The organism is Dysgonomonas sp. PF1-14 (assembly GCF_029892965.1).
Lineage (GTDB): Bacteria > Bacteroidota > Bacteroidia > Bacteroidales > Dysgonomonadaceae > Dysgonomonas.
Genome location: NZ_JARXWN010000004.1, coordinates 115,343 through 302,615, shown reverse-complemented (window position 1 = coordinate 302,615; position 187,273 = coordinate 115,343). Strand labels below are relative to the sequence as shown.

Sequence of the window (187,273 nt, the reverse complement as noted above, 5' to 3'; positions counted from 1 at the left end):
TATTCTTGTACTACTCTTTATTCTTGTTATCATTGATTTCAAAGATCGCTTCTTATGCTTCAAGGAAGGCCTGTCATTACAGAGCCCGTTCTGTCCCAAAGCGGGTGCAAAGATAAAGAATAAAATAACTAAATACAAAATAAAAAAAGAAGTATTTTAGAAAAGTTTAGAAAACTAAATTATACTTCCCTAATCATGAACACATTAAAAGAGAGAAAAAGATTCATAGAAAATTGCTGATTTCAACATATAGATAATTATGAAATTAAAAAATGCAAGTTTTATAAGATTTGATTATAATTAATATCTTTGCTGAACTAAACATTATATATAAATATATCATATATGAAAACGTCCCTTTTATCCAAGCTCACAGTATTAGCTATAGGATTACTTACCCTGTTATCTTGTGGAGACAGGAAACCTCATTTTATAATTGAAGGCACAATCAGCGATGCCGATACTACCATGTTATATCTGGAAAGAAGATCTCTGACGGAGACAACAATTATCGACTCTGCAAAACTGGATAAAGAGGGTAACTTCAAATTCAAAGAGCCAAGCCTAGAATATGCTGAGTTCTATCTGCTAAGATTGAATGGGCAAACAATAAATCTGGCTGTAGATTCTATAGAGACTATAACCGTAAAAGCTCCGGCTAAAACATTCGCCCTCGACTATAGTGTAGAAGGATCTGATGCTTCTTCGAAAATAAAAGATGTAGTCATAGCCCAAAATAAACTGACACAGTCTTTTTCGGATCTGAAAAAGAAATACGATAATAAAGATATATCTCAGGAAGAATACATAAATGCCTTCCGCAGCGCTATAGATGAATATAAAACTCAGGCAAAGAATCTGATATTCTCGGATTATAACAGTCTCGCTTCTTATTTTGCCTTGTTTCAGAAAGTGGATGGCTACCTTATTTTCGACCCATTCGATAAAAAAGATATCGGTGCATTCCAGTCTGTAGCTACTGTATGGGATCAGTATAAATCGAAATCCCCGAGAGCGGCTCATCTGAAAACCTTTACTCTATCGGCTCTATCTGAAATAAGACAGGCTGCAAGTGATCAGGAGACAATAAAGAAACTGACCGAAAGTGGCGTTGTTGATAACAGTACATTCTATAATATATCGCTGCCTGATATTAAAAATCAGGATATAAGCCTGTCATCGCTTAAAGGGAAAGTAGTCATACTTGATTTCACTGCATATCAGACAGACTTTTCTCCGGCACACAACATTCTGATAAACAACGTATATTCTAAGCATAAAGGCAACCTCGAAGTATATCAGGTATCACTGGACTCAGACCCTCATTTGTGGCAGAACAGCGCAGTAAACCTACCCTGGATTTGTGTAAGAGACAGCAAGTCTCTTAATTCAGAACTGATAACTAAATTCAATATACAAGGATTACCTACTACATTTATAGTTAACAAGAACGGAGATATTGTTAAAAGGCTATCGCCAAACGACAATTTAACCGCCGAAGTTCAAAAAATAATGTAAATCTCTTGCAATAAATTTTGAGATTATAGAAATTATATCTTATCTTTGCTAGATAACAAGATGAAAAAGGAAAAGGAGTTCTGGCCTATACGGCAAGGATTCTTTTTCTTTTTATCGCTTTAAAAAACAATAACATAAATAGTCGCTAACTAATTTTCAATTACCATGGCTATCTCTTACATGACCGAAGACGGTTTTAAGAAATTAAAAGAAGAAATAAGCGCCCTCGAAAGCGAAAGACCCGTTATATCAAAACAAATAGCAGAGGCTCGCGACAAAGGTGACTTATCTGAAAATGCTGAATATGATGCAGCCAAAGAGGCTCAAGGCCTGTTGGAGGCAAAAATAGCTCAGCTGAAGAACCTGTTGGCTAATGCCAGAATGATCAACGAGGATGCAATAGGTACCGATGTGGTTCAGATACTGAACAAGGTAACTATACGCAATACCAAGAACAATCAGCAAATGACCTATACCCTTGTAGCCGAGAGTGAAGCCAATCTGAAAGAAAACAAGATTGCTATCAACACTCCTATCGCTCAGGGACTGATGGGTAAAAAAGTCGGGGATGTGGCTGAAATAAAAGTCCCTGTAGGCTTAATGACATTTGAAATACTGAACATATCAATCTGATCGGCACAATGGCAAGTATCTTTAGCAAAATAATAGCAGGCGAAATACCTTCCTACAAGATAGCTGAGAACGACAAATTCTTTGCTTTTCTGGATATCAACCCGATGGCAAAAGGTCATACGCTGGTTATACCTAAGCAAGAGGTAGATTACCTGTTCGACTTGGATGACACCACCGTAGGTGAAATGCACATCTTCGCTAAAAAGATTGCTAAGGCCATCGAAAAAGCCATCCCATGCAAACGTATCGGCACAATGGTACTTGGCATGGAAGTTCCTCATGCGCATATCCATCTGATTCCTATCAATAAAGAATCGGACATGCTGCTGTCCAATCCTAAGCTAAAACTGGATAAGACCGAATTTGAGGAGATCGCTGAAAAGATTAGAGAGAATATTCAAGCCTAACACTTAAAATATAATATATAAGACCGGCTGATATTTTATCGGCCGGTTTCTTTTTGTGTACCTGTCAACCCTAAATTTGGCCGGACGGTTTTCCAGTCTATTTACTCGTCATTATTTTCAATACGAGCTTATCGGTCTCGCGCATCCCCTCAGAGCCGATAGATGTAAGATTCTCTATCGTCTTATCCACATCATCGTCTACAATGCCTTCGAGAGAAGAGACAACCTCGTTTTCCATAGCCATAATAGCCGACAAGACAGCCGTAGATACACCACTGGATATTTTAAGCGCACAACTCGGTTTTGCCCCGTCGCAGATCATGCCTGTTATATTAGCGATCATATTCTTTACTGCAAAGGTAATCTTACTGTAATCACCTCCCATCAGGTAAGTGATGCCACAACTGGCACCTGTAGCCGCTACCACACATCCACACAAGGCAGAAAGCCGCCCGAGCTTCTGTTTGATGTAAACTACCGTCAGATGACTTAACATCAACGCCCTGATAAGCTGTTCTTCACTGCAATCGGTGTCAGAAGCATAGCTGAGTACCGGCAACGTGGCTGTAATACCCTGATTGCCACTACCCGAATTACTCATTACAGGAATCATAGCACCATCCATACGTGCATCGCAAGCTGCCGCTGTGTGCGACATGATATGCGACAAAATAGAGTCACCGAATATCTGCTTACCCAATGTACCTGTTACAACTTTACCCACATTGTGCCCATAACTTCCCTGCGACGATAATGCAGATGCAGCACGGTTCAGCTCTGCTGCTTGTAGTATAAACCGGATTTTATCTAATGGAACTGTAGTTGAAAATGCATGAACTTTCTCGAAAGAAAGTACAATATCGTCACTGCCTTCCTCTTCTGTCTCAACGCAATCTTTTTCGAGTAGTACATTTCCGTTAAGCGCCAGATAAGTAAAATTCGTATGCGCCGTTTTTATGATAGCGACTGATTCATTATCATTTTTGAGGCAATGTACTTCTATATAAAGATTATCTTGTATATCTTCCTTTAGCGATATTTCGATACGCTTTTCAGCAATATATTGCCTACCACGCTCTACATCCTCCGGAGTCAGGTCTTTCAACACCTGTAAGCCATATTCACTCTTACCTATCATTGCCCCTAAAGCTACAGCGATAGGCAAACCTACCATCTTTGTTCCCGGAATGCCCACGCCCATTGCATTTTTGAGGATATTGGCACTCAGGTAGAGTTTTATTTTATCGGGAAGCTGTCCTAATATTTCTGTGGCTTTGGCTACACACAGGGATACAGCTACCGGTTCGGTGCAACCTATGGCTGGCACAACTTCCTTCTTTACAAGATTGACTATTTGCTCTATTTCAGACGGATTCAACATAGCTTTTCAAGGTATTAAGCATTTACAAAACAAATATAGCCATATTATTATAACTTTTTGATAGCCATTATAGAAAAGAGAATGATTTTAACTAAAATGTAACAAAGGTAATGAAACAACGTTCGATGGAGCGAAGCGGAGTCTATTTGTATAACCTCAATCTTAGTCTGGGATTTATAGATTTAGCTCATGTCTAACGCGCACTCTTGTGCTTGTTTTTACTTTTACATCGCCCAAAAGTAAACAAAAGTCTAGTGCTTCGCTCCTCAGCGACTTGTCAGCGGCTTATCGGCTGAAGGGGACAATCGAGCGTCAGCCCGCGCCGTTAGCTTTATGGACGGGGCACCCGTAGGGTGAGAAAGGCGTAAAACAAAAACGTGTTTGAGCTTAACCGTTGATTGGAACAATACAAAGTTGTAAGCGAGTTTTTTTGTTTAGCCTTTGAGCCCTTTTACGGGTCGTCCTATGAAGCGGGGCGCTAAAGACTTTTTGATTCCTTTTGGGGCTTAGGCCAAAAGGGATGCAAGCAATCTGTGATTGCGCGCAGTAGAAAATAAACGAACATATAATTTCAAATACTGATTCGCATGAATAATAGTTAACCTAAAATTCCGATCGCTATCAGCCATCCGGTTATAGATAAAGTTTTTTGCAGTTCTCTAAATCTTTAAAGTTGACACTGTCTCTCATCTGATTTTAGGCTCTGCAACCCCCACTTTTCACCTCAGACCACACAGACCTCGAATTTCATCCTTTTATTTTGTCTTTGATTGTTAATATGTTATTTTTGCAGAACGAATCATTTGCTTAATGTAATGGATGAAACGAAGAAAAAAGTATATGTCATCATCAATCCGAAGTCGGGAACGTCATCGAAACAGAATCTCCCGCACAGGATTGCAGAAACCCTTGACCCACATTTATTTGACGTGCATATATTCATTACAGGATATGCCGGACATGGCTCCGAAATAGCCAAACAGGCCATAGAAGACAAAGCTGACTATGTAATCGCCGTAGGCGGCGACGGCACAGTAAATGAAGTAGCCCGTACCCTTGTAGGGTCAGATATTGCATTGGGTATATTACCTCTCGGTTCGGGCAACGGACTGGCACGCGACCTGAATATCCCTATCGACGTTAAGAAAGCACTATCTGTCGTTACCGAAGGAAATATTATCACTATCGACTACGGCATGGTGAACGGACATATATTCTTCTGCACCTGCGGTGTAGGATTCGACGCCGAAGTAGCAGCAATGTCATCGGGCAGAAAAAGCAGAGGATCATTTATGTATTTCAAATACATGCTGGAAACCTTTTTCCGCCAGAAACCGCAAAATTATGAGATCATTTGTCCCGAAGGCACTATAAAGGATAAGGCATTCGTGGTAACATGTGCCAATGCTTCACAATATGGTTATAATGCACACATAGCCCCTCATGCCGACATACAGGATGGGATGATGAACATTGCTATTCTAAAACCATTGTCGATACTCGATGTTCCGCAGACTTCGCTGCAACTGTTCACGAAAAAAATAGACGAGAATAGCAAAATGATCGAGCTAGTCACCAATGAAGTAACCATCAAGCGGGAAGAGGAAGGAATGATGCACATAGACGGCGATCCGGTGCAGATGGGCAAAGAAATAAATGTAAAGATAATACCTCAGGGACTTAATGTATTAGTGCCTAAAAATCCGCCTAAACGCCATCCGCTCGATCCGCAGGAAGTACTGCAACGCATAGCTGATACGTTTCTGTGATCAGGGCTTATTTTAAAATTCGAACTGGAATGATATTCTGAATCCGTCCTTATCTATATTCGGATGATCGAGATAATTGACGCGGCGCACATAGTCGATGCGGAAGAAGTTGAATATATTTTCAATACCGATATTATATTCCATATATGGTTTGCTCCTCGTAGTAAATGTTTCTTGCGGGAATAACAACAGATTACGGTTGTGTATAGGATTGTTACGATTGCTCAACTCTCCATAGAATCCTCTGAATCCGAAGACTTCTCTCCATTTCAGATATTTCAAAATAGGAATACGGTTGAACAACCATCCACCCATGTGATAATACACTTCCCACGAAACCTGTGCATCGTGCACAAACTCCAATGGCTCTATCAGATAATAATTTCCGCGCTGAATGGTATAAGAGTTATTGGCACTCGGAGTAATAAGGAATGGGAATGGTGTTTCTCCCCATATTTTTTCAGCCTGTGCCGATAAGATCAGTTTGCCGAAAGGCGGCACCCAAAAGCTTTTAAATGCTGAAAATGAAGTCTTATTATAATTATATTCGCCACCAAACACATTTTCCAATGCAGTAGTATGGGTAAGGGTTAATATAAATTTCTGTGACGAAATGGAATGGCGTTTGCGCCGTTGCTGGAAAAACTTTTCGCCCGGAGCATAACGTAACGATAACATAGCTTCAGTCGTTTGTATTTTGCTGACAGGGTAAATCTCCCCTTCATCATTCATTTTCTCAAACAGAAGAGTACCTGCCGGCCTTTCATTGAACGTTTGTCCGGTCAGTTTAAATGAGAAGCCTCCGTAATACTCTTTTTCATATGCTATCTGTGTCTGACGGTTATATGTCAGTTTTTGATTGCTCTTCGACTGTATCGACATCAGTATATTATCCCTTTCAGCCTGTGTAAAACGCTGTCCCAGCGTATTCATATCATACTTATAAGCTATCGTCAGGTTATTCTTGGGATACTCGTCTTTATGATTCTTTATCTTATTGAATGCCCATGTTGCCTCAGCATAATATTTGAATTTATTGTCCCTCGTACCATAGGCTCCATAACCATACAGATACAGGTGCGGATGCAAATTCTTTGTGGTTGCTGCTGTCAGGCGGAAGCGGTTACCCTCTACCTTATTATAGCTATAGAAAGTCTGTACTGTTCCTATATCCAACTTATTCTTCTCTTCATCTTTCGACAGAGGAATATATCCTGTTGCCACCACATTCCCTACATTGAGCAATACTTTCAGTATGGTAACATTGTTCACATCCTCCATCATTTCGTCCATTCTGAAATCTTTTTGATATTTCAGCGGACGGTTTTGTGCCCAATAGGTCTTACTGCGCTTCAGGTAATCCTTTTCGAATACTTCGGGAGCCGTCAGTATAAACACAGGATTCATCGGACGATTGACAATAAAATTCTCAAACTTACGCGTCTTATCCACATACAGCTTGATGGTATTCACCAAAGACAAGTCTATTGCCATACGGTCTTCTACCGGTACCCAAGCATTTTCTGCTGTTTTATGGAAATCCTGCGTAATAATGAGTTCATCCACAAAGTTCAGATTTGCCTTTTTGGGTGTTCGCAGTACAGCCCTCTTTACCGCATACATGCTATCGAGCGAAATATACAGGTTTCCGGTGAATCCGATATCGCGCGAGTTGAAAGGTGCAAAATCGAGTTTTACATATCTGTCATTATCCATTGTAACGGTATCGGACAAATACCATTTGTAAAAGTTGACCGAACTATGGGAACTCAGCGGGCTTACAAACTCCTGAAACAGCAGGGTTATAGAATTGTCGTATATAGAAATATCTTTAAAGAGTTCTTTCAGTACAGCGTCCAGCCCCTCAGTCTCGAACGATTGGTCAAGTCCTTGTAGCTGATAACCTTTTACGATACGTCTGGTATCTTTAGGATCTTTCCGATAAAATACATCGGTCAGTTTTTCGCGCACCGAAATCGGCAGAATGGCTTTGCTGTCTATTATGGAAGTGTCCATGTAATTTGGCAAAAACTTCAGCTTTTTGAACTGCCCTCTGTCAGGTTTGAAGTCGTTGAAAGCCATCACCAAACGTTCGTACTCGTTATACTGGTAATAGCTTTTTGATGTAATATTGGTGCTATCTTTATGAGCTATAACCTTTTTGATAAGCTCAACGGCAGGATTGTTTTTCTTCGAATATTTTTCTTTTTTGGGCTTCACAATCACCTCGTTCAGCTGCTTATCTTCGGGCTCGAGGTATATTTCTTCGGTAGTAGTTACCCCCGGATGTATTGTAAAACTACTCGATTTATAGCCAAGAAGCGAGGCTGTCACTTTGGTATGATTCGCCCTGTTGCTCAACCGGAATTCACCATCGGCATCAGAGAAAGTTCCGATATTAGTCTTATCGAATACAACCGTTACAAATGAAAGCTTTTCTTTTGTAACGGCATCCCTTACAGTCCCCCTGAGGGTAGTAAGAGACTGGCCATACGAAAGAATACATATCAGACATAGCGATATGAATACAAAGGTCCTTTTACTGTATATATTATATCGTGGAATCCCACTCATTTTTTCTCCATTTGGTACAGCTACGCATTATTGCGTATTCCAAAAATCAAGAGTAAATATAGGAATATTTACTCTTGATTATATAATATAGACTGTTACAACATACTAATAGTTGCACAAAGTTATATTTTTTTAATTAATTAACTTGCGATAACGAATACGTTTTGGTTCGACATTGCCCAAACGCATCTTCTTATTTTCTTCGTATTCGCTGTAGCTTCCTTCGAAGAAAAAGACTTCCGAATTACCTTCGAATGCAAGTATATGCGTACAGATACGGTCGAGGAACCAGCGGTCGTGGGAAATAACTACGGCACATCCGGCAAAATTTTCCAAACCTTCTTCCAGTGCACGCAGCGTGTTCACGTCTATATCGTTGGTAGGCTCATCGAGCAATAGCACGTTCGCTTCCGATTTTAGCGTAAGCGCCAGATGCAGACGGTTACGTTCACCGCCCGACAATACTCCGGTAAGTTTTTCCTGATCGCCTCCTGCAAAGTTGAAACGCGACAGGTATGCGCGGGCATTGATTTCTTTACCCCCTACCCTCACGAATTCACTTCCTCCCGAAATGGTCTGATATACGGACTTGTTCGGATCAATGTCGGCATGCGACTGGTCTACATATCCTATCTTTACAGTCTCACCCACTTCGAATGTTCCTTTATCTGCCTTCTCTATTCCCTGTATCAGACGGAATAGAGTTGTCTTACCGGCACCATTCGGACCGATAATACCTACAATACCTGATGGCGGTAACATAAATTCGAGGTTATCAAACAATAGTTTGTCTCCGAACGCTTTACTAACCCCATGTGCTTCTATCACCTTGTTGCCAAGACGAGGGCCGTTAGGAATAAATATTTCAAGTTTTTCTTCGCGTTCTTTCTGGTCGGCATTCAATAGTTTTTCGTAATCGTTCAAACGGGCTTTACCTTTTGCCTGACGAGCCTTCGGTGCCATACGCACCCATTCCAACTCGCGTTCGAGTGTCTTGCGGCGTTTGCTGGCTTGTTTTTCTTCCTGCTCCATACGCTTGGTCTTCTGCTCGAGCCATGAGGTATAGTTTCCTTTCCATGGAATACCTTCGCCGCGATCGAGTTCGAGAATCCATCCTGCTACATGGTCGAGGAAGTAACGGTCGTGGGTAATACAGATCACTGTACCTTTATATTGTTGTAAGTGCTGCTCCAACCAATCGATAGATTCTGCATCCAAGTGGTTGGTAGGCTCATCGAGCAACAATACGTCAGGTTCCTGCAACAACAGACGGCAAAGCGCTACACGACGGGCTTCCCCTCCTGAGAGATTTTCGCACAACTGATCTTCGGGCGGACAACGAAGGGCATCCATAGCACGCTCCAGTTTGTTGTCTATATTCCATGCATCGGTTGCATCTATTTTATCTTGTAGTTCTGCCTGACGGGCAAAAAGAGCATCCATCTTATCAGCATCTTCGTAATATTCGGGCAAACCGAACTTTTCGTTGATTCCTTCATACTCTTTCAATACATCCATTATCGGCTGTACGCCTTCCTGTACTATTTCTTTTACGGTTTTGGCAGGGTCGAGTTTCGGATCTTGCTCCAGATAACCGACACTGAATCCTTTGTCGGAAACTATCTCACCCTGATATTCTTTATCCAGCCCTGCTATTATTTTCAGCAAAGTTGATTTACCGGAACCGTTGAGACCGATAATTCCGATCTTGGCGCCATAGAAGAATGACAGGTAAATGTTCTTCAATACTTGTTTTTGTGGCGGGTAAAGTTTACCGACACCCATCATCGAAAAAATAATTTTCTTATCGTCAGACATTTCTATTAATTATAGATTATGAGTTATAAATTATAAGTTTTTTATTCAACAAATTATACCAGATGAATTATTTCTGGTATAAAAACCGCTTAATACTCCGCTTCGGTGTTTTCTCGAATTCCTGATCCTGCAACCTGAAATTCACTACCTGGCTGTATTTCGGCAAGCGTTTGTTTATCGCTTTCATTTCGGCCACAAAGATAGCAGAATAATCGTCTTCTTTGATATCATGCTTCTTCATATAATCATGATCGGGATAAATCAGAGCTATCAGTTTTCCGTTCTCTTCTATAATAAGCGATTCTGCCACATATGGCGAGTTGTTGAAGAAATCTTCTATCTCTTCCGGATATATATTCTGCCCCGATCCGCTGAGAATCATCGTTTTGCTACGACCTTTTATAAAAACAAAGTTATCCTTATCTATTATCCCCAGATCTCCGGTTTTCAGCCAGCCATCTTCTGTAAATGTGGCTTTAGTAGCTTCGGGATTCTTGTAATAACCGAGCATCACATTGTCGCCTTTCGTAATGATTTCACCCGCTTCCCTTTCAGGATCGGACGAGTCGATACGCACCTCCATACGGTCTACCGGACGTCCGCACGAGCCGGCTTTATAAGTATCCCAGAACTCATAGGAGATAAGAGGGCCGCATTCGGTCATTCCATATCCTACTGTGTACGGGAAACGTATATCTGAAAGGAATGTGCCTACTTCTTTATTCAATGCTGCCCCGCCGATAACCACTTCGACCAGTTTGTTCCCAAACACAGGGATCAGCTTATCTGCAACTTTCTTATATATCTTTTTCCTGAAAAACGGTATATTCAACAGCGTTTTTACCGGTTGTTTCTTGAACTCAGGGAAAACCCGCGTCTGCACTATTTTTTCTATAATCAACGGAACAGCGAGTACCAGTGTCGGATTCACTTTAGCAAAGGCATCCATGATAATCTGAGGTGAAGGCACACGCGTCAGATAATGTATATGGCATCCTTTGGCTATAGATAGCAGCACCTCGAATGCCAGACCGTACATATGCGCCATCGGCAGCATACAGACAATACCGTCCCCTGCTTTCACAAATGGAATCATGTCGATGGCAAAACGTGTATTCGACCACAGGCTGCGGTATGGTATCATTACCCCTTTAGGATTGCTGGTAGTACCCGATGTATAGTTGAGTACAGCCAGTTCTTCGGGCGATTCGTCATATACTTTCACATGCTCCTTGCCAAAACCGTTCGGATATTTCAGTTTGAAAGCCTGTTCCAGATCGGCACAGGATGCCAGCAACTTAGCTGAACGTGATTTCTGTACCGAAAAATCATCGATCATCATTATTGTTTCCACAGCAGGCACCTCTACCGGATCTATCTTAGACCATACATATTCATCCACAAAGAGCACCCTTGCTTCCGAGTGGTTGACAAGCGTATGAATGCTTTCTCCGCTAAAGTCGTGCAACAAGGTAGTAATAACCGCCCCATAATTAAGCGAAGCAAAGAAAGCGACAGCCCAATTAGCAGAATTACGCCCGCAAATTGCAATCTTATCGCCTTGTTTTACTTCCATATCATTCAGTAGGATATGTAGTTGGGCTATTTTTCTTGCAAAATCCTTATATAGGTATGTCTCTCCGTTATAGTCTGTCAGAGCCGGCCGTTCCCAGTTTTCGAGAATACCGTCTTTTATAAGTGCTAAAAATTTATTATTTTCCATAATCTTTCTACTAGGTGATATACAAATGTAATGATTTTTTGAGATTGTCACTACAATTTGAGTAACTGAGTTATATTATTATGGTCGGCTAATCATTATCGTCATCCTAAACAGATCATCAGACAGTATAATTTCAAAAAAAATACAGGTAATAAAGTCTGCATAGTGCATTACATTTATTACCTATATTTAATAATCTGAGAGTTTCCGCTTCAGAACTACATTTCGTCTATTATCTTTGCTTTCTTGCTCTTATATTCTTCTTCGTCCATTAAGCCCTCATCAAATAAGTCCTTGAGTTTTCTGAGCTTTCCTTTTATATCATTATCCTGAACCTGTGGCTGATTTATAGGTTGCCCCAAATTCATACCGGTGAGCATACCCACTCCGGCTCCGGCTATACCTTCATTGTTTGCAGCATCGCGCATAGCTTTCAATTTCTGGAGTTCCGAAAAGTCGATTCCGGCCAACTGTGCCGCCTTAACGTCGGCCTGCACATCGGATATTCCGGCAATACGCTGATTTGTTTCATCATCGAACGATGTACCTTCTATCCTGAAATCGAGTAGACTGAAGCCTAAATCGTTAAAGACCGTCCTGCTCTTATTTTTGGCTTCCGCTGCTATCTCCTCTATTTTGGAGTCAACATCGGCATACGAAAATTTGCTATTGGCCAGATAACTAGAAATAGGCTGTGAAATGCGGGATATAAATAACTCCTGCAAATCGTACGCATAATAATTCTCTTTTCCGGCCACCACATTACGAAAAAAATATTCGGGCTGGTTTATCTTTATGGAATAATTTCCATAAGCGCGCAGGTTGACAGGAAACGAATAGACGGGATCGTTGTACGTAATGGGAATACGTGTTCCCCAACGGATATTCAGTATATCGGCAGTCCTGAAAAACCATAACCCGACCTTATGTTCACTTTCAAAACCATACAATACTTTCTTAATCGTTGTAAAGAAAGGTTTATTTTCTGTTTCGAGGCTATATGTACCTTCTTCTTCAAAAACACCTTCAACTTTTCCTTCGTATGTAAAAATGCATCCCTGTCCGGGATGCACAATGAGTTTCGACACATTCTTCAGTTCATCTCCCTTATCGGTAACACGCCTGAATATCTCCCAATCCTGCGGTTCGTTCCACTGTATTACCGAACGTAATTGCTCTTTATCAAACAATGTCATGATCTAAAAATTGATATCGCTACTCAAGTCTACTTTATTCTCTTTGTAATGTTCTTCCCAATAATTCTCCCAATAATTCATCACAGATAAAAAATAATTGTATTTATCGTTATAGTGCGGATCATCATCGGCTATCGAGTTTATTCCCTGCCCCATATAGTGCATATTCAAAACACCCCATTTACCGATATCAATACCATAGCTTTCGAGTACCGAAACGGGATCTACTCCATATTGAGCTGCAGTTGATTGCTGCCAGAATATCTTCTGATATGTTTCATAATCGGGAACGATAGGCAGCAATTCCTGTATGCCCACTGTATTGGATACAACATCCTTAAAGCGACCGACCTTAGGATTCGCAAATATCTCACCGTATTTTGTAGCTACATCCATATCCTCCGTCATCAGCTGGCCAAGCCTTTCATTCCACCTGTTCATCGTATCATCCCACACAGGCTTTTCCAGTTCTAGTATTTCCATGACACGCTCTTCACTCATTCCCTGTGCCAGATTTGCACAAGCTGCTGCATAATCTTCAAAATTTACTCCGTTTATTGTTTCCATAAAGTGTATGTTTTTTGTTATTATTGGGTTACATTTTATTCAGCGCCTCTGCAAAATCTTTCTCATAAGTTTCTTTTGTATGAGGCATCAATTCTATTCGTTTTTCAAAATATTTTTTCAGATAAGCCCGGCAGGCTTCTTTGTACTGCTCGAGATATTCATCCCGATCGTCATTTCTGGTTCTTTGTTGCAGTTTGTAAACTGCTCTCCACTCCGCCAATGCCGAATATGCCGATATATTATTTACTACATTCCATCCTATCTGCACATATTTCGTTTCGGGGACGAATGAATTTACAGTATTGCAGTAGGAGCACGTTACATAATGTGACTGAAACAGATTTTTTGTTATTTGTACAGGAGAATTACATTGCGTGCATCGAAAATCCTTATTCACAAGCTGAATGGCATATTGATAATACTTTTCAGACAAAAGTCCCTCACAAACAAACATCCAGTCATGAATCTCATCCGACAGTTGCTTTCTCAGGTTATGTCCTTTGTGCCTTTTGTCTATGGAGTAGCTGTCGCCATCTGCCATCATTAATGGCTCTACCTGGTCGCGCCACACTTTATCTATCTTGTTTATTATAGAATCCTGTAACTGAGCCTTGATGCTGCTCAATGTTCTGAACGAGGAATAATAGTCGTAATTATTATTGTCTAGAGATTCCAGAACAGCTTCTTTTCCCTGCTCCGACATTTCGTGAAAACGTTCTTTTATTTTCACTAAAAATGTATCCCAACGGGCGGCTAGTTCATGTTGTTTACTCATGTTTACGTTCTATATTTATATCTACGGACATAAAGTTGTAGCGGCAATAACTACAATAGGATATATCCGAGTTTACGGGGCGGGGAGCTCCACAGAGTGGACAAATCCGGGCATATACAGAGGGGTTGGTAATTTCACTATCCCATTTCTTAGCTGTAGAGGCTGCATTGTCGGCAGTTTTCCTGAAAGGATTTGTTTTACTCATCTAATACACTTATTTCACTGTACATAACAAATATATACCGTTCTTAGAAAAGAAGAAAATAAATTATATAACCCATAAAAAAATTATACGACTGATTTTTATATCGTATTACACCTGCTTTTTGCGAACAAAAAATATAATAAACAATAAAATGATTACTTTTGTGTTCTTTATTATATAATAATATTTAGCCGTCAGTCTATACGTGTCACAAAATAAAACGGTATATACACTTTGCTTTACAATAAGTGTACTCATTATATTTATTCTGGGGTCGTGTTCTAATCAGAAGAACACTGCTGTGACACGTTTTTACCACTCTACAAATACCCGTTACAATATCTACTTCAATGCAAACGAAGCATATAAAGAAACATTGAAGAACCGCCTTCTCAGCCAAGAAGACAACATGTCGGAAATGCTGTACATATTCCCCGACAACTCCGATTCGGCAACCATGCAGCTTCCGGGAGGTAGCTTCACTACTACGATAGACAAAACAACCAAAGCCATCAAGCTACACTCGATAAAGGTTAAACCTCAACGAAATCCCAACAGGCGAAATGATGCCGATTATCAGGCATGGTTGCAGCAAAAAGAATATACTCCCTTTATGGATAACGTGTGGATGTTGCTTGCCAAGTCAGAGTTTCATGAAGCCAAATACCTGCAAGCCATCACTACCTTTATGTATATCTCGAAGATATATGCATCGCGCCCTGAGATAGTAGCCGAATGCCAGTTGTGGGTGGCACGTGCATACACCGAAATGGGATGGCTGTACGAAGCAGGGAATATTCTGCACAAAATGGAACTAGCAGGTGGGGCACCCGATAAGCATAAAGCACTGTATTCGGCTGTAAAAGCCAATTACCTGATAAGAAATAATGAATTGCGTGCATCTGTTCCACACCTCGAATATGCCATAAAGAAAGAGAAGGACAAGCACCAAAAACTTCGCATGAAGTACCTGCTGGGACAGATATACACAAAGACCGGAGATGTTATCAATGCGGACAAAGCATTTGCGTCTGTACAAGGGATGAACACCCCTTACAAGTATAGTTTCAATGCCAAGCTTCAACAAATACAACTGGATACTCCCGATAATAAAAAAGACCTCATAGCTTCCCTTTCCAAAATGGCTAAAAGCGCCAAGAACAAAGAATATCTGGATCAGATATACTATGTGATGGGAAATTCCTACTTGCAAAAAGCTGACACAGTAAAAGCAATAGAAAGCTTCAGAAATGCCTTGGAAAAGAGTACCCGCAACGGATACGACAAGGCAATGGTAGGAGTACGCCTTGGCGACCTGTACTTCGACCGGCGGGAGTTTATCCCTGCACAGCCACTTTATTCTAATGCTCTGCCGCAACTGAAAAAATCTCATATCGATTATCCGCGTGTAGCACTCCGTTCGGATGTATTGGATGCGCTTGTAGTACACATCAAAACGGTACACGATCAGGACAGTATGCAGCACCTGGCTCAACTCCCTGAAGAAGAGAGGCTGAAAATCATCAACGACAAGATTGAAAAGTTGAAGAAAGAGGAAGAAGAAGCAAAAAAAGAAGAAGAAAGACTGCAAAAGGCTGAGGAAAGGCAAAACAGAATAATGTCTTGGGCAGATCTGGAAGACATGTCGTTGCTTGATAAGCAAAATACACCGACAATCCCTCAGGCACAGACTCCTACATTTGGACAGCAAAACAATGCTGCCACTTTCTATTTCTACAATGAACAAACTGTTGCACAAGGTAAAATAGCATTCCAAAAATCGTGGGGAAACCGCAAGCTGGAAGACGACTGGCGACGGCGCACTAAGTCAGGATTTTCCTCTAGCCTTGCCGATATGGATGCCGCAGCAAATCAGACAGATTCACTTTTATTAGCCCAGCAAGCAACTCAATCCGGTACAGACGGAATACAAACGGGCGATACAGTTTCGGTAGTGAAAGACGTATATTCGGTCGAATACTACCTGCAACAATTACCGTTTACGGAAGAAGCAATAAAAGAATCGAACGATCTGATAGAGAATGCCCTGTTCAATATGGGTGTAATCTATAAGAACAAACTTGAAGACATGGATCTGGCCATCGATGCCTTCGATACAGATCTCAGACGTTTCCCGAATACCCCAAATCGGGAAGAGATATACTATCAGCTATTTCTCATATATATGCAGACAGGTGATAAGAACATGATGGCGACATACCGCAACCGCCTGTTGAACAGATTCCCTGAAAGCCTGTATGCCAGAGCCTTGTCGGAGCCCGACTACGAGTGGAACTTCAAGCACATGCCGGCTATGGTAGATTCTCTATACAACTCGGCATATAATGCCTATATGGCAGCTGATGTGACTACTGTAAGAAACGACTATGAGACCATAAACAGGAAATATCCGTTGACAGACCTGATGCCGAAATTTTCATTTCTGAATGCACTCTCGTACGCACAAACCAGAGATGCAAGGAATCTGGAAAACAATCTGAGAACCCTCACCGAAAAATATCCGAAAGCTGATGTTACCCCATTGGCTACTGAAATTCTGGGTAAACTAAGAGATGGCAGAATACTCCTATCAGACGGAAGTCCTATCACCGATTTCGACTGGAGCAAGGCTTATGCCAGCGACAGTACACTCATGGGCAAAGATGGGGAAATGCTCGCATTCTCTGACAGCCTCGACACAGAATATATGCTACTACTAATGTTCAAAACAAATACGGTAGACCGCAACGAACTGCTTTATCAGGTAGCCGATTATAATTTCTCTAACTATGTAATCCAGACTTTCGACCTGAGCTTCGAGACCGAGCCTCCATACGATATTCTGCAAATGCGTGGTTTCAAATCGTTTGCCAATGTAAGGTCATACGTTAACAAAGCATTCTCCGAAGAGGGATTGATGAACAAAATCGACACTGCCATACTAGCGATGCCTATATCTGTCGATAATTATACAAAAGCACTTCCGCGTCTCGGCATGGAACAATATACAACATTCTTTGCCGAACATTTCAACGAACAGCTACCCGTACTTATCGCTCACTGGAACAACGACAGCATAGCATTCGACAGCCAGATGGCTCAGTTGGCACAACAAACATTACCTGATGATAACGATGGCGATGACAACCTGATCGCTGAAGTGCCGGATCAGCAGGAAGACTCCACTCAACAACCTGCGATAGAAAGCACTACCAAAATACGTGTAAATCAAGATATTGACAAACCGGTCCAACAACAGGAAGAGCCTGTAAACGACAAGCAGATCACAGCAGACGATTTATTGACAAAAGATCAGTTAAAAGCTGCGGGTAAGGTAGACGATGCTATAAAATCGGTAGAAGAAATAATAAGCAATCCGGTGGACGGAATCAGAAATCTGTTCAACAAATACAATAACAGGGAAAAACTGACTAAGGAAGAAAAGGCCGAGCGCAAAGAGCAGGAAAGAATTGAAAAACAACAGCAAAAAGAATTGAAGGCTATTGCGAAAGCTAAACAGGATTCTATAAATAAGATAGAAAAAGCCCGAATTGACTCCGTTGCCCGAGTTGAAAAACAATTAGAAGATTCGATAAAAGCTGCTGCAAAACAAAAAGAAGAGCAACTAAAACTGGAGAAACAAGAAAAAGAAAATGCTGCAAAAGCAGCAATAAAAGCTAAAGAAGACGCCCGCAAGCAGAAAGAAGACGAGCGTAAAGCAAGAGAGCAACAACAAGCTGAACGCCAGCGTCAACGCGAAAAAGAACGAAAAGAAAAAGAAAAAGCACAAGAAGAAAAACGCAAACAAAAAGAAAAAGAACAAAAGGAGCGATTGCGCCAACGCGAAAAAGAGCGTCAGGAAAAAGAAAAACAGGCGGAAGAAAAACGGAAGCAACAACAGAGAGACAGGAACTAATCCTCCCTATTCCTGCCAGTTATTAACGAAAAGTTAAAAAACTTATAACTAATAGTTGATTTCACCAAAAAAAATCACTAATTTGCCACGCGAAAAACATGAGGCATTACCTTTATTAACAAAAATTGACGATATGAACGCGAACCTAGAACCCGGATCACCTGTGGAAAAACCTTCTGAAGAAGTCAAAGCTGAAGAAACAAAACCAGTAGAAGAAGCTAAAGTAGAGGAAACTCCGGTAGAACAAACAGAAGTTGCCGAAGAAACCAAAGCTGAAGAAACCCCTACTGAAATTGTCGCAGCTGAAGAACTACCTGCAACAGAAAGTAAAGAAACCGAAGTCGAAGCTAAGACGGAAGAAGTCGAAGCTAAAGAAGAAACGGTTGAAAACGAAATAGAAGAACCTGTTGCCGCAGAAGAAGTTGAAAATACAGACGGACAGGGAGAAGATACGGAAGCAACTACAGAGGCATCTGTGGCAAAGCATGCAGCTTTGTCGAAAGATGAAATAATCGAAAAACTTAAAAATCTGGCTTCACAGGAGAATTTACCTCCCCGCTCGGAAGTTGAAAGTCTTAAACAGGCTTTCTATAGACTTCGTCTGGCTAATGTAGAAGCACAGAAAGCTGCATTCATCGAGGCAGGAAACGAAGCGGAAGCCTTCACTCCTACCCCCGACCCGAGCGAAGATGTCGTAAAAACATTCCTGAGCGAAATAAAAGAAAAAAGGGCTGCCCATGCTGCTGAAGAAGACAGAATAAGGGAAGAGAACTATAATAAGAAACTCCAGATAATAGATTCGATAAAGAATCTAACCGAGAGTTCCGACGATTTTAATAAGCTGTATAAAGAATTCAAAGACCTGCAACAACAGTGGAACGACATCAGCCTTGTGCCACAGTCGAAGGTAAAAGAATTGTGGAAGTCGTACCAGATATATACCGAGAAGTTCTATGACCTGATAAAGATAAACAACGAATTCAGGGATTATGATTTCAAGAAGAATCTGGAACTTAAAAACGCCATCATCGAATCGGTAGAAAAACTGATAGAGGAAGATGATGCTGTATCTTCTTTCCATCAGTTACAAAATTTCCATCAGCAATGGCGTGAAATTGGCCCTGTTGCGCGCGAATTGAGAGAAGAGACATGGACACGCTTCAAAGATGCTTCGACAGCCATAAATAAAAAATACCAGACTCACTTCGAATCGCTGAAAGGGAAAGAAGAAGAAAATCTGGCTGAAAAAACAGCTATTTGCGAAATACTGCGAAATATAGATTACAGCACGCTTACATCGTTCAAAGAATGGGACGAGAAAAGCAAAGAAGTAATTGAACTACAAGCCAAATGGAAAACAATAGGCTTTGTACCGAAGAAAGTTAATACACAGATATTTGAAGAGTTCAGATCGTTGTGCGACAAATTCTTTGAAAAGAAAAGCGAGTTCTTCAAAGGCGTGAGGGAAGAGATGGACATTAACCTCGACAAGAAACGCTCTCTTGCCGAACAAGCTAAATCACTGAAAGACAGCACTGACTGGAAAGCGACTACCGACAAACTGATAGCAATACAGAAAGAGTGGAAGACCATTGGTCCTGTGCCTCGCAAATATTCGGATGCCATCTGGAAAGAATTTGTTACAGCTTGTGACTACTTCTTTGAACAGAAGAAAAAGAACGAATCGACACAAAAGGGTGAAGAAGCAGAAAATCTGGTAGCTAAAAAAGAGATTATAGAAAAGATAAAAGCTGTAGACCAATCGCTGGATGCTTCCGAAGCCATTGCTCAGGTACGCGCACTAGCTGACGAATGGCATAAGATCGGGTTTGTTCCGTTCAAAGAAAAAGACAAAATCTACAAAGAATTCCATCAGGCAGTGGATGCACACTACGATCGTCTTAAAGTGGACAAGACCGAGCGCAGATTCGAAGCATTCAAGTCTAATATGAAAGACAATCTGTCGAAAGATAATCCGAGAAAATTATTGTATCGTGAAAGAGAACATCTGATGCACCAGTTCAACAAGGTGAAGACCGATCTTCAGACTTACGAAAACAATATGAACTTCCTGTCTTTCTCATCCTCGTCGAAAGGTGGGGGCGGATTGCTCAAAGATATAAACAATAAGATTGAGGGTCTTAAGAATGAAATGGAACTATTAGTGAAGAAAATTGAGGCGATAGACGAAAACCTCAACGAACTGGAAAAATAAAACCGGACTCACTATCAAAAAAAACTATAACAGAAAAGACTTGGAGACTGTTCCTAAACAAAAGGGACAGTCTCTTTTCTATTTAAGAAGAAGTGTTCAGAAAGAGTTTAGATGCCAAGCCGCTGGTTCTCAGGAGGACGGGAGCATACCAAAGTATGTGACCTACGACTGATGAAGCTAGCAATGAAGCAGATGGGCTCTTTCGGGACATCTTCTTTTTTTTAGTAACGCTCTCTCCTTTTCCGTATGGCATACACCACCTCGTCGATAAATTCGCCGTTTTTGTATAATGCTTTCTCAAATCGGGCTTCCTGTACAAACCCTGCCTTCTCTAGTACACGTTGCGAGCGGGTATTAGAACCAAATGGGCGGGCAAATATCCGCGTGATATCGAACGTATCGAAACCATATTCTACCATTTGCCGTATTGCTTCTGCCATGATACCACGCCCCCAGTATTCTTCCGACAACCAATAACCCATCTCTGCATTTTTTGCGTGGATGTCCGATTGGGGAAATATACCGATAGAACCGACTGCATTGCCATCTACCGTTATGGCAAAAACCAGTGTAGGATCTTGCTCTTCAATCAAAGCCAGATATTCTTCCGCATCCTTGCGGGAATAAGGATATGGAAATTGATCGACAAGGAACTTAGCTATATTATAATTGTTAGCATGACGGGCTATACTATCCAAATCGCCGGCATTCCATTTCCGTAATGTAAAATTCATTGTTGCTTTTTTATATTAATGTAATATAGTTTATATTTTTACCACAAGGTGTACAAAGAATCTGCACAAAGAACACAAATATATATAATCTCTCTAAGTTTTATCATTATTATTGTGATTTATGTGTTTTTTCTGCGACATATAATAAAAACCAATAACATAACGATAATACTATGAAACATTTAGAATGTGCTTTAGGTAAAGGTAATCATATAGGGAAATATATCCTCGTTATATTCTTGTCCTTTCTGGCTTCCAATATAATAGGCGTTATCCCTTTATTATGCGTAGTCATTGTAAAGGCAATACAAAGTGGAGGCGACGTAGCAGCAAGTATGGCTGCATTGAGCGACATGTCTAATCTAGCTGCACTGGGAATATCTCCAAACCTGTTTTTTGTCCTTATGCTGATACCTTTTGCACTAGCACTCGTTACCCTTATATTCTTTATAAAACTCCTGCATGGACGTTCTTACAAGGAGGTTATCAATGGAACAAAAACTGTTCGTTGGAGCCGCTTCTTTTGGGGTGCGGCATTCTGGTTTGCCCTTGCTTTGATTTCGCTTGGAATACAATATGCGATAAGCCCTTCCGACTTCGAACTGCAATTCGACATAACGGCATTTATACCTCTTGTCTTCATCTCCCTCCTGCTGATTCCTTTGCAAACCAGCTACGAAGAGCTCACGTTTCGCGGTTACATGGCTCAGGGAGTAGGTGCATTGACCAAAAGCCGCTGGATGGCATTCCTTATCCCGTCCATACTGTTCGGACTGATGCACTCATTTAATCCTGAAGTAAGTGAATTCGGATTCTGGCTGATGATACCTCAATATATCCTTATGGGTGCTATGCTCGGACTAATAAGCATTCTCGATGATGGTATCGAACTGGCTATGGGCGTACATGCTGCAAACAATATTTTTGCCAGTCTGTTTGTTACACACTCGTCTTCTGTATTTCAAACTCCTGCCATATTCAGCATCAAGGAGATCAATCCCGAAGGCGGATACGTAGAAATACTGATAACTGCAACATTACTTATCGCATTCTTCTACAAGAAATATAACTGGAGCTTCTCTGTAATGAACAAAAAGATAGAGGTGGAAGAAGTGGAAGTAAAAGAAGAAACAGTGTAAATAATAGGAATTAATCAAATAAAATTCTCCCCCTAAAAGGCTTTAGGCAAAACTATTTTGGCTAAAGCCTTTTACTTATTCCCATTGCCTCCTGCACTTAAAAATGGAGGCTATTAAGAATTCAGGCAATCAACCACTTATAGTAAGATATAACCCTTATCGGCTAATTCTTTTTCATCACTGAGCTCGTATAATGCTTCATCTTTGACTAACAAGATACGGTTGGCTATTTTTAATACGCTTTTGTATCTGTGGTCGGCTACAATTATCCCTTTCTTCTCCGATTCGGACAGTATCAGTTGTTCCATTCTAGTTATCATCAGAGGAGATAAAAATTTGAATGGCTCATCCAGTAAAACAAAATGAGCCTCTTTGCGAAGAATCAGATAGATTTCCAGATAGCGCCGCTCTCCCGACGATAGAGAGTATATACGTTTATCTGATAGTGACTTTATAAATTCGTCTACATCGTCTATCGATAGATTATACAGTTCCAGTGCTTTCTTCACTTTCAGGTCTGACGGAATAAAGAAATCATCAGGTAAATAAGAAATAGATGAAGAATGCGTATAAGGTGTCTTCAACATTTGATCATCAATGCAGACAAACTTATAACCGGCACTCAACGATCCGAATATAATCCGCTGCAAGGTGCTTTTTCCTGTACCATTACGTCCAAACAATGCACAGACATCTCCGGTCTTTACTTTCAGGTAAATACCGGACAGTATCCGACGCCCACCGTAACTTTTCGACACACTGTCGACTTCCATCAGATGTTGCTGGCTATGGCAAAGCATATACTATAGATTATGGTTGAGATTAAAACGTAAAATGCAAAAGACACAGCAAACAATCTTATTTTAGTAATTCCCGCATTGAAATAGAAATAATATTCATTCTTCCTCACAGCTTCTTTATAGAGAAGGCTTGCTGCAAATCCTACGGTACAGAGAATCCTCAGAAAAACACTCATTAAATTCGAAAACTTTTCTAAACATGACATCTCTGTACCGGAACTCTCCAGACCAGCTACAAATGTGATAGCCACCGCAATCGGAATGCTAATGATCAGCGTACTCCGGAAAAAGAGGTAATAAAATGAGATTTGTTGCCTTATATTCATTATTTACTGCAATCTTTTAAAACGATCACTTTTCCAGACATATACCTCCGGTTTGTCGCCCCACGTATCATTATAATAATTCATACTCCCATCCGCATTTACCTTTTCATTTTCGAATAAGCCAGTATTGGCTATGAGCATATTACTATCTGCTTTATATAAATATCCGAATTTACCATCAGATTCATACAATCCGATATCGGTAAATACTTTTCCCGAAATCCTGTCGATAATAAATAAATGCTCGCACATGCAGCCACAGCTATTTTGAAGTATCGTATAGTGTCCGCCAAAGTTTATAGCTGTTTTATTACAACCTTCTGTTATAAAATCAACATATTCTTTATCTGCACCCAACTCTTTATCAAAGACAAATTGTGTTACTAATTTCCCTGTATATACCTTAACCTGATAAGATTCAAAACTGAATTTCAAATCGAACTTAGTTTTATTAATAGTATCCGATATGTCCGATTCTGTACATACATTTAAAGAATCTATTATTATCTCATCTGCTTTTATCTCTATAGAATCTGTCATGGCATCTTCCATAGTAGTGGTGTTTTTCTGCTTATCTATACAAGAGAAAGAAAAGAGTATGAAAATTAATGGATAAAAGACTTTTTTCATCGTTTTGGTATGTGTTGATTTCCAAATATAAACATAAAATTGAAGTAGAATTAACGTTCTCTCTTAAAAATCTGTACTTTTGCATATATTTTAATAGATAAAAAGTGATATCAATAGAAGGACTAACGGTAGAATTCGGAGGTTTTACCCTTTTTGATGACATATCGTTTGTAATAAACAAGAAAGAACGCATCGCCCTTGTAGGGAAAAACGGAGCAGGAAAATCGACCATGCTCAAAATATTTGCAGGGATACAACAGCCTACACGAGGGAACGTATCTCTGCCCAAAGACGTAACAATCGGCTATCTGCCTCAACATATGACACTCAAAGAAGGGAACACCGTCTTTGAGGAAGCTTCCCTTGCTTTCGGGCATATACACAAGATGGAAGCCGAACTGGAAAATGTGAACCGCCAACTGGCTGAAAGAACAGATTACGAGTCCGAGGCTTATCACGACCTGATAGAGAAATCGAGTTATCTGAATGAGCAATTTATGATGTCGGGTGGTAACAACTTTCAGGCAGAAGTAGAAAAAACACTCATGGGACTTGGTTTTAAGCGTACCGATTTTGAACGTCCGACAAGCGAATTTAGCGGTGGATGGCGAATGCGTATCGAGTTGGCAAAGCTATTGCTGCAACGGCCTGACGTACTCCTGCTCGATGAGCCTACCAATCACCTCGATATAGAGTCTATACAATGGCTCGAAAACTTTCTTGCCACTCGTGCCAATGCCGTATTGCTGGTATCGCACGACAGGGCTTTCCTCGATGCAGTTACACAACGCACCGTAGAAATTTCACTCGGACGCATTTATGACTACAAAGTGCCTTATTCTAAATACGTGGAACTGCGTAAGGAACACCGCGAACAACAGATGCGCGCTTTCGAAAATCAGCAGAAACAGATACAAAAGACAGAGGAATTTATAGAGCGTTTCCGTTATAAAGCAACTAAGGCTGTACAGGTACAGTCGCGCATCAAACAACTCGACAAGCTCGAACGCCTTGAGGTGGATGACGAAGACAATGCTATGCTGAATCTGAAATTCCCTCCGGCACCTCGCTCCGGCTCTTATCCTGTGATATGCGAAAATGTAGAGAAAAGCTATGGCGATCACCTTATTTTCAAAGATGTAACGTTTACCATTAACAGAGGCGATAAAGTTGCCTTTGTCGGAAAAAACGGAGAAGGTAAATCGACATTGGTAAAATGTATTATGGATCAGATCGATTTCGAAGGGAAACTCGAACTGGGACATAATGTAAAGATCGGCTATTTTGCTCAAAATCAGGCACAGCTTCTCGATGAAGACAAAACGGTCTTCGACACTATCGACTATGTTGCTGTGGGTGATATACGTACCAAGATACGGGATATACTGGGTGCATTCATGTTTGGCGGAGAAGCCTCCGACAAGAAAGTCAAGGTACTTTCGGGAGGAGAACGCAGCCGTCTGGCAATGATACGCTTATTGCTCGAACCAGTAAACCTGCTTATTCTGGATGAGCCTACCAACCATCTGGACATGAGATCGAAAGATGTACTGAAAAAAGCGATCAAGGACTTTGACGGAACGGCGATCGTTGTTTCCCACGACCGTGAATTTTTGGACGGGTTGGTCGATAAAGTGTACGAATTCGGTAATCAACGGGTAACAGAACATCTGGGTGGCATCTACAATTTCCTCGAGAAAAAGAAAATGGATAGCCTCAAAGAACTGGAAATTGCAAGCCCCGCACAGAATACCATTCAGAACACGAAACCGACAGACAGTCAGGATGTAACAAGCAAGCTGACATACGAAGAGCGTAAGGAACTCAGCCGCCAGATAAAACGGATAGAGAAACAAATATCGGAAATGGAGCAACAGATCGAGAACAAAGAGAGTGAGATTGCCGATATAGAATCGAAACTGGCTACTCCTGAAGGAGCAGCAGATGCTTCCCTATTTGAAAAGCATGGCCAGCTGAATAAAGAGCTGGAAAACGATATGGGCAAGTGGGAAGAACTGACTACGGAACTGGAGAATATGACGAATACTTAAATCTGACAAATCAACCTACTATGAGAACCATTCCGTTAACCTTTTTGTTATTACTTTCAATGTATGCTATGAGCCAGGAAATAAGAGAGAATATCTTAGATAACCAAACTTATAAGGAACGGATGGCATATTTCGAAGCCAATCCATTGAAGGAAGGACAAATCGTATTTCTGGGAAACAGCCTTACGCAGGGAGGAAAATGGGACGAATACTTTCCGGCTAAGCAGCCTGCCAACAGAGGTATTGCAGGCGACAATACATTGGGGATGCTCAACCGGCTGACTGAAATACTGGAAGCCAGGCCTGAAAAGCTTTTCCTGCTTGCCGGAATCAATGATATTTCGCTCAACAGGCCGAACGATAAAATAATGACCGGACTTAAAGCCATTATCTATCAGGTACAGGCCGCATCGCCCGACACTGAAATACTGGTGCAAAGCCTGTTGCCTATCAATAATGATAACAACAGATACAAACGAATGCTGGATAAGGAAAAACAGATAGAGAAACTGAATATGGAGATTCAGAAATTCTGTAAAGCTGAAGGAATTACTTTTATTAATCTCTATCCTGCTTTTCTTTCCGGAAAAAGAAAGCTGAACGCTAAATATACAACTGACGGCCTGCACCTCAACGATGCAGGGTATGCGGTATGGGCAAGTCAGATACAATCATATATAAAATAAATAAAAACAACAAAACATGAGAACAATTTATTTTTTACCGATTGCAGTTCTCGCCTTTGCATCTATGAGTTGCAAAGACAAAACGACAGATCAAAAAACAGAAGAAGTGAAAAAGTTTGATATTGCCAATCTGGACACAACTGCTGTTCCCGGCAATGATTTTTATCAGTATGCTACCGGAGGATGGGCTAAAGCCAATCCGATGAAAGACGAATATGCACGCTACGGATCGTTCGATCAGTTGGCAGAAAACAATCAGGCACAGATAAAAGGCCTGATAGAAGAATTAGGAAAATCTTCGCACAAGGATGGCTCTGTAGAACAGAAGATCGGCGACCTGTATGCGATGGGTATGGATAGTGCCAAACTGAATGCTGATGGTGTGAAACCCGTACAAGCCCAACTGGATGCAATCAGTAAAGCTGCCACTATCAGTGACATCATAAAACTGGCGGGTGAAATACGCAAGTATGGCAACTCTCCATTCTTTATACTATATGTAGGTGCAGATGACAAAAACAGTTCCATGAACCTTGTACAACTGTATCAGGGCGGACTGGGACTTGGCGAACGCGATTACTATCTGGCTACCGATTCTACATCTGTTGCACTACGCAAAGGATACCATAATCTGGTGCAGACCCAGTTTGTAAATGCAGGCCAATCGGAAGCTGATGCGCTGAAAACAGCCGATGCCGTACTGAAAGTAGAAACAGCCCTGGCAAAAGATCATTTTAAGAAAGAAGACCTGAGGAAACCGGAATTGAACTACCACAAAATAAAAGTAGAAGACCTGAACAAGTCTGTAGCCGATTTTGAATGGCAATTATTCTTCGATGCTGCCGATGCTAAAGGATTCAGTGAAATCAACGTTTCCCAGATCAAGCCTATAGCTACAGCGATAGGGCTTATTCATACATTGTCGATAGACGAATCTAAAGCATACCTCTCGTGGTGCGTGCTCAATGCTGCCGCTTCATACCTGAGCGATAACTTTGTGAATGCCAATTTCGACTTTTACGGAAAACAACTGAGTGGACGTAAGGTATTGCAACCGCGCTGGAAACGTACTGTAAGTACAGTAGACAACTCGCTGAGCGAAGCTGTAGGACAGATGTATGTAGCTAAATACTTCCCTGCCGAAGCAAAAGAAAGAATGCTGAAACTGGTTAAAAACTTGCAAGTAACTCTTGGCGAGCGCATCAATAATCTGACATGGATGAGCGATGTGACAAAGGAAAAAGCACAAGGCAAACTAAATACCTTCAATGTGAAAATCGGTTATCCTGACAAGTGGAAAGACTACTCTACACTGGAAGTAAAGAAAGACAGCTATTGGGAAAACATTGTGCGTGCCAGCCAATTCTCTTATAATGAGATGATCAAGAAGATCAACAATCCGGTTGACAAATCTGAGTGGCTGATGCCTCCTCAGATGGTAAATGCATACTACAACCCTACTACTAACGAAATTTGTTTCCCTGCCGGAATATTACAACCCCCATTCTTCTATCTGGGTGCTGACGATGCTGTAAACTATGGAGCTATCGGGGTAGTGATCGGACACGAAATGTCTCATGGATTCGACGATCAGGGTAGCCAATACGACAAAGATGGCAACCTTGTCAACTGGTGGACACCGGAAGATTCTAAAAAATTCAATGAAAGAGCACAAGTGCTTGTTCAGCATTTCAACAAAATAGAAGTATTGCCTAATGTATTCGGTAACGGTGAATTTACACTGGGCGAAAACATCGGCGACTTCGGTGGATTGCAGATATCATTTAATGCTTTTGAAAAAACTGATGAAGCAAAGAAAGGTGATAAAATAGACGGATTCACACCGGAACAACGTTTCTTCCTTTCTTATGCAGGTGTATGGGCAGGCAATATACGTGACGAAGAAATACTCCGCCGTACAAAAACAGACCCGCACTCGCTGGGTAAATGGCGTGTAAACGGCGCTTTGCCTCATATCGATGCCTGGTATAAGGCATTCAATATTACAGAGGGTGATTCTCTGTATCTACCTAAAGAAAAGAGAGCAGATATCTGGTAACAGATTGCTGAATATATAAGTAATCCCCGATTTTACATCTATAGACGTAAAATCGGGGATTTGTTTTTGAGTAGTGCTGAAAGCAAATATTATTCGCACTATTACTTATTTGTCAGAATCCATTTCAGTTTGTTATAAATATTTGACAAGAATCCATCAGTCGGGCGTTCTGAATTACTTTGTCGAGATTGATTCTTCTCATCTTCTATTCGTACTGCCTTTAATTCGTTGTCGGTAGAAACCAATAAATATTTTTTTTCGTCGTCAAGATATAAGTCTCTAATATCTGCCGATAATTTCAGGTCTGTTTTCCGGTATACAATTTTATCTGATATGTCAATGTATAATAGCATTTTCCCTTTTCCCAAAACTATCGTGTTTTCATTCACAAATGTCAGGTAGCTCAAGCCATGTTCCGATTTATACTCAGAAATATCTAATTCCCATTGTTTGTGCATTAATCCATCCTCATACAGATAATATTCTAAGGTATTTGGAAATGTAACTGCAAATTCATTTTTATTAAAACCAAAATCGCTTGAGGTATTATCCCAATCTTTAAAGAAAGTATGTATAAATGTAATGCTTAAATCATCACCGAAGCTGTATAGATTATAATATGTTGTCTGGTCATAACTCAAAAATGAAATTAAACTTTCATTTTGATTTATGTAAGGTAGTATAATTCCGTCTTCTGCTTTTACTCTGTTTATTACTTTAAAATCTTCCGAGAGTATAATTATTTCCCAACCCTGAGAACCAATATATATGTTTTTCAGGGGTAAGTATTTGATCTGATCCAATTCTAAATCTTCTGCAAGGTCAACAGTATTGATAAGCTCAAATGTAGTTTGATCAACGATCAATAATTCATTGTCCGCCGTTGGGATAATTATATTTCCCTGCTTATCAAAGGTGAAGTTTCTTATATTAGAGACATCTACTGCTGCTACTTTGTCAATTAATAATTCTCCGTCAGATAATATATACTTTATAAGTTTAGCATTTCCTGTCAATCCAATAAACCATTCCGGTTTCACAGGGCTTTGCTTTAAAAAGAATATTCTTTCAAATTTATAATTCGCTGCCAGAATATTCTTTATCTTATGAGAGATTAGATCGGAATACTTTTCCTTAAAATGTTTCAGGATATTTTTTCTGCGTCCTTGCTTAGCCAAATAATAAGGCGTCCTTTGACTGCTATCTTTTCGCCAAGGGCATCCGTTTTCATACGCAAAATCAAAGACATCAGGAAGGTCAAGCCAAGATAATTTATGCAATAGATTACTATTTTGTTTGTCTTGCCCATCAATTCTTATATTGTGATCAAGATAGACTTTAACACACTCAATACTCTTGCATGCTAGGTATTGGGGCTTTTCCAGATCAATTCTTGCACCTCTTGATAACAACAAGTCAACAACTTCTATTTTATCTTGCCCGGTAGCCAGATAAAGCTCCAGATCGTCCATTGTAGCACCATTGTCAAGAAGATATTTTGCTATTTCATAGTTGTCTGCCCAGCACAGAGGGGTTGCATATACTCCACTTCGCTCTGCATTTACGTTTGCGCCGTTTTCTACTAAGAATTGCACCATCTCAAAGTTTCCATTCAATGAAGCAATGTGCAGAGGTGTATCGTCCATCCAGCCTTTGAGGAATATTTCAGATGGATTTCGTTTCAGGTATTCTTTAGCATCCTCATTCTTGTGTTCCTTAATGAGAAGGAATATTTCCGGTGTTTTAGTATAATCGGTCTGATATATATTCATTTTATTTGTCGAGTTAAGATTGTGTATAATACATAGAATGAAGCAATAATTACTCCGGATACGTAATACATAGCCAAAAATAATAAACATCCGGCAAGTAGCCCAATTTATATTTTATATACTTTATTCTCAGATCAATTATTTTTATTTACATGCAACTTTCCTATCGGACAAATCATCTTACATTTATAAACCCTATACTCTATAATTATGAAATACACTTTATTAATAACATTCTGCCTGCTCAGTATTCTATGCAGCCTGTCATGCAGTAGCGATGATGATTATTTCCCTGAAGACAGAAAGTACAAGCATTCTTTATTTAGTTCGGACGAGGAATGTAGAGAAGCTCAATCCCAATATTTTATGAACTGCTCTCAGACAGTATCATTCAATAAAGATGGCTCTGCTACATATATGGTCACTGACATCATGATGAGAGCAAAATATAAAGTAAAAGGCAAAAAAATAACGCTGTCCATACACAAAGATGATGCATACGAAACTAATGCTGTGGTTTACTTCAAAATAGAGGATGAGAACAAAATCATCAAAGAAGATGACGGTACTGAATGGGAACTATATTAGAGCCCGTCAAAACTGAAAGTAACTTTCCTATCAGGCAAATCATCTTACTATTATAAATCATTTATGCCCTTATACTATGAAAAAGATTGTATATATAATTTTATCGTTTTTCTTTATCACCTGCTGTTTCTCATGTAGTAATGATGACGATAACATTTCTGACGACTACACGAGAATAGAGTTGAAAAGCTCTCTGAAATGTACAACTGAGTATGAAAAGAAAGAAACCGCAGAGAAAAGGAAAGCAACAGTTATTCTTTATGAAGACAAGGACTATAACGGATATCTGATTTATCTGAAAGATGAGAATAATCAATATTATCATGCATGTACACTTCCGGAAGAATACCAGAAGAACGGATTGGATATTATCTTCTCTGGAACAGTATATTATCCTGATCCGAGAGTTGACAAATTAGACCCTCTGCTCGGATGGGAACTTGATATTACAGAACTGTGGGTAAAGATGTAGACCAAAAGAGGTTCAGGTATAATACCCAAACCTCTTTTACTTTATATTGTGTCTCTTCTTACTTATTCATAACCATGATCTGCTGTCTTACCGACTCTTCGTGTATAGCCTCGAGTACCACGCGCATAAACTCGGGATTCATGCCCATACCTTCAGCCTGAGAGATACGTTTGCTTAGTATCTCATCATACCGGTCAGTCTGCACAATGGTCATATTATGCTCTTTCTTGAATGTACCTATTTCGCACGATACACGCATACGCTTCGCCATAAGTTCGAGTAACTGATCGTCCAGTTCATCTATCTGGCGACGCAGATCGGAAAGATCTTCAGTCGATTGTTTGCCATCACGAATGATAAGAGCCGAGAGGATTTCCTTCAGTCTTACAGGGGTTACCTGTTGCGAAGCATCGCTCCATGCCTCATCCGGATTGCAGTGCGATTCGATGATCAGTCCTTCATAATTAAGATCCATTGCCTGTTGACAAAGCGGTTGTATCAGGTCACGTTTACCGCCGATATGACTCGGATCACACAAGATAGGCAGATCAGGATAACGACGTTTCAGTTCGATAGGAATATGCCATTGCGGAAGGTTACGATAGATCTTTTTGTCGTATGAACTGAATCCGCGATGAATGGCTCCCAGTTTAGTCAATCCTACATTGCTCAGACGTTCCAAAGCTCCAATCCACAATTCAAGATCAGGATTCACCGGATTTTTCACTAATACGGGAATATCCACACCCTGCAACGCCTCAGCTATTTCCTGCACTGCGAACGGATTTGCAGTTGTACGCGCACCGATCCAAAGCATGTCGACTCCATACTTCAATGCTTCGTAAACGTGCTTTTGTGTTGCAACTTCGGTAGATACATACATACCTGTCTCCTGCTTTACTTTTTTGAGCCATGCCAGTCCTTCGCTGCCTACACCTTCAAATCCGCCGGGCTTGGTACGCGGTTTCCAGATACCTGCACGCATTATCTTGATGCCATCGGCAGACAGCTGACGCGCTGTATTCATTACTTGTTCTTCTGTTTCGGCACTACATGGTCCTGCTATGACCAATGGGCGTTTCGGGTCGACGCCCGGTAGTAAAATTGAATCTAGTTTCATGTTCGTAATTTATTTATTGTTTATATTATTTAATTTCATTAGTCGTTTTGCGTGACTCGGCATAACCTGAAATAAATTCAGTTCTGCTCTCGCTACTTAAAACGTTCGTTATAATAGTTATCGTTTGCCCAATTTAATGGGTTGGTTAATATATAATCAGTTATTTTTTGATGTGCTTCAGAATTTCGGATAATATGTTCGTAATAGCTGCGTTGCTAGATAGAATAACCGATTTGTTTGGTTACACCGATTTTAAAACCGCGAATAATTGCACCAATTGTTCCCGATTCACAATTTGGCCGTTGTTGTAGGGGTCGAATATTTTCGACCCGAATATCCTCTGATTCATCCATATTGCTTTTAATCTCACTATCGGGTCGAAAATATTCGACCCCTACATTGGTATCAATTTCAATTATTCCATGTATATGATTGGGCATTATCACAAATTCGTGTAAAACAACATTTTGGTAATGTCGCGGGATTTCCAACCAACACTCTTTCGCTACCTCTCCCATTCTATTCAACACCACTTCTCCATTTTCCACTTTCCCGAAACGGCATACTTTATCCTGACAACATACGGTTACAAAATATAATCCTTCCTGACTATAATCGTATCCATACAGGCGAACCGTTCTCCGTTTGGGTAGCGTATTCATTTTACCTTCTTTATCCTTTCCAATGCTTCTTTCAACATGCTCTCATTACAACACAGCGATATACGGATATATCCTTCTCCCTTGTCTCCAAAAATAAATCCGGGTGTAAGAAAGACTTTTGCATCGTACAACATTTTATCGGCCAGTTCTTCACTGCTTTTATAGCGGGCAGGTATTTTTCCCCAAAGGAACATACCTACCTGATTTTTGTCGTATGTGCAACCCAGTTCATTCATGATAGCTTGGGCATACTGACGACGGCTTGCATACAGTTCTATATTGTTTCGGCGATGCCATTCGTCTGAGTTCTTCAATGCCGCCACAGAGGCCAGTTGCATCGGTTTCAGTATACCACTCTCTATATTGCTCAGCACCTTGAGTATCCATTGTATAAATTGTGCATTGGATGCTACCATCCCGATACGCCAACCGGGCATATTATGTGATTTACTCATCGAATTTAGTTCAATACAAATATCTTTTGCACCCTCTACCTCGAGAATGCTCAATGGATTTTCGTTCAAAACGAGGCTATACGGATTATCGTGAGCTATCACTATTCCATGTTTCTTGCCGAATGCTACCAGCTTTTCAAATAACTCTAATGAGCCATTTGCTCCGGTTGGCATGTTCGGATAGTTCACCCACATAAGCTTTACATTCGACAAATCCATTTTCTCCAATGCATCGAAATCGGGCTGCCAGTCATTATTTTCATCCAGATTGTAAGAATGAATAGTAGCCCCTATCAGCTTGCTGACGGATGTATATGTCGGATAACCCGGATTAGGGACAAGCACCCCATCTCCCGGATTGAGGAAGGCTAGTGATATGTGCAGGATTCCTTCCTTTGACCCAATCAGAGGTTGTATCTCTTTTGCAGGATCAAGTATTACATTATACCATCTTTTGTAGAAGTCTGCAAATGCGTTTCGCAGTTCGGGGATACCTACATGTACCTGATAACCATGCACATCGCTTCGGGTAGCCGATTCGCCCAATTCTTTCACTGTGGCTTCCGATGGTGGCAGGTCGGGACTACCCACTCCAAGACTGATTACATTCATGCCCGCAGCATTCATTTCCGCGACTTCTCTTAGCTTTTTTGAGAAATAATATTCGCTGACTGTATTTAGGCGTTCTGCCGGAATTATTGTTTTCATATTTTCAAAATTCAGCCCCTCCCAGCCTCCCCAAGGAGAGGAGTCTATTGAGGGTTAATAATTACTGTTTCATCCTTAGTCCCCCTTGGGGGATTCAGGGGGCTTTACAACTCGCTTTGTCTGCCTTCGGGATACTCACCCAATGTTTTCAATTCGCTTATTAACGGGCGAATAGCATCCAATGACTGATGGTATCGTTCTATATCGGAATATGTAAGGTCTACATAAAACTGATATTCCCATTCGCGACCGATAATCGGTAACGATTGTATTTTGGTAAGGCTGATTCCGTAAAACGAAAGTACAGATAGCACTTTAGACAGGCTGCCTTCGCTGTGCGGTAATGTGAATACAATGGACGATTTGTTTATCACCTCGTCTTTCTGAATCTCATCGACTATCCAGCGATTGCCAAAAATAAGAAAGCGAGTGAAATTGTGCTTATTTGTCTCAATTCCTCTCGCCAGTATATTCAGTCCGTAGATTTCGGCTGCGCGCACACTGCATATAGCAGCAGTCGTTTGCAAATTCTGTTCGGCAACGTCACGAGCTGCCAAAGCCGTATCTTCGTGCTCTACAATCTTTATTCCCGGAAGCGTGTCAAGGAACTCAGTACACTGCATCAAAGCAATCGGATGCGACTGTATTTCTTTTATATCATGAACGGACTTACCCGGCAGAGCAGCCAGACAGTGCGAAATGCGCTGCTTGAACTCTCCTGCAATAGGCAGTTTGTTTTCTTTCAGCAATTCATAGTTGCTAAGCAAACTGCCGGCAATGGTATTTTCTATTGCCATGATGCCGATTATGTTCGGATCTTTTTTTATAGCCCTGAAGATATCACGAAATGTAACGCATGGTACTATTTCTACTTCTTCTCCGAAGAAATTTTCTGCGGCAATGCCGTGATACGCTCCCAGTCCTCCTTGTATTGCTACTTTTCTCATATTAGTGTTAATAGTCAAAAAAAAATCCCGTCATATCTGACAGGATTCTATATATTGCGATTGTATTATTTCACTTCCAATTTTCTCATACAAAATCCTGTCTTACCTTTTAAAGTAAAAGTAAAAAAAGAAAAAGTATGTATAAGAAAAATTCTTCATTTCAATAATTGTTATTTTTGAATATGAGTACAAATGTAATACTTTTTTAAATATTGCAAACATATTATCATTATTTTATTCAGAAAAAACGCAAATATGTTATTTATCCTATTCTTGATAGGCTTCTGTATATACCTCTGTCCTGTCCATCTGCAATAAGTCTTTTTTACAATCAGGACATGTGCAAATATATCCCTGCCCAAAATACCATGAACCCGTAGATGTTTCTTTCCCACAGTTAGGGCAAATAATGCCAATAACAACACCCCCTTTTATGTCGTCTATATCCGGCACTACTTCTATTTCAAGATCTAATATGACAGAAGCTGATGCCATAATAAAATTTTGGTTCTGAGCTTCACTATGTCCCAAATAACATGCCAATAGTTTATGCCTCCCTTTTACGTGCATGGCATAGTCATATTCCTGACAAACAGCATTATCTTTTTGAAAATGGTAACTCAGAGAGCCATACACCGGCTTCTTCTTACACATCCAGCAACTTCGCACAGGAAGACCGAAATAACCGAAATTATAATTGTTATTAACTACATAATCTGTATTAAAGAACTTTTTGTAATAGGTTGTTACGGTTATTTTTTTCTTGTAAAGTCTATATATATTATGAATATTATTTTCAACACGAAGGTACTTTGACGGACAGGCATCGGTAAACCATGTACCATCACCGGATGTATAGAATTGATGATCATCCGCATACATCTGTGCCGCATCTACAACTATTATAGCAGGTTCTTTTCTTCCTGCAAATATATAGGCATCAACATAATTCTCGAACAGATAAACAGAACTTAGCTTTAAAGGCTTTAATCCTTCTTTGAGAATAGTATCCCTCAATTTACTGCTTGTGCTATGATATAAAGCTTCAGGGGGACGCGCCCCTTCTTCATCCGGCTTAATAGGAAAAGAGTGCCCCTTAGTTGCTTTTATACGATTGCCCTTAATCTTGAAACGGTCTGAATTGCTGCACAGTGCCAATATCTGTTCTTTTTCTATCCGGCTGCCTTGATTATTAGCCTTGATTATCAATACATCGATGTCTGCATAACCATATTCATCCAATTCCAGCCCTATTTCATGCGGTGTGTGCCTTAAAATCTGGCTTAAAAAGCGACTTAGTCCTTCATATCTCATTGTCCCTACTCGATTTTATATTCTTATTTACTGATGCTTCTGATATTTACTGCTATAAAACAAAAATAGGATTTTATATCGTAGAATTATTAATTCTCTTATAAAAACAAAATTTTCAAATAATCTTTATCCAATAATTTGCAAATTAAAAAAATAATATAACTTTGTATCTCAAAGTTCTTTTTAAAACACAAACAACTATGAAGGTAAAAATGATACTTCCTGCGCTGACAGAGGCCGAAAGCCCCTTCTGGCGACCGATCAAATACTCATTGTTCCCACCGTTGGGACTGGCAACACTGGCGGCATTCCTCGATCCGGATGATGAAATAGACTTGCAGGATCAGCATGTGGAACAACTCAATCTGGATGATGAGCCCGATCTGGTGCTGATACAGGTATATATTACCAATGCTTTCAGGGCATACAAGATAGCCGACCACTATAGGGCAAAGGGTGCATATGTACTGCTTGGCGGACTGCACGTAACATCGTTGCCGGAAGAGGCTGCACAGCATGCCGATACTATATTTCTGGGGCCGGCGGAGGAATCGTTCCCACGCTTTTTGGCTGATTACAGAAATAAAAGACCGCATAAAGTATATACCTCGCAAGTAAGGACTCTGCATAACCTGCCACCCGTAAGGAGAGACCTTATCAAACGGAACCGCTACCTTGTGCCTAACTCACTGATCGTAACAAGAGGCTGTCCGCATCACTGCGATTTCTGCTATAAAGATGCGTTCTTTACCGGAGGAAAATCGTTTTACACACAGCTTGTAGACGATGCCCTCGCGGAAATAGAACGGTTACCGGGAAAACACCTCTACTTTCTGGATGATCACTTGCTGGGTAATCCGAAATTTGCTTCCGAATTGTTTGAAGGGATGAAGGGAATGAATCGTGTATTTCAGGGGGCGGCAACAATTGACTCAATACTGAACGGCAACTTGATAGAACAAGCCGCCGAAGCGGGGCTACGCAGCGTATTTGTCGGCTTCGAGACATTCTCACCCGAAAACCTGCGTCAAAGCAATAAGAATCAAAACATTGCAAGGAACTATGAAGAAGTAGTCAGACGCTTGCATTCATTGGGAATAATGATAAACGGTAGCTTTGTATTCGGGCTCGACCATGACGATAAGGATGTATTCAGACGGACAGTAGATTGGGGTGTGGAGAATGCCATCACTACAGCAACTTACCATGTGCTCACCCCCTACCCCGGCACGCGGCTATTTCAAAACATGGAGGCTGAAGGGCGCATACTTACCCGCAACTGGGACTTATACGACACACGTCACGTGGTATATAAGACACAGGGACTGACAGCCGAAGAACTGGAAAAGGGTTACAATTGGGCATATAAGGAGTTTTACAGCTGGTCGAATATCATAGAGGCGTCATTCAGCCACGAATCGGCAAAGCATATATTGAAACACTTGTTCTACACTGGAGGATGGAAAAAGTTTGAGCCGTTGTGGAATTTCATTATCAAGACGGGCGGATTGAACAATATGCTGCCGTTGTTGGAATCAATATTATCCAAAGTGGGTAATACAAAGAAAGAGGAAAAAGTATTCAATAAGGAAGAAACATCAACAGTACTAAATGATCCAGCATGGAAACAATAATCATTATCCTATTCTCAATATTCTTGGTTATCCCTTTCTTCATCATTTACGACAACGAAAAAGAGAGAGCCACAAGGTATATTTTAAATTATATCCGGTTTCTCGTAGAAGTCGTATTCATTATCATTTTTCCATTGATTTATCTTATAGTAGCAGATGGCGCTACGAACGATTGCTGCAACGACTCAGCAACTTTTTCTCCTGATCATAAACTTTCGATATATGTACTTATCGGACTGAGTGTAGTTGCATATTTCATTTCAGTATATCGCAGCGGGTTTATATCTCCTATTATAGATATTTTGTTGAATGTTTGGCTTATAATAGGCTCGATATTGTGTGTAGTGCTTATTTTCCACACAGCACCTACTATTGCAATATTTATTGCCTTATACATTCCCATCCTTATCCTCTTTGGCATGGCACTAAACAAAAACTTCTCGATAGTGAGTGAGTATGCAGAAGAGACGGGTTTCACCCCTAAGAACAAAGCTGAAAAACTGGCATGGGAAATACTCACATTTGAAAGCAGGCTTACATTTCTGATAGTGCTGTGCGTCCCTATGCTCTTCCTTATTGCCGCTATTCTTATCCTGTTTGGACAAAAACCGGACTCGATGATCAGCGCCTTCACCGATACTTACAAGCATGGTTTTTCGCAACTGGATTATATGTGCGAAAATGTGGAATGTGGCGGGCATTTTCTTTGTTCGGTGGCGGCTAACGGACACAAAGATGTGGTGAAACCGGAACGCTACGGACAGAGGCTTGGGAAACCTATTATCTGCAACAGGCAATTACTGGTAGCGAATGCGTTTGAAGACCTTGTCTGGCAAAAGGCGCCAAGACTGCATAAGGTTATCAGGCACAACTATAATAAGGTGGGCGACGTGGTACATAAATATTACGGGATATTCAACAACAAATATGTGGCAGATGCAATATACCTGCTGATGAAACCGCTGCAATGGCTATTTATTCTTACACTCTATACATTCGACAAGAATCCTGAAAACCGTATAGCAGTACAATATCTGAAACCGGAAGACAGGAAGGCGATAGATGAGCACACAGGTATATGATTTCCGGATAGTTTTATCTATAAGATTTAAGGATAAAAAGCAACCCCGCAAACCTCCCTAAAGGGAGGCTACAAAGAGAAAACAAGAGGAGAAAGTAACAAAGAATAAAAATGATGCAAATCCATTACATTCGTTACATTTTAGTTAAAATTGGTATTGTAGGAACAGCGGATTGCCCTTGTCCATTTATTCGATCTTCGGGCGAACACATGGGTTCGCCCCTACGGGAGGAAAACTCAGAATAGTAAACTAAAATCTAATTTGTATCTGTTGTTGACTGCTCACTGTTGACTGTTAACTGAATAGTTACATTTTAGTTAAAATGCACAGATCTCAAATAAATAAAACACATTAAAATGATGGACTCAATTTATATAATCCCAATACTGATCTACTTCGTAATACCAATAGTGGGATTAGCGACTTATATAATATTGGTAAAAGGTCTGAAAGCTAAAATAGATTCTGTTCCGTATTTCAGCATCTTCTTCCTATTTATGATCTATGGAGGGCTTTTGCTCATCATTCTTACTTCTGTATTTTGGAGCTGGTCGAAATTATTATTATCGGCTGCACTATTTCAGGGTTTATATGCTCCAATAGTTGCCGGTCTGATCGTTTTCTTTATTAAGTATGACTATTCGGTTTGCCACAAATGGATATACTATGCTGCTATTGCATATTTCCCATTGTTATTGCCGGTTTCCATCTTTTGTCTCATTGTATCATGAAAAACAATGCAAATCCGTTACTTTCATTACTTTTTAGTTAAAATATACAGCTATTAGATAAATAAAACATATTAAAATAATGGACACTATTTACGTAATACCAATATTAATCTATTTCGTGATACCAATAGCGGGATTAGTACTTTATATAAAGCTGGTGACGAAGATGCAGTTTGAAGTAGATTCGGTTCCGTATATTCGTTTATTCTTTCTATTCTTCATCTATGGAGGGCTTTTACTTATTATACTTACAGGCATATTTTGGAAGGTATCTGGTCTATTATTAATAAGTATATTTTTTCTATTGTTTATTGCTCCGATAATTACAAGTATAATTACTTTATTTACTTACAGGAAAAGAGAGCTATCAGTCTATCACAAATGGATATTTAATGCTGCCGGTGGCTATAGTTTAGTACTGTTACCTCTTGTGCTTTATTGCTTCATAGTAACAGCTGCTAGTGGTAATTTACCACGATTTGCACTTTTTATTTATTACTTTATTGTTGAGGTAATACCTTAAATAGAAACAGCATAGACCTATAGAAAAGTAATATACAAAAAAGTTCTTTGACATATTCGGATAAAACAATTTGATCAATGCTTCAACAGCATTTTATCAAATTCCTCTCTACTGCCATTAAACGCATTCAGATCGACCAGTGTAGTGATACCATCGAGCCGTCCGCGATTGGCAAATTGCCAGAATGTCCATTTGCGTCCATCGGGCAGATTGGGTTCGGAAAGAATGTTCCTGATCCATATCGGGTTGTCAGGAAAACGGTTCTGCAAGTGATTACGGTAAAACTCGTTCGTAGTGTATATAATGACCTTACGCTGATAGTGATCTTCGATGATTTCGAGATAACGTGTAATTTCCAGTATCAGGTCTTCTTTGCGATTGGCTTCCTGACAATTTCCTCCGTATTCGAGGTCGATAATGGGCGGCAGGTCTATGCTGTCGCGCGGAACATAGTGGATATAATTGCGAGCCTGCTCCTCTCCTTCTTTGCAGAATGTGAAGAAATGGTACGCTCCCGATAGTATCTGATGATCCCGCGCCTCGCGCCAGTTCTCCTGAAACATGGAATCTTTGTGGTTACCGCCTTCGGTAGCCTTGATAAATGCAAACTGTACAGCCTGTTTATCAAGTTTTCCCCAGTCTATTTTTTCCTGATGATGCGAAACATCAATACCTTGTACGGGATAATCTGCAAAAGTGGGATAATTCATGCGTATATAGCCTTTGTAGTAGCCTATATATAATCCGTATGCTGTGAAGGCTAATAATACGAGGGCAACTGAAAAGAATATGATATATTTCTTTTTCATATTTAGATCAAAAATAGTAGTATAATATCATTTTTAAGAAGATTATTTCATCTATTTTTAGCAAAGTATTGAAATAATATTTATTTTTGATAAAAATTATTAATCAAAACTATATATTATGTCAGAATTTAACCAAGAAGAACAAGGAACTCAGTTCTCTTCATCTTACCAATCTACACAAAATCAGGACTATATGCCTACTAAACCTGATAACAACCTTGTATTGTCTATTGTATCCACAGTGTTGGGACTATGTTCTCCATGCTGTATAGGGCTTATACTTGGTATTATAGCTATCGTATTCTCTACTCAGGTAGATTCCAAATATACTATGGGAGATTACCAAGGTGCTGAAAAATCGGCTAAAACAGCAAGAATACTAGCTTTTATAGCTCTGGGCTTCTTTGCATTGAATGTGCTTTACTTCATATTCCTGATTATCACAGGTGGCTTAAGTGCAATTACAGATCAATATCAACAAATTCTGGATCAGGTACAATAATTAAAATATTTTAGGATAAGCAGAGAAAGGTAATTCAGCCAGGTTGATTACCTTTCTCTTTTTATTATGAAAAAGTATATACTTTGTATTATCATTATCGCGCTGCCAATACTTGTAGGCTATATTTACTATGCATACTACGGCAATAGTGGCGATGTATGGAGCAAGCAATGCAGTTTCCATGAGCTGACAGGCTTACAGTGCCCCGGATGTGGTGGCCAGCGAGCCTTTTATTACCTGATACATGGAGAAATATTAAATGCTTTGCGATATAATCTGATAATGATTATCGGATTGCCTTTTTTCCTGTACATGTACTTTATACTATGCCAAAGGTACATACTGAAAAGCGAGAAGGCTCTGAAATACTTCAATTTTCCGGTATACACAGGCTATATCTTCATTGCCATACTCGCAATATATTTTATACTGAGGAATATACCCATGTGGCCATTCATCTACCTGTCACCTCCTCAATAGACTCTGTTACAGCACCTTCTTAAATCTTTCAAGGAAGACCTCAGCTTGCTCTATAGTGAGGCACAACGGTGGCAACAAGCGGAATACATGCGTTCCGGTAGCTCCGGTAAATACCTTTTCTTCGAACAATAGTTTACTGCGCTTTTCCTTTATCGGTTCATCAAATTCCATACCGATCATAAGCCCGCGTCCGCGCACTTCTTTTATCTGTGGTATTTTCCGAAGTTCCTGCATCAGAAATTCACCCACTGTATAGGCATTTTCTATCAGGTTTTCGTTCTTCATAATATCCAGAACGGCAATAGCAGCAGCGCAAGCCAGATGATTTCCGCCAAAGGTAGTTCCCAGTTGTCCGTAAACGGCTTTGAACATAGGGTTTATCAATACGGCTGACATTGGGAATCCGTTACCGATACCTTTTGCTACCGTAATAAGGTCTGCTTCGATTCCGGCATACTGATGGGCAAAGAATTTGCCGCTACGTCCGTAACCTGATTGTATTTCGTCAAGGATCAGGATAGTTCCCGTTTCGGTACACACTTTTCGCAGTTCTTTCAGAAAATCGTCGTGCGGAATCTGTATGCCTGCCACACCTTGAATACCCTCTATGATAACTGATGAGTATTCGCCGGTCGCCAGTTCTTTCTTTACAAAATCTATATCGTTGAAAGGTGCAAACACATAGTTGGCATTGAGATTTACAGGGGCTAAATAAGCCGGGCTGTCTGTAGCTGCAACTGTAGCCGATGTCCTGCCATGAAATGCTTTGCGGAATGCCAATACTTTCTTGCGTCCGTTATGGAACGAAGCCAGTTTTATAGCATTCTCGTTTGCTTCGGCACCCGAATTAACCATGAACAGGAAATAGTCGGGATAACCGCACTGCTCACCAAGTTTTTGGGCGACTTCCTTTTGCAGTTCATTGATTACAGAATTGGAATAGAATCCAATCTTATTGAGTTGTTCAGTCAGCTTTGCCACATAGTAAGGATGCGTATGTCCGACAGATATAACGGCATGACCGCCATAGAGATCGAGATACTCGTTTCCTTTGTCATCGTACACATAACAGCCTTTTCCTTCTACGATATTAAGATCGAATAGCGGAAATACATCAAATAGTTTCATTATTAAGCTTTTATTTAAAGATCTTTTATCAATTCTATCAATCCTTCTTTGCGGATAATATACATACCAAGCCGGACTTCGGATACGCCTTTTCGCAGCTTGTAGGTGTAGACAGGATGCCCATCCTTTTCCTGAATATCGAAGTAACAGAACTGTATATTCTTCTCTACTTCCAATTCGCGTGCTACTTCTACGATATGAGTGGATATAACAAAGAAAGACGTCCTGATTTGTGCAAATGCAGAAACGATAGCCAGCGTACCGTCATAAGCATCTTTTACGTTGGTACCTCTGAACAGTTCATCGAACAGCACCAGCATGTTTTTGTTAGTCTTCAGTTTCTGGGCTACTTCTTTTATGCGCATCACTTCGGCATAGAAGTGGCTATAGCCCGAAGCAAGGTTATCGGATATATTAATGGTAGTGGACAAGCCGGACAACACACTCAGCTTCATTTTTGAAGCCGGAACAGGGAATCCTGCATGCGCCAGATAAACGGAAACTCCTAGAGCCTTGAGAAAAGTAGATTTGCCTGCCATATTAGGCCCCGATATAAAGAGCAGGTTCGATGTATTGTCAAACTGTATATTGTTGGCAATCGCGCCATCGACAAAGGGGTGAAACAGGTCTTCTATTTCGAGACAATTCTCCGTTTCGGGCACTACTTCGGGATACGACAGCTTATATTTACCTGCTGCTTTGGCTATTGCCAAGAATGCGTCGTATTCATATACAAGCTCCAGAAAGAACAGGACATCGTCTCTATTTGTATAACGGAATACATAATCGAAGTCGGTAATATCATAAGCTTTAAGCCTTTTTGTTTTGATCATCCGGCTATATGCGGGTTGAGACAGCAGGCCTTTTACCGTTTTGTTATGATCGAGCAGATATTGCGGGCAGTCATATTCGCGAGCTTTCTCATCCAACAGAAGAGAAAACTTGTGTATGGCTTTGAGTAGTTCTACAGTTGCACTTACACCTGTCTCCACCATATAATATTCATTACTGGGATATATTTTGCTCATAATCTTCTTCTCGAAGGCTCTAAGCTTGGATATAGGCTTCGACGACAGGCTACTATGACGCAGATAATATTCGGTAAAGTCCAGTGAGTTCTTATCAACATCGAGCCCCGACGGCAAGTGTTGCTGAAAGAAGGCAATACTGTTCTTCCGCTCAGTTATCTTATGCACATCGGTAAGTGGTTCGGACAGAAAGTTGTATAACTTCCGCCGTCCGCCTATGCATACGGTAAAATCGAATAAACTGACTACCGACATTCCCCCTTTGACGGTACCAAAGATTTCGAGGTCTCTTCTGGTTTGGTTATCTACTTCAAATTTCATATGCTTCTGTATTATAAGGTTTATATCTTCTAGAGGAAATATGCGCTAGATTTCCATATAAATCTTATAAGTTTTTCCTTTTGATAGTAAAACATTAGCTTCTAAACCTTTTCTCCAAATCCGAGCAAAATATGGCTAGAGGTTGTAAAATACATCTCTATCTCATCTCCAACGTCGACTTTATTATAAACGTCTTCATCAGCCTGATATCTGATATTATTAATTGTCAGATAATAGATAAGTGAAGATTTGGGATGACTACCCCACAGTCGTGGAAATATATCTCCAATAATAGGGATATACAAATTACCACTACCACTCTCATAGCTTCTCGACCGTTCTTTATCCTGTATCTTTCCTTGTTCGATTTGTTTTACACCGGATTCTATATCCTTATTGTAATTACGATTGATAAGATACTCGATGAGTAAGCAAAGGGCTACAATACCACTATTCAATGCTACTATAAACAGGTTTAGTTCAGCAGACATAAAATAATACACAACATCAAAAAGAAGCCCTGCACCGAGAATAAGAAAGGGAAATACATAGCCGACTTTCTTCTCTTCTTTGATTTTTACTATGTCTTGCGAACTAAGTTCTTTCATTTTTTAGAATGCGCTTGCTTTCAACTTCAAACCTTCGGTTTCTTCCAAACCAAAGATCAGGTTCATATTCTGTACAGCCTGCCCTGAAGCTCCTTTCACGAGATTATCTATACATGAGAGAATAAGCAGTTTATTCCCATGTTTTTCGAGATGTAATACACACTTATTGGTATTCACCACTTGTTTCAGATCAGGGTTCTGATCGGTTACAACAACAAACGGGCTGTCTTTATAGAAATCGGCATATAGCTTTTCTGCATCTTCCAACGTTCCGCTGTAATTGAGGTAAATCGTAGCAAAGATACCTCTGGTAAAGTTTCCTCTGACAGGTATGAAGTTCAGCTCCTGATCGAAGTTCCCTTGTAGCTGCGTCAGTGACTGTTTTATCTCGGTCAGGTGCTGATGCTCGAATGCTTTATATACTGATATATTATTCTCGCGCCAACTGAAATGGGATGTAGCCGAAGGTTTTACTCCTGCACCTGTAGAGCCTGTTATAGCATTCACATGAATCTCGGCATTCAATTGATCAGCCTTCGCCAATGGTAGCAATGCCAACTGAATAGCTGTAGCAAAACAACCGGGATTGGCTATATAAGACGATTTCTTTATCTGCTCTTTATTGAGTTCCGGTAGTCCATAGATGAAGTTATTGCCTTCCGCCTTGTGACGATAATCGGTAGACAAGTCTATTATCTTCAGATTCTTGGGCACATCATTAGCCTCCATAAACTTCTTTGTATCACCATGTGCGGTGCAGAAAAAGAGCACATCTATTTTATCGTAAGGCAACTGATCGGTAAACCGCATATCGGTCTCGCCCAATAATCCGCCATGTACGTCAGACAGCCTATTGCCTGCATTACTGGTACTGTTTACAAATATCAGTTGTACTTGCGGGTGGTTTAGTAATATTCTGATCAGCTCACCGGCTGTATATCCGGCTCCGCCTATAATTCCTGCTTTAATCATAAATTCATATTTTTTATTAACCACAGAATAAAAGGAGTGTGTTACTCTGTGTTTAATAAAATTACTCTATAGTTTTATTACGGTTTTGCACACTATGATATATCTTATTCGTCATAGCATATATCTTGGTAAATCCTTTAGCATCGTCAGATGTCCATGCTTTGTTCACCTCTCCGTATTCTCCGAAGTCAGCTTTCATCAGATCGAAATTGCTTTCTACTCCGACAAGCACATAGCGGTAAGGATGCAGTTCTATAATGACCTTGCCTGTTACATTACGCTGCGAACTTTCAAGCATTGCCTCTATATCACGCATTACAGGTTCGAGATATTGCGCTTCATGAAGAAACATTCCATACCAGTTGCCTACCTGCTCTTTCCAGTATTGTTGCCACTTAGTCAGCGTATGTTTCTCCAGCATCTTGTGCGCATTGATAATAACTAACGGCGCAGCGGCTTCAAAACCTACACGCCCTTTAATTCCGATGATTGTATCACCGATGTGCATATCGCGCCCGATGGCATAGGCCGATGTTATTTCTTCTATCTTCTGGATAGCTTTCACCTTATCGGTATAGGCAACTCCATTTATAGCTGCAATCTCCCCTTCTTCGAAATTTATGGTAAGGGTTTCTTTCCCTTCCTTTTTTAATTGGGATGGATAAGCTTCTTCCGGCAGGGTTTGTTCGGATTTCAACGTTTCTTTTCCTCCGATGCTAGTACCCCAGAGACCTTTGTTTATAGAATATTCCATCTTCGTGAAGTCGGCTTCATATCCATGCTCTTTCAGATAGTTGATTTCATACTCACGTGTAAGCAACATATCACGCGTAGGCGTAATTATTTCTATGCCCGGTGCCAGCACATCAAAAGTCAGGTCGAAGCGTACCTGATCGTTTCCAGCACCTGTACTGCCATGAGCTACGGCATCTGCACCAATTTCCTTTGCGTAATTGATAATAGCAATCGCCTGAAAAATACGCTCAGAACTCACCGAGATAGGATATGTACCGTTGCGAAGTACATTACCGAAGATCATATATTTTATACTCTTTTCGTAGTATTCCTGTGTAATATCGAGGCTGATATGCTTTGCGGCACCCAACTTATAGGCCTTTTCTTCTATTACGGCCAGTTCTTCCTGTGTAAACCCTCCTGTATTTGCTATTGCAGTATATACTTCATAACCAAGATCGGCTGACAGGTATTTTGCACAAAACGATGTATCGAGTCCTCCACTAAATGCTAAAACAACTTTCTTTTTCATTTTAATTGTTTCTTTAAATCTTTTATAAGGTCTTTTATTTCTTTCTTATCTTTCTGCTTATCCGGATCGAAAAGCATAGCTGTACAGATACAATATTTACGGTCGGTACGTGTAAGTATATCATAATTGACACAGCCCTGACAACCTCGCCAGAATGATTCGTCATCGGTAAGTTGTGCGAATGTCACCGGAACATAACCCAGTTCTGTATTTATTTTCATTACGGCGGCACCCGAAGTCAGACCGAAAACTTTGGCTGTTGGGAACATCGCCCTTGCCAGCGAAAAGGCATGCTGCTTGATTTTTTTGGCTAGCCCATGCTGTCTGAATTTCTCAACGACTATCAGTCCCGAGTTGGCAACGAATTGCTTATTACCCCACGATTCGATATAACAGAATCCGGCAAACTCATCCCCCATAAGGGCAATAATAGCTTTACCTTCTTTTATTTTCAGCTCCAGATATCCAGGGCTTCTTTTGGCAATACCCGTACCCCTCACTTTAGCGGCAGCTTCTATGGTATCCAGTATAGTTTGCACATAGGTCAGATGTCCCTCATTGGCAATTTGTATAGTCAGTTGTAAATCTTGTTCCATTGGTTTTTCTACCACAAGTTCATCTATATTGTTCATTTCTGTAACTTTCACTATTTTATGTTAGGAATAAACACCGACAATGAAGCCAATACTTCATTTCGGTCAACATTCTCTCTGGGTATAAGCAAGATGGTATCATCTCCGGCTACTGTTCCCAGTATATATCCGGCTGCTTTTTTATCTATTTCGGCGGCAATAGCCATTGCATATCCCGGACGCGTTTTGATAACCGCCAGATTTCCGGAAAACTCAATACCCGAAAAGCCAAAAGCCGAAGCAGGAGTTATTTCGTTGTCTGTCTGAATATTATCGGACAACTGATATATATAGCTCCCTTTTGCTGTTGGCACTTTCACTATCTTCAGTTCTTTTATATCGCGTGATAAAGTAGCTTGAGTAAGTTCAAACCCTTTAGATACAAGCTCGTTGAGAAGCATTTCCTGACTGTTAACTTCAGTTGTCTGTAGTACTTCTTTTATTATTCTATGTCTATATTTTTTCGTCATATCAGTATAAATATACAAAAACAACACAAAAGTATGCATAAAAATACATACAACAAAATATCATTGATAGAAATTTTAATACCACCTATAAATAACATATTGACAAAAAGTTAAACTTTGCTTATTAAATATATTTTTCTATATTTGCGTAATCGGAAGCCGGAGATATAAAACGTCTGGATTATATAATTTACATTTCGCAAACCAATGGATGATCAACTTGATAAAAAGCACCCTATAGTTTCAGTATTGCAGTCAACAACTCCGGCCAACAAAGCCACGAAAGTGACTATTGACGATTCTTTTGCCCGTATTGTGGTTTATGAGAAGGAAGACTTAACGAATGAGGAGATCTTTGCGCTGCTCAATGTCCGTCAGTGCATAAAAATAGATATTGACAAACACTATGTCCGCTCTAAAGAAGGAGAGGACAAGCATTCGTACACGATATATAATATACTTATCTGATAGCCTATTGTTTTACCATTTATAATACATAGCGGACTTCTTTGAATGCGAAGCTTCGTTCTTCGCCTGTATCTGTTTCCAATACAAGTAACCCATTCGGCTTTATATCTTTGATATAAGCCTGAAAGTTTTTTTCACCATCATCATACCAATAATAACCTTGCCTCCGAAACAGGAAAGACTTGTATTCTTCTTCCACAGTTTTCTCTTTTCCCGATCTTATATAATCATAATATAGAGAAAAGGCCTGTCCGACTTCACCCAACAATACACTCAAGTCATATTCTTCACCTGTAATCTGGCTCAGCGAAACCGGATTGGGTGCATTACTTACATATTCCGTCTGATTGATATTAATTCCAATACCGCATACAGATTCTATAATTTTATCTCCATTCAATGTATTTTCGATAAGGATGCCACAGATCTTCTTTTCTTTCCAATAGATATCGTTAGGCCATTTTATAGTGATGTCATCAGTATATTTCTCCAGAAATTTCACTACAGCAAGAGAGACTATCTGAGATATTACAAACTGCTCTCCGGCTCTTACTGTATCCGGATAGAATACAATACTAAACAATAGATTTTTCTTAGCTTCCGATTCCCAGCTATTTCCACGCTGCCCTTTTCCTGCAGTCTGAAAATCGGCAAATACAATTGTTCCCTCTTCTACCTCTGTGCGGCTAAGAAGTTCTTTCAGATAATTGCTCGTAGAGTCTGTCTCTCGAATATGGAAAATTTGCCCCACCGATTAGCTATTATGATATTCAGCTTGCTTTACTTTCGGCAGCTTCTTTATAACCTCATCTACCGAATGTTGTATCAGTTCTTCTATCATTTTTTCCGGCACATCGCTCTCAATAACGATAGTGTTCCAGTACTTCTTATTCGAATGATAACCCGGCCTGATTCCTTCATATCGCTCTCGCAGATCGACAGCCTTCTCCGGATCACATTTCAGATTGAGCCAATGCTCCCCGTCTCTGGACTCAAGTCCCATATAAGCAAACATTTTGTCCATCACTTTAAAGACGAGCGTGTCTTCCCCAAATGGGAAACACTCAGTCGCTCCTTTTATGGACAGGCAGGCTTCGCGTGCTTCTTCTATATTCATACCCTTATTGTTCTATATCTTGTTCTTCAAATAAGATCTTCCTTTTTGTAGCCGTATCTGGCACCATCCCTTTCTTGAATCGTAAGCTTTTTTCACTTAACTGATACTCGTAGCCATCTCTATCCACGAAATAATTTCCGCCATTCTTCTCTGCAAAGAAATAGGTATCGCCATCTTCATACAAGTGCGTATAAATCGCCGGAATGACTACCTCATCACGTGTAATATATCCTATTTTGTCTCCCAATTTGATTTTTGCCATATTATCCTCGAGAGGCCCTATATGGTCATATATTACAGGTATTACCTCTTTTCCGTCTCCATCGAGCACTCCCGACTTATTATTCAGGTAAACCTTGAATCTCCCGTCAGCAAACGGAACTATCAGACTATAAATACATGGAATCTTAAACCGATTCCGTTGGTCTATTATTCCCCATTTATCATTTAGCCTTACCTGAGCTATTCCACTTTCAAAAAAACACGCATAATCATATTGACACGGAATTACGATATTGTCCTGTGAATCTGCATATCCCCATTTCCCATCGACTCTTACAGGGATTAACTCCTTATTAATATTAGCTGAATGAAATTTATAGGATTTGTGTTCATACCAACCTCCGGCCAACATTAAGAGATTACTTGTCTGATCTGCGAAATTGTTTATTATCAGCTCCCCTTTTTCCGACTTGCCTACTCTGACTCTGTTTATATTTATATAACTAAATATCAATGGCATATAAAACTGCTTTTTGTTATAATAGATTTCGAAGAACTTCTTCTTTAATTGGCCTTTATAAACCCGTTCATATTTCCCTGTTTTATTTTGATAAGATACTATCAACTTGTCTTTTCCCTCCGTTCTTAGGTGCATAAATTCTGCCGTATCTTTTGTGAAAGCTCTGGTTCTTCCCTGAATGCTCATATATGAATAATCGGTCGTATCTCTTTCAAAAAAGGACAAGGCATTCTTTCTGGATATCCTATCTGCATAGTCGGATTGTTCTCTGGTCCATAAAAAATAATCCCCATCGATTTTATTCGTTTCAGATAAAGAGACAAAATTCGCACTTTTAATAGGTCTCATTGTACCGCACGATGAAAAGAAGGCGGCACTCGCTAATAGGATAACGTAGAGATATTGATGTTTCATATCGTAAAAGATTAATTTACGGGTGCCAGGAAAGCATCATCTATATGGTCAATTTCAAAACCCTTTCCATTCCAGATAGCTGCAATTACATCAAAACGGGCAGGAGAATCTATATCATACTCTCTCAGATAGAAATCGGCAGCTTCTACAATACGCCTGATCTTTCCCTTAGATACAGCTTCTTCGGGATTTCCCCATTGATCGCTACTACGTGTCTTTACTTCTACAAAGACAATAAACTCATCATCTCTGGCTATAATATCTATCTCGTACCTCTCGTAATTCCAGTTACGTTCTACAATCTCATAACCCTCCTTCCTGAGATAGCTCACAGCCGCATCTTCGCCTCTTTTTCCAAGTTCGTTATGATCGGCCATTGCTGATTCAGGCTATGATTATTTTCCTCGTCTCCCTGTTGTAGACAGGAACGAGATCTACTGTATCTTCGGTCAGGCAATATTCTACAGAGTCTTGCAGATTATTTGCTTCGAGCCGCTTGACATGTTCCGTCCGATTAATATAATTACGGACATCCGGCTTAGCTTCTTCCCACATAGACAGGGCAACCTGTGTAGCATCTGAGGCTGACGCATATCCTCTACCAATAAGTCGTCTGGCTAAAGCACCACCAAAAAGCGAATCTTCTATATTAAAGCGGTTGTTCCATCCGGCACAAAGCACAATCACATCTTTCTGCATACCTACACAAAAATCAGCTACTGCATCTATATTAGAAAATGCACCGATAATAAGAGTTCCCGCAGCACTAGCCATTTCGATAGCCTGCGTGCCGTTAGTCGTCGTAAAAACGACTTCCTTATCGCCTACTTTATCTTCGGTGTAGTCGAATGGAGAATTACCAAAATCGGCAAAGTCGCAACGTCTTACATTTCGCTCCGCCCCTACCAGATAGCCTTTTGATTTATATGCCTGAGCCTCTTCGATAGACGCAACGGGAATAATTGCTCTTGCCCGGTTATTCAAAGCGGCACACATGGTAGTTGTAGCCCGAAAAATATCGACTACGACAACAATCTTATCGCTGTCATCGTCCGAATAATAAGGATATAATGCGGGGGTGAAACAAATATCTACCTTCATATTTACAAGGCTGCTTTTAATCTTGTCAATCGGGCCATCAACCCTTCTAACTGATCTAGCGGAAGCATATTAGCTCCATCGGACTTAGCATTTGCGGGATCGAAATGAGTTTCGATAAATAATCCGTCTACTCCTGTAGCGATACCCGCCTTACACATGGTCTCTATCAGTTTAGGCTGACCACCTGTTACTCCCGATGCCTGATTCGGCTTTTGCAGACAATGAGTTGCATCCAATACCACCGGAAAGCCAAATTCCTTCATTTCTGGTATTCCTCTGAAATCCACTACCAGATCGGAATAGCCGAAAGACGTGCCCCTGTCTGTTATAATAACATTACTATTACCCGAATCCACTACCTTTTGTGCGGCAAATTGCATTCCGTTAGGTGCAAGAAATTGCCCTTTCTTTATGTTTACAATCTTACCTGTCTTAGCCGCAGCAATAAGCAGATCGGTCTGACGGCAAAGGAATGCGGGTATTTGCAATACATCTACATATTCGGCAGCCATTGCGGCCTCATGCGTTTCGTGAATATCGGTAACGGTAGGCACACCGAAAGTCTCGCCTACTTTACGCAATATTTTCAGCGCTTTCTCATCACCTATTCCGGTAAAAGAGTCTACCCGCGAGCGGTTTGCTTTCTTATACGATCCCTTAAATACATAAGGTATATTCAGTTTCGATGTTATATTTATCACTTTATCGGCTATACGGAGAGCCATTTCTTCACCCTCTATTACGCAAGGTCCTGCAAGCAGGAAGAAGTTATCGTTTTTGAGATCTGCTATGTTCATTACTGTTATCGGATTGTTATTTATTAAATCTTATATCAAAGATACAAAGATTATATTGTTTAGAAAAGCACTATCATAAATTACTGATCGAATACAATTAAGAGCCTTAAGTTCAAATAAATTATATCTATAATCTTAATGAATTTAAAAAACAGGGCTTTTATTTGTTCAATCCAAAAATAACAGTTAAAATTGTATTTGTTAATACCATCAGAAACAGCAATTATAGAAATTCAGGCAACTTAAAACGATAAAAGGACATTCCTTATATACAATAAAATACACTATACTAATTTGAAAAGCTTATGGAAACAACTTCAGTAAAACTTTATTCATTAAATTACAAAGAGGTTAAAACCTATCTGTTCGCATCGCTCTTTATAGCCGGCAATCTGGTATTACCGCAAATTTGCCATCTGGTACCGAATGGTGGCCTTACATTGCTGCCTATCTATTTCTTTACCCTGATAGCTGCATACAAATACGGCTTCAAGGTCGGTTTACTGACTGCAATATTATCTCCGCTGGTAAACTATCTGTTGTTTGCTATGCCATCATTAGATGTATTGCCTGTCATACTTGCTAAATCTACTCTGCTTGCAGGAGCAGCTGCATATGCCGCACACAAATTTGAGAAAGTTTCTATTCTGGCGATCATCGGTGTAGTTCTGGCATATCAGGTAGTAGGAACATTGATAGAATGGGCTATCGTCAAAGATTTCTTTCTCGCAGTTCAGGATTTCCGCATAGGAATACCGGGAATGCTGATTCAGGTATTTGGCGGATATGCTGTACTAAAAGCGATTGCTAAACTCTGATTCATCAAACAAAGATGTACGACAAAACATTCGAAGAGGTACGCGAACGTTTTCGCACTATACCTTTCAACGAAGAATTCGATATGATTGTTGCTATCGCTAACGGGGGTATTATCCCCGCAGCGATACTCAATCAGCGCCTGGATATCGAGATTCAGCTTTTAAAGATAAACCTGCGCGACATCAACCAGAAGCCAAAATACGATAGCCCACAGTTAATGGCTCCTATCGATTTCGACTACAAGGGAAAGTCTATCCTACTGGTAGAAGACAGAGTAAAAACAGGCGCTTCACTTTCATACGCATGTCAGCTACTGGCAGAAGCAAAACTTATAAGAACTTTTGCAGTTAATGGAAAAGCAGACTACGCTCTATACGACGAGGACTGCTTCAAATTTCCTTGGCTACTATAGTAATATATGAAAAGATCATTCTATGTGATTGCATTACTGGCACTCTCCCTGCAAATGATAAGAGCTGAAGAGAGAAAGCCTGATGCAGTGGTTCGCGATTCAGTAGAATTGGGTGAGATAATTGTCACCGGAAGCCGTCCGGCAGTAAACCTGAACAATTTACCGATGAGTGTAAGTGTAGTAGGCAGTAAGCAGATAGAAGCCAAATTTGAGCAATCGTTACTACCTATTATTACCGAAGAAGTTCCCAGCCTGTTCGTTACATCGCGGGGAATTATGGGTTACGGTGTATCCACCGGAGCAGCCGGAGGTATGACCATACGCGGAATAGGCGGAAGCCCCACTGCCCAGATGCTGATGCTGATAGACGGGCACCCCCAGTATATGGGATTGATGGGACATCCCCTTGCCGACTCGTATCAATCACTGATGGCCGAACGGGTAGAAGTGGTAAGAGGCCCAGCATCGGTACTATACGGATCGAATGCTATGGGTGGGGTAATCAATATTATAACAAAAAAACAAAAGGAAGATGGTATAAGAACCGGAGTACGTGCCATGTACGGATCGTACAATACGCTGAGTACCGAACTTAATAATGCCGTACGCTCCGGAAAATTTAACAGCTATGTATCGCTCAGCTATAACAGAAGCGATAATCATCGGGATAATATGGACTTTGAGCAGTATAGCGGATACGGTAAAGTGGGATACGATTTCTCTCCGAACTGGAATGCGTTCGTCGACCTCGATCTGACTAATTTCAAAGCATCCAATCCCGGAACGACAAGCGCTCCCCTGTTGGATAACGATGCGGATATAATACGTGGTGTGACTTCATTTTCACTCGAAAACAATTATGAAAAGACATCAGGTGCACTGAAGGTCTATTACAACTTCGGCAAGCATAAGATAAATGACGGATACAGTGCCGTAAATCCGGAAGCCGTACCCAGAAACGAGCGCTTCAGATCGACAGACAAAATGATCGGCATCACCCTATATCAGTCATACAGCTTCTTCACCGGAAACCAGACCACAGCCGGAATCGACTTTCAGCATTTCGGCGGCCATGCGTGGAATATCTTCATGGACGGACAGGCCGACAAAGACATAGCAAAGAAAAGCCTGAACGAAGTAGCCGGTTATCTGAACTTCCAACAAACCTTGATCAGTCAACTTGTGCTGAATGCAGGAATACGGATAGACCATCATGCCGTAACGGGTACAGAATGGATTCCGCAGCTAGGACTAAGCTATATTGCTACCGACAACACTATACTGAAAGGGATTGTAAGTAAGGGATTCAGAAACCCTACCATCCGCGAGATGTATATGTTTCCGCCACAGAATCCGGACTTGAAGCCGGAAGAACTAATGAATTACGAATTGTCAGCATCGCACAAGATGCTGGACAAATCGCTGACTTTCGACCTCAGCCTCTATTATATCAATGGCAAGAACAGCATACAGACAGTGCCTGTCGATGGTAAACCACTGAATATAAATACAGGTAAGATCAAGAACTACGGTGTGGAGTTCGCCACGCAATATAAGCTTAACCCTTATATAAGCCTGTCGGCAAATTACAGCTGGCTACACATGAAATATAAGGTAGTAGCTTCACCCGAGCATAAACTGTATGCTGGTATAAACTATACCCGCAACAAATGGAACCTGTCTACAGGCATACAATATATAAACGACCTCTACTCTTCAGTGAAAACAAATACAACCGAAGAAATTAAAGACTCGTTTGCCCTCTGGAACGTCAGAGGATCGTATAAGCCTGTAAAGCAACTTGAAATCTTTGTGAAAGGAGAAAACCTCCTCGCACAAAAGTACGAAATCAATGCCGGTTACCCGATGCCGCGTGCAACCGTATTCGGCGGGGTAAACCTTCGATTCTAAAAAAACAACAAACCAAATAACTAACTATTACTTACTATTATGGACAGACGTAAATTCTTAAGAGCAATCGCCATTACCGGAGCAGCAGCTACGGTAAAAGCCAGTGGCGGAATGGATATACTGGCCCAGACTGTTAATAGTACCCAAACGGGCAAAAAAGTGGATATCGTAGCTGTAATGGGTGGCGAGCCCGATGTGATGTTCAGACGTGCCATTACCGAAATGGGTGGCATGGGCAAATTTATTAAAGCCGGACAAAAGGTCGTAGTGAAACCTAATATAGGCTGGGATAAAACACCCGAGCTTGCCGGAAATACAAACCCTAAACTGGTAACCGAAGTCATACGCCAATGCCTGTCGGCCGGAGCGAAAGAAGTGACCGTATTCGACCATACATGCGACGACTGGATTAAATGCTACAAGAACAGCGGCATAGAAGCAGCGGCAAAAGCAGCCGGAGCGAAAGTTGTTCCTGCACACGAAGAATCGTACTATAAAGAGGTCAGCCTGCCCAAAGGCGTAAAACTGAAAAGTGCTAAGATACACGAGGCAATAGTCAACTGCGATGTGTGGATCAATCTGCCTATACTGAAACATCACGGAGGTGCAAACCTTACCATGTCGATGAAAAACTATATGGGGATAATATGGGACAGAAGGATATTCCACCGCACCGACCTGCAACAATGTATAGCCGATATCTGTACATATACTAAAAAGCCTGTACTGAACATAGTAGATGCTTACAGGGTAGTGAAGACAAACGGGCCTCAGGGACGTTCCACTGCCGATGTAGTAAACCCTAAAGGCTTGTTCATATCACAGGATATAGTAGCTGTAGATACTGCCGCTGCCAAGTTCTTCAACCAGATACGGGAAATGCCTCTCGAACATGTAGGACATCTCGCCAACGGACAATCATTGAAGTTGGGTACTATGGACATAGATAAACTGAATATCAAACGAATAAAGATCTAACAAACAACTATGCTAAAAAAACTGCGGGTAGGTATATCGGTCATATTATTTACACTGATAGCCTTCTACTTTCTCGACTTTGCAGCACTGATGCCCGATCAGTTCCATTGGTTGGCACGCATACAGTTTGTGCCTGCTTTGCTGAGCGGAAGTTTTATTATACTTACGGTACTTATTGTCCTTACACTCTTGTTCGGACGCATCTACTGTTCATCGGTATGCCCTATGGGTATCTACCAGGACATTGTAGCATGGATAGCAAAGAAGACTGCTAAGAAGAGAAAGCGGTATAAATTCAGCCAAGCCAAGAACATACTGCGCTGGTCAGTTCTGGGAATTGCAGTTATCACATTCTTCCTCAAGATACCGTCTATATTAGCTCTTGTCGATCCCTACAGTGCTTTCGGCAGGATCATCACCAATGTATTCAGACCTGTTTATATGGCCGGCAACAATGTACTGGAAGCCATATTCACCAGCTTCGGCAATTATACGTTCTATAAAGCCGATGTAATGATTATCAGCATATCCTCTTTTATAATAGCCATCATAACACTTCTGGCTATCGGCTACTTTGCTTGGAAATACGGGCGCACCTTCTGCAATACCATTTGTCCTGTAGGAACCATTCTGGGATTCCTCAGCAAATTCTCCCTGTTCAAAGTGAGAATAGATACCGACAAATGCAATATGTGCGGTGTATGTGCCACTAAATGTAAGGCCTCCTGTATCGACAGCAAAAATCATGCAATAGATTCCAGCCGTTGCATCAACTGTTTCAACTGCTTGGGCAGCTGTCACGAAGGTGCTTTGTCCTATGCGCCTTATGCGAGAAAGAAAGCCCCATCTGATAGTAAAGCTGCCGCAGACAACAGCAAAAGGCAGTTTCTCACTACAGCTTTGACCACAGCAGTAACCGTTCCGGCAGTGATGGCGCAAGATAAGGTGAACAACATCTTGTCCGGCAATAAAGTGCCTACACGTCAAACCCCGATTTGTCCGCCGGGTGCACAAAGTGCCGAACACCTTCTGAGTCATTGTACATCGTGCCACCTGTGTATCAGCAGATGCCCGTCACGAGTGATCAAGCCAGCCTTTATGGAATACGGACTGGGCGGCATTATGCAACCTGTAATGACCTACGACAAGGGATTCTGTAACTACAACTGTACTGTATGTGCAGATGTATGCCCTAACGGAGCATTGCTTCCACTATCGAAAGATCAAAAACACATGACCCAGATAGGACGTGTTCAGTTCGTGCACGATATCTGTGTGGTAGTGACCGACAATAACAACTGTGGCGCCTGTGCCGAACACTGCCCTACACAGGCAGTAACTATGGTTCCGTACGAAGCCGGAGAAGGACTTACCATTCCCCACATCAATCCCGATATTTGTGTGGGATGCGGAGGATGCGAGTTTATCTGCCCTGTACGCCCTCATCGCGCGATATTTGTCGAAGGCAACGCAGTACACCAGACAAGAGAAGCATTCGAAGTGGAAGAGAAAAAAGAAGTGGAGATCGACGATTTCGGCTTCTAAATACTCTCCCCTATCATGTCAAATTATAGAAACTCCTGCCTCTGCGGGAGTTTTTTGCTTACACATAGTTGCCACGCCTTTTAAGGCGTGGGATAAAATTTCCCTCAAAGGACTTTAGTCTAACGTGAGTTCGATATAAAAATAGTATGTAATCAATTGTTTTCCAAAATATATGATGTAAACTTCGTGCCCTTTGTGGTTTTTCTTTGTGTCCTTTGTGGTAAAAGAAATAAGATTTAACCACAAAGAGCACAAGGTTTTACACAAGGCTCACAAAGAAAACATATAACTAGCTGATATTTAGACACTATTATTTCGAACTCACGTTAGTCTAATCTATTTTTGGCTAAAGCCTTGCATCTATTACCCCTTATCTCCTATACTTAAAAGTGGAGGCAACTATAAGCCTTATACAAGGCTCATTAACTCAACTCTTCATTTTAGTAATTATTCATAATTATTATCGCCCTTATTCAACCAAATTCCTATATATTCGTTATTACATAAAATAATAATGACATATGGCCAGAAAGAAAAAAAAGAACTTCGTACTCGATACAAACGTTATACTACACGATTTCAGATGCTTGGACAACTTTGAGGAAAACGACGTATATCTACCCATCGTTGTACTCGAAGAACTAGACAAATTCAAGAAAGGCAATGACCAGATCAATTATAACGCTCGTGAATTTCTGCGGCAACTAGATGTAATAACCGACGACAACCTGTTTACCAACGGCACGCCGCTAGGCAGCGGTATGGGCAACCTGTTTGTGGCTACCGGTATAAAAGATCAGGAACGTGTGTATGCCATGTTCCCCGAACGGATACCCGATCACCGCATACTGTCGGCTGTAATGGAAATATCGGAACGAGATCCGAAAACCAAGACAATACTCGTCACCAAAGACATCAACCTGCGGATGAAGGCGCGCGCTATCGGTCTATCTGCAGAAGACTATATCAACGACAAGGTAGCCGATGTCTTTCTCTTCGAGAAGCAACATACAACCTTCTCCAACATGGACTCTGCCGTTATAGATGCGCTGTATGCAAGTCCCGACGGCATTCCTTTCGATGAATTCGATCTTGTTACGCCTGTCAACCCCAACGAATGCTTCATCATGAAGAACGGCAGGAAAAGTGTTCTGGCGCGTTATAATCCGTTCACAAACAAGATATGCCGTATCGAAAAGCAAACGTGCTATGGCATACAACCCCGTAATGCTGAACAGACTTTTGCCTTCGAGGTACTGATGGATCCCGATATAAAACTGGCAGCCCTCACCGGAAAAGCAGGAACAGGTAAAACCCTGCTCGCTCTGGCTTCGGCTCTCAAACAAAGCGAAGATTACAATCAAGTACTTTTGGCACGTCCTATTGTTGCACTCGGCAATAAGGAACTCGGATTCCTGCCCGGTGACGAAAAGCAGAAGATAGCACCATATATGCAGCCGCTGTTTGACAATCTGGCCGTTATAAAAAGCCATATCCCTTATGGTGGTGCCGAATCGCGCAATATAGAACAGATGCAGACCGAAAAAAGACTCGAAATAGAGGCTTTGGCATACATACGCGGACGAAGCCTGTCGGAAATGATCTGTATCATAGACGAAGCTCAGAATCTTACACCCCACGAGATAAAGACAATCATTACCCGCGCGGGCGAAGGCACGAAGATGATCTTTGCAGGTGACCTGCAACAGATAGATTCACCCTATCTCGATGCGCAGTCGAACGGGCTGGCATACATGATAGATAAGATGACCGGACAAGACCTGTTTGCTCATGTAAACCTTGTAAAAGGCGAACGCAGCAAATTGTCGGAGATAGCCAGTACATTGCTTTAACTAAGAAATATTGCGACATCTGCATAGGTAGGAGCGAAATATCTTTCGCCCGTTGACAATTGCGGGCGTAAGATTTTACGCACCTATAAACTGCGAACAGAACTATTATACCAATTATGCGAATCAGGAGTTGAAATTATATGTTTGTTTATTTTCTACTGCGCGCAATCACAGATTGCTTGCATTCCTTTTGGCCTAAGCCCCAAAAGGAATCAAAAAGTCTTTAGCGCCCCGCTTCATAGCACGACCCGTTAGAGGGCTCAAAGGCTAAACAAAAAAACTCGCTCATGGCTTTTGCATAATACGAACCGACAACTAAGCTCAAACACGTTTTTGTTTTTACGCCTTTCTCTCCCTACGGGTACCCCGTCCATAAAGCTAACGGCGCGGGCTGACGCACGATCTGGAGACAATAAATAAAGGGGGTTACTTGTAACTTGTAATTGCCCAAAGGGCGAAGTAACTAGTAACTAATAAACGAACGATTATTCAATACAATCTCAAATACTGATTGGCATCAATTATTATCATCTATAAAAAGGTAACAAAGGTAACACATCTACACTATTTTTTCAGGCTGTTACCTTACTGTAACACCTTCCTTGGAGCCTCCCCTTGGGGAGATTGGAGAGGCTGTTCCCTATTACCCTCACTCTATTCTTTATCTGCTGCGATGTTACCTTTTTCGGTTTATCATTATTTGCCTTTTCTGTAGTATTATTAGATACTTCCTCATTTTCTGATCTTTCCATTAACGGCTCTTCTACCGCCTGTACTTCTTCGGTTACAGATTCCGTTTTTCCGACCTGTTGCATTGCCTCTATCTCTGCTTTTTCACGTGCCGCTTTCTTCTTGTCAGCTCTATCAAGTACCATTCTTATTGTGCGCAGATCGGGCAGGTGTTCTTTTTTACGAATAACCTTCGATTTGAAGATCAGTCTTTCGGGATTATCCTCATCGGGGATGTAGGTATCTTTTTCTTCAGTCAGGGTATAATTATTTAATTTCTTCTTCAACGAAGACATCGCCAACGAAAATGCGACATCGTCACGCTGTTCCTGAGCCTTTTCTATTTCCTCCCGAAAATAAGGCTGTGTCTTCATCCAGCTATAAAACGTTTTCCGGCTGATGTTTAATACCATACATACTTCCGATACCGAGTAAAGTTCTATTGCTATCAGATCAGCAATTTTTTCGGTCAGTTCTTCGCTATATTTTGCCATAATTTTAATAAGTTTGGTTTATGTTTTGTATAGTGATAACCTTAATTACAAATAATGCAGTTTTTTAACAGAATATCATATCTTTACTACACCTAACACAAAAGAAACACACAATGAAAAAAGCAATAATCATCCTTACACTCCTTGCAATAACGACCGCCTGTTCTGCTCAGGGAGATAAAACCCAACCCAACATGGACAGTATAAAAGCAAAAGCACTCTGTGTTCTCGAAGAAACCGATAAGCATATCGTATATCTTACCAATATGACACGCCTAGTCCGGAAATCCGGAGACGAACTGTCGTGGTACGCCGGAGGCAATGAACTATTTCTACGCTACGAGACGTGGACTATCTCGAAAGACGATAAAGAATACAGTATACAAAATCGCAGTGTATTATATTGTAAGCCCGAGCGCATTGCAACACCTGATGGTGGAAGTTATGATGCTAATGTTTACCAAAATAGAGTTGAATTCTACGCATATCATAAAAACGTACAACCGGTGCAACATGTTCTACCTTCAGGAGAATGGGAAGATTTCGGCCTTTCGGGCGATGATGGAATACCAACTAAAGTAGATGATTATTTCCACCAGAATATAAAGGATATTCCTGTGATTGTGGAAGATTTAGGGAGATAGAACAAAGACGAAATGCACAATGAAAAAAGCAATAATTATTCTGACTCTCCTTACAATAACAACCGCTTGTTTTGCTCAGGGAGATAAAACCCAACCAGACATGGACAGTATAAAAGCAAAATCACTCTGTATTCTCGAAGAAACCGATAAGCATATCGTATACCTTACCGACATGGTACGCCTTGTGCGACCGGATGAGGAACAGACTACCTGGTACACCGGACAGTTCTTTCTGCGCTACGAGACGTGGACAGTAACGAAAGGTGATGAAAACCGCAGTATTCGGGAACAAGCCATCCTGAATGGCAGGATTAAATGGATGATGGTGCCCGATGGAGGAGATATTCATGTTGCTGTATATGATAACCTGTCGGAAGGAACAACATTTTACAAAAATGGAGTAGAGGACGGTCATATCGAACCTTCGGGAGAATGGACAAATGCAGGCAATACGACCGATGACAGCATATTCTCCAAAATAGGAAATTTCTTTGATGAACACAATCCGAATGTTCCTCTGGTTGTGGAAGATTTAGATAAGTATAATAGACTTTATGCAAAATAAAAGCTCATTAAATATCAACCTGTTACAAACACACTTTGTGACCTTCGTGTAAAACTTTGTGTTCATCGTGGTTAAGCTCTTCTAGTACCACAAAAGACACAAAGGGCTAATTATACCAATGATAAACTGGAAATTATTCTCTATCTATTGAAACGAACCTTATTTCACCAATCCACCCCCCAGTGCTTTATATAAAGCAACAACAGACACAAGTTCGTTCAGCGTAGCTTTATTGAGGGCTATCTCGGCATCGAACAACTGACGCTGAGCATCCAATACATCTATATAACTGATTACCCCGTTCACATATTGCAGGGTGGCCAGTTCGTGGTACGACTTGGCCGAATTGTACAATGCCTGCTGTGAGCGGTACACTTCTTTCATTTTATTGAATGTATTGATCGAGTTGTTCACTTCCTTGAATGCTTCCAATACAGATTTTTCGTAACCGTACACTTCCTGCTCGTACGCAGCTTTAGCTGCATTATGCTTTGCCTTATTCTTTCCCATATTGAATATAGGGCCTGTCAGTACCCCTGAGATAAACCATGTAGGGCTTTTCAGGAAGTCGGTCAGTTCCGAGTTCTCACCTCCCAGACGCCCTGTGAGGCGCAATGACGGAAACATCTCGGTATAAGCGATTCCGACTTCTGCATTTGCCTCTATCAGTTTTTGCTCTGCCTGCATCATATCGGGGCGGCGTTTCAGTAACGACGATGGCAGATCGACAGGCAGGCTTTGAGGTACTTGCTGATGATCTATATCTTCACCTCTGGCGATAGCACCTGATGGAAATTCACCAACCAAGACAAATAAGTCATTCTCTTTCAGCTTTATTTCATTTTCCAGAGCCGGAATAAGCGTTTCGGTACGTGCCAGCTCCACAAGACTCTGACGATAGGGTATCTCGGATGTCAATCCGCCTTCGTAGCGCAACTTTGCAAAGCGGACTCCTTCGCGGCGGGCATCTAGTGTCTGTTTTACTATTTCAAGCTGACGGTCGAGAGACTTCAATTCAAAATACGATTGTGCCACCTGTGCTACAATGGTCAGATGAAGCGCACGCTGAGCCTCCACTGTCTGCATATAAGCTGCTACTCCGGCATCATTTGCCCAACGTAGTTTACCCCATATATCCAGTTCCCACGACACATTCAGATTTGCCCTAACCTCCGGGTCATACGACTTAGCATCACCACCATAATTGGTATATTCGCGTTGTCCGGCAATTTCTCCCCCTAGCTCGGGAAACATATTTGCAAAACTAATGCGTTTGTTCGCGGCCATCTCTTTTATACGGGCGGTGGCCACAAGCATATCTTTGTTGTGCTCCAATGCTTTCGTTATCAAGCCTTGTAGCACAGTATCCGAATAGAGTGTACTCCATCCTATGTCGGAAGCATTACCCTCTATCATGCCCCGCGTTTCGAAAGTCTGAGGCATATCCATCTGAGGCTGTTCGTACTTCTGCCCTATCTTACACGAAGAAAGAAGGATAAGTGATAATGCCAGTATATATTTTATCTTATTCATTTCAAGCTTTTTTTATCAGTTTCTTCAATTTCAGAAACTCAGGGAACTTCAGTTCCGGTATCTTAAACTTTTCTTTTGCCTTGTACACCATTACAAAGAAGAATGGTACAAGTATTATACCAAAAGTAATAGCAATAATCATACCGAAGAATACTCCCGTACCGATGGAATGCCTGCTGGCCGAACCGGGTCCCGAAGCAATAACCATCGGCAACATACCCAACACGAAAGCCAGAGAGGTCATCAGTATAGGACGGAAACGCAGCTTAGCTGCCTGCATGGCTGCAAATATCGGCTGCATACCGGAATCGACCTGTATCTTTGCAAATTCGACTATCAGAATGGCATTCTTTGCTGCCAGACCGATAAGCGTCACCAGACCGATCTGGAAATAGACATCGTTGTCCAGCCCCAGAATCCAGATACCCAGAAATGCTCCCAGTGCGGCAATCGGCAGCGATAACAACACCGATATAGGCACAGTCCAACTTTCGTACAAAGCGGCAAGGAAAAGAAAGACAAAAAGGAATACCAATCCTAGAACAACTCCTGTCTGCCCGCTTGCTTTCTGCTCCTGAAAGGAGAGTCCGCTCCATGCCACACCTATATTTTCGGGCAAATGTTCTTTTCTTATTTTTTCTATCTCGCTCATCGCCTGTCCCGAGCTATAACCCGATGCGGGCGTTACCTGCATGGATGCAGATGTGTACATATTGAAACGGGTGATATTACCCGGCCCCGTAGTGTAGCTTGTCCTGCCCAGTGCGGTAAGCGGCACCATGTCACCATTTGCCGTTTTCACGAAAAACAGATTTATATCTTCGGCTTTAGCACGATACGACTGATCGGCCTGTATATAGACTTTATATATACGGTTAAACATATTGAAGTCATTGACATATACCGAACCCAGATAGGCCTTCATTGTAGAAAATATATCCGACATCGGCACACCGAGCAGCATCGCCTGATCGCGATCTACATCGAAGTACAATTGCGGGATTTCGGGTTGCAGGGATGAAGATACATTCGACAACACTTTCGATTTCTCAGCATAATACATAAATGTATCTGTAGCTGCTACAAGGTCTTCCCATTTAGCATCGGAACGTGCCTGCAACTTCATTTCCACACCTCCTGCCGAACCTAGTCCGGGTATAGCAGGCGGACGGCTTACAAATGCCCTTATTTCAGGGTAGTCATAAAATTCTTTCTGGGCATCACGCATTACTTCATCTACTCCGACACTTCTCTCTTTCCACGATTTCAGTATCACAGTAAGTGTTGTACGCCCCTGATTAGTTCCTACACGCGGACTTGAGCCTGTAACATTCTGCACATATTCTACAGCAGGATGATGATCGAGATAGCTTATCGCCCTGTCTGTCACTGTACGCATACGTTCGAGCGTAGTACCTTCGGGCATTTCGAGTTCGACAGTAAAATATCCCTGATCTTCCTGCGGAATAAAGCTTGTAGGTACAACCTTATTCAGCACGAATATAAACACAAGCACCATACCAAATCCGGCAAGTATTCTGCGGGGGTTGTTTATAACCTTCATCAGAATGTTTGCATATTTGGTATTGCCCTGACTAAGCCATAAATTTATTTTACGGAAAACAATATTCTTTTTCTCGTGATGATTGGACGGACGCAGAATAATGGCACACATCGCCGGACTCAGCGTCAGAGCCACTACTGCCGATATAAGAACAGACACAACTATAGTTACCGAAAACTGACGATATAGCGAACCTGTAATACCATCGAGGAAACTCACAGGAACAAATACGGCTGCCAACACCAAAGAAGTAGCAACCAATGCTCCGGCAAGCTGTTTCATAGCCAGATGTGTAGCCTCACGCGCACCGATCTTTTTCTCCTCCATGATACGCTCGACATTCTCGACGACAACAATGGCATCATCGACAACAATACCGATAGACAGTACCAATCCGAGTAGCGTAAGCATATTCAGCGAAAAGCCCATAGCCAGCATAAACCCGAATGTACCGATCAGCGATATAGGTACGGCAACAATAGGGATAATAGATGCCCTCCAGTTCTGTAATGAAAGGAATACAACGGCGATAACCAAAAAGAGAGCTTCGAATAATGTCTTGTACACCTCATGGATAGACTCACCGATATATTCGGTCATATCGAAAGGAATCAGATAATCGAGTCCTTCCGGAAAGTCATTTTTGATCTGTACCATAGCGGTCTTTACCTCATCAGCTACTTCCATCGCATTAGCACCCGGAAGCATGTATATACTAAGCATAGTAGCATATTTACCGTTCAGTCCGCTTTCTGTATTGTAAGACGAGGCTTCGAGCGATACTCTGGCTACGTCACGCATACGGATAAACGATCCGTCATTATCGGCTTTTACAACAATGTCTTCAAACTCACTTACTGTAGACAGACGCCCCTGTGCCGTAATGGGCATAGATACATCGACATTTACAATCGGTTGTTTTCCCAGTTCGCCTGCTGCCGATTCACGGTTCTGATCTTTAAGTGCATTTTGCAAATCTTTTATCGTCAGTCCAAAGCTGGCAAGCCTGTCGGGGTACACCCATATCTGCATGCCATAGTAGCGACTACCCACATTGGATACACGCCCTACTCCGGGAATACGCCTGATGACGTCCAGTATATTTATTGTAGCATAGTTGCTAAGGTATATTTCGTCATATTTGGGATCATCGGAAGTCAAGGCAATGGTCATCAACTGTCCGGGAGCTTGTTTCTCTACCGATATACCACTTTGCAGCACCTCTGCCGGAAGCCGCGATTCGGCCAGTTTTACCCTGTTTTGTATTTCAACGGCAGCAAGATCGGCATTTGTACTTACATCGAAAGTTACTGTTACAGATAGTCCCCCCGAATTGGAACTGCTCGACTCCATATATATCATACCGGGTGTACCGTTCAGCTCTTGTTCGATAGGCGTAGCTACAGCCTGCGACACCGTAGTAGCATTAGCTCCGGGATAAGATGCGCTTATCTTCACCACAGGCGGTGTTATCTGCGGATATTGCTCTATGGGTAAAAGCACCAGTCCTATGATACCGATAATCACTATCAACAAAGATAGTACGGTGGATAAGACGGGGCGTTCTATGAAAAATCCGGGACTCATTCGTTATCCTCCTTATTTAATTCTTGGGCTTTCTTTTCCGCCTCTATCCGCTGCTCTTCTTCCTGTGTGCGAGGCAAAACTTTTTGCCCATGCGTGAGTTTCTGGAATCCTTCCACCACAATGCGCTCTCCTTCGGCCAGTCCTCTTGTCACCACTATCTTATTATTCTGTTCGGGACCTGTTTCTACAAATCGCTTTTCAACAATATCATCAGGCAGCACAACGAATATGAATGCCCCACCTTTTTCTATAGAAACTGCTTTACGCGGAACTACCAGAGCGTTCTCCAGCACATCGAGTAACAGTTTTACACGGGTAAACTGTCCGGGCAAAAGCACCTGATTCGGGTTCGGCAACTCGGCACGCACACCGAAAGTTCCCGTCTTCGGATCTACCTGCGGGGATGCAAAGTCTACAATTCCGCGCTGGCTGTACACCGAGTTATCGGCAAGAGTAACGATTACTGTAGGCTGCCACGAGCGTGTGGTATCCAGTTCACCCAGATGTACATTACGGCGTTGACTCCGCAAATAATCGAGTGATGTCAGTTTAAAATCGACCTGTACTGTATCACGTTTAACAACAGTAGCCAATAACGACTTCGAATTGCCTACCAGCGTTCCTATATCTACATAGCGTTCGCTTATATAACCCGACAATGGTGAGCGCACCACTGTATAGCTGAGTTCGAGCTCGGCCTGTTCCAAGTCGGCTTTACTCATCAATACATCTGCCTTCGACATATTGAGGGCCGCAACAGCATTATCCAAATCGAGCCTACTGGCTGCATTCTGGTTATAGAGAGGTTCTATACGTTTCAGGTCACTTTCGGCTTTCAGTTCTTTAGCCTCATCACGTTTAAGCTGGGCTTTGGCTTTTTCTACTTTCGCTTTGTAAGGTTTGTTGTTTATGTAGAATAATGCCTCTCCGGCTTTCACTTCTTTACCTTCTATAAAGGTCATCCTTTCCAAAAAGCCCTCTACTCTGGCATGTATCTCTACATTGCGGGAAGCCTTGATAAGCCCGACATATTCTCCATAGATCTCGATATTGTCGACCGTAACGGGTTCCACCTCAACGATAGGGGGATTCTCTGTCGTCTTTTTACACGCACCGAGCAATGCCAGGCACAAGATTGCCAGAAAAAAAACAGATTTTCTATTATTCATATAATTTATTTATAGATAGATTGCTGATTCCTATATTAAACTATTTCATCATTACCTTGTTAATAAATATACAACACAGGGGCATTCTGCTACTGTGAGCAACTGGTTAAGTCATATAATTAACAATTCTCTGTATCGATTTGTTTTTTATTTCACAATAATGTTGTTAGACGTCACAAATTTATAAAATAGTAATTGGTATTTCACTCTCCGCATATCATAAATTAACAAAAAGATATAATAAAAGCCCTAAAATATAGACACATAAGCATCCTCAAAAAGTACATATCCTCCAATCGTTTGCATAACAAAAACCTAATTTTTGTAATTTTTTATATCCCGAAAGCTAATAGTTGTTATGATATTTGTACTACAGAATGTAAGTACCATGAAAGAATACAAAAAAAATCCCCATTGCGTACTTCATCATATTAATTTAAAAGTTGAAAAACAAAATTAAAATTAATGCAAATTAAATCTCATAATACAACATTTTCAGCTGTCGGTTTTCTAACTGAAAACTTGGCAGTTAATACTATTTTGCGAAAAAGAGATAGTAACGGCATTGAAAATAAAAAGGATGCTTACCCCAATTAGAAAATAACCTAGTTGAGAGCTAGCGTCTTCCTGCTTGTATCTAAACCATGACCCTGAGATATTAAATCGACCATAATAAAAGTAATCAAATCAATATTAACGTTAATCTTAATATTATTCAAATGGAAAGAAAGATTAAGAACAGATGTGTGAAAGTATTCTTGCTCTTTATGCTGGGAATGCTTACCTTATCACCTAACATGTATGCGCAAAGCGGTACTATTACGGTGAAAGGAAATGTGAGGGATAACCTCAACGAACCCATCATCAGCGGTAGCGTTGTAGTAAAAGGTACTACTACCGGTACTGTAACTGACTTAGATGGAAACTATACTATAAATGCGCCGGCGGACGGTACATTGGTATTTTCGTATGTGGGCTTTACAGCTCAGGAAATTCCGGTTGGCGGACGTACAACAATCAATGTAACTATGGCTGAAGACGTAGAAATGCTTCAGGACGTAGTTATCATCGGATATGGTAGTGTGAAAAAAGAAGACCTTACCGGAGCTGTAACTACAGTTAATGCAAACTCACTGGCAAAAGGGATGGCTACTTCGGCTTCCGACCTGCTGGTAGGTAAAGCTCCCGGCGTAAGTGTTGTAACTGACGGTGGTGCTCCGGGTGCCGGTGCTACAATCCGCATACGTGGAGGTTCTTCCATGTCGGCAAGTAACGACCCGCTGATCGTTATCGACGGTGTTCCTGTCGACAACAGTGGTGGTATAAAAGGAATGGGAAATGCCTTATCTTCGGTCAACCCTAACGATATCGAAAACTTTACAGTATTGAAAGACGCTTCTGCAACCGCTATCTACGGTTCGCGTGCATCTAACGGGGTTATCCTGATCACTACGAAGAAGGGTAGTCTGGGTAAAAAGGTGAGTGTAAACTATAATGGAACATTCTCGGTAAGTACTAAGGCCGGAGAGGTAGACGTTATGGATGCCGATGGTTTCCGTGGATTTATAACTGAAAAATTCGGAACCGAAAGTGACCAGTACAAAGCAATGGGTACTGCAAAAACAAACTGGCAGGATGAAATTTTCAGAACGGCATACAGTACCGACCACAATGTGGGTATATCTGGCGCTGCCGGAATACTTCCTTACCGTGTATCACTTGGTTACACTAACGAAAACGGTATATTGAAGACATCTAACATGGAACGTTGGACTGGAGCTATTAACCTGAGTCCTAAATTCTTCAACAACATGTTGAGCGTACAATTGAACGTGAAAGGAATTTACAACCTGACCAGATTTGCCGATACTGGCGCTATTGGTGCTGCATCGGAATTTGACCCTACACAGCCGGTTTATAACCCTAATTACAAGGAAGGCGATCCCGGAAATGGATATTACCTGTCTCTGAAAGCTGATGGCAAAACACCTATTGATGTAGGCTTAATGAATCCTGTAGACGCATTATTGTCTAAATACGACAAGGCCAGAGTAAAGAGAAGTATTGGTAACATACAGTTCGATTACAAACTGCATTTCTTCCCTGATTTGCGTGCTAACTTAAATCTAGGTTACGATATCTCGAACAGCCGCGAATGGAATACAACACTGGATAATTCTGTGCGTTCTTGGGTTACAGGCAAATTCAAAACAGGATTCGGAGAAAATGAGAACTATGAGCAGAAGAAAGAAAACTATCTGATGGATTTCTATCTGAATTATGTAAAAGAGTTAAATGAAAAACATCGTTTTGATGTAATGGCGGGTTATTCATGGCAGAATTTTTACAAATATGACTCTACCGAATATCCATATTCTCTTGCTATGCAAAAAGAGAAAGGTGCAACACATTACTCTGAAGGGAAAAGCTACGAGTCTGAAAACTATCTGATTTCATTCTTCGGACGTTTCAACTATACATTCGCCAATAAATATTTATTGACAGTTACTCTTCGTAACGACGGTTCATCCCGCTTCAGTAAAGACAATCGCTGGGGGCTATTCCCAGCTGCAGCATTGGCATGGAGAATATCGGAAGAAGGTTTCATGAAAAATCAGAATGTAATGTCTGACCTGAAACTTCGTCTGGGATATGGTATTACAGGGCAACAAAACATTAGTGATAACGACTATCCTTATATGCCAAAATATAGATATAGCAAAGCCGGAGCCAATTATTACTGGGGTGACGAAAAGATACAACTATTGCGTCCTGAGCCTTATGATATAGACCTGAAATGGGAAGAAACTACGACGTATAATGTGGGACTCGACTACGGATTTTTAGGAAACCGCATTACCGGTGCCGTAGATGTATATTATCGTAAAACTAAAGACCTTATTAATAACATATTTATCCCTGCAGGAACTAACTTCAGCAATCAGCTGATCATGAACTCGGGTACATTGGAAAATAAGGGTATTGAGTTTAATATCACCGGTCATGTAATAGATACTAAAGACCTGACTTGGACACTCGGATACAATGTATCGTACAACAAGAATGAGATTACTAAAATGTTGGATTTCGACAATCCTAACTATATTGGTATTAAGCACGGAGGCATTAGCGGTGGTACAGGAAACAACGTACTGATACACTCCCTGAACAATCCGTTTAACTCATTCTATGTATATGAGCAAATATACAATGCCGACGGTAGCCCTATAGAAGGTGCATATATAGACCAGAACAAAGACGGAGTAATAGATGAAAAAGACCTTATTGCATATAAGAAATCTGCCCCTGACGTGTTTATGGGACTTTCATCTCAGCTTACGTACAAAAACTGGGACTTCAACTTCTCTCTACGTGCCAGCTTTGGCAACTATGCTTACAACAATGTTCAGTCTAACCGCGAAGCCTATGGAGGCTCATCAATGCTAGACCCTACAGGCTTCCTGAAAAACCGTGTAACTACAGCAGGATACACTAATTTCAGCAACCCTCAGTATTTATCGAGCTATTATGTACAGAATGCGTCATTCCTGAGAATGGACAACATTTCGTTGGGATATACATTCCGCAATGTATCGAAAGTGCTTAGTTCGGCGCGTATATACGGAACTGTACAGAATCCGTTCGTAATTACTAAATACGACGGCTTAGACCCTGAATTTAACAATGAAGGTATAGACAATAATATCTATCCGCGTCCACGTATATTTATGCTGGGTGTAAACCTGAACTTTTAATTCCTGAAAAAATAACAGAAATATGAAAACAATAAAATATAAATTCATGACAATAGCAATGTTGTTCGGATTGACAACATTCCTTACCTCTTGTCTTGGAGATCTCGATACACTCCCTCTCGATCCATCCGAACCGGTTGCAGAGACCGCTTATGGGAAAGAACTGAGTACTTATAAATCTACTTTAGCTAAGATTTATGCCGGATTAGCCATTTCGGGTAACGAAGGTGGTGACGGAGATCAGGACGTAGCCGGAGTTGACGGTGGTAGCCAGGCATCATTCCTGCGCGCACTATGGAACCTGCAACAATTGCCTACCGATGAAGCACATTGCTGTTGGAATGACGTTGGTATCGACAGATTCAACTATCATACATGGGATGCCAGTAATGTCTTTATTAAAGGGATGTACTATCGCCTATATTATCAGATAAACCAGTCTAACGAATATCTGCGTGAAACAACTGGCGATAAGCTGAACGAACGTGGTGTTTCGAGCGCCGATCAGGCTGAGATAAAAATATACAGAGCCGATGCTCGTTTTATGAGAGCTTTGTCATACTTCTATCTGCTCGATATGTTCCGTAATGTTCCGTTTGTTACAGAAGACAACGAAATAGGAAAAGTAGCTCCGGAGCAAATTGCAGCAAAAGACCTGTTTGCATATATAGAAACAGAACTGAACGAGTGCCAGAACGATATGCTCGATCCGTTTGTAGGATACAACTCTAAAAACTACGGACGCGCTACCAAAGCTGCTGCATGGTCACTGCTTTCACGCTTGTATCTGAATGCTGAGACATACACAGGTGAAAAGAAATATACCGAAAGTATAACCAACAGCAATAAAGTAATGGCTGTAGGTTACCAACTGGAGCCGAATTATGCCGATATGTTCAAGGCCGACAATGGCAATTCACTGGAAATGATTTTCCCTGTACGCTACGAAGGCGCTGATACTCAAACATGGGGTGGTATGACATTCCTGCTGTGTAGTACAGTTCCATCAGCTCTGCAAGGAGACATAAATGCACAGGGAGCATGGCAAGGCAACCGTGCCCGCGTGTCACTTCAAAGAATATTCCAGAAAGAGAACTCATTGTCAGACGACAGCCGTTACACAATGTTGAAACCAGATTTGGCCGAAAACTTAGACATTATTGATCCAGCAAAATACAAGGATGGTATTCCCGTTGTTAAATTCTCTAATGTAAACAAGAACGGTTCGCTTCCGGCAAGCAATATTGCTTACACAGACTTCCCTATATTCCGTCTGGCCGAAATATATCTGAACTATGCAGAAGCAGTTCTGCGTGGAGGTGCAGGAGGAGATGCTTCTACAGCTCTCAAACTGATCAACGATTTGCGTAAACGTGCCTATGGGAATGATGACAATGCAACTATCACCAACTCTGACCTGACACTGGATTTCATCCTGGACGAAAAAGGACGTGAATTCTTCTTTGAAGCACAACGCCGTACCGACCTTGTCCGCTTCGATAAACTGACTACTGAGTCTTATATATGGCAATGGAAAGGTGGTACTTTCGATGGTAAATCGGTGGACAAGAAATATAATGTATTCCCGATACCTGCCGACGATATGGGATCAAATCCAAATCTTACTCAATATCCGGGTTATTAATCTGTATCAATATAGAAACATAATATACTAGAACATGAAAAAACTTAATATATTTTCAATCATTGTCTTCTCCTTACTTGCCTTTGTGGCATGTACTGATGAAAACGACCACATCAAACTGGATGGAGACAGTAGCTTTGTGAAACCGGTACTGGAGCAAAATGTACTACAAAACTTTGTTGTAGAGCAAGAGACTGTCCTATCCGACTCTATCGGTTACTGGAAATGGACAAAGGCCGAATACAATATACAGGCACCTCCTTCATATAATATGCAAGTGGACGTATCGCCATCTTTCGAAACAGCTCAAAGTGTTACAACTACTGCTGATACATATATAAAGATTACCTACGATATGTTGAATAAGGCTGCGCTGAGATTTGTTGAATCTTCACAGGAAATAACACTCTATTTCCGTCTGAAAGCCAGTTTAGGTACAGCAGAAGCTGGTCCGATCCTCTACTCGGAAACAAAGCAGGTAACATTCACTTGTCGTCCGTCTATCAAATCGGCACTCTATATTGTCGGTGACGGTCTGGTTGGATGGAAAAACGAAGGCAAAGAAAATGTAGGAAGTGACCTGCAACTATTCTTCGCCGATCAAAGCTCAGATGCCGATCTTAAATATACTTATACCGGAGTGTTTAAAGCCGGAGGAATGAAATTCCCAACCAAAGCTGGTAACTGGGATGATGCATATGCATACAAGGGAGGCAAATTATCTCCTAAAAATAACGGAGACAATTATGCTTCCGCCGGAGCAGGACTATATACATTGTCGGTAGACCTGAAAACTCTGGAAATAAAAATGGAAGCATACACTAAGCCGGCGCCTGTATATGAAAAAATAGGTATGGTAGGTACTGCTGCTATCGACTGGGACAACGATACATTTATGGAAAAAGTGGCCGACCATGTATGGGTTACCAAATCTATAAACCTGAAAGCAGGTGCACTGAAATTCAGGGCAAATGCCGGATGGGATAGCAACTGGGGTGCTTCGACAAAAACTGAGCAAGAGTTCCCATTCGGAAAAACCGGTGGAGAAGACTTCATCATTGAAGAAGCCGGAACGTACTTTGTTGCACTGAACAGCTTATCAGGAAACTATATTATCATTCCTGTTGGGGATCTACCTTAACAGATAATTATAAGTAAGGCACTAAACTTTAAGAGTGGAAGGACAAAATCCTTCCACTCTTTTTTATATACAGCCTTTTTGTTTCAATAAACATATGAATACATATATTAGCATATATATGTCAACAGAAAGGCTTCTTTACATTAACAACTGCCGTTAATTGCAAATATTAATAGCCGATATTAAAGTTTCATTTTTCGACAAGTTTTCAGCAAAAATTTGCGAAATAGAAAAATTGCATGTACTTTTACAACCGATATAAGTAAAACAAGACAAAATAATGAGTATTTCTACACAAGATGCAGTAAGATTTGCAACTGTTTTTCCATCTGAAAATTTGGAAGTTAGCTCTATTTTGCTAGAGAGAGAGAGAGAGAGACTAAATAATCCTCACCACTTACATTCCAAAAGCAATTTTCTTAATTTAATCTTATTTACATACTATTCCATGCGCACTCTTGTGTGCATGCAAGACTGCGTGCATACACGCATAAGCTTAACCAATAATTTAAAAAGAGACAAAAGCTATTTAATTTTTTTGACAAAGAAATTGAATGAAGTGATTTCTACGGCATATCACCGGATATGCCGTAAGAGACTACATCGTGTTTCAAACATACAAATTCAATGCCTGAAGAAAAATGAAGGGTATTACTCTACTTATTACCAAAGTATTGTTTATTGTCTTCAATATTGTCTTCCCTTTATTACCCCACCTTCCATTTGCGAAAATCGAAGCCGGGTACTTCAGTGCATTGTTTTTTCTGAACGTGATCTAATTAACAATTATATGAATTTTAATACTTAACTAAACTAGTAAAAAAGATGAAGACAAAACTATCAGTCTTATTATTAAATGCTTTTCTAATAATAAGTAGTTTGGGCGGGATGAAAGCTCAGGTAACTATCGGTCACTCCGAAGCGCCGGAAAAACATGCTACCCTACAGATCAAAGACCAGACAGCGCCCAGTACGGGCGGTGTTACAGCTAAAAATGGAGGGCTTCTACTTCCGCGTGTAGAGTTGGAAAATAAGTACCAGCTACTTCCATTCTATCAGGGAGATACAACGAACACTGACTACAAAACAGTGACAAAGCCTGCACATACAGGACTCATCGTTTACAATCTGAAAGAGAATGATGATGACGAATTATGTCTTGGATTTAACCAGTGGGACGGTGGACAGTGGAACTGCTTTCAAGAGAAAATGGGAAATGCAAAGTTCGCCCCTGTAGATTGCTCCGACATTACGGTCAATGGAGTATATGTAGAGGGAATGACGACCACTTCTGCAAATTATTTAAGCATCAACCTTAATGTAACAAAGGCCGGGGCTTTTGCTATTACGGCAACATCAAACAACGGGTATAACTTTTACCTGTCGGGAGTTGCGTTGAATGTAGGATCTATGACCGTCAATATCCCATGTCAAGGCACTCCAGTAGATGTGCAAACCGATAAACTTACCTTCAGCGGTATAGAACTATCTCAGGGCTGTGAGCCGGAAGTACAAGTTTCTTCTGCGGTGAGCAGTTACTCCCTGAATTGTTCGAGTGTGGTGGTCAACGGACAATATGTAAAAGGACAGAATCTGACAAGTGCCAATACTATAACTTTAAACGTGAATGTATCTGAAACCGGTTCATATTCTATTCTTGTTGAAAAAACAAATGGGGTACGTTTCTCTGCCACAGGCGATTTTACCAGTACAGGATCCCACTCCATAACTCTGGTAGGTAGCGGAAGCCCTACTGTTAATAATGATTTTCCAGTAACTATTATTTCCAATACCAAAGATGGAAATGCCACTTGTAATGCTACAATTCCTGTTACTCTTCCGTTCATGACTTATGCTATTGTGGGTAATAGTAGAACCTATTCATGGGCTACCGCCGAAAGAAAAAAAGCCTTAGACAACGGAGATAGCTTTGGCCCTAATGGAATTGTTAAAACACTAGGTCTAAGCCAATTATGGTCTACAGGAAGTGTTTCTACCGCTACTGATCAGATTAACAACGGGTATAATGGAAAATTCCCCGATGTAATACTTTATTTTGCTTATTCAACTGCTCCAAACAACGCTTTAACTACAGCATTAGCAAACTATATCAATAAAGGAGGAACTGTAATTTATGGATCAGCAGATGGTACATCAAGCGATGTGAACATCTTACTGAATGGTATATTTGGGATACAGACTGCTCAAGCTCAAGCAAGTGGAAATGATGACATTTATCTTATCTCAAATTTTCCGGAAGACCCGGTGATTAATGGTCCATTTGGAAATCTTTGTTCCAAATACTGGGGAGAAGACAATGGATCTACAGGGTCAGTGATTATGACTCAATTACCTCCCAATTCTGTACAAGTTTGTACAGCAAGAGGAGTAGAAAATTCGAAAAGAGAAGTGGATCCTACCTATTCCATTGTGTGGTATAACGACTCTAAAAGCTTCTTTTTTATAGGAGATAGTACGGGGTCTTCATCTTCAAATACTACAAATAATGCATATCCTTCGTATTACACCAACACAGGACTTCCTAACTCTAAACTATATGGTCCTAGTAGTACCGAAACCCAATTTGTGTATAATGCGGCTCTTGAACTAAATGCAGTATCATGGGCTCTTAAGAAAGCAGCCGTTAGTGGTATCAATCCTCATTAATAGATAAGGTTAATCATACAATAATAAAGGAAAACCGATAAAGTTTTGGCGTATAAAGCTTTTCAGAATTATAGCCTCCTGCCGTAAGCAGGAGGCTTTTCCGAAAAAGTACATCTGCATCAAAACCCGCACATAAAGTTCAGTGTCACACAGCTTTAGATATGGCAGGCAATTTCATTAATGAAACCTATGTCCCCAAATAGTATATTATGTATTTCATGATATTAACTATTGTTATCAGTCACCTACCAATTATGCGTTAATTTTACACTAACATATATTATATTTTAGAACACATACATTAGCATATATATAAACAGAAAGGCTTATTATCATTAACAAATACTGTTAATTGCAAATACTAATCGCCGGTATTAAAGTTTCATTTTTCGACAAGTTTTCAGTAAAAATTTGCGAAATAAAAAAATTGCACGTATTTTTACACCCGATAATAAGTAAAAAGACAATAAATGTTTATCTCTTCACAAAAAATTGCAAGATTTGCAACCGTTTTTCCATTTGATAATTTGGAAGTTAGCTCTATTTTATTAAAGAGAGAGCTAAATAAATCAGAACAATCATTCCTTTTTCCCAACTTAACACTTTTCAGATCGAAAAGTGCTAAGACTACATATACATACTCCAAACATATACAGCTAAAAGACACATATTATTCCATCTGCGCGCATCGTTATGTACGTACATGCATAAGCTTAGTCAATAATTTTCAAACACACAAAAACTATTTAATTTTTTTGAAAAAGAAATTAGATGAATGGATCTCTACGGCATATCACCGGATAAGTCGCAAGAGTCTGCATGTTGTTTCCAAAATACAAATTCAATGCCTGAAGAGAGATGAGAGGGTATTACTCTACTTATTACGTAAGTACAGTTATTGTCTTCAATATTTGTCTTCCTTTCATTATCCAACCTTCCATTTGCGAAAACCGGAGTCGGATACTTCAGTGCATTGAATTTATTTTAACGCGATTTAATTTACAATTATATGAATTTTAATACTTAACTAAACTAGTAAAAAAAGATGAAGACAAAACTATCAGTTTTATTACTCGGGCTGTTGATGACAAGTTTTTCCCTGATGTATGCACAGGGGGGAGTTACTGTCGGAATGGGAGAAAGTCCCATAGAAGGAGCTATTTTACAGGTGAAAACTATTCCTGACAACACCTCGAATGGAGATGTGAATGCGACACAAGGCGTGGGACTGCCACGCGTAGCATTGGTAAAGAAAAATCAGTTGCAACCGATGTATTCGGCAGCAGATGCTGTGTTATTAGACGAGACAAAGAAAAAAGCACACAAAGGCCTGCTGGTATATAATACACAAGAGGTAGCAGAAGAAGAACTGGTTATAGGACTCAACTACTGGGACGGTGAAAAATGGGTTCCTGTATCGGAAACGCAAAGCAAGGCCGAAGTTGAGATAGACTGTAACAAAGTACGTGTATACGGTAAATACTACCGCTTGGTACCGGTAACTTCGTCAAATTACATTGTACTACCTGTCAACGTTACCAAGAAAGGCGACTACAACATTATGGCTACTACCGGAAACGGTTACTATTTCCAGGCATCGGGCACATTTGCCGATAAAGGGAAAGTAGAACTAAGGCTGGAAGCGATGGGAACACCCGGAGCAGTTCAGGTAGACGGTGTTACCTTTACCAACAACGGAAGCCCTATACCAAATACTTGTACTATCGAAATAGACGTACAGGTAGCAACGATGACATATCGCATCGAAAGCTGCGAAGACATCAAGGTAGTAGGAGATTATCAGACCCGCAGAGAAATGAGCGGTTCGCGCAACTATGTAGAAATACCAGTGAATGTGATAATGGACGGAACCACCACTTGGGAAACCGACCTGATCAATGGAATTAAATTTGTGGTAAACCAAACATTCGATGCTCTTGGCGAAACTACCCTTGTAGCCAAAGCACAAGGAGTACCGAAAAAATCGGGCAAGTACACTTACGAATTTGTAACAGATGGAGCCGTTAAAAACGAGTGTTCTTTTGTTGTAGAGTTTTTCTCTACACTGGGTACATATGGCGACCCGGCTTGTAAATGCCTCGACATATACGAAGAACGTCCTGACGTAACCAATGGTGAATACTTTTTGTTAGATTGCCTAGATGGGACAGGCACTGCTACTCCTGTAAAAACATTCTGCGACATCGTGAATGGTGGCTATACACTTGTGTGGTCGTTCAGTGAGAGAACATCCCGCAATACATATGCACCTATAAATAACATGTCGTTGGATGCGAATTATAGGTTTGCAGTTAACACAGAACGTAACCGTGTTACTACTGAAGATGGAATAATTAATTATGCAGACTATCGTTTGTCACGTAAAGAGTTCCAGCATTTTCCGAATTCTACCACAAATCCGCAACTGAAAGTGCGTATCTGCGAAAATCCAACAGACATGAATGATCCATGGGGATTGAATAACTATGGCGTTATCTCGCCAAGAAATGCGGTTGAAAACCCTATTGAGTCTATCTTCGGACCTCTTTTGGTTCCATCGGTAGGTAAACTTTACGGTAAGGCTTGGGAGCAAAAAGCTGCTGGTGGTGGAGCTTTTGGCGGCTGGGATGAAGTGACCGGAAATCACCATATAGCCCTTTATAGCAATGCATCGTATCCTACCCATTGGGACTGGGGATTTTTGGCTCTGCCTGACAGATTGTTCGACGTAGTTCCTGATAAGGGTGGAGACAACAACCAAATGTCGTTATTCCATAATAATAATATGTTCGGTTGGTTTGGTGAAGATCAGCCTAACCACCACTTTGGTAAATGTAATAGTGCCACTGCTGATGACTTCGACTTTAGTGTGAAAAGGTGTGCAGGGCATACTAATCTATACCCTCACTCTTCACTCAATGGCGGAGAAGGACGTTACCTTCAGTGGTTTGTGAAATAGTATAATGGGATTTTAATCCTTAAATAATCAGATAGAATCAACCTTAGTTGGAATAGACCAGCTAAGGTTGATTGATTCTAAGTCATTCTTTTTAACTACCAATTCAGATTAAAAAATGAAGTTTAGATTGATATTCACCCTATTCTTGATCGCAACAGTCGGAGCTTTTGCCCAAACGAATAAAGAATTTGTCATCGAGGGTAAGTTTGCCGACGAAAAGGCTCCGGGTACAGTTTTTCTTTTCTACAAAGACCCTGTTAGCGGCCGTCCTGTCAACGACTCTATACTACTCGACAATGGCAGATTTACATTCAGCGGCACTATCGAATACCCTGTCTATGCAAAAATAGTTTACACCTTCAATGGCAATATACTTTATGCTACAGCGGCAGACCAGCGGCAGTTCTATATCGATCATGGTAAGATAACGATAACAGGCAGACAACTGTTCAATGCAGAAATAAAAGGCTCTGCTACTCAGGATTTATTAACAGAGTACTTTGACATTATCCGTCCGGTGCAAAAGAAAATGATTGAGGTGAGGACAGATCGGGATGACATCTACAAACCATATTCGCCGGAGCATCGCAGCTTGCTCGATCGCCGTCTCGAAGAACTTAGCAAGGAGTATAATCGCCTTTCGATGGATTTTGTAGGAGCGCACCCCGACAATATACTGGCTGTAGATATGCTGCGTTCCGAAAATGCTACCCACCCCGAAAACGAACAGGTGGAAGTACTTTATAACCGCTTGGACGAAAATCTGAAAAATTCGGTTCCGGGAAAACGGCTTAAACGTGAAATTCAAAATAAAAAGCGTCTCACGCGAGGTCGTGTTGCGCCCGAATTTACTGCTACTACACTTCGCGGAGAGTCTAAGTCCTTATCAATGTACAAAGGTAAATGGGTATTACTCGTATTCTGGTCGCCGACCTGCGATATTTGTCGTCGTGAGGCTCAGGAGTTGAAACAGATATATGCAGAGTACAAAGAAAAAGGATTTGAGATCATCGGTTTCACTATCGAAGAATCAAAGCCTGAATGGGAAAAAGCGGAGTCTGATCTTGAACTTCCCTATATTACACTGTCTGACCTAAAGGCATGGAGTAGCCCTATTGTTGAACAATATAAGATCAGTGCAGTACCTGAAAATTATCTGATCAACCCTGACGGATTAATCTATGCGATAGACATATACAGTTACGATCTGATGGAAACACTGAATAGTGTATTAAAGAAATAAATAAAAAGAGATTATCTCATTCAAGAAGTGCACTCCGGAAAGTCAGATAAAGACTTTAGGGGTGCACTTCTCGATTTGTTCTGCCTGTCTTTACTATATATATGTACATACCACTGCAAACGTTTGCAAACTTTTTCGTCGGGTTTACTTATTATAATATGTATCATTCGCTGCAAAAGTTGTTCCTTTGCACTGTAAAAACTTTTTATTTGAAATCATGAAAAAAGTAATCAACTTTTCCATTTTAATCGGCTTTTGTTTATTATTTTGCACAATGAAAGCGCAAGAAGTAAAATCCCCAAACGGGAATCTGTCTCTGAAATTCTCATTACAGAGCGGAGGAGTTCCTACATATAGCCTTACCTATAAGGGGAAGGATGTGATCAAACCAAGTAAGCTGGGACTGGAACTTAAAGACAACAGTGACGTCAATAATGATTTCAGTGATTTTTCTGTAAAAAGAATTGAGAAAGAGCAAAAAGAAGATAAAGTATCCTTGCTTAACGGCTTCGACATAACAGATACAAAAACGTCCACATTTGACGAAACATGGCAACCGGTATGGGGTGAGACAAAAAATATCCGTAACCATTATAACGAACTGGCTGTAACACTCAACCAGAAATCGACAGACAGGCATATTCTTATACGCTTCCGCGTATTCGATGATGGACTGGGCTTTCGCTACGAATTTCCGGAACAAAAAAATCTGGTCTATTTCGTCATCAAAGAAGAACGTACTCAGTTTGCTATGGCAGGAGACCATAAGGCAATATGGATTCCGGGCGACTATGATACACAAGAGTATGATTATACCACATCGAAGCTATCGCAGATCAGAGGACTGATGAGTAAAGCTATTACGCCCAACTCGTCGCAGACACCCTTCTCTGAAACAGGAGTACAAACTGCTCTGATGATGAAGTCTGATGATGGACTCTATATCAATCTGCACGAAGCCGCTCTGATCAACTATTCATGTATGCACCTTAATCTGGATGACAAGAATATGGTATTCGAATCGTGGCTTACACCCGATGCACAAGGATATAAAGGTTATATGCAAGCACCTTGTTCTACACCATGGCGCACAGTAATAGTAAGCGATGATGCCCGCGACATACTGGCTTCAAATATTACACTGAATCTGAATGAGCCATCTAAAATAAAAGATACCTCCTGGATCAAACCGGTAAAATATGTAGGTGTATGGTGGGAAATGATCACCGGAAAAAGCACATGGGCTTATACTAACGAGTTGCCAAGTGTTCAGCTTGGAGTTACAGACTATAAAAAGACTAAGCCAAATGGTAAACATGGAGCAAACACTGCTCATGTAAAAGAATATATCGACTTTGCAGCCCTTCACGGACTCGATGCTGTACTAGTAGAAGGATGGAACGAAGGATGGGAAGACTGGTTCGGAAATTCGAAAGATTATGTTTTCGATTTCGTAACTCCATATCCAGATTTCGATGTAAAAGAACTACATGCCTATGCAAAAAGTAAGGGAGTGAAACTAATGATGCACCACGAAACTTCTTCTTCGGTACGCAACTACGAACGCCATATGGACAAGGCGTACCAGTTTATGGCAGATAATGGATATAACTCTGTAAAAAGCGGATATGTGGGTGATATCATTCCTCGTGGCGAACATCACTACGGACAATGGATGGTAAATCACTACCAGTATGCTTTCGAGAAAGCTGCCGATTATAAGATTATGGTAAATGCACACGAGGCTGTACGTCCGACAGGTGTTTGCCGTACATGGCCCAATCTCATCGGAAACGAATCGGCACGCGGAACAGAATATCAGGCATTCGGCGGCAGCAAGCCTAACCATGTGACTGTATTGCCATTCACTAGGCTGATTGGTGGGCCTATGGATTATACTCCGGGTATCTTCAATATGGATGTAAGCAAATACAATCCCGAAAACAATTCTCATGTAAACAGTACTCTGGCAAACCAACTGGCATTATATGTAACAATGTACAGTCCGCTGCAAATGGCTGCCGACCTGATAGAAACATACAATCAGCATCTCGATGCATTCCAGTTTATCAAAGATGTAGCACTTGATTGGGACGACAGCAAATATCTGGAAGCCGAACCGGGAGAATACGTGACGGTAGCCCGCAAGGCAAAAGGAACTAATAACTGGTTTGTAGGAAGTGTTTGTGATGAAAACGGACGTACCTCGAATATTACATTCGATTTCCTCGATCCGAACAAAACATACATTGCAACAATATACGGTGATGCAAAAAACGCTCATTACAAAATAAATCCTCATGCATATGAAATACGCAAGGTAGTGGTAACAAGCAAGTCGAAACTATCACAGCCATGTGCAGCAGCAGGAGGTTACGCTATAAGTATTATGGAAGCCGATAATACTCAAACGAAGGGATTGAAAAAGCTATAACAAGGTAAAAATCAATTTGGTTATCAAAAGGTTGAAAGCTGCTCCTTCAGGGGAGCGGCTTTTTTGTTTATAAAAATATAATACTTATATGTCAGTAGCTGCGCTATGAGTTAAAAAATCCAGAACTTATAACTTATAACTTATAACTAATATCTATCTTTGCACCATAATTTTTTTAAGGATGAAAATATTAATACTTGGAGCCGGAAAAATGGGTTCCTTTTTTGCAGATATACTCAGCTTTGACCACGAAGTTGCCGTATTCGATATAGACCCGAAGCGATTGAGATTTGTGTACAATGTAGTAAGGATGAGCAATCCGGAAGAAATAAAAGATTTCGACCCCGAAATAGTGATCAATGCCGCTACACTCAAATATACCATCGAAGCATTTGATGCCGTATTGCCATACTTGGGCAAGGAATGTATATTATCCGACATCGCATCTGTAAAGACAGGGCTCAAAGAGTATTACCAAAAGGTAGGGAGGCCTTTTGCATCTACACATCCGATGTTCGGCCCTACCTTTGCCAGCCTGAGCGACCTCAGCACGCAGAGCGCTATCGTTATTTCCGAATCGAACCATTGGGGAAAAATTTTCTTTAAAGATTTGTACAGCAGCCTTAAGCTGGGCGTTTTTGAATACACCTTCGAAGAGCATGACGAGACTATCGCCTACTCCCTGTCAATACCGTTTGCTTCTACCCTTGTATTTGCTTCGGTGATGAAACATCAGGAGGCTCCCGGCACGACATTTAAAAGACATATGAATATTGCACGCGGGCTGTTGTCGGAAGACGACTTCCTGCTTACCGAAATATTATTCAATCCTTATACGCCTGCTCAGGTAGAAGGCATCCGCGAGGAACTTAAAAATCTGTTGGGAATTATAGAGAAAAAAGACACTGTCGCCATGCGTAACTTCCTGACCAAAGTAAGGGCGAATATCGCAGACCAATAAACAGTAAAATTATACTCAATATCAGAAAGCCGTATACGAATAATTCGTTATACGGTTTTTTTCTTTTTTCGGCTTTGTATATACTCTACCATATTCAGCACCACCGAAACAACCATTAGCATTTCGAACGGATAACTGAAACGCGAATTGGTACCATAAGTAGCAAATGCCTGCAAAACGGAAGCAGTAAGTACAACCACAGATATTACCAATACAGGACTGACCTGTCTTTGTCTCACCGCGACCACTATATTATATGGGATCAATAGTACGAAAAGTATTTTAGCGAACTGCAATAATATCCGTTCCGCGTAACTGATATATAATACTGCACCAGCCGCCTCAGAAACTCCGAATCCATACCGTTCCCAATACAGTGACGTTTTCCAGAAATCGCGCCACGAAACAAAGACTTGTTTCAGATAACTGACCGGATTTTTCTTTATAGTAGCAATGCTGTAATCATACAATAGCGCTGACAAATCGGGATATGAAAGCCCTGTCTTTTCTAGCAGTTCAAAATAAGCATCCCATATAACCATCGCTTCCTCATTATCAGAGACTCTGTTGTCCCTGTACCGGGCGTAGGTCTCCCCTATTTCCCGATACTTTGGTGTAGTTTTTTCGGCAAAGGACACACAATTCTGAGCCAGATTGAATCCATAAAAAGTAGTGGAAACGAAATGCCCTGTATTTACCTTATTCACATACGACCATCCGAGAAAAGCAAGCAAAGGTATTAACCACATTATCAAATATTTGCTTACAACAGACACAGATGGTTTCTTTTGTAACAAAAGGAATGCAAATAATATAAACGGAAGAAATATATAGAATGGCTTTATAAGCACCAGATATGTACACAATAGAGTAACCAGTATAAGCTTACCTATCGTTTTCTCCTGATACAGATAGCGGAAGAAATAATAGAACACAAGCATCACAACCAACAATGTCAGCGATTCGGTAAGAATGGCAAATTCAAAAAAGACAGTCGGCAGATAGCAAGAGAAAAAGAGAGAAACAGCCAAAGCCACCTCTTTACGTATATTTACGATCAAGCAGATTTTATATAATAATATTAATGTGAATATTCCCGCCAGCATTTGCACAAAGGGAATAAGCAGAAGAATAACTCCATGACTGGAAAAAAAAGGAAGGCTGAAAAGAGCCAGTAAAAAAGGATATCCGGGCGAACGCTCTCCTTCGTATCCGGATAAATCCAGATGGAGTAGCTTATTTCCCAAAGCAATATAATCTTCGCTATCGGGGTAAGGGGTTATCTGTCCATATAGAAATAATATAGCTATACGAAACAAGATAGCTGTGAAAACAATCGTTCCCACAGGGTAAGTATTCAGCCATTGCCATATTTTTCCGAGTAATTTCATTCTATATTTTTTCAAAGATAAATCTTTATCCTCTCCTAATTGTATTCCATTCGCTATAAAATGTTTATTTTTGTCTCTGTAATGAAGTTTACTAAAAAGCTTTATCTATATACAAGTAACCGATAGCGATCGGACTTTTCTGATAAACAACAAAAGTAATGAACACCGAAAACTGTGCAAATTCGTTACATTCGTTACTTTTTAGTTAAAATGGGAGTGTTGTATGTAGGGGCGAATTGCATTCGCCCGAAAATCGGATAAGCGGGCGAATGCAATTCGCCCCTACTGGAGAACAAAAAAGTAATGAAAAGCAAAAACAATACAAATCCGTTACATTGACTCCGCTTCGCTCTGTCGAACGTTGTTTCGTTACTTTTTAGTTAAAAAAAAACAGAGAACACAAATACTAAAACAATAATATTCAGAAACTTAAAATAGAATCCAATGTTTGACAACGAAAAAAGGGCATTTGTTGCCATATCACAAGACGCGGAAGTTTGCATTTTCCCCAAAATGGCTAATCGCCATGGACTGATTACCGGAGCCACAGGAACAGGTAAAACCGTAACATTGCAAACAATGGCCGAAACATTCAGTTCGATGGGTGTACCTGTATTTGCCGCCGACGTAAAGGGCGACTTATCCGGAGTAGCTGCCATAGGAGGAAATAAAGAAAGTGTTACACAACGTGTAGAATCATATCATCTGGCTGACAAGGGCTTCAAATTTCAGGCATTCCCTGTTCAATTCTGGGATGTATTCGGTGAACAAGGTACACCTATCAGGGCTACAGTAGCCGACATGGGACCGTTACTGTTAAGCAGGTTATTATCGCTGAACGATACTCAATCGGCTGTACTTACCATTATCTTTAAGATTGCAAAAGACGAATCGCTGGAGATCATAGACCTGAAAGACTTGCAGAAGTTGCTCGAATATGTGGGTAATAATGCCGCTAAATTCACTACCGGTTACGGAAACATCTCCACAGCCAGTATCGGAGCTATACAACGCGGACTGATCACATTGGAACACGACGGAGCCGATCAGTTTTTCGGAGAGCCGAATCTGAATATAGACGATCTGATACAAACTGTCGGAGACAAAGGTGTTATAAATATTCTGGCATCGGATAAGCTGATGAACTCACCAAGAGTTTACACTACATTCCTTATGTGGCTGATGACTAAACTATTCGATGTGATGCCGGAAGTCGGAGACCCCGACAAGCCGAAGATGGTATTCTTCTTAGATGAAGCACACCTATTGTTCAACGATGCACAGAAAGCTTTATTAGAAAAAATAGAGCAGGTTGTTCGCCTCATCCGCTCCAAAGGAATTGGTATCTACTTCATATCTCAGACACCTGCCGACATTCCTGATTCTGTACTAGGACAGTTGGGGAACCGCGTGCAACATGCCTTGCGCGCTTACACTCCTAAAGACCAGAAAGCAGTAAAAGTGGCAGCACAAACATTCCGAGCTAATCCGGCATTCGATACCGAAACCGTAATATCGGAACTGGGAACGGGAGAAGCTCTGGTATCATTCCTCGACGAAAAAGGAAGGCCTAATCAGGTAGAGCGTGCCTATATACTGCCTCCCGAAGGCCAAATAGGGCCTCTCGATCAGGATGCACGTAAAAAGATGACAGAAAGTTCAATCTTGTATCGTCATTATTCGCAAGTACAAGACAGAGAATCAGCATACGAAAAACTAACCGAACGCATGCAGGGAACTCTCAGCGAAAAAGAACAGGCAGCACAGGCCAAAGCCGAAGCTCTGGCACAAAAGGAAGCCGAAAAAGCCCGAAAAGAACAAGAGCGTGCACAACGTGAACAAGAGAAACTAGATCAGAAAAAATCGGCTGAGAACAAACGCTTTTGGAGCAAAATGACGTCTACCGTTATTGCCCCTATTGCCAAACAGTTGGTAAACGCTTTTTTGAAGAAGAAATAATAAGAAGAAAGCATCCGTATAATAATTCGGATGCTTTTGTATATTAAAAACAACATATGCAATTACTGAACCCCCAGCATTGGACTGATTACGAACTGATAGATTCCGGCGAATACGAGAAGCTCGAACGCTTCGGAAAATATACGATCAGGCGTCCCGAGCCACAGGCTGTTTGGCGTAAATCCCTGACAGAGAAGGAATGGGAGAACATGGCGGATGCTTCTTTCATGCGTGAAAAAGGGAAAGCCTCGCAGGATGGTAACGACAAAGGTGTTTGGACACAAAAGAAAGGAATGTCCGACCAATGGTTTATAGGCTATAACTATAAAGATATGAACCTGACATTCAGGCTGGGACTTACCTCGTTTAAGCATGTAGGTATCTTCCCCGAGCAGTCTGAAAACTGGAATTATATCTACGATTCTATAAAAGCACTGAAAGTAGCTGAACCCAAAGTACTGAACTTGTTTGCCTATACCGGAGGGGCATCCATAGCAGCTAAAAGTGCAGGGGCAGACGTAACACATGTAGATTCGGTACGGCAGGTAATAACATGGTCGCGCGAAAATATGGAAGCTTCGGGGCTTGACAATATCCGATGGATAGTAGAAGACGCGTTGAAGTTTTGCCGCAGGGAAGTCAAGCGAGAGAAGAAATACAACGGCATCATACTCGATCCGCCGGCTTACGGTCGCGGCCCTGATGGAGAAAGGTGGATACTGGAAGATAATATAGCCGAACTGATGTCACTATGCAGCAATTTGCTCGAAGAAAAAGATGCATTCCTTATACTGAACCTGTATTCGATGGGATTCTCGGCTATCATTGCTGAAAATCTGATCAAAGACTATTTCCCAGATGTAAAGAACATTCAGTTCGGAGAACTGGTAATTCCCGAAGAATCGGGGAAGAGCTTGCCGTTGAGCGTATATGCCAGATTTTCAAAATAAGAGGATAAAAAGCCCGAATAAGGTAATTTTTGCATAAATTTGCTAAATCCATAGATTTCCGGAGCAAAACATATAACAAATACACAAACTTTCCGTTAATATATAGATAGATAGACGGATACAAACAGAAACTAAATACACACGTTATGAAAAAAGTACTAACCATTCTCGGAGTCATACTGGTTATTATCGTAGTAGCCATGATTGCCATCCCATTTTTATTTAAAGACAAGATCAAGGCCGCTGTAGTAAACGCAGCCAATGAGCAGTTAAATGCAACAGTAGAAATTAAAGACTTTGGGCTGAATCTGTTCTCAAATTTCCCCAGTGCAACATTATCACTGAATGATGCTACCATTGTAGGGGTGGGTGATTTTGAGAAAGACACATTACTGCAAGCCAAATCGGGAAGTGTAACTATAGACCTATCCAGCCTGCTCAGCGATAATTACAAGATATCTAAAATAGAGTTAGACAGAGCTTCGGTTTTTGCCCATATTCTGGCTGACGGACGTGTAAACTGGGATATAATGAAGGTCGATTCTACGGCAACGACTACCGAAGAAGAAAGTGCTAGCGCCTTCAATCTCAATCTGAAAAAGATATCTATAAACAACTGTAATGTAGTCTATCAGGACGATTCCACTAAGATGAAAGTTATCCTCAACAAGTGGAATGGTGAAATATCCGGAGACTTTTCTGCCAGTGAAACTACATTAAAGACCAATTCTACAATAGATGAATTCTCATTCATCATGGGAGGTGTCCCTTACCTGAATAAGGTGAAAGCTAAAGCGGATGCAGAACTGAATGCCAACTTCGACAATATGAAGTTCACCTTCAAAGAAAGCAATCTACAGATAAACGACCTGAAAGCCTCTGTCGACGGTTCATTCGCTATGGTAGGTAAAGACTACGAAGGCATGGACTTCGACCTGAAACTGAATGCACCGAATACACAATTCAAGGATGTACTATCACTTGTACCTGCTATGTACACAGCCGACTTCAAAGATGTGAAGACTTCGGGTACAGCATCACTGGATGCGTATATCAAGGGACTGATGCAGGACGAGACTTATCCGGCTTTCGATGTTAAGATAGCAGTAAAAGACGCCATGTTTCAATACCCTTCATTACCTAAATCAGTCAACGACATAAATGTCGATTTAGCCATCAACAGCAAGGGCGGTGATCTGGACAATATGATGATAGATATCAGCAAGTTTGCATTCAATTTGGGCGGCAACCCATTCAACGGAAATGTGAATATAAGCACTCCAATGAGTGATATGAATGTAAAAGCCTCAGCTAACGGGACTATCGATCTTGGCATGATAAAAGAGGTCTACCCATTAGAGAAAGGTACAGAACTCAACGGTAGACTTGCCGCTAACATGAATATTGCCACCCGTATGTCTGCCATCGAAAAAGAACAGTATGATAAAGTTTCGGCTTCGGGAACACTCAATCTGAGCAATATGGTGTACAAAGCCGAAGAGATGCCTGAGGTGCTGATCAACAATGCTTCGCTGGAATTTACCCCACGCTATGTAAATCTTCCTGCTCTGGATGTGAAGATCGGCAAGAACGACATATCGGCTAATGGACGTCTCGAAAACTTCATAGCTTATGCACTGAAAGACCAGACACTGAAAGGACAGCTGAATATCAAATCCAATTACCTGAATGCAAACGACTTCATCAGTGAAGAAACAGCGACCGGATCAACAGCCGAAGAGACATCATCATCTACCGAAGATATTATCATCCCTAAAAATATAGACTTTGCGCTTAATGCCGCCCTTAACCAGGTAGTTTATAGCAAGATCAATATTACAAACATGGCAGGAGCAATGACCGTAAGGAACGGCATACTAACCCTTAACAATGTGAGTGCAAATGCATTGGGCGGCTTGGCTAAAGTAACCGGATCATATAATACTTCCGATCCTGCAAAACCAAAAGTAGACTTCAACCTGGCACTATCGAATGTATCGTTCGCCGAAACATTCAAGTCGGTAGAGTCTATCCAGAAGTTTGCTCCTATCTTCGAGAATCTGATTGGTACATATTCTATGAACCTGAATTTCAATACATCGCTCGGACAAACAATCATGCAAACACTTGCCGGACTTGTTGCTAACGGAAGCCTGCAAACAAGCAATGTGAAAGCTGAGAATGTTGCGGCACTTACAGCGTTGTCTTCAGCATTGAAAGTAGATGCTCTGAAATCAATCTCTCCTAAAGATATCAACCTGCCATTCTCGATTAACGACGGAAAGATAAATACCAAGCCTTTCAGTCTGAATTTAGGTGATGGAGGTGTAATGAAACTAGAAGGCTCTACCGGACTCGATCAAAGCATTAACTACAAAGGTACGGTAACCCTGCCTAAATCGCTATCAAACAACATTATCAACAATGTACCTATCACTATAGGCGGAACATTCAGCAGCCCTAAGATTGGCGTAGACACTAAAGCCCTTGTATCAGGAGCAGCATCTTCTGCCATAAACGAATTGCTGGGTGGAGAAAAAGGCAGTGATGTAAAAGAAACCATATCTGCCGAAAAGACCAAGCAAATAGAGAAGCTACGCACCGAAGCCGATAATGCTGCGAACAAACTCGTTGCAGAAGCTGAAAAACAGTCTCAGGCTCTGGTAGAGAAAGCTGGCAGCAACCCTATTGCTAAAGCTGCTGCTCAAGCTGCCGGTAAAAAACTGGTTGACGAAGCTAAAAAGCAGGGTCAAAACCTGAGAGACAAAGCCGAAGAACAGATCAAGAAACTGGAAGCTACAGGCAGCGCCGAGTAAACTTGGCGTCAACATATTCGGAAGAGTGCCTTGACCAATGAGTTAAGACACTCTTCCTTTTTTTAGAAACTTTCACATATCCTAGTTATGGAATCCCGAGCCTTGAGGTATCTATCTGATAAACACTATAAATTATTCACTTAATACAGATAGCTCATGAAAACCTACAAAACTGTGATACTGATCCTATCAGCAATCGTACTCGCATCATGCAATACAGGTAGTACCAAGAAAACAGATCCGGGACAGAACACAATCTCTGAAAACAGGCCAGTAACTCAAGACAACCAAATCTCAGAATCCGAAATTGCCCCTCCTCCACCATCTCCTAATGACAATGAGAATATCCATATCAGTATAGCCACAGTAGAAGGGACGGAAGACAAAGAAGCGATTGATATTGCCGAGTTGCGTGAACACAAAGTCATTCTTGCCGAGCCTCAAAGGGATATGGCTTACAGCATCGTACAATCGCCACGCTACGAAAGACCCGACAATGAAGAATACAGCCAGTTTGCCGAAAACAAATTCCGCATGGCTAAAGAAGAGCCGCTCTCGACCTTCTCGGTGGATGTAGACGCCGCCTCGTACAGTAACATGCGTCGTTTTATCAATCGGGGTGCGATACCCAACAAAGACGCCATCCGCATAGAGGAACTTATCAACTACTTCAACTACGACTATCCGGAACCGGCAGGCAACAGCCCTGTCAGACTAATGGCAGAAGTCGGTGCTTGCCCTTGGAATGACCAAAACCGCCTCGTAAAAGTCGGACTGAAAGCCCGCGATATACCATCTGACAATCTCCCTGCATCAAACTTTGTATTCCTGATAGATGTATCCGGTTCGATGGAAGGCCCTACCCGACTCGATCTGGTAAAATCATCACTAAAACTGTTAGTCAACAATCTCCGCGAGAAAGACCGTGTAGCAATCGTCGTATATGCCGGTGCTGCCGGAGAAGTGCTGCCATCTACATCGGGAGCTAACAGCCAAAAGATAAAAGAGGCCCTCGAAAGCCTGTCGGCAGGCGGTTCCACAGCAGGTGGAGCAGGCATACAGCTTGCCTATAAGATAGCGCGTCAGAACTTTATCAAAAACGGAAACAACCGCATTATACTTTGTACCGACGGAGACTTCAACGTAGGCGTATCGAGTAATGACGGACTGCAAACGTTAATCGAAAATGAGCGCAAAAGCGGCGTATTCCTCTCTATACTCGGCTATGGCATGGGAAACTATAAAGACAGCAAAATGCAGACTCTTGCCCAGGCTGGAAACGGCAACCATGCCTATATAGACAATCTTCAGGAAGCTAACAAAGTACTGGTTAACGAATTTGGCTCTACGATGTACACTGTAGCAAAAGACGTTAAACTACAGATTGAATTCAATCCTGCCAGAGTACAAGCCTACAGACTGGTTGGTTACGAAAGTCGCCTGCTCAATAAAGAAGACTTCAACGATGATACCAAAGATGCCGGAGAAATGGGTGCAGGCCATACCGTTACTGCATTCTATGAGGTCATACCTGTAGGCGTAAAGAGCAACCTCGTTGGAAATGTTGATCCTCTGAAATATCAGAATGAGAACAAGCCATCAGGTAAGGGTATATTTACTGCAATAGCTCATCCCGACCTGCTAACTGTAAAAATGAGGTACAAAGAACCAAACAGCGACACCAGCAAGAAGATAGAATTGCCGTTGATAGACGATAATCAGAATAATGTTTCGGACGACTTCCGTTTTGCTGCTGCTGTAGCCATGTTCGGGCAGGTGATGAAAAATTCCAGTTTCAAGGGAGACGGAACTTACGACAAAGCTATCGCCTTAGCACAAAGCGGATACGGAAGCGACAAGCAGGGCTATCGCCGCGAATTTGTCCGACTGATGGAAACCGCAAAGGGACTAGCTAAAAACTGATACTAGTAAGAGGAAAGATTCTTGCACCGTTTTGAAGTATGTAACTTCATCCTTCCTATAAGGGGCGAATACTGTGTTCGCCTCTATTTTTTTACTAGAGAATAACAAGTGTAATCCATTCAGTACAACACCATAGAAGAGTAATAAAATACAAAGCCAATAAAAATATTATCCAGTAAAGAGTCCAGTTGGGTTTAATGATATCAATAATTACCTAGCTATATTATACCTTTTCAAAAATTACTTCATCTCTAAATTCTATAGATAAATATTTCCACAGTGGATGGGAAAACAATATTTACTGAGTTTCATAGAATATACCTATCTGTGATTTGTAGACCGTTTCAAATAAAAAGCGCTATATTCGTTTTTGCATATTACAAGCGACATGTAGTAAACGATTAATATATAATGATGTATGAATAATATAAACCGTTTCAGAATTTATTTTTTGATTTTTGTTATGTCTTTCCCTATGCTTTGTCGAACTCAAAATAGTAATACAATGGATAAAACAAATGCTAAACTGGTCCCTGTTGAATTGAGTCCCATAGATGAATTCAGCGATGTTGCTTTAACTATTTCTTATATTACAGGCAGGAAAATAAAAGATATGACGATTACTGATATATATACTAACGAAAGAAGAACAATAGTTAGTATATCCTACGATGAGTTGGGCAGACCTATCACTTTCACAGATAATTATACTGACTCTAAAACATATGATATATCATATTCACAAGATTCCATTATCGTCACAATGACAGAATTTGAAGGTGAAGATTGCTCGGTGCTCGATGCAACATATTTTCTCGACTCGTCAGGGAAAGCTGTAAAGGCTACCTATACATCTGAAGAAGGATACGTGATTTTCAATTATTATGATAACAATAATATAAAATCAATCAGGAATATGCGATCTGACGAGCAATCAGAAAATTCCTATGTGTATGATAATGATAAAAGAGCGATTGCTGAAAATATAGATATACCTCAATGGCTGGTTTTGCATTTCCATAGAAGATTGGAAAAAGATGTCTTTGGATTTTTATTTTATCTTCAAAATAATATAGTAGAAACACACTTTGGTTACACCGAAGTCCCTTTGCTCACCCGATATTCATTTGATGACAAAACAGGCTTTCCTGTGAAATGGGCAGAAAAACTACATGATGATGATCCGGAATATACAGATATAATGTCAGTAAAATATGTCCTGATAGAATAATTTGTTAGTTCCAAAGATTTTCGGTATAGAATTAAAAATACTTATATCTTATATTTTTAATGTAAATAACATATCGTTCTATAGTAAGAATCTCAAAGCAATTCATTAATTTTGGAAATGTCGCCTCCGGAGGGAGGCTATTTTGGTAAAAAAGTATTAACCATGTAAAACATTTAGGCCATGAAAACTTACCAAACACAAGAAATCAAGAATATAGCTATTCTTGGTAGTTCGGGGGCGGGCAAAACCACTCTCGCCGAGGCCATGCTCTATGAAGCTGGCGTCATAAAACGCAGAGGAAGTGTGAAAGACGGAAATACAGTCTCGGACTATTTCCCTGTGGAAAAAGAATACGGATATTCGGTCTTTTCCAGCATTTTCTCTGTGGAATGGATGAATCGCAAACTCAATTTTATTGACTGTCCGGGATCAGACGACTTTAGCGGAAACGTTGTGACCTCGCTGAATGTGACAGACACAGCACTCATGGTACTGAATGCCCAGTATGGAGTAGAAGTAGGTACCATCAATCAATTAAGATATACCCAAAGACTTAAGAAACCAGTTATTTTTATTGTAAATCAGCTCGATCATCCGAAAGCTGATTTCGACAATGTGGTTTCTCAACTCAAAGCCGACTATGGCGACAAAGCTGTTTTAATTCAATATCCTGTAAGTGTAGGAGAAGGATTTAATGCAGTAATCGATGTTTTGAAATTTAAGATGTTCCGATGGAAGCCGGAGGGAGGCGTTCCGGAGGTGCTCGATATACCTGCCGATGAGTTGGATAAAGCAACAGAACTACAGCAAAAGCTGGTAGAAGCGGCAGCCGAAAATGAAGAATCCCTCATGGAAAAATTCTTCGATCAGGGAACACTTACCGAAGAAGAAATGCGTATGGGTATCCGTTGGGGATTGGTCAACAGAGACTTGTACCCTATATTCTGCGTGTCGGCCGAAAAAGATATGTGTGTGCGCCGTACAATGGAATTTCTTGGGAATGTTGTACCTTATGTTCGCGACCTGCCTGCTCCTGTAAATACAGATGGCAAAGAAGTGAAGCCCGACAGCGATGCACCTACCAGCTTGTTTTTCTTCAAGACAATGGTAGAGCCGCATGTGGGCGAAGTTTCTTACTTCAAGGTAATGAGTGGGAAAGTGCATGAAGGCGATGACCTGTTGAATGCAAACAGAGGCTCGAAAGAACGTATGGGACAGATGTTCTGCCCTGCCGGAAAAGAACGTTCTAAAATAGAAGAACTGGTTGCCGGAGACATCGGTGCTGCCGTAAAACTGAAAGATGTGCGTACAGGAAATACACTGAATGCTAAAGGAGCAGACAATAAGTTCGACTTTATCAAATATCCTGATCCGAAATATCGTCGTGCCATAAAAGCAGAAAACGAAAAAGACACCGAGAAAATGAACGAGGCGTTGCAGCGTATGCACGAGGAAGACCCTACATGGCTGATAGAAAACTCTAAGGAACTGAAACAACTTATCGTGTCGGGACAAGGAGAATTTCACCTGAAGACACTGAAATGGCGGATGGAGAACAACGATAAAATTGCTATTGTTTATTCTGAACCGAAAATACCATATCGTGAAACAATTACTAAGGCTGCCCGTGCAGATTACCGCCATAAGAAACAATCGGGTGGAGCCGGACAATTCGGCGAAGTACATCTGATTGTAGAACCATACACCGATGGCATGCCAATGCCTGAAACATATAAGTTTAACGGACAGGAATTTAAAGTCCAATCACGTGATGTGCAGACTTACGATCTCGACTGGGGCGGCAAACTGGTGTTTGTAAACAGTATAGTCGGTGGAGCGATCGACACACGTTTTCTGCCTGCTATACTTAAAGGTATTATGTCTCGGTTAGAACAAGGTCCATTGACCGGGTCTTATGCCCGCGACGTACGTGTGATAGTGTACGACGGAAAAATGCACCCGGTAGACTCGAATGAAATCTCATTTATGCTTGCCGGACGTAACGCGTTTAGTGAAGCCTTTAAGAATGCAGGGCCGAAAATTCTTGAACCTATATATGACGTGGTGGTATCAGTCCCATCCGACAGAATGGGTGATGTGATGGGTGACCTGCAAGGCCGCCGTGCCATGATTATGGGTATGGAAAGCGATCGTGGTATCGAGATACTGAACGCTAAGGTTCCGTTGAAAGAAATGTCTAACTATTCTATATCGCTTAGTTCACTGACCGGAGGACGCGCTTCATTCACTATGAAGTTTTCAAGCTACGAGCTTGTTCCGTCCGATGTACAGGATAAGTTGCTGAAAGATTATGAAGCAAGCCAGAAAGACGAAGATTAATTTTATTCGCCTGAAATATGAAAGTCCCGATATGATTCGGGACTTTTTTTATTATAAGAAAAGGAACGGATATTTGGATTATTCCGTTCCTTTTCTTTTATATAAATGGATTCTTTAAAAAAGGTTTATTTCATTCCGGTCATATTTTTTGGATCCAGTATTCTGTCCAGTTCTTCTTTCGACAACACATTCTTCTTCAGTACAAGATCATATACGCTTTGTCCTGTTTTCAATGCTTCCTGTGCGATGGTGGTACTGTTTTCGTAACCGATATACGGATTTAGTGCAGTAACAATACCGATACTGTTTTTCACAAGGTCATTGCAGTGTTCCTCATTGGCAGTTATGCCTACAATGCAATTTTCGCGCAAGCACTTCATTACATTTATCAGCAGGTTTTGCGATTCCATAATGCTGTATGCCATCACAGGCTCCATTACGTTTAGTTGTAGTTGTCCTGCTTCGGCAGCCATCGTTACTGCAAAATCGTTACCTATTACCTTAAAGCAAGTCTGCGATGTTACTTCTGCTATTACCGGATTCACTTTACCCGGCATAATGGACGATCCTGCCTGCATAGGAGGCAGATTTATTTCGTACATACCACAGCGCGGGCCAGAAGTCAATATACGCAGGTCGTTACACATTTTCGATAACTTTATCGCCAGTTTTTTCAGGGCAGAAGAGTATGCAATGAATCCGCCTGTATTAGAAGTAGCTTCTACAAGGTTCTTTGCCGCCGTAAAGTTATATTTTGTCAGTCGGGTAAGGTTGCTCGCACATAGTTCTGCATAGCCCGGAATGGCATTCAGGCCTGTACCTACAGCCGTAGCACCCATATTTATTTCGAGGCATTGCATAGCGCTTTGTTTCAGCGCATCTATTTCTTTTTCCAATGTGGCTGCATAAGCATCGAATTCCTGTCCCAATGTCATCGGTATAGCATCCTGCAAATGAGTGCGTCCCATTGTTATTACATGCTCAAATTCTTTGCCTTTCTTTTTCAGTGCATCTACAAGCTCCGACAAGGTGCTTTTTACTTTCTTGTTGTAGAAGATAATCCCCAGTTTCACACCTGTAGGATATGCATCGTTAGTCGATTGCGACAGATTTACATGATCGTATGGAGAACAATGAGGATATTCACCTTTTTTGTGCCCCATCAATTCTAATGCGATATTGGCCACCACCTCATTTATGTTCATGTTGGTAGATGTACCCGCACCTCCTTGCAGCATATCGCTTGGGAACTGGTCGTTGTAGTCGCCTGCAATTACTTTTTTACATGCTTCTACGATAGCATCACTTATGTTTTTATCCAAAGCCCCCAATTGACAATTGGTTTCGGCTGCCGCCCATTTTACATAGGCCAGAGCTTTTATAAACTCGGGGTAATCGGATAATTTTATTCCCGAAATCTGAAAATTATTCATTGCACGTTGTGTGTGAATGCCGAAATATGCATTTTCGGGAACGGGCAAACTGCCGATAAGATCATTTTCTGTTCTGTTCATGATGTGACAATTTGAAAGTAAGTAATAAATATATATCTTAAAATATGTTGCTAATGTATATAATTATTTTGATATAAAAATATATTTCGTGTTATTTTGATAGTTTGTTCCTGTTTTATTTTGTCAGGCATGATGATATTTCGTTTGTATCGGCTTATTTTATTGGAAAATATATATCTTTGCAAGATGGGAATTAAGCAATTATTAACTCTGATACTATTACTGTCAGCAAACATTTTGTTACTGGCACATAATGTCTTGCCTCATTCTCATCACGATGGTATTGTTTGTTTTTCTATGGAAGAACTCGTAAACCTGCCAAAATGTTCAGACCATAGTGCGAATAACAATGATGAGTGTTGTGGTAACCATACCGGAAAATGTCACCACCATCATCATACTAATGACGACGGTTGTGGCCTGAAAGAAATAGTTGTGCGGGGCGGCAATGAGTTCCATGAGGAAATGCTGCCATGCGAAAACTGCTTATCATTATTATATACCGTATATTCTCTTAACGAGTTTTATTTCGATGCACCCCGCTTCGGACAATGGCTCGAACAGAAACCATATCTCAATAATTACGTACCCCCTTACGTAGGCACTGTCAGTAGCCTGCGTGCACCCCCTGCATCTTATTTTTTAGCATAATACAAGATTATATTGCAATCTGTTTATGTCTATCTTCTGCCGGAGTACATTCTGCTCTTACAGATACGACATTCTGAATCTAAAAAATAAGAATAATGAAAAAATATATTATATATTTCGCCTGTCTGTTGGCGATATCATGGGGATGCAGCTCCAACCATAAAACAGACGATCACACCGGACATAACCACGACCACGATACACATGCCGGACACGACCATGCTGAAGATGCGCACAACCATGCCGAAGGGGAAGAATGTGACCATGATCATGATAATATCACAGAAGAATCACATGGCGATGAAATTGCATTCACACCCGAACAGGCTAAATCGGTAGGGTTAGAAATAACTACAGTAAAGCCCGTAACTTTTCATCAGGTGATAAAGACCAGTGGGCAGATATTGTCGGCGCAGGGAGATGAAGTTACTGTTTCGGCTACAGCAAGTGGTATTGTATCATTTAACAAATCATCGCTGAATGAAGGCTTGGCAGTGCGGGGAGGTGAGTCTCTGCTCAGTATCTCTTCCCGAAATCTGGTGGATGGAGATCCTGCCATAAGGGCAAAATCAGCCTATGATATAAGCCGTCAGGAGTTTCAGCGTGCTGAATCATTGATAGGAGACAAGCTGATCTCAGAAAAAGAGTATAATGAGATAAAGCTCAATTACGAAAATGCCAGGAATGTATATCAGGCAGCTAGTCGGGGTTCGACAGCCAAAGGTGTCGGGATCTCTGCTCCGATAACAGGATTTATAAAATCGAAACTGGTAAGTGAAGGACAGTATGTAGAGATAGGGCAGCCGTTGATGACTGTAACACAGAACCGTAAACTGCAACTGCGTGCCGATATATCGGAGCGTTACTATAAAGATATGGGAAACATCACACTTGCCAACTTCCGCACTCCATACGATAAAACGGTATATAGCCTTTCTGAACTCAATGGACGGTTAGTCTCATTTGGAAAGTCAGCTAATAGTCAGGAATATTATATCCCTGTAAATTTTGAGTTCGACAATGTCGGACAAGTCATATCGGGTTCATATGTGGAAATATTCCTTTTGGGGCAGCCGCGCAACAATGTTATTACTGTTCCGGTTACTTCCCTTACCGAAGAGCAAGGCATATTCTTTGTTTACCTGCAAGTGCATGAAGATGCTTACAAGAAACAGGAGGTGACAGTAGGTGCAAATGATGGCATAAATACTGAAATATTATCCGGAGTGAAGACCGGAGATAAGGTCGTAAGCAAAGGAGCCTATCATGTGAAACTGGCATCGGCATCATCAGCTATTCCTCACGGACACGAACACTAACCGGATTTCAAAATTTAAAGTTTCATGATTTACAAGTTTTATAATATTTACTTGTAAACTAGTAAACTACCAACTAGTAAACTAAAATGCTGAATAAAATAATACAATTCTCATTGAACAACCGTCTGGTTGTACTTATCGGTGCTGTGCTTCTGCTGGTCGGTGGATTCTATACCGCCAGAAATATGGAGATAGACGTATTTCCCGACCTGAATGCACCCACAGTAGTGATAATGACTGAAGCCAACGGAATGGCACCCGAAGAAGTGGAACGGCTGGTGTCATTTCCTATCGAAACGGCTGTTAATGGTGCTACCGATGTGCGTCGTGTACGATCTTCCTCTACCACAGGATTTTCGGTGGTATGGGTAGAGTTCGACTGGGGAACAGATATCTATAAAGCCCGCCAGATAGTTACCGAAAAACTGGCGACACTGGGTGAAGCCTTGCCTGCCAATATCGGGCAGCCTACTCTGGGGCCGCAATCCTCTATTTTGGGTGAAGTATTGATACTCGGATTGACGGCAGATTCGACATCGTTGCTCGATCTGCGTACTATTGCCGACTGGACAATACGCCCACGCCTGCTCTCTACCGGAGGTGTAGCTCAGGTTACTGTGATGGGTGGAGATATCAAAGAGTATCAGATATTGCTCGATCCCGGACGAATGAAGCATTACGGTGTTAGCCTTGACGAAGTATTGCAGGTAACACGCAATATGAATCAGAACTCATCGGGAGGCATACTCTATGAATATGGCAACGAATATATTGTCAGAGGCGTGATGCAAAGCACCAACGTAGACGAAATAGGTACGGCGGTTGTTCGCAAACAAGGTGAAAATCCGATATTGATCAGAGATATTGCTGATGTAAAGATCGGGGCAAAAACGCCAAAACTCGGGCTTGCATCTGAAAAAACAAAGCCTGCTGTATTGCTGACCATCACGAAGCAACCCAATACAAATACGATAGAACTCACCGAAAAGCTGGATGCTTCTGTTGCCGAACTGCAAAAGAATCTGCCTGCCGATGTGAAAATCTCTAACGACATTTTCCGTCAGGAACGGTTTATCAACAACTCGATAGGTAATGTGGAGAAGTCGTTGTACGAGGGGGCTGTTTTTGTAGTTATCATCCTGTTCATTTTCCTTATGAACTGGCGTACCACTTTTATCTCACTGCTGGCATTACCCTTATCCCTCCTGACTTCCCTTCTCGCATTGAAGATGATGGGCTTGACCGTCAATACAATGAGTCTGGGCGGGATGGCTATTGCTATCGGCTCTCTTGTAGATGATGCTATTATCGACGTAGAGAATGTGTTCAGGCATCTGCGCGAAAACAGGCAAAAGCCAAAAGAAGAACAGCAGAGCATACTCACTGTGGTTTTCGAAGCATCGAAAGAGGTGCGTATGCCGATACTCAATTCTACATTGATCATTGTGACCAGCTTTATCCCGTTATTCTTTCTCAGCGGAATGGAAGGGCGTATGCTGGTGCCGCTTGGTATCGCATTCATAGTGGCGTTGTTTGCCTCTACTGTGGTAGCGCTTACAGTAACTCCTGTCCTGTGTAGCTATTTGTTAGGGAGAAATAAGGATAACAAGGAAGAAAAAGAGCCAGTTTTTGTAGTAAAACTAAAAGCCATATATGAAAAAAGCCTGCATTGGGCTCTCGAAAAACAGAAGACCGTACTGGGTGTAACAGGCGTACTACTATTGTCCGCCATCATTATCTTCTTTACATTCGGGCGAAATTTCCTGCCTCCATTTAACGAAGGTTCGTTTACTATTACAGTGAATACATTGCCCGGCATTTCACTCGAAGAATCGGATAATATTGGCAGGATGGCCGAAGCTGCTATTCTGAGCATTCCTGAAATACAGATTACAGGACGTAAAACCGGACGTGCCGAACTCGATGAGCATTCTTTTGGTGTAAACACGTCCGAAATAGAAGCGCCTTTCATGCTGAAAGACAGATCGCAGGAGGAAATGTTATCAGAACTTCGCGAAAAACTGAATGCCATACCCGGTATCAGTGTAGAGATAGGTCAGCCGATAACACACCGTATCGATCACATGCTTTCGGGTACTAAGGCCAATATAGCAATTAAGCTGTTTGGTACAGACCTCAATAAGTTATACACACTTGGTAATAACATCAAATCGTCTATCGGAGGTATAGAAGGTATTGCCGACCTGAATGTGGAGCAACAGGTAGAGCGTCCGCAGTTGAAAATTACGCCGAAGCGTGAACTGCTGGCGAAGTATGGCATTACATTACCCGAATTTTCGGAGTTTGTAAATGTCATGCTTTCGGGTGAGATCGTATCGCAGGTATATGAAAGCGGAAAGAGTTTCGACCTGACATTGAAGGCGGCAGACGATTATAAAGATCAGGCGGATAAGATCAGAAATCTGATGATAGACGCCAACGGAACGAAAGTGCCTTTTGCTTATGTGGCGGATATAACGTCGGCTACCGGTCCTAATACGGTGAACAGGGAGAACGCACAGCGAAAGATTGTGGTTTCGGCCAATGTCAGTGGCAGGGACTTGCGCAGTGTAGTGAACGACATCAGAAGTACTGTAGATGAAAACATTACATTGCCCGAAGATTACCATATCGAATACGGTGGACAGTTCGAGAGCGAACAGGCTGCATCGCGTACGCTGTTACTGGCATCTATATTTGCGATTATGGTGATATTTCTGTTGTTGTTCAATCAGTTCCGCAATGTTATGCAATCGGCGGTTATCCTGCTCAATCTGCCTCTGGCGCTTATTGGCGGCGTGTACGCTATATTGCTGACAACGGGTGAAATAAGCATTCCTGCCATTATTGGGTTCATATCTCTATTTGGTATCGCTACCCGAAACGGTATCCTGCTGATGGCGCACTATAACGAATTGGGAAGTAAAGGATTCTCGGTAAACAAGAGCATATTGCAGGGTTCGCTCGACCGTCTCAATCCCATCCTTATGACGGCTCTTTGTTCCGGACTCGCACTGATTCCGTTGGCAGTACAGGGCGACCTTCCGGGTAATGAGATACAAAGCCCTATGGCTAAAGTTATTCTTGGCGGATTGCTTACATCCACCCTGTTGAATATGTACATTGTACCTATTATATACAGGATGCTGAAAAACCGTAAAGAAGTAAAACAAGAAATAGTATAACCACCTCATCCCCCTCCTTCTCCAAAAGGAGAAGGAGCCGCAAAGCCATAATGGGGATAGAATTTTGAAATTTTGAAATTCAAAAATATATGAAACAAATAATATATATAATCGCGCTTTTTGGTCTGTGCGTCTTTACCGCAAACGCTCAGAATAGTTATTCAGACTTTTTGCAGAGCATAGAGGATAATAACACCACACTGAAAGCATACAGGGAGCAGAACAATGCGACCAAAATAGGGAACAGGACAGGAATTACTCTTGCCAATCCCGAAGTAGAATTTGCTTATCTATGGGGTTCGCCGAAAGAAGCTACAAGCCACCGCACCAATCTCGATATAACACAGTCGTTCGATTTTCCTACTGCTTACCGCTTCAAATCGCAGTTGGCAGACGGAAAAAACAGACAGGCCGATATCGTGTACGATCAGCAACGCAGGGAAATACTTCAGGAAGCAAGGCTTTTATACACAGAACTTGTTTATCAGAAGAAGATGAATGATGTGCTGACACAAAGGCTCGGCTATGCCAAAGAACTGTCGGAAGCCTATCAAAAGCGGTTCGATAAAGGTGATATAGACATACTGGAGCGAAATAAGACCAGGCTAAACTATCTGAATGATGAAAAAGCCTTACAGCTCAATCAGGTGGAAATAGATGCCCTCAATCAGGAGTTGCAGAGATTGAACGGAGGGATCCCGATAGATGTAAAAACTACAGACGGCTATGTAGGTTATGTGATGGAGAGGAACTTCCCCGAATGGTTTGACAAGGTGAAAGAAAACAATCCTGCCATACGTATGGCAGAGCAGGAAGTCACGCTGAGCCGCAAACAGGAACAACTGACGCGCGCGCTTAATCTGCCTAAGATCACAGCCGGATATACGAGTGAGCGCGTACCGGGAGAGACTTTGCAGGGCTTTAGCATCGGGGTTTCCATTCCGCTGTGGGAAGGACGCAATACCGTAAAGCATCAGAAAGCCCAGACGGTGGCCTTACAGATGCAGCATCTGGATATGCAAATGCAATTCCGCAATGTATTACAAAAGCAACACGACAAAGCGCTGAAACTATCGGGTATGCTTACCGAATACGAAAAGATACTGGAAACGACCAGCAGCAGAGAGCTACTGAAAAAGGCTCTGGATAAAGGGCAGTTGTCGCTTATCAACTATCTGCTCGAACTGTCGGTATATTACGAGACTGTAGACAAATATCTGGAAACCGAACGCGACTATCAACTTGCTGTAACGGAGATGGTTCAGTGGGAAAGATAAGAATCTGATTTATTTTACTATATTTGTTAGAACCTGTTTGAAGTGATACTTTATACGGGTTTTATCTTTTTGGATCGATTTAAATTGATACATTTGACGAATGGCAGAATCAAACTTCGACATAATATTCTGGATAAATGTGATAGCCTTTACGTTATAAATTCACTGCCAGTCCTCGCCCCGCTTACGGGGGGATACTTAAATAAAAAATAGATATGTCTTTCATAAAGAAAACTATAACTTTTGAGATTTCAACAAAAACTGATATAATGGAAAAGACCGTAGAATATTTCATTAATTCCGGTTTTAAATTAGTTGCAAATGAAAAGAACAGATTAATATTCACCTGCGGGTCTCTATTTCGGAATAGGTGGACTTTCAACCCTCTTAAATGGAAATCAAAAATTAAAATACGGGTGAGTGGGGATAGCATTAATGCTGATTTTATCATAGATGCAACAGGCCAAATAATAAGCATAGAGGAAAATAATACTTGGGATATTTTTGTAGAAAATTATAGGAATTTTTTATTCGATAATATTGATTATAATTCTATAAATCAAAAACACATAGTTAAAGTAAGAAATCGTAATATAAAACTTATAAGTTGGACACTCTTAGGCTGTTTAATTGGGGGAGTTTTGAGTGTTATTTTGGCAATACTAATAGGCCAGCCAATACTTATTCCTGTTGGCATAGTTGGTATGGCAATACTATTCATTATAAAACGCCCTAAATTCTGACTATTATTTTTCAGAGAGGGAAAGAAGATATATATTTTTAAAGCTAAACGAATAATCAGCTCGCGCAGGCTTCAAGTCTGTGCGTTATGATTAATTTATTAAAATTACTACATTTGACGAATGGCAGAATCAAACTTTGACATAATATTCTGGATAAATGTGATAGCCTTTATCTTTATAAATTCACTTCCTGTCCTTGCTGTGATAGGCTTGGCTGTATCTGCATACTTTAAGAAAAAGAAATTAGTTATTGCATTTATCGTAGCCATCGTTGTTCTTCTTTTATACTACTGGCTGGAAAGTGATCCTTATGATTTTGTTTTACCATTCTAAATCTCTGCAGCCACACAATCACATAAAAAACACACTATGAAAACTAAAATAATTATTCTCCTTTTACTCGTTGTATCTTGTCCGTTCAGCATGGCGCAGAGAAGGGATTTTTTTTACAACGAGAATGCCATTTATCTGGGGCATTATATCATCGACACGACCAAGAAAACGGTTGGATGGATTAACAAAGAGCATATAAACGGAACACACATGGGTTATAAGGTCGGTCTGACAATAGATACTTTGATTAAACCCCAAACCACTTGTTTGTATATAACCAATAATCAGCTTGTATTCAAAGAGCATTATGTTCCTGAGACAACTCAAACACCCGGAGCTTATTACGAGATAGAGGGCTATAGCTACAACAAAGGCTTGTACAAAAGAAATGGAAAATATTATCATTTAAAGGGAATATCCCCTACCACGCTTGCAGAAATTAAAATTCCAAAAGGCATTAATTTCGACAGGCTTACTTATGTTGAAGGGAATCCTTACTACGGTTATGGCTATCTTTATGATGAAACAGGGCTATATTACCTTGATGTTTTCAACACCAAAGAAATATCAAAGTTAGCCTTTGCTAAAAACTGCCGTCCTGTTATGCGTAAGTTTTATTGTGAATACAATGGTGAGGCTTTTCAAGGTGGTAAAAAAATTGGACGGATAGACCAGTTTACCGAAATTGATATGAGGCGGGATGGAGAGACAACTTTCTTTACTGATGGAAGAACTGTTTTTTCCTCAGATTATGCTCATCATCGCAAACTGCCGGGTATGGATAAATGGATTCAGCTGACCGATGGTAATTATATGGTAAAAGAAAACAACTGTGTGTATTTCCCGTTCTTTAAAGAACATAACAGGAATAATTTAATATACTACAATGTGTTGTTTGCTACGCCCGACAGTTTAGTCCTTGTAGATTGTTATTTACAAAAAGAAATCCGGAAAATAGATAGTGTTTTTATCAAGCAAGGAGACAATTACGAACGGCTCGATATAGCAGAATATAAATTATCTGCTAATAATTTCTATACTTATCGAAACAAAAACTATTATGGCATTCACCAGATCAAAAACGACTTCGATATGCCTAACCTTAAATGGCTAAAAGGCTTATATGGGAGAACGGACGGATGGCTGAGTGATGGAAAAGTATTAACTCATTATGATTTATTTAATTTAAACAAAGAAGACTTCACTGATATTGGATTTACATATGTCCCACTAGCCGATGACAGGAATCTGAAAGCTATAACAGAAAATATCTTATTTGATGGCATTAATTTTTATGAATTATCAAATGGAAGTATTGAGGTAATTCCTGTCAAAAATTTTTGGTTCGCTGTTGAGGTAATTTCGGCGGTGTCGGCTTATTAAAATAATGATCGGTTCCCCGCTCGCGCAGACTTCGTCCTTCGGAATTTGTAATCCCGAAGTTCTTAATAGCGGATTTAAAATCCGCAGTGAAAGACCATCGGATTGCAAATCCGATAGAACGGAATGAACCGATTCCACTTCCGAAACGTTTAGCAATAGACCATTTTAAGCTTATGGGCTTACTTTAATAAAAATATATTAATTTTGGAAATCAAATAATCCCGGAATAACAAAGATAGCCCTATGAGTCATTTCTACAAATACACAATCTTCTTTATACTTGTTTTCAGTGCCCTTCCCGTATTTTCCAGCAAACCGCAAATAATCAATATTTACAGGGAAAAGTATCGTGCCGATAACAAGAACTGGTCGATAGGGCAGGACGAAAGAGGATTTTTGTATTTCGGGAACGATATAGGTTTACTCGAGTTTGATGGTGTAGAATGGAATCTCAACCGCATTCCCAACTCACTTGTTGCGCGTTCGGTCGCAGTCCTTTCTCACAACACCATATTTACAGGCAGTTACGAAGAATTCGGGCGATGGGACAGGGATCTCTCCGGTAAACTCGTATATACATCACTGAGCGACAGCCTCGATAAAGCACTTTTCCGCAACGATGACTTCTGGAAAATATGGATAGCTGACAACTGTGTTTATTTTCAGTCATTTTCCGCTATATACATGTACGATTACAAAACTGTTACACGTATCCCCTCCGATAAGGGATTTCTTTTTCTTACAAAAGTAAGGGATGAATTTCTTATACAGCAAATGCTGGGGCCGCTTTTCAGGCTGAAAGGTACAACATTAGAGAAGATAGAAGGAAGCGATATTTTCAATAACACAGATGTCAGGGTTATTTTGCCCTATAAGGACAATCAATATCTGATAGGTACTACAACTAAAGGCATTTATATATACGATGGGGCAACGTTCAAGGAGTGGAATCCCGAGCTTTCACGGTTGATGAACTCAAAAGAACTGAATTGCGGATTGTTTTCGTCCAGAGGCACTTATTTCTTGGGAACTATTCTGGATGGTATATACGAAATAGATACGAACGGAAAGATAATTGATCATATGTCATCGGAGAATTATCTGCAAAACAATACCATCCTTTCGCTCTACGAAGATAATCTGAATAATATCTGGGCTGCGCTCGATAAAGGTATTTCCTACATACAATATATGGAAAATATGAGTTGCTATACCGATCCAGGAGGAAAGACCGGAGCTGTGTATGGCGGCATAGTATGGAACGACAAACTGTTTGTCGGTACTAATCAGGGCGTATTTTACCTGACAAAAGACGATCTGAACCGATCCGATGCCTTATCGGGAATGAGGCTGATAAACGGAACACAAGGACAGGTCTGGGCATTCAGGATAATAGATGGTAAGTTGTATTGTTGTCACAACAAAGGCTTGAAAGAGATACACAAAGATCTTTCTGTCTCCGATGCTTTTTCAGTCGGTACAGGAGTTTATAATATCTCCGAAGCATCTATGAAAAACCACGACTTGTTGTTGTTATCTACATATCAGTCTATCAAAATAATAGATAAAAATACGAAAGCGGTTTTTCGTCCCGGACAAATATCCGAACCCATAATCAATGCCGAATTCGATCATCTGGGCAATATATGGCTCGAACACTTCAACAGAGGTGTGTATCGCTGTAAACTGGATGACGATCTGAATAGTATCCGCAGTTTCTCCTATTATGGAGGCAACAACAATGATGACCTTCCCTATAAGCTAAAACTATTTAAAGTCGGAGGGCGTGTTGTCCTGCTCGGCGATAACCGTTTTTATACTTACGATGATATTGCCAACAAAATAGTACCCAATCAGTTACTTGATGATTGCTTCAATGATGTAAAAGAACTGAAACAGGTTATCCCTATAACAGACAATCTGTTTTGGGCATTGACAACCTCTGCCATCTATAAATTCTCATACGATGGCTACGAAGCTTCCATCGTAGAAAGTTACGATCTGGGAATGAATATGTCTCTGGTAAACAGCTACGAAAAAGTATCAGTGCTGAACGATTCTGTGAGCCTCATCTGTCTCGACAACGGTTTTATGCTCTATCGCAAACCCGAAGGGCGTACCGGACTTACCGAACGTAGATTGCCGTTGCCCTATATAGAATCGTTACGGGCAGTAGATACAGACGGAGATATAGAATATAAAGACATGGTAAAAGGTTCAAAAATTGTGTATGACCATAATACGGTCACTTTTGGCTTCTCGTCTAATAATGCCTTTGCTATGAACCTGTCATTTCAATATATGCTCGAAAACGTAGATCAAGACTGGTCTGCGCCCCGTAAGGTGAATAATGTCTCCTATGCCCGTCTGCCGAAAGGGAAATATACGTTCAAGGTTCGTACAGTAGACAGTTTGGGTAACTATTCGGATGAGGTAACCTACGATTTTGAAATTCTTTCCCCTTGGTATCTCACCATTTGGGCATATCTGTTATACATTGTTGTTATTGTGGCAGTACTGTATGCTATATGGATGCTGATACTCAGACGTTACCGAAACCTTCATTTGCAAAAAATACGTCAGCGCGAAACGCGGCGATTGCGGATTCTTGCTGGAGAACTTCAGCAGGAAGTAGAGCAGAAGAGCGCCGAACTATTGACACAGACCTCTTTCATCATTCAGAAGAACGAACTGATACTGAAAATAAAAGATATTGTCGACGAATTTTATTCAAAGAATAAGTTGAATGCCCTGTTGCCGCTTTATCAGAAAATAAATGCCCTGCTGAATAATAACCTTGATTCGGAAGATGACTGGAAAATGTTCCTCATAAAATTTGAAGAAAAGCATACCGGCTTCTTCAAAAAAATGAAAATGCTCTACCCTCAACTGACCAATAGCGACCTCAGATTATGTGCCTGCCTGAAACTCAATCTGGAGACAAAAGAGATCGCTTCGTTGATGAATCTGTCGGTACGAGCAGTTGAAAATAGCCGTTACAGGCTGCGTAAAAAGTTAAATTTGCAACCCTCACAGAATCTTAACGAGTTTTTTCTTAATGTAGACTAGCACCTTTTATTCTGTTGTGAAACAGATTGTTGTTTTTTTTTGAGAGGTAATAGTGAGGTCTGGGTACTGTTAAAAAATCAACCGGTGTATCTGTGGTGTATTAACTTTTAAAGACAAAAGCTACATCATGTCATAATTTTGAGTCGAATCTGATATCAAAACGACCAGAAAACCATGATGCCGGCTTTAACTGATTTAACAAAGTTAAAGTAAAATACACGACAAACATTAATCATCTCTTTTCTGTTGTTCATAGTAGATTTATTAGAGGAACATGTGTTTAAATAAAAAGTAAAACTATGAAAATTAAACCTAAAAGAACATTTATTACAAGGGGAGTGGAATCTTTCTTCATGAAGAGTTTTGTACTCCTTGCTTGCTTCTTCCTTGCAAGTACCGTAAGTATTTATGCTCAGACTAAAACCGTATCGGGTTTAGTCACCGATGTGGCTAAAGAACCGCTGATAGGTGTAAGTGTGCGGATACAGGGAACAACTACCGGTACGGTAACCGACATTGACGGACAGTATTCATTATCTGCAAAATCCGGAGACGTACTTGAGTTCTCTTATGTAGGTATGAAAACCCAACTGGTGACTGTTGGTGCGCAAAATACTGTGAATATAGTATTGCAGGACGATGCTACTATGCTGACAGAAACAGTCGTAATCGGTTACGGTACATCCAAAAAGGCCGACCTGACAGGTTCTATCGGAAGCGTTCGTTCCGAAGACATAATGAAGCAACCGGCTGTGAATGCCGTACAATCTGTACAAGGTAAGATTTCCGGTGTTAACATTGTTAATAATGATGCTCCGGGTTCAACACCTACTGTTATCATTCGTGGATTGGGAACAGCTTTGGGAGGACGTAATCCGCTTTATATTGTCGACGGTTTTCCGGCAGACGATATCAGGAATATCAGCCCTTCAGACATTGTTTCTATGGACGTACTTAAAGATGCCTCTTCAGCTTCTATATATGGGGTGAGAGCTGCTAATGGGGTTATTATCGTTACTACTAAAAAAGGACAGTCCGGATCAGCTAAGATTGGTGTTGAATCTTATGTAGGGATCAAGACCTCTCTCAATACAGTGAAAATGGCTAATGCCTCGCAGTATGTAGAGTATTTCAATCAAAATCAGGACGTATTGGGTAAATATCATCTGAAGGATGCAGGTTCTCAGGCTTATGACACAGACTGGTATGACGAACTTCTGAAAACAGGCGTATTCACCAACAACACAGTGTCATTGTCGGGTGGTGGACAAACTGTAGATTACTATTTGAGCTATAACTACTACGATGAAAATGGTATACTCGATCAGCAGAACTATCAACGTTCTACAATCCGTAACAACAATGTATATAAATTCTTTGATGATCGCCTGAAATTTAGCCAGAATCTGAGTATCTCGTTTTCTACCGACCGTCCTAAACCATACGGCGCTTTTAATGAAGCATATCGCCAGTCTCCACTGGTCCCTGTTAAGTTCTCGAATGGACGTTGGGGTACATCAAGTGTAAACACAACTACTGGTATTGCAGGTATCGACGGAAGCTCGACTGATGCTATGGGTAAACTCAATTCTATTGGTAACCCGATGTTTAATGTCAATAATTATTCACAGAAGACAAAAACGCTGACTCTTCAGGGTGGTTTGGAAGGAGAATTTAAAATCACTGACTTCCTGAAAGTGAACTCTCGTTTCGGTGCTAACAAGTTCTATTATAAAGATCGTAAATTCGAGAACCTGAAAGAAGCATGGCTTGCTGTCAACCCGTTGAAAACAGGAGCAGACTTCGATGCCGAGAAAGCTAAGAATCCGGCAAGTCTTAACTGGGCTAATAACTCATTGAGATATGAAGATATAGAAACATATCGTTGGATATGGGAAGGATTTGCTACTTTCAACAAACGCTTCGATAAACACAATGTAGAAGCTGTAGTAGGTATGTCCAGAGAGAAGTCGGGTATCGGTAATACTTCTATAATGAAAGGATACGATGTGCCGTCAAAACCTCAATATTGGAACATTGGTATGGCCTCAGATGCTTATGCGAAAGAATTAGATCAGTATTATTATACTCCTAGAGCACTGGCCTCTTATTTTGCCCGCGTACAATACAATTTCGATAATAAGTACTACTTCACAGGAACAATTCGTCGTGACGGTTCCAGTACGTTCAAGTCAAATGAAGACTACTGGGGAACATTCCCGTCTGTAGGTTTTGGTTGGACAATCTCTAATGAGAGCTTCATGCAGGATGTGAACTTCCTCGATTATCTGAAACTAAGAGGAACTTGGGGTAAACTAGGTAACCAGGACGTACCATTGAACGTAAATCAGATATATTCATCTACTGCCAGCGATAACTATAACTATGTATTCGGCCCTAGCCAGAACTTGGTATACGGTGCTGCTTATGGCTCACCTGTTGTTCCATTGACTTGGGAAAAAACAAGAGAATGGGGTATCGGTTTTGATTTCTCCATGCTGAACGATCGCTTGACCGGAGGTGTCGATTATTACAATAAATTGAATACTAATACTATCTTGGATGTAAAACCGGTAGGAAATGTTTGGTACGAAAAGAATTTTTTTGCTCACGGAGCTGAAGTCGAAAATAGTGGTATTGAAGTGGTATTAGCTTGGAACGATAAGCTGGCTAATGGACTTAAATACGATATAAGCGCAAACTATTCTTATAACAAGAACCGAGTGAAAAACGTAACACCTACCTATGCCGGACAAACTGGAGGTAGCCTGAGTGACGGACAGATAACCAAACGTCTGGCAGAAGACCAACCGCTGTTTGCATGGTGGTTGCTAGAAGCCGATGGTGTATGGCAAACTCAGGAAGAAATTGACAATGCGACTGCAAAATTAGGAGTTCCAAAACCAGGACATCTGAAATATAAAGATCAGAACGGTGATGGTATGATCGATGATCGCGATAAAGTGTATATGGGATCATATTTGCCTACTTCCAGCTATGGTATTCATTTAGGACTGGAATATAAAAACGTTGATTTCAGTATTGACGGATACGGAGTTGCCGGAAATAAGATTTATAACGGCTTGAAGCACGGACGTATCGACGGTGGTGAAAACATTACCTATGATACATATAAAAATCGTTGGACAGGTGCAGGTTCTACTAACGAACATCCGGGAGCTAACCGCGACAGTTATTCTTCCAGTTATTTCCTCGAAAGCGGTGCATTCTTCCGTATCAACAATATTACATTAGGATATACATTTAACGATTTGGTATTCAGTGGATCAAGATTGAGATTCTACTTTACTGCTCAAAATCCGTTTATGTTTACAGGTTATTCAGGCTTTTCTCCTGAAATATCCGGATACTCTAACGATCGAACTGTGCCGATCGGACAACCTAGCGGTACTGCCGGTATAGAACTGTCAGCATATCCTACAACTCGTAATTTCATTTTTGGTCTTAACTTACAATTTTAATAAAAGCTAAAATATTCTGTTATGAAAAAAATATATATAGGAATACTATCCATAGCTCTTATCTTTTTTGCATCTGCCTGTAGTGATTTCCTCGATGTGGATTCACAGGAAAGGGTAGAAGAAGACGATAAGGAAGATGTATATACACCCGAAATGTTTGTAAACGGAGTGTATGGAATGTTTACCGATTGGGATTATGCTTTCTCATTCCTCGCCATTACAGAAATGATCTCCGACAATGCCGATAAGGGAAGCTCTCCTAGTGACCCGGGCGGTGATAAGCAATTGTTTGATGAACTTACATTTACCAGTGGTGCCGGATCGGTTGATGCTATGTGGACACGTTGGTATAAAACCATTGGTCGTGCAACTAAAGCTATTGAATTTGCTGAGAGTTATGGTCTTCAGGATGCAACATACAAGAACAGACTGATCGGTGAAGCTAAATTCTTGAGAGCTATATCTTACTTCTATCTGGTAAGAGGTTGGGGTGATGTATCTATACAAGAAGAGGATGTGCTGACAAGAGCTCCTAAAGCAGAAGTCTATGCACATATCGAACAAGATCTGAAAGATGCGATGGCGGCTCTTCCTGACAAATATACCGATAGTAAAGACTTGGGGCGTGCAACTAAAGGTGCCGCACAGGGATTACTTTCAAAAGTGTATCTGTATCAGGAAAAATGGCAGGATGCTTATGACAATGCATCGGCAGTGATTTCTAACACCAATTACGGTTATGCACTGATAGATTATTCTAAGATATGGAGACTGGAAGGTGAAAATAGTTCCGAATCATTGTTTGAGATACAGGCAAGAGGAACTTCTCCTGCACATGGTATTCAGCAATATTCCGAAACACAGGGAGCTCGTGGTGGTACAGGCTGGGGCTGGGGTTTCAATACACCTACTCAGGATCTTCTGAATGCTTTCAATGCAGAGACAAGTGCACAGCCGGGTGTAACAGGTGATGTTATTCGCCGCGATGCTACTATCATCTTTAATAATTCTACTCTATATGATGGTTATGAATTGAAGAACTGCGAAAACCCAATGTACAATATGAAAGCTTATTCCAGTGCCAATAAAGGTGCAGGTGATGGAGATAAAAACCTCAGATACCTTCGTTTAGGTGAAATCTATCTCATCAAAGCCGAAGCCGGAAACGAATTGGGTAAAACTACCGAAGCATTGGCTGCATTAAATGATATAAGAGACAGAGTGAAACTTACAAAAGTGACTACTACAAACAAAGATGAATTGCGTAAGGCTATCTGGCACGAACGCCGTCTCGAACTTGCATTTGAGCACGATCGTTGGTTCGATCTTGTTCGTACAGGACAGGCAGAATCTGTAATGAAAGCTCATGGCAAACCGTTTATAAAAGGAAAACACGAGTTATTCCCTATATCAAACACCCAGTTGTTGAATACTCCATCGCTAGGGCAAAATCCGGGCTGGAGCTAATTAAGAAAATCTTTAAACAACTGCACTCTTTAGGCGGAGTGCAGTTGTTTAAACTTTATCTTATAGTCAATCCGAGAGATTAGACTTTTAAGGTTTTCAATAAAGATTGTTGGTTATTTAGTAATAGAAGGTATCTAATGATATCTCTTAAGTATAACTAAATTTGATTATTATACTTAACAAAATAATAAAAAAGGTCTACGACCTTAGGTTGGTTTTAGGTTTTAGGTAAATAAAATTATAAAGTAAAAATGAAGACTTTAAAAACAATAGCGGTCTTCTTTATGTGCCTGTTTGTGTTGAGCACTTATGCACAGAAGAAAGACCCTAAAATGGACAAGTTCATCACTGACCTGATGAACAAAATGACATTGGAAGAAAAATTGGGGCAGCTCAATCTTCCCAGCTCCGGCGATATAACGACCGGGCAAGCAAAAAGTAGCAACATTGCTGAAAAAATTAAGAAAGGACAAGTTGGAGGACTATTCAATATAAAAGGTGTAGAAAAAATAAGAGATGTACAACGCATTGCTGTAGAAGAAAGCCGTCTCAAGATTCCGTTGATTTTCGGAATGGACGTAATTCACGGATATGAAACAGTATTCCCTATTCCGTTAGGATTAGCTGCTACATGGGATATGGCTGCTGTTGAACAATCGGCACGTATTGCAGCAGTAGAAGCCAGTGCAGACGGTATCAGCTGGACATTCAGTCCGATGGTAGATATTTCGCGCGATGCCCGTTGGGGACGTTTCTCGGAAGGAAGCGGTGAAGATCCGTTTCTTGGCGGAGCAATAGCCAAAGCAATGGTATATGGCTATCAGGGAAGGGGTGATCAGGCTTATAAACTCAATTCTAACATTATGGCCTGTGTAAAACACTATGCGCTCTATGGAGCCGGAGAAGCCGGACGTGACTACAACACTGTAGATATGAGCCGAATACGTATGTTCAATGAATATATGTATCCTTATCAGGCAGCAGTAGAAGCCGGAGTAGGAAGTGTAATGGCATCATTCAACGAAGTAGACGGTGTACCCGCTACAGCTAATAAATGGCTGATGACTGACGTATTGCGTAAACAATGGGGCTTCGATGGTTTTGTTGTAACTGACTATACAGGTATCAGCGAAATGGTAGATCATGGTATCGGCGATCTGCAAACAGTATCGGCACGTGCACTCAAAGCAGGTATAGATATGGACATGGTGAGCGAAGGCTTGCAGACCTTAGGTAAATCACTGAAAGAAAATAAAGTCACTCAGGCTGAGATCGATCTGGCTTGTCGTCGTGTGCTTGAAGCCAAATATAAGCTGGGCTTGTTTGCCGATCCTTATAAATATATTGATGTAAACCGTGCAAAGAAAGAGATATTCACACCCGAACATCGTGCAGTTGCCCGCAAGATAGCATCGGAAAGTTTCGTGTTACTGAAAAATGCGAACAATACCCTTCCGTTGAAAAAACAGGGAACAATAGCTGTTGTTGGGCCATTGGCAAATACAAGTTCCAATATGGCAGGCACATGGAGTGTAGCCGTTAACCTCGAAAAACCCGCAACAGTAGTTGAAGGTTTACAGGCAGTTGCCAGCAACAAGGCGAAGGTAGTATATGCCAAAGGTAGCCATCTGACAAAAGATGCTAAACTCGAAGAACATGCAACTATGTTTGGGCGTACGCTTAATCGCGATAAAGAAACCCGCTCAGATGAAGAAATGCTGCGCGAAGCATTGGAAGTATCCAGAAATGCAGATGTAATTGTAGCAGCATTGGGTGAATCGTCCGAATTTAGTGGTGAAGCCAGCAGCCGTACAGATATCGGTATCCCCGATGTACAGAAAACATTGCTGAAAGAATTGTTAAAAACAGGAAAGCCTGTAGTACTTGTGCTATTTTCAGGTCGTCCGATAACACTCACATGGGAAGACGAAAATGTACCTGCCATACTCAATGTTTGGTTCGGAGGAACAGAAGCAGCTCTTGCTATCGGTGATGTGTTGTTCGGCGATGTGAACCCGAGTGGAAAACTTCCTGCAACATATCCTCAGAATGTAGGACAAATTCCATTGTTCTACAATCATAAAAATACAGGTCGTCCATTGGGTGAAGGCAGATGGTTCGAAAAATTCCGCAGCAACTACCTCGATGTAAGCAACGATCCGCTTTATCCGTTCGGATATGGACTCAGTTATACTACATTCTCATACAGTGACGTCAAACTCAGCTCGACAGCTATCAACAGCAACGGTCAGCTTACAGCTAGTGTAACAGTTACCAATACCGGCAAAACAGACGGTGCAGAAGTTGTACAGCTATATATCCGCGATATTGTAGGCAGTGTAACCCGTCCTGTAAAAGAACTGAAAGGATTTGAAAAAGTATTCCTCAAAGCAGGAGAATCGAAGACAGTGAGCTTTAAGATCACACCGGAACTGTTGAAGTTCTATAACTACGACCTTCAATATGTATTCGAACCGGGCGACTTTGATGTAATGATCGGAGGTAACAGCCGTGATGTGAAATCGGCGAAGTTTACATTGAATTGATATGATTATGAAAAAGATACAATTTTTCCTTCTCCTTTCAGGTTTATTGTTTGCCGCTGTCGGCTGCAAGGACAAACAGTTGAAAGATCAGACTGAAGATAATGATCCGGTAGTCGAACTGTCTGATGAGGCTCTGCTCGATAGTGTGCAGCGTCGTACATTCAACTACTTCTGGGATGGAGCCGAGCCTGTTAGCGGCATGGCGCGCGAGCGTTATCATGTAGACGGCGATTATGGTAAATACAATATGAATACTGTTACTTCGGGAGGAAGCGGTTTCGGTATAATGGCTGTTATAGCCGGAATAGATCGTGGTTATGTAACCCGAGAACAAGGACTGGAACGCATGACTCGAATTGTAAACTTTCTGGAGAAAGCTGATGCATATAATGGAGTATATCCCCACTGGTGGAACGGCGAAACAGGTAAAGTAGTGGGATTCAGCGATAAGGATAACGGGGGCGACCTGGTAGAAACCTCCTTTCTGATGCAAGGACTGTTGGCTTTACACCAATACTATGTGAATGGAACGGCTGCCGAAAAAGCACTGGCTGTCCGCATAGACAAAATATGGCGTAAGGTAGACTGGAACTGGCACCGCAACTCACAGAATGTTTTGTTCTGGCACTGGAGTCCCGACCATTCTTGGGAAATGAATTTCCCGATCAGGGGATATAATGAATGTCTGATTACTTATGTTCTTGCCGCATGTTCGCCTACCTATGGCGTCCCTGCCGAAGTATATAACGAAGGTTGGGCTGAAGGAGGCAAAATCATCGGACCTCATCAACTGGAAGGTTATACTTTGAATATGCGTTACCAAAGCAATAGCGGGGTAGGGCCTCTTTTCTGGGCACACTACTCATTTCTAGGACTGAATCCTACAGGGCTGAAAGACAAGTATGCCGATTATTTCGAAGAGATGAAAAACTATACGCTTATCAACCGGGCATACTGTATCCGCAATCCGAAAGGTTATAAAGGCTATGGCGAAAATGCTTGGGGACTTACTGCCAGCTATTCTGTGAACGGTTATGCCGCACACGAACCCGATGAAGCAGGTGATCTGGGCGTAATAACACCTACGGCAGCCTTGTCATCTATTGTATATACGCCCGAAGAATCAATGAAGGTAATGAGAAACCTGTATAGCAAAGGTAATAAGCTATGGGGACAGTATGGCTTTTATGATGCATTCAGCGAAACCGACAACTGGTATCCTCAGCGTTATCTGGCTATCGATCAGGGGCCTATTGCCGTAATGATAGAAAACTACCGCTCGGGACTATTGTGGAAACTCTTTATGAGTCACCCCGATGTACAGAAAGGTTTGAAGAAACTGAATTTTGAATCACCGTCGTTGAAATAAATGCTCTCATGGATAATAAAGGAGTGGTATTCCACTCCTTTTATCCTAATAAGATAATGGTCGGATAGATGTTCGGATAAACAGATCATCAATCTAAAAAATGCCCATATCATGAAATATCTGAAAAAAAATATACTACTTCTTTTGTTGTTCTTTTTTGCGGTTCAACTATTGGCACAACAAAAAACATATTGTAATCCTATTAATATAGATTATGGCTACGGACCTATCCCTAACTTTGTAGAGTGGGGAAAGCACCGTACTTCTGCCGATCCCGTAATTGTAAATTATAAAGGTGATTACTACCTTTTCTCTACCAATCAGACAGGTTATTGGTGGAGCAGCAACATGCTCAACTGGAACTTCGTTTCGCGCCATTTCCTGCCCGAAGATGTAAAAGCGCAGGTTCCCAATAAGTGGGATGATTTGTGCGCTCCTGCCGCATGGGTACAGGGCGATTCGCTTTGTGTTTTCGGCTCTACCTATTCGGGGCTTTTCCCTATCTGGGTAAGTACCAACCCGAAAGGAAACGAATGGAGTAAAGCTGTAGAACATTTCGATATCGGTGGATGGGATCCTGCATTCTTTGTAGATGATGATGGCAGACTCTATATGTATAATGGTAGCAGCAACGTATATCCGCTTTATGGAATAGAACTCGACCGTACTACTTTCAGCCCGAAAGGTACACGAAAGGAAATGCTTCTGCTCGATGATAACAAAATAGGCTGGCACCGCTTTGGCGAACACATGGACAATACCTTCCTGAAGCCATTCATGGAAGGTGCATGGATGACTAAGCATGGTGGTAAATATTTCCTGCAATGGGGCGGTCCCGGCACAGAGTTTAGCCACTATGGCGACGGAGTAGCCGTAGGCGATAGCCCTCTCGGACATTTCGAGCATGTATCGCTACCGCTGAGTATGAAAGCCGGAGGATTTATTCGTGGTGCCGGACATGGTGCAACCTTTGAGGATAACTGGGGCAATTACTGGCATACCTCTACAATGGTGATCAATGTAAAGAATAACTTTGAACGCCGTATCGGCATCTGGCCTGCCGGATTCGATAAAGATAATGTAATGTACTGCAATACTGCATTCGGAGACTATCCGCATTACATACCACAGGGAGAAGCCGACCATCTCCGGAGCCGCTTTACAGGCTGGATGCTTCTCAACTATAACAAGCCTGTACAGGTTTCCTCTACATTGGGGACTTATTATGCAAACAATCTGGTAGATGAAGATATAAAAACATACTGGAGTGCCCGCACCGCAAACAAAGGTGAATGGCTGATATCCGATCTGGGCGAAATATCTACAGTACATGCCGTTCAGGTCAATTATGCCGATCAGGATGCTGGATTTATGGGAAAACAGCAAGGAATTTATGAACAATACATCATTTACTATTCTCTCGACGGCAAAAAATGGCAGGTATTAGTGGATAAGAGCAAGAATCGGAAAGATGTTCCGCATGACTATGTAGAACTGGAAAAGCCGGTAAAAGCGCGTTACCTTAAAATGGAGAATATACATGTTCCTACAGGAAAATTCGCCATATCGGGGTTTCGCGCATTCGGCTTTGGTGCAGGGCAAAAGCCCGAACCTGTGAAACAGTTTATGGCTTTGCGAAGCGATGAAACGGACAGACGCAACGGTTGGCTCAAATGGCGCCCGGTAGACAATGCCTATGCCTATAACATCTATATAGGTACGCAGCCCGACAAGCTGTACAACTGTGTGATGGTGCACAATGTCAACGAATATTATTATCCCGGAATGGATAGGACTAAACCATATTATTTTGCAATCGAAGCCATTAATGAAAACGGTACATCGGAATGGATAAGAGCTGAGGCTTTATAATTATCTTTGGAGCATTATTCTTTAAAATTGAAATTATGAAAAAACTAGTTCTGCTTTTAGCTTTATTTATCAGTGCATTATCATTATCTGCTCAATTCGAAAAAGCGTCCATTATGGTTAACGGAAACAATCTGCCCTATCGGATAATGTTTCCGGAAAACTATGATGAGACGAAACGATACCCGTTACTCATATTTCTGCATGGGGCAGGAGAGCGTGGAAGTGATAATGAAAAGCAACTCGCTCTAGGAAAGCAATTTCTGATCGACAATTTCCATACAGGAGCTAATGAGGCAATCGTGATTGTTCCGCAATGCCCTGAAAATTCATATTGGGCAGGAATTATCAGGCATCAGATAGGTGATAAGATACAAATGAAATTTGGTCTTACCGATGAGCCTACCCAAACAATGAAAACGCTAATAGTACTTGTTCAGGACTGGCTTTCTTCGGGGAAAGTGGATGCAAATCGTGTCTATATCGGAGGACTTTCTATGGGTGCTGCGGGTACGTTCGAATTGCTCTGGCGTATGCCTCAGACTTTTGCGGCGGCATTCCCTATTTGTGGTGGTGGCGATCTGAATAAGCTTTCGCTTTTCGCTAAGAATACAGCCGTATGGCTTTTCCATGGAGACGAAGATGGTGTAGTCCCTGTCGAAAATTCACGTAATATATATAGTAAATTGAAAGAGTTGGGGTGTGATGTAGAATATACAGAATACAAAGGAGTGAACCATAATAGCTGGGATAATGCGTTTCAGGAAAAAACACTCGCCTCATGGCTATTCTCTCATAAAAAATAAAATCGGTACAGGTAAAGGTTCAGATAAAGATTGTGTTAAGGTTGTATTTTAATTATTGGATATTTTATTGATAGTATCCAATGTTTTGTTGATCAGCGTTTAGACTGCATCCGGGATATCCCAGATGCAGTTTTTATTATTTTGCCGGCTTCAGACCTACTTTATCCATAAATTTTACTTGTTCTTCGAGCATCTGATCTTCTATAGTCGAAGTCTTATTGTACAGTTCTTTCGCCAGAGACCTTATTGAATCTTTCTTCTCGGGACAGTCACAGTTCAGATTTACATAGCTGTCTGCTAAATCTGAAAAATCTTTGCTTACCAGATTGAAATACTCCAATGCCTTTTCATGAAACTCCGTTGCAGAATCTATATTCAGTTCATTCTTCAATTCGTTCATATTTTCGATAACATTGTTCGTATTATCCCTCAGATTCTCAACATCTGAAACTCTTAGAGCATCATCGTTTAATCGTTTATACACCTCTTCAAACAGCTCGCTTACATAAAAATAGTTAGATGCTACCTTTTCATTATAAGCATAGTTTGCATTTCCCATACAGGCCGTTAAGCCTATGATAATAAATGTGATAATAAATAATTTAACTCTCATATTGTATATAATTTTGTTTGTTGCAAATATACAATTTTATCCCTTTATAGAAAAGTGTTTATAAATGTTAGTGAAGTGGTTTGTATTTTGATGCTTGAGTAGTGCTTCTTGTAATTATTACGAAATAATTTTATCTATAAGAGCTAAAGAATAATCAGAAACAGTTATATGAAATATTTTCGGCCAAATTTAAACAGTTACTAAATGTAGGGGTGTACTTTTGGGGTCGTCCGAATACAAAAGCGGTCTTTGAAAGGAGTGTATCAGTTTATAGACTTCCGATTTACTAGAAAAAGAAGGAAATAAAAACCATCCGGCTGGCAGACCAAAAACTAGAAACATCGTTCAGCGAAATTAGCTCTGCTGAACGATGTTTCGAAGAATCGACGAAGTCAACAAGCGTGTAGCTAAAACTTGAGTGCAGATTTGTCAGGTTTTAGTTAAAAAATTAGTGTGCCTGTTTATAAAGTTCTAGTGTACTAGAAGAAGGAGGAGTTAAAACTAGCAGGCCAGTTAACTAGATACCAGTAAACTTGTAATCTTTGTCAGGTTTTAGTTAAAATAAAAAGCAATGACGAAAACCAGAAACTATTAACAGAAACAGGACATTGTAGGATGCTGATTGTTAATGTATAGAATATCAAATATTGAGTATATATATAAATTTATGAATATGATTATTTTCTATCATAAAAAGAGGTATTCTCTCAACTATTTAACCTATCTTAGAAGAGAAAATCTAACCTTGTTTAACATTATGTAAGTTCTATGGAAAAAATCACGTCTACGGAAGTCCTTGAATGGGCTAAAGATTTCCTCAATAAAGCGGAAAAAGAGTTAACTCCTGATGAGATTAAAGAACAGAAGAAGTATGCATCTCTGATTCAGACTCCGGCTAACAAAACATTGCTATCTAAAATGCTGGACGAATCGTCTCAAGTGAGAGACAACAGCAAAGTCATAAAGCGTATGACACTGTTGATAAAAGAGTATGGCATACCTGACTTTTTCAACTCGTTTGACAAATTTCAGTTGAGGCTTTTTATGAACTTCGGTTTTTTAGCTCCTAATATTGCCATGCCTCTGTTTAACCGCAGGCTGCGTAAGGAAACTAACAAGATAATTATAGCTGAAGAAAGACCGAAGCTGACCGATCACCTATCGGGCAGATGGAACAGTAAGATAGGACAAAATGTTAACCTGCTCGGAGAAGTCGTGCTGGGCGACGGGGAGGCAAACAAGCGTTACCTGCACTATCTGGAAGCTCTCAAAGAACCGGATATCAATTATATATCGATTAAGCTTTCAGGCATTTATGCACAAATACATCCGTTAAGCTACGAGCAGAACAAGGCAGAGTTGTGCGAGCTGGTAGCGTCTATATACCGTCAGGCTATCAAGTATCCGTACACAGATCAGGATGGTATTACCAAACCCAAATTTGTGAACCTCGACATGGAGGAGTACAAAGATATGGATATAACCCTTGATGTATTCGAGACAGTACTGAGTATGCCCGAATTTAAGGACTATACAGCAGGTATAGTAGTGCAGGCATACCTGCCTGATGCAGGACTGTTGCAAGATAGTCTCCTCACCTTTGCGAAAAAACGTTATGCAGAGGGCGGAGCGCCACTGAAAATGCGTCTGGTGAAAGGGGCTAACCTACAGATGGAGAGCATTATTTCATCGCTCAGGGGATGGCCTAATCCAATATTTGCAAGCAAAGTCGAGGTAGATGCCAATTATATGCGCATACTGGACATCGCTCTGCAACCTGAGAATGCAGAGGCATTACAGGTGGGTGTTGCATCGCACAATTTCTTTAGTATAGCATATGCTTACCTGCTCAGCCAGAAGAACGGTGTATCGGATTACGTTACGTTCGAAATGCTCGAAGGTATGGCAAACCACCTGCCGAGAGTTGTCAGGAACCTCGACAAGCAGATCATACTCTATACACCTGTAGTGAAGAAAGAGCACTTTCTGAATGCTATATCGTACCTTGTACGCCGTCTGGACGAAAACACAGGAAAAGACAACTTCCTCAGCTATTCGTTCAATCTGCAACTCAATAGTCCGCAATGGAACTTCCTTGTCAATCAGTTCGAAGAAGCTTACAAGCTGAAAGATACCATCGTGGCGAAGCCCTTGCGTACACAGAACAGGAATGAGAAGCCGATACCTGTGAAAGATATAAATGTATTCCATAACGAACCCGATACCGACCTCGACCTGGATCAGAACCGTCAATGGGCTTTGGGTAAGCTAAAAAAATGGGGTACAGAGGTAAACGGTGAGAACTTTATCGTGCCTGTTCAGATAGGCGATCGGGAAGTAATTACAGAGCATAAAAAGAAATACTACGACCGTAGCCGAAACGATGACGTATGCTTCTGTGAGGCTAACCTATCGACTCTGGATCAGATAAAAGAAATCATAACCATAGCCGAAGAGGATAAACCGGGATGGAGACAGACCGATGTAAACCGCCGCAATGAAATCCTGCATCAGGTAGCAGACAATATCAGCGCCAAGCGTGGTGACCTGATAGGCTGTATGGCCGCCATTACAGGAAAGACCTTTATGGAAGGTGACGTCGAAGTATCGGAAGCCATTGACTTCTGCCGCTTCTACCCTATTACGATGAAACACTTTGCCAAGCTGAATACAGTTTCGTACACTCCTAAAGGTATCATTCTTGTCATACCGCCTTGGAACTTCCCGCTGGCTATTCCTGTGGGTGGTATAGCATCAGCCTTAGCCGGAGGGAATACGGTTATATTGAAACCTGCTACTGTAGCCTTACCTATCGCATGGGAATTTGCCAAATGCTTCTGGGATGCAGGTGTACCGAAAGAAACCTTGCAGGTGGTATGTAGTGCCGACCGTTCGTCACTCAACTATCTCACTGCGCATCCATCCATTAAGCATGTGATACTGACCGGAGGAACCGATACAGCTTTCCGCCTGTTGGAAAACAGCCCACGCACTCCGTTATCTGCCGAGACGGGAGGTAAGAATGCGATTATCCTTACCGGAAACGGTGATCAGGATCATGCTATACTGAATGTTGTAGCATCGGCATTCGGTAATGCAGGACAGAAATGTTCGGCCTGTTCTTTGCTCTTAGTAGACAAGAAGACCTACAATGATGAAAGCTTCCGATCGAAGCTGAAAGATGCCGTAGAGAGTATGCGCACAGGCAGTGTATGGGATACGATGAATATGGTAGGCCCTATGATCACTAACGATAACGAGAAACTGTTGCATGCCATCGAGCATCTGGAAGAAGGCGAGTCTTGGCTCGTTGCACCTGAGTTTCTCGATGAGAAGAAGTATATATTGAAACCTACTGTGAAATGGGGAGTTAAGCCAAGCAGCTTTACGTTCAAGAACGAATTGTTTGCACCGCTGCTATCAGTTGTATGCATCGATGACCTGAAACAAGGAATAGAATATGCCAATTCATCCGAATACGGTCTTACTGCCGGATTGCAGAGTCTGGACGAGAACGAACAGCAGTTATGGAAAAACAGTATCGAAGCGGGCAACCTGTATATCAACAGGGGAATTACAGGCGCGATTGTCAATCGTCAGCCATTCGGCGGTATGAAACGATCGGCATTTGGTGGAGGCATCAAAGCCGGAGGGCCGAACTATGTTTCATGCTTCGTTAAGTTTGAAGAAAAGGCTGTGCCATCAGTTACCAATAAAGCCCCGCTTAGCGAGCTAATATCTGATGAGAAAGAACGTAACCGCTTCAACTACGCTTACGAAAGCTATATGAAGGAATGGGGGGCTGAATTCTCGCAGGAGAGGGATGTGAATCACATCTACGGAGAAGAGAATACGTTTCGTTATCTACCATTGAAGAGCGTAGGTTTCCGTGTTATGGAAAAAGACTCGTTATCTGATGTCCTGCTGGTGATCACAGCCTCAGATATTGCACGTACACCGATTACAATAAGTATCTCGGATAAGGATGCTAAACTGGAAACATTGAAGCAGGCTGTTCCGGCTCTGCTGAACGTACAGATGAAGATACAGGCAGAAGAGCAATTCATTGCCGAAATGGAACAATACGAACGTATCCGCGCCTGCTCCACAGAGTTACCCGATGCCGCATACCTGAAAGCAGCCAAACTAGGTAAGCACATTGCTTCGGATAAGCCGCTTGCAGAAGGCAGACTGGAATTGTTACACTATCTGAAAGAACAGAGTATAGCATTCGAGTACCATCGCTATGGCAGTATCTTTGGTGAAGATAAGTAGACAAGTGAACTACGAACTATAGATCAGTGAGGAGTTGTGTGCCGGAAAGGCCATAGCTCCTCTCCTATTAGAATACAAAACCCTGCGACTATATCTTACTATAGCGCAGGGCTTAATCATCACGGAAAGGTTCACTAAACTATTTTTATTGTATATCTATTTGTTTACCCTGATAGAAGTCCAATATTTTCGCCCTGAATATGAAATCGTACTTAGCCTGTATTTGTTTCGATTTACTGGTCAGAAGCGTTGTCTGAGCTTCATTGTATTCAAAGACAGTGGACTTGCCTAAATCGTAGCGTTCGCGGGCATACTTGAATGACTCTTCTGCTGCCTCATAGGCTTTGCCTGTCGAATTGAACTCAGACTGTGCTGCAGCTGCTTTCTGATAGGCTTGCTGAATTTCTTTATACAAAGCCAGCTTTGTATTATCCAATATCAGATTTTGATTCTCAATATCCAGACGTGCTGCTCGTACTCTGTTACGTGTCTGAAAGCGGTTAAAGATAGGAATTTTTAATGAAAATCCAATAACTTCAGATCCATAGTCACCCAACTGACGGGAAAAACTTAATCCGGTTTTACCGAAAACCTTAGTATAAGAAGTTCCATAACTGGCAGAAAAATCTAGTGTAGGCCAATAACCGGACTGAGCTACTTTCAATAACTTTTTATTGCTTTCCAGTTGTAGTTCAGCTTCTTTTATATGAGGTTTTATACCCAACGCCATCTGATAGACCTGATCAGGCGGTATAATACTACTGATATTATTATCTATGACATCCCCAAAATCAGGCACTACTACATCGAACCCTTCTGTAACGGATAGATTCAGAGCCTGAGACAGATTGAGTAAAGACAAGGCCAGGCTATTCTCTGCTGTAGTCACATTCAGTTCGTTCTTAGCTGCCGTTGCCTTTATATCATAGAGCTGCGATGCCGGAATTTTACCTGCGTCCAACAATATCTGAGTCTTTTCTACTTGTAGCTTGCTCAAAGCAGCCTGCTCCTGATTGACTTTCAGTATCTCTTTGTTCAGCAGAACTTCCAAAAACAAAGATACTACCTCCAATTCCAGATTCTCTGTTGCTTTTTTCAGACCTTCGGTAGCTGCCTGTAAACTAAACTCATCGGCCTTTATCTGATTGGGTATCCGAAAGCCGGTAAATACAGGCACCTCCGTCCCTATGCTGAACGAAGTTCTGGAGGTGTTTACCGACTCAGAAGTATTGTTTTGCAGAGTAGACCGTCCAAAACTGAAGTTCTGCCCAATACTGGCATTCAAATTAGGAAGACGGCTGTTCTTGCTTGTACTGAGGTTTATCTCCGCATTACTTACTTTCAATGACTGCTGCCTGAGTTCTATATTGTTTTGCACTGCATAATCGACACATTGTCGCAGCGTCCATTTTGTCTGCGCATGTATAGATATACAGGCGAGAAGCAAAACACATGATAATATATATTTTTTCATACGATTATGTCTGTTGATTATTTACCGGCCTCTTTCTTTGGTTTATCCTGTTGCTCATTTCCTCTGATCTTTTCGCCTTTAGCCAAACCTTCTTTTACTTCAACTTTAATTCCATCGGACAGGCCTATTTTTATATGCTTCTTGTCGAATGCCTGTTTATGATCTACCGAATCCTTCAGCACATATACATAGGCGGAATCGTTACTGAAAGTAATTGTACTCTCGGGAATTGTCAGCACCTTTTCTGCTTTGGACAGTACTATTTCAGCATTGGCGCTGTATCCTGCACGCACAACTACAGTATCCGGTATGCGGGCAGCAGCCTTTATTTCAAATAGGATAGCTCCATTCTCTTCTACACCTTTAGGTGCAACATACTCCAATGTGGCATCAAACTTCTGGTTCTCAATAGCACCTATCGACAATTTAATAGGCATACCTGCATGGATACGTCCTACTTCGGTTTCATCAATCTTACCGATAAATATCATATCGTTCATATTGGCTACTGTTGCAATGGTGGTACCATCATTGAATGTATTGGCCTGAATAACCGAGTTCCCTGCCTTTACCGGTACATCGAGTATCATCCCTGTTATTGTAGAGCGTATCTGTGTATTACTATATTGCGCTGTTTTCTTCGAAATACCCGTTTTTATGATATCAAGACTATTTTTTGATTTGTCCAATTCTTCTAAAGCCTTTTTATAGTCAGCTTCCGATTTATCCATCTCTTCTTTAGCAATGACTCCCTTTTCGTAAAGTTGTTTCTGACGGACATACTCGGTTTCTACCTGTGTCAGATTTATCCGCGCCACACTTACAGTGGATTCGGCGGTATTTAGCTGTGCCACGTCGGGAACAACTTTTACTGTAGCTATTATATCTCCTACAGTTACATAATCGCCGGCTTCCTTCAACACTTCAGACACGATACCTGATATCTGCGGTTTGATAAGAATCTCGTCACGAGGCGATACTTTTCCTGTAGCTACTGTCGTATTTTCGATATTACCCGACTCTACTGTGGTAATTTCATAGATGACCTGCTTAGGCTGCGACTTCTTCCAAAGAAAAACGAATGTACCAATGACAATAACCCCAATGAGTACAAACAATAGAATTCTGAGAATCTTTTTCATATTATTTAGTTTATAATTTTCTTATTTATAGCATTATAGATCAAATCACAAGATAATTCCCTGCTTCAAATTTTAACTAAAATGTAACGAATGTAATGAAACAGCGTTCGACAGTGCTAAGCGGAGTCAATTTGTATTGTTTTTGCTTTTCATTACTTTTTTAATTGCCACGACTTTTAAGTCGGGGATTCCAGCTTCGGGAAGTGACTTCAGCCAAAATCGTTTGGCTAAAGCCCTCCTTCTCTTTACCCTTTATCCTCCAGCTAAAGCAGGAGGCAATTTATAATTTTAACTAAAAAGTAACAAATGTAATAGATTTGTCTTGTTTTTATTCTTTATTACTTTTCAGACATTAACTATTTATCAATAAGCCCGATCGCTATCGGTTACCTAAATCTTATTGATAAAAATTTCCTAATCCAATTACAAATCCGTCATTCATCCCTGATAGCATCTATAGCTTTTATGCGCAAGGCTCTCATAGCCGGCATCAGTCCGGCAAGTACACCGGATATAACCAATACTATCAATGCTTTTATTGCCGTAGAGAAAGAAATAAATGGTGGTACAAAAAGCTTTATTTCCAGAACGCCGTTCTCCATCATGTAATCGACAAACTCTAACAGAGCAACTCCAAACAAGAACCCTATAAGTCCGGCAATAGAAGTCAACAGTAAACTCTCACTAAGCACTTGTTTTACGATGGTCACAGGCCCGGCTCCTAGCGCCCGGCGAACACCGATTTCGCGCGTCCGCTCTTTTACTGTAACCAGCATAATATTACTTATCCCTATTATTCCCGAAAGCAATGCTCCCATACCAACAAAAAACACCAAGAAATCTACACCGAAGAACAGAGCCTGAAAAGCCTGAAATATCTGCTCGGCATTGAAGCTCCCCATTGCTTTATCATCATCAGGCGATATATCATGAGCATTTTTCACAATGGATTTCACCTCTTCTTCCACTACTTTGGCCGGATATCCGGGTTTAGCCGTACAACCAAGAAAATCGATAACATCACCTTTATTATAGGTTTTCTGCATAGTGCTAAATGGTAAATGGACTGTGGTTTCGGGTCGTCCTCCTATCGATATCTGTGCTGTAGACGATATAACTCCTATCACCTGAAAATAAATTCCTCGCACGCGAATATACTGTCCGATAGGATCGTCACCGACGTTAAACAGCGTTTCGTAGATTTCCTTGCCAATAACGCATACTTTACGGTTATTCTTTATATCCACATCATTGATCACCCGTCCGTACATTATGCGGGGATTCTCTATTATAAAATTCTCAGGGTAGACTCCCTTTATTCCGTAAGTTCCGGTTTTTTCTCCCCTTACAATATTTTTATCGCTTCTCCACAGAAACAGCATCGGTGATATATGTTCTACCGACTGGGCTTTTTCGCGTATCAAGAGAAGGTCTTTATTATTCATGTTCCAGTAACGCCCTTTGCGATAGCCTTTATAAGCTTCACTTGTAAGCTCTGTATAAAAGAAGCATGAATTTGGAGCAAATCCGTCAACAACCTGCATCATCCCCCCCTTGAAAGCATTCCCTATGCCAATAAGTATTACAAGCATAAAGATACCCCAGAACACTCCGAAAGCCGTCAGTATGCTCCGCAGTTTATTTCGGGTTATCGTGATCCAAATTTCTTTCCAATTATCTAAATCAAACATTTTTATCCCTATTAGATTATTCTGATCTCATTGCTTCTATAGGACTGATTCTTGTGGCTTTCATAGCCGGCATAAGCCCGGCAACCGTACCACAAACGATAAGCACCAAAGTCGCCCACATTACAGTCGCCAGATCCACTGTCGTGTCTTGCAGCATAGAAGGGCTTCCGTCCGAAGGTGCCATAGATAATATCAGGTTAATAATTTCGGTAAGAGCTATCCCGAATACCATTCCTATATAACCGGCTGTGGCCGTTATAAGTATAGACTCGAAAATGATAAGCCTCAAGACTGATGCCGGAGAAGCTCCTATAGCTTTACGGATACCTATCTCCTTTGTACGTTCTTTTACCGTTATCAACATTATATTGCCTACTCCTACTATTCCTGCCATCAATGAAGCTGCACCAATAACCAGTATGAATACGTTGATGATAAAGAATATATTTTCAGCTTGCATCGAATCTTCTGCTGTATTCCTAATATAAAGTGCCGATCTGTCTTTTGGATTGAAACCGTGCAGATCGCCCATCTTTCCTCTTAGCATTTCTATAAATGCTTCGTTCTCTTCTTCTGTTTTCAGGTCTTTTATGGTAAATTCAATCTGGTTGAATCCATATCCTTTATTATACAGCATTTGTGCTGTTGTGAACGGAATATATGTAGGCATATCGTTTCTAAACTGATTCTTAACGCTATATATACCTATAACCTGATAAGCGATTCCTGTTGCTATCACATGTTTTCCGAGTGCATCTTCATCTTTGAACAAGACCTTTTTCGTATCTTCACTGATGACGATCACTTTGCGACGGGCTTCGATATCCATCTTATTTATAAACCGCCCTGCCGTTACTTCCACATTATTTATATAACCTGCATCGGGAGTAACCCCATCGAGTGTCCACGACCCGTATTCTTTTTCATACGAAATAATACTACTCTGGCTGATGCGCACCGAAATTTTTTCTACCCCTTGTATCTTATTTTTTATCAGGTCATAATCCTTATAGTCGAACCGGATGCTTCTACCCGACGGCAAACCATCGTGTGGCATAGAAGTCCTGCCAGGCCAAAGAGTTACAGTATTCTTTGCTCTATCCGAAAAGTTCGACATCATAGCATTACGGAAACCATTGCCGGCTGCCAGTAGAATAATCAACATAAATATCCCCCATGCAACTGCCAATCCGGTAAGAAAAGTACGCAGCTTATTCTTGCCTATAGTCGATAATATTTCGCGAAGTGAATCAAAATCAAACATAGATGACAGACAGATTACATTTCTATTACAGGATTCTCATTTACCTCAATTTCTCCTATTATACCGTCTTTGATATGGATAACACGATCTGTAGCATTAGCCACAGCCTGTTCGTGTGTTACTACCAGCATTGTCATTCCATCATCGGCGTTAATCTTACGAAGCAGTTCCATCACTTCTCTCGATGTTTTACTATCGAGGGCTCCTGTAGGCTCATCGGCTAGTATCACCTGAGGCTGTGCTATCAGGGCGCGTGCAATGGCTACACGTTGCTTTTGTCCACCCGACAATTCGTTAGGCATATGCTCGGCATGGCTGGCCAGCCCCATCTTGTCCAGATATTCCATAGCCATAATATTCCTCTTCTTACGGTTTACTCCCTGATAATAAAGTGGCAAGGCTACGTTTTCTAATGCGTTTTTGAAAGAAATAAGGTTGAATGACTGGAATATGAATCCGATCTTTTTATTTCTTAACTCGGCGGCTTTAGTCTCATTCTGATCCTTAATCAGCACATTGTCCAGATAGTATTCACCCGTATCATAATTGTCGAGTATTCCTAGTATATTAAGAAGGGTGGACTTTCCGGAACCGGATGCCCCCATTATCGAAACCAGTTCTCCTCTTTCTACTTCCAGATTGATTCCTTTCAGTACATGCAGAGGTACAGCTCCGTTACGATAGGTTTTGTTAAGATCTCTAATTCTTATCACGCTTATTCTGTTATTAAGATAGACACTAGGATAAATAAAGTAGGCAACTTTAAAGTTTATTCTACGTTTACATAGTACTTTACTTGCTTTTATACTTATATGTCGCAAAAAAAGCAGAAAGGTTACACCATTTGTATTTTTTAACAAATATTTTTTCCTTTTGCTATTATAAACTGGATAAACATCAGGTTATTCTGTTCCGTTTTTACGGAAACAGACTACGGATAAGTGAAATCAGAAGAGTGGATATAAAATAAAATATAACAGTTCTATAGTCTCGGAGAAATGGAAATATATCTTCCTTCGTTATATTCTGTCAATATATTTTCTTTGTCTCTCAAAATACTCAGCTTGTGCAGCCTCATTCGATTCGGTTATCAGTGTAGAGTATCTTTTCAGTGATTCGAGCCATTCTTTATGGGCACCACACATTCTGGGTGTTGTCAATGTTATCTGACTGAAAAACTGGAAATCGAAAAAAGATATTACACGTCCGTTCAATATATTATAACTGCTATTGACATCGATATTGAAACTCGATATATAGAAATTATATTTTATCCCGGAATCGGATTGTCCGGTTCTGGCAATCTTTTCTATATAATCGATCATGTGATTAAAATCTATTTTTATCAGACTTGCTTCAGCATCGCTTATCAGGTTGAGTCCATGAAAATAATGAACTTCTCTTAACGGGCTTAAAAACACATTAGGGTCTAAAATAAATACAATGTCTTTAGAGACCGAAGTTTCTGAACCGATAGCGGTTCTCAAAGTTTCTAATTCAGATGAAATATAAACATCTGCATAATAGAGCTTAGACAGATCGGTATGCCTGCGGTGCAACCATGTATAATAGAAGAACTTAAACAGAGAGCTGTAACGGGCTGTAAATTCTACCGGCAAGTAGTTGATAGCTATCATCATAGTATCTGTATTCTCCTGACTATCCATGTCTAACCGGTCTTTATATCTTTTGAGCCTCTCTATAAAAGCACCTTCCGGATCGTAGTACACATTAGGATATATGCCTTTTTCATTATCCTTCCTGAGCTTATCTAGTGAAAAGTCCAATTTCTGCGACAGTATAAACAGTTCTTCAAAAGAAAAAGACATCTTTCCTCTCAATCTGCGATATGCTGATTCCTTACCTATATCGAGTACCTCTGATAAATAATCGACGGGCTTTATATTAGATGGTATAAGCTGAGTTATAGTATTTATTATTCTTGTTCTTATATCACTATTCATATATATAGTCTTTGCTTGTAAGGGTTTTTATATAATCACGCTGCTTGTCGATAAATTGTGTTTTCGATGCCTCATCACATCCTGTTATTAAAATAGAATATTTTTTCAGTGCATTAATCCATGATAAGAATGAATCACATAATGCCGCATTCGTCGTATGGATACTGGTTCCAAAAGACAGCCATAAATCCAGTGTTTCTTCATTATCGGACCGGCAATACAGACCTGTAGAGTCTATTTGAACGGTAGATATATAAATGCGATTTGTAAAATCGTCTACTCTTTCCTGCTTGATTATATATTCCATTGTATCTACAAATTTCAGAAAATCATTTTGTAGCAGGATTATCTCTTCTTCGGAGATCAGTTTTCTTCTATAGTAATATTGGACTTCTGTAAGTGTATTTTTAAGGAAATTACTATCCAGTATATAAATATGATTACCTGTATATTTATATGTTAAAAGTGTCTCTCTCAAAGCAATAATATCATCAGAGAGTGTTACATCGGACATGCTGTAGTTTAAAGGTTTTTGCTCTGTCTGATGCACCCACTTGTAATAATAAAATTTAAATATATGCTCATAGTTTATGCTTGATAGAATCATAAGCCGGTTGGAAGCAACTGTTACTTCCACATCTTTAGCTTTGGCAATTCTGTCTTTATTGGCTATATAAGAAGAAAGAAATTCACTGAATTTTTTTTGCGGGTTCAGTCCCTTATTCGAGCGGATATGAAATAAAACAGGGTATTGGCTCGAATCTTTTTTTTCTATAAATAATATTTCGTCTAATGAAAAAGACAGCTTGGATGATAATATAATCAAGTCATCCAACGTGAATGAGACATCGCCCTTTAATCTTCTATATACAGATTCTTTGCTGATATTTAAGACTTCGTATAAAAAATCAGCAGGATTTAGATAGTCCGGTATTTTAGCTAATATTTTCTCCAGAATATTTTTTTTTAGTATAGGGTCCATAATTGTCTGGTATAATCAGTTTCACAACAATATCGGTTAATTTATATTTTCTATAGTAATCAGGGTACAAACAGGCATAAAATAAAACTACAGTATTACATAATCAAATGGTGGTGCAAAATTATTCCGAATCTAAAGATAAGAATAAGCATTTATTAAAATTATAACACTTCTCTTTGTCATAAAGTTGAAAATAGAATAATATTTTCTTTATTTTTTTTATAATATTTCTATTCATAACTTCCTTACTTTACAATGTCAATGAGACACACAAAGTAATCAATTAGATAAATTAATAATATATAACGATAAAGGGCAATACAAGGGTTCTGATTATCAGCAGTACTGATGAAATAAGCAATGATATCAATTATTAGTGCCTAAAATTAACTGTAAAATAATAATTCTCAAGCATCTGAATGAGAATTAACCTTTTAAAACAATAAACCGATTATTGTTTTCTGCTATTATGACTATTTTATTTACAAAACAAAATATATTCAATTTTTTAACTATGTCTATTTTCAATATTACATTTCGTCAAAATAGAAAAAGAATTATTTATTTATTCATCAAATTCTTATTCATTGGGCTTGTCTCTTTATCGATCTCAACATCACCGTTATTTGCCCAGGTTACGATCGGTTCAAATGCAAAACCAAAACAAGGAGCATTACTTGATCTGAAGGAAGATAATGAATTAAATCGGAATACAGATAAAGGAATACTCTTGCCACGAGTAAATCTGGAGGATAAAGAAGAGCTCTACCCGATGTTCGAGACCAATGCTTCCGATTATACAAACTATGAAAAAAAGATACATACAGGCCTAATAGTTTACAACCTCACAGATGATACGGATGCCGACTTATGCCCGGGTCCTTATGTATGGAATGGGCAGGTGTGGGACAGGCTATGGGAACCGTGTGCAACTATATTCAGTATCGACTGTAGAGGCATCGTATCAACAGCAACAGTAAATACCCGAATGTCCAAAACAGTTCGGATTCCTTATACAGTAAATACTACACCATATACAGTTCCGGTAGTAGTGGCCGGAGGTCCGGTAAACGGTATTTATGCAGTAATTACAAACCAACAAGTATTGAATACAACTACAGGATATGTCACTGTTACTCTCACAGGTACTCCTACCTCAGCGGGGCGCACATCAATTCCAATCACTATTGGAGGTAGTAGTTGTGAAATTTCTGTAGATGTTGCCAATACTATTTCACTGGATTGTTCGGGAGTTTCGACAACCGGAACTGTTAATACAAGTATGACTAAAACTGTGCAGGTACCATATACTATAGGCAGTGCACCATATACAGTTCCTACAGGTATAATCGGCGGGCCGGTAAATGGCGTGTATACTGTAATTACAAGCCAGCAGGTATTGAATACAACTACAGGAAGTATTAGTGTAACACTCGCCGGTACGCCTACATCATCCACCAATTTCCAAGTGCCGGTCACAATAGGCGAAAGCACCTGTGCTGTAACCGTTGAGATGGCTGCACCATTCTCGCTGGAATGCACCGATGTATATGTAACGGGCTACAAAGATGTGGATATGAGCACAACCACACCTGTAGTACAGATACCTTATAAGCTTCCGGCCGGAGCATCCTATTCTTTATCTGCGGGTACGATAGGGACTTATGGAAATATCATCGCAAGTGTTGATGCTCAAACACTCAACGCACCATCAGGCTTCATCAATGTCAAATTCACCGGTGCTTCTGCCAACGTCGTAGAGAGAATGCCATTCTCTATAAACATTGCAGGTAAGGAATGTTCGATCTATCTTTCCACTATTGCACCTCCGGCCGACTGTCCGGATGGCTCATCGGCAAGAGCATTCGTTTTCCAGCAAGGATCGAAATGGTATGTAGTCGCCAACGGAGGAAATTATAACGGCTACTCTGTTGCTCAAACAATAGAGTGTAGCAGCGAAGAAGAAGCGTTGAGGCATCCTCGTGCGTTGCAGTATTGTGGCACATATAAAACCGGCAGATGTATAAAATTATTTAACAGAAGTGGAGTAGAAACGGCGATAGTATCTATGACCGACCGTAGTTCTCGCTGGAGCATCAAAATTACCGAAACAAATGGAGGTTGCTGGCAGTCGATCATCGCTTATAGTGGAGGAAAAATGGAAAGCACACTTTATGCGACAGGAAATCTCGGTGCCGTAAATGTTTCGAATGGCGTGGGATACTTAGGTGTGATTACCGGAACAGCAATATTAACGACAAAACCATTAAGATAAATAAACAAATTCTATAAAATATGAAACAAATAAAACAATGTAAAACAATAATCGGAATATTAACTGTTATATTCCTGTTATGTTATGGCACAGGGCTGCATGCCCAAGTGACAATAGGATCGGGAATCAAGCCCAATAAGGGTACATTACTAGACTTGAAAGAATGGAGCCCTGCCAACCCCGATACTGATAATTCAACTACCAGCAAAGGACTGGGAATGCCAAGAGTAAATCTGACAGCCCTGACGGTCATTTCGGATATTACCGGAGCAGAGGGTAAAGAAATAGAACATACCGGACTAATGATTTATAATGTCAACAGAATAGATGCCGCAGATATATTTCCCGGATTATATGTATGGGACGGAGCTATCTGGCGTCCCCTTAAGACAAGTACTCAGGTGCAGAATAAAAATGCCCAAGCGCAAAAAAATCTTTAGTACTAAAGTATATTCGTTCTAAACAATTAAGTAACTGTTTAAATTTGATCGACACTCTTATTTTCTATTACTTCAAATATATTTATTCTTTTGTTCGCAGGTTTAGCGGACTAAACCAAGAGTGGAAAGAATAAAAATAAGAGCCAAAGAACAATCAAAAGCAGTCATATGAAATATTTTCGTTCAAATTTAAACAGTTACTTATATTTTCCTTCAATTCATACAAGGAAATCAGTCCTTTAGCATACCCTAAGCTTTATGCTTACTTGCCAAACAGTCCGGAAGCCACCTCCATATTTTTAATAACCGGAACGGAAAACGGACATTTATCTTCACAACTGCCACAAGCAATACAATCAATCCCGCTTGCAGATAATGAACCGTAGTGTTGCATTATACTTGGTGGGATATTAGCTGTGTCCAGCATTGCTATGTCGAGGTATTTATTTACCATGGCAATGTCAATGTCGACAGGACAAGGCTGGCAATGGTTGCAATACACGCATTTCCCGCTAAGTTCTCCCTGATAGCCGCTTATAATATCCATGTAATCCCGCTGCTCATCTGTAGTGTTCAGATAGCCGACAGCTTCTTCCACTTGTTTTGCCGACTGGCAACCAATCAGTGTACTTACAACTCCCGGACGGGTAAGTGCATAATGGATGCACTGGGTAACACTCATTGCTTTCTTGAAGGGAGAATGCTCTGCTGATAACAGTCTTCCGCCTCCCAGTGTTTTCATAACGGTTATGGCTATCTCTTTTTGCTCGCAGTACTTATAAAGTTCAGCCCGTACAGGGTCGATAGTTACATATTGTTGCTCGGCAAATTGTTTATCATCGAATGTGCTTAAAACATGGGATTGGACAGGAGTCATATCGAATGCAGGATTGATGCTGAACATCATCAGATCTACAATTCCCGTTTCCAGAAGTTTTCGTACAGTAACCGGATTATGAGAACTGGTTCCGATAGTCCTTACGATTCCTTTTTCTTTCAGTTCCAATACATAGTCTACAATTCCATTAGAGTAGATCTGTTCAAATGCTTCGTCGGAATCAATAAAGAACAGCATCCCGACATCAATATAATCTGTCCCGAGATTATCCAACAGGTTTTCGAAATACCTTTTACAGGTTGATAAGTCGCGGCTTATATCATATTGCTGACTAAGATCGACCGATCCTATATGACCTTGTATAATAAAGTCTTTCCGTCTGTTGCCCAATGCTTTTCCTATGTTCTTTCGAATTTCATCACCGGGCATAAATACATCCATAATATTTATACCATGATCGAGCGCCGCATGGATTGTTTCTTCAACCATAGCGTATGGCTTACCATCCAGATGTTCTGCTCCAAGTCCGATTACACTGGCAGACATTCCTGTATTCCCAATTTTGCGATATTCCATTTTCAGTTAAATTTTTAATTTTTGAAGATACAAAGTAAATACGGAAGAACCTAAACTTATTTTCCCCTGGCTCAAACAATTTTGCAATTGCCATTCGCATTGCACCATACTGTTTTCGAAAGCACGTCTAGCTTTTACAGCTCCGTTCTTGAAATAGAGCGTGTGTTCGTTTTCCCTAATTCCATAATCTTACTATTTAATGCTTTCTATTTGAGTTCAAGCTTCATTTCCAGTTGGTCGAGATAGTTCTCAAGACCTATCTTTCGAAGGAAAGAATTAATCGGTTCAGACCTATCATCGATATTGACAATCGAGAACTCATTGCCTATATCTTTTACCATCACTGAAATCAGTGCAGAAGCTATTCCCCTTCTGCGAAAATCCTTGTGTACGGCAATCTGTTGAATCCTTTTACTGTTAGGATTATAGATAATATAGCCTGTCAGTTGATTATCTGCATAAGCCCCGAAAGATTTATTCGTAGCTTTCATTTCTTCGGCTGTCCGCATCGAGTTTTGCCATGTAGGGATAAAATCCCGGAACGATTGCATCGATACCCAGTCGTAATTGGATAACGATTTGATCTCTATGTCTTTTGCCTCACCATTTAAGTCTGCTTTACCTTTATAGCATTTCAACATTCTGGAGACCGTATAGCCTGTCTTTTCATAGGATTTTATTGCCTGAATATTCTTAGAAATAACTTCTAACACCAAATAGTCGATGCCTCTGTCTTTTAATACAGGGAGAATATACTCATACATTTGTTTTGTTAGCCCCTGCCCTCTTTGGGTGGGAATAACTCCTGTACCTCCGTTGTAGACAACATGCTTATTATCGACAACATCTGTCCCGTGAAGGATAAAAGCTATAAGCTCCTCGTTATCAAATACTCCTACCGAATAATCGAGATTTACGTTGTCTGCTTTCATCTTCGACTGCAATTGTTCCATAGTCAGGACAATCGGGACAAAATAGTCGGAGAAAGCCTGATTGAAAGTCCTTGTTATTTGTTCAATGCTGGTACCGGAGAGTGTTTTTATTTTCATACTCATTATTGTTGTTCAGATTGCCGCTTTACGGCGTTATACCATGCAATTGCTTTTTGTTCTTCCTGTTTTATAAAATCGTCCTTACCTTCATTATACTCATTGCCGTCTTTCCATTCTTTGGTACTCAACTGCTCTTTTAAGTATTGGTATTCATCTCTGATAAAAGGATGCGCCCGCAGGTAATCGCGGAAGGCTATGTGTCTGATCCAATGTTGCGAATCGACAGGTATAGCGTGAATATGCGCCAGCCTGTGATCATGTTCGGCAGAAGTATCTGCAATATTATCTCCTTCTCGGATAAGAAGGGGAACAGACAAATCCTGCGGATTGATTTTGTGCTTCACAAAGAAACGACGGTAAGGCATCGCCTCGTTGTATTTCTCGTAATACACATAACCCTTGCTCATCAGTGGACGGGTGATTTCATCCAGATCATCTTCACTCTTCAGCCCGATTAATATATCTATAATAGGTTTGGCTGACAACCCTTCTACCGAAGTACTGCCTATGTGTTCTATCTGAGGATTGGCGAATCCGACGATTTCGTTCAGTTCATCCTCTATCTGCTCGAATGCCTGTTTCCAGAGAGGGTTATATTTTTCGAATTTTACTTTCATATCCAAAGATAAAAAGCTCCTGTCACTAAACCATAGATCAAGCTATTGTTTTACAAATTATATGTATTATTTCCAGTCCTGTGACACTTCATTTTAACTAAAACCTTACAAAACTCACTCTTTTTACCATTGCTTTTTACTCTCATTTAAGCCTCCTCAAAGAAGCATGATTATTTAGAGTCTGTTTAAATTTTATTCGTTCAGATTTTTAGAGCCATTTTGGGAATAATTTATTCTTTTTTGAGGTGATAATAGCGGGCTATTTAAGCCGATAAAAGGGATAAATTAAACCAAAAGAGCCTAAAAATGAATGAAAAGAATCTATAATAAAATATTTTGGTAAAATTTAAACAGGCTCTTAGTTCTACATGTTGCCACGCCTTTTAAGGCGTGGGTTGGAAGTAATACCTAAAACGACTTTAGTCAAATCTGTTTTGGCTAAAGCCATTTCGTAATGATCTACCTTATTCCTCCACTTAAAAGTGGAGGCAATTGATGAAAAAAATTAGAACTCAACAAGCCTGCCCTTTGGAGAGGTCGGTAGGGGCTGTTATTCATCCTTCTTATACGCGGTCTCATCAACCTTTTCTTTATCAGACCAGATGCCGCCGGGAGCATATTTCTCGTCTATCATCTTCTGACGCTTATCCCAGTAGTCCGGCTCATCCATCGCACGCAGCATATCGGCTGTATGCTGATCGGGTACATTGATAATCATCGGACGGCGTGAAGGGCTGTTGTCGGCTTCGCGGCGTTTGTCGTTGCGGTCGAGCACGTATTTGATGGCGCGCAGGTCGGGCGGACATTGTTTCTTGCGCACAGTGCGGGTTTTTAGTATTTGTACTTCCGAGTTGCTTCTGGCGGGTTCATACACGCAGCGCTCTTCGGTGAGTACACAGCCTTCGAGTTTTTGTTTTAGCGATTTGCGGGCAATGACTACCAGTGCATCGTCGCGGCGGTCTATGGCTTCGTCTATCTTCCGGCGAAAGTCGGGTTTGGTGTTCCGCCATTCATAGTAGGTGTGTCGGCTGATTTTCAGGGCTTCACATATTTCGGTGATGGTGTAGGTGTCTTCTTCTATCAGGCGGATCATTTTTTCAACTAAACGGTCTGAGTATTTCATAACTTTATCTTTTTTATTGGTTTATACTTTTGGGGTATAGATAAAGTTCCGGGAAAGTCATGAAAATTTCTGATACAGGGTGAAAAAATAAGAGAGTGTGCCGGAAATGACACACTCTACTAAATAGGCCTGAGGCTAACAGTATAACCTAAAACAATATATCTTAAAATCTTAGCTGCATCCTGAAATTGAATGAACCGTAATCGTTGCCTGGCTTGCCTTTGACATAATCCACATCATTGGGTATGTAAGCCAGTTCGCTATCGGACTTGTAGCCTATGGCAGCGTTGCCGTCGGCATTGGCAAATTTATCGTACGAACAATAACTGTAATTGAACTGTATCTTGAGGTTCTCGTTGATATAATAATTGATGCCGAAGGTATACTGGTTGGCTGCTCCGCCTTTTATGTTGTCGCCGTTCATATCCAGACGGTCGAAGCGGGCTGCCAGCTCTACATCCCTCTTGTTGATCAGCGGTTGGTTGAATGCTCCGCGCGAATTATTATAATCTTGTTGTCCTCCTAAGAGTAGGCAGGAGGCTTGTGCGTAAAATCCCGAAAACTTCTCTTTGGCAAAATTGTTGCTCCGGTCTATCGTATTGTGGATATATTCCGCCTGAAATTTGGCCGGGCCATAATAACCAGCTATTTCACCACCCAAGAGCAGGTTGTTGTCTACATTGGTAATGATACCCGTATCGAGGAATTTGATTTTATTAATGGTGGATTCGGACGACGAAAAACGCATAGTTTTGGCATCCACGTCTTTGCCTGTATCTGTCTTAGGTGTACTGTAAGACGCAGCTACACCCAGATGCAGCCCTTTAATTTTTTGCTCATCTTGCGGCATCCACACGATGCGTCCCGTAGCGGAATAGCCTTCGTCGACTCCCCTTCTGTTGTAGGAGTCCGAACTTTCGCGCTGACCGATTAACATCGAGCGCTGAAAATGTACGCCTCCGGTCAATAACCATTGTTTGTTCTCGAAGACGGCTTGTACTCCTAAATGGTGTCCCGGAGCGAAAGCATTTACCACCTGTGCCCTGTTCATCAGCGACAGGTCTTTGAATGAGTTGAGCAAGTCCATCGAGAATGCTTCCTGTATGTTGCCGGTGCGCACTCCGAATTCTTGGGTAAATTTATAAGTGATAAAGTTGTCGAGAAGGAGAACCTGCCCGTTTGAGAAGTCGACTTCGAATTTACCTTCCAACCTGTCTCCAAACGAGAATATCCCGCCTGCACACAGTTGGGAGATAGTAGTCCCGTTTCCTAATTTCTGATAATCTTCGCCTGTGAAAAATGTACCATCGGCTGATATGCGCCCGAAAAATTTGAGCTTGTATTTGCTGTTGTAGGTCAGATGCCATTTGGATTTAGGCTCTGCCGGTTGCGAATCGTTGTTGTCTGCGAATAATGATTGCCCCGAAAATAACAGGCAAAGTGATAATGTAAGTATAATTATTTTTTTCATGATTTTTTAGATAAATAAGTTTACGATCATAACCCCAATGATACCCATTACTGATACGATAGTCTGCATCACCGACCACGACCTGATAGTGTCTTTCATACTCAGGTTGAAGTATTCCTTATACAACCAGAAGCCCGAATCGTTGACGTGTGAGAACATAAGGCTGCCTGCACCGATAGCCAGTACCATCAGGTTGGGATTCACTCCACTTGCCATCAACAGAGGCATCATTACTCCGGCAGCAGTCAGAGCCGCTACGGTAGCCGAACCTATTAGCAGACGAATTACACTTGCCATAAACCATCCTAAGATGAGCGGATGCACAGGAATATTCTGCATGGCTTCGGCCAACTGGTCGCTCACTCCGCTTTCCTGCATCACAAGTTTGAATATGCCCGAACCGGCTACAATAAGTATTATCATGGCAATATCCTTGCAAGCAGTAACATAAGTGTCCATAATCTGTTTCATCGAACGTCCCTGTCTGAGTCCTAATGTATAAGTAGCTACTATAACGGCCAGTAACATGACTATGGAAGGAGAACTTACGAATGAAATCACCTCGGCGAGCATACCGTCGGCATTGGGGAAAACATAAGGGAGGATAGTCGTAACAATCAGTAAGAAGACAGGAAGAGTAGCTGTAACAAAGCTATTTACCTTGCCCGGTACGGGAAATTTGTTATCACTTTCTTTCTGTTCGAAAAGAGTTATCGGGCCTGTTTTTATGTTTTTCAGCGTTTTACTGAATATAGGGCCTGCGACTATGATAGCCGGTACGGCCACTATCAGTCCCAGTATAAGGGTCTTTCCCATCTCAGCCCCAAACATTCCTACCAGAGCAACCGGCGAGGGATGAGGCGGTAAGAACCCGTGAGCTACCGACAAAGCCGCCAGCATAGGTATTCCTACATATACGGCAGGAAGCTTGTATTTGTAAACGATAGAGAAGATGATAGGAACAAGTAAAACGAAACCTATATCGTAGAACAAGGGTATTCCGACTATAAATCCGGTTACCATCATACCCCATTGCAATTTTTTCGTTCCGAATGCGCCTATCATAACTTCGGCTATCCTTCCGGCAGCACCGCTTTCGGCGACAAGTTTTCCCAGCATGGCTCCCATAATGATTATAAAAGCGATACTTTCATATATATTGCCAATCCCTTTATTTATGATGGCAGGTATGCCCGATAGGGGTATGCCCAGACAGAGTGCCGCACCTATCGACACCAATACGAATGAAAGGAAGGCATCGACCTTAAAATAAGCTACCAATACGACTAATACAAGTAAGCTTAAAATGATAATTAATATTGACATTTTTATGGTATTAAAGGTTATACTTCAATGTTGAAAATAGTAGATTTAGGAAATTATTAAGAACCGGGTCATCTAAGGTCTTCCATGTATCCGCCTTTCATGGGCGATACACAATTGCGTGTATATATGCTTAGTATCCCTTTATTGAAACGTGATTTTGGTTTTATCCAGTTTTTACGCCTTTCGGTAAGTATTTTATCTATCTCCGCCAATGATCTTTCTACCCCGTTTGTCCCGATGATATTCAGGCCGCGGGCAGGAATGTCTATCTGTATCAGGTCGCCGTTTTCGACCAAAGCTATGGGTCCGCCTTCGCTGGCTTCGGGCGAAACGTGTCCTATGGCAGGTCCTCGTGTAGCTCCCGAGAATCGTCCGTCTGTGATGAGTGCAATAGACTCTACCAATTCGGCATCGGAAGCGATGGCCTCGGTAGTATAAAACATTTCGGGCATACCGCTGCCTTTAGGCCCTTCGTAGCGGATAAATACAGCTTCTCCGGCGATAATGTCTTTTTTCAGTACGGCATTGAGGGCATCTTCTTCGCAGTCGAAAACACGCGCTTTCAGCGTTACCTGCATCAGTTTGGGCGAAACTGCCGAATGTTTAACTACTGCGCCTTCGGGAGCCAGATTGCCTTTCAGTATAGCAATAGCACCTTCTTTACGGATGGGATCGTTGATAGGCCTGATGATGTCTGCTTTGCTTACATTATTTATTTTCAAATATTTATGACACTCTTCGTAGTATCCGTTTCGTTTCAGTTCTTCCAGATTTTCGCCCAATGTTTTTCCGGTAACAGTCATTACGTCAAGGTGTAGAAACTCCTTGATTTCTTCCATAATGGCAGGAGTTCCTCCGGCGTACCAATAGTATTCGCCCGGCCAGAATCCGCTGGGACGTATATTCAGTATGAATGGGATTTTGCGATGTATCGTGTCAAACAATTCTGGTTCTATCGTTAAGCCTGCTTCGTGTGCTATGGCAGGTATATGGAGGAGGCTGTTGCTCGAGCCAGCTATGGCTGCATGTACCATAATTGCATTCTCGAATGCTTTTATGGTCAGTATATCAGAAGGTTTCAGGTCTTCTTTAGCCAACTCTACGGCTCTCTCGCCCGACAATTTTGCTATATGTTCGAGTCCTCCGGTATGTGTGGGGATCAGTGCCGAACCGGGCAATGCCACTCCCAAAGCTTCGGCCATAACCTGCATGGTAGAAGCAGTTCCCATGAATGAGCATGCGCCGCAAGTGGGGCAAGCATCTCGTTTATATTCCATAAATTGACCTTCGGTAATCTCGTTACGTTCGTACATGGCGCTGTATTTACCGATTTGTTCGAGAGTCAGCATATTGGGGCCTGCTTTCATTATTCCTCCCGGAACGAATACCGACGGCATATCGATACGTGCGATAGCCATAAGGTGGGCAGGCGCAGACTTGTCGCAACTACTGATGAAAACTCCGGCATCGAACGGGGTGGCCTTTACATGTATTTCGACCATTGCAGCTATGATGTCGCGCGACACTAACGAATAGTTCATCCCGTCGTGTCCTTGCGCTTCGCCGTCGCACATATCGGTCGCGTAATAATTGGCGGGACGCCCTCCCCTATCGAAAATGGCTTTATCGGCGACATTTACCAAACGGTCTAAATGTGCGCTACCCGGATGACTATGTCCAAAGCTGCTTTCTACAATAATCTGAGGTTTACTAAGATCCTCAATTTTCCAACCGCTACCCAATCTTAATGAATCGAGTTCCGGTGCTTTTTTACGTAATTCCTGACTTTTCATGATATTGTTATATTAGGAGCCTGTTTAAATTTTACTAAAACATTTTATTATCGTTCTTTTTTCGTTCATTTTCAGTCTCTTTTTGTCCGATTTCCCCCTTTCTTCAGCTTGAATAGCCCGCTATTCGCGCTTCAGATAAGAAAAAATCATTCCAAAAATAGTGCTGAAAACCTAAACGAATAAAATTTAAACAGGCTCTAGGTTATTTATTTGTTTCTCAATTTCTTGATAATGTCTAATGTATCCTTACACATTTGGGTGATCTTACCCCATTCTTTCGCAGCAATCACATCTTTTGGGAAAAGGTTGGAACCCATACCCACACAGTTGGCACCTGCCGAAAACCATTTGCTAAGGTTATCTTCTGCCGGAGTAACTCCACCGGTCACCATGATATTTGACCATGGCATAGGCGCTTTCAGTCCTTTTACAAAACCGGGACCAACAACATCACCAGGGAATACTTTTACTACCTCTGCACCCAATTCTTGTGCATAACCGACTTCGCTTACCGAACCACAACCCGGTACATAAGCTACCTGACGACGGTTGCATACTTTGAAGATGTCGGGATTCAGAAGCGGACCTACTACAAAATTTGCACCTACCTGAAGGTACAAAGATGCCGTACCGGCATCTACAACAGAACCGATGCCCAATATCATATCGGGACATTCTTTTGCCGACCATTTTACCAACTCGCCGAAAATCTCGTGAGCGAAATCTCCTCTGTTGGTGAATTCAAAGGCTCTTACTCCGCCTTCGTAACAGGCTTTTACTACTTGTTTTGCTGTTTCGCAATCGTTATGGTAAAATACAGGAACCATCCCTGTTTCCGCCATCACCGAACAAACTTGTATTCTTGAAAAACGTGCCATGATTTTTTAATTTGAAAATCAGCCCCTTTAATCCTCCAAGTGGGAATTCTTATTTCTCCTCTATGGGAGACTAAGAGGGGCTTTGTTTTTTAACTCTATTCTCTTTATTAACGTGATACCCGACCAGAGCCGTCACCTTTCATTAGGTTTTCAACCTCTGATACAGTTACCAAGTTGAAGTCTCCATAAACTGTATGTTTCAAGCAAGAAGCTGCTACTGCAAACTCCAATGCCTTTTGATCATCGGAAGGATAAGAGATAAGACCGTAGATAAGACCACCCATGAAAGAGTCTCCACCACCTACACGGTCAACGATATGAGTGATGTCGTAGCGTTTCGATTGATACAGTTTGTCTGAATAAAGACATCCGCCCCATGTATTATGGTTAGCATTGATAGAACCTCTCAACGTGACAATTACCTTTTTGGCTCTTGGAAATCTTTTCATCAACTGAGTGCACACCGATTCGAATTCAGCGGCATTCACCTCTCCACCCGTATGAGCTACATCAAAACCTTCAGGTTTGATTCCGAATACTTTTTCAGCATCTTCTTCGTTACCCAAGATTACATCACAACCTTCGACCAAAGCCGGCATTACTTCATCAGCAGTTTTACCATACTTCCAAAGGTTTTTGCGGTAGTTGAGGTCGGTAGAAACAGTTACTCCCATCTCATTAGCTATCTTGATAGCTTCAAGACAAGCATCTGCCGCACCTTGCGAAATAGCAGGAGTAATTCCTGTCCAATGGAACCATTGAGCATCTTTGAATACTTCACGCCAGTTTACCATTCCGGGTTTGATCTCTGAAACCGCAGAGTTTGCTCTGTCGTAAACGACTTTAGACGCACGAGCTACCGCTCCTGTTTCCAAGAAATAGATACCTACACGATCACCGCCTCTTACGATATTATCTACACCAACGTTATATTTGCGAAGGTCAGAAATACACCATTCCGCAATATCGTTTTTGGGAAGACGGGTTACAAAATCCGTTGGAATACCATAGTTGGAAAGAGATACCGCTACGTTTGCTTCTCCTCCTCCGAATGTAGCATTCAGATTAGTTGACTGTATAAATCTTTGATAGCCCGGCACTGATAAGCGGAGCATGATTTCTCCAAAGGTTACTACTTTTCTTAATTGTTCTGACTGGGAATTTTTATTTGCTTTCATGGTTAATAGGTAATATGTGATTTAAGTTCTGAGGCTTTCCTTTACCTGTCGAAAACAAAATTAGAGGCAAACGGAACAAAAATTCATCATTACCTATGGGGCTACATAGATTATTTATTCCATGAATCGGGCATAACGGATTGATATTTATCAATTTGAGCTATTTTTACAAATTGAAAAATATAGATTGTAACCTTGTTGTAAGAATGTGTTTAAGATGTAAAATAGCTGCGTCCTGTCTTTAGAATATCCCTGTCGAAGTTTTCTTTGTCTTTGGCTTTACTCTTGACTTTGGTACGGTACGAATAAATGGTGACAGGAGTATATCCCATAAATTCGGCAATCTGAGAACTTTCCTTTATCCCCAATCTTATAAGAGCGTAGATGCGCAATTCGGTATTGAGCAACTCCCCTTCTTTTAGACTGAACGGTTTATCGTCCTGCAATAAAGAATTGAAATCTTGAACGAACGATGGGTAAATATTCAGGAACGCTTCGTCAAAGTTTTTGTAAAACTCCTTTGTTTCCTGCAAAAGATATTTGTCCGACGATGTCATTTTGTAAAGGTCGTCGATCTGTCCAGCTTTGATCTTCCGGTTTACAAGTTTCTGGTATTCGCTTATTTTCTGAATATAAGTAGAGCACAATTTTAAGAAATAACCGACATATTTTTCTTTCACACTATCCGATTCACCCAAGTCGAACGCCAATTTACCCAATGCCTCGTTTTTCTCTTTGACTTCTTCGTTTATCGCACTCAGGTTCTTGTTTATCACCATCAGGTCTTTCCGCACCGAAGACAGTTGTTTCAGTTTTTTTCTCAGGTATATGCTGATGGCAATAATGATGACCAATAATATACTGATCAGTATAATTCCCAGCCTCAAGCGTGATTCGTTCTCATCCCGTTCCGACTGGTAATCTTTCTCTATGATGGGCAATACTTCGGCAATCTGTGAATTTCTCAGCCGTGTATTGTAGAAATTGGCATCATCCGACGAAATCTGTAGATAACGGTATGCCCTTTTTATATCTCCCTGCGCATAGAGGATTTGGGCCAGTAAACGCATCGAACGATTTTGCCTCACAGCACTTTTCTCATCGGCGAATACCGATAATATCAGGTATCTTATCTCGTTTATGGTATCCCCTCTTTCTTTGCAGATATTGGAAAGCTGATAATAACCTCTGGCGGCATCGTTCGATACAGAATCGGTAAGTTCCATATATTTTTTTATAGAACTCTCCGCTGCATCGAAATCCTGCCCGATATATTCTGCCTTGAATTTGTAATAATGATAAAATTGTGAATTGTGAGAAACATATGCCAGAATAGAATCGCAATAGGCCAATTCCAATTTTCCGTACACATCTTCCAAGTGTGAGCCTTTGGCATATTCTCTCAAGTTCATGTAAAGCCGCTCATACAATTTGTAATATTCGGCCCTTTGGGTAGTAGTCATTGAAGAAATCTCTTTGCGGAGAGAATCGAGGCATAATTGAGATTCGTTGAACAAGCCCGATTGTGCGCAAATAAAAGCATACTGAAACCGGCTTTGCAATTGTTCCAGGTTATTCTTTTCCTGCAATCTCCTGTTGATGCCGATATAATGAAAGGCTGAGTCTGCCTGATAATTACTGTATTCCTCGATGAGCTGGGATTGTATATCGATCTTTCTGACAGGAGAAGCTTCGGCTGAAGACAGTTTTTTCAGGTAGTCTATTTTGTCCTCTTTCTGGCGAACATATTGAGTCCTGTTCCCGATAATTTCGTCTAACTCTTTTAACAGGTATTGATTTGATTGCTGCCCAAATACGTTAATACAACAAAACAAAAGCAAAAATAGACCGCTGATATACTTCTGTTGCATAGTCCCTTTTCATGATTATGTAACAAAGATACGATTTTTGTGTTAAGGACTGTACTAATGTAGTCGTTTTAGTGGTCGGTAAGTTGCAGATATGGAAAGGAAGTTATTTAAAAATGCCCAACATACACAACACAAAGTTTACCACAGCAAGATTCATAACCCCAAAACAACTAATCTTAGTAACTGTTTAAATTTGCTTGTCATACAACTCCATCTGGGCGATGTGGTCTATATTGATTATGCTCGAGCGATGCACACACAAACTTCTCCGACAGCAGACACGCCTCGAACGATTTCATGGTCTGTTCTTTCAGAAATTTACCTTTCGGTGTATGTATCATCACATAGTCGCCTTCGGCGTGCAGGTGAATTATTTCATCTACAGGTATTACCTCAATCTTTTGTCCGTTCTTTTACGGCTAGTATTCCGTTTCGTGCAATAATAAATCGACGAATGGATACTATTTTCCGACAAGTTTATAGTCTTAGGGCTTTTAAATTTCTATCGGACAAAACAATGTGAAGTCTGTTATTGTTAAATAATCGGGGAAAGTGAAATTCTACCTCTGTTTGTAGCTGTTTAAATTTGATTGGCATTAAACTTTCCTGAATTTGGACAGTCAAAAATGGAGAAAATAAACTACTAAAACAATAACAAAATGAAACAATTTTTTAAATCAATATCAATTATGTTTTCAATAGGCATGTTGATGTCATTTTCAAGTATGCTGAATGCACAGGATAAACTGGATTTGGATAAGGTGTTGAAACCCTTTCCGGCTGCAACGGAAGAATTGAGCCGCTATGTGATCGAACTGGAACCGAAGCAGGACGAATCGCTTTATCAGGTGGAACTGATACCCGGAAAAGTAATGTCGGTAGACTGTAACCGTCATCGTTTATCCGGATTCATTGCCGAAATGGATCTCGAAGGATGGGGATATAACTATTATGAATTTACTACCGAAGGAGAGGTTGCCTCTACTATGATGGCGTGTTTCGGGCCGAAAGAAGATAAATTTGTAACAGCAGAGACGCTGATGGTAAGATACAACAGCAAACTACCGATCGTAGTGTATGCCCCTAAGGGATATGAAATAAAATACCGGATATGGAGTGCAGTAGAAGGAGACCAGACTGCGACACAAAAATAGTATTTCACAGGTTGTAAAACTTATATAGGAGATTTCTGAACTAATTTCTTAAAAATTTATAACTTTGCGTCTTGAATAAATAACAGGATGTATTATTTCAATTTGCTTATTTCCTGTGTTTATACTGGAGTTTATATCCAATAGAGTTATATGCGCTTTGTTGTCAGTGTATTAGTTACCTCTACTTTTAAGTGGAGGAGACAAGGGAATGCAGACGAAAGGCTTTAGCCAAAACAGCTTCGACTAAAGTCGATTATCCACGACTTAAAAGTCGTGGCAACTAATATGCTTTAAAATAACAGATTATGCTTTTATTATATATAAATCCTACTTAACAAAATAATAAAAAGGTCTGAGACCTTAATAATTAGAGAGATATGTTGACGCTGAAAACAATTAGTGAAGATCCGGAATTAGTAATAAAGAAATTAGCCAAAAAGCATTTCGACGGAGCTGAAATCATCGGAAAGGTACTGGAGATAGACCAGACACGTAAGAAAACGCAAACAACCCTTGATGCCAGCCTGGCCGAGTCGAACACATTGTCGAAGCACATCGGGCAACTGATGAAAGAAGGCAAAAAGGATGAGGCGGAGGCTGCCAAGAGCCGCGTAGCCGAAATGAAGGGTGAAAATAAGATACTGGAGGATGCTCTGCGTCAGGCGGAACAGGATTTACAGGATTTATTAGTGCTCATCCCGAATCTCCCGTCCAATGAAGTACCCGAAGGTCGTACACCCGAAGACAATGTTGTGGAAAAAACAGGAGGCAATGTGCCCGAACTGGGCGAAGATGCGCTTCCTCACTGGGATTTGGCAAAGAAATATGATCTGATAGATTTTGAGCTCGGTGTGAAAATCTCAGGAGCAGGTTTCCCCGTCTATAAAGGAAAAGGGGCACGCTTGCAACGTTCGTTGATCAATTATTTCCTCGATAAAGCACGCGATGCCGGATATCTGGAAGTACAGCCTCCGTATGTGGTAAATGCTACCTCGGGATATGGCACAGGGAATCTACCCGACAAAGAGGGACAAATGTATCATGCTACGCTCGACGATCTGTACCTGATACCTACGGCAGAAGTACCGGTAACGAATATCTACCGCGATGTGATTCTTGATGAAAAAGACCTGCCAATAAAAAATACGGCTTATTCGGCTTGTTTTCGTCGCGAAGCCGGATCGTACGGAAAAGATGTGAGAGGTTTGAACCGTTTACATCAGTTCGATAAAGTGGAAATCGTACGTATCGACAAACCGGAACATTCTTACGAATCGTTGAAGGAGATGGTTGCCTATGTGCAGTCGCTTGTCGAAGAACTTGGTCTGCCTTGGCGTATCCTGCGCCTGTGTGGTGGCGATATGAGTTTCACTTCGGCACTCACATTCGACTTTGAAGTATATTCGGCTGCTCAGAAGCGTTGGTTGGAAGTAAGTTCTGTGTCCAACTTCGAGAGCTATCAAGCCAATCGTCTAAAATGCCGCTACCGCGATGCTGATAAAAAGATACAGCTTGCACATACGCTGAATGGCAGTGCATTAGCTCTACCCCGCATTGTGGCTGCATTGTTGGAAAATAATCAGACTGCCGACGGCATCCGGATACCTGATGTATTAGTGCCATATACAGGGTTTGAATATATTAATTAAAGTGAAAATCAAACTATTTGCGACTTGAAAACGTTATTTTGAATAGTTAATGTATTAAATTTGCGTTAAATGTTAAATCTAAGATATTAGAAAATTATGAATAAGAAATTGATCGGAATAGGCTTAGCTATAGCCTTCGTTGTAGCTTTTGGTTCATGTAAACCTAAGCAAAGTGCATATAAATCGGTGTATGAGGCTGCCAAAGAAAAGGAAATGGATGAAACTACAACAACATCTACTGCTGTATCTAAACCTGCTACAACAACTCCTTCATATACAAGCTCTACTGAGTCGGTGAGAAAAGAAAAAGTAACACCTGTGTATGAGAGTGACGCAGCTAATCTGAAAGCTTACAGTGTGGTTGTAGCTTCGATGGCGATGAAACCGGGTGCGGAATCGTTGAAAGAAAGATTTACCAACGATGGTTATAATGTAATCCTTGTTAAGAATGAGCAGGGTTACTACCGTGTAATAATAGCCAGCTACGATTCTAAAGATCAGGCTGTGGCTAAGAAAAATGAAGTGCTATCCCGCTATAATGAACTGGGTGACCTGACTACGCTGAAGGCGAAATACGGAATACCGTTCAATGACTGGTGGATACTACAAAGAGAATATTAATCATATTTTTATAATGATATAAATGAGAGAGACTTATTGTAAGTCTCTCTTATTTTTATATAACCGATGCTATCAACAAAGATAGACATGGTTAATTTCTTTAATATTTAATAAGATTCTTTAGATAAGTATGTTGTTTCATTTTGATTTTTTTTATCTTTGTGAATTAGAACTATAATAAAAAGCGCACAAAGCATTATTTGCAAATAACATGATTTTATGAAAAGATCAATTTACACAACTTTACTACTTGCTTTTATATTCCTGACTTTACCTTGTAAAGCCCAATCTACGAAGGACAAGGAATATAAAAATTTCTATAAGTCGGTAAACAAGACTTATGGTAACCTTATTATTTCCGGACAGCAAAACGATCCGGACATTATCACTGATACCATTACTGTTGCAGAATTGGATTCCGTAATGAAAAATCTGGTAGGAGTAACTGATGTGATCAGAGGAGGCAAATCATTGTTGCACCCTGTAGTTACACTCGAACTCGATCCTTTTTCTTCGGCATCGAGCGCCTTATTCGGATGCGTAGAAACACTGGACAGGCAGCCTGAAGTAGGTAAGGGGATTCCTGAACCGCAGTTGGCAGGTATAGTTACAGTGAAAAGAGGCGGAGCAGTAGCAGAAACTCCGGCACCAAAACCAAGCGACCCTGCGCCAAAGGCTTCGGCAACACCTAAGCCGGCTACAGATCAGAAGATCAGAAATGAAGACTGGAAGCTATTCAGATCGGTGCCTGTAACATTGGTTGACGAATCGGAAAAAGTATTTGTAAAGAAATATTCTGTGATTATAGGTACGTTCAGAAGCCTGAGCAATGCAGAGTTTGTGAAGAGAACGTTTAACGGACTAGGCGACCGCACAATCATAGTTAAGAATAAAGTAGGTTTGTATTATACTATAATAGGAAGTTTCGACAACGATGTGGATGCACTCGTTCAGCTCGAAAATTTCACTAAAAAATATGCCGAAGGACAATCTGTAGCCAGACGAATCAGCCGATATGGAGTGCCACTCGACGACTTGTGGATATTGATCCACGATTAATAAAAGTGAAAGAATGAAAATAAAATTCTTGGGAACCGGTACATCGACAGGAGTTCCGGAAATAGGTTGTCGGTGTGAGGTTTGTACCTCTAACGATACAAAAGACAGACGCTTACGGGCGTCTGTCTTGATAAATACGGATGAGGTCAGGATCTTGATCGATTGTGGCCCCGATTTCAGAGAGCAGATTCTACCCGAGCCATTCAGCCAGCTGCACGGGGTATTGCTCACCCATGAGCATTACGACCATGTAGGAGGATTAGACGACCTGCGCCCTTTCTGTAAGTTTGCCGATGTGGATATATATTCGGGAACGATTACGCTTGATGCCCTGCGTAGACGGATTCCATACTCTTTTTCGGAACATAAATATCCCGGAGTACCTGTGCTGGCACTACATGAGGTACACAATGACAGGAATTTCTTCGTAGGAGATATAGAGATTCAGCCGATAAAAGTAATGCACCATCAGCTGCCGATATTCGGCTACCGGATCGGAAGCTTTGCTTATCTGACCGATGTGAAGTCCATCCCAGATGATGAATATAGTAAGCTGGAAGGCTTGGACACACTGGTTATCAATGCGCTGAGGATAGAAGAACACATGTCGCATCTGAACCTGTCGGAAGCTTTGGAGGTGGTGAAACGCATAGCGCCCCGAAGAGCTTATTTTATCCATATGTCGCACCACATGGGACTGCATGAAACTGTGCAGAACGCACTGCCGGAAAATGTATATTTGTCTTATGACGGGTTGGAGATAGAGGTTGAGGCCTTGAAAATATAGATTTGTATATATAAAGAACACATCATAAAGAGCACAATATAAATATTTTTTATACAATGTGTTAAAAATACGCCTTAATTAAGACGTTTAATATTAAACACTTATATTTGTAATAGCTAAAAGGAATCTTTGTAAGGGAAATGCCATTCTACGAGTTGCTTCTTTATTGAAGAAGCAAAATGTTATCCTATAGGCTTCTGTGTGGCCATGAGGATCGTAATATTCACAAGATAATTGAAACGTTATGAGAGAATTGTATCATAAGCTGATAGCAATCCTTATTCTTGTCCAATCAATCGGTATGCAGGCTCAGGTAACTATTGGAGCCGGAGTGCCTCCCCATGATGGTGCTGCACTGGACTTAATATCGAATGACAACAGGGGATTGCTGCTGCCCCGTTTATCTCTGACTGCGGCTTCGCTGTGGTCACCGTTGGAAGGAACCCCAATTGAAGGAATGGTTGTTTACAATACAAATGACACCCACGAAAACGATTTGGAAGGACAAGGCGTTTATGTGTGGGCTGATAATGCGTGGAATATACTCCGTTATGGTGAAATTCCTGATTGTCCCAAACCTGCCCCCCCCGTATCTATATCGATCAGTAGCCGCGACATAGTTCAGGGTAAAAAACTTACCGTATCTACACCTGTTGTTAGTGGTGCTACGTTTTATATGTGGGAATTACCGAATGGTCTGGCGGCTAATTCGACAAGCAATACTATTGAAATTACGGCAGTAGAAGCCGGAACTTATAGTGCCGCCTCTATAAAGGTGAGGGCTGTTAATGCCTGTGGTTTCAGTGATGCGCTATCGGGTACCGGAGCTAATATAGTTGTGAAATCGAACAAGCCCGAAGGTGAGATTGACAGAGGTAATGCTTATATACAAGGGGCTGTCTGTTTCGATGTAGGGCAGAGTAACTTCAACAGTAGCTGTGGTTCGCAGGTTTCGCGAAGTCCGGCATTTTCTGATGCTTCATCGCGTATGAGGATATACTCTGTCGTTTTTGGCAGCAGTGTTATTATGAGCCAGGTTACAGACTTGAAGGTCGGTTCTTATAACGACCCTAGAGGTATTATAAAATCGGTAACAGGAGATAAGGCATCCGGTATCATCAATCCAACCCTTTTCGTTGTCCAATTTGCAGATAATATTAATGAACTGGCTGCCGGAACGTCTCATTACGGTGGTACATCCCTGACAGCAACATTGTGGGCCAGCTATAAAGTCAGTGGAGCTGCTAAGTATGTCACACTGACAATTACAATCCAGGATTGTGCCTGTTGCCCGATGGACGGATACCTTATACCGGGAGGTGTATATACAGGGCCGGCAAGAGTCGCGAATGCTACAGACTTGTCGACAGCTTTTACCCAAGTGCCTAATGCATCCCTCTGTGTGTATCCGTTGGATGGCTATTTCGGATTATCTTGGAATACGGCATCAACCAATTGTGGAAATGGAAAATACACTCCGGGAGAGGGCGTTAATACTGGCTGGCGCCTGCCTAACTATATGGAAGCACGAACTATGCTTCAAAATCATGATTTATATGGGATGAATGTCAATGCCAGCAACAACTATCGGTATTGGGTATCAACAGATGTGAATGACCTGAGTGCATACTATATAACGAAGAATACAGTTGGCGGTGCTTATGGTGTTTACAGTATGAGTAAAACTTTAACGAATAATATCGGAGTTCGCTGTGTGAAATCAATTGGAAATTGAAAATTAAATATCAAAAAATATGAGACGCTTATTGACTGTAATAATAACGTTGCTGCTGGCAGGAACCTTTGATATACAAGCTCAGGTTACGATAGGTGCAGACCAAAAACCTCACGATGGTGCTGTTCTGGATATTGTATCTGACGGAAAAAAAGGCTTGTTGCTGCCTCGTGTACTATTAACTTCCGTAACCGACTGGCGTCCTTTGAATGGTACATCTGTGGATGGTATGCTGATTTACAATACAAATACTTCTTCTGATAATAATCTGTCAGGGAAAGGTATTTATATTTGGTTCAATAACAGATGGTATATATTGAATGACAAGAGACACCAAAATATTAATAGATCAAGCACGATCGCTTATAAGGAGAGCTCCGGCAACAATTCATCTATTGTCGCTATAATTGATTGATTCAGGGAGTTGGAAAGATATATTATCTGACCGGATAAATCTTATTTAGATTTCTTCACCGACCAGCCGAATCCGCCTAACTTTTCGCCAAGATCATAGTATTGTCCATGCGAGTAGGCAATCGGGTTTGCGTCTTCCAGACTGAATTTGCCCGTTTCGTCATCTATGTATTTGCTGTCAGCCTTTACATTGACTACATCTGCTATAAACATGTCGTGCGAACCCAGACTGAGTATTTCCTTCACGCGACATTCTATATTCAGCGGCGATTCTTCTATGATGGGAGCCTGCACGACAGACGCCTTGCCTACGGTCAACTTCATCTCTTCAAACTTGTTAAAGTCTTTACCCGACCTTACTCCGCACCAATCGGTCGCAAAAGCCAGATCGTGAGTTGTGATGTTGATCACAAACTCCATATTCCGTTTGATGATCTCATAAGAATGCCGCTCGGGGCGGACAGATATGTAACACATTGGCGGATTGGTGCAAATGGTTCCCAGCCAACTGAGAGTGATGATGTTATATTCTTCGGGATTGTTGCCGCAGCTGATCATGGCGGCAGGTAACGGATAGATTAATGTTCCCGGTTTCCAGTCTTGTTTCATTTGAGAATGATCTCCTCTTTTTTAATTTTCAGGTCGCAATAGTGGCAGCGTAATTCTATTTTGTCGTGGTCTATCACCTCAAAGTGTGTAGCCATCGGTTCATTGTTGGTTATACATTTAGGGTTGTTGCATTTAACGATACCCTTGATGGTATGAGGCAGTATTACCCGTTTCTTTTCTATTACCTCATAGTCCTTTATTATGTTGAGCACTACATTGGGAGCGATCAGGGCGATCTTGTTGATGACATCCTCTTCAAAGAATTTATCGGCTATTTTGATGATCCCTTTGGTGTTCATCTTTTTACTCTCGAGGTTGTTTCCTATTGTTATCGGATTGTCGAGCTTCTCTAGCCCCAACAGCGATACTACTTTGAAAACTACACTGGATGGTATATGGTCTATGGCTGTACCGTTGCACAGGGCGGCAACCTGTAATTCCGTTCTTCTTTCTTTCATTGCAGCTAGCTGGTTAATTTATTTTTATATTCAGTGCATCACAGATAACGGCCTCACGGGTAAACACTCCGTTCTTAGCCTGCTCGAAGTAGTAGGCCTTAGGACTGTCGTCCACGTCCTGATCTATTTCGTTCACGCGCGGTAGCGGATGCAGTATTCTCAGATTGTCCTTCGTGTCGCTTATCATATCTTTTTTGAGTATATACACATTTTTTACCTTCTCATATTCCATCAGGTCGGTAAAACGTTCGCGCTGTACACGGGTCATATATAGTATATCCGCATTGTTGATTACCTCGGGCGAAAAGTCGATATGCTCTTCATACTTTATGCCGCGCTCATCGCAGAAGCTTTTGTACGAATCGGGTACATGCAGTTCTTCGGGTGCTACGAAATAGAATGTCGGGTTGAAGTGCGACATGCCTATTATCAGCGAGTGCACTGTGCGTCCGTATTTGAGGTCGCCGACAATCGTAATGGTCAGATTTTCCAATGTTCCTTGCGTCTTGTATATAGAATACAAGTCGAGCATAGTCTGTGTCGGATGCTGGTTTGCTCCGTCTCCGGCATTGATAATGGGAACAGACGATATCTCCGAAGCATAGCGGGCAGCCCCTTCCAGATGATGGCGCATGATGATAATGTCGGCATAATTATTTACCATCAGTATCGTATCTTTAAGCGTTTCCCCTTTGGCCGAGCTGGTCGTTGCCGCATCCGTAAATCCGATGATGCGTCCACCCAGACGGTTCACAGCCGTTTCGAAGCTGAGGCGTGTGCGGGTAGAAGGCTCAAAAAACAATGTAGCGCATACTTTGCCTTCCAGTAGTCTCCTGTTGGGGCTTTCGTCGAATTTCTTTGTCAGATTCAGTATTCTCAGAATGTCTTCTTTCGAATAGTCTGTAATGGATACAAGGCTTTTGTTAATCATATTTCACCGTTTTGAAGGATAAATCTGTGTATGTCAAAAAAAATCCCCGAAAGAGTAATTCTCTTCGAGGATAATATATTAAATCTTTAAATCTTTAATATAAATAAAAAGACTAAATTGTGATATCAAATATTCATCAGGTAGATTTTGTCTTTTCATGAGTTTTTTATATTAATTGTAAAGATAAATACTTTTTTTTGAGATATCATTGTTTTTCATTCAAAACTTCAAAGAAGCATTTTATTTACCACCAATCTGCATTTACTTCCATAAGATATTTATTGGCTATTGAATCAATAATATTGATATATTCTTTTTTAGTGCGGAAACCGTCTTTTAGGGTGTTCCCTCTAGCCTCTATTGTATATACACTTTGTAGCTTATGATTTGCTGATATTATATCAGGAGAAATATCTTTCACTAATGGAAGTGCCCCGTATTGAGGATCGTCTTTTGTAACATATATTGTGACACCATTTGTCTTATATTCGGTGTAATTGTCCGGTTCGCTAATTTTACATTGATCTTTGGCAGAAAATGGCCTGATCAGGAGGCTACTCCTGTTGTAAGAACTAATTTCAGATTGATGTTCTTCCATCCATGTATGATATCTGATTGATCTATTTACTGACATGAAAACCATAATGATTACTGTGCTGTAGAACAAAACTCTTCCTAACTTTGGAAAATAGATATTTCGTTGAAAAAAAATAAAACTAACAATGAAAAATACACTTCCATAAATAATACCTGAGGCAAATCGAATATCAGGAGCAAATAACAACCAATATATGAAAGATACAATTAATGATATATACAAAATTAATTGAGGTTTCCAGTTTATTTTATTTACATTTTTCCTATATAAAAAGTGGTATAATAAAATGAATGGGGACAATATTATAATCAGATATGATAAAAGGGCAAGAATATGGTTTAAAAAGAATAATTTGTATGTCAGATAACCTGACCTTTCAAAGAAGTAAAATGTTAGAGTGTCTTTAAAAAGACCTTTCGCAAAAACGCTAATAGCTATCTCCTTTTGAATCTTTGCTATCCCTGCCGGAATTTTCCAATCAAAAGAAAATATGTCCAGTTCGCTCAGAGGATACACCAAATATCCACATATAATAACATTGCGAACCAGCCATAAACTTACAATGAGAGTGGCTGAAGTAATCAGAAATACAGGTAAGGCTTTTCTTTTACTATTAATTGCTGAAAACAGAATATATATGGAGAGAAAGCATAGAGGAAAAACGGACATCTTGAATGTACAAAGAGTTATAGGCAAGATGAAAATCAATAGATTTCTCTTATTTAATAGTTCCGGGTATAATGTAAACCTTGCAATAAAGTAAAAGACGCAAAGATTAGGAACAATATCTGTAGACGAATCGGCTAAAAAGTCAGCGTTTAAAATAAAGAAACATAAAAAGATGAATAACAGAATAATCCTACTGATGTGAAATCCGGATGTTATCACTTCTTTCAATATCCAAAACATTACCAGGATAAACAAAATAGACTGTAGTGCGTATAAAGGCTCTCCTAAAAGAAAGCGAAAAGTAAAAATAGCAGAAAGGAGTAGGTAGTTTGAATTAAAAGCAAAACGGTCCTCCAGATTTGCCATTCCCGGAATGACGGGATATTCTTCATTCCATTGTATTTGTGAATAATGATAAATAAGAGCGTCTGTCCAGCATGCGCAATATAATACATATAATAAAACACCACATACCGAAAGAATCATTACTGTCTTTTGAGGCACAGATAGTATAATAATGGTGTTTTTAATTTTATGTATTCTTTTTTTTAGGCGTTCTTTATTCAGTATCCAATATGTACAGCTAATTACAAGGTATATGAAAAGAATATAATGGTTGGATGGCAGCCACAGCGAAGAAAAACTCAAAGGTATCAATATTGAGCAGATACCCAGAATAAAGGTGTCAGTAATGTTGTACTGCTCTTCACATTTGCAAAGTTTGTTATATAAAGAAATAAATATATCACCAAAGGATAGTAATACATAAAATATTACTATCCACGCTAATATGATTGTCAACATATAATTAGCTTTAAAATTACATTTCTAGGTCTACATCAAACAGTTCGTGCCAAGGCAATCCCTGTTTGTTCAGTTGTTCCATAAACGGATCGGGGTTGAACTCTTCTACATTATATACGCCCGGTTTGCGCCACAAGCCTTTCATAAACATGATAGCACCGATTGTAGCCGGTACGCCTGTCGTATAGCTTACGCCCTGTGCACCTGTTTCTTTGTATGCAGCTTCGTGCGAGCAGTTGTTATATACATAGTAAGTACGTTCCTTACCGTCTTTGATACCTTTTATACGGCAGCCGATAGAAGTCTCACCTGTATAGTTTTCTCCAAGCTCACCCGGATCAGGCAATACTGCTTTCAGGAATTGGATAGGTACGATCTCCACACCATTATAAATAATAGGGTCGATGCGTGCCATACCTATATTCTGTATTACTCTGAGGTGAGTAAGATATTCCTGTCCGAATGTCATCCAGAAGCGGGCACGTTTCAGTGTCGGGAAGTTTTTTACAAGCGATTCCAGTTCCTCATGGTAAATAACATACGACTCTTTCGCCCCTATGTTCGGATAGTTCAGCGGCTTGTGGATGGCATGAGGTTCAGTTTCTACCCATTCGCCATTTTCCCAGTATTTACCTTTCTGGGTAACCTCGCGTATATTGATTTCAGGATTGAAGTTAGTAGCAAAAGCTTTGCCATGATCGCCTGCATTACAGTCTACTATATCCAGATAGTGCATTTCGTCGAAGTGGTGTTTTGCGGCATAAGCTGTAAATACACTGGTTACACCCGGATCGAATCCGCAACCCAGAATGGCAGTCAGTCCGGCTTCTTTAAATCTGTCCTGATAAGCCCATTGCCAGCTGTATTCGTATTTAGCTTCCTCTTTCGGTTCATAGTTAGCTGTGTCCAGATAGTTGACACCACAAGCCAGACATGCATCCATTATCGTTAAGTCCTGATATGGAAGAGCAACATTGATAACAAGTTCCGGCTTGAAAGAATTGAAAAGCCTTTTCAAATCCTCTACATTGTCGGCGTCTACCTGTGCCGTCTGGATTTTATTTCCTCCTATAGCTTTGGCTATGGCATCACATTTCGATTTTGTACGGCTTGCCAACATGATCTCCGTAAATACGTCCATGTTTTGGGCAACCTTGTGTGCTACTACGGTTCCGACACCTCCTGCACCGATAATTAAAACTTTACCCATTTTTTTTCTAAATTATTTTATATATTATTGGGACGAAAAATATTCGTCCGATGTTGTTTTGTCGAACAAAAATACAATTTAATAATTGAAAAGTGATTAAATTGTACTTTGATTATTCTTGATGGAAATAGGTTCGGCTTTCGGGGTATTAATTTTATCTATTGCTCATAAAATCTATAAATATTAACTATTAGAAACATTGTAGTTAACTAAAGTTTAAAAAAAGTAAGTATGCTTATATTTTTTCCTGTTAAGAAGACTATTAAAAATTTATAATGATTATATTTGTCAGAACTTTTAAGCAGAGGAGTCTGATGCCATACAATACTTAGCGTTCTTCTCACACTTTTATTGATCAACAAGAGACTTTTGTCGCTTTAGAATTTTGAGAATTAAAGAAATGGTTATTTCTATTCGATTCTTAGGGATTGTATGGTGATTCGTTTTGTAGTTTTAGGAATAGAAAATAAACAAAAATAAATATAATAAATTAAAGAGCTTATGTCACAAACAGTTGGGCATGTTTCCCAAGTTATCGGACCAGTAGTCGACGTATTTTTTAATACCAGCGATCCGTCCCTTAACTTGCCGAACATCAATGATGCCCTTGAAATTAAAAGGCCGGATGGCCGTTCTTTGATTCTCGAAGTAAAACAACACATAGGCGAAGATACCGTGCGTGCCGTTGCTATGGATAGTACAGACGGACTTAGTCGCGGACTTGAGGTGATTCCATTAGGGTCGCCTATTAGAATGCCTATAGGCGATCAGGTGAAAGGTCGTCTGATGAATGTAGTAGGTGATGCCATTGACGGAATGGCTGATCTTGACAAAAAGGGTGGAGATCCTATCCATAGGGAGCCTCCGAAGTTTGACGAATTGCAGACTGCCCGCGAAGTGCTTTTTACCGGAATTAAGGTGATCGACCTTTTAGCTCCTTATGCCAAAGGAGGTAAGGTAGGTCTGTTTGGTGGTGCCGGTGTAGGTAAGACCGTTCTAATTCTGGAGCTTATCAATAATATGGCTAAGGCGCACGATGGATACTCTGTTTTTGCCGGAGTAGGTGAACGTACCCGTGAAGGGAATGATTTACTTCGTGAAATGATAGAAGCCAGAGTTATCCGTTATGGAGAAGAATTTGAAAAAAGCATGGAAGAAGGTCACTGGGATTTGTCTAAGGTAGATTCGGAAGAATTGAAAAAATCCCAATTATCGCTTGTGTTCGGACAGATGAACGAACCTCCGGGAGCACGTTCTGCTGTAGCTCTGTCGGGGCTGACAATAGCTGAATCGTTTCGTGATGCGAAATCAGACGGACCAAAAGATATCCTTTTCTTTATAGATAATATATTCCGTTTTACACAGGCCGGTTCAGAAGTATCCGCCTTGTTGGGACGTATGCCTTCTGCTGTAGGTTACCAGCCTACACTAGCTACGGAAATGGGTGCTATGCAGGAACGTATTACTTCAACAAAAACAGGTTCAATTACATCGATACAGGCTGTATATGTACCTGCCGATGACTTGACCGACCCTGCCCCTGCCACGACATTCTCACACTTGGATGCGACTACAGTACTCGACCGTAAGATTACAGAAATGGGTATCTATCCGGCTGTAGATCCTCTTGGCTCTACTTCGCGCAGTTTAGATCCTATGGTTGTGGGACAAGACCATTATGATACCGCTCAGCGTGTAAAACAAATACTTCAGCGTAACAAGGAATTGCAGGATATTATCTCTATTCTCGGTATGGAAGAATTATCGGACGACGATAAACAGACCGTAAACCGTGCAAGACGTATCCAACGCTTCCTGTCGCAGCCGTTTAATGTGGCAGAGCAGTTTACCGGTGTGCCGGGTGTGATTGTCGATATACAGGATACAATAAAAGGATTTAAAGCCATACTGGACGGTGAAGTGGATCACCTGCCTGAACAGGCTTTCCTTAACGTAGGTACTATCGAAGATGCCATTGCCAAAGGTGAAAAAATCCTTGCACAGGCAGCTGAATAAACACCTCCCCAACCCCTCCAAAGGGAGGGGCTGAAGAATGTGATAATGAAAGAACATAATAGTTTAACTATTAAAAAATAGATACCCGCTTTACATCCTCCCCTTTTGGGGGAGCTAGAGGGGGTGGTAATAAAGAAAATGAAAAAATCGGAACTCCAATTAAATATTATCTCGGCAGAGAAAAAACTGTTTTCAGGAGCCGTAACATCGGTAGTTATTCCCGGCGTGTCGGGTAGCTTCGGTGTTTACCCTGATCATGCTCCACTGATCTCTCCACTGAAAGAAGGCGTTATCACATATATTGCTGATAAGGTTGAAAGTTCACTGGATGTAAAAGGTGGTATAGCAGAAGTGAATGATGGGGTTGTAACGGTTTGCGTAATTTGAAAGAATGGACTTTTTCAAAGCTAAATTAGTCACTTCGTTACTGGCATTCGGATTAATAATGGGAGCGCTTGTAGGTGCATTGCTCTACTATCAGTTTCCACAGTATTATCCCCATTGGTACGAAGGCATTTTGCTCTTTTTCTTGATATTGGAATCATTGATTCTTGTGTATGTGGAATCGGCCAGCCGTAAGGTAACCCAGAGGCAGATGCTGAATACATATATGCTGACCAAAGTGGTCAAGATATTTGCCGCCCTCATTTTTATAGGCGCTTATGTTGCCATAGTCAAGGAAGATAAAAAAAGTTTCATTCTCGTATTTATGATTTTCTATCTGCTGTTTCTGGCAATGGAATCTTTTCTGTTCCTCAAGATAGAAAAACGATTAAAGAATAAACAACGTTTCGAGTAGCGAGAACAGAACTGAAATTCATTTCATGTTATGTCGAGTCACGAGAAATGACTAATGAAATAGAACAAATAGTATGAAGCACTATTTAAAATACATTTTGGCCTCGTTCTTTATGCTTGCCGCAATAGGTGTACAGCCTGTCGCTGCTGCGGGTGAGCATGGAGAAGAAGGTGGAGAGTTGAACGTAAAAGAGTTGATTCTCGATCACCTTGCCGACTCTTATGAATGGCATCTGACCACTTGGGGCGATACGCATGTGTCTATTCCTTTGCCTGTCATAGTAAAAGGTGAGACCAGCGGATGGCATGTATTCATGTCCAGCCAGTTTCATCACGGGCACGAAGCATACAATGGTTTTTATATAGCCCGGTCGGGTGACTATAAAGGTAAGATTGTGGAAAAGAATGCCGCCGGAGAAGAGGTACGCCCTTTAGATTTTTCGCTGACTAAGAATGCGACAAGCCTTATCATCAGTTCCATACTTCTGCTCATTATCGTAATGAGTGTTGCCGGATGGTATAAGAAAATGGCTAAGAGCGGAGAGCATAAAGCACCGAAAGGCTTTGTCGGTTTCATGGAGATGTTTATAATGAGCGTTCAGGATGACATTATAAAACCATGTGTAGGTAAGAATTTCAGAAAGTTTTCACCTTACCTGCTTACGGTATTCTTCTTTATATTCTTCAACAATATCTTAGGACTGATACCGATCTTTCCGGGAGGTGCCAATGTGACGGGTAACATTGCCGTTACGCTGGTTCTGGCATTGTTTACATTCTTTATTGTAAACATGTTCGGATCGAAAGAGTACTGGAAAGAAATATTCTGGCCCGATGTGCCTACATGGCTCAAAGTGCCGATACCGATCATGCCTGCTATAGAACTTGTAGGAGTATTCACAAAACCGTTTGCACTGATGATTCGTCTTTTTGCAAATATCCTTGCAGGACACTCTATTGTACTCGGTCTTACATGCTTGATATTCGTTACCGTAAATCTGGGTCCGGTTATCAACGGGTCTATGACGCTGGTTTCGGTGTTGCTGACAGTATTTATCAGTTTTGTGGAAATACTGGTAGCTTACATTCAGGCTTATGTGTTCACCATGTTGTCGGCCGTATTTATCGGATTGGCACAGGTAGAACCACACCATCATGCAGAGAAGCATTAAGAAATAATACCCCTCCCCATCCCTCCCTAATAGGGAGGGAGAAAGCTTCCCCTTTTGAGGGAGGTTGGAGGGGATGAGATATAAAAATAATAAACAAATTAAATAACTTAAATTTTAAAAGATTATGTTACTATCAACTTTATTACAAGCAGCAGAAGCTGCAACAAGCTTAACAGGTTTTGGTGCTGCACTAGGTGCAGGATTAGCTGTAATCGGTGCAGGTATCGGTATCGGTAAGATCGGTAGCTCTGCAATGGAAGGTATTGCCCGTCAGCCGGATGCAGCCGGAGATATCCGTACATCTATGATTATCGCTGCGGCGCTGGTCGAAGGGGTTGCCCTGTTTGCTGTTGTAGTATGTGGATTTATCCTATAATAAGTTTATCAGTTAAGAGTTTGATAGTATACTAGATTAAAAAAACTAGTAAACTGGAAGACTAACAACTAGTAAACTAAAAAAAATAAAAAATATGGGTTTATTATTACCTGAATCTGGGCTTCTCTTTTGGATGCTTCTTTCGTTCGGTATCGTTTTCTTCGTTCTTGCCAAATTTGGTTTCCCTGTGATTACCAAAATGGTAGATGAACGTAAAAACTATATACAGGATTCGTTAGATGCAGCACAGAAAGCGAATGACCAACTGGCTTCTATAAAAGAACAAAGCGATGCTATACTGGCATCGGCCAAAGCAGAGCAGGTGAAAATCTTGAAAGATGCTGCCGATACGCGTGAACGCATTGTTGCCGAAGCGCGTGAGCAGGCTAAAATAGCAGGAGCTAAAGAGATGGACGAAATAAGGAAACAAATACAGGCTGAGAAAGATCAGGCTATCCGCGACATTCGTCGTCAGGTAGCTGAGTTGTCAGTAGATGTAGCCGAAAAAGTACTCCGCGAATCTCTGAAAGATCCTAAAGAGCAAATGTCAATGATTGATCGCCTGGTTGATGAGGCTATGGTTTCAAAATCTTAACTGTTATGAATGAAGGGATGATTTCTAAGCGATATGCTAAAGCTCTGTTGCAATATGCAGTAGATCAGAAAGCCGAAGACACTGTGTTTTCGGAAATGAAGACACTCGCTTCGGTTTTTGCCGTCGAGCCAAAAATGCGTATGGCAATGGATAATCCTACATTGAATGCTGATGATAAACTTGGACTGATCGGTGCTGCCGTCGGTGGAAAAATGAGTGATACCTTAAGCCGTTTTGTAGAACTCGTGCTGAAAAACAGACGCGAAGTATTTATGCGGAATATAGCTTTGTCCTATATCGACCTGTATTGCGAATCGAAAGATATGAATATGGGACGATTGGTGACAGCTACTCCGGTAGATAGTACAGTGTCTGAGAAGATGAAAGGCCTGTTGCAAAAGGTAAAACCGGGAACACTCGATTTTGAAACAGAGGTAGATCCAAGTATCGAAGGAGGATTTATCCTTTATGTAGATACCTATCGGTTAGACGCCAGTGTGAAAACTCAGCTGAAACGGATTAAACAGCAGTTTGTCGCTGAAAACAGTAAGATTTCGAAATAAGTCGTGCTATATGAAAATGAGTAAAACTCATAATTCATAACTTATAATTTATAATTAAAATAACGTATGTCTGAAAATATAAAAGCAAGTGAAGTCTCCGATGTGCTGAAAATGCAGCTCGAGAATATCAGTAGCCGCGTTCAGTTCGATGAAGTGGGTACTGTACTCGAAGTAGGAGACGGTGTTGTTCGCATATATGGACTGAAAAATGCAGAAGCCAACGAGCTTCTCGAATTCGACAATGGTCTGATGGCTGTTGTGATGAACCTCGAGGAAGACAACGTGGGTGCTGTATTGCTGGGTCCGTCCGATCAGATCAAAGAGGGTTTTACCGTAAAGCGTACTAAAAGAATTGCCTCCATCAATGTGGGCGATGGTATGCTCGGACGTGTAATTACGCCTCTTGGCCAGCCTATAGATGGCATGGGACCGATCACAGGCGAACTATTGGAAATGCCACTGGAACGTAAAGCTCCGGGTGTTATTTACCGGCAACCGGTTACACAACCGTTACAAACAGGATTGAAGGCAGTAGATGCGATGATTCCTATCGGTAGAGGCCAGCGTGAGCTTATCATCGGTGACCGCCAGACAGGAAAAACAGCTATTGCCATAGATACTATAATCAACCAGAAAGGTAACTATGAGGCAGGAGACCCTGTGTATTGTATCTATGTAGCTATCGGTCAGAAGGCTTCTACAGTAGCCAATATTGTGGAAACACTGAAAGAAAAGGGTGCAATGGATTATACAGTAGTGGTTTCGGCTACAGCTGCCGAGCCCGCTGCGGTACAATATTTTGCTGCCTTTGCTGGTGCTGCTATCGGTGAATATTTCCGCGATACAGGCCGTCATGCACTGGTAGTGTACGATGACTTGTCTAAACAGGCTGTTGCCTATCGTGAGGTGTCACTGATCCTTCGCCGTCCACCGGGACGTGAAGCTTATCCGGGTGATATCTTCTACCTGCACTCGCGCCTGTTGGAGCGTGCAGCGAAAATTATTGGTCAGCAGGAAGTTGCCGAGCAGATGAACGACCTGCCTGAAAGCCTGAAAGGGAAAGTAAAAGCAGGAGGTTCGCTGACTGCACTGCCTATTATCGAAACGCAGGCAGGTGACGTATCAGCCTATATACCGACTAACGTGATCTCTATTACCGATGGTCAGATATTCCTCGACGGTAACTTGTTTAATGCAGGTAAACGTCCGGCTATCGACGTAGGTATTTCCGTATCGCGTGTGGGAGGTTCGGCGCAGGTGAAAGCCATGAAAAAAGTAGCAGGAACACTGAAGATAGACCAGGCACAGTACCGCGAACTGGAAGCATTTACACAGTTTGGTGGTGACTTAGATCCTGTGACTGCAATGACTATAGATAAAGGTAAGAAGAATACCGAACTGCTTGTGCAGATACAGTATGACCCAATGCCTGTGGAGAGACAGATTGCTATTCTATATTGTGGTACTAACGGATTACTTCGTCAGATACCTGTCGATAAAGTGCATGAGTTTGAAACAGAATTCTTGAGGACGCTGGAAATGCAACACCAGAGCGATGTGCTCGATCAACTGAAAAAGGGTGTGATCAATGAGGATATCGAAAAAGTGCTCAGAAGCGTTGCCGCAGACATTGCGACTCAATATAAAAACTAATTGAATTATGGCATCTCTTAAGGAAATAAAAAACAGAATAGGCTCGGTAAAGAGTACGAAGAAGATTACCTCTGCAATGAAGATGATTGCATCGTCTAAACTGCACAGGGCTCAGGCGGCTATCAACAACTTTCTGCCTTATCAGCAGAAGTTGGATTCTATCCTGACCAATCTCCTTGCTTCGGATATGAGCTATGAGTCTCCTTTTATCCAGAAAAGAGAAACAAAGAGGTTAGCGATTGTGGTTTTTGCTTCTAACTCTTCGCTGGCTGGTGCATATAATTCGAATGTAATAAAAGAGTTCAATGTTACTTACGCTAAGCACAAAGAACTGGGTAAGGAAAATATCCTGCTATATCCTGTCGGAAAGAAGATTGCAGATGCTCTGAGAAAACAGGGATTGACATCGCAAGGCGACTACAGGGAGATGGCAGATAAGCCTTCTTATCAGGCAGTACAGGATTTGGCGAAGGAGCTGATTGCTAAATATGTGGCAAAAGAAATAGATGGAGTTATACTTATCTATCATCATTTTGTATCTACAGGTACACAGCGGCTACAGACTGTACCGTTTCTGCCGTTCGATCTGGAGCAAAAGCATAGTGTCAATACAGTGGAAACAGACTCAAGTACAGTTCAGACCGATTATATTCTGGAACCTTCGAAAGAAGAGATATTGGAAAGCCTGATACCTACAGTCTTATATTCGAGATTGTATGCGGCGTTGCTGGACGCAAATGCATCAGAACATGCTGCACGTACAATAGCTATGCAGATAGCTTCGGACAATGCGGACGAACTGGTTCAGGACCTGACAATACAGTACAATAAATCTCGTCAGCAGGCTGTAACTAACGAACTACTCGATATTATCGGTGGTGCATCAGCATTGCAGTGACGATAGTATAGGTTATTACTTATTTCTACAATATAAGAAAGTCCCGGATCTGAAATCCGGGACTTTCTTGTTTTTTATATTTCTTGTTCTTTTAAGGCATATATTATAGCTTATTCTTCGGCTATGCTTTTCCACTTGCGTACAAGTACAGAGATAAGCGACATGGCTACTGCTATGAATATAATATTGAACCAGAACATATTCATTACATCTGCATCTGTTGGCTCGAAATACTCTTCATCTGAGTATTCAGAATGCAGAAAGACTGTGAGGTATGATAGTGGAATAAGGCATGGCAGTAACCATATGAGGATATTCATATATATACTGGATCGGCCCTTCCTGCCTTTAGATGTAATTTTAGCTATTATCCTTATCAGAAGAGCAATAAATAATGCGATCCAGAATAAACATATGCCTATGGCAATAGGTCTGTCACTTCTGTAACCGACAGATTGTGCCAGAGCTACACCTAGTAAGACGACAATAAAGATCAGTATCCCTAAGGCAACAAATGCGATGAGCCATTGTTTACCTCCGGTTACTCTGAAAGTGTACACGAAGATAGATAGGCACACAGCTATACATGAGCAAAACAGTATGAACCATTCGAAAAAGGCATTGTCATATTCATAATATTGGAGTATATGCTCATATCCGGCTCTTAGCATGCTGTATTGCAGATATGGAGTCTTACTGTTTACGATCGAGTAAGCGTATTCCTGATAGGTACTGTCGGGAACAGGAGCAGCAACTACAACCGCTTCTTCAACCGGATATTGTGAATAGTCATCTTCATCATAGTAGTATTCGGGCTTATAACTATTGAGAGCAGTAGAAGGGTTTACCTCAAAAAACGGCGGATTATAGATGCGCTTAAACCACTGCTCAGGAGTGATATTTCCTTTCAGGTTATGTTTTTGTTGCAGCTTGTCGAAGTCTTTCATAACTGCAAGGATATCATCTTTTTGCCCGTTTCGCAACCATTTTTTCACAAGTTCTTGTCTTTCCACACTCTGGCGCTTGTCCGAGTCCATATCTCGGAAATTACCATAGAAATAAGCATTGTAATAGTAGCGGTCTTTGCCAAACAGGAAGGATGGACCTATATATCCTTTCAGTATAATTCCGCCCCGATGGCTGTATTCGGTAGCGTAAAGGTTTAAGTCGAGCTTTTCGGGGTCGAGCTTCATATTATCCGGTATGGGGATCGGCTTGTCGTATTCATTTTCGAATTTGAAATAATCATGGTCATTTGCAATTAGTCCGTTAGCCATATCCAGTGTTTTCAAGGCTTCTTTCACTTCTTCGAGCGATGCTGCCGATTTCCATTTGAAGATATGTCCTTTAGTAAGTGTGAAAGGAATAAATGAGAGACCTACCGTAATAGCTAAAATAATGAGCCACTCAGCATATAACTGTGACGTTCTGCGTGGATAGAAGGTCTTAAATCCATTGTTGCGGCTATAGAAGACAAGCCAGCCTATAAGTATCAGTACCCCGACCAATATGCTTGTGAAATAGAGCAATCCCAGATCGTTATCGAGCGAGTAATAATAGTTGCGTGTGAATGCGGTATCGGCAGATAAATAGCCAATTGCGAAGAAGATAATATGTACTCCTGTCAGTATGAGCAACATGGGCACTATCCTTGTATTCCAGAGAATAGGATAATGAAGCAGCAGGTATTTTTGTATCTTGTTTATCATTATGCGGTATGTTTTTTTAGGATAGGAAAAATCTACGGGTAGAATTGGATATATTCCGGAAATATATGATAGGTATATGGCTGTCGAGAACCGTTTGCAGAAACATTTCCTGTGTGATGTCGTCAGGAAAACTGGCGACATAAGTACCGCCGTTTATCTGAAGTTTTTCCAGCCTGAGAGAGTTTAGTGCTTCGCGAAGCTGTTCCTGCTTCCATTCCGATTCGAATTCGACAATAAACCGTGAGACTTCGGTGTAGGTGACGTCCGTATCGGTAGCCAGGTTTCGCGGTGTCCCGTTTTTAAGGAATATAACATTGTCGGAAGCCTTTTCTACTTCGTACAGCTGTTGCGAACTAAGTATTATACCCAATGGGCGGAACGGTGAACGAGCTATATCGCGAAAGTCATCGAGTACGATTTGCTGTGCCAGTATATCCAGATTGGCCAACGGCTCATCTATAAGTAATAATTTGGGCTTGCGCAACAATGCTCTTGCCAGTTCGAATCGCATCTTATAGCCCGAAGACAGGTTTTTCCAGCTATATGTACGGTATTTGCGTAATCCCATTCGGGCAATAATAAGTTCTACCATACATACATTTTCGTCTCCTGTGATTCCATATGAGGCAGCTGTAAAACGCAGGTTAGAAAGCAATGAGCCTTGCCACGATGTTGTGCGCTGCGGAATGTATATAAGCCTCGAACGCAGGTCGTAGTTGTCTTTATGTGAAAACAGATACCTGATTTCTCCGCCTGTGGGTTCCAGTTCGCCGCATAAGGTGCGTAGCAGTGTTGTTTTTCCATTACCGTTTTCTCCTACCAATCCCACTATTTCTCCTTCTTTTATTTCGAGGTTTATAGGGCCAAGGGCAAAAGCTGAGTTACGGTACGATTTTATCAGATTGTATGTCGATAATAGGGGTGTACCTATATTAGATGCTTCACCTTTTGCAGAAAGCTCAGAATACAGTTCATCCAGCAGGTTAGAAAATCTTTCCTTCTGTGCTTCCGTATTATTTGTATTCGAATCGAGCCAGTCGAGGAAGTCTAATGTCTTTTTGTAGGATACGACATTTTCTGTATCCAAAGTGAGGTCTATAACTCTTTTGGTAAGGAGTGAGAAATCTTCATAGGTTATCAGTTTTCGGATTTCTTCAAATTGCGAATGGAATATTGTCATACTCTGTGTATTGAGTTGTTTTGTAATTAGAGGCAAATATATGGATTTTTCCATAAGTAATTTTGCCCTGTTAGATATAAAACGACAAAAAGCGAAAAGAGCAGATGAAATTTCTCTTTTCTGTTATCTTTTTCCGGGAACTTTATCTATATGGAAAATAGGGTTAGACAAATTAATCTGAATTGTAGCAGTACAGGGAAATAAAATTTGATTATCTTTGTCACTTAAAATCATATTTAATATCTTCTTTTGTAAGTTTATTGGATATTGATAATTCATGGGGCTGACTGGCTTTGACAGCGAGATGAAGTGGTTTGTAAGCATGCAGTGCGTAGTCGGCTGGCACTATAATCTCAGACGTCAAAAATTTAACTGGCAATAACAATTACGCTCTTGCTGCTTAATCGAAGTATAGTAGATTCTAGCTTAATCCCTGCACAGGTGTAGGGACAAGACATCACCCGGAAGCTGTGGCTTCGAAGCGTGCCGATCAGGTGGTGCAGGCAAATCGGAGATAGGATAGGAGAGGCTTTGGCTCTTATCTGAAACTAAAGAAGCTAAGGTTTGAGTTGGTGGCTTTGGTCTTGCTCATTCACGAAAATAAAAGCAAAGATAAGCATGTAGAAAGCAGATTAGTTCCTTGTTTGGACGAGGGTTCAACTCCCTCCAGCTCCACTTTTTAAACCGCTTGTAAAGGCGGTTTTTTCATTTCTATACATTAATCCTACTATTTCAATAACTTAGGAAAGCAATCGAAAGCACAAAAAATATCCGAAAAGCAAGAAAAAGCTAAAGTTTTCTACTATATTTGCCTTTGGTAGAAAAACAGGTAGAAAAATGGATAGTCTAAAAATTAAGCTGGTTTTTGATAGAAAAGGAGTAGCTAACACCTCAAATAAACAGGGAGTTATAGAGCTATACATATACGACTCAATCAGTAGAAAAAAGATATATTTCTACCGGCATAGAAGTAACCGCAAAACAGTTTAAGCAAGATAAAGGAGAAAGAGGCTACATAGTACAGCATCCTAATAAGATTGCAAAGAACGGACAACTAGATAAAATATTTAGAGATATAGAGGCTTTCGCTCTTTCGGATGAGTGTAGGTCTATTGAGGATGTACATAAGTGGAATAAAGCGGAGGAAAATACTCTATCTGTCATTTCCTTTATCCAAAGTGAATTAAAGAGACGTAATCCGTCTATGACTGTATTAGCTCAAAATAAAGCTCTAATAAATCAAATAGAGGGTTTCGGACGTTTTAAAACGTTCTCTGACTTTACCTATATCAATGTAATAGACTTTGACGCTCATTTGAAAGATAACGGATTAGCTGAGCCTACAGCCTATAAAAGACACTCCTTATTACATGGATATATCAGAGAGGCTATCAATAGAGGTTATTGTACTTATGATCCTTATATAACATTCAGACCTAAAAAAGGTAAATCTAATGATCCTGTATATTTGGAGGAGTACGAGCTAAACGCTATTCTTAATTGCAAGCTGGAGGAAAAGGTAGATAGTGATAGACTAATAAAAGTTAGAGATACTTTCGTTTTTCAATGCTTTACCGGCTTAGCTTATATTGATATAAAGAATTTGAGACAGGAAGATATCCAGCTGGGTTTTGATAATAAAGTTTGGATTATGACAAAAAGGGAGAAGACGAATATTAACGTGAATGTTCCTCTACTTGAAATACCAAGGAAAATACTGGCTAAGTATAAAGATGAATTAGATAGTAATAAAATCTTACCCATAATGAGCAATCAGAAAATGAACGAATATCTGAAGGAGATTGCTAATTTATGTGGTATTGATAAATCATTATCCTTTCATCTTGCACGTCATACATTTGCCACAACGGTAACTTTATCAAAAGGAGTTCCGATAGAATCTGTTTCTAAGATGCTGGGGCATACCAACGTTCAGACTACCCAGATTTATGCACGCATAATAAATGAGAAAATTAGTTATGACATGGCTAATCTCGCACGGAGACTTAAAAAGAAGTTATAACAAAATATATTTTAATGAATACAGCAAGATTATTCTTGCTGTATTTTTATTTATCAACGATTACAGAACTAAATAATCATTATCTTTACCATATGCAAGAAATACTTGAAAAAGCTATTCAGATAGCAGTAAATGCTCATTTTGGTCAGACAGATAAAACCGGAGCGCCATACATCTTTCATCCTTTAAGAGTAATGGGTCGGGTTTCCTCAACAGAAGAACGTATCGTTGCTGTGTTACACGATGTTGTGGAAGATACATCTGTTACTTTTGAAGATCTCGTTGAAGCTGGAATTCCTAAACATCTGGTTCTCATTCTTCGTATACTTACCCGAAAAGTGGATACACCTTACGAAGGCTATATTGAAAAGATAGGCGAGAATTCAGTGGCAACTGCTGTTAAAATTGCAGATTTGACTGATAATATGGATGCATCCCGCCTTCCTAAAATAACAGAAGATGATTTTACGCGTCTACAAAAATATTCAGAAAGCCTTAGATACCTCAAATCAATAAGTGGTATTAAATAGATTGGAAGTGATTCTCATTTAGTGGAAATATAAAATTAAAACGGTATGAAAGTTCATACCGTTTTCAAAAAACACATATTATTTTGATGCCTCAATAGATTTCTTACGGAATTCTTTCAAAGCTTTTTCGATTGCTAAAGATGCTTTACGAGCACGAGTTCCAGCGGCTTTATTTCCATTTTCAACTTGTAATGCTGCATCTTTTGTAAAGTCTGCAATTAACTGATTTAGATTTTCTACTAGATTTTTCATTTGTATATTCATTTTAAATTTGAGACACAAAGATATATTTTGTTTTTGGAAGTATTATTCAATGCACATATACATAAAAAGAAGAAATCATATTTTATGGAAATAAGACGATAATAGCCTCTAACTTATAGATTGATTTCAATACCTTTATAAGGTTATAATACTGATATTATGAAAAGATACTTTTCTCTATTAATCCTGTGGTCTATAACATTTATGTGCTACTCCCAAAGTGATGATATATTATTACCTGATAATAGGTATTGCTCTGAAGTTCTCAATGATAGTATTTCAAAAAATGGATTTTATATTCCATCCAATATATATGAATGTAATAAAGAATTGGATAAGATACTGGGGATACAACCGAAGCAGCTGTTAAGTGATGCAAGGGATATTGAATTAAAACGTATTATGGGGATATCTGTCTTTAGTGAATGGGCCGAGCAAGAGTCCAGCCGTTTATGTTGTTATTTCAGGACAAAAGGCATAGACTCTTATGAAGATAGGGATTATCTGATTTTATTATCTTACAAGAGACACCTGCTAAACCGGAATTTCGATATTGATACAGAATGTAATAAAATCCGGTTATATCATGACTCTATATCAAAAGAGCGTAAAATACGGTACGAGAATAACATTCGGGCAGATTCTATAGACGGAGTTTACATACCAGAAAACCTGAACGACTGTTTACCGGCATTGGACAGGCTACTCAATGATACTGTAAAGTCTATGATAAAGAATGCCGACAGCACAGCGGATTTTCACTTTGGTCTGGGAAGGTGGTTACGCAATAATTGGGGATTATGGGGAGGTTCACGATTACAATTATGGTTCAATAATCAGGGGATAGACCATCCTGATGATATCTCGGGAATTATATTATCTACATATCAGGAATATCTGCAAAAGGCATCTGTTGATACAAAGCAGAAATTAATGCTACTGAAGGCAGAATATGAACAATTTGCAAAAGAGATGCAAGCGATGCAAGAAGGGCCCCACAATTTCGAACCTGTTGATTTCAACGAAGAAGATTATTATTCTGATGAATATAAAGATTTTTTGAAACGCAAGCATATTGAGTGGATATACATTTCAAGGTGATAATACATTACTTTAATTTATATATTTGTACATATACTATTTGAAACACGAAGAATATGAGAAAAATACTTTTAATATTATTACTGTTCACTTACGCATTAATAATCGGCGCAACAGAACAAGTGCCGGATCAACTGATATACAACGGGAAAAAGATTTCATTGTATACAGGTTGGGGACATCCTTCCCCACTGCAAACCTATTTTCAACAGAATGATATAAAATATCCATTTACAATGCTGAGCACAGCTAACTATAGAGGACATATTGCGACATGGGAAATAAAGGACAACAAATTCCTCTTAAACGAAATAAAAGTAAGAGATGATATTTACAAACCTGAAAAATACGACATTAAATCAATATCAGATACAATCATTCCGGGAGGAAGAGTTCTTGCTGACTGGTTTAGCGGAGTCCTCCAATGTTCTACAGAAAAACAATCATATTATTTTTATATAAGATATGGAGAGGTTATAGATGAACAGGTTATCACCGAAAAAGATTTTAAGAAAATACAGAATTTATCAGAGAAAGATACTACAAATCATGAATTGATGCGTAAATATTCTATGCTGTACCTTAACCAGAATTATATTTCTTACTATTTCAGGCTATCGAGTGAAGATAAAATATCGAATGGTGATAAAAGTGGCCGATTTATTACCCGTAAGGGATTCAGTCCCATCTTGGGATATTTTGGCAACGACCATATGAAGTGGCCCTATAACTGGGAGAACTTTGAAAAAAGTGGTGCGCCCGATTGCATCTGGACTGTTGAAAAAAATAAAGTATATCTTGCTCAGGTAGGGTTAAGGACTGGTACAGGTTTCTATGAAGTCACTCGTTTTGAAGTGCCTTTGGATGAGTTATTTCCAACGGGCATTGATAACATCAAAGTTTACGCAGACTGGCTCACCGGTATTTATATGATACAACACGGAGAGGAAAAAGAAGATACACTTTTACCCGGTTTTACTGAGTTCAAGATAGATAATATTACTTATGTAAGAATTATTAACGGGTTATTAATTGAAGAATATACCGTTCCTGCTGATTATACAAGAAATGGTATTCCTGAAGATGCAGACTCTGGATTAAAGAAGATACTTGAAGAGCTGCAATAAACAATATGGATTTGTTGCTACTATAGACTTTGAATATATAAGAAAAATTAATAAGTATGCACCGCTTTATTATTATAATTATTTCATTAGTAATTACTTTGATTGCTTTCTCTCAGAATACTGAATATGCTGATTCACTAAAGAGGGAGTTTTTACTAAAACTAATGGATGAAAGAGGCGATACCACAAAAGTTTTAATCAATAATTTACCAGACATAGAATACAACTATTTTGTAAAGAAAGTATCTTTAAATGGTAGATATTGTTTGGAATTAAAGGCTGTTACCCATGTGGATTCTATTGCAAAGGCAAAATATGGCTCTTTAATTGAAGATAGAGATGTTTTTTCAGGTTATTCTTATTCTCAAAAAATCGAAATTTTGGAAGAATTATTAAGTTTTCAGGGCGATACAACAAAAAGTGGCAAATCTTATAAAATAAATTCTCCAGACTTAAGTAGAATCTATATTGAACCGTTTAATATTCAAATAGAAGCTCTTTATACATTTTCCAAAATGTTATTGATTGGCTATCCTCCCATTTTACCCAAACTGACAGATAAAAACGAAGTGATTAACTTAAATGGTAATCAAACTGTAGTTGATGAAGTTTACGAGCTATATAGGCAGTGGTTACAAAATGCAATAAAAAATGATTTTAAAAATATAACTTTGCCTATGTCTGGCAGTTATTATCAATGGGAAGGACAAGGAAAAATAACGAGCAAATGGTTTATTGATTTTCATAAAAAGGAAAAAAATGACTTATCCTATAATGCTTTTGAAGAATCATGTGATTATATTAATACGATGCTTAAGGATGAAATTCCTTTGTATTTTAAAAATGCCGTTTTGAATACAGAAGTTGCTTTTAACGATGAAAAATTTGATATCGAGAAAGTAAATCAAAAGTATAGGCTATTGGTACATCTAGCAAAAGAGTTTTCAAAGGGTAATTTGATTTCTTATATAGGTAAGGATAAAGATATAATTACAAAACATGCAGCCATATTTAAAGTAAAGTACTTACAGATACGACACTAATTCCCGTAGATTCATCATATTTTTATGTACATACCCCCCTATACCTACGATTTTGAAGACCCTTTAGGTCAATCTGATTGGTCAAAGATGCTTGTGTCTAAACTATTGGAAACGGGTACAGGCAACTGTCATTCATTGCCTTATTTATACAAAATACTGGCTGATGAACTAAATATACCCTGTAATCTAGCCTTTGCACCTAATCATATCTATATTAAATTATTCTCTGAAAATAAAGGCTGGTATAATACGGAACTAACAAGCGGGACATTCCCGATTGACGCATGGATAATCGCTTCGGGATATGTAACTATTGATGCTATACGAAACGGCTTATATATGGATACACTTAGCAACAAACAAGCCGTAGCCAATTGCCTTGTAGATTTAGCGCAGGGCTATCAACACAAATATGGTAAAGACAATCCCGAATTTGTTATCAAATGCTGTAATAAGGTTTTAGAATACCATCCCACAAATGTAAATGCTATCCTGACAAAAGCCGAAGCTCAAAAGCACTATATCCATTCGTTGATGAAAGCCCAAAACCTGAAAAGTCCAGAAGCCCTTTTTACTAATGAAATATTAAAAATATGCATTCCGAAATGGAATCTTTATATATCGAGCTTCATAAATCAGGCTATCGGCGTATGCCAGAGGAAATGTATTCCGAATGGCTCAATCTACTTAGAAGTGAGCCAGACAAATACATAAATAAGTCATTCAGCCAGTAAAAAAGTTGTCTAATGAGATATAAATAGAATAGGGCAAACGCAAAACACTATCTATTAAATTGTAAAAAATGGGACTCGATCTTACAGACACTCAAAATAAGTTTCAGCTAATCTGACAACATTTTTCTCTTTCAAACGCCCTCTAAGGGCTTTTGGGGAGGGGATTTGAAAGAAAAAAATGTATTTTGAGGTTGAATTTCATCTGACAGTAGAAATTGTATGATCGAGTATCAACTTTAGCAATTAAATCTATATTGATTTAACATATTTTCGCTACTAAATTAACAGATAATTTTTATAGCCGATAAAATTCATTTAATCAAGACGATATTCCTCTTTTCCCTTCTGCCATTTCAGAATAATATCTTCTGTCAATCTAACTTTTTCTAAATATGCAGATGGATGGTAATTATATTTATGTCCTCGGTTGACTAATAGTTCTTCTCTTAAAGTAGATAAGAGTCTGTACTTCTCTATTAAAGCTTTGTCACCTAAGCCCCTGCTATTTGAGAGGCTATTGTAAAAAATCCAGACACTCTCATATGGAGAAAAAGTATTTCTTATCATATTTACATATATTCCTTTTTCATTTTCTTCTAAAATGCTTTGTGTATCTACAAATGCAATTATACTAAATAGATGCCTGAAATAATGGTCTAATAATTTAGGTTCTTTTAGGTTACAATAGAGGTCACTAAAATATGTATCTGTCACTGGTTTGACAACACAATAAATAATATTCTTCAAGCCATCCCTATATTGATTATTTCCGAAGCTTAATATTGCCTTTTCATATAAAAAATAAAAGCTTTCTCTCCCTTCAATTTCTTTATCAATAATTTCTTCTCTTACTACAGGCTCAGCATAAAAAGAAACTTCTTTTTCGTATGGAGCAAAAACTGTACATGTAAAATGTAGATTATTTATTAATTCTTGTTGCAGGCTCATCATATGAAAAAATGTATTTTCAAATCGTTGTAGTTGCAAGGTCTTATTCTGAATTTCGAATTCTTCCCGTTGTAAGGATAGTTCTTTAGTCGTATTTTTCAATTCTTCTCGTTGGAGTTCTAAATCTTCTCGTTGTAATCGAAGTTCACTTCTTTGCATGATAATAGCTACAATAACACCCGCAAAAGCAAAAGCTGAAATTAGAGCGTTTACAACTCCTGAACTATCTCCCAACAATGCAGGGTTGTTTATGCTTTCATTCCCTAACGAAGTAAAGAATGTATTAGCGAACCAATGTGTTAAGAATAAACCACCACTCCATATTACTAAACAGATTATAATTGATATTACAACTATTCTAACTAATGAATCAGACTTCTTTATATTTCCCATTTTCAAAAGACTATTTATACAAATGTAAGAATTCTTATCTTTTTTCTACTTATAAAGAAGTATTTTGCAAAAGTGAACGTTCTAATCTCAGTGATAAATCAAAAGCGGACATGACGCTGGTCTTTATACCCTCCAATAGCTTATTTACTTCTCTTTTACGGGCAGATTTATCCGCAGGTGACAGCAAGGCGTCAGGAAAGGAATTTATCTTCGCAAATAGCGTCCTTTTCAAACTTACACCCTATTCCAATAAAGATTCTGCCAATACATGCAAAATAATGCTTCCTGTGCCCAATTCTTTTTTAGTTTTTGGAATATCTAAAGTTTGTTTTTTAGTTATTCTGTTATATTGACAGTATAGGTCTTCATTGAAAACATCTAACATCCTGTCTGTAAATAAGTCTTTATAAAGGAGTGGTTTTTGGTTATTTAACAACTCAGGAGATTTATAGACCACTTCAAATCTTATATAATTATGGTCTTTTTTCCAACCAGCTTCTTTGACAAGATGCAGTGTAGATTTTCTATGTTTATCCCTAATGTTTTTTCCTACATCATAGAGTTTTATATGTATCTTTTCCTTGTTATCATCAAAATGCCTAATTGCTCCACTATCACATTCTTTTTCCCACATACATAGACCGTCATTACCTAAATGCCCACTGATATACAGCGAAGGTTTTAGAATTACTTCGAATGTTTTCCCATATTCAATTTGGGTCACAGTCGCTTCTTGCAGGTCTATCTCTATAATTTTTTCTATGCTTTTAATAGCTTCCTGAAAAATCTTTATATCTGCCGTGAAATTATGACCTTGCTGAAAATAGAGAGGGTTGCCCCATATTTCAATAACTCTGCAATTAGAATTCCATCTAAGCTCTATATCAAAAGAACAGAGACCGTGAACAATATAATAGTCCCATCCTGTATCATAGTATGTTGCTTTTACATCCAAGAGGTCAAGGTTCGGAGCTTTGTTTCCAAGCTTTTTTCTTAATCTTATTCCATCAAACATCGTATTACCTCCTCGATTTTACTTTATGTTCTTCCATGAAATTATTAAGGTCATTCTTATGTATATAAATTTTTCGGCCGAATTGGCTAAATGAAATGACCCTTCTATCTCTGTAGGTTTGCCATGTCTTTTTACATACCCCAAAAATTTTTCTAGCCCTATCCGATTCTATCCATTCCAAATCAGAATTTCCCTCTAATTTTTTACTAAGAAATGATTGTAAACTTTCAATCTTTTCCATTATTTCATCAAGAAATATTTGTGGTACTAATACCATTGGTACGTTCATCGCCGTTGCTTGCATGTTGTTGTTTTTTTAATGTTTACACCACAAAGATAATACTGCAAGACACTGACAAACAAATATTTAAATGAAACGTTTTCAGGCTTTTAAAAGATATATTTTAGGTGCAAAAATGAAATAATTTTGAAAAAGTAAATTTCGCAAATTATTTCACACGCAAACTCCTAGTAATCAAATTATTAAATTGAATTTTTAATAAAAATCAGAAAAAAAATTATATATAACGTGTCTGGGGGGGTGGTTTTTTGAGGTAAAATTGGTTATAATTCCTCTCGTAGCACTACTTTTACTATAATTTTAATTATTTGATATTGAATTAATTACACAAGAACAAAAAGTGATTTGGTGTACTCCTCACTATTTTTAGAATAATATCTATTTCCTACCAATTTATCCAATAAAAGGCATAAATCAGGCACTTTTTAAACGTTTTTGTTCAAGAAACGATAATTTTCACTATATATTTATTAAGTGAGCATCCACCTGTTGAAAAATAGCCCCCTATCACAGTCATTTTTTATAGCCCCCTGTATCCGAGACTTAAATATTTATTTTATAGTCAAATAAATATCTTCACCTTTACTAATTGATTATATTTGTGGGAGATATAAAATGGTATTTTATGGAAATTATTTTTCTACCAAAGGACATTTCATCTGAAGACATGATGAATGAAGATATAAGTAAATTAATGGCTGAATCTAAAGACTTCGAACTTTTAAAAAGAGATTTCGAATCTATAGACAAAGAATATGATATAAAGTCTGTAAATCTGGGAAAAGGTGCTGATTTTATATTATTATGGGCTATATTCACAGGATTAGGGTCACTATTTTTGATGGGAGATAAAATAGAAAAGAATATTGAGGCTTGGTCTAAGATTGGAAAACGAATTAAAAAGATTTTAAAAAGAAGTAATGCTTCTTATATAGATAGAGATGCTGCAATATTTTTGTGCATTGACTATTTATATAATAAATATAAAACGACAAGTATTCAATTAAGACAAGATGCAAAATTTTCCTTAGATGATTTAAGTCAAATGATGTCTGATAGGGAAAGTAAAGATTTTA

The 187,273-nt window shown here is 40.5% G+C and carries 147 protein-coding genes and 1 other RNA gene (1 of these 148 only partly in view); 81 read left to right on the top strand and 67 right to left on the bottom strand.

Annotation, left to right across the window (positions count from 1 at the left end; genetic code table 11):
- The first annotated feature begins 345 nt into the window (after positions 1-345).
- The 3 genes from M2448_RS07700 (at position 346) to M2448_RS07690 (ending at position 2,558) form a co-directional block, all read left to right on the top strand.
- Positions 346-1,518: a TlpA disulfide reductase family protein gene (locus tag M2448_RS07700; protein ID WP_280645330.1), complete on the top strand. Its 1,173-nt coding sequence runs from the start codon at positions 346-348 to the stop codon at positions 1,516-1,518.
- A 165-nt stretch (positions 1,519-1,683) separates the two neighbouring features.
- Positions 1,684-2,151 (top strand): transcription elongation factor GreA, encoded by a 468-nt coding sequence (gene greA, locus M2448_RS07695; RefSeq protein ID WP_280645329.1) that lies wholly within the window; start codon positions 1,684-1,686, stop codon positions 2,149-2,151.
- An 8-nt stretch (positions 2,152-2,159) separates the two neighbouring features.
- A complete protein-coding gene (locus M2448_RS07690; RefSeq protein WP_280645328.1) occupies positions 2,160-2,558 on the top strand; it encodes an HIT family protein in 399 nt (132 codons plus the stop codon).
- Between the two features lie 97 nt (positions 2,559-2,655).
- Here the strand turns inward: M2448_RS07690 and M2448_RS07685 are convergent, their stop codons facing one another.
- Positions 2,656-3,936, bottom strand: coding sequence for an L-serine ammonia-lyase, iron-sulfur-dependent, subunit alpha (locus M2448_RS07685; RefSeq protein WP_280645337.1), 1,281 nt, complete (start codon positions 3,934-3,936; stop codon positions 2,656-2,658).
- A gap of 818 nt (positions 3,937-4,754) precedes the next feature.
- Between M2448_RS07685 and M2448_RS07680 the strand changes: the two genes are divergently transcribed.
- Positions 4,755-5,708: a diacylglycerol kinase family protein gene (locus M2448_RS07680; RefSeq protein ID WP_280645327.1), complete on the top strand. Its 954-nt coding sequence runs from the start codon at positions 4,755-4,757 to the stop codon at positions 5,706-5,708.
- A 12-nt stretch (positions 5,709-5,720) separates the two neighbouring features.
- Here the strand turns inward: M2448_RS07680 and M2448_RS07675 are convergent, their stop codons facing one another.
- The 7 genes from M2448_RS07675 to M2448_RS07645 all read right to left on the bottom strand — a co-directional run bounded on the left by M2448_RS07675 (position 5,721) and on the right by M2448_RS07645 (position 14,566).
- Positions 5,721-8,282, bottom strand: coding sequence for a DUF5686 and carboxypeptidase-like regulatory domain-containing protein (locus tag M2448_RS07675; protein WP_280645326.1), 2,562 nt, complete (start codon positions 8,280-8,282; stop codon positions 5,721-5,723).
- Between the two features lie 132 nt (positions 8,283-8,414).
- Positions 8,415-10,100: an energy-dependent translational throttle protein EttA gene (ettA, locus tag M2448_RS07670; protein WP_280645325.1), complete on the bottom strand. Its 1,686-nt coding sequence runs from the start codon at positions 10,098-10,100 to the stop codon at positions 8,415-8,417.
- A 67-nt stretch (positions 10,101-10,167) separates the two neighbouring features.
- Positions 10,168-11,823, bottom strand: a complete 1,656-nt coding sequence (locus M2448_RS07665; protein ID WP_280645324.1) for an AMP-binding protein — start codon at positions 11,821-11,823, stop codon at positions 10,168-10,170.
- Between the two features lie 218 nt (positions 11,824-12,041).
- Positions 12,042-13,019, bottom strand: a complete 978-nt coding sequence (locus tag M2448_RS07660) for an SPFH domain-containing protein (RefSeq protein ID WP_280645323.1) — start codon at positions 13,017-13,019, stop codon at positions 12,042-12,044.
- Between the two features lie 3 nt (positions 13,020-13,022).
- Positions 13,023-13,586 (bottom strand): DUF6620 family protein, encoded by a 564-nt coding sequence (locus M2448_RS07655; protein WP_280645322.1) that lies wholly within the window; start codon positions 13,584-13,586, stop codon positions 13,023-13,025.
- Positions 13,587-13,614: 28 nt separating this feature from the next.
- Positions 13,615-14,361 carry a hypothetical protein gene (locus M2448_RS07650; RefSeq protein ID WP_280645321.1) on the bottom strand — a complete coding sequence of 249 codons (747 nt, stop codon included), beginning with the start codon at positions 14,359-14,361 and terminating at the stop codon, positions 13,615-13,617.
- Positions 14,354-14,566 carry a hypothetical protein gene (locus tag M2448_RS07645; protein WP_280645320.1) on the bottom strand — a complete coding sequence of 71 codons (213 nt, stop codon included), beginning with the start codon at positions 14,564-14,566 and terminating at the stop codon, positions 14,354-14,356. Before M2448_RS07645 ends, M2448_RS07650 begins: the two co-directional genes overlap by 8 nt.
- Positions 14,567-14,867: 301 nt before the next feature.
- Between M2448_RS07645 and M2448_RS07640 the strand changes: the two genes are divergently transcribed.
- Together M2448_RS07640 and M2448_RS07635 are read left to right on the top strand one after the other, a co-directional pair.
- Positions 14,868-18,482 (top strand): hypothetical protein, encoded by a 3,615-nt coding sequence (locus tag M2448_RS07640; RefSeq protein WP_280645319.1) that lies wholly within the window; start codon positions 14,868-14,870, stop codon positions 18,480-18,482.
- 133 nt (positions 18,483-18,615) lie between these two features.
- Positions 18,616-20,697, top strand: a complete 2,082-nt coding sequence (locus M2448_RS07635; protein WP_280645318.1) for a DUF349 domain-containing protein — start codon at positions 18,616-18,618, stop codon at positions 20,695-20,697.
- A 221-nt stretch (positions 20,698-20,918) separates the two neighbouring features.
- Here M2448_RS07635 and M2448_RS07630 read toward each other — a convergent pair whose 3' ends face one another.
- A complete protein-coding gene (locus M2448_RS07630) occupies positions 20,919-21,431 on the bottom strand; it encodes a GNAT family protein (RefSeq protein WP_280645317.1) in 513 nt (170 codons plus the stop codon).
- A gap of 173 nt (positions 21,432-21,604) precedes the next feature.
- Here M2448_RS07630 and M2448_RS07625 point away from each other — a divergent pair, with 173 nt between their 5' ends.
- Entirely contained in the window at positions 21,605-22,570 is a 966-nt protein-coding gene (locus M2448_RS07625) for a CPBP family intramembrane glutamic endopeptidase (RefSeq protein ID WP_280645316.1), read from the top strand.
- Between the two features lie 137 nt (positions 22,571-22,707).
- Here the strand turns inward: M2448_RS07625 and M2448_RS07620 are convergent, their stop codons facing one another.
- Together M2448_RS07620 and M2448_RS07615 are read right to left on the bottom strand one after the other, a co-directional pair.
- A complete protein-coding gene (locus tag M2448_RS07620) occupies positions 22,708-23,370 on the bottom strand; it encodes an ATP-binding cassette domain-containing protein (RefSeq protein ID WP_280645315.1) in 663 nt (220 codons plus the stop codon).
- Positions 23,371-23,699: 329 nt separating this feature from the next.
- Complete coding sequence (locus tag M2448_RS07615) at positions 23,700-24,326, bottom strand: hypothetical protein (protein WP_280645314.1); 627 nt, start codon at positions 24,324-24,326, stop codon at positions 23,700-23,702.
- Positions 24,327-24,430: 104 nt separating this feature from the next.
- Here M2448_RS07615 and M2448_RS07610 point away from each other — a divergent pair, with 104 nt between their 5' ends.
- The 3 genes from M2448_RS07610 (at position 24,431) to M2448_RS07600 (ending at position 29,122) form a co-directional block, all read left to right on the top strand.
- Positions 24,431-26,377, top strand: coding sequence for an ABC-F family ATP-binding cassette domain-containing protein (locus M2448_RS07610; RefSeq protein ID WP_280645313.1), 1,947 nt, complete (start codon positions 24,431-24,433; stop codon positions 26,375-26,377).
- A complete protein-coding gene (locus M2448_RS07605) occupies positions 26,332-27,063 on the top strand; it encodes a GDSL-type esterase/lipase family protein (RefSeq protein WP_280645312.1) in 732 nt (243 codons plus the stop codon). Before M2448_RS07610 ends, M2448_RS07605 begins: the two co-directional genes overlap by 46 nt.
- 64 nt (positions 27,064-27,127) lie before the next feature.
- Positions 27,128-29,122: a M13 family metallopeptidase gene (locus M2448_RS07600; RefSeq protein ID WP_280645336.1), complete on the top strand. Its 1,995-nt coding sequence runs from the start codon at positions 27,128-27,130 to the stop codon at positions 29,120-29,122.
- Between the two features lie 101 nt (positions 29,123-29,223).
- Here the strand turns inward: M2448_RS07600 and M2448_RS07595 are convergent, their stop codons facing one another.
- Positions 29,224-30,894: an ankyrin repeat domain-containing protein gene (locus M2448_RS07595; protein ID WP_280645311.1), complete on the bottom strand. Its 1,671-nt coding sequence runs from the start codon at positions 30,892-30,894 to the stop codon at positions 29,224-29,226.
- Positions 30,895-31,104: 210 nt separating this feature from the next.
- On the opposite strand from M2448_RS07595, the gene M2448_RS07590 reads away from it, so the two are divergent.
- Positions 31,105-31,482 carry a hypothetical protein gene (locus tag M2448_RS07590; RefSeq protein ID WP_280645310.1) on the top strand — a complete coding sequence of 126 codons (378 nt, stop codon included), beginning with the start codon at positions 31,105-31,107 and terminating at the stop codon, positions 31,480-31,482.
- Between the two features lie 76 nt (positions 31,483-31,558).
- Complete coding sequence (locus M2448_RS07585) at positions 31,559-31,954, top strand: hypothetical protein (protein ID WP_280645309.1); 396 nt, start codon at positions 31,559-31,561, stop codon at positions 31,952-31,954.
- A gap of 58 nt (positions 31,955-32,012) precedes the next feature.
- Here M2448_RS07585 and M2448_RS07580 read toward each other — a convergent pair whose 3' ends face one another.
- The 5 genes from M2448_RS07580 to M2448_RS07560 all read right to left on the bottom strand — a co-directional run bounded on the left by M2448_RS07580 (position 32,013) and on the right by M2448_RS07560 (position 37,160).
- Positions 32,013-33,074, bottom strand: a complete 1,062-nt coding sequence (locus M2448_RS07580) for a bifunctional 3-deoxy-7-phosphoheptulonate synthase/chorismate mutase type II (protein WP_280645308.1) — start codon at positions 33,072-33,074, stop codon at positions 32,013-32,015.
- A gap of 215 nt (positions 33,075-33,289) precedes the next feature.
- On the bottom strand, positions 33,290-33,736 hold the full coding sequence (locus M2448_RS07575) for a transposase (RefSeq protein WP_280645307.1): 447 nt from the start codon (positions 33,734-33,736) through the stop codon (positions 33,290-33,292).
- On the bottom strand, positions 33,733-34,899 hold the full coding sequence (locus M2448_RS07570; protein ID WP_280645306.1) for an aminotransferase class I/II-fold pyridoxal phosphate-dependent enzyme: 1,167 nt from the start codon (positions 34,897-34,899) through the stop codon (positions 33,733-33,735). Before M2448_RS07570 ends, M2448_RS07575 begins: the two co-directional genes overlap by 4 nt.
- 104 nt (positions 34,900-35,003) lie before the next feature.
- The gene (locus tag M2448_RS07565; protein WP_280645305.1) at positions 35,004-35,846 is read right to left on the bottom strand and encodes a prephenate dehydratase; all 843 of its coding nucleotides are present in this window, start codon (positions 35,844-35,846) and stop codon (positions 35,004-35,006) included.
- Between the two features lie 267 nt (positions 35,847-36,113).
- A complete protein-coding gene (locus tag M2448_RS07560; protein WP_280645304.1) occupies positions 36,114-37,160 on the bottom strand; it encodes an RNA 2'-phosphotransferase in 1,047 nt (348 codons plus the stop codon).
- A 200-nt stretch (positions 37,161-37,360) separates the two neighbouring features.
- On the opposite strand from M2448_RS07560, the gene M2448_RS07555 reads away from it, so the two are divergent.
- The 3 genes from M2448_RS07555 to M2448_RS07545 all read left to right on the top strand — a co-directional run bounded on the left by M2448_RS07555 (position 37,361) and on the right by M2448_RS07545 (position 40,607).
- Positions 37,361-38,794 (top strand): radical SAM protein, encoded by a 1,434-nt coding sequence (locus tag M2448_RS07555; protein ID WP_280645303.1) that lies wholly within the window; start codon positions 37,361-37,363, stop codon positions 38,792-38,794.
- Positions 38,782-39,876: a DUF6688 family protein gene (locus M2448_RS07550; protein ID WP_280645302.1), complete on the top strand. Its 1,095-nt coding sequence runs from the start codon at positions 38,782-38,784 to the stop codon at positions 39,874-39,876. Before M2448_RS07555 ends, M2448_RS07550 begins: the two co-directional genes overlap by 13 nt.
- A 356-nt stretch (positions 39,877-40,232) precedes the next feature.
- Complete coding sequence (locus M2448_RS07545; RefSeq protein WP_280645301.1) at positions 40,233-40,607, top strand: hypothetical protein; 375 nt, start codon at positions 40,233-40,235, stop codon at positions 40,605-40,607.
- A gap of 597 nt (positions 40,608-41,204) precedes the next feature.
- On the opposite strand, the gene M2448_RS07540 is transcribed toward M2448_RS07545, so the two are convergent.
- Positions 41,205-41,939: a GH25 family lysozyme gene (locus M2448_RS07540; RefSeq protein ID WP_280645300.1), complete on the bottom strand. Its 735-nt coding sequence runs from the start codon at positions 41,937-41,939 to the stop codon at positions 41,205-41,207.
- A 118-nt stretch (positions 41,940-42,057) separates the two neighbouring features.
- On the opposite strand from M2448_RS07540, the gene M2448_RS07535 reads away from it, so the two are divergent.
- Positions 42,058-42,441, top strand: coding sequence for a CD225/dispanin family protein (locus tag M2448_RS07535; RefSeq protein WP_280645299.1), 384 nt, complete (start codon positions 42,058-42,060; stop codon positions 42,439-42,441).
- Positions 42,442-42,507: 66 nt separating this feature from the next.
- Complete coding sequence (locus M2448_RS07530; protein ID WP_280645298.1) at positions 42,508-42,921, top strand: DUF2752 domain-containing protein; 414 nt, start codon at positions 42,508-42,510, stop codon at positions 42,919-42,921.
- A gap of 6 nt (positions 42,922-42,927) precedes the next feature.
- Here M2448_RS07530 and M2448_RS07525 read toward each other — a convergent pair whose 3' ends face one another.
- The 7 genes from M2448_RS07525 to argR all read right to left on the bottom strand — a co-directional run bounded on the left by M2448_RS07525 (position 42,928) and on the right by argR (position 49,347).
- Positions 42,928-44,049 carry an aspartate aminotransferase family protein gene (locus M2448_RS07525; protein ID WP_280645297.1) on the bottom strand — a complete coding sequence of 374 codons (1,122 nt, stop codon included), beginning with the start codon at positions 44,047-44,049 and terminating at the stop codon, positions 42,928-42,930.
- A gap of 14 nt (positions 44,050-44,063) precedes the next feature.
- A complete protein-coding gene (locus tag M2448_RS07520; RefSeq protein WP_280645296.1) occupies positions 44,064-45,398 on the bottom strand; it encodes a hypothetical protein in 1,335 nt (444 codons plus the stop codon).
- 101 nt (positions 45,399-45,499) lie between these two features.
- A complete protein-coding gene (locus M2448_RS07515) occupies positions 45,500-46,006 on the bottom strand; it encodes a hypothetical protein (protein WP_280645295.1) in 507 nt (168 codons plus the stop codon).
- Between the two features lie 3 nt (positions 46,007-46,009).
- Positions 46,010-46,978, bottom strand: a complete 969-nt coding sequence (argC, locus tag M2448_RS07510) for an N-acetyl-gamma-glutamyl-phosphate reductase (protein ID WP_280645294.1) — start codon at positions 46,976-46,978, stop codon at positions 46,010-46,012.
- A gap of 61 nt (positions 46,979-47,039) precedes the next feature.
- Positions 47,040-48,245 carry an argininosuccinate synthase domain-containing protein gene (locus M2448_RS07505; protein WP_280645293.1) on the bottom strand — a complete coding sequence of 402 codons (1,206 nt, stop codon included), beginning with the start codon at positions 48,243-48,245 and terminating at the stop codon, positions 47,040-47,042.
- Positions 48,242-48,841: a GNAT family N-acetyltransferase gene (locus M2448_RS07500; protein WP_280645335.1), complete on the bottom strand. Its 600-nt coding sequence runs from the start codon at positions 48,839-48,841 to the stop codon at positions 48,242-48,244. Before M2448_RS07500 ends, M2448_RS07505 begins: the two co-directional genes overlap by 4 nt.
- 50 nt (positions 48,842-48,891) lie before the next feature.
- Entirely contained in the window at positions 48,892-49,347 is a 456-nt protein-coding gene (gene argR, locus M2448_RS07495; RefSeq protein WP_280645292.1) for an arginine repressor, read from the bottom strand.
- Positions 49,348-49,554: 207 nt separating this feature from the next.
- Here argR and M2448_RS07490 point away from each other — a divergent pair, with 207 nt between their 5' ends.
- Entirely contained in the window at positions 49,555-49,815 is a 261-nt protein-coding gene (locus M2448_RS07490) for a hypothetical protein (protein ID WP_280645291.1), read from the top strand.
- Between the two features lie 19 nt (positions 49,816-49,834).
- Here the strand turns inward: M2448_RS07490 and M2448_RS07485 are convergent, their stop codons facing one another.
- The 6 genes from M2448_RS07485 to kdsA are packed head-to-tail and all read right to left on the bottom strand — an operon-like array spanning position 49,835 to position 53,986.
- Positions 49,835-50,566, bottom strand: a complete 732-nt coding sequence (locus M2448_RS07485) for a biotin--[acetyl-CoA-carboxylase] ligase (protein ID WP_280645290.1) — start codon at positions 50,564-50,566, stop codon at positions 49,835-49,837.
- Between the two features lie 3 nt (positions 50,567-50,569).
- Positions 50,570-50,932, bottom strand: a complete 363-nt coding sequence (locus M2448_RS07480; protein WP_280645289.1) for an MmcQ/YjbR family DNA-binding protein — start codon at positions 50,930-50,932, stop codon at positions 50,570-50,572.
- Positions 50,933-50,936: 4 nt separating this feature from the next.
- Positions 50,937-52,088: a WG repeat-containing protein gene (locus M2448_RS07475; RefSeq protein WP_280645288.1), complete on the bottom strand. Its 1,152-nt coding sequence runs from the start codon at positions 52,086-52,088 to the stop codon at positions 50,937-50,939.
- 11 nt (positions 52,089-52,099) lie between these two features.
- Positions 52,100-52,465: a YraN family protein gene (locus M2448_RS07470; RefSeq protein WP_280645287.1), complete on the bottom strand. Its 366-nt coding sequence runs from the start codon at positions 52,463-52,465 to the stop codon at positions 52,100-52,102.
- Between the two features lie 7 nt (positions 52,466-52,472).
- Positions 52,473-53,189 (bottom strand): 2-phosphosulfolactate phosphatase, encoded by a 717-nt coding sequence (locus tag M2448_RS07465; protein WP_280645286.1) that lies wholly within the window; start codon positions 53,187-53,189, stop codon positions 52,473-52,475.
- Positions 53,190-53,191: 2 nt separating this feature from the next.
- On the bottom strand, positions 53,192-53,986 hold the full coding sequence (kdsA, locus tag M2448_RS07460) for a 3-deoxy-8-phosphooctulonate synthase (RefSeq protein ID WP_280645285.1): 795 nt from the start codon (positions 53,984-53,986) through the stop codon (positions 53,192-53,194).
- A gap of 305 nt (positions 53,987-54,291) precedes the next feature.
- Between kdsA and M2448_RS07455 the strand changes: the two genes are divergently transcribed.
- From M2448_RS07455 to M2448_RS07430, 6 genes are all read left to right on the top strand, one after another.
- Entirely contained in the window at positions 54,292-54,804 is a 513-nt protein-coding gene (locus M2448_RS07455) for an ECF transporter S component (RefSeq protein ID WP_280645284.1), read from the top strand.
- A gap of 14 nt (positions 54,805-54,818) precedes the next feature.
- Positions 54,819-55,217, top strand: a complete 399-nt coding sequence (locus tag M2448_RS07450; RefSeq protein ID WP_280645283.1) for a phosphoribosyltransferase family protein — start codon at positions 54,819-54,821, stop codon at positions 55,215-55,217.
- A 6-nt stretch (positions 55,218-55,223) separates the two neighbouring features.
- Positions 55,224-57,128: a TonB-dependent receptor gene (locus tag M2448_RS07445; protein WP_280645282.1), complete on the top strand. Its 1,905-nt coding sequence runs from the start codon at positions 55,224-55,226 to the stop codon at positions 57,126-57,128.
- Between the two features lie 39 nt (positions 57,129-57,167).
- Entirely contained in the window at positions 57,168-58,106 is a 939-nt protein-coding gene (locus M2448_RS07440) for a DUF362 domain-containing protein (protein ID WP_280645281.1), read from the top strand.
- 9 nt (positions 58,107-58,115) lie between these two features.
- A complete protein-coding gene (locus M2448_RS07435) occupies positions 58,116-59,651 on the top strand; it encodes a 4Fe-4S binding protein (protein ID WP_280645280.1) in 1,536 nt (511 codons plus the stop codon).
- A 521-nt stretch (positions 59,652-60,172) separates the two neighbouring features.
- Positions 60,173-61,504 (top strand): PhoH family protein, encoded by a 1,332-nt coding sequence (locus tag M2448_RS07430; RefSeq protein ID WP_280645279.1) that lies wholly within the window; start codon positions 60,173-60,175, stop codon positions 61,502-61,504.
- Between the two features lie 572 nt (positions 61,505-62,076).
- Here M2448_RS07430 and M2448_RS07425 read toward each other — a convergent pair.
- Positions 62,077-62,727 carry a hypothetical protein gene (locus M2448_RS07425; protein WP_280645278.1) on the bottom strand — a complete coding sequence of 217 codons (651 nt, stop codon included), beginning with the start codon at positions 62,725-62,727 and terminating at the stop codon, positions 62,077-62,079.
- A gap of 113 nt (positions 62,728-62,840) precedes the next feature.
- Between M2448_RS07425 and M2448_RS07420 the strand changes: the two genes are divergently transcribed.
- Positions 62,841-63,371, top strand: coding sequence for a hypothetical protein (locus M2448_RS07420; RefSeq protein ID WP_280645277.1), 531 nt, complete (start codon positions 62,841-62,843; stop codon positions 63,369-63,371).
- 19 nt (positions 63,372-63,390) lie between these two features.
- Entirely contained in the window at positions 63,391-63,936 is a 546-nt protein-coding gene (locus M2448_RS07415) for a hypothetical protein (RefSeq protein WP_280645276.1), read from the top strand.
- 159 nt (positions 63,937-64,095) lie between these two features.
- On the opposite strand, the gene M2448_RS07410 is transcribed toward M2448_RS07415, so the two are convergent.
- The 3 genes from M2448_RS07410 to M2448_RS07400 are packed head-to-tail and all read right to left on the bottom strand — an operon-like array spanning position 64,096 to position 69,789.
- On the bottom strand, positions 64,096-65,469 hold the full coding sequence (locus M2448_RS07410; RefSeq protein ID WP_280645275.1) for an efflux transporter outer membrane subunit: 1,374 nt from the start codon (positions 65,467-65,469) through the stop codon (positions 64,096-64,098).
- A gap of 1 nt (position 65,470) precedes the next feature.
- Complete coding sequence (locus M2448_RS07405; RefSeq protein ID WP_280645274.1) at positions 65,471-68,620, bottom strand: multidrug efflux RND transporter permease subunit; 3,150 nt, start codon at positions 68,618-68,620, stop codon at positions 65,471-65,473.
- A complete protein-coding gene (locus tag M2448_RS07400) occupies positions 68,617-69,789 on the bottom strand; it encodes an efflux RND transporter periplasmic adaptor subunit (RefSeq protein WP_280645273.1) in 1,173 nt (390 codons plus the stop codon). The genes M2448_RS07405 and M2448_RS07400 overlap by 4 nt, the downstream gene beginning before the upstream one ends.
- A gap of 719 nt (positions 69,790-70,508) precedes the next feature.
- On the opposite strand from M2448_RS07400, the gene M2448_RS07395 reads away from it, so the two are divergent.
- The 8 genes from M2448_RS07395 (at position 70,509) to M2448_RS07360 (ending at position 86,594) form a co-directional block, all read left to right on the top strand.
- Positions 70,509-73,544: a TonB-dependent receptor gene (locus M2448_RS07395; RefSeq protein ID WP_280645272.1), complete on the top strand. Its 3,036-nt coding sequence runs from the start codon at positions 70,509-70,511 to the stop codon at positions 73,542-73,544.
- 22 nt (positions 73,545-73,566) lie between these two features.
- The gene (locus M2448_RS07390; protein WP_280645271.1) at positions 73,567-75,189 is read left to right on the top strand and encodes a RagB/SusD family nutrient uptake outer membrane protein; all 1,623 of its coding nucleotides are present in this window, start codon (positions 73,567-73,569) and stop codon (positions 75,187-75,189) included.
- Between the two features lie 34 nt (positions 75,190-75,223).
- Positions 75,224-76,330, top strand: coding sequence for a SusF/SusE family outer membrane protein (locus M2448_RS07385; protein WP_280645270.1), 1,107 nt, complete (start codon positions 75,224-75,226; stop codon positions 76,328-76,330).
- An 825-nt stretch (positions 76,331-77,155) separates the two neighbouring features.
- Entirely contained in the window at positions 77,156-78,997 is a 1,842-nt protein-coding gene (locus tag M2448_RS07380; protein WP_280645269.1) for a hypothetical protein, read from the top strand.
- A 1,045-nt stretch (positions 78,998-80,042) separates the two neighbouring features.
- The gene (locus M2448_RS07375; protein WP_280645268.1) at positions 80,043-81,956 is read left to right on the top strand and encodes a hypothetical protein; all 1,914 of its coding nucleotides are present in this window, start codon (positions 80,043-80,045) and stop codon (positions 81,954-81,956) included.
- Between the two features lie 115 nt (positions 81,957-82,071).
- A complete protein-coding gene (locus M2448_RS07370; RefSeq protein WP_280645267.1) occupies positions 82,072-83,199 on the top strand; it encodes a TlpA disulfide reductase family protein in 1,128 nt (375 codons plus the stop codon).
- 274 nt (positions 83,200-83,473) lie between these two features.
- Positions 83,474-85,633 carry a glycoside hydrolase family 97 protein gene (locus M2448_RS07365; protein ID WP_280645266.1) on the top strand — a complete coding sequence of 720 codons (2,160 nt, stop codon included), beginning with the start codon at positions 83,474-83,476 and terminating at the stop codon, positions 85,631-85,633.
- A 181-nt stretch (positions 85,634-85,814) separates the two neighbouring features.
- The gene (locus M2448_RS07360; protein ID WP_280645265.1) at positions 85,815-86,594 is read left to right on the top strand and encodes a prephenate dehydrogenase/arogenate dehydrogenase family protein; all 780 of its coding nucleotides are present in this window, start codon (positions 85,815-85,817) and stop codon (positions 86,592-86,594) included.
- A gap of 47 nt (positions 86,595-86,641) precedes the next feature.
- Here M2448_RS07360 and M2448_RS07355 read toward each other — a convergent pair whose 3' ends face one another.
- Positions 86,642-87,985, bottom strand: coding sequence for a glycosyltransferase family 39 protein (locus M2448_RS07355; RefSeq protein WP_280645264.1), 1,344 nt, complete (start codon positions 87,983-87,985; stop codon positions 86,642-86,644).
- Between the two features lie 444 nt (positions 87,986-88,429).
- Between M2448_RS07355 and M2448_RS07350 the strand changes: the two genes are divergently transcribed.
- From M2448_RS07350 to M2448_RS07325, 6 genes are all read left to right on the top strand, one after another.
- Positions 88,430-89,944 (top strand): helicase HerA-like domain-containing protein, encoded by a 1,515-nt coding sequence (locus tag M2448_RS07350; RefSeq protein WP_280645263.1) that lies wholly within the window; start codon positions 88,430-88,432, stop codon positions 89,942-89,944.
- 56 nt (positions 89,945-90,000) lie between these two features.
- A complete protein-coding gene (locus M2448_RS07345; protein ID WP_280645262.1) occupies positions 90,001-90,894 on the top strand; it encodes a class I SAM-dependent methyltransferase in 894 nt (297 codons plus the stop codon).
- 146 nt (positions 90,895-91,040) lie between these two features.
- Positions 91,041-93,710: an AsmA-like C-terminal region-containing protein gene (locus M2448_RS07340; RefSeq protein WP_280645261.1), complete on the top strand. Its 2,670-nt coding sequence runs from the start codon at positions 91,041-91,043 to the stop codon at positions 93,708-93,710.
- A gap of 156 nt (positions 93,711-93,866) precedes the next feature.
- A complete protein-coding gene (locus M2448_RS07335; protein WP_280645260.1) occupies positions 93,867-95,633 on the top strand; it encodes a VWA domain-containing protein in 1,767 nt (588 codons plus the stop codon).
- Between the two features lie 505 nt (positions 95,634-96,138).
- Positions 96,139-96,864 carry a hypothetical protein gene (locus M2448_RS07330; protein WP_280645259.1) on the top strand — a complete coding sequence of 242 codons (726 nt, stop codon included), beginning with the start codon at positions 96,139-96,141 and terminating at the stop codon, positions 96,862-96,864.
- Positions 96,865-97,044: 180 nt separating this feature from the next.
- Positions 97,045-99,204 carry an elongation factor G gene (locus M2448_RS07325; protein ID WP_280645258.1) on the top strand — a complete coding sequence of 720 codons (2,160 nt, stop codon included), beginning with the start codon at positions 97,045-97,047 and terminating at the stop codon, positions 99,202-99,204.
- 125 nt (positions 99,205-99,329) lie between these two features.
- On the opposite strand, the gene M2448_RS07320 is transcribed toward M2448_RS07325, so the two are convergent.
- Complete coding sequence (locus M2448_RS07320; protein WP_280645257.1) at positions 99,330-100,718, bottom strand: aspartate ammonia-lyase; 1,389 nt, start codon at positions 100,716-100,718, stop codon at positions 99,330-99,332.
- A 186-nt stretch (positions 100,719-100,904) separates the two neighbouring features.
- Here M2448_RS07320 and M2448_RS07315 point away from each other — a divergent pair, with 186 nt between their 5' ends.
- The 14 genes from M2448_RS07315 (at position 100,905) to M2448_RS07250 (ending at position 124,217) form a co-directional block, all read left to right on the top strand.
- A complete protein-coding gene (locus M2448_RS07315; RefSeq protein WP_280645256.1) occupies positions 100,905-101,369 on the top strand; it encodes a hypothetical protein in 465 nt (154 codons plus the stop codon).
- A gap of 95 nt (positions 101,370-101,464) precedes the next feature.
- Positions 101,465-102,688, top strand: coding sequence for an efflux RND transporter periplasmic adaptor subunit (locus M2448_RS07310; protein WP_280645255.1), 1,224 nt, complete (start codon positions 101,465-101,467; stop codon positions 102,686-102,688).
- An 86-nt stretch (positions 102,689-102,774) separates the two neighbouring features.
- Positions 102,775-105,873 (top strand): efflux RND transporter permease subunit, encoded by a 3,099-nt coding sequence (locus M2448_RS07305; protein WP_280645254.1) that lies wholly within the window; start codon positions 102,775-102,777, stop codon positions 105,871-105,873.
- 89 nt (positions 105,874-105,962) lie between these two features.
- A complete protein-coding gene (locus M2448_RS07300; RefSeq protein ID WP_280645253.1) occupies positions 105,963-107,150 on the top strand; it encodes a TolC family protein in 1,188 nt (395 codons plus the stop codon).
- 269 nt (positions 107,151-107,419) lie between these two features.
- Positions 107,420-107,893 carry a hypothetical protein gene (locus tag M2448_RS07295; protein ID WP_280645252.1) on the top strand — a complete coding sequence of 158 codons (474 nt, stop codon included), beginning with the start codon at positions 107,420-107,422 and terminating at the stop codon, positions 107,891-107,893.
- A gap of 120 nt (positions 107,894-108,013) precedes the next feature.
- On the top strand, positions 108,014-108,226 hold the full coding sequence (locus M2448_RS07290) for a hypothetical protein (RefSeq protein ID WP_280645251.1): 213 nt from the start codon (positions 108,014-108,016) through the stop codon (positions 108,224-108,226).
- A 36-nt stretch (positions 108,227-108,262) separates the two neighbouring features.
- Complete coding sequence (locus tag M2448_RS07285; RefSeq protein ID WP_280645250.1) at positions 108,263-109,609, top strand: hypothetical protein; 1,347 nt, start codon at positions 108,263-108,265, stop codon at positions 109,607-109,609.
- 243 nt (positions 109,610-109,852) lie between these two features.
- Entirely contained in the window at positions 109,853-112,678 is a 2,826-nt protein-coding gene (locus tag M2448_RS07280) for a triple tyrosine motif-containing protein (RefSeq protein WP_280645249.1), read from the top strand.
- A gap of 299 nt (positions 112,679-112,977) precedes the next feature.
- The gene (locus tag M2448_RS07275) at positions 112,978-116,160 is read left to right on the top strand and encodes a TonB-dependent receptor (protein WP_280645248.1); all 3,183 of its coding nucleotides are present in this window, start codon (positions 112,978-112,980) and stop codon (positions 116,158-116,160) included.
- A 21-nt stretch (positions 116,161-116,181) separates the two neighbouring features.
- Positions 116,182-117,627 carry a RagB/SusD family nutrient uptake outer membrane protein gene (locus M2448_RS07270; protein WP_280645247.1) on the top strand — a complete coding sequence of 482 codons (1,446 nt, stop codon included), beginning with the start codon at positions 116,182-116,184 and terminating at the stop codon, positions 117,625-117,627.
- Between the two features lie 284 nt (positions 117,628-117,911).
- Positions 117,912-120,173, top strand: coding sequence for a beta-glucosidase BglX (bglX, locus tag M2448_RS07265; RefSeq protein WP_280645334.1), 2,262 nt, complete (start codon positions 117,912-117,914; stop codon positions 120,171-120,173).
- Positions 120,174-120,180: 7 nt separating this feature from the next.
- Positions 120,181-121,542 carry a glucoamylase family protein gene (locus M2448_RS07260; protein ID WP_280645246.1) on the top strand — a complete coding sequence of 454 codons (1,362 nt, stop codon included), beginning with the start codon at positions 120,181-120,183 and terminating at the stop codon, positions 121,540-121,542.
- A gap of 111 nt (positions 121,543-121,653) precedes the next feature.
- Positions 121,654-123,414 (top strand): discoidin domain-containing protein, encoded by a 1,761-nt coding sequence (locus M2448_RS07255; protein WP_280645245.1) that lies wholly within the window; start codon positions 121,654-121,656, stop codon positions 123,412-123,414.
- 35 nt (positions 123,415-123,449) lie between these two features.
- Entirely contained in the window at positions 123,450-124,217 is a 768-nt protein-coding gene (locus tag M2448_RS07250) for a dienelactone hydrolase family protein (RefSeq protein WP_280645244.1), read from the top strand.
- A gap of 136 nt (positions 124,218-124,353) precedes the next feature.
- Here the strand turns inward: M2448_RS07250 and M2448_RS07245 are convergent, their stop codons facing one another.
- On the bottom strand, positions 124,354-124,830 hold the full coding sequence (locus M2448_RS07245) for a hypothetical protein (RefSeq protein ID WP_280645243.1): 477 nt from the start codon (positions 124,828-124,830) through the stop codon (positions 124,354-124,356).
- Positions 124,831-125,598: 768 nt separating this feature from the next.
- Between M2448_RS07245 and M2448_RS07240 the strand changes: the two genes are divergently transcribed.
- Positions 125,599-129,105, top strand: coding sequence for a bifunctional proline dehydrogenase/L-glutamate gamma-semialdehyde dehydrogenase (locus tag M2448_RS07240; protein ID WP_280645242.1), 3,507 nt, complete (start codon positions 125,599-125,601; stop codon positions 129,103-129,105).
- A gap of 145 nt (positions 129,106-129,250) precedes the next feature.
- Here M2448_RS07240 and M2448_RS07235 read toward each other — a convergent pair whose 3' ends face one another.
- The 7 genes from M2448_RS07235 to M2448_RS07205 form a co-directional block, all read right to left on the bottom strand.
- On the bottom strand, positions 129,251-130,579 hold the full coding sequence (locus M2448_RS07235) for a TolC family protein (protein WP_280645241.1): 1,329 nt from the start codon (positions 130,577-130,579) through the stop codon (positions 129,251-129,253).
- Positions 130,580-130,596: 17 nt separating this feature from the next.
- Positions 130,597-131,721, bottom strand: coding sequence for an efflux RND transporter periplasmic adaptor subunit (locus M2448_RS07230; RefSeq protein ID WP_280645240.1), 1,125 nt, complete (start codon positions 131,719-131,721; stop codon positions 130,597-130,599).
- A gap of 434 nt (positions 131,722-132,155) precedes the next feature.
- Complete coding sequence (locus M2448_RS07225) at positions 132,156-133,412, bottom strand: ABC transporter permease (RefSeq protein ID WP_280645239.1); 1,257 nt, start codon at positions 133,410-133,412, stop codon at positions 132,156-132,158.
- 16 nt (positions 133,413-133,428) lie between these two features.
- Positions 133,429-134,676 carry an ABC transporter permease gene (locus tag M2448_RS07220; protein ID WP_280645238.1) on the bottom strand — a complete coding sequence of 416 codons (1,248 nt, stop codon included), beginning with the start codon at positions 134,674-134,676 and terminating at the stop codon, positions 133,429-133,431.
- A 14-nt stretch (positions 134,677-134,690) separates the two neighbouring features.
- Positions 134,691-135,389: an ABC transporter ATP-binding protein gene (locus M2448_RS07215; protein WP_280645237.1), complete on the bottom strand. Its 699-nt coding sequence runs from the start codon at positions 135,387-135,389 to the stop codon at positions 134,691-134,693.
- 306 nt (positions 135,390-135,695) lie between these two features.
- Positions 135,696-136,640, bottom strand: coding sequence for a hypothetical protein (locus tag M2448_RS07210; protein ID WP_280645236.1), 945 nt, complete (start codon positions 136,638-136,640; stop codon positions 135,696-135,698).
- Positions 136,633-137,622, bottom strand: a complete 990-nt coding sequence (locus M2448_RS07205; RefSeq protein WP_280645235.1) for a hypothetical protein — start codon at positions 137,620-137,622, stop codon at positions 136,633-136,635. The genes M2448_RS07210 and M2448_RS07205 overlap by 8 nt, the downstream gene beginning before the upstream one ends.
- Positions 137,623-138,136: 514 nt before the next feature.
- On the opposite strand from M2448_RS07205, the gene M2448_RS07200 reads away from it, so the two are divergent.
- A complete protein-coding gene (locus M2448_RS07200; protein WP_280645234.1) occupies positions 138,137-139,897 on the top strand; it encodes a hypothetical protein in 1,761 nt (586 codons plus the stop codon).
- A 20-nt stretch (positions 139,898-139,917) separates the two neighbouring features.
- Positions 139,918-140,337: a hypothetical protein gene (locus M2448_RS07195; RefSeq protein ID WP_280645233.1), complete on the top strand. Its 420-nt coding sequence runs from the start codon at positions 139,918-139,920 to the stop codon at positions 140,335-140,337.
- 262 nt (positions 140,338-140,599) lie between these two features.
- Here the strand turns inward: M2448_RS07195 and M2448_RS07190 are convergent, their stop codons facing one another.
- The 11 genes from M2448_RS07190 to M2448_RS07140 form a co-directional block, all read right to left on the bottom strand.
- Positions 140,600-141,751 (bottom strand): aldo/keto reductase, encoded by a 1,152-nt coding sequence (locus M2448_RS07190; protein ID WP_280645232.1) that lies wholly within the window; start codon positions 141,749-141,751, stop codon positions 140,600-140,602.
- 206 nt (positions 141,752-141,957) lie between these two features.
- The gene (locus M2448_RS07185; RefSeq protein WP_280645231.1) at positions 141,958-142,800 is read right to left on the bottom strand and encodes a GNAT family N-acetyltransferase; all 843 of its coding nucleotides are present in this window, start codon (positions 142,798-142,800) and stop codon (positions 141,958-141,960) included.
- A 5-nt stretch (positions 142,801-142,805) separates the two neighbouring features.
- On the bottom strand, positions 142,806-143,420 hold the full coding sequence (locus tag M2448_RS07180; RefSeq protein WP_280645230.1) for a GrpB family protein: 615 nt from the start codon (positions 143,418-143,420) through the stop codon (positions 142,806-142,808).
- A 550-nt stretch (positions 143,421-143,970) separates the two neighbouring features.
- Positions 143,971-144,543 (bottom strand): phBC6A51 family helix-turn-helix protein, encoded by a 573-nt coding sequence (locus M2448_RS07175; protein WP_280645229.1) that lies wholly within the window; start codon positions 144,541-144,543, stop codon positions 143,971-143,973.
- Between the two features lie 163 nt (positions 144,544-144,706).
- A complete protein-coding gene (locus M2448_RS07170) occupies positions 144,707-146,014 on the bottom strand; it encodes a porin (RefSeq protein ID WP_280645228.1) in 1,308 nt (435 codons plus the stop codon).
- A gap of 6 nt (positions 146,015-146,020) precedes the next feature.
- Positions 146,021-147,340 (bottom strand): gluconate:H+ symporter, encoded by a 1,320-nt coding sequence (locus M2448_RS07165; protein WP_280645227.1) that lies wholly within the window; start codon positions 147,338-147,340, stop codon positions 146,021-146,023.
- 68 nt (positions 147,341-147,408) lie between these two features.
- Complete coding sequence (ilvD, locus tag M2448_RS07160; RefSeq protein ID WP_280645226.1) at positions 147,409-149,133, bottom strand: dihydroxy-acid dehydratase; 1,725 nt, start codon at positions 149,131-149,133, stop codon at positions 147,409-147,411.
- Positions 149,134-149,339: 206 nt separating this feature from the next.
- Complete coding sequence (locus tag M2448_RS07155) at positions 149,340-150,011, bottom strand: bifunctional 4-hydroxy-2-oxoglutarate aldolase/2-dehydro-3-deoxy-phosphogluconate aldolase (protein WP_280645225.1); 672 nt, start codon at positions 150,009-150,011, stop codon at positions 149,340-149,342.
- 107 nt (positions 150,012-150,118) lie between these two features.
- On the bottom strand, positions 150,119-151,189 hold the full coding sequence (locus M2448_RS07150; RefSeq protein WP_280645224.1) for a sugar kinase: 1,071 nt from the start codon (positions 151,187-151,189) through the stop codon (positions 150,119-150,121).
- Between the two features lie 212 nt (positions 151,190-151,401).
- On the bottom strand, positions 151,402-153,060 hold the full coding sequence (locus tag M2448_RS07145) for a DUF6377 domain-containing protein (RefSeq protein ID WP_280645223.1): 1,659 nt from the start codon (positions 153,058-153,060) through the stop codon (positions 151,402-151,404).
- 200 nt (positions 153,061-153,260) lie between these two features.
- Positions 153,261-153,401 (bottom strand): hypothetical protein, encoded by a 141-nt coding sequence (locus M2448_RS07140; RefSeq protein ID WP_280645222.1) that lies wholly within the window; start codon positions 153,399-153,401, stop codon positions 153,261-153,263.
- A 318-nt stretch (positions 153,402-153,719) separates the two neighbouring features.
- Here M2448_RS07140 and eco point away from each other — a divergent pair, with 318 nt between their 5' ends.
- From eco to M2448_RS07105, 7 genes are all read left to right on the top strand, one after another.
- Complete coding sequence (eco, locus tag M2448_RS07135; RefSeq protein ID WP_280645221.1) at positions 153,720-154,214, top strand: serine protease inhibitor ecotin; 495 nt, start codon at positions 153,720-153,722, stop codon at positions 154,212-154,214.
- A 377-nt stretch (positions 154,215-154,591) separates the two neighbouring features.
- Positions 154,592-155,863, top strand: coding sequence for a serine--tRNA ligase (serS, locus tag M2448_RS07130; protein ID WP_280645220.1), 1,272 nt, complete (start codon positions 154,592-154,594; stop codon positions 155,861-155,863).
- A 96-nt stretch (positions 155,864-155,959) separates the two neighbouring features.
- Complete coding sequence (locus tag M2448_RS07125; protein ID WP_280645219.1) at positions 155,960-156,484, top strand: SPOR domain-containing protein; 525 nt, start codon at positions 155,960-155,962, stop codon at positions 156,482-156,484.
- A 219-nt stretch (positions 156,485-156,703) separates the two neighbouring features.
- On the top strand, positions 156,704-157,543 hold the full coding sequence (locus M2448_RS07120; protein WP_280645218.1) for an SPOR domain-containing protein: 840 nt from the start codon (positions 156,704-156,706) through the stop codon (positions 157,541-157,543).
- A gap of 13 nt (positions 157,544-157,556) precedes the next feature.
- The gene (locus tag M2448_RS07115; protein WP_280645217.1) at positions 157,557-158,330 is read left to right on the top strand and encodes an MBL fold metallo-hydrolase; all 774 of its coding nucleotides are present in this window, start codon (positions 157,557-157,559) and stop codon (positions 158,328-158,330) included.
- A gap of 244 nt (positions 158,331-158,574) precedes the next feature.
- Positions 158,575-160,065, top strand: a complete 1,491-nt coding sequence (locus tag M2448_RS07110; protein WP_280645216.1) for a hypothetical protein — start codon at positions 158,575-158,577, stop codon at positions 160,063-160,065.
- Between the two features lie 19 nt (positions 160,066-160,084).
- Entirely contained in the window at positions 160,085-160,480 is a 396-nt protein-coding gene (locus tag M2448_RS07105; protein WP_280645215.1) for a hypothetical protein, read from the top strand.
- Positions 160,481-160,521: 41 nt separating this feature from the next.
- On the opposite strand, the gene M2448_RS07100 is transcribed toward M2448_RS07105, so the two are convergent.
- From M2448_RS07100 to M2448_RS07080, 5 genes are all read right to left on the bottom strand, one after another.
- Positions 160,522-161,088, bottom strand: a complete 567-nt coding sequence (locus M2448_RS07100; protein ID WP_280645214.1) for a flavin reductase family protein — start codon at positions 161,086-161,088, stop codon at positions 160,522-160,524.
- On the bottom strand, positions 161,085-161,546 hold the full coding sequence (pyrI, locus tag M2448_RS07095) for an aspartate carbamoyltransferase regulatory subunit (protein WP_280645213.1): 462 nt from the start codon (positions 161,544-161,546) through the stop codon (positions 161,085-161,087). Before pyrI ends, M2448_RS07100 begins: the two co-directional genes overlap by 4 nt.
- Positions 161,547-161,559: 13 nt before the next feature.
- A complete protein-coding gene (gene pyrB / locus M2448_RS07090; RefSeq protein WP_280645212.1) occupies positions 161,560-162,477 on the bottom strand; it encodes an aspartate carbamoyltransferase in 918 nt (305 codons plus the stop codon).
- Between the two features lie 244 nt (positions 162,478-162,721).
- Positions 162,722-164,548, bottom strand: coding sequence for a hypothetical protein (locus M2448_RS07085; RefSeq protein ID WP_280645211.1), 1,827 nt, complete (start codon positions 164,546-164,548; stop codon positions 162,722-162,724).
- A gap of 16 nt (positions 164,549-164,564) precedes the next feature.
- Positions 164,565-165,758: a saccharopine dehydrogenase family protein gene (locus M2448_RS07080; protein WP_280645210.1), complete on the bottom strand. Its 1,194-nt coding sequence runs from the start codon at positions 165,756-165,758 to the stop codon at positions 164,565-164,567.
- 501 nt (positions 165,759-166,259) lie between these two features.
- Here M2448_RS07080 and atpD point away from each other — a divergent pair.
- The 9 genes from atpD to M2448_RS07035 all read left to right on the top strand — a co-directional run bounded on the left by atpD (position 166,260) and on the right by M2448_RS07035 (position 173,829).
- Positions 166,260-167,774, top strand: coding sequence for a F0F1 ATP synthase subunit beta (gene atpD, locus M2448_RS07075; protein WP_280645209.1), 1,515 nt, complete (start codon positions 166,260-166,262; stop codon positions 167,772-167,774).
- A gap of 138 nt (positions 167,775-167,912) precedes the next feature.
- Positions 167,913-168,161, top strand: coding sequence for an ATP synthase F1 subunit epsilon (gene atpC / locus M2448_RS07070; protein ID WP_280645208.1), 249 nt, complete (start codon positions 167,913-167,915; stop codon positions 168,159-168,161).
- A 4-nt stretch (positions 168,162-168,165) separates the two neighbouring features.
- Positions 168,166-168,573: a hypothetical protein gene (locus M2448_RS07065; protein ID WP_280645207.1), complete on the top strand. Its 408-nt coding sequence runs from the start codon at positions 168,166-168,168 to the stop codon at positions 168,571-168,573.
- A gap of 73 nt (positions 168,574-168,646) precedes the next feature.
- Positions 168,647-169,744, top strand: a complete 1,098-nt coding sequence (gene atpB, locus M2448_RS07060; RefSeq protein ID WP_280645206.1) for a F0F1 ATP synthase subunit A — start codon at positions 168,647-168,649, stop codon at positions 169,742-169,744.
- Positions 169,745-169,868: 124 nt separating this feature from the next.
- Positions 169,869-170,120, top strand: coding sequence for an ATP synthase F0 subunit C (gene atpE / locus M2448_RS07055; protein ID WP_006842280.1), 252 nt, complete (start codon positions 169,869-169,871; stop codon positions 170,118-170,120).
- Between the two features lie 94 nt (positions 170,121-170,214).
- On the top strand, positions 170,215-170,715 hold the full coding sequence (gene atpF / locus M2448_RS07050; protein ID WP_280645205.1) for a F0F1 ATP synthase subunit B: 501 nt from the start codon (positions 170,215-170,217) through the stop codon (positions 170,713-170,715).
- A 5-nt stretch (positions 170,716-170,720) separates the two neighbouring features.
- Positions 170,721-171,278, top strand: coding sequence for a F0F1 ATP synthase subunit delta (locus tag M2448_RS07045; protein WP_280645204.1), 558 nt, complete (start codon positions 170,721-170,723; stop codon positions 171,276-171,278).
- A 66-nt stretch (positions 171,279-171,344) separates the two neighbouring features.
- On the top strand, positions 171,345-172,931 hold the full coding sequence (gene atpA / locus M2448_RS07040) for a F0F1 ATP synthase subunit alpha (protein ID WP_280645203.1): 1,587 nt from the start codon (positions 171,345-171,347) through the stop codon (positions 172,929-172,931).
- Between the two features lie 7 nt (positions 172,932-172,938).
- Complete coding sequence (locus M2448_RS07035) at positions 172,939-173,829, top strand: F0F1 ATP synthase subunit gamma (RefSeq protein ID WP_280645202.1); 891 nt, start codon at positions 172,939-172,941, stop codon at positions 173,827-173,829.
- A 110-nt stretch (positions 173,830-173,939) separates the two neighbouring features.
- Here M2448_RS07035 and M2448_RS07030 read toward each other — a convergent pair whose 3' ends face one another.
- Together M2448_RS07030 and M2448_RS07025 are read right to left on the bottom strand one after the other, a co-directional pair.
- Positions 173,940-175,538 carry a hypothetical protein gene (locus tag M2448_RS07030; protein ID WP_280645201.1) on the bottom strand — a complete coding sequence of 533 codons (1,599 nt, stop codon included), beginning with the start codon at positions 175,536-175,538 and terminating at the stop codon, positions 173,940-173,942.
- Between the two features lie 16 nt (positions 175,539-175,554).
- A complete protein-coding gene (locus tag M2448_RS07025) occupies positions 175,555-176,772 on the bottom strand; it encodes an ABC transporter ATP-binding protein (RefSeq protein ID WP_280645200.1) in 1,218 nt (405 codons plus the stop codon).
- Between the two features lie 225 nt (positions 176,773-176,997).
- On the opposite strand from M2448_RS07025, the gene ssrA reads away from it, so the two are divergent.
- The 3 genes from ssrA to M2448_RS07010 all read left to right on the top strand — a co-directional run bounded on the left by ssrA (position 176,998) and on the right by M2448_RS07010 (position 179,271).
- Positions 176,998-177,396: a transfer-messenger RNA gene (gene ssrA, locus M2448_RS07020) on the top strand.
- A gap of 274 nt (positions 177,397-177,670) precedes the next feature.
- Entirely contained in the window at positions 177,671-178,741 is a 1,071-nt protein-coding gene (locus M2448_RS07015) for a tyrosine-type recombinase/integrase (RefSeq protein WP_348523101.1), read from the top strand.
- A gap of 14 nt (positions 178,742-178,755) precedes the next feature.
- Complete coding sequence (locus M2448_RS07010) at positions 178,756-179,271, top strand: GTP pyrophosphokinase (RefSeq protein WP_280645199.1); 516 nt, start codon at positions 178,756-178,758, stop codon at positions 179,269-179,271.
- Between the two features lie 78 nt (positions 179,272-179,349).
- Here M2448_RS07010 and M2448_RS07005 read toward each other — a convergent pair whose 3' ends face one another.
- Positions 179,350-179,523, bottom strand: coding sequence for a histone H1 (locus M2448_RS07005; protein ID WP_280645198.1), 174 nt, complete (start codon positions 179,521-179,523; stop codon positions 179,350-179,352).
- A gap of 171 nt (positions 179,524-179,694) precedes the next feature.
- Between M2448_RS07005 and M2448_RS07000 the strand changes: the two genes are divergently transcribed.
- The 4 genes from M2448_RS07000 to M2448_RS06985 all read left to right on the top strand — a co-directional run bounded on the left by M2448_RS07000 (position 179,695) and on the right by M2448_RS06985 (position 183,520).
- Positions 179,695-180,636: a DUF6794 domain-containing protein gene (locus M2448_RS07000; RefSeq protein WP_280645197.1), complete on the top strand. Its 942-nt coding sequence runs from the start codon at positions 179,695-179,697 to the stop codon at positions 180,634-180,636.
- Between the two features lie 56 nt (positions 180,637-180,692).
- Complete coding sequence (locus M2448_RS06995; protein WP_280645196.1) at positions 180,693-181,763, top strand: hypothetical protein; 1,071 nt, start codon at positions 180,693-180,695, stop codon at positions 181,761-181,763.
- 164 nt (positions 181,764-181,927) lie between these two features.
- The gene (locus M2448_RS06990) at positions 181,928-182,806 is read left to right on the top strand and encodes a hypothetical protein (protein WP_280648018.1); all 879 of its coding nucleotides are present in this window, start codon (positions 181,928-181,930) and stop codon (positions 182,804-182,806) included.
- Positions 182,807-182,830: 24 nt separating this feature from the next.
- Complete coding sequence (locus tag M2448_RS06985) at positions 182,831-183,520, top strand: hypothetical protein (RefSeq protein WP_280645194.1); 690 nt, start codon at positions 182,831-182,833, stop codon at positions 183,518-183,520.
- A gap of 335 nt (positions 183,521-183,855) precedes the next feature.
- Here the strand turns inward: M2448_RS06985 and M2448_RS06980 are convergent, their stop codons facing one another.
- The 3 genes from M2448_RS06980 to M2448_RS06970 form a co-directional block, all read right to left on the bottom strand.
- The gene (locus M2448_RS06980; RefSeq protein WP_280645193.1) at positions 183,856-184,881 is read right to left on the bottom strand and encodes a putative phage abortive infection protein; all 1,026 of its coding nucleotides are present in this window, start codon (positions 184,879-184,881) and stop codon (positions 183,856-183,858) included.
- A 241-nt stretch (positions 184,882-185,122) separates the two neighbouring features.
- Complete coding sequence (locus M2448_RS06975) at positions 185,123-185,896, bottom strand: hypothetical protein (protein ID WP_280645192.1); 774 nt, start codon at positions 185,894-185,896, stop codon at positions 185,123-185,125.
- Positions 185,897-185,900: 4 nt separating this feature from the next.
- A complete protein-coding gene (locus tag M2448_RS06970; RefSeq protein ID WP_280645191.1) occupies positions 185,901-186,200 on the bottom strand; it encodes a helix-turn-helix domain-containing protein in 300 nt (99 codons plus the stop codon).
- A 622-nt stretch (positions 186,201-186,822) separates the two neighbouring features.
- Here M2448_RS06970 and M2448_RS06965 point away from each other — a divergent pair.
- Positions 186,823-187,273, top strand: the 5' portion of a protein-coding gene (locus M2448_RS06965) for a hypothetical protein (RefSeq protein WP_280645190.1). The gene runs 131 nt beyond the window's last position; the window shows 451 of its 582 coding nt (coding positions 1-451); it begins with the start codon at positions 186,823-186,825; its stop codon lies beyond the right edge, outside the window.

Bases quoted from the DNA above. Each gene is read 5' to 3' on its own strand.
- M2448_RS07620 (WP_280645315.1), bottom strand. From the start codon at position 23,370: ATGCTTTGCCATAGCCAGCAACATCTGATGGAAGTCGACAGTGTGTCG.
- M2448_RS07455 (WP_280645284.1), top strand. From the start codon at position 54,292: ATGGAAACAACTTCAGTAAAACTTTATTCATTAAATTACAAAGAGGTT.
- M2448_RS06970 (WP_280645191.1), bottom strand. From the start codon at position 186,200: ATGCAAGCAACGGCGATGAACGTACCAATGGTATTAGTACCACAAATA.
- M2448_RS07505 (WP_280645293.1), bottom strand. From the start codon at position 48,245: ATGAAAAAGAAAGTTGTTTTAGCATTTAGTGGAGGACTCGATACATCG.
- M2448_RS07120 (WP_280645218.1), top strand. From the start codon at position 156,704: ATGAAAAGATCAATTTACACAACTTTACTACTTGCTTTTATATTCCTG.
- M2448_RS07300 (WP_280645253.1), top strand. From the start codon at position 105,963: ATGAAACAAATAATATATATAATCGCGCTTTTTGGTCTGTGCGTCTTT.
- M2448_RS07420 (WP_280645277.1), top strand. From the start codon at position 62,841: ATGAAAAAAGCAATAATCATCCTTACACTCCTTGCAATAACGACCGCC.
- M2448_RS07355 (WP_280645264.1), bottom strand. From the start codon at position 87,985: ATGAAATTACTCGGAAAAATATGGCAATGGCTGAATACTTACCCTGTG.
- M2448_RS07390 (WP_280645271.1), top strand. From the start codon at position 73,567: ATGAAAACAATAAAATATAAATTCATGACAATAGCAATGTTGTTCGGA.
- M2448_RS07580 (WP_280645308.1), bottom strand. From the start codon at position 33,074: ATGAAACTAGATTCAATTTTACTACCGGGCGTCGACCCGAAACGCCCA.
- M2448_RS07110 (WP_280645216.1), top strand. From the start codon at position 158,575: ATGAGAGAATTGTATCATAAGCTGATAGCAATCCTTATTCTTGTCCAA.
- M2448_RS07335 (WP_280645260.1), top strand. From the start codon at position 93,867: ATGAAAACCTACAAAACTGTGATACTGATCCTATCAGCAATCGTACTC.
- M2448_RS07315 (WP_280645256.1), top strand. From the start codon at position 100,905: ATGGGAATTAAGCAATTATTAACTCTGATACTATTACTGTCAGCAAAC.
- M2448_RS07240 (WP_280645242.1), top strand. From the start codon at position 125,599: ATGGAAAAAATCACGTCTACGGAAGTCCTTGAATGGGCTAAAGATTTC.
- M2448_RS07425 (WP_280645278.1), bottom strand. From the start codon at position 62,727: ATGGCAAAATATAGCGAAGAACTGACCGAAAAAATTGCTGATCTGATA.
- M2448_RS07600 (WP_280645336.1), top strand. From the start codon at position 27,128: ATGAGTTGCAAAGACAAAACGACAGATCAAAAAACAGAAGAAGTGAAA.
- M2448_RS07325 (WP_280645258.1), top strand. From the start codon at position 97,045: ATGAAAACTTACCAAACACAAGAAATCAAGAATATAGCTATTCTTGGT.
- M2448_RS07270 (WP_280645247.1), top strand. From the start codon at position 116,182: ATGAAAAAAATATATATAGGAATACTATCCATAGCTCTTATCTTTTTT.
- M2448_RS07205 (WP_280645235.1), bottom strand. From the start codon at position 137,622: ATGGACCCTATACTAAAAAAAAATATTCTGGAGAAAATATTAGCTAAA.
- M2448_RS07330 (WP_280645259.1), top strand. From the start codon at position 96,139: ATGGATAAAACAAATGCTAAACTGGTCCCTGTTGAATTGAGTCCCATA.
- M2448_RS07310 (WP_280645255.1), top strand. From the start codon at position 101,465: ATGAAAAAATATATTATATATTTCGCCTGTCTGTTGGCGATATCATGG.
- pyrB (WP_280645212.1), bottom strand. From the start codon at position 162,477: ATGATTAACAAAAGCCTTGTATCCATTACAGACTATTCGAAAGAAGAC.
- M2448_RS07375 (WP_280645268.1), top strand. From the start codon at position 80,043: ATGAAGACAAAACTATCAGTTTTATTACTCGGGCTGTTGATGACAAGT.
- M2448_RS07345 (WP_280645262.1), top strand. From the start codon at position 90,001: ATGCAATTACTGAACCCCCAGCATTGGACTGATTACGAACTGATAGAT.
- M2448_RS07285 (WP_280645250.1), top strand. From the start codon at position 108,263: ATGAAAACTAAAATAATTATTCTCCTTTTACTCGTTGTATCTTGTCCG.
- M2448_RS07535 (WP_280645299.1), top strand. From the start codon at position 42,058: ATGTCAGAATTTAACCAAGAAGAACAAGGAACTCAGTTCTCTTCATCT.
- M2448_RS07365 (WP_280645266.1), top strand. From the start codon at position 83,474: ATGAAAGCGCAAGAAGTAAAATCCCCAAACGGGAATCTGTCTCTGAAA.
- bglX (WP_280645334.1), top strand. From the start codon at position 117,912: ATGTGCCTGTTTGTGTTGAGCACTTATGCACAGAAGAAAGACCCTAAA.
- M2448_RS07305 (WP_280645254.1), top strand. From the start codon at position 102,775: ATGCTGAATAAAATAATACAATTCTCATTGAACAACCGTCTGGTTGTA.
- eco (WP_280645221.1), top strand. From the start codon at position 153,720: ATGAAACAATTTTTTAAATCAATATCAATTATGTTTTCAATAGGCATG.
- M2448_RS07010 (WP_280645199.1), top strand. From the start codon at position 178,756: ATGAATACAGCAAGATTATTCTTGCTGTATTTTTATTTATCAACGATT.
- M2448_RS07245 (WP_280645243.1), bottom strand. From the start codon at position 124,830: ATGAGAGTTAAATTATTTATTATCACATTTATTATCATAGGCTTAACG.
- M2448_RS07525 (WP_280645297.1), bottom strand. From the start codon at position 44,049: ATGAAACTATTTGATGTATTTCCGCTATTCGATCTTAATATCGTAGAA.
- M2448_RS07145 (WP_280645223.1), bottom strand. From the start codon at position 153,060: ATGCAACAGAAGTATATCAGCGGTCTATTTTTGCTTTTGTTTTGTTGT.
- M2448_RS07595 (WP_280645311.1), bottom strand. From the start codon at position 30,894: ATGAATATATATCAGACCGATTATACTAAAACACCGGAAATATTCCTT.
- atpA (WP_280645203.1), top strand. From the start codon at position 171,345: ATGTCTGAAAATATAAAAGCAAGTGAAGTCTCCGATGTGCTGAAAATG.
- M2448_RS07440 (WP_280645281.1), top strand. From the start codon at position 57,168: ATGGACAGACGTAAATTCTTAAGAGCAATCGCCATTACCGGAGCAGCA.
- M2448_RS07470 (WP_280645287.1), bottom strand. From the start codon at position 52,465: ATGGCCGATCATAACGAACTTGGAAAAAGAGGCGAAGATGCGGCTGTG.
- M2448_RS07665 (WP_280645324.1), bottom strand. From the start codon at position 11,823: ATGGAAAATAATAAATTTTTAGCACTTATAAAAGACGGTATTCTCGAA.
- M2448_RS07515 (WP_280645295.1), bottom strand. From the start codon at position 46,006: ATGAAAGAACTTAGTTCGCAAGACATAGTAAAAATCAAAGAAGAGAAG.
- M2448_RS07560 (WP_280645304.1), bottom strand. From the start codon at position 37,160: ATGAGATATGAAGGACTAAGTCGCTTTTTAAGCCAGATTTTAAGGCAC.
- M2448_RS07200 (WP_280645234.1), top strand. From the start codon at position 138,137: ATGTCTATTTTCAATATTACATTTCGTCAAAATAGAAAAAGAATTATT.
- M2448_RS07155 (WP_280645225.1), bottom strand. From the start codon at position 150,011: ATGGCACGTTTTTCAAGAATACAAGTTTGTTCGGTGATGGCGGAAACA.
- M2448_RS07025 (WP_280645200.1), bottom strand. From the start codon at position 176,772: ATGGAAAAATCCATATATTTGCCTCTAATTACAAAACAACTCAATACA.
- M2448_RS06980 (WP_280645193.1), bottom strand. From the start codon at position 184,881: ATGGGAAATATAAAGAAGTCTGATTCATTAGTTAGAATAGTTGTAATA.
- M2448_RS07165 (WP_280645227.1), bottom strand. From the start codon at position 147,340: ATGTCAATATTAATTATCATTTTAAGCTTACTTGTATTAGTCGTATTG.
- M2448_RS07645 (WP_280645320.1), bottom strand. From the start codon at position 14,566: ATGAGTAAAACAAATCCTTTCAGGAAAACTGCCGACAATGCAGCCTCT.
- M2448_RS07005 (WP_280645198.1), bottom strand. From the start codon at position 179,523: ATGAAAAATCTAGTAGAAAATCTAAATCAGTTAATTGCAGACTTTACA.
- M2448_RS07530 (WP_280645298.1), top strand. From the start codon at position 42,508: ATGAAAAAGTATATACTTTGTATTATCATTATCGCGCTGCCAATACTT.
- pyrI (WP_280645213.1), bottom strand. From the start codon at position 161,546: ATGAAAGAAAGAAGAACGGAATTACAGGTTGCCGCCCTGTGCAACGGT.
- M2448_RS07410 (WP_280645275.1), bottom strand. From the start codon at position 65,469: ATGAATAAGATAAAATATATACTGGCATTATCACTTATCCTTCTTTCT.
- M2448_RS07690 (WP_280645328.1), top strand. From the start codon at position 2,160: ATGGCAAGTATCTTTAGCAAAATAATAGCAGGCGAAATACCTTCCTAC.
- M2448_RS07105 (WP_280645215.1), top strand. From the start codon at position 160,085: ATGAGACGCTTATTGACTGTAATAATAACGTTGCTGCTGGCAGGAACC.
- M2448_RS07340 (WP_280645261.1), top strand. From the start codon at position 91,041: ATGAAAAAAGTACTAACCATTCTCGGAGTCATACTGGTTATTATCGTA.
- M2448_RS07370 (WP_280645267.1), top strand. From the start codon at position 82,072: ATGAAGTTTAGATTGATATTCACCCTATTCTTGATCGCAACAGTCGGA.
- M2448_RS07660 (WP_280645323.1), bottom strand. From the start codon at position 13,019: ATGACATTGTTTGATAAAGAGCAATTACGTTCGGTAATACAGTGGAAC.
- M2448_RS07195 (WP_280645233.1), top strand. From the start codon at position 139,918: ATGAAACAAATAAAACAATGTAAAACAATAATCGGAATATTAACTGTT.
- M2448_RS07350 (WP_280645263.1), top strand. From the start codon at position 88,430: ATGTTTGACAACGAAAAAAGGGCATTTGTTGCCATATCACAAGACGCG.
- ettA (WP_280645325.1), bottom strand. From the start codon at position 10,100: ATGTCTGACGATAAGAAAATTATTTTTTCGATGATGGGTGTCGGTAAA.
- M2448_RS07540 (WP_280645300.1), bottom strand. From the start codon at position 41,939: ATGAAAAAGAAATATATCATATTCTTTTCAGTTGCCCTCGTATTATTA.
- M2448_RS07680 (WP_280645327.1), top strand. From the start codon at position 4,755: ATGGATGAAACGAAGAAAAAAGTATATGTCATCATCAATCCGAAGTCG.
- M2448_RS06985 (WP_280645194.1), top strand. From the start codon at position 182,831: ATGTACATACCCCCCTATACCTACGATTTTGAAGACCCTTTAGGTCAA.
- kdsA (WP_280645285.1), bottom strand. From the start codon at position 53,986: ATGAACATAGCAGATCTCAAAAACGATAACTTCTTCCTGCTTGCAGGA.
- M2448_RS07190 (WP_280645232.1), bottom strand. From the start codon at position 141,751: ATGGAATATCGCAAAATTGGGAATACAGGAATGTCTGCCAGTGTAATC.
- atpC (WP_280645208.1), top strand. From the start codon at position 167,913: ATGAAAAAATCGGAACTCCAATTAAATATTATCTCGGCAGAGAAAAAA.
- M2448_RS07295 (WP_280645252.1), top strand. From the start codon at position 107,420: ATGGAAAAGACCGTAGAATATTTCATTAATTCCGGTTTTAAATTAGTT.
- M2448_RS07230 (WP_280645240.1), bottom strand. From the start codon at position 131,721: ATGAAAAAGATTCTCAGAATTCTATTGTTTGTACTCATTGGGGTTATT.
- ilvD (WP_280645226.1), bottom strand. From the start codon at position 149,133: ATGAAAAGTCAGGAATTACGTAAAAAAGCACCGGAACTCGATTCATTA.
- M2448_RS07700 (WP_280645330.1), top strand. From the start codon at position 346: ATGAAAACGTCCCTTTTATCCAAGCTCACAGTATTAGCTATAGGATTA.
- atpE (WP_006842280.1), top strand. From the start codon at position 169,869: ATGTTACTATCAACTTTATTACAAGCAGCAGAAGCTGCAACAAGCTTA.
- M2448_RS07170 (WP_280645228.1), bottom strand. From the start codon at position 146,014: ATGAAAAAAATAATTATACTTACATTATCACTTTGCCTGTTATTTTCG.
- M2448_RS07225 (WP_280645239.1), bottom strand. From the start codon at position 133,412: ATGTTTGATTTAGATAATTGGAAAGAAATTTGGATCACGATAACCCGA.
- M2448_RS07260 (WP_280645246.1), top strand. From the start codon at position 120,181: ATGAAAAAGATACAATTTTTCCTTCTCCTTTCAGGTTTATTGTTTGCC.
- M2448_RS07555 (WP_280645303.1), top strand. From the start codon at position 37,361: ATGAAGGTAAAAATGATACTTCCTGCGCTGACAGAGGCCGAAAGCCCC.
- M2448_RS07435 (WP_280645280.1), top strand. From the start codon at position 58,116: ATGCTAAAAAAACTGCGGGTAGGTATATCGGTCATATTATTTACACTG.
- M2448_RS07100 (WP_280645214.1), bottom strand. From the start codon at position 161,088: ATGAAACAAGACTGGAAACCGGGAACATTAATCTATCCGTTACCTGCC.
- M2448_RS07635 (WP_280645318.1), top strand. From the start codon at position 18,616: ATGAACGCGAACCTAGAACCCGGATCACCTGTGGAAAAACCTTCTGAA.
- atpF (WP_280645205.1), top strand. From the start codon at position 170,215: ATGGGTTTATTATTACCTGAATCTGGGCTTCTCTTTTGGATGCTTCTT.
- serS (WP_280645220.1), top strand. From the start codon at position 154,592: ATGTTGACGCTGAAAACAATTAGTGAAGATCCGGAATTAGTAATAAAG.
- M2448_RS07235 (WP_280645241.1), bottom strand. From the start codon at position 130,579: ATGAAAAAATATATATTATCATGTGTTTTGCTTCTCGCCTGTATATCT.
- M2448_RS07570 (WP_280645306.1), bottom strand. From the start codon at position 34,899: ATGAAAACAATAATTCCGGCAGAACGCCTAAATACAGTCAGCGAATAT.
- M2448_RS06975 (WP_280645192.1), bottom strand. From the start codon at position 185,896: ATGTTTGATGGAATAAGATTAAGAAAAAAGCTTGGAAACAAAGCTCCG.
- M2448_RS07290 (WP_280645251.1), top strand. From the start codon at position 108,014: ATGGCAGAATCAAACTTTGACATAATATTCTGGATAAATGTGATAGCC.
- M2448_RS07210 (WP_280645236.1), bottom strand. From the start codon at position 136,640: ATGAATAGTGATATAAGAACAAGAATAATAAATACTATAACTCAGCTT.
- M2448_RS07415 (WP_280645276.1), top strand. From the start codon at position 63,391: ATGAAAAAAGCAATAATTATTCTGACTCTCCTTACAATAACAACCGCT.
- M2448_RS07655 (WP_280645322.1), bottom strand. From the start codon at position 13,586: ATGGAAACAATAAACGGAGTAAATTTTGAAGATTATGCAGCAGCTTGT.
- M2448_RS07255 (WP_280645245.1), top strand. From the start codon at position 121,654: ATGAAATATCTGAAAAAAAATATACTACTTCTTTTGTTGTTCTTTTTT.
- M2448_RS07175 (WP_280645229.1), bottom strand. From the start codon at position 144,543: ATGAAATACTCAGACCGTTTAGTTGAAAAAATGATCCGCCTGATAGAA.
- M2448_RS07465 (WP_280645286.1), bottom strand. From the start codon at position 53,189: ATGAAGGTAGATATTTGTTTCACCCCCGCATTATATCCTTATTATTCG.
- M2448_RS07280 (WP_280645249.1), top strand. From the start codon at position 109,853: ATGAGTCATTTCTACAAATACACAATCTTCTTTATACTTGTTTTCAGT.
- argC (WP_280645294.1), bottom strand. From the start codon at position 46,978: ATGATTAAAGCAGGAATTATAGGCGGAGCCGGATATACAGCCGGTGAG.
- M2448_RS07380 (WP_280645269.1), top strand. From the start codon at position 77,156: ATGAAGACAAAACTATCAGTCTTATTATTAAATGCTTTTCTAATAATA.
- M2448_RS07445 (WP_280645282.1), top strand. From the start codon at position 55,224: ATGAAAAGATCATTCTATGTGATTGCATTACTGGCACTCTCCCTGCAA.
- M2448_RS07585 (WP_280645309.1), top strand. From the start codon at position 31,559: ATGAAAAAGATTGTATATATAATTTTATCGTTTTTCTTTATCACCTGC.
- M2448_RS07035 (WP_280645202.1), top strand. From the start codon at position 172,939: ATGGCATCTCTTAAGGAAATAAAAAACAGAATAGGCTCGGTAAAGAGT.
- M2448_RS07185 (WP_280645231.1), bottom strand. From the start codon at position 142,800: ATGAAAATAAAAACACTCTCCGGTACCAGCATTGAACAAATAACAAGG.
- M2448_RS07480 (WP_280645289.1), bottom strand. From the start codon at position 50,932: ATGAATATAGAAGAAGCACGCGAAGCCTGCCTGTCCATAAAAGGAGCG.
- M2448_RS07065 (WP_280645207.1), top strand. From the start codon at position 168,166: ATGGACTTTTTCAAAGCTAAATTAGTCACTTCGTTACTGGCATTCGGA.
- M2448_RS07575 (WP_280645307.1), bottom strand. From the start codon at position 33,736: ATGAATACGCTACCCAAACGGAGAACGGTTCGCCTGTATGGATACGAT.
- M2448_RS07650 (WP_280645321.1), bottom strand. From the start codon at position 14,361: ATGAGTAAACAACATGAACTAGCCGCCCGTTGGGATACATTTTTAGTG.
- M2448_RS07405 (WP_280645274.1), bottom strand. From the start codon at position 68,620: ATGAGTCCCGGATTTTTCATAGAACGCCCCGTCTTATCCACCGTACTA.
- M2448_RS07140 (WP_280645222.1), bottom strand. From the start codon at position 153,401: ATGATACATACACCGAAAGGTAAATTTCTGAAAGAACAGACCATGAAA.
- M2448_RS07395 (WP_280645272.1), top strand. From the start codon at position 70,509: ATGGAAAGAAAGATTAAGAACAGATGTGTGAAAGTATTCTTGCTCTTT.
- M2448_RS07125 (WP_280645219.1), top strand. From the start codon at position 155,960: ATGAATAAGAAATTGATCGGAATAGGCTTAGCTATAGCCTTCGTTGTA.
- atpD (WP_280645209.1), top strand. From the start codon at position 166,260: ATGTCACAAACAGTTGGGCATGTTTCCCAAGTTATCGGACCAGTAGTC.
- M2448_RS07400 (WP_280645273.1), bottom strand. From the start codon at position 69,789: ATGAATAATAGAAAATCTGTTTTTTTTCTGGCAATCTTGTGCCTGGCA.
- M2448_RS07550 (WP_280645302.1), top strand. From the start codon at position 38,782: ATGGAAACAATAATCATTATCCTATTCTCAATATTCTTGGTTATCCCT.
- M2448_RS07385 (WP_280645270.1), top strand. From the start codon at position 75,224: ATGAAAAAACTTAATATATTTTCAATCATTGTCTTCTCCTTACTTGCC.
- greA (WP_280645329.1), top strand. From the start codon at position 1,684: ATGGCTATCTCTTACATGACCGAAGACGGTTTTAAGAAATTAAAAGAA.
- M2448_RS07675 (WP_280645326.1), bottom strand. From the start codon at position 8,282: ATGAGTGGGATTCCACGATATAATATATACAGTAAAAGGACCTTTGTA.
- M2448_RS07320 (WP_280645257.1), bottom strand. From the start codon at position 100,718: ATGAACAGAACAGAAAATGATCTTATCGGCAGTTTGCCCGTTCCCGAA.
- M2448_RS07475 (WP_280645288.1), bottom strand. From the start codon at position 52,088: ATGAAACATCAATATCTCTACGTTATCCTATTAGCGAGTGCCGCCTTC.
- M2448_RS07150 (WP_280645224.1), bottom strand. From the start codon at position 151,189: ATGAAAGCAAATAAAAATTCCCAGTCAGAACAATTAAGAAAAGTAGTA.
- M2448_RS07080 (WP_280645210.1), bottom strand. From the start codon at position 165,758: ATGGGTAAAGTTTTAATTATCGGTGCAGGAGGTGTCGGAACCGTAGTA.
- M2448_RS07220 (WP_280645238.1), bottom strand. From the start codon at position 134,676: ATGTTTGATTTTGATTCACTTCGCGAAATATTATCGACTATAGGCAAG.
- M2448_RS07490 (WP_280645291.1), top strand. From the start codon at position 49,555: ATGGATGATCAACTTGATAAAAAGCACCCTATAGTTTCAGTATTGCAG.
- M2448_RS07000 (WP_280645197.1), top strand. From the start codon at position 179,695: ATGAAAAGATACTTTTCTCTATTAATCCTGTGGTCTATAACATTTATG.
- M2448_RS07615 (WP_280645314.1), bottom strand. From the start codon at position 24,326: ATGAAAAAAGTCTTTTATCCATTAATTTTCATACTCTTTTCTTTCTCT.
- M2448_RS07275 (WP_280645248.1), top strand. From the start codon at position 112,978: ATGAAAATTAAACCTAAAAGAACATTTATTACAAGGGGAGTGGAATCT.
- M2448_RS07115 (WP_280645217.1), top strand. From the start codon at position 157,557: ATGAAAATAAAATTCTTGGGAACCGGTACATCGACAGGAGTTCCGGAA.
- M2448_RS07590 (WP_280645310.1), top strand. From the start codon at position 31,105: ATGAAATACACTTTATTAATAACATTCTGCCTGCTCAGTATTCTATGC.
- M2448_RS07180 (WP_280645230.1), bottom strand. From the start codon at position 143,420: ATGAAAGTAAAATTCGAAAAATATAACCCTCTCTGGAAACAGGCATTC.
- M2448_RS07545 (WP_280645301.1), top strand. From the start codon at position 40,233: ATGATGGACTCAATTTATATAATCCCAATACTGATCTACTTCGTAATA.
- M2448_RS07360 (WP_280645265.1), top strand. From the start codon at position 85,815: ATGAAAATATTAATACTTGGAGCCGGAAAAATGGGTTCCTTTTTTGCA.
- M2448_RS07045 (WP_280645204.1), top strand. From the start codon at position 170,721: ATGAATGAAGGGATGATTTCTAAGCGATATGCTAAAGCTCTGTTGCAA.
- M2448_RS07450 (WP_280645283.1), top strand. From the start codon at position 54,819: ATGTACGACAAAACATTCGAAGAGGTACGCGAACGTTTTCGCACTATA.
- atpB (WP_280645206.1), top strand. From the start codon at position 168,647: ATGAAGCACTATTTAAAATACATTTTGGCCTCGTTCTTTATGCTTGCC.
- argR (WP_280645292.1), bottom strand. From the start codon at position 49,347: ATGACGAAAAAATATAGACATAGAATAATAAAAGAAGTACTACAGACA.
- M2448_RS07500 (WP_280645335.1), bottom strand. From the start codon at position 48,841: ATGGAACAAGATTTACAACTGACTATACAAATTGCCAATGAGGGACAT.
- M2448_RS07250 (WP_280645244.1), top strand. From the start codon at position 123,450: ATGAAAAAACTAGTTCTGCTTTTAGCTTTATTTATCAGTGCATTATCA.
- M2448_RS07625 (WP_280645316.1), top strand. From the start codon at position 21,605: ATGAAACATTTAGAATGTGCTTTAGGTAAAGGTAATCATATAGGGAAA.
- M2448_RS07030 (WP_280645201.1), bottom strand. From the start codon at position 175,538: ATGATAAACAAGATACAAAAATACCTGCTGCTTCATTATCCTATTCTC.
- M2448_RS07565 (WP_280645305.1), bottom strand. From the start codon at position 35,846: ATGAGAAAAGTAGCAATACAAGGAGGACTGGGAGCGTATCACGGCATT.
- M2448_RS07430 (WP_280645279.1), top strand. From the start codon at position 60,173: ATGGCCAGAAAGAAAAAAAAGAACTTCGTACTCGATACAAACGTTATA.
- M2448_RS06995 (WP_280645196.1), top strand. From the start codon at position 180,693: ATGAGAAAAATACTTTTAATATTATTACTGTTCACTTACGCATTAATA.
- M2448_RS07520 (WP_280645296.1), bottom strand. From the start codon at position 45,398: ATGAAATTTGAAGTAGATAACCAAACCAGAAGAGACCTCGAAATCTTT.
- M2448_RS07630 (WP_280645317.1), bottom strand. From the start codon at position 21,431: ATGAATTTTACATTACGGAAATGGAATGCCGGCGATTTGGATAGTATA.
- M2448_RS07085 (WP_280645211.1), bottom strand. From the start codon at position 164,548: ATGTTGACAATCATATTAGCGTGGATAGTAATATTTTATGTATTACTA.
- M2448_RS06990 (WP_280648018.1), top strand. From the start codon at position 181,928: ATGGATGAAAGAGGCGATACCACAAAAGTTTTAATCAATAATTTACCA.